Annotated in this window: 217 protein-coding genes, 1 tRNA gene, 1 other RNA gene and 4 pseudogenes (1 of these 223 cut by a window edge); 106 read left to right on the top strand and 117 right to left on the bottom strand. The window is 63.4% G+C overall.

The annotated features are described in order from the left end of the window. Positions 1-558 precede the first annotated feature (558 nt). A complete protein-coding gene (locus ACVISU_RS33070) occupies positions 559-768 on the bottom strand; it encodes a hypothetical protein (RefSeq protein WP_456709722.1) in 210 nt (69 codons plus the stop codon). Positions 769-1,044: 276 nt separating this feature from the next. Beyond that, complete coding sequence (locus tag ACVISU_RS33065) at positions 1,045-3,345, bottom strand: FdhF/YdeP family oxidoreductase (protein ID WP_456709721.1); 2,301 nt, start codon at positions 3,343-3,345, stop codon at positions 1,045-1,047. A gap of 192 nt (positions 3,346-3,537) precedes the next feature. Between ACVISU_RS33065 and ACVISU_RS33060 the strand changes: the two genes are divergently transcribed. Continuing rightward, positions 3,538-3,780: a hypothetical protein gene (locus ACVISU_RS33060; protein ID WP_456709720.1), complete on the top strand. Its 243-nt coding sequence runs from the start codon at positions 3,538-3,540 to the stop codon at positions 3,778-3,780. A gap of 153 nt (positions 3,781-3,933) precedes the next feature. Then, positions 3,934-4,824 carry an SDR family oxidoreductase gene (locus tag ACVISU_RS33055; RefSeq protein ID WP_456709719.1) on the top strand — a complete coding sequence of 297 codons (891 nt, stop codon included), beginning with the start codon at positions 3,934-3,936 and terminating at the stop codon, positions 4,822-4,824. A gap of 17 nt (positions 4,825-4,841) precedes the next feature. Here ACVISU_RS33055 and ACVISU_RS33050 read toward each other — a convergent pair whose 3' ends face one another. Continuing rightward, positions 4,842-5,915, bottom strand: a complete 1,074-nt coding sequence (locus tag ACVISU_RS33050) for a flavodoxin family protein (RefSeq protein WP_456709718.1) — start codon at positions 5,913-5,915, stop codon at positions 4,842-4,844. A 379-nt stretch (positions 5,916-6,294) separates the two neighbouring features. On the opposite strand from ACVISU_RS33050, the gene ACVISU_RS33045 reads away from it, so the two are divergent. Next, positions 6,295-6,573 carry a hypothetical protein gene (locus ACVISU_RS33045; protein WP_456709717.1) on the top strand — a complete coding sequence of 93 codons (279 nt, stop codon included), beginning with the start codon at positions 6,295-6,297 and terminating at the stop codon, positions 6,571-6,573. Between the two features lie 441 nt (positions 6,574-7,014). On the opposite strand, the gene ACVISU_RS33040 is transcribed toward ACVISU_RS33045, so the two are convergent. The 7 genes from ACVISU_RS33040 to ACVISU_RS33010 form a co-directional block, all read right to left on the bottom strand. Next, positions 7,015-8,139, bottom strand: coding sequence for an SMP-30/gluconolactonase/LRE family protein (locus ACVISU_RS33040; protein WP_456709716.1), 1,125 nt, complete (start codon positions 8,137-8,139; stop codon positions 7,015-7,017). A 124-nt stretch (positions 8,140-8,263) separates the two neighbouring features. Beyond that, entirely contained in the window at positions 8,264-9,610 is a 1,347-nt protein-coding gene (locus ACVISU_RS33035) for an MFS transporter (RefSeq protein ID WP_456709715.1), read from the bottom strand. Positions 9,611-9,846: 236 nt separating this feature from the next. After that, the gene (locus ACVISU_RS33030; protein WP_456709714.1) at positions 9,847-10,137 is read right to left on the bottom strand and encodes a DUF1330 domain-containing protein; all 291 of its coding nucleotides are present in this window, start codon (positions 10,135-10,137) and stop codon (positions 9,847-9,849) included. Between the two features lie 91 nt (positions 10,138-10,228). After that, positions 10,229-11,755, bottom strand: a complete 1,527-nt coding sequence (locus ACVISU_RS33025) for a UxaA family hydrolase (RefSeq protein WP_456709713.1) — start codon at positions 11,753-11,755, stop codon at positions 10,229-10,231. A gap of 33 nt (positions 11,756-11,788) precedes the next feature. Continuing rightward, positions 11,789-12,955 carry an epoxide hydrolase family protein gene (locus ACVISU_RS33020; RefSeq protein WP_456709712.1) on the bottom strand — a complete coding sequence of 389 codons (1,167 nt, stop codon included), beginning with the start codon at positions 12,953-12,955 and terminating at the stop codon, positions 11,789-11,791. 42 nt (positions 12,956-12,997) lie between these two features. Then, positions 12,998-14,392 carry a 2-oxoadipate dioxygenase/decarboxylase HglS gene (hglS, locus tag ACVISU_RS33015; RefSeq protein ID WP_456709711.1) on the bottom strand — a complete coding sequence of 465 codons (1,395 nt, stop codon included), beginning with the start codon at positions 14,390-14,392 and terminating at the stop codon, positions 12,998-13,000. 121 nt (positions 14,393-14,513) lie between these two features. Continuing rightward, the gene (locus ACVISU_RS33010) at positions 14,514-15,377 is read right to left on the bottom strand and encodes a fumarylacetoacetate hydrolase family protein (protein WP_456709710.1); all 864 of its coding nucleotides are present in this window, start codon (positions 15,375-15,377) and stop codon (positions 14,514-14,516) included. 87 nt (positions 15,378-15,464) lie between these two features. On the opposite strand from ACVISU_RS33010, the gene ACVISU_RS33005 reads away from it, so the two are divergent. Further along, positions 15,465-15,611: a hypothetical protein gene (locus ACVISU_RS33005; RefSeq protein ID WP_456709709.1), complete on the top strand. Its 147-nt coding sequence runs from the start codon at positions 15,465-15,467 to the stop codon at positions 15,609-15,611. 49 nt (positions 15,612-15,660) lie between these two features. After that, positions 15,661-17,199 (top strand): acetolactate synthase large subunit, encoded by a 1,539-nt coding sequence (locus ACVISU_RS33000; protein ID WP_456709708.1) that lies wholly within the window; start codon positions 15,661-15,663, stop codon positions 17,197-17,199. Positions 17,200-17,263: 64 nt separating this feature from the next. Here the strand turns inward: ACVISU_RS33000 and ACVISU_RS32995 are convergent, their stop codons facing one another. The 8 genes from ACVISU_RS32995 to ACVISU_RS32960 form a co-directional block, all read right to left on the bottom strand. Beyond that, on the bottom strand, positions 17,264-18,241 hold the full coding sequence (locus tag ACVISU_RS32995; RefSeq protein ID WP_456709707.1) for a quinone oxidoreductase family protein: 978 nt from the start codon (positions 18,239-18,241) through the stop codon (positions 17,264-17,266). Between the two features lie 56 nt (positions 18,242-18,297). Continuing rightward, complete coding sequence (locus ACVISU_RS32990; RefSeq protein WP_456709706.1) at positions 18,298-19,095, bottom strand: 2-keto-4-pentenoate hydratase; 798 nt, start codon at positions 19,093-19,095, stop codon at positions 18,298-18,300. 4 nt (positions 19,096-19,099) lie between these two features. Continuing rightward, positions 19,100-20,794 carry a dihydroxy-acid dehydratase gene (gene ilvD / locus ACVISU_RS32985; protein ID WP_456710957.1) on the bottom strand — a complete coding sequence of 565 codons (1,695 nt, stop codon included), beginning with the start codon at positions 20,792-20,794 and terminating at the stop codon, positions 19,100-19,102. A 59-nt stretch (positions 20,795-20,853) separates the two neighbouring features. Continuing rightward, positions 20,854-21,612, bottom strand: coding sequence for an SDR family NAD(P)-dependent oxidoreductase (locus tag ACVISU_RS32980; protein WP_456709705.1), 759 nt, complete (start codon positions 21,610-21,612; stop codon positions 20,854-20,856). 136 nt (positions 21,613-21,748) lie between these two features. Further along, on the bottom strand, positions 21,749-22,654 hold the full coding sequence (locus ACVISU_RS32975) for a carbohydrate ABC transporter permease (RefSeq protein WP_456710956.1): 906 nt from the start codon (positions 22,652-22,654) through the stop codon (positions 21,749-21,751). Between the two features lie 10 nt (positions 22,655-22,664). Further along, positions 22,665-23,567, bottom strand: coding sequence for a carbohydrate ABC transporter permease (locus ACVISU_RS32970; protein WP_456709704.1), 903 nt, complete (start codon positions 23,565-23,567; stop codon positions 22,665-22,667). An 87-nt stretch (positions 23,568-23,654) separates the two neighbouring features. Continuing rightward, complete coding sequence (locus ACVISU_RS32965; protein ID WP_456709703.1) at positions 23,655-24,962, bottom strand: ABC transporter substrate-binding protein; 1,308 nt, start codon at positions 24,960-24,962, stop codon at positions 23,655-23,657. A gap of 46 nt (positions 24,963-25,008) precedes the next feature. After that, positions 25,009-26,076 (bottom strand): ABC transporter ATP-binding protein, encoded by a 1,068-nt coding sequence (locus tag ACVISU_RS32960; protein WP_456710955.1) that lies wholly within the window; start codon positions 26,074-26,076, stop codon positions 25,009-25,011. On the opposite strand from ACVISU_RS32960, the gene ACVISU_RS32955 reads away from it, so the two are divergent. Further along, a complete protein-coding gene (locus ACVISU_RS32955) occupies positions 26,075-26,311 on the top strand; it encodes a hypothetical protein (RefSeq protein WP_456709702.1) in 237 nt (78 codons plus the stop codon). The two genes, ACVISU_RS32960 and ACVISU_RS32955, sit on opposite strands and share 2 nt — an antisense overlap. Positions 26,312-26,595: 284 nt before the next feature. On the opposite strand, the gene ACVISU_RS32950 is transcribed toward ACVISU_RS32955, so the two are convergent. After that, positions 26,596-27,468 carry a LysR family transcriptional regulator gene (locus ACVISU_RS32950; RefSeq protein WP_456709701.1) on the bottom strand — a complete coding sequence of 291 codons (873 nt, stop codon included), beginning with the start codon at positions 27,466-27,468 and terminating at the stop codon, positions 26,596-26,598. 611 nt (positions 27,469-28,079) lie between these two features. Continuing rightward, positions 28,080-28,514 carry an acyl-CoA dehydrogenase family protein gene (locus ACVISU_RS32945; RefSeq protein WP_456709700.1) on the bottom strand — a complete coding sequence of 145 codons (435 nt, stop codon included), beginning with the start codon at positions 28,512-28,514 and terminating at the stop codon, positions 28,080-28,082. A 342-nt stretch (positions 28,515-28,856) separates the two neighbouring features. Here ACVISU_RS32945 and ACVISU_RS32940 point away from each other — a divergent pair, with 342 nt between their 5' ends. The 3 genes from ACVISU_RS32940 (at position 28,857) to ACVISU_RS32930 (ending at position 29,965) form a co-directional block, all read left to right on the top strand. Further along, on the top strand, positions 28,857-29,144 hold the full coding sequence (locus tag ACVISU_RS32940) for a hypothetical protein (RefSeq protein ID WP_456709699.1): 288 nt from the start codon (positions 28,857-28,859) through the stop codon (positions 29,142-29,144). Continuing rightward, on the top strand, positions 29,111-29,614 hold the full coding sequence (locus ACVISU_RS32935; RefSeq protein ID WP_456709698.1) for a YciE/YciF ferroxidase family protein: 504 nt from the start codon (positions 29,111-29,113) through the stop codon (positions 29,612-29,614). Before ACVISU_RS32940 ends, ACVISU_RS32935 begins: the two co-directional genes overlap by 34 nt. A gap of 90 nt (positions 29,615-29,704) precedes the next feature. After that, on the top strand, positions 29,705-29,965 hold the full coding sequence (locus tag ACVISU_RS32930; RefSeq protein ID WP_456709697.1) for a SemiSWEET family sugar transporter: 261 nt from the start codon (positions 29,705-29,707) through the stop codon (positions 29,963-29,965). A 74-nt stretch (positions 29,966-30,039) separates the two neighbouring features. Here ACVISU_RS32930 and ACVISU_RS32925 read toward each other — a convergent pair whose 3' ends face one another. Both ACVISU_RS32925 and ACVISU_RS32920 read right to left on the bottom strand, forming a co-directional pair. Further along, on the bottom strand, positions 30,040-30,732 hold the full coding sequence (locus tag ACVISU_RS32925; RefSeq protein WP_456709696.1) for an HAD family hydrolase: 693 nt from the start codon (positions 30,730-30,732) through the stop codon (positions 30,040-30,042). Between the two features lie 127 nt (positions 30,733-30,859). Beyond that, positions 30,860-33,391 (bottom strand): excinuclease ABC subunit A, encoded by a 2,532-nt coding sequence (locus tag ACVISU_RS32920; RefSeq protein ID WP_456709695.1) that lies wholly within the window; start codon positions 33,389-33,391, stop codon positions 30,860-30,862. A gap of 395 nt (positions 33,392-33,786) precedes the next feature. On the opposite strand from ACVISU_RS32920, the gene ACVISU_RS32915 reads away from it, so the two are divergent. The 4 genes from ACVISU_RS32915 (at position 33,787) to ACVISU_RS32900 (ending at position 36,962) form a co-directional block, all read left to right on the top strand. Next, positions 33,787-34,629, top strand: a complete 843-nt coding sequence (locus tag ACVISU_RS32915) for an SDR family NAD(P)-dependent oxidoreductase (protein WP_456709694.1) — start codon at positions 33,787-33,789, stop codon at positions 34,627-34,629. A 14-nt stretch (positions 34,630-34,643) separates the two neighbouring features. Beyond that, positions 34,644-35,036 carry a hypothetical protein gene (locus ACVISU_RS32910; RefSeq protein ID WP_456709693.1) on the top strand — a complete coding sequence of 131 codons (393 nt, stop codon included), beginning with the start codon at positions 34,644-34,646 and terminating at the stop codon, positions 35,034-35,036. 198 nt (positions 35,037-35,234) lie between these two features. Beyond that, complete coding sequence (locus ACVISU_RS32905; protein WP_456709692.1) at positions 35,235-36,041, top strand: SDR family NAD(P)-dependent oxidoreductase; 807 nt, start codon at positions 35,235-35,237, stop codon at positions 36,039-36,041. A gap of 474 nt (positions 36,042-36,515) precedes the next feature. Beyond that, positions 36,516-36,962 carry a hypothetical protein gene (locus ACVISU_RS32900; RefSeq protein ID WP_456709691.1) on the top strand — a complete coding sequence of 149 codons (447 nt, stop codon included), beginning with the start codon at positions 36,516-36,518 and terminating at the stop codon, positions 36,960-36,962. A 431-nt stretch (positions 36,963-37,393) separates the two neighbouring features. Here ACVISU_RS32900 and ACVISU_RS32895 read toward each other — a convergent pair whose 3' ends face one another. From ACVISU_RS32895 to ACVISU_RS32875, 5 genes and pseudogenes are all read right to left on the bottom strand, one after another. Then, a complete protein-coding gene (locus ACVISU_RS32895; protein ID WP_456709690.1) occupies positions 37,394-37,972 on the bottom strand; it encodes a DUF1236 domain-containing protein in 579 nt (192 codons plus the stop codon). A 791-nt stretch (positions 37,973-38,763) separates the two neighbouring features. Beyond that, the gene (locus tag ACVISU_RS32890) at positions 38,764-39,792 is read right to left on the bottom strand and encodes a glycosyltransferase family 4 protein (protein ID WP_456709689.1); all 1,029 of its coding nucleotides are present in this window, start codon (positions 39,790-39,792) and stop codon (positions 38,764-38,766) included. Positions 39,793-39,926: 134 nt separating this feature from the next. Further along, positions 39,927-40,133, bottom strand: coding sequence for a hypothetical protein (locus ACVISU_RS32885; protein ID WP_456709688.1), 207 nt, complete (start codon positions 40,131-40,133; stop codon positions 39,927-39,929). Positions 40,134-40,178: 45 nt separating this feature from the next. Then, positions 40,179-40,626, bottom strand: a pseudogene (locus ACVISU_RS32880) (hypothetical protein). A 138-nt stretch (positions 40,627-40,764) separates the two neighbouring features. Further along, complete coding sequence (locus tag ACVISU_RS32875; RefSeq protein WP_456709687.1) at positions 40,765-40,923, bottom strand: hypothetical protein; 159 nt, start codon at positions 40,921-40,923, stop codon at positions 40,765-40,767. A gap of 15 nt (positions 40,924-40,938) precedes the next feature. On the opposite strand from ACVISU_RS32875, the gene ACVISU_RS32870 reads away from it, so the two are divergent. Beyond that, entirely contained in the window at positions 40,939-41,358 is a 420-nt protein-coding gene (locus tag ACVISU_RS32870; protein ID WP_456709686.1) for a hypothetical protein, read from the top strand. Between the two features lie 375 nt (positions 41,359-41,733). Here the strand turns inward: ACVISU_RS32870 and ACVISU_RS32865 are convergent, their stop codons facing one another. Continuing rightward, the gene (locus ACVISU_RS32865) at positions 41,734-42,078 is read right to left on the bottom strand and encodes a DUF1236 domain-containing protein (protein WP_050401567.1); all 345 of its coding nucleotides are present in this window, start codon (positions 42,076-42,078) and stop codon (positions 41,734-41,736) included. A gap of 152 nt (positions 42,079-42,230) precedes the next feature. Here ACVISU_RS32865 and ACVISU_RS32860 point away from each other — a divergent pair, with 152 nt between their 5' ends. Next, on the top strand, positions 42,231-43,634 hold the full coding sequence (locus tag ACVISU_RS32860; RefSeq protein ID WP_456709685.1) for a TAXI family TRAP transporter solute-binding subunit: 1,404 nt from the start codon (positions 42,231-42,233) through the stop codon (positions 43,632-43,634). A 919-nt stretch (positions 43,635-44,553) separates the two neighbouring features. Here the strand turns inward: ACVISU_RS32860 and ACVISU_RS32855 are convergent. From ACVISU_RS32855 to ACVISU_RS32845, 3 genes are all read right to left on the bottom strand, one after another. Next, the gene (locus tag ACVISU_RS32855; protein ID WP_456709684.1) at positions 44,554-45,123 is read right to left on the bottom strand and encodes a peptidase S14; all 570 of its coding nucleotides are present in this window, start codon (positions 45,121-45,123) and stop codon (positions 44,554-44,556) included. A gap of 151 nt (positions 45,124-45,274) precedes the next feature. Further along, positions 45,275-45,460, bottom strand: a complete 186-nt coding sequence (locus tag ACVISU_RS32850) for a hypothetical protein (RefSeq protein WP_456709683.1) — start codon at positions 45,458-45,460, stop codon at positions 45,275-45,277. Positions 45,461-46,198: 738 nt separating this feature from the next. Beyond that, a complete protein-coding gene (locus tag ACVISU_RS32845; RefSeq protein ID WP_456709682.1) occupies positions 46,199-46,423 on the bottom strand; it encodes a hypothetical protein in 225 nt (74 codons plus the stop codon). A 265-nt stretch (positions 46,424-46,688) separates the two neighbouring features. Here ACVISU_RS32845 and ACVISU_RS32840 point away from each other — a divergent pair, with 265 nt between their 5' ends. The 16 genes from ACVISU_RS32840 to ACVISU_RS32765 all read left to right on the top strand — a co-directional run bounded on the left by ACVISU_RS32840 (position 46,689) and on the right by ACVISU_RS32765 (position 60,072). After that, complete coding sequence (locus ACVISU_RS32840) at positions 46,689-46,835, top strand: ATP-dependent DNA ligase (protein WP_456709681.1); 147 nt, start codon at positions 46,689-46,691, stop codon at positions 46,833-46,835. Between the two features lie 86 nt (positions 46,836-46,921). Then, positions 46,922-47,266 (top strand): hypothetical protein, encoded by a 345-nt coding sequence (locus ACVISU_RS32835; RefSeq protein ID WP_456709680.1) that lies wholly within the window; start codon positions 46,922-46,924, stop codon positions 47,264-47,266. Between the two features lie 226 nt (positions 47,267-47,492). Next, positions 47,493-47,864: a hypothetical protein gene (locus tag ACVISU_RS32830; RefSeq protein ID WP_456709679.1), complete on the top strand. Its 372-nt coding sequence runs from the start codon at positions 47,493-47,495 to the stop codon at positions 47,862-47,864. 460 nt (positions 47,865-48,324) lie between these two features. Further along, the gene (locus ACVISU_RS32825) at positions 48,325-48,501 is read left to right on the top strand and encodes a hypothetical protein (protein WP_456709678.1); all 177 of its coding nucleotides are present in this window, start codon (positions 48,325-48,327) and stop codon (positions 48,499-48,501) included. A gap of 527 nt (positions 48,502-49,028) precedes the next feature. Further along, complete coding sequence (locus tag ACVISU_RS32820) at positions 49,029-49,775, top strand: Crp/Fnr family transcriptional regulator (protein ID WP_050400772.1); 747 nt, start codon at positions 49,029-49,031, stop codon at positions 49,773-49,775. Between the two features lie 283 nt (positions 49,776-50,058). Further along, entirely contained in the window at positions 50,059-50,349 is a 291-nt protein-coding gene (locus tag ACVISU_RS32815) for a hypothetical protein (RefSeq protein WP_456709677.1), read from the top strand. A 284-nt stretch (positions 50,350-50,633) separates the two neighbouring features. Beyond that, on the top strand, positions 50,634-51,644 hold the full coding sequence (gene coxB / locus ACVISU_RS32810; RefSeq protein WP_456709676.1) for a cytochrome c oxidase subunit II: 1,011 nt from the start codon (positions 50,634-50,636) through the stop codon (positions 51,642-51,644). Between the two features lie 2 nt (positions 51,645-51,646). After that, a complete protein-coding gene (ctaD, locus tag ACVISU_RS32805; protein ID WP_456710954.1) occupies positions 51,647-53,554 on the top strand; it encodes a cytochrome c oxidase subunit I in 1,908 nt (635 codons plus the stop codon). Next, positions 53,551-54,150, top strand: a complete 600-nt coding sequence (locus ACVISU_RS32800; protein ID WP_456709675.1) for a cytochrome c oxidase subunit 3 — start codon at positions 53,551-53,553, stop codon at positions 54,148-54,150. Before ctaD ends, ACVISU_RS32800 begins: the two co-directional genes overlap by 4 nt. Next, complete coding sequence (locus ACVISU_RS32795; RefSeq protein WP_456709674.1) at positions 54,147-54,500, top strand: hypothetical protein; 354 nt, start codon at positions 54,147-54,149, stop codon at positions 54,498-54,500. The genes ACVISU_RS32800 and ACVISU_RS32795 overlap by 4 nt, the downstream gene beginning before the upstream one ends. Beyond that, positions 54,488-55,420: a cytochrome c oxidase assembly protein gene (locus ACVISU_RS32790; RefSeq protein WP_456709673.1), complete on the top strand. Its 933-nt coding sequence runs from the start codon at positions 54,488-54,490 to the stop codon at positions 55,418-55,420. The genes ACVISU_RS32795 and ACVISU_RS32790 overlap by 13 nt, the downstream gene beginning before the upstream one ends. A 104-nt stretch (positions 55,421-55,524) precedes the next feature. Continuing rightward, positions 55,525-56,280, top strand: coding sequence for a heme-binding protein (locus ACVISU_RS32785; protein WP_050400773.1), 756 nt, complete (start codon positions 55,525-55,527; stop codon positions 56,278-56,280). Between the two features lie 144 nt (positions 56,281-56,424). After that, a complete protein-coding gene (locus ACVISU_RS32780) occupies positions 56,425-58,221 on the top strand; it encodes a PQQ-dependent dehydrogenase, methanol/ethanol family (RefSeq protein WP_456710953.1) in 1,797 nt (598 codons plus the stop codon). Continuing rightward, positions 58,205-59,035, top strand: coding sequence for a substrate-binding domain-containing protein (locus ACVISU_RS32775; protein ID WP_050400725.1), 831 nt, complete (start codon positions 58,205-58,207; stop codon positions 59,033-59,035). The genes ACVISU_RS32780 and ACVISU_RS32775 overlap by 17 nt, the downstream gene beginning before the upstream one ends. 3 nt (positions 59,036-59,038) lie before the next feature. After that, positions 59,039-59,662, top strand: coding sequence for a c-type cytochrome (locus ACVISU_RS32770; RefSeq protein WP_050400726.1), 624 nt, complete (start codon positions 59,039-59,041; stop codon positions 59,660-59,662). A 20-nt stretch (positions 59,663-59,682) separates the two neighbouring features. Further along, positions 59,683-60,072, top strand: a complete 390-nt coding sequence (locus ACVISU_RS32765) for a c-type cytochrome (protein ID WP_456709672.1) — start codon at positions 59,683-59,685, stop codon at positions 60,070-60,072. A gap of 123 nt (positions 60,073-60,195) precedes the next feature. On the opposite strand, the gene ACVISU_RS32760 is transcribed toward ACVISU_RS32765, so the two are convergent. Continuing rightward, the gene (locus tag ACVISU_RS32760; RefSeq protein ID WP_050400727.1) at positions 60,196-61,053 is read right to left on the bottom strand and encodes an SDR family oxidoreductase; all 858 of its coding nucleotides are present in this window, start codon (positions 61,051-61,053) and stop codon (positions 60,196-60,198) included. 141 nt (positions 61,054-61,194) lie between these two features. Between ACVISU_RS32760 and ACVISU_RS32755 the strand changes: the two genes are divergently transcribed. From ACVISU_RS32755 to ACVISU_RS32745, 3 genes are all read left to right on the top strand, one after another. After that, positions 61,195-61,515, top strand: a complete 321-nt coding sequence (locus ACVISU_RS32755; protein ID WP_050400728.1) for a low affinity iron permease family protein — start codon at positions 61,195-61,197, stop codon at positions 61,513-61,515. A gap of 175 nt (positions 61,516-61,690) precedes the next feature. Further along, on the top strand, positions 61,691-61,909 hold the full coding sequence (locus ACVISU_RS32750; protein WP_456709671.1) for a hypothetical protein: 219 nt from the start codon (positions 61,691-61,693) through the stop codon (positions 61,907-61,909). A 710-nt stretch (positions 61,910-62,619) separates the two neighbouring features. Beyond that, the gene (locus ACVISU_RS32745) at positions 62,620-63,348 is read left to right on the top strand and encodes a Crp/Fnr family transcriptional regulator (RefSeq protein WP_456709670.1); all 729 of its coding nucleotides are present in this window, start codon (positions 62,620-62,622) and stop codon (positions 63,346-63,348) included. On the opposite strand, the gene ACVISU_RS32740 is transcribed toward ACVISU_RS32745, so the two are convergent. Beyond that, entirely contained in the window at positions 63,345-63,578 is a 234-nt protein-coding gene (locus ACVISU_RS32740) for a DUF6894 family protein (protein ID WP_157113703.1), read from the bottom strand. The two genes, ACVISU_RS32745 and ACVISU_RS32740, sit on opposite strands and share 4 nt — an antisense overlap. A gap of 257 nt (positions 63,579-63,835) precedes the next feature. On the opposite strand from ACVISU_RS32740, the gene ACVISU_RS32735 reads away from it, so the two are divergent. Then, positions 63,836-64,045: a hypothetical protein gene (locus ACVISU_RS32735; protein WP_050400732.1), complete on the top strand. Its 210-nt coding sequence runs from the start codon at positions 63,836-63,838 to the stop codon at positions 64,043-64,045. Positions 64,046-64,081: 36 nt separating this feature from the next. Here ACVISU_RS32735 and ACVISU_RS32730 read toward each other — a convergent pair whose 3' ends face one another. Continuing rightward, positions 64,082-64,423, bottom strand: a complete 342-nt coding sequence (locus ACVISU_RS32730; RefSeq protein ID WP_063695667.1) for a hypothetical protein — start codon at positions 64,421-64,423, stop codon at positions 64,082-64,084. A gap of 160 nt (positions 64,424-64,583) precedes the next feature. Beyond that, the gene (locus tag ACVISU_RS32725; RefSeq protein ID WP_456709669.1) at positions 64,584-64,829 is read right to left on the bottom strand and encodes a DUF3551 domain-containing protein; all 246 of its coding nucleotides are present in this window, start codon (positions 64,827-64,829) and stop codon (positions 64,584-64,586) included. Positions 64,830-65,942: 1,113 nt separating this feature from the next. On the opposite strand from ACVISU_RS32725, the gene ACVISU_RS32720 reads away from it, so the two are divergent. Then, a complete protein-coding gene (locus ACVISU_RS32720; protein WP_456709668.1) occupies positions 65,943-67,214 on the top strand; it encodes an Nramp family divalent metal transporter in 1,272 nt (423 codons plus the stop codon). A 61-nt stretch (positions 67,215-67,275) separates the two neighbouring features. Here ACVISU_RS32720 and ACVISU_RS32715 read toward each other — a convergent pair whose 3' ends face one another. Continuing rightward, positions 67,276-68,061 carry an SDR family NAD(P)-dependent oxidoreductase gene (locus tag ACVISU_RS32715; protein ID WP_050400734.1) on the bottom strand — a complete coding sequence of 262 codons (786 nt, stop codon included), beginning with the start codon at positions 68,059-68,061 and terminating at the stop codon, positions 67,276-67,278. 156 nt (positions 68,062-68,217) lie between these two features. Here ACVISU_RS32715 and ACVISU_RS32710 point away from each other — a divergent pair, with 156 nt between their 5' ends. The 4 genes from ACVISU_RS32710 (at position 68,218) to ACVISU_RS32695 (ending at position 72,216) form a co-directional block, all read left to right on the top strand. Beyond that, complete coding sequence (locus ACVISU_RS32710) at positions 68,218-69,393, top strand: zinc-dependent alcohol dehydrogenase (protein ID WP_050400735.1); 1,176 nt, start codon at positions 68,218-68,220, stop codon at positions 69,391-69,393. 22 nt (positions 69,394-69,415) lie between these two features. Beyond that, on the top strand, positions 69,416-69,952 hold the full coding sequence (locus ACVISU_RS32705) for a hypothetical protein (RefSeq protein WP_456709667.1): 537 nt from the start codon (positions 69,416-69,418) through the stop codon (positions 69,950-69,952). Between the two features lie 37 nt (positions 69,953-69,989). Continuing rightward, positions 69,990-71,186 carry a DUF305 domain-containing protein gene (locus ACVISU_RS32700; RefSeq protein ID WP_456710952.1) on the top strand — a complete coding sequence of 399 codons (1,197 nt, stop codon included), beginning with the start codon at positions 69,990-69,992 and terminating at the stop codon, positions 71,184-71,186. A 232-nt stretch (positions 71,187-71,418) separates the two neighbouring features. Continuing rightward, positions 71,419-72,216, top strand: a complete 798-nt coding sequence (locus ACVISU_RS32695; protein ID WP_456709666.1) for a Crp/Fnr family transcriptional regulator — start codon at positions 71,419-71,421, stop codon at positions 72,214-72,216. Here the strand turns inward: ACVISU_RS32695 and ACVISU_RS32690 are convergent. After that, positions 72,120-73,151, bottom strand: coding sequence for a glycosyltransferase family protein (locus ACVISU_RS32690; protein WP_050400740.1), 1,032 nt, complete (start codon positions 73,149-73,151; stop codon positions 72,120-72,122). The two genes, ACVISU_RS32695 and ACVISU_RS32690, sit on opposite strands and share 97 nt — an antisense overlap. Beyond that, positions 73,148-73,456: a hypothetical protein gene (locus ACVISU_RS32685; RefSeq protein ID WP_050400741.1), complete on the bottom strand. Its 309-nt coding sequence runs from the start codon at positions 73,454-73,456 to the stop codon at positions 73,148-73,150. Before ACVISU_RS32685 ends, ACVISU_RS32690 begins: the two co-directional genes overlap by 4 nt. 330 nt (positions 73,457-73,786) lie before the next feature. Between ACVISU_RS32685 and ACVISU_RS32680 the strand changes: the two genes are divergently transcribed. From ACVISU_RS32680 to ACVISU_RS32605, 16 genes are all read left to right on the top strand, one after another. After that, a complete protein-coding gene (locus tag ACVISU_RS32680; RefSeq protein ID WP_456709665.1) occupies positions 73,787-74,884 on the top strand; it encodes an inositol-3-phosphate synthase in 1,098 nt (365 codons plus the stop codon). Further along, on the top strand, positions 74,884-75,480 hold the full coding sequence (locus ACVISU_RS32675) for a histidine phosphatase family protein (protein WP_050400743.1): 597 nt from the start codon (positions 74,884-74,886) through the stop codon (positions 75,478-75,480). The genes ACVISU_RS32680 and ACVISU_RS32675 overlap by 1 nt, the downstream gene beginning before the upstream one ends. Continuing rightward, on the top strand, positions 75,477-76,580 hold the full coding sequence (locus ACVISU_RS32670; RefSeq protein ID WP_456709664.1) for a CgeB family protein: 1,104 nt from the start codon (positions 75,477-75,479) through the stop codon (positions 76,578-76,580). The genes ACVISU_RS32675 and ACVISU_RS32670 overlap by 4 nt, the downstream gene beginning before the upstream one ends. A 1-nt stretch (position 76,581) precedes the next feature. Further along, a complete protein-coding gene (locus tag ACVISU_RS32665; RefSeq protein ID WP_050400745.1) occupies positions 76,582-77,343 on the top strand; it encodes a sugar phosphate nucleotidyltransferase in 762 nt (253 codons plus the stop codon). A 21-nt stretch (positions 77,344-77,364) separates the two neighbouring features. Next, positions 77,365-78,132, top strand: coding sequence for a TIGR04290 family methyltransferase (locus ACVISU_RS32660; protein WP_050400746.1), 768 nt, complete (start codon positions 77,365-77,367; stop codon positions 78,130-78,132). Then, the gene (locus ACVISU_RS32655) at positions 78,129-79,079 is read left to right on the top strand and encodes a glycoside hydrolase 5 family protein (RefSeq protein WP_050400747.1); all 951 of its coding nucleotides are present in this window, start codon (positions 78,129-78,131) and stop codon (positions 79,077-79,079) included. Before ACVISU_RS32660 ends, ACVISU_RS32655 begins: the two co-directional genes overlap by 4 nt. Further along, entirely contained in the window at positions 79,067-80,275 is a 1,209-nt protein-coding gene (locus tag ACVISU_RS32650; protein ID WP_456709663.1) for a phosphopentomutase, read from the top strand. The genes ACVISU_RS32655 and ACVISU_RS32650 overlap by 13 nt, the downstream gene beginning before the upstream one ends. Positions 80,276-80,485: 210 nt before the next feature. Then, positions 80,486-81,598 (top strand): NAD-dependent epimerase/dehydratase family protein, encoded by a 1,113-nt coding sequence (locus ACVISU_RS32645; RefSeq protein ID WP_456709662.1) that lies wholly within the window; start codon positions 80,486-80,488, stop codon positions 81,596-81,598. Continuing rightward, positions 81,595-82,662 (top strand): NAD-dependent epimerase/dehydratase family protein, encoded by a 1,068-nt coding sequence (locus ACVISU_RS32640; RefSeq protein ID WP_456709661.1) that lies wholly within the window; start codon positions 81,595-81,597, stop codon positions 82,660-82,662. The genes ACVISU_RS32645 and ACVISU_RS32640 overlap by 4 nt, the downstream gene beginning before the upstream one ends. Next, a complete protein-coding gene (locus tag ACVISU_RS32635; RefSeq protein ID WP_456709660.1) occupies positions 82,659-83,945 on the top strand; it encodes a TIGR04295 family B12-binding domain-containing radical SAM protein in 1,287 nt (428 codons plus the stop codon). Before ACVISU_RS32640 ends, ACVISU_RS32635 begins: the two co-directional genes overlap by 4 nt. After that, positions 83,942-85,054, top strand: a complete 1,113-nt coding sequence (locus ACVISU_RS32630; protein ID WP_456709659.1) for a glycosyltransferase family 4 protein — start codon at positions 83,942-83,944, stop codon at positions 85,052-85,054. Before ACVISU_RS32635 ends, ACVISU_RS32630 begins: the two co-directional genes overlap by 4 nt. Then, positions 85,051-86,181, top strand: coding sequence for a CgeB family protein (locus ACVISU_RS32625; protein ID WP_456709658.1), 1,131 nt, complete (start codon positions 85,051-85,053; stop codon positions 86,179-86,181). The genes ACVISU_RS32630 and ACVISU_RS32625 overlap by 4 nt, the downstream gene beginning before the upstream one ends. Next, the gene (locus ACVISU_RS32620; RefSeq protein WP_456709657.1) at positions 86,178-87,266 is read left to right on the top strand and encodes a CgeB family protein; all 1,089 of its coding nucleotides are present in this window, start codon (positions 86,178-86,180) and stop codon (positions 87,264-87,266) included. Before ACVISU_RS32625 ends, ACVISU_RS32620 begins: the two co-directional genes overlap by 4 nt. Next, positions 87,263-88,384, top strand: a complete 1,122-nt coding sequence (locus ACVISU_RS32615; protein ID WP_456709656.1) for a CgeB family protein — start codon at positions 87,263-87,265, stop codon at positions 88,382-88,384. Before ACVISU_RS32620 ends, ACVISU_RS32615 begins: the two co-directional genes overlap by 4 nt. 9 nt (positions 88,385-88,393) lie before the next feature. Next, positions 88,394-89,458 carry a UDP-glucuronic acid decarboxylase family protein gene (locus ACVISU_RS32610; protein WP_050400756.1) on the top strand — a complete coding sequence of 355 codons (1,065 nt, stop codon included), beginning with the start codon at positions 88,394-88,396 and terminating at the stop codon, positions 89,456-89,458. Further along, positions 89,455-90,081 carry an NUDIX domain-containing protein gene (locus tag ACVISU_RS32605; RefSeq protein WP_456709655.1) on the top strand — a complete coding sequence of 209 codons (627 nt, stop codon included), beginning with the start codon at positions 89,455-89,457 and terminating at the stop codon, positions 90,079-90,081. Before ACVISU_RS32610 ends, ACVISU_RS32605 begins: the two co-directional genes overlap by 4 nt. Before the next feature lie 231 nt (positions 90,082-90,312). Here ACVISU_RS32605 and ACVISU_RS32600 read toward each other — a convergent pair whose 3' ends face one another. The 4 genes and pseudogenes from ACVISU_RS32600 to ACVISU_RS32585 form a co-directional block, all read right to left on the bottom strand. After that, entirely contained in the window at positions 90,313-90,474 is a 162-nt protein-coding gene (locus ACVISU_RS32600; protein WP_083992367.1) for a DUF2934 domain-containing protein, read from the bottom strand. Then, positions 90,471-90,683, bottom strand: coding sequence for a hypothetical protein (locus ACVISU_RS32595; protein ID WP_456709654.1), 213 nt, complete (start codon positions 90,681-90,683; stop codon positions 90,471-90,473). Before ACVISU_RS32595 ends, ACVISU_RS32600 begins: the two co-directional genes overlap by 4 nt. Positions 90,684-90,783: 100 nt before the next feature. Further along, positions 90,784-90,984, bottom strand: coding sequence for a hypothetical protein (locus tag ACVISU_RS32590; RefSeq protein WP_456709653.1), 201 nt, complete (start codon positions 90,982-90,984; stop codon positions 90,784-90,786). A 365-nt stretch (positions 90,985-91,349) separates the two neighbouring features. Beyond that, positions 91,350-91,892, bottom strand: a pseudogene (locus tag ACVISU_RS32585) (ParB/RepB/Spo0J family partition protein); the annotation flags it as partial. Between the two features lie 1,099 nt (positions 91,893-92,991). Here ACVISU_RS32585 and ACVISU_RS32580 point away from each other — a divergent pair. After that, positions 92,992-93,735 (top strand): integrase, encoded by a 744-nt coding sequence (locus ACVISU_RS32580; protein WP_456709652.1) that lies wholly within the window; start codon positions 92,992-92,994, stop codon positions 93,733-93,735. 338 nt (positions 93,736-94,073) lie between these two features. On the opposite strand, the gene ACVISU_RS32575 is transcribed toward ACVISU_RS32580, so the two are convergent. The 6 genes from ACVISU_RS32575 to ACVISU_RS32550 form a co-directional block, all read right to left on the bottom strand. After that, positions 94,074-94,149, bottom strand: a tRNA-Lys gene (locus ACVISU_RS32575). Between the two features lie 165 nt (positions 94,150-94,314). Beyond that, positions 94,315-94,896: a Spy/CpxP family protein refolding chaperone gene (locus ACVISU_RS32570; protein ID WP_456709651.1), complete on the bottom strand. Its 582-nt coding sequence runs from the start codon at positions 94,894-94,896 to the stop codon at positions 94,315-94,317. Positions 94,897-95,055: 159 nt separating this feature from the next. Then, positions 95,056-96,339, bottom strand: coding sequence for a TRAP transporter large permease (locus ACVISU_RS32565; protein ID WP_456709650.1), 1,284 nt, complete (start codon positions 96,337-96,339; stop codon positions 95,056-95,058). Next, positions 96,339-96,911 (bottom strand): TRAP transporter small permease, encoded by a 573-nt coding sequence (locus tag ACVISU_RS32560; protein ID WP_050405137.1) that lies wholly within the window; start codon positions 96,909-96,911, stop codon positions 96,339-96,341. Before ACVISU_RS32560 ends, ACVISU_RS32565 begins: the two co-directional genes overlap by 1 nt. A 151-nt stretch (positions 96,912-97,062) precedes the next feature. Further along, entirely contained in the window at positions 97,063-98,067 is a 1,005-nt protein-coding gene (locus ACVISU_RS32555) for a TRAP transporter substrate-binding protein (RefSeq protein ID WP_050405136.1), read from the bottom strand. A 58-nt stretch (positions 98,068-98,125) separates the two neighbouring features. Next, on the bottom strand, positions 98,126-98,599 hold the full coding sequence (locus ACVISU_RS32550; protein ID WP_456709649.1) for a hypothetical protein: 474 nt from the start codon (positions 98,597-98,599) through the stop codon (positions 98,126-98,128). Between the two features lie 630 nt (positions 98,600-99,229). Between ACVISU_RS32550 and ACVISU_RS32545 the strand changes: the two genes are divergently transcribed. Then, positions 99,230-100,078, top strand: a complete 849-nt coding sequence (locus ACVISU_RS32545) for an SDR family NAD(P)-dependent oxidoreductase (RefSeq protein WP_456709648.1) — start codon at positions 99,230-99,232, stop codon at positions 100,076-100,078. An 895-nt stretch (positions 100,079-100,973) separates the two neighbouring features. Here ACVISU_RS32545 and ACVISU_RS32540 read toward each other — a convergent pair. Together ACVISU_RS32540 and ACVISU_RS32535 are read right to left on the bottom strand one after the other, a co-directional pair. Next, a complete protein-coding gene (locus tag ACVISU_RS32540; RefSeq protein WP_456709647.1) occupies positions 100,974-102,185 on the bottom strand; it encodes an ABC transporter substrate-binding protein in 1,212 nt (403 codons plus the stop codon). 78 nt (positions 102,186-102,263) lie between these two features. Beyond that, positions 102,264-102,851, bottom strand: a complete 588-nt coding sequence (locus tag ACVISU_RS32535; protein ID WP_050405130.1) for an exopolysaccharide biosynthesis protein — start codon at positions 102,849-102,851, stop codon at positions 102,264-102,266. Positions 102,852-102,939: 88 nt separating this feature from the next. On the opposite strand from ACVISU_RS32535, the gene ACVISU_RS32530 reads away from it, so the two are divergent. Then, entirely contained in the window at positions 102,940-103,476 is a 537-nt protein-coding gene (locus ACVISU_RS32530) for a hypothetical protein (RefSeq protein WP_050405129.1), read from the top strand. A 194-nt stretch (positions 103,477-103,670) separates the two neighbouring features. On the opposite strand, the gene ACVISU_RS32525 is transcribed toward ACVISU_RS32530, so the two are convergent. The 4 genes from ACVISU_RS32525 to ACVISU_RS32510 form a co-directional block, all read right to left on the bottom strand. Continuing rightward, complete coding sequence (locus ACVISU_RS32525) at positions 103,671-104,465, bottom strand: dienelactone hydrolase family protein (RefSeq protein ID WP_456709646.1); 795 nt, start codon at positions 104,463-104,465, stop codon at positions 103,671-103,673. A 53-nt stretch (positions 104,466-104,518) separates the two neighbouring features. Further along, positions 104,519-107,278: a formate dehydrogenase subunit alpha gene (gene fdhF, locus ACVISU_RS32520; protein WP_456710951.1), complete on the bottom strand. Its 2,760-nt coding sequence runs from the start codon at positions 107,276-107,278 to the stop codon at positions 104,519-104,521. 184 nt (positions 107,279-107,462) lie between these two features. Further along, positions 107,463-109,175 (bottom strand): NADH-ubiquinone oxidoreductase-F iron-sulfur binding region domain-containing protein, encoded by a 1,713-nt coding sequence (locus tag ACVISU_RS32515; protein WP_456709645.1) that lies wholly within the window; start codon positions 109,173-109,175, stop codon positions 107,463-107,465. A gap of 208 nt (positions 109,176-109,383) precedes the next feature. Next, on the bottom strand, positions 109,384-110,637 hold the full coding sequence (locus ACVISU_RS32510) for a molybdopterin molybdotransferase MoeA (protein ID WP_456709644.1): 1,254 nt from the start codon (positions 110,635-110,637) through the stop codon (positions 109,384-109,386). A gap of 182 nt (positions 110,638-110,819) precedes the next feature. On the opposite strand from ACVISU_RS32510, the gene ACVISU_RS32505 reads away from it, so the two are divergent. Both ACVISU_RS32505 and mobA read left to right on the top strand, forming a co-directional pair. Continuing rightward, positions 110,820-111,704, top strand: coding sequence for a formate dehydrogenase accessory sulfurtransferase FdhD (locus ACVISU_RS32505; RefSeq protein WP_456709643.1), 885 nt, complete (start codon positions 110,820-110,822; stop codon positions 111,702-111,704). Further along, positions 111,697-112,314: a molybdenum cofactor guanylyltransferase MobA gene (mobA, locus tag ACVISU_RS32500; RefSeq protein ID WP_456709642.1), complete on the top strand. Its 618-nt coding sequence runs from the start codon at positions 111,697-111,699 to the stop codon at positions 112,312-112,314. The genes ACVISU_RS32505 and mobA overlap by 8 nt, the downstream gene beginning before the upstream one ends. Positions 112,315-112,447: 133 nt before the next feature. Here mobA and ACVISU_RS32495 read toward each other — a convergent pair whose 3' ends face one another. Then, positions 112,448-114,010 carry a 2-isopropylmalate synthase gene (locus ACVISU_RS32495; protein ID WP_456709641.1) on the bottom strand — a complete coding sequence of 521 codons (1,563 nt, stop codon included), beginning with the start codon at positions 114,008-114,010 and terminating at the stop codon, positions 112,448-112,450. 713 nt (positions 114,011-114,723) lie between these two features. Here ACVISU_RS32495 and ACVISU_RS32490 point away from each other — a divergent pair. Further along, the gene (locus tag ACVISU_RS32490) at positions 114,724-116,931 is read left to right on the top strand and encodes a spermidine synthase (RefSeq protein WP_456709640.1); all 2,208 of its coding nucleotides are present in this window, start codon (positions 114,724-114,726) and stop codon (positions 116,929-116,931) included. 119 nt (positions 116,932-117,050) lie between these two features. On the opposite strand, the gene ACVISU_RS32485 is transcribed toward ACVISU_RS32490, so the two are convergent. From ACVISU_RS32485 to ACVISU_RS32460, 6 genes are all read right to left on the bottom strand, one after another. Continuing rightward, positions 117,051-117,992: a polyphosphate kinase 2 family protein gene (locus tag ACVISU_RS32485; RefSeq protein WP_456709639.1), complete on the bottom strand. Its 942-nt coding sequence runs from the start codon at positions 117,990-117,992 to the stop codon at positions 117,051-117,053. Continuing rightward, entirely contained in the window at positions 117,958-118,968 is a 1,011-nt protein-coding gene (locus tag ACVISU_RS32480; RefSeq protein ID WP_456709638.1) for a branched-chain amino acid ABC transporter permease, read from the bottom strand. The genes ACVISU_RS32485 and ACVISU_RS32480 overlap by 35 nt, the downstream gene beginning before the upstream one ends. Then, positions 118,965-119,846 (bottom strand): branched-chain amino acid ABC transporter permease, encoded by an 882-nt coding sequence (locus ACVISU_RS32475; RefSeq protein WP_456709637.1) that lies wholly within the window; start codon positions 119,844-119,846, stop codon positions 118,965-118,967. The genes ACVISU_RS32480 and ACVISU_RS32475 overlap by 4 nt, the downstream gene beginning before the upstream one ends. Before the next feature lie 185 nt (positions 119,847-120,031). Then, entirely contained in the window at positions 120,032-120,736 is a 705-nt protein-coding gene (locus tag ACVISU_RS32470; protein ID WP_456710950.1) for an ABC transporter ATP-binding protein, read from the bottom strand. 5 nt (positions 120,737-120,741) lie between these two features. Continuing rightward, a complete protein-coding gene (locus tag ACVISU_RS32465) occupies positions 120,742-121,515 on the bottom strand; it encodes an ABC transporter ATP-binding protein (protein ID WP_456709636.1) in 774 nt (257 codons plus the stop codon). 21 nt (positions 121,516-121,536) lie between these two features. Then, a complete protein-coding gene (locus ACVISU_RS32460; RefSeq protein WP_456709635.1) occupies positions 121,537-122,847 on the bottom strand; it encodes an ABC transporter substrate-binding protein in 1,311 nt (436 codons plus the stop codon). 366 nt (positions 122,848-123,213) lie between these two features. Here ACVISU_RS32460 and ACVISU_RS32455 point away from each other — a divergent pair, with 366 nt between their 5' ends. Next, positions 123,214-123,711 (top strand): RidA family protein, encoded by a 498-nt coding sequence (locus tag ACVISU_RS32455; RefSeq protein WP_456709634.1) that lies wholly within the window; start codon positions 123,214-123,216, stop codon positions 123,709-123,711. A gap of 74 nt (positions 123,712-123,785) precedes the next feature. Here ACVISU_RS32455 and ACVISU_RS32450 read toward each other — a convergent pair whose 3' ends face one another. After that, the gene (locus ACVISU_RS32450; protein WP_456709633.1) at positions 123,786-124,487 is read right to left on the bottom strand and encodes an NUDIX hydrolase; all 702 of its coding nucleotides are present in this window, start codon (positions 124,485-124,487) and stop codon (positions 123,786-123,788) included. A gap of 16 nt (positions 124,488-124,503) precedes the next feature. Beyond that, the gene (locus tag ACVISU_RS32445) at positions 124,504-125,529 is read right to left on the bottom strand and encodes an ABC transporter substrate-binding protein (RefSeq protein WP_456709632.1); all 1,026 of its coding nucleotides are present in this window, start codon (positions 125,527-125,529) and stop codon (positions 124,504-124,506) included. Between ACVISU_RS32445 and ACVISU_RS32440 the strand changes: the two genes are divergently transcribed. Both ACVISU_RS32440 and ACVISU_RS32435 read left to right on the top strand, forming a co-directional pair. Next, complete coding sequence (locus ACVISU_RS32440) at positions 125,528-125,701, top strand: hypothetical protein (protein ID WP_172803548.1); 174 nt, start codon at positions 125,528-125,530, stop codon at positions 125,699-125,701. The genes ACVISU_RS32445 and ACVISU_RS32440 overlap by 2 nt on opposite strands. Positions 125,702-125,933: 232 nt before the next feature. Beyond that, positions 125,934-127,259 (top strand): 4Fe-4S binding protein, encoded by a 1,326-nt coding sequence (locus ACVISU_RS32435; RefSeq protein WP_456709631.1) that lies wholly within the window; start codon positions 125,934-125,936, stop codon positions 127,257-127,259. Between the two features lie 65 nt (positions 127,260-127,324). Here ACVISU_RS32435 and ACVISU_RS32430 read toward each other — a convergent pair whose 3' ends face one another. Beyond that, a complete protein-coding gene (locus ACVISU_RS32430; protein ID WP_456709630.1) occupies positions 127,325-128,209 on the bottom strand; it encodes an SDR family oxidoreductase in 885 nt (294 codons plus the stop codon). Positions 128,210-128,302: 93 nt separating this feature from the next. On the opposite strand from ACVISU_RS32430, the gene ACVISU_RS32425 reads away from it, so the two are divergent. Together ACVISU_RS32425 and ACVISU_RS32420 are read left to right on the top strand one after the other, a co-directional pair. Then, positions 128,303-129,151: a helix-turn-helix transcriptional regulator gene (locus ACVISU_RS32425; protein ID WP_050401868.1), complete on the top strand. Its 849-nt coding sequence runs from the start codon at positions 128,303-128,305 to the stop codon at positions 129,149-129,151. A 214-nt stretch (positions 129,152-129,365) separates the two neighbouring features. Further along, positions 129,366-130,265, top strand: coding sequence for a phosphatase PAP2 family protein (locus ACVISU_RS32420; protein ID WP_063695373.1), 900 nt, complete (start codon positions 129,366-129,368; stop codon positions 130,263-130,265). A gap of 39 nt (positions 130,266-130,304) precedes the next feature. Here the strand turns inward: ACVISU_RS32420 and ACVISU_RS32415 are convergent, their stop codons facing one another. Then, positions 130,305-131,090, bottom strand: a complete 786-nt coding sequence (locus ACVISU_RS32415) for an ABC transporter permease (RefSeq protein WP_456709629.1) — start codon at positions 131,088-131,090, stop codon at positions 130,305-130,307. Further along, a complete protein-coding gene (locus ACVISU_RS32410; RefSeq protein ID WP_456710949.1) occupies positions 131,090-131,905 on the bottom strand; it encodes an ABC transporter ATP-binding protein in 816 nt (271 codons plus the stop codon). The genes ACVISU_RS32415 and ACVISU_RS32410 overlap by 1 nt, the downstream gene beginning before the upstream one ends. A gap of 172 nt (positions 131,906-132,077) precedes the next feature. Here ACVISU_RS32410 and ACVISU_RS32405 point away from each other — a divergent pair. Then, positions 132,078-132,146: pseudogene (locus ACVISU_RS32405) on the top strand (hypothetical protein); the annotation flags it as partial. Then, positions 132,139-133,002: a ketopantoate reductase family protein gene (locus ACVISU_RS32400; protein WP_456710948.1), complete on the top strand. Its 864-nt coding sequence runs from the start codon at positions 132,139-132,141 to the stop codon at positions 133,000-133,002. The pseudogene ACVISU_RS32405 and the gene ACVISU_RS32400, both read left to right, overlap by 8 nt. Positions 133,003-133,035: 33 nt before the next feature. Here ACVISU_RS32400 and ACVISU_RS32395 read toward each other — a convergent pair whose 3' ends face one another. From ACVISU_RS32395 to ACVISU_RS32375, 5 genes are all read right to left on the bottom strand, one after another. Beyond that, positions 133,036-136,809, bottom strand: coding sequence for a C2 family cysteine protease (locus ACVISU_RS32395; RefSeq protein WP_456709628.1), 3,774 nt, complete (start codon positions 136,807-136,809; stop codon positions 133,036-133,038). 290 nt (positions 136,810-137,099) lie between these two features. Further along, positions 137,100-137,369, bottom strand: coding sequence for a DUF3551 domain-containing protein (locus ACVISU_RS32390; protein ID WP_456709627.1), 270 nt, complete (start codon positions 137,367-137,369; stop codon positions 137,100-137,102). Between the two features lie 77 nt (positions 137,370-137,446). After that, positions 137,447-137,719 carry a DUF3551 domain-containing protein gene (locus ACVISU_RS32385; protein WP_456709626.1) on the bottom strand — a complete coding sequence of 91 codons (273 nt, stop codon included), beginning with the start codon at positions 137,717-137,719 and terminating at the stop codon, positions 137,447-137,449. A 41-nt stretch (positions 137,720-137,760) separates the two neighbouring features. Beyond that, the gene (locus ACVISU_RS32380) at positions 137,761-138,471 is read right to left on the bottom strand and encodes a hypothetical protein (protein ID WP_244521995.1); all 711 of its coding nucleotides are present in this window, start codon (positions 138,469-138,471) and stop codon (positions 137,761-137,763) included. Between the two features lie 125 nt (positions 138,472-138,596). After that, positions 138,597-139,433, bottom strand: coding sequence for a hypothetical protein (locus tag ACVISU_RS32375; RefSeq protein WP_050401875.1), 837 nt, complete (start codon positions 139,431-139,433; stop codon positions 138,597-138,599). A gap of 227 nt (positions 139,434-139,660) precedes the next feature. Here ACVISU_RS32375 and ACVISU_RS32370 point away from each other — a divergent pair, with 227 nt between their 5' ends. The 3 genes from ACVISU_RS32370 to ACVISU_RS32360 all read left to right on the top strand — a co-directional run bounded on the left by ACVISU_RS32370 (position 139,661) and on the right by ACVISU_RS32360 (position 142,371). Next, complete coding sequence (locus ACVISU_RS32370) at positions 139,661-139,876, top strand: hypothetical protein (protein ID WP_050401945.1); 216 nt, start codon at positions 139,661-139,663, stop codon at positions 139,874-139,876. 159 nt (positions 139,877-140,035) lie between these two features. Beyond that, positions 140,036-140,824, top strand: coding sequence for an ATP-binding cassette domain-containing protein (locus tag ACVISU_RS32365; protein WP_456709625.1), 789 nt, complete (start codon positions 140,036-140,038; stop codon positions 140,822-140,824). Beyond that, a complete protein-coding gene (locus ACVISU_RS32360; RefSeq protein ID WP_456709624.1) occupies positions 140,821-142,371 on the top strand; it encodes an ABC transporter permease/substrate-binding protein in 1,551 nt (516 codons plus the stop codon). Before ACVISU_RS32365 ends, ACVISU_RS32360 begins: the two co-directional genes overlap by 4 nt. 13 nt (positions 142,372-142,384) lie before the next feature. On the opposite strand, the gene ACVISU_RS32355 is transcribed toward ACVISU_RS32360, so the two are convergent. The 7 genes from ACVISU_RS32355 to ACVISU_RS32325 all read right to left on the bottom strand — a co-directional run bounded on the left by ACVISU_RS32355 (position 142,385) and on the right by ACVISU_RS32325 (position 148,921). Beyond that, complete coding sequence (locus ACVISU_RS32355) at positions 142,385-143,347, bottom strand: ABC transporter permease (RefSeq protein WP_456709623.1); 963 nt, start codon at positions 143,345-143,347, stop codon at positions 142,385-142,387. Next, positions 143,337-144,323, bottom strand: coding sequence for an ABC transporter ATP-binding protein (locus tag ACVISU_RS32350; RefSeq protein ID WP_456709622.1), 987 nt, complete (start codon positions 144,321-144,323; stop codon positions 143,337-143,339). Before ACVISU_RS32350 ends, ACVISU_RS32355 begins: the two co-directional genes overlap by 11 nt. Then, complete coding sequence (locus ACVISU_RS32345) at positions 144,320-145,498, bottom strand: COG1470 family protein (RefSeq protein WP_456709621.1); 1,179 nt, start codon at positions 145,496-145,498, stop codon at positions 144,320-144,322. The genes ACVISU_RS32350 and ACVISU_RS32345 overlap by 4 nt, the downstream gene beginning before the upstream one ends. A 176-nt stretch (positions 145,499-145,674) precedes the next feature. Then, on the bottom strand, positions 145,675-147,387 hold the full coding sequence (locus tag ACVISU_RS32340; RefSeq protein WP_456709620.1) for a sulfatase-like hydrolase/transferase: 1,713 nt from the start codon (positions 147,385-147,387) through the stop codon (positions 145,675-145,677). Positions 147,388-147,554: 167 nt separating this feature from the next. Continuing rightward, a complete protein-coding gene (locus tag ACVISU_RS32335; RefSeq protein WP_456709619.1) occupies positions 147,555-148,127 on the bottom strand; it encodes a TetR/AcrR family transcriptional regulator in 573 nt (190 codons plus the stop codon). A gap of 130 nt (positions 148,128-148,257) precedes the next feature. Continuing rightward, positions 148,258-148,491, bottom strand: a complete 234-nt coding sequence (locus ACVISU_RS32330; RefSeq protein WP_050401946.1) for a hypothetical protein — start codon at positions 148,489-148,491, stop codon at positions 148,258-148,260. A 28-nt stretch (positions 148,492-148,519) separates the two neighbouring features. Continuing rightward, positions 148,520-148,921 carry a lysozyme inhibitor LprI family protein gene (locus tag ACVISU_RS32325; RefSeq protein WP_244521994.1) on the bottom strand — a complete coding sequence of 134 codons (402 nt, stop codon included), beginning with the start codon at positions 148,919-148,921 and terminating at the stop codon, positions 148,520-148,522. Positions 148,922-149,061: 140 nt separating this feature from the next. On the opposite strand from ACVISU_RS32325, the gene ACVISU_RS32320 reads away from it, so the two are divergent. Then, complete coding sequence (locus tag ACVISU_RS32320) at positions 149,062-150,081, top strand: adenylate/guanylate cyclase domain-containing protein (RefSeq protein ID WP_456709618.1); 1,020 nt, start codon at positions 149,062-149,064, stop codon at positions 150,079-150,081. A 187-nt stretch (positions 150,082-150,268) separates the two neighbouring features. Next, positions 150,269-151,375, top strand: coding sequence for a DUF2336 domain-containing protein (locus ACVISU_RS32315; protein ID WP_456709617.1), 1,107 nt, complete (start codon positions 150,269-150,271; stop codon positions 151,373-151,375). A gap of 282 nt (positions 151,376-151,657) precedes the next feature. On the opposite strand, the gene ilvC is transcribed toward ACVISU_RS32315, so the two are convergent. The 8 genes from ilvC to miaA all read right to left on the bottom strand — a co-directional run bounded on the left by ilvC (position 151,658) and on the right by miaA (position 159,689). Continuing rightward, positions 151,658-152,677: a ketol-acid reductoisomerase gene (ilvC, locus tag ACVISU_RS32310; RefSeq protein WP_050401884.1), complete on the bottom strand. Its 1,020-nt coding sequence runs from the start codon at positions 152,675-152,677 to the stop codon at positions 151,658-151,660. 150 nt (positions 152,678-152,827) lie between these two features. Continuing rightward, positions 152,828-153,436: a LysE family translocator gene (locus ACVISU_RS32305; RefSeq protein WP_050401885.1), complete on the bottom strand. Its 609-nt coding sequence runs from the start codon at positions 153,434-153,436 to the stop codon at positions 152,828-152,830. Positions 153,437-153,443: 7 nt separating this feature from the next. After that, on the bottom strand, positions 153,444-154,322 hold the full coding sequence (locus ACVISU_RS32300) for an EamA family transporter (protein ID WP_050401886.1): 879 nt from the start codon (positions 154,320-154,322) through the stop codon (positions 153,444-153,446). Positions 154,323-154,365: 43 nt separating this feature from the next. Then, positions 154,366-155,061, bottom strand: coding sequence for a class I SAM-dependent methyltransferase (locus ACVISU_RS32295; protein ID WP_050401887.1), 696 nt, complete (start codon positions 155,059-155,061; stop codon positions 154,366-154,368). Between the two features lie 3 nt (positions 155,062-155,064). Then, a complete protein-coding gene (gene ilvN, locus ACVISU_RS32290; protein WP_016841057.1) occupies positions 155,065-155,607 on the bottom strand; it encodes an acetolactate synthase small subunit in 543 nt (180 codons plus the stop codon). A 22-nt stretch (positions 155,608-155,629) separates the two neighbouring features. Continuing rightward, positions 155,630-156,616, bottom strand: coding sequence for a threonine dehydratase (locus ACVISU_RS32285; protein WP_456709616.1), 987 nt, complete (start codon positions 156,614-156,616; stop codon positions 155,630-155,632). A gap of 14 nt (positions 156,617-156,630) precedes the next feature. After that, the gene (locus tag ACVISU_RS32280) at positions 156,631-158,406 is read right to left on the bottom strand and encodes an acetolactate synthase 3 large subunit (RefSeq protein ID WP_050401889.1); all 1,776 of its coding nucleotides are present in this window, start codon (positions 158,404-158,406) and stop codon (positions 156,631-156,633) included. Between the two features lie 353 nt (positions 158,407-158,759). Continuing rightward, positions 158,760-159,689, bottom strand: coding sequence for a tRNA (adenosine(37)-N6)-dimethylallyltransferase MiaA (gene miaA / locus ACVISU_RS32275; RefSeq protein WP_456709615.1), 930 nt, complete (start codon positions 159,687-159,689; stop codon positions 158,760-158,762). Here miaA and serB point away from each other — a divergent pair. Next, positions 159,688-160,590: a phosphoserine phosphatase SerB gene (gene serB / locus ACVISU_RS32270; RefSeq protein WP_456709614.1), complete on the top strand. Its 903-nt coding sequence runs from the start codon at positions 159,688-159,690 to the stop codon at positions 160,588-160,590. The two genes, miaA and serB, sit on opposite strands and share 2 nt — an antisense overlap. A 110-nt stretch (positions 160,591-160,700) precedes the next feature. Here the strand turns inward: serB and ACVISU_RS32265 are convergent, their stop codons facing one another. From ACVISU_RS32265 to ACVISU_RS32210, 12 genes are all read right to left on the bottom strand, one after another. Continuing rightward, the gene (locus ACVISU_RS32265) at positions 160,701-162,197 is read right to left on the bottom strand and encodes a Do family serine endopeptidase (RefSeq protein WP_456709613.1); all 1,497 of its coding nucleotides are present in this window, start codon (positions 162,195-162,197) and stop codon (positions 160,701-160,703) included. Positions 162,198-162,383: 186 nt separating this feature from the next. Beyond that, positions 162,384-162,584 (bottom strand): DUF2065 domain-containing protein, encoded by a 201-nt coding sequence (locus tag ACVISU_RS32260; protein ID WP_456709612.1) that lies wholly within the window; start codon positions 162,582-162,584, stop codon positions 162,384-162,386. A gap of 87 nt (positions 162,585-162,671) precedes the next feature. Further along, on the bottom strand, positions 162,672-163,571 hold the full coding sequence (hflC, locus tag ACVISU_RS32255; protein ID WP_456709611.1) for a protease modulator HflC: 900 nt from the start codon (positions 163,569-163,571) through the stop codon (positions 162,672-162,674). Continuing rightward, a complete protein-coding gene (hflK, locus tag ACVISU_RS32250; RefSeq protein WP_050401894.1) occupies positions 163,568-164,710 on the bottom strand; it encodes an FtsH protease activity modulator HflK in 1,143 nt (380 codons plus the stop codon). Before hflK ends, hflC begins: the two co-directional genes overlap by 4 nt. Positions 164,711-164,854: 144 nt before the next feature. Then, positions 164,855-165,367, bottom strand: coding sequence for a dihydrofolate reductase (locus tag ACVISU_RS32245; RefSeq protein WP_456709610.1), 513 nt, complete (start codon positions 165,365-165,367; stop codon positions 164,855-164,857). After that, entirely contained in the window at positions 165,367-165,852 is a 486-nt protein-coding gene (locus ACVISU_RS32240; protein ID WP_050401896.1) for a GNAT family N-acetyltransferase, read from the bottom strand. The genes ACVISU_RS32245 and ACVISU_RS32240 overlap by 1 nt, the downstream gene beginning before the upstream one ends. Then, positions 165,852-166,646, bottom strand: a complete 795-nt coding sequence (locus ACVISU_RS32235; RefSeq protein ID WP_050401897.1) for a thymidylate synthase — start codon at positions 166,644-166,646, stop codon at positions 165,852-165,854. Before ACVISU_RS32235 ends, ACVISU_RS32240 begins: the two co-directional genes overlap by 1 nt. A 175-nt stretch (positions 166,647-166,821) precedes the next feature. After that, positions 166,822-167,802, bottom strand: coding sequence for a tripartite tricarboxylate transporter substrate binding protein BugD (locus ACVISU_RS32230; protein WP_456709609.1), 981 nt, complete (start codon positions 167,800-167,802; stop codon positions 166,822-166,824). Positions 167,803-167,937: 135 nt separating this feature from the next. Then, complete coding sequence (locus ACVISU_RS32225; protein ID WP_063695371.1) at positions 167,938-169,452, bottom strand: tripartite tricarboxylate transporter permease; 1,515 nt, start codon at positions 169,450-169,452, stop codon at positions 167,938-167,940. A 7-nt stretch (positions 169,453-169,459) separates the two neighbouring features. After that, on the bottom strand, positions 169,460-169,960 hold the full coding sequence (locus ACVISU_RS32220; RefSeq protein WP_050401899.1) for a tripartite tricarboxylate transporter TctB family protein: 501 nt from the start codon (positions 169,958-169,960) through the stop codon (positions 169,460-169,462). Between the two features lie 93 nt (positions 169,961-170,053). Next, the gene (locus ACVISU_RS32215) at positions 170,054-170,587 is read right to left on the bottom strand and encodes a chromate transporter (protein WP_456709608.1); all 534 of its coding nucleotides are present in this window, start codon (positions 170,585-170,587) and stop codon (positions 170,054-170,056) included. Beyond that, positions 170,584-171,195 carry a chromate transporter gene (locus tag ACVISU_RS32210; RefSeq protein WP_050401901.1) on the bottom strand — a complete coding sequence of 204 codons (612 nt, stop codon included), beginning with the start codon at positions 171,193-171,195 and terminating at the stop codon, positions 170,584-170,586. Before ACVISU_RS32210 ends, ACVISU_RS32215 begins: the two co-directional genes overlap by 4 nt. A gap of 76 nt (positions 171,196-171,271) precedes the next feature. On the opposite strand from ACVISU_RS32210, the gene ssrA reads away from it, so the two are divergent. From ssrA to ACVISU_RS32180, 6 genes are all read left to right on the top strand, one after another. Then, positions 171,272-171,638, top strand: a transfer-messenger RNA (tmRNA) gene (ssrA, locus tag ACVISU_RS32205). Between the two features lie 145 nt (positions 171,639-171,783). Continuing rightward, a complete protein-coding gene (locus tag ACVISU_RS32200; RefSeq protein ID WP_050401902.1) occupies positions 171,784-172,305 on the top strand; it encodes an SspB family protein in 522 nt (173 codons plus the stop codon). A gap of 177 nt (positions 172,306-172,482) precedes the next feature. Then, positions 172,483-173,898: a class II fumarate hydratase gene (fumC, locus tag ACVISU_RS32195; RefSeq protein WP_050401903.1), complete on the top strand. Its 1,416-nt coding sequence runs from the start codon at positions 172,483-172,485 to the stop codon at positions 173,896-173,898. A gap of 276 nt (positions 173,899-174,174) precedes the next feature. Continuing rightward, a complete protein-coding gene (locus tag ACVISU_RS32190) occupies positions 174,175-174,378 on the top strand; it encodes a DUF4169 family protein (RefSeq protein WP_083992083.1) in 204 nt (67 codons plus the stop codon). Next, entirely contained in the window at positions 174,375-174,650 is a 276-nt protein-coding gene (locus ACVISU_RS32185) for a ribbon-helix-helix domain-containing protein (RefSeq protein ID WP_021077181.1), read from the top strand. Before ACVISU_RS32190 ends, ACVISU_RS32185 begins: the two co-directional genes overlap by 4 nt. Positions 174,651-174,705: 55 nt before the next feature. Beyond that, positions 174,706-175,059: a VOC family protein gene (locus ACVISU_RS32180; RefSeq protein ID WP_456709607.1), complete on the top strand. Its 354-nt coding sequence runs from the start codon at positions 174,706-174,708 to the stop codon at positions 175,057-175,059. 68 nt (positions 175,060-175,127) lie between these two features. Here the strand turns inward: ACVISU_RS32180 and ACVISU_RS32175 are convergent, their stop codons facing one another. Both ACVISU_RS32175 and ACVISU_RS32170 read right to left on the bottom strand, forming a co-directional pair. Beyond that, positions 175,128-178,850, bottom strand: a complete 3,723-nt coding sequence (locus tag ACVISU_RS32175) for an AsmA family protein (RefSeq protein ID WP_456709606.1) — start codon at positions 178,848-178,850, stop codon at positions 175,128-175,130. 209 nt (positions 178,851-179,059) lie between these two features. Further along, entirely contained in the window at positions 179,060-180,292 is a 1,233-nt protein-coding gene (locus ACVISU_RS32170; RefSeq protein WP_050401906.1) for a cytochrome P450, read from the bottom strand. A gap of 156 nt (positions 180,293-180,448) precedes the next feature. Here ACVISU_RS32170 and ACVISU_RS32165 point away from each other — a divergent pair, with 156 nt between their 5' ends. Next, positions 180,449-181,060: a TetR/AcrR family transcriptional regulator gene (locus ACVISU_RS32165; RefSeq protein ID WP_456709605.1), complete on the top strand. Its 612-nt coding sequence runs from the start codon at positions 180,449-180,451 to the stop codon at positions 181,058-181,060. Positions 181,061-181,064: 4 nt separating this feature from the next. On the opposite strand, the gene ACVISU_RS32160 is transcribed toward ACVISU_RS32165, so the two are convergent. Then, a complete protein-coding gene (locus ACVISU_RS32160; protein WP_157113408.1) occupies positions 181,065-182,357 on the bottom strand; it encodes an MFS transporter in 1,293 nt (430 codons plus the stop codon). A 387-nt stretch (positions 182,358-182,744) separates the two neighbouring features. On the opposite strand from ACVISU_RS32160, the gene ACVISU_RS32155 reads away from it, so the two are divergent. The 4 genes from ACVISU_RS32155 to ACVISU_RS32140 all read left to right on the top strand — a co-directional run bounded on the left by ACVISU_RS32155 (position 182,745) and on the right by ACVISU_RS32140 (position 186,736). Then, a complete protein-coding gene (locus tag ACVISU_RS32155) occupies positions 182,745-182,999 on the top strand; it encodes a hypothetical protein (protein WP_456709604.1) in 255 nt (84 codons plus the stop codon). Further along, positions 182,999-184,768: an adenylate/guanylate cyclase domain-containing protein gene (locus ACVISU_RS32150; RefSeq protein ID WP_456709603.1), complete on the top strand. Its 1,770-nt coding sequence runs from the start codon at positions 182,999-183,001 to the stop codon at positions 184,766-184,768. Before ACVISU_RS32155 ends, ACVISU_RS32150 begins: the two co-directional genes overlap by 1 nt. A gap of 43 nt (positions 184,769-184,811) precedes the next feature. Next, positions 184,812-185,702, top strand: a complete 891-nt coding sequence (locus ACVISU_RS32145) for a phosphatase PAP2 family protein (protein WP_456709602.1) — start codon at positions 184,812-184,814, stop codon at positions 185,700-185,702. Between the two features lie 101 nt (positions 185,703-185,803). After that, positions 185,804-186,736 (top strand): A4/G1 family peptidase, encoded by a 933-nt coding sequence (locus tag ACVISU_RS32140; protein WP_456709601.1) that lies wholly within the window; start codon positions 185,804-185,806, stop codon positions 186,734-186,736. Positions 186,737-186,794: 58 nt separating this feature from the next. Here the strand turns inward: ACVISU_RS32140 and ACVISU_RS32135 are convergent, their stop codons facing one another. The 5 genes and pseudogenes from ACVISU_RS32135 to ACVISU_RS32115 all read right to left on the bottom strand — a co-directional run. Further along, entirely contained in the window at positions 186,795-187,538 is a 744-nt protein-coding gene (locus tag ACVISU_RS32135) for an ABC transporter ATP-binding protein (protein ID WP_456709600.1), read from the bottom strand. Continuing rightward, entirely contained in the window at positions 187,519-189,321 is a 1,803-nt protein-coding gene (locus tag ACVISU_RS32130) for a branched-chain amino acid ABC transporter ATP-binding protein/permease (protein ID WP_456709599.1), read from the bottom strand. The genes ACVISU_RS32135 and ACVISU_RS32130 overlap by 20 nt, the downstream gene beginning before the upstream one ends. Further along, positions 189,321-190,190, bottom strand: a complete 870-nt coding sequence (locus tag ACVISU_RS32125; protein ID WP_050401914.1) for a branched-chain amino acid ABC transporter permease — start codon at positions 190,188-190,190, stop codon at positions 189,321-189,323. Before ACVISU_RS32125 ends, ACVISU_RS32130 begins: the two co-directional genes overlap by 1 nt. Positions 190,191-190,209: 19 nt before the next feature. After that, the gene (locus tag ACVISU_RS32120) at positions 190,210-191,406 is read right to left on the bottom strand and encodes an ABC transporter substrate-binding protein (RefSeq protein ID WP_244521993.1); all 1,197 of its coding nucleotides are present in this window, start codon (positions 191,404-191,406) and stop codon (positions 190,210-190,212) included. Between the two features lie 163 nt (positions 191,407-191,569). Further along, positions 191,570-191,743 (bottom strand): annotated as a pseudogene (locus tag ACVISU_RS32115) (hydroxyacid dehydrogenase); the annotation flags it as partial. A gap of 137 nt (positions 191,744-191,880) precedes the next feature. On the opposite strand from ACVISU_RS32115, the gene ACVISU_RS32110 reads away from it, so the two are divergent. The 3 genes from ACVISU_RS32110 (at position 191,881) to ACVISU_RS32100 (ending at position 194,838) form a co-directional block, all read left to right on the top strand. Further along, positions 191,881-192,612, top strand: a complete 732-nt coding sequence (locus ACVISU_RS32110) for a cytochrome c biogenesis CcdA family protein (protein WP_456709598.1) — start codon at positions 191,881-191,883, stop codon at positions 192,610-192,612. 112 nt (positions 192,613-192,724) lie between these two features. Beyond that, entirely contained in the window at positions 192,725-194,431 is a 1,707-nt protein-coding gene (locus ACVISU_RS32105) for a SulP family inorganic anion transporter (protein WP_456709597.1), read from the top strand. A gap of 71 nt (positions 194,432-194,502) precedes the next feature. Continuing rightward, positions 194,503-194,838 (top strand): hypothetical protein, encoded by a 336-nt coding sequence (locus ACVISU_RS32100; RefSeq protein ID WP_050401918.1) that lies wholly within the window; start codon positions 194,503-194,505, stop codon positions 194,836-194,838. 10 nt (positions 194,839-194,848) lie between these two features. Here ACVISU_RS32100 and ACVISU_RS32095 read toward each other — a convergent pair whose 3' ends face one another. Together ACVISU_RS32095 and ACVISU_RS32090 are read right to left on the bottom strand one after the other, a co-directional pair. Then, positions 194,849-195,274, bottom strand: a complete 426-nt coding sequence (locus tag ACVISU_RS32095) for a hypothetical protein (RefSeq protein ID WP_456709596.1) — start codon at positions 195,272-195,274, stop codon at positions 194,849-194,851. A gap of 227 nt (positions 195,275-195,501) precedes the next feature. Then, positions 195,502-196,926, bottom strand: coding sequence for an FAD-binding oxidoreductase (locus tag ACVISU_RS32090; protein ID WP_456709595.1), 1,425 nt, complete (start codon positions 196,924-196,926; stop codon positions 195,502-195,504). Positions 196,927-197,087: 161 nt separating this feature from the next. Between ACVISU_RS32090 and ACVISU_RS32085 the strand changes: the two genes are divergently transcribed. After that, on the top strand, positions 197,088-197,576 hold the full coding sequence (locus tag ACVISU_RS32085) for a thioesterase family protein (RefSeq protein WP_050401952.1): 489 nt from the start codon (positions 197,088-197,090) through the stop codon (positions 197,574-197,576). Positions 197,577-197,604: 28 nt separating this feature from the next. Here ACVISU_RS32085 and ACVISU_RS32080 read toward each other — a convergent pair whose 3' ends face one another. Continuing rightward, complete coding sequence (locus ACVISU_RS32080; RefSeq protein ID WP_021077209.1) at positions 197,605-197,778, bottom strand: DUF1328 domain-containing protein; 174 nt, start codon at positions 197,776-197,778, stop codon at positions 197,605-197,607. Positions 197,779-198,069: 291 nt separating this feature from the next. Here ACVISU_RS32080 and ACVISU_RS32075 point away from each other — a divergent pair, with 291 nt between their 5' ends. The 5 genes from ACVISU_RS32075 (at position 198,070) to ACVISU_RS32055 (ending at position 203,750) form a co-directional block, all read left to right on the top strand. Further along, positions 198,070-200,586 carry an ATP-dependent helicase gene (locus ACVISU_RS32075; protein ID WP_456709594.1) on the top strand — a complete coding sequence of 839 codons (2,517 nt, stop codon included), beginning with the start codon at positions 198,070-198,072 and terminating at the stop codon, positions 200,584-200,586. A 63-nt stretch (positions 200,587-200,649) separates the two neighbouring features. After that, on the top strand, positions 200,650-201,063 hold the full coding sequence (locus tag ACVISU_RS32070; RefSeq protein WP_050401921.1) for a hypothetical protein: 414 nt from the start codon (positions 200,650-200,652) through the stop codon (positions 201,061-201,063). Next, positions 201,060-201,752 (top strand): OmpA family protein, encoded by a 693-nt coding sequence (locus ACVISU_RS32065; protein WP_456709593.1) that lies wholly within the window; start codon positions 201,060-201,062, stop codon positions 201,750-201,752. The genes ACVISU_RS32070 and ACVISU_RS32065 overlap by 4 nt, the downstream gene beginning before the upstream one ends. A 316-nt stretch (positions 201,753-202,068) precedes the next feature. Then, the gene (locus ACVISU_RS32060) at positions 202,069-202,992 is read left to right on the top strand and encodes an ABC transporter ATP-binding protein (RefSeq protein ID WP_456709592.1); all 924 of its coding nucleotides are present in this window, start codon (positions 202,069-202,071) and stop codon (positions 202,990-202,992) included. Further along, positions 202,989-203,750, top strand: a complete 762-nt coding sequence (locus ACVISU_RS32055; RefSeq protein ID WP_050401924.1) for an ABC transporter permease — start codon at positions 202,989-202,991, stop codon at positions 203,748-203,750. The genes ACVISU_RS32060 and ACVISU_RS32055 overlap by 4 nt, the downstream gene beginning before the upstream one ends. Positions 203,751-203,872: 122 nt before the next feature. Here ACVISU_RS32055 and ACVISU_RS32050 read toward each other — a convergent pair whose 3' ends face one another. Beyond that, on the bottom strand, positions 203,873-204,202 hold the full coding sequence (locus ACVISU_RS32050) for a hypothetical protein (protein WP_050401925.1): 330 nt from the start codon (positions 204,200-204,202) through the stop codon (positions 203,873-203,875). Positions 204,203-204,490: 288 nt separating this feature from the next. On the opposite strand from ACVISU_RS32050, the gene ACVISU_RS32045 reads away from it, so the two are divergent. Continuing rightward, a complete protein-coding gene (locus tag ACVISU_RS32045) occupies positions 204,491-205,285 on the top strand; it encodes a L,D-transpeptidase (RefSeq protein WP_456709591.1) in 795 nt (264 codons plus the stop codon). A gap of 256 nt (positions 205,286-205,541) precedes the next feature. After that, positions 205,542-206,459, top strand: coding sequence for an alpha/beta fold hydrolase (locus tag ACVISU_RS32040; RefSeq protein ID WP_456709590.1), 918 nt, complete (start codon positions 205,542-205,544; stop codon positions 206,457-206,459). Here ACVISU_RS32040 and ACVISU_RS32035 read toward each other — a convergent pair. After that, positions 206,438-206,995 carry a DUF308 domain-containing protein gene (locus tag ACVISU_RS32035; RefSeq protein WP_456709589.1) on the bottom strand — a complete coding sequence of 186 codons (558 nt, stop codon included), beginning with the start codon at positions 206,993-206,995 and terminating at the stop codon, positions 206,438-206,440. The genes ACVISU_RS32040 and ACVISU_RS32035 overlap by 22 nt on opposite strands. A gap of 140 nt (positions 206,996-207,135) precedes the next feature. Between ACVISU_RS32035 and ACVISU_RS32030 the strand changes: the two genes are divergently transcribed. The 3 genes from ACVISU_RS32030 (at position 207,136) to ACVISU_RS32020 (ending at position 209,540) form a co-directional block, all read left to right on the top strand. Further along, a complete protein-coding gene (locus ACVISU_RS32030) occupies positions 207,136-207,723 on the top strand; it encodes a TetR/AcrR family transcriptional regulator (RefSeq protein WP_456709588.1) in 588 nt (195 codons plus the stop codon). Positions 207,724-207,951: 228 nt separating this feature from the next. Next, positions 207,952-209,109 (top strand): hypothetical protein, encoded by a 1,158-nt coding sequence (locus ACVISU_RS32025; protein WP_456709587.1) that lies wholly within the window; start codon positions 207,952-207,954, stop codon positions 209,107-209,109. Beyond that, positions 209,106-209,540, top strand: coding sequence for a M23 family metallopeptidase (locus ACVISU_RS32020; protein ID WP_456709586.1), 435 nt, complete (start codon positions 209,106-209,108; stop codon positions 209,538-209,540). The genes ACVISU_RS32025 and ACVISU_RS32020 overlap by 4 nt, the downstream gene beginning before the upstream one ends. Positions 209,541-210,007: 467 nt before the next feature. On the opposite strand, the gene ACVISU_RS32015 is transcribed toward ACVISU_RS32020, so the two are convergent. Continuing rightward, on the bottom strand, positions 210,008-212,272 hold the full coding sequence (locus ACVISU_RS32015; protein ID WP_050401931.1) for a spermidine synthase: 2,265 nt from the start codon (positions 212,270-212,272) through the stop codon (positions 210,008-210,010). 180 nt (positions 212,273-212,452) lie between these two features. Between ACVISU_RS32015 and ACVISU_RS32010 the strand changes: the two genes are divergently transcribed. The 3 genes from ACVISU_RS32010 to ACVISU_RS32000 all read left to right on the top strand — a co-directional run bounded on the left by ACVISU_RS32010 (position 212,453) and on the right by ACVISU_RS32000 (position 215,995). Continuing rightward, positions 212,453-214,054: a phytoene desaturase family protein gene (locus ACVISU_RS32010; protein ID WP_456709585.1), complete on the top strand. Its 1,602-nt coding sequence runs from the start codon at positions 212,453-212,455 to the stop codon at positions 214,052-214,054. 540 nt (positions 214,055-214,594) lie between these two features. Continuing rightward, complete coding sequence (locus tag ACVISU_RS32005) at positions 214,595-215,482, top strand: 50S ribosomal protein L11 methyltransferase (RefSeq protein WP_456709584.1); 888 nt, start codon at positions 214,595-214,597, stop codon at positions 215,480-215,482. A gap of 6 nt (positions 215,483-215,488) precedes the next feature. Continuing rightward, complete coding sequence (locus tag ACVISU_RS32000) at positions 215,489-215,995, top strand: hypothetical protein (RefSeq protein WP_456709583.1); 507 nt, start codon at positions 215,489-215,491, stop codon at positions 215,993-215,995. 18 nt (positions 215,996-216,013) lie between these two features. On the opposite strand, the gene ACVISU_RS31995 is transcribed toward ACVISU_RS32000, so the two are convergent. Beyond that, positions 216,014-216,199 carry a hypothetical protein gene (locus ACVISU_RS31995; RefSeq protein ID WP_050401935.1) on the bottom strand — a complete coding sequence of 62 codons (186 nt, stop codon included), beginning with the start codon at positions 216,197-216,199 and terminating at the stop codon, positions 216,014-216,016. Positions 216,200-216,387: 188 nt separating this feature from the next. Between ACVISU_RS31995 and ACVISU_RS31990 the strand changes: the two genes are divergently transcribed. Then, positions 216,388-218,217, top strand: a complete 1,830-nt coding sequence (locus ACVISU_RS31990; protein WP_456709582.1) for an aminopeptidase P family protein — start codon at positions 216,388-216,390, stop codon at positions 218,215-218,217. A 267-nt stretch (positions 218,218-218,484) separates the two neighbouring features. Beyond that, positions 218,485-219,762: a multidrug effflux MFS transporter gene (locus ACVISU_RS31985; protein WP_456709581.1), complete on the top strand. Its 1,278-nt coding sequence runs from the start codon at positions 218,485-218,487 to the stop codon at positions 219,760-219,762. Between the two features lie 164 nt (positions 219,763-219,926). Here the strand turns inward: ACVISU_RS31985 and ligA are convergent, their stop codons facing one another. Beyond that, on the bottom strand, positions 219,927-222,077 hold the full coding sequence (gene ligA, locus ACVISU_RS31980) for an NAD-dependent DNA ligase LigA (protein ID WP_456709580.1): 2,151 nt from the start codon (positions 222,075-222,077) through the stop codon (positions 219,927-219,929). 84 nt (positions 222,078-222,161) lie between these two features. On the opposite strand from ligA, the gene ACVISU_RS31975 reads away from it, so the two are divergent. Next, positions 222,162-222,449 carry a GIY-YIG nuclease family protein gene (locus tag ACVISU_RS31975; protein ID WP_050401954.1) on the top strand — a complete coding sequence of 96 codons (288 nt, stop codon included), beginning with the start codon at positions 222,162-222,164 and terminating at the stop codon, positions 222,447-222,449. A gap of 93 nt (positions 222,450-222,542) precedes the next feature. Here ACVISU_RS31975 and recN read toward each other — a convergent pair whose 3' ends face one another. From recN to lpxC, 3 genes are all read right to left on the bottom strand, one after another. Further along, positions 222,543-224,213 carry a DNA repair protein RecN gene (gene recN, locus ACVISU_RS31970; RefSeq protein WP_050401939.1) on the bottom strand — a complete coding sequence of 557 codons (1,671 nt, stop codon included), beginning with the start codon at positions 224,211-224,213 and terminating at the stop codon, positions 222,543-222,545. Between the two features lie 13 nt (positions 224,214-224,226). After that, the gene (locus tag ACVISU_RS31965) at positions 224,227-225,135 is read right to left on the bottom strand and encodes an outer membrane protein assembly factor BamD (protein WP_050401940.1); all 909 of its coding nucleotides are present in this window, start codon (positions 225,133-225,135) and stop codon (positions 224,227-224,229) included. 253 nt (positions 225,136-225,388) lie between these two features. Then, positions 225,389-225,594, bottom strand: the end of a protein-coding gene (gene lpxC, locus ACVISU_RS31960; protein ID WP_456709579.1) for a UDP-3-O-acyl-N-acetylglucosamine deacetylase. It continues 757 nt past the right edge of the window; the window shows 206 of its 963 coding nt (coding positions 758-963); its start codon lies off the right edge, out of view; it ends in the stop codon at positions 225,389-225,391.

Here is a 225,594-nt window from a genome sequence, read left to right as displayed (position 1 = left end):
CTGGGCAGGATTTTCATTAAGATATTTTTTCTAGCCTAGAGGGTCCGCCCGATTGTCGGCACTGGCGGGGCGCGACGACGGAATGAAGGACGGCCCCAGCTTGCCCCTCTCGCTGGGGCCGATCCATTTTTGACGCCGACGAATTAGGGCACCCGTGCTGACATGCATACTTAAATGCCCTCGGCAGGACCGAGGCGCAGACTGCCTAGATGTTCAGATTGGAAAAAATGGACGGCCTGGACCGCGGCTTCCTGAGCATCGCGGGATTATCGTTTCTCGCGCTCATCGTCGGCGTCAGCTGTCTTCTTATCGGTTAGGAACTGGCCACGCACGGCGCCAGTTGTCACAGGTTCGAGGGCTGGCCCTGCCGGTAGCTCTTGGACAGCACAGTGCAAGAGCGGCCTCAGCCTGTGCCCCCTCGCTGGGGCCGCTTCTTCCGGTCTTCGCCGTTCTCACTTGTTAGGTCATTGTGCAACGGGCCCGCGAACAGCAGCGAAACAGAGCGACGCCACGCCGCTAACATCGGCGAGGCCGAGGTGTCTACTCTCTGAAGCCGATTTACGACACGGACTCAAATTCGGCTGAGCCCGGACGTTGCGCCTCGCCGCAAGAAGTCTCTTTGCACCGTTGGCCGCCAAGGAACGTTCCGGGCTGGCACTCTCTGAGGATCTCCAGCGAGCGGGCGATGACGAGCCGGGCATGATCGACAATAGCCGCATCGCGCGCGGCCAAGTTACGGACGGCAGAAATCGGATTGGCTGGCGCCATGGCGCGCTCCCTCTGCTTTGCAGGCGGGAGCGCTCGTGGTCTCTCAGCCACCGACGCCTACGGACAGAGCCTCGGCCGGTGATGACGACATAGTAAACCTCATTGAGGAAAGCTCCTAATACAATTCCCGTGTTTGAACTTGGAGCCCGGCGTCTGGCGTTTCTCTGCGCCTTCTGCTCGAAAAGAGAGCAGAACGAGCACGGTCCCCCCTTCGCCGGGACGACGTCAAGATTGAGTGCAATCCAGATACGGCAAGCGCGCCCGTTATCAGGCAGGCTACGCCTCCGCCCTCACCCGCACCGGGATCGACTTGGCCGCTGGCGTCTTTGCCTTCTTCTCGTGGTGCCAGAGCGGCAGCAGCGGATTGCATTCGGGATAGTAGCCGGCAATACAGCCCTGAGGAATGTCATAGGCCACGATGCGAAGACCGCCGACCTCGCGCGTCACGCCGTCATTGGCCGCCGTGGCCAGCGTCACCACGGAGCCTTCCTTTAGCGCAAAGCGGGCGATGTCTCCCGGATGCATCAGCACCACATGGCGCGAGCCGTGGATGCCGCGGAGTCGGTCGTCGTAGCTGTAGATGGTCGTGTTGAACTGGCCGTTGCTGCGCAGCGTGATCAGTTGCACCACGTCGGGATCTTTCGTTTCCGTCTTGGGATCGCTGACAAGGGAGGTCGGCGCGATGAAATTGGCCTTTCCTGTCTTTGTCTTCCATTGCCGCTTACGCGCGGCGAGCGGCCGGTGGAAGCCACCGGGCTGCCAGAGCCGTGCGTTGAAGTCGTGGAAGATATCAGGATAGGTCGCCGCGATCGCATCGCGGATCCGGCTGTAGTCGGACACCCATTCGTCCCAGGGAACAGTCGAGCGTCCCGGGGCCGCAGCCTTGGCCAACTCGGCGATGATCCTCGGCTCGGACAGCAAATGCGGGCTGGCCGGCGTCACCTGGGCACGCGAGCCGTGCATGCAGCCCGTCGAATCCTCCATCGCCACCGCCTGCCGTCCGCTCGCCTGCTCGTCGAACTCAATGCGGCCGAGGCACGGCAGGATGAACGACACCTCACCATGGACCAGCGCAGAGCGGTTCAACTTGGTCAGGATGTTGACGGTCAGGCGAAGCTTGCGCCAGGCCGGTTCGACCAGCCGATGCTCCGGAACGGCGCGGACCAGATTGCCGCCGAGCAGCACCATCGCCCGCACCGATCCGTCGATCACCTTCGCGCAGGCCTCGACCGTCGTCAGGCCCTTGTTCTCCGGGACGTCGATGCTGAACTGCTGCTTGATCTTGTCGACCGGCACCATCCACGGCTTCTCGGTGATCCCGACGGTCCGCTGCCCCTGCACGTTGGAATGACCGCGCACCGGGCAAATGCCGGCGCCGGGCCTGCCTATATTGCCTCGCATCAGTGCCAGATTGATCAAGGTCTGCACCGTTTCGACGCCCTGCTCGTGCTGCGTGAGGCCCATGCCGTAAATGAACATCACGGCATTGGCCTGCGCGTAGACCGCGGCCGCGGCTTCGAGCGCATCGCGCTGCAGACCGGATCGTCTTTCGATTTCGGACCATTCACAGAGATTTACGGCTTCCGCGAATTCATCCCAGCCGTGGGTGTGCTCGTTGACGAAAGCCCAATCGATCATGGGGTTTGTCGCGTCGGCGCGATCCTCCCAAGCCAGCAACGCCTTCGCGATGCCCATGATGGCAGCGGTATCGCCGCCGCTCCGGACCTGATGATATTGTGAGCTGATACGCGTCGGCTTGTCGCTGATCATCTCGCCGGGCGCTTGCGGGTTGACGAACTCCTCCAGTCCGCGTTCGCGCAAAGGGTTGAAAGTGACGATCGGCACGCCGCGCCGGGCGGCGTCCTGAAGCTGATGCAGCATGCGCGGGCTGGACGTGCCGACGTTCTGGCCGAAGAAGAAGATGCAATCGGTTTTGTCGAAATCGTCGAGCGTGCAGGTGCCGACCGGCACCCCGATGCTTTCCGGCAGCGCAACCGAGCTCGTTTCGTGACACATGTTCGAGCTGTCGGGCAGATTGTTGGTGCCGTAGGCGCGCGCGAACAGGCCATACATGAAAGACGCTTCCAGCGATGCACGGCCGGACGTGTAGAACACAGCGCGGTCCGGGTGTAGCGCCCGCAGCTCACGCCCGATCTCGGCAAAAGCCGCCTCCCAGCTGATCGGCACGTATTTGTCGATGGCCGGGTCCCAGCGCATCGGGTGGGTCAACCGGCCGGCCGCCTCCAGATGGTGATCATCCCAGCTTTCGAGCTCGGTAACCGTCCTTGCTGCGAAGAACTCGGGCGTGACGCGCTTGTGCGTGATCTCCCATGTGGTCGCTTTGGCGCCGTTCTCGCAGAACTCGAACACGCGCGGATCGGCGGGCTTTGCCCAGGCGCAGCTGACGCACATGAAACCGCCGGTCTTGTTCTGATGGAGAAGGACACGGCTGCCCTTGATCGGAACATGCTCGCGGGTCAGGCTCGTCGCGAGTGATCGCACCGATCCCCAGCCGCCGGACGGTGCTTCATAGGATTCGACCTCGAGATCGTCACTCAATCGGCGCCTGTTGGCCATGATTGTCCTCCCGGCTTGGCACCGGCGACGGCGAGCGCATGTTGCAGCGGAAGGTCGCTGGGGCCGGTTTTCGCTGCTCCATCAAGGTATGCAGACGTCGATCGTTCCTACGCCAACGATCGCACCGGCAATCAACGCGACCGAAAACCTGTTGTTGCCGGACCGAGTTCCAGCGCGACATGTCATAAGTTAATGACACGATCGGTCCGTCGTCACTACGGTCCAACGCTGGGCAATAGCACCAGCCTGTCCGCGATTCACGCCAACCGCACTGCCCGGGTGCTCCGCCGCAGCAACCTGCTGCAATGGCATTCACGGACAATCACGATCACTGACTGGAATGGCCTGGTCCGGTTGGCCGGATTCAACCCGGCCTATCTGCGATTGCCCGAGCACATGACGATCGATCCCACCGAGACGATCATGGCGCACTGATCCGACGGCGCCGCCTTCAGCCCGCAGCCACATCGAGGCGGAACGGCAGCAACGAATCTCGTTGCAACATGTTGTCCGGCTGAACGGAGATCGGCGACGTCCAAGGATGGATGTCCAAGGATCGTCCCAACGAGCACGCAGGAAAGCGAACAGATGAAAGCCGAAAGCTTGACGGATCCCACCAACCTCCATCCGAAACCGCCGTTCAAGAAGCAGTCGCAACCATGGCCCGGCCTGGCGGGCCAAATGGAGCCGCGTCCCGACCACGGTGAAACGAGCTACAAGGGATCGGGCCGGCTGGCGGGCCGAAAGGCGCTGATCACAGGCGGCGATTCCGGCATGGGACGTGCGGCGGCAATCGCGTTTGCCCGCGAAGGCGCCGACGTTGCTATCAACTACTTCCCGACCGAAGAGCCGGACGCACAGGACGTGATTGCGCTGATCAAGGCGGCAGACCGTCGCGGACTTGCGATCCCCGGCGACCTCAGGAATGAAGTGTTCTGCCGGGAACTGGTTGCGCGCGCAGTGGAGGGCTTGGGCGGCCTCGACATTGTCGTCTGTAACGCGGCGCGGCAGCAGTCGCGGGACTCTATTCTCGACGTCTCAACGGACGATTTCGATGCGACGATGAAGACCAACGTCTATGCGCCGTTCTGGATCATCAAGGCCGCGCTGCCGCATCTCCAGCCCGGTGCATGCATCATTGGGACGACCTCAGAGCAGGCTTACGACCCCTCGCCCGAACTCTACGACTATGCCCAAACCAAGGCTGCGACCATGAACTACGTAAAGTCGCTGGCCAAGCAGCTCGGTCCGAAGGGTATCCGGGTCAACGGTGTCGCGCCCGGTCCGATCTGGACGCCGTTGCAAGTCTCCGGCGGTGCGTCGATGGAGAAGCTCGAGAAGTTCGGCGGCCACACGCCGCTTGGTCGGCCCGGCCAGCCCGCCGAGCTCGCATCGATCTACGTCCAACTCGCCGCGGGCGATGCCAGCTACGCGACGGGTCAAGTCTACGGATCCGCCGGCGGATCAGGGCAACCATAAATCGGCGGATTGTCTTTTCATTTCGGGTTGGGATCGTTGATCTCCGCCCCGGGATCCTCCAGCCTGCCCGCACGCGCGAGTTGCACAGCGTTTCCGAGCGCGTGCGCCGCATTTATGACTTCCTGCTGGAACGCCGTATCCTTGTCGAGCGCCTGGTGCGAGGTCGCGTATGGTTCCATATAGCCGAGATATCCGTCCGCCTCCCCGGCGCGTCCGCTCGAGACGAGCCACATGTCGGTCAACCAGTCCGACAGTGATCGCCGGAGAGTTTCGGCGCCGACGCTGTCGCCATGGACCACGATGCCGAAGTGACGTCCAGCGAGATGGCGCGGATACGACCAGCCCTTCAGCTCCAGCGCCTTGGCTTCGTCTGCCCGCTTGCCGTGCGTCGAGGATGGATCGGGATTTCCTCCGTCGGCGCAGACCAGCCGATCGATCATCGCCTTCAGTCCCGCCGGCGCATGGTACCAGTTCACCGGTGTGATGATGAGAATTCCGTGCGCGGCGACCCAAAGCGGGTAGATCTCGTTCATCCAGTCGTCGGTTTGTCCCAGCGAATAATTGGGGTAGCAGCTACACGGCCAATGGCAGAGCGGCATCGCGGTCGCAACGCACGACTTGCAGGGATGAATGTGCTTGCCGAATTCGGAGGTCAGTCTCGAGAGATCGAGTATGTCGACGACAAAGCCCATATGTCGAAACACTGGCTCGGCCAGCTCGACGAGCCGCCACGTCTTCGACATTTCGCCAGGACAGGTGTGCTCACTGCGGGACGACCCGTTGACAATGAGAATTCGCGCGGGCTCCTCTAGCGATTCATGTTGTTCTTGAGCCGCCACGATCGCTTGGCGCGCAGCCAGCCAGTCAGCGGCGATGTCGTAGGTTGGATCGGCGAATTTGGGCCCTGCCTTGCGTGTCCGAGGCGCCTTGCGCGAATGACTATAGGCGTCCCACGCCGCGGCGACGATCGCATTAATCTCCCGCTGCAAAGGCTCAAACGCAGAATCCTTGAACCGGCTGCGGTAACGCTGCTCGAATTCCTCGCGCGAAAGTTTGACGGAGGGCATGCCCTTCCGGACATCAGGTTGCATCACAAGGGACCAACATAATTTCTTGGCACCAATGCAAGGGAAACTCGGCGGTTCCTATGTTGCGTTGCGACCTCGACCGCGATCTTTGGACGAGGCTAGAAGGCCGCGCGACGGCCCAAGCGTCACGAGTAAACTTCTAGGTGGCCGCCATCTGCCTGGAAAGGAGGTCGAGAGCCTCTGCACAATCTCGTGGCTTGGTCACCACCGGAACACGCAAACTTCTCCGGCAGATTACTTGCGTCGTATCCGGTATACAGCGTGACAGGTATGCCCATCTCAAGCAGGGCGGGATCATGCGCACCGCAAGTCGCGTACTCCACTACCATGGATCACCGAGCGCAAGGATCTGCGGTACCTGCGCAGCGTCGTGAAGGACATCGTGGCCGCAGCCGGCATTCGACCCGAACTTTCATTCACCTCGTTCCGCCATGGCGGCTTCACCGACGGAGCCGACAGCGACCTCACCGACGCGGAGTTGCGAGCCGCCGGCCGCCACAGGTCGGCCCGGCAATTGCCGACCTATGCAAAACGCACGCGAAAGCAGCTGATCTCGGGCACCAGGAAACGCCGCGCGGAGCGAACAAAAGCAGCCGGTTTGTCGGAACAGACGCGGCCGTTTGTCGGAATGACGACTACGAGGGCTAACCTAAGCTATTGAAAAGCTTGGTGGGCGCACCAGGGCTCGAACCTGGGACCCGCTGATTAAGAGTCAGTTCGTTTACGAGTTACTACAAACACTTAGATGTAAAAACCGTTCTCGGCGGGGCCATATAGTTCAATAGGTTACAACCGAGTTGTAAATCTCAAGCCCGCGCATTGCCGCCCACAGCCCTTCGTCCCAAACGTAAGTAGCAAACGAAAAGATCAACAGAAACAAAGATGTTTGCTTTCAATTGACCACCCTTACCGCCGTTTGTTCACGGTGTTTCGGCGGTCAATCGGTGGTTGGCTCGGTAAGCAGATGCCCAACGAGGCGGCCTGCCGAAAAACTGCCGTTCGTACGAAATCCATGTGTCCCCAACGCGTCGGTTGGCGAGGTTTAGATGCCGACCGCGCCCAGCTCACCCGTGCTCGCCACACGACGATTGCCGGTGGCAAGTCAAGGCCTCTGCGCACCCACGTCATTGACATACAACGAATAGATCGAAGTACTTGCGGCGATGAAGAGCCTGTTCTTCTTTGGGCCTCCAAAGGTCAGGTTCGCGACCGTCTCTGGCAGGTGAATCTTGCCGATCAAGTCACCGTTCGACGCATAGCATCGGACACCATCCTCCTTGGGATCGCCCCATCCGTAGCTGCACCACACGTTGCCGTGAATGTCGGTCCGGATGCCGTCGGAGAATCCGGGATTCGTATCGGCAAACACTTTCCCGTTCGTGAGCTTTGCGTCGCCTGTCACGTCAAACACTCTGATATTGGATGGGCCGCCGTTGGTGATGCCGCTATCGATGATGTAGAGCTTCTTCTCGTCGGGAGAAAATGTCAGACCGTTGGGGCGGACAAAGTCGCTGGCGACGATGGCCGCCTTGCCGCTTCGGATATCCAGGCGGTACACATTAGTCGGCAACTCGAACGGACGCTGCGCGGACGATTCGTAGTTGCCTTGGATACCGTAGCCCGGATCCGTAAACCACACCGAGCCATCGGCCGCAACGACGACGTCGTTAGGCCCGTTGAGCGGCTTTCCCTGATAAGTGTCCATCAGTACCGAAACGGTGCCGTCATGCTCGGTTCTGACAACACGTCTGGTATCCTGTTCGCACGAAATCAGGCGCCCCTCGTTATCCCGTGTATTACCGTTCGTGTAGTTCGACGGCTGACGAAATACGCTGACCTCTTCGCTCTCCTCGTTCCACCTCATCATGCGATTGTTGGGGGCGTCGCTCCAGACCAAACAGCGCAAGTCGCGGAAGTAGACCGGCCCCTCGCACCACCGACATCCGGTCGCGACCCGCTCGATGCCACCGTTCCCGACGTTGAAAGTGAACCTCTTGTCGAGCGACTCGATGTCGGGATCCGGATAATGCGGCGGCCCCGCGCGCCAGTCTCTCGCGTTGGCGATCTGGTTGCCTGCCACGCCGAAAATCACGGCGCCCCCGGTTATAGCCTCGCGTCTCGTCAACATCCCCGTCTCTCCCATGATGCGCTGGTCCTGCTCGCCAAGCGCTTGCTTCGCGCACTCGGTCGCGTACATGCCACGGTAGCGCGTATCGAGCGCTATCATGTGCTGTGTCGTAAGCCGAATGATATTCTCGCACGCACTCCATCACGAACGATGATGAGCACGTTCGTTCGCTCCAAACCCGCGCGGCCGACGAGGATCGCAATGTTCTGCGCGAGCAGCATCGTCAAGTCGGCTCGCCTGTTTCCGTTGCAAGCTCGCGCGACTTCATCTTTCCGAGGACCAACGTCAAGACAGCCGCACAGGCCGGCATCATCGCCACGACGAGAAGACCGGTCGAGAACTCACCGGTCGCGTCCTTGATCCAACCCACGAGAAAGGGCCCGCCGAAGCCGGCGAGGTTGCCGACCGAGTTGATCAGGGCGATGCCACCGGCTGCGGCGGCTCCGGTCAGCATCGCGGCCGGCAGCGTCCAGAACAGCGCGAACGCGCAGTAGATCCCGATCGACGCGAGGATGAGCGCCACGGTGACGATCGCCGGATGAACGGCCAGCGCGGACGCGGCAAGCCCCAGGCCGGCGAGCAGCAATGGCAAGGCGACATGCCAAACGCGCTCGCCGCGACGATCCGAGCTCATCGCCCACACGACCATGCCCAGCGCGCCGAACAGGTAGGGGACTGCCACGACAAATCCGGTGGCTGAATTGGAAAGGCCGAACGCCTTGACGATCTGCGGTAGCCAGAAGCTCACCCCGTACAGCGCCGCGACTAGCCCGAAATAGATCAGGCTCAACCCCCAAAGGTCGATGTTGCGGACCTCCTGGCCGAAGGTCAGGTGACGAACGGCTTCTTTCGCGAGGCGCTCGGCACGCAGGCACGACGTCAACCAGGTTCTTTCCCGGTCATCGAGCCAACGTGCGGATTCGGGGCGATCGGTCAGGAAGGAGAAGGCGACGAAGCCGAGAAGGATGGAGGGAATCCCCTCGATCACAAACAGCCACTGCCAGCCGCGCAGGCCCCAAAGGCCGTCGAGCCCGAGCAGCAGCCCTGATATCGGCGAGCCGACGGTCGACGACAGCGGCACGGCGACGACGAAGCCTGCGACGATGCGAGCCCGGTAGTGCGCCGGAAACCAGAACGTCAGATAGAGCAGGATGCCGGGGAAAAACCCGGCCTCGGCAACGCCGAGCAGGAAGCGCATCGTGTAGAAACTGTAAGTACCGACGACCAGAGCCATCAGGACCGACACGACACCCCAACTGATCATGATCCGCGCAATCCAGCGGCTGGCGCCGAATCGTTCGAGCGCGATGTTGCTTGGGATTTCGAAGAGGAAATAGCCGATGAAGAAAATTCCGGCGCCAATGCTGAATACCGTCGAAGAGAAGCCGAGTTCGCTGTTCATGGTCAGTGCAGCGAAGCCGAGATTGACGCGATCGAGATAGGCGAAGAAATAGCAGATCACCAGGAATGGCAGCAGGCGCAGCGATATCTTCCGTATCGTGCGCTTCTCGAAAGCGGCTTCCTCTGCGTCGGCGCGCGAGTCCGTACCCAAAACTCCCGTTGCAGTCATCTCATCCTCCCATCCGGTTTATTTCCGCCGCGGCGGGTCCCGCAGGCACGTCGTGCGCCGTCGGCACCGTCCATCGGGGCACCTTCGCGCGACGGCGTCCGGTGCCCGGCTTCTGGCTATCGGACGGATCCGGCGTGGGGAATCGAGATTGTCGAATGATCACCATCAAGAACGATGATGACGTCGACCGAGTAGCGGGCTGCCGGCTGCGGCGGCAGGCGCGTAACGCCGGCAAATCACGGCACGCCTTCGACAATGACGATGTCGGCGGCGGAGCAAGGTCGTCGCAGGGCCGCCGATCCGGCATAATCCGCTGAGTGCCAGCACTCCAGCGCGGCCCGGTAGCTCGGAAATTCGATCACGACATTGCGTCCGCGCGCACTCCCCTCGACCGCCGTCTGTGCGCCACCTCTGACCAGGAAGCGCGCGCCGTATCTTGCGAACAGATCGACGTTGGCCGCCTTGTATCGCTCGAATTGCTCCGCGTCGTAGACGTCGACTCTTGTGATCCAGTATCCCTTGGCCATCTTCACTGTCCCCGCTGAGCACGACGCTGGATCGACCGCACGTCAACGCACCGACTGAACCGGCGAGTGTTCCGGCGAGCGCTACGGATCCTCAAATGGTGGCTCCCATCACCCAGGGCGCAAACTCCGGGCCTCCGAACCCGAAGGTTTCGCTCTTGGTCTTCTCCCCGGACGCGACGTTGAGGATCTTTTCGAAGATTCGCTCGCCGCACCGGGCAACCGTCTCGGAGCCGTCCAAGATGGTGCCGCAGTTCACATCCATGTCGTCCTTCATGCGCTCGAACATCGGCGTGTTGGTCGCAAGCTTGATGCTCGGCGCAGGCTTGCATCCGAACACGCTCCCCCGTCCGGTCGTGAAGCAAACCATGTTGGCGCCGCCAGCGACCTGGCCGGTCGCCGCGACGGGATCGTATCCAGGGGTGTCCATGAACACGAAGCCTTTGGCATCGACGGGCTCCGCATAGCCAAGCACATCGACGAGATTGCTCGTTCCCGCCTTCGCCATCGCCCCAAGTGACTTCTCGAGGATGGTCGTCAGGCCGCCTGCCTTATTGCCGGGCGTCGGATTCCCGTTCAGTTCCGCGCCTTCGCGCTGCGTATACTGCTCCCACCAGTCGATCAGCGCGACCATCTTCTCGCCGACCTCGCGACTGACCGCGCGGCGCGTCAGGAGATGCTCGGCGCCATAGGTCTCGGGGGTCTCCGACAGAATCACCGTTCCACCGTTACGAACGACCAGGTCGCTGGCGGCGCCGAGCGCCGGATTGGCCGAAATGCCCGAGTAGCCATCTGAGCCGCCGCACTGCAGCGCGATCTTCAGTTCGCTCGCAGGCACCGGCTCGCGCTGGATCCTGGATGCATCGCGCAGCGCTTCCTTCACGAAGGACACCGCGGCCTCCACAGTGTTCTTCGTACCGCCCATGGCCTGAATGTCCATGTTCCGCAGCCGGCCGGCGAGGCGCTGCTCCTCGATCAGGCCACCCATCTGATTGACCTCGCAGCCGAGACCGAGCGCAATCACATGACTGAAATTCGGATGCCGCGCATAGCCGGCCAAGGTGCGTCGCAGCAACCGCAGCGGATCGCCCGACATCATTCCGCAGCCTGTCGCATGCGTCAGCGCGACAACGCCATCGACGTTGGGGAAGTCCTCGAGCGGGTCGTCATCGCCGCGAAACACGTTCTTCCTGAACACATCGGCAACGAGCTGCGCGACATGCGCCGAGCAGTTGACCGTGGTGATGATGCCAACGTAGTTCCTGGTGGCTACCTTGCCGTCAGGTCGACGTATCCCGGCAAAATGCGCCGGCGCCTCAAACATTTCCGTCGGCACGCAATCCCGTGAGTAGGCATAGTCCTTGGCGTATTCCCCCATGCCGGCGTTGTGGACGTGGACGTGCTCGCCGGGCAGAATCCGCGCCGAAGCGAATCCGACGATCTGCCCATAGCGACGCACCGGATCACCGACCTCGTGGACGCGGACCGCGATCTTGTGGCCGGCGGGAATCCGCTGGGCAACCACGATTCCCTCGGCGATGATCGTACCTACCGCGATCGTCGATCTCGCGATCACGACGGTATCGGAGGGATTAAGGATAATGACAGCAGAGCTACTCATTTTCTCTCACGACAGGCGTAATGGTAACGACGATCACCGGACGGTTCGGAAAAACGCGCGGATCTCTTCCGCCAGCGCTTCGGGTTGCTCCAGCGCCGGGAAGTGCCCGCCGCGCTCCATGGGCGTCCAGCGCGTGATGTTGCCGTACATTCGTTCCGCCAATGACCTCGGCGGACGCAAGAACTCCTTCGGAAAGTCAGCGTAGCCGCATGGCACCTTGATGCGCTCCCCGGCAGGCACCATCCACGGACCGTGCAATCGCGCGTAGTACGGCCAGAAGCTCGACCCTATCGCTCCCGTCGCCCAGTAGAGCATGATGTTGGTCGCCAGCACGTCCCGGCCGAGCCAGGTGTCGGGATCGCCGTTGCAATCCGTCCAGGTCCGTAGCTTCTCCAGAATCCACGCGGCGAGACCGACCGGCGAATCGGAGAGCGCATAAGCCAGGGTCTGCGGCTTGGTCCCCATGATCTGGATATAGCCGGTCTCCTCCTTTAGCCAGTCGGCGAGCTGCGTGAAGAACGCCTCCTCCTCCGCCGTCGGCTGGTCGACCGCGGGCCGTTCGCGGGGGATCGTCAGCAGCGAAATCTGAATGCCGGCGACATTCTCCGGATACGCGTATCCGAGGCGGGAGCTCACGAATGCGCCCCAGTCGCCGCCCTGGGAGCCGAACCGCTGATAGCCGAGGACGTCGATCATCAGCTTTGCGAGAGTGTCGCTGATCTCGAGGATGCTGAAGCGCCGCTGGTTTGGCCGATACGAAAAGCCGTGTCCGGGCATCGACGGCGCGACGACCGTAAAGGCGTCTTTCGGATCGCCCCCGAAGCGCGCGGGATCCGTCAGCATCGGGATGATACGGCGGAAATCCGCAAACGAGCTCGGCCAGCCATGCGTCATCAACAAGGGCATCGGGTTCGGTCCCTTGCCTTCGACATGGATGTAGTGGACGTCGATCGAGTCGAGCTCGACGGTATATTGGTCGAGCTCGTTGAGCTCGGCCTCATGCTTGCGCCAGTCATACTCGTCGCGCCAATATTCGACGAACGAGCGAAGATAGCCAAGATCGGTGCCGTAATCCCATCCGGCGCCGATCTGGTCCGGCCACCGGACTTGCTGCAGCCGACGCTTCAGGTCGGCGAGCGCGTCGTCCGGGATCGCGATCTTGAATGGCTTCGGCCTGTGGCGATGCGTTTCCAGTAACATCTTCGTTTCTACTCCATGAAACGTGGGCAAGACACTGATCGTTCAGGCATCGGAGAAGCGACATCCCAATCCGGCCTCGCACCGCGCGAGGGACGCGGCCTGGATCTCCTCATAGAGCTCGAACTCATTGCGGACCCTTTCCCCGAGCGCGTATTCGAATTCGCTCTGATTGGCGCGCCCTCGCGTCGCAGCGGAAACATCGTCGCCGAGGTTGGACCGGAATATTCCCGCCGCGCTTACGGGCAGGAAATCCTCGTAGACGATCGGCTCGATGGAGATCGCACCGGCGCCGATGACCCGCGTCAGCCTCATCCGGTCCGCCGACGGGATCGAGTTCACCTTCGCTTCGTCCGCGACGCGGTAACGGAAATACGCCAGCTTCCTCGCGTGCAAGGCATGGTAGTCGTCGGGAAACGACCGGAACGCATCGAACAGCGCAGCGCCATACTCGGTCGGATCAGCTTCGTCCGGCCGCGCAGCCTCCCGTGCCATCTCCAGCAGATGGTCGTACAGCTCCCGCCCAGTAGGAGTGAGCGCCACACCGCGCTGCTCGATCTCTCCAAACCGCGCCGTATGCGAGCCGGCCACGTCCGCACCGCGTTTTCCGCGAAACTGAATCGTCTCCTCAAGCGCCTTGAAGCTCGTTTGGCGCAGCAAAATCGGACATTTCCGCCTCGGAGGCCCCTCGATGACGGCTTTGGCCGCGATTCCCCGTCGGGGCATTTCCTCCTGCACGACGTCAATATCTAGGGCCCTGGGCGTGAGATGATTGATATGCGGCCCGCGGAACGATACGACGTCGGCGACGAGGCGATGCGTGGAGATCAGCCTGCGATAGTCGCGCTCCGACACGGTCGCATCGCGGTGCCAACGAAAGGTCTCCAGAGCTTCCGCGACGAACTCGTCGGCATCTGCACGATCCAGGCGGCCTTCCTGTTCGTACTTTTCGATCAGTTGCAGAACGCGAGGCGTGAAGATCGTGCGCTGCTTCAAGGTCGCGGCCGCCAGATCACGCAACTCCCGGTCCTCGATGAGGTCCAGCCGTAGCAGCGACGTAAAGACACGAAACGGGCTCTTGTTAAGGGAGGCTTCGCCGATCGCACGGAACGCCGTCGAATGCACCGGCACGCCGGCCGGCGCAAGATCATAGTATCCGACCGCAGACATGCCCATGACCCGAAACAGCCTGCGCATGGTTGAGAGCTCATTCGCTGTCCCGAGCCGGATCGCTCCATGGCGCTCGGCCCCGAGGCGCTCGAGCTCGCCTGCGACCTCAAGCTCTCGCCGCAACGCCGGTTGTCGCTCGAGCACGTTCGCGTTGACCTGCGCCACGATGTTGAGCAAAGTACCGTATTGCGGCACCTCGCTTCGGTACATCGTCGACATGGCGTCGGAGAAGCGCGATCGGATATCGTCTTCAGTCACGTCGTCGGGCATTACGAATTGTCTTTTTGGGCGGCGCAACGAGTTGGTTGCCACGAGAAAGGTTTGATGCCTGATGCGGAAGCCGCGGGCGCGCCGATCGGGAGTCCCGTAACGGCGCCGAGGGGCGAACCGCTCAGACGGCCTTGCTGAACGGACTCGCTCTAACGTGCTGGGTTTGCACGCCAAGCTGCTCGATCCCGATCGTCAGCACCTGTCCGGGCTTTGCAAAGATCGGCTGCGGCTTCTTGCCGATGCCGACGCCCGGCGGCGTACCGGTCGCGATGATGTCTCCGGGATGCAGCGTGAATATCTCGCTGATGAAGCTCACGATGCGCGGCACCGAGAACACCATCGTCCGAGTGTTGCCCTGCTGCATGCGGACACCGTCCAGATCCACCCACATGTCCAGGACATGCGGATCGGGCAGCTCATCCTTGGTCACGAGCCAAGGACCGATCGGCCCAAACGTGTCGCAGCTCTTTCCCTTGGTCCACTGGCTGCCGCGCTCCAACTGGTACTCGCGTTCGCTGACGTCGTTGACGACGCAGTAGCCGGCGACCTTGTCCACCGCCTCGGCCTCCGAGACGTATCGCGCCGTTGAGCCGATCACCACGCCGAGCTCGACTTCCCAGTCCAGCTTGTGCATCCCGCGCGGGATCACCACATCGTCGTTCGGTCCCGAGTAGGCGCTCGGCGATTTCAGGAAGAAGATCGGCTCGGACGGAAGCGGCGACCCGGTTTCGGCGGCATGGTCCGCATAGTTGAGGCCGATGCAGACGAAGTTGATGGGACGCGAGACGCAAGCGCCGACGCGCTGGCCCTTGTCGACCCTGGGCAGCTTCGAGATGTCAATCGCGGCGAGCGCCGCCAGTCCGGCTGGCGATATCGTTTCCCCGCTCAGATCCTTGATGTAGGCCGAGAGGTCGCGGATCTCGCCTTGCTCGTCGATCATGGCCGGCACTTCCTTGCCGACGGGTCCTACGCGTAACAGCTTCATCATCTGCTCCAAGCGGCCAGGGCTGCAACGCCCGGCACCGTTGCCGATGTCGGCCACACCGCGACTTTTGTAAAATGATTTTCCAACATGTCGATCATCATGAAAGATGATGCGGCCCCTGATCGAGGTCGGCCTTGCGTCGCCGAGATGCGCGCTGCTGCGACGTTCATCACGACGACTGATGAGGCAATTCAGATTCCTGGTTTGTCGATGTCGATGCAACGAGGCTATTGATTTCGTTCCCACGACCAAACGATTCACGATCTGTATGTTGAGGTGAGCGATGAACGGCGCCGAGAGCCTGGTCTACACGCTGCTGCAAAGCGGCATCGATACATGCTTTGCAAACCCGGGCACCAGCGAGATGCACTTCGTTGCGGCGCTGGACCGGATTCCGGGCATGCGATGCGTGCTGGCGCTGGCTGAAGGTGTCGCGACGGGCGCCGCCGACGGCTACGGCCGAATGGCCGACAAGCCGGCCTCGACGCTGCTGCATTGCGGTCCCGGCCTTGCCAACGGGCTGTCCAATTTGCACAACGCAAGACGTGCGCAGAGCCCGATCGTGAACATCGTCGGAGATCAGGCGACCTATCATGCCCCGCTCGACGCTCCGCTCAGCTCCGACACGGAAGGCTGGGCACGACCGGTCTCGGCCTGGACCAGGACTGCCCGGCATGTGCGATCGGTCGGCGTCGACGCTGCGGCCGCGGTGCAGGCCGCTCGCTCTGCTCCGGGTCATATCGCAACGCTCGTGCTGCCTTCCGACGCAAGTTGGGACGAGGGCGGCAGCGTCGCGGCTCCGCTGCTCCCCCCGCCGCCCGCTCGCGTGCCGCAGGCTATTGTCGAAAGGATCGCTTCCGTCTTGCGCAGTGGCGAGCCTGCGCTGCTGTTCCTTGGCGGCCGCGCCTTGCGGTTACAACCGGCGGCAGACGCGTATCGGATCGTGCAGGCGAGCGGCTGTCGGGTTCTGGCCCAGCAGGCCAACGGCAGAATCGAACGCGGTCTTGGGCGTGCGCACATCGCCAAGCTCCCTTATGCCGTTTCCGCGGCTGTCGAGGCGCTGGCGGGCGTCAAGCATCTCGTGTTGGTTGGGGCGCCGGCGCCGGTCGGCTTCTTCGCCTATCCCGGAAAGCCAGGGCTGTTGGCGCCGCCGGAGGCGACGGTTCACGTCCTGGCGCGGCCCGACCAGGACGTTGCGCAGGCGCTCGCGGATCTCGCCGATGCACTCGATGCTCCGCGCCGGATCAAGCTCGACGAGCGCGCTCGTCCCGAGCCGGCGATGGCGAGCCTGTCATCGCAGGCGGTCGGACAGACTCTGGCAGCGCTGCTTCCCGAGCAGGCGATCCTGGTCGACGAGAGCGTCAGCTTTGGACGCTCGTTCTATGCAGCGACGGAAGATGCCGCTCCACATGACTGGCTGCAGATCACGGGCGGGGCGATCGGATGCGGCATTCCGCTGGCGACGGGAGCGGCCATCGCGGCACCGGGGCGCCGCGTGGTCTCGATGCAGGCAGATGGCGCCGCCATGTACTCGCTGCAAGGCCTCTGGACCCAGGCGCGCGAACGCCTCGATGTTACGACTGTGATTCTATCCAATCGCAAATACGCGATCCTTCTCGGAGAATACGCCAACGTCGGGGCGACGCCCGGCAAGACGGCCCACGACATGCTCAGTCTTACGAATCCGGACCTCGACTGGATCAAGCTCGCCGGGGGAATGGGCGTCGAAGGAGCACGCGCGACCAGCATCGAGGCTTTCGCCGACCTGTTCGTTGCGGCAAACCGGCGCAAGGGTCCGTTCCTGATCGAACTTCTTGTGTGAGGTATCGGCCGCCGGCGGCCGCCCGAGCGGTAGAATATTCCCGCGCCCGCCGGCGGCGTTCACGTCATGCGATCAGAACGCTCGGCCCGATCGTTCGACACGCCTCGATATCAGCATGCGCTGCAGCGATCTGATCGAAGGCGTATCTGTGGTTCACCTCAATCCGGATCTTCCCGCTCAGAATCAGATCGAACAGTGCCTTGGCAGAGGCTTCGAGATCACGCCGTTTCGCATTGTACACGGAGAGCGTCGGTCGCGTCATGTAGAGCGCCCCCTTGCTCGACAGTAGGTTCGGGCTGAACGGCGGAATGACGCCGGACGATTGCCCGAAGGTCACGAACATCCCGCACGGCGCAAGGCAGTCGAGCGATGCCTCGAAAGTGTTCTTGCCGACGCTGTCGAAGACCACCGGCACGCCCTCCCCGTCGGTGAGCTCCCGCACACGCGCCGCGATGTCCTCGCGATGATAGTCGATCACATGGTCGAAGCCATGGCTCGCGGCGATGGCGCACTTCTCCGGCCCGCCCGCGGTCCCGATCGGGACTGCGCCCAGCGACTTCAGCCACTGTCCCGCAATCAAGCCGACCCCGCCGGCGGCCGCGTGAAACAGGACAGTTTCGCCCGGCGCGACGGGATAGGTCCGTCGGACGAGATACTCGACGGTCATCCCCCGCGTCATGACTGCGGCGGCGACGACGTCTGAAATGCCGTCCGGCACGCGCACGAGAGTAGCTTCCGGGACGATACGTGCCTCGGCATAGGAGCCGGGAACGTTGCCCGAATACGCAACACGATCGCCCCTCCTGACCAGCGTCACCCGGTGCCCAACCGCCTCGACGACGCCCGCCGCCTCGACGCCGAGGCGCCCTGGATAGGCGATCGGATACACCCCCTTGCGGTGATAGATGTCGACGAAATTGATACCTATCGCAGTCTGCCGCACCAGCACGTCATGGTCGCCCAGAGCATCCAGTTGGGTATCCACGACCTGCAAGACGTCGGGACCCCCGGCCGCCGACGCAATCACGACTTTCGCTTTCATGTTTCAAATCCTCGAACCGCGACTGGCGCTGAAGAGCGCGGAATGATCGATAGCCGTCAATGCGCGACGAATTTCACGGCGACATGCCCATGATCTCCGAAATACGCGACGACGTTGCATCCCGTCGGCACCGCCGGCGCACCGAGAAAACTTCCGGAGCTGACAATATCCCCTGCGCTCAGGCCGAGACCCCGGCGGCTCAGCCAGTTTGCCAGCCATACACATGGCGCCAACGGATCCCCGAGGACGTTCGAGCCGGTGCCTCGGGCGACCTCGACGTCATCGACATAGAGCCGCGCCTCGAGATTGATGCGATCGAGCTTGCGCCAGACTTCGATCGGCGCCCCCAGCACGAGGCCCGAATGGGCACCGTTGTCCGCCACCACGCTGAACCTTCCTGCGGCGGGCGGATCGAGGAAACGCGAGCCGACGATCTCGATCGCCGGAAAGATGACGTCAATCGCATCCGCGAGTTCCTGCTCCGAATAGGGTTCGTTGCGCGGCGGCAGAGCGCGAGCCAGCCGGAACGCCAATTCTGCTTCGCATTTCAGGTTGGCCGGCCGCAACTCGCGAACGGTCGCCCCGCTGAAGACCATGGTCTCCGATGGCACGCGTCCCGTCATAGGCTCCGACACGCCGTTGGCGTCCTGCAGGCTGCGCGTGGTCCACCCAACCTTCCAGCCGGCCAGCGCGCGGGCGAGCGAGCTATGCACCCGTTCCTGGATCCGATACGCATCGTCGATGGTTGAAGGAGCGATACTCTCAGGCCATCCTGTCAGCGTCGTCCCGCTGCGGATCGCGCCGGACAGCGCGGCTGCGGCGAGGGAAAGCGCGTCAGAGGACATCTCGTTCATCAGGTCAGATCTCCGAATAGCGATGGCCCTCTGATTTCGCGCCGGGATGGACGACCGCTCCGTTGCGCGCGCCCCCCACCGTCTGGGCATAACGCCACAACGCCCCGGTCGTGTACTGCGTCGTCCGCGGCTTCCAGCGCGCCCTGCGGTCGTTCAACGCCTGCTCCGTCACGTCGAGCACGATCGAGCCTGCCTCCAGGTCAATGGAGACGACGTCTCCGTTCTCGACCAGTGCAATGGGCCCACCGACGAACGCCTCGGGACCGACATGCCCGACGCACATTCCGCGGGTGGACCCCGAGAATCGCGCATCGGTGATCAGGGCGACTTTCTCACCCATTCCCTGCCCGTAGATCGCCGACGTCGTCGCCAGCAACTCCGGCATTCCAGGCGACCCTTTCGGGCCCTCGTAGCGTATGATCAGCGCGTCGCCCGCTTGATATTCGCGCGCCAGGACGGCAGCGAGGCACGCCCGCTCGCTATCGAAGACCCGCGCGCGCCCCACGAACGTGGTCTGCTTCAGGCCGGCGGTCTTGCAGATCGCGCCCTCCGGCGCGAGGTTGCCGCTGAGCGTGACCAGCGTGCCGGTCGGCTTGATCGGGCGGGATGGCGCGAAGAGCAGCTCCTGATCCGGCTCGACGCTAACGTGAGCGTGGTTTTCCGCGAGCGTCCTTCCGGTCACCGTCAGACAATCGCCATGCAGAAGCCCGGCATCGAGCAGCAGCTTGATGATCGCCGACGCTCCGCCCGCGCGGAAGACGTCCTTTGCGATGTATTTCCCGCCAGGCCGGAGATTGGCGATATGCGGCGTCCGCTTGGCGATACGGCCGATATCATGAAGATCGAATTCGACGCCGGCCTCGTGCGCCATTGCCGGCAGATGCAGCGCCGAGTTGGTCGAACCTCCCGTTGCTGCGACATAGGTCGCCGCGTTCTCAAATGCCTTCAACGTCGCGATCTGCCGCGGCCTGATCCCATTGCGCAGGAGCCGCACGACGGCTTCGCCGCTGTGACGTGCGAGAACCGAACGCTCGTGCCAGATAGCGGGCATGAATGCAGTCCCGGGGAGCGCGAGCCCCATTACTTCGGAGACCGCAGCCATGGTACTGGCGGTCGATTGCCCCGAACATGCTCCCGCCGTGGGACAGGCCGCGTGCTCCATCTCGAACAGTTCCTCGCGCGAGATTTCACCTTTGGCGGCTTTACCGACCGCCTCGAACACATCCATCAAGATCATGTCCGCGCCGCGATGCGTCCCGGGCAAACGCGGGCCGCCGTAGAGGAACACGGCTGGCACATCCAGGCGCAGCATCGCCATCATCATGGCCGGCAGGTTCTTGTCGCACCCGGCGATTCCGACCAAGGCGTCGAGGCAGTGTCCTCGCATCGCCACCTCCACGGAATCGGCGATGACTTCGCGAGAGACCAGCGAGCTCTTCATGCCGGCGTTACCATTCGCGATCCCGTCGGTGACGCTGACCGTATTGAACTCGAACGCCACCGCGCCGCCGGCCGATACTCCCTTCTTCACGTGCTCCGCCTGAGCCCGTAGCGAGATGTTGCAGGGGGATACGTCGGTAAACGTATGGAAGACGCCCACAAGTGGCGCCTTGGCCAGGTCTTCGGCAACCCCCACGCCGTGCATCATCGATCTGTTCGGCGATTTCTCGTCGCCTATGGTCACGTGCCGGCTGGGCATTGCGCGCTTGTCGAACTCGGTCACCATCTACCTCGCGATCTCATCTATTGTTCAGGCGATCAGACGATCGTCGCGCCGCTGTCGACACTCAACACCTGACCGGTGGTGCGGGCCGACTCGTCGGAGGCGAGATACAGTGCCATGTAGGCCACGTGAGACGGCTCGACCCAGCCGAGCGGCTGTCCTTCGCGAACCAGCCGGTCGATGTGCTCGTTCTTCTGCGACAATGCAAAGATGCGGTCGGTCCGCGTCGAGGCTGGCGCCAGCGCGTTCGCCCTGATCCCCTGCACGGCGTATTCGGCGGCAATCGCCCGAGTGATCGAGACCACACCGCCCTTCGCCGCGGTGTAGCAATCCCGGCCGCGAAGTGCCATCAGTGCGGCATGCGAGGCTGTATTGATGATCGAACCGCCACCGGCGGCGGCGAGATGCGGAATGCCGTATTTGCAAGTCAGGAACGTACCGAACAAGTTCACACGAATGGTCCGCCAGAACTCTTCCTCGGGCGCGTCCGTCACGCGCGCGTCCGTCAGCCCAGAGCCGCCGGCATTGTTGTAGATCACGTGCAGCGATCCAAACCTGTCGATGGCGAACGCGATCGCGCCCCTGACGCTTTCGACCTCGCCGACATCCATCGTCACGTGATCCGCGATGCCGCCGGCTCCCTCTATCAGCTGCCGGGTTTCCCGCGCCGCCGCCTCGTTGAAGTCGGCGACGACCACGCGTCCCCCTTCCTTTGCGAACAATAGGGCAGCGGCTCGCCCGATACCTGCGCCTGCGCCCGTTATCAGAGCTATCTTGCCGTCAAGCCGCGCCATCGCCGATCCTCCACATAAGTCTGAGACATGTCTCTGGGCCGATCTGATCGCGGCCATCCCGACGAGAATTAATCGGACCACCGGCAATGAGAAGCCAATTGTGGTGATGAGATCATCGCAAGCCGTGATGGCCTCGCTATTCCTTCACGGCGCCCGTCATCGCGGACACGTAGTGCTCCACGAAGAAGCTGTAGAGCACGACCAGTGGAAGCGACCCGAGCAGAGCGCCCGCCATCAACGAGCCCCAGCGATAGACATCGCCGTCGACGAACTCGCTCACAACGGCCACCGGAACGGTCTTGTTTCCGGTCGAGGACAAGAACGTCAGCGCGTAGATGAACTCGTTCCAGCACAGTGTCAGCGAGAATATCGAGGCCGAAATCAGCCCTGGAACGGACAACGGCAGGACAACGCGGCAGAGGATCTGCCAGCGGCTCGCGCCGTCCATCAGTGCGCATTCCTCGAGCTCGAACGGAATCGTCTTGAAGTAGCCCATCAGCAGCCAGGTCGAGAACGGCACCAGGAACGTCGGGTAAACCAGGATCAAGGAGAGCGGGCTGTCGAATAACCCATAGGCCTGGATGATCGTCGCCAGCGGGATGAAAAGAATCGACGGCGGAACGAGATAGGCGAGGAAGATAACGCCGCCGACCAATTGCGCGCCGCGAAACCGTATCCGAACGATCGCGTAAGCTGCGAGCACGCTGGCAAACAGGGAAAGCACGGTCGCGGCGACCGACACGTACATCGTGTTCCAGAGCCAGATCGGATAGTTGCTTTCGAAAAGCAGCTTGTCGATGTGCTTGAGCGTGGGATTGACAACCCAGAACGGGTTGAAACGCTCCATGTCCACGAGCTGCTCGTCGGGCTTCACGGCCGTCAGCGCCATCCAATAGAACGGAAAGATTAGCACGACGAGGATGACCAGGAGCGGCAGGTAGACGGCCACGAGCTTGCGCGGGAACGTCTCGAGATAGTCCATCCCCGCGGACTCGTCGGGCGCGATGCCGGCCGATATCGTTTCGTCGCTGCGATCGAACATGCTAGCTGCGTCAGCCATTGCCACCACCGTGCTGCCATTTGCGGTTCTGCAAGCCGAACCAGGAGACCATGATTGCCGCGAGCAGGAACGGGATCATCGCGGTCGCTATTGCCGCTCCCTCACCGAGGTTGCCTGCGAGAATAGCGCGCTGATAGCTGAGCGTTGCCATGAGATGGGTTGCGTTGACCGGACCGCCCTTGGTCATGGCCCAGATAAGCTGGAAATCGGTGAACGTAAACAGGACGGAGAACGTCATGACCACTGCGATGATCGGCGACAGCAGCGGAAGCGTGATGTATCTGAAGCTCTGCCAGGCGCTCGCGCCATCCAGCGTGGCCGCCTCGTGCAGCGATGGCGAAACGGTCTGCAGGCCGGCCAGCAACGTGATCGCGACAAACGAAACGCCTCGCCAGATGTTCGCGATGATCACGGAGATACGCGCCAGATAGGGATCTCCGAGGAAGTTGATGTTGGCGTCGATCAGGTCGAGGTGCCGAAGGCTCCACGAAATGATCGAGAACTGACTGTCGTAGATCCACCAGAACGCGATGGCGGACAGCACCGTGGGGACCACGAAGGGGATCAATACGATCGAGCGGACGAGCGCCTTGAACGGAAGGTTCTTGTTGAGCAGTAGCGCCAGATACAGGCCGATCGCAAACTTCGCCGCCGATGCAAAGACGGTGTAGAGCAAAGTATTGACGACGGAGAGCCAGAACACCGCATCGTCCGACAGCCATTGATAGTTTTCCAGGCCGACGATACCGGCACCGTCGCGACCGAGGCGCGTATCGGTGAACGAAAGCCAGATGCCCTTCAGGAGAGGGTATCCAAGGAAAAGACCGAGGATGAGCGCCGTCGGCACCATGAACAGAGCTCCGACGGCGTGACGATTATCCCGAATCCGGGACATTCCGGCAGCTCTCGATCGGCTCTCGATCGGGGACTGAAACCGTGACATATTGTTTCCTTGCTCTTGCAGGCTTCCGGCAGATCTCGTTCAGCGGTAGAGCCGCCGCGCCTGCCGCTCGGCCAGGCGGATCGAGTTTTTCAGGTCTTCCTTGCCCGTGACGTAGTTCGCGATCATGTCGACCACGACGAAGTCTGCGATCGCTGCCGCGGCCTTCTCGCCGACCGAGCCGATCCCTCCGGCGGTCAGCGTCCTCTTCGCGCAGTCGCGGAACGGCGTCCGCTTCGGATTGCTGGTCCAGGCCGGACTGGCATCGAACTCGTTCAGGCAGTGGGTGACAAACCCCTGCGCGCCACCGAGCCAAGCGTTGAAGCGCTGCGACTCCAGGAAGAAAGCAATGAAGGCCTTGCAGGCGTTCGGATACTTCGTGAAGTTGAACGCCAGCATGGGGAAGCAGAGATGAAGCTCGGTCGGCTTTCCTACCCGCCCGATCGGAAAGTAGGCGTGGTCCATGTCGTCCGCCAATGGCTCGTTGCCGGCCTGCGCCGCGACGTAGATCGAGATGCCGTTGTTCGTGAGATGCAGGTCTCCGGCCAGGAACGCCTTATTGTTGGACCCGTCATTCCACGATGCCGTTCCTGGAATGAAGCACTCGTAGAGCTGCTTGGCATATTCCAGAGCCGCCATGGTTTCCGCGGAGTCGATGATCACCTTGTCATGCTCGTCCACCAGATAGGCGCCATGCGACCACAGCGCCCAGTGCGCCCAGTTGTTGGCATCGCCAGAGGCGTGCCCGAGCGCGAAACCCGCAGGAGTGCCGTTGCGTTTCAGACCGCGGCACAACTCCAGGAAGCTTGCATTGTCTTGCGGGAATTTCGAGAAGCCGGCTTTCTCGACCGATGACTTGCGGTAATTGATGATGGTGCCAGACATTCCGATCGGGATCGAAATCCAGCGCCCGCCGCTCTGGCCATAGGCGCGCGCGGCGGGTACCCAACCTCCATGTGCAGAGCCGAGATAGTCCGCCAGATCGGAGACGTCGAGGCACTTCTCCGGAAACAGGTGCGGAAGGAAGTGAAGGCCCCAGACGATATCGGGCCCCTGCTGCGTGTGTGCCGCAACTGATGCTTTCGGCTGCACGTCGTCATAGGACTCGGACAAGACCGTCACCTTGACTCCGGTCGCCGCCGTGAAGGCCCTTACCGTCTCCGCGAAAGCATCTTCCTCCGACTGCACGAAGCGCTTCCAGCGCAGAATGCTCAGCGTAGCGCCTGGCTCGCATGGCCATGCCGCCTGCCCTGCCCATAACTGCGCACTCCGACCGAGTCCGTCGCCTGCAGCGAAAATCGCCGCGAGCGAAGCCTGTTTCAGAAATGAGCGCCTTGAGTCCTCGTTCACCGCGTCTTCTCCCTACTGCGAGGTGTAGCCATGGCCGGGTCGGCGTTCAGTTCAGCCGCATGTTGGTCTCGGCGTCGAACACGTGAAGCGGAGCGTTTGCGAAGTCGAGCCGCACCTGTTGGCCCGGCGTCAGCCGGACCCGATCCCGGAACACGGCCGTAACCACCTCTTCGCGTGGCGTTCTGAACAGGACCTCGGTCTCCGAACCTGAAGGCTCGACAATTTTCACTTCGGCAGACATCCCGGTTGCGGCCAGGGAAACGTCGTGCGGCCGCACCCCCAACAGCACTCGTTGCCCGTCACGAAGGTTCGGCGCTTCCATCAGCGCGACGTCGGCGCCGCCATCGCCGATAAACCGCCACTCGCCGGTATTCGCGACACGTCCGCCAATGAAGTTCATGGCCGGCGATCCGATGAAGCCGGCCACGAAAGCGTTGCGCGGGCGGTCGTAAAGCTCGGTCGGTGCCCCGACCTGCTCGACCCTGCCATCACGCATCACGACGATCTTGTCCGCCATCGTCATCGCCTCGATCTGGTCGTGGGTGACGTAGACCGTGGTGGTACGCAACCGCTGATGGAGCTCCTTGATCTCGGCGCGCATTCTGACCCGCAGCTTCGCATCGAGATTCGACAGCGGCTCGTCGAACAGGAAAACCTTGGGGTTGCGCACGATTGCGCGCCCCATCGCGACGCGCTGGCGCTGGCCGCCTGAAAGCTGCCGCGGGTACCGGTCGAGCAACTGGCTGAGTCCGAGAATTCCGGCTGCTCGCTGTACGCGCTCGTCCATTTCCCGCTGCGGCGCCCGGCGCAGCGTCATGGAGAACTTCATGTTGTCGGCAACCGTCATATGCGGATAGAGCGCATAGCTCTGGAACACCATCGCGATGTCGCGATCTTTGGGCGGCATTTCGTTCACCACGCAGCCGTCGATCGAGATCGTGCCTGTTGTCACGCGCTCCAAGCCCGCCAGCATCCGGAGCAGCGTCGATTTTCCGCAACCGGACGGACCGACGAGCGTCACGAACTGACCATCTGCGATATCGATCGAGACGTTGTGCAACACACCGATCGTACCGAACGACTTCCCGACATTCTCAAAGGATACGTCACTCATGCTTGTCCAGATCCCCGAGCTGACCAAACACCGACGCGTCTTTCGGCGAGTCGCGCGAATGCTAGGCCATCGTTTGGCTGTGCTGATGATGCGCGAGGCGCGACCAGCAGGGTCATTTCCTCATTTGCCGCTCGCAGAACGAAGCGGCTTGTTCCTGTATGTTGGCATCGTCGATATGATCGGCGGGCACCGCCGGCAATGGCATTCTTTTTATGAAGGTCATGCCGACTTTTGATGAGGTCCGCTGGACGCTGCGCCGTGGCGCTACGTCGCCGCCGAGCGATGACCGCGACGCGTCACCCCGTTACGTCGCGATCCAGCCGCGCGAACATCGCGCTGAACCAATGCCGGCGACGGAGGCGGCCGGCTCGACGTCATCAAGGTTGCCGGAGAAGATACGAGATATATAGGCGGACGGCGTTCGTTCGCGGAATCGAAGCAGCCGCGCAACCCCGGCGGCCGCGCGGACGTCGACGTCGGTCCGCTACGCTAGCTGTACGGCAATTCCGATAACACAGCCTAGCTTGCGAGGCTGAGCACCGGCTGCTCCATCCCAAGCACAAGATGATCTGCAAGCAGAGAAGCGGGCCGCGAAATGTTCGGCGCGCGATGGAGACAGATGTCGGCCGCCGGCAGTCGCGGCATGCCGTCGCGCTCGGTCAGCGGGCGCAGCTTCTTGGGAAACGTGCTCGCCTTGAAGACGGTCACGGCCAATCCTTGCGCGGCAATCGACTCGACGGCGGCCATGCTGTGGCTGACAAATGCCAGGCGCCAGCGTCGGTTGTCTCTGTCGAGCGCTTCCGTCGCCCACTTCCGGAACAGGCAGCCGTGCGGATAGAGCGCAACCGGCAAGGGATCAACATGCTCGACGAGCTCGGCCGCGCTACTCGCCCACACCGCCTGTTCGCGGCGCAAGAACTCACCTCCGCCTTCGCCGACGGGATGCATGGCAATGACCAGATCGAAAGCTTCGCCCAATCGCTGCGGCATGTTCGCGGTCAGGCCGGTTTCCATTTCGACATGGATTCCAGGATAGTTGCTCGCGAAATTCGACAGCAGCGGCGGTAGCACCAGGCTTCCATAGTCGTCCATCACGCCAAGTCGCACCAAACCTTCGACCTTCTGTTCGCGCAGGCGGTCGACCGCTTCCTGGTTCAGCAGAAGAATGCGGCGAGCATAGCCGAGCAAAGCTTCACCGGAAGCGCTGAGATCCACCTGTGCTTTGGTTCGGATGAACAGCGCGACACCCAGCCGCTCCTCCAGGCGTTTTATCTGCATGCTCACTGCAGACTGCGTCCGGTGAAGCATCGTCGCCGCGCGCGTGAACGATCGGTAGTCGGCAACCGCCACAAAAGCTTTCAACAGATCGGGATCAAGATCCGGGATAGCCATAACAGAGTTTGATTCTAGGAAATCTAGGAATTTGATTTAGTGATGCACATTCCTAAGGTCCACGCAATCACCTTCTGCAGCATAGGAGGCTTCGAGGATTATCTCGCGAAGGAAATCGCCCAATTGCGGAGAGAGTGGGAGTCGAACCGACGAGCCAGCCCGTTCAACGATCGGGCTCGAAGGCTAGGCCAACGGCACCAGCTTCGTACTGGAAACGACCACTCCAAGAGCGATAAACGCGGCCATCACAAAAAATGCTGAAAAATGAACGGCCGCATCCCTTCTCCTGCCGCCCATAACGGTCTGGCTGCAGGTTCGAGTCCTGCCGGGCCCACCAATGAGATCAATGTCTTACTGGATCCTGGTTATTCGCGGCGCGACGACCGCACCAGAAACGTCCACTTTTCGTTCGTGGGCGGTTTGCACTTTGCCCGCAACCGCCGAACTGAGAGGGCACGAAGGAGGTAGACTATTGCTGATGGGAGCTCTGCGGTTCATCGCGGTGAAGAAACTCACCTCGGGGGGATTGCGGGCTTCCAGCACCGCGATGTTAACTTGCGGCAAGCGTGGGCGAACTGGGCAATTTCGGCACGCGGTCGGCCGAATCCCATCTAGGGTAGGCTTTTTGGACGCGGCCACAGTCCTCCTTCGGACCATGATTCAGATTCTTCTGGGGACATCGAATCGGCCCCGCCGCCGGTCCGTGCAGGATCGGAATTAAGCCAGCGATGCAACTCGAGCTTGCCTATCTGATTGCGGTGGACCTCGTCGGGGCCGTCGGCTAGTCGCAGCAAGCGTGTCGTCGCGAGCGCTGCCGCGAGGAAATGGTCGTTATTGGTTCCACCTCGGCCGAAAACCTGTATCGCCCAGTCAACGATATTCTGCGCCATGTTTGGCGCGACGATCCGCTCTTTGCATCCGAAAATCCGTCCCGATGTCGAGCCTCGCCGAATAATGACGAAAAAAGATCTACTGCGGCTGGGGCCGCCCGGGGACAACGCGATCCATGTCTGCGTCGATATGCAGCGAATGTTCGGCGAGGACACCGGGTAGAGGACGCCCTGGTTCGACGGGTGCCGCCCAACATTGTGACCGTCACGTCACGGCAACGGGACTTAAGCGGAGTGTTTTCACCCACTTCATTTCGGCCAGAGCAGCTGGTCGAGATGCGGGCATGTGGCGGCGGTACTACGAACGCTGGAGCTCGATGACGGTCAAGCGCCTTGCTCGGATATGGTGGATCTCGTTCCCGAGCGCGCGCGCTTCGTTCCACCTGCCCGGACCCACGACAAGCGCGTCTACTCGCCGTGGGCGGGTTCTGATCTCCGGCTACGGCTGCGGGAGTAATTAGTCGACACCTGCTCACGGGCGACGAAACGGAGGTCGGCGTGCTCGCCACCGCGCTTAGCGAGATCGACTGGGGTTTCCACGTCATTCTGGTGACGGATGCCTTATGCAGTTCCGCAGACGAGACCCATGACGCGACGATGGCTGTCCACCTGAACCGGTTCGGTGAGCAGGTCGAGTGCGTGAAGACGAAACGTTGCTGGCTGCGTAGCCCGCTTAGCCATCGCGAGCCAGTTAGGAACGCTTCCTATTTGTCGTCGTTTGCCGTGCGGCCTTTCAATAATGGGAGACGTCCATGGGTTTCTTCACCAAAGACATCAAGACGCTGAACGACCTCTTCGTGCACACCCTGCGGGACATCTATTACGCCGAACAGCAGATCGCGAAGAATCTGCCGGACATGGTCGAGAAGGCGAGCGACCAGTCCTTAAAGAGCGGATTCGAGACTCACCTCGCCGAGACTAAGAACCAGATTACTCGGCTCGAAAAGGTCTTCAAGATGCACGGCGCCGAGGCCAAGGGCGTGAACTGTCCCGCGATCGACGGCATTCTCGAGGAAGCCAGCGACGTGGCTGGCGACGTCGACGCCACGACGGTTCTAGACGCCGCCCTCATCGCGGCCGCGCAGGCCGTGGAGCACTATGAGATCACGCGCTATGGCTCGCTGATCGCGTGGGCGAAGAAGCTCGGGCGAGACGACTGCGCCGCCGTTCTCCAGGAAAACCTCGACGAGGAGAAGGCGACGGACAAGAAGCTCAGCGACATGGCCGTCAACAGCGTGAACCATCGCGCCGCATGATACTCGCCAATGCGAAGGCTGGCTGCCGACAGAGGCGGCCAGCTGCCTCAGGGATCCGGCGCCGAGGGGCCGGATCGCCTGTAGACCGTGATGGGTGAACTCGCATCTTTCGTAAGCGGCATCGCGGCCTTCCTAGCGTCGCTATCCTATATTCCGCAGGTGCGAAAGACCTGGCCGCGCGGATCGACCGGAGATCTCTCTCTGGGCATGCTCGCGGCGCTTACTCTCGGCCTGTCGCTATGGGTGGTCTACGGCCTGCTGTGCCATGACTGGGTCGTCGTCGGCGCGAATGCCATCGGAGCCGCTCTGGCCGCCGTCCTGCTGGGCTGCAAGGTCCGTGACCTAGCCTGAATGTCGACGGCATCCGCCCTCGAACCCTTTACTCAACCCCGTCGCCGCGGAGGCCGTTAGAGTCTCGGTACGTGCTATGCGCTGCGCAGCCAGTCCGACTGCTGCAATTCCGGGCCCTTCTCTCCGAAGAGCAGACTTTTGAGAAGCGCTTCCAGATCGCGCGCCACGGCGAAAGAGCCGGCCTGGCGTAGAACTTCTTCGGTGAAGCCGCCGGTCAGGACAGCGGCGACTTTCGTTCCGGCCTCGAGCCCTGCTTCGGCGTCGTAAGGCGTGTCGCCGACCATGACCGCCATCGGGCCCGAAAGGCCGAGCTTGCGCAAGGCCATCCCGACCAAGCGAGGGTCGGGCCTTCCGTGCTCCACGTCGTCGCCGCAAGCGGTCGCAGCGATGAAATCATCGGCCCGCAGAAGTGTCATGTAGCGCTTGAAAGCGAGCCCTTTGCAGTCGGTGGCAAGCGCGACGCGGCCGCCATGCTCGCCCAAGACTCTGAAGATGTCGCGGACACCGTCGAACGGCTTCACGCTCGGCAGATAGTCGCGTTCGAAGATCGCACCTCGTGCCTTTAAAATCGCACATCGCTCATCTTGGGACGCTTCGGGGACCACGAGTTGCAAAGTCTGGTCGCCGTCGAGCCCTGAATAGGCCTGGAGCACCTGAATGGGAACGCGATATCCCGACCTCTCAAGCGCATCCTGGAAGCTGCGAAGGTTCTGCGCAACGCTGTCGACGAGCGTTCCCTCCACATCAAATACGAATCCTTTGAACATCGAACGCCTCGTCATCGATTTTTTAAGCTAAGCGGAGACACGTCCTCAGGTTCCATCGCCCGGATGCGCGACCTCTTGCGCCGAAGAGTCTCGCCAGCATCTTCGAGGCCAATTAAGTTCATACCCGTCACCAATGGAGCTGGAGTTCCTTGGCCAAGTATGTCGCTGTCCGGCTTCCGAATGCGGCAACCTCCTTCGGCGGCCCTGATGCCACGATGCGGCCGCCTTCGTCTCCCGCGCCGGGACCGACATCGACGACCCAATCGCTATTCGCCGCGACCGACATGTCGTGTTCAACGAGGATGACGGTGTTGCCCGCATCGACGAGGCCATGAAGCTGATTGCTCAGCTTACGGACGTCGGACGGGTGCAGGCCGGTCGTCGGCTCATCGAGCACGTAGAGCGTCCCTCCGCGCTGCGCCCGCTGCAACTCGGTAGCAAGCTTGACGCGCTGCGCCTCCCCTCCGGAGAGTTCGGTCGCCGACTGCCCCAGCCTGATGTAGCCCAGCCCAACTTCGCGCAGCACGCCCAGCGACCGGGAAAGCATATCGTCATCTTCGAAGAAGTCGAAAGCCGCGTCGACCGTCATCGCCAGCACGTCCGCGATCGACTTATCGCGTATCTTGATTTCGAGCGTCTTCGCGTTGTAGCGAGCTCCCTTGCAGGTCGGACACGGCGTGTAGACGCTGGGAAGGAAGAGAAGCTCGACGCACACGTATCCTTCGCCCTCGCACGTCTCGCAGCGGCCCTTGGCCATGTTGAACGAGAATCGACCGGCGTCGTATCGCCTGGCGCGCGCCTGCTTCGTCGCGGAGAACAGCTTGCGTACGTGATCGAGCAGTCCGGTGTAGGTCGCCAGATTGGACCGCGGCGTTCGTCCGATCGGCTTCTGGTCGACGACGACGAGCCGCTTGACCAGATCGAGACCTTCGATGATCTCGCCGCCCAGCGTGAGTACCGCCTCCTTGAGTTCGCCTTCGTCTGGATCCGCTTCTCGACGATTACCCAATCGCTCGGCAACGGCCTCGACGAGAAACTGGCTGACCAAACTGGACTTGCCCGAGCCCGAGACGCCGGTCACGCAGGTGAGCACGCCGAGAGGAAGATCGGCATCCAAGTCGTCGAGGTTGTTGCGCGTGACTCCCTGTAGCTTCAGCCAGCCACGCGGCTGGCGAAGCTTCCGTGTCGGCTCGGCGGCTTCGTCGAAAATGAAGCGTCGCGTCTGGGATGCCTCCACTTCGGCCAGACCGGCGAGCCGACCGCTGTAGAGTATCTCGCCACCCTGCTCTCCTGCGGCGGGCCCGACATCGACGATCCAGTCTGCCTTGCGCACCACGTCGAGCTCGTGTTCGACGACGAAGAGCGAGTTGCCCGATGCCTTCAGACGGTCCAGCGCCCTCAGCAGCGCTTCCGTGTCCGCCGGATGCAAGCCGGCCGACGGCTCGTCCAGTACGTAGACGACGCCGAACAGGTTCGATCTGACCTGCGTCGCGAGCCGAAGCCGCTGTAGTTCGCCCGGAGACAAGGTCGGCGTGCTTCGCTCAAGCGTGAGATAGCTCAGGCCGAGATCCAACAGGACCTCCAGACGTCCGGCGAGATCTTCGACTATCCGTTGCACGACGATCGCCTTCTCAGGATGAGACGCGTCCTGATCGGCTCGATCGATGTACGGCTTGACGAGCGCGTCGAGCTTCTTCAGCGGCAGACGTGACATCTCGGCGATGTCCAGTCCGGCGAACTTGACGGAAAGCGCTCCCGGCTTGAGCCGTTTGCCCTTGCAGACCGGGCAGTCGTCGCTCGACAGGAACTGCGCCACTCGGCGCTTCATCATCGCGCTCTGTGTGGTGGCATACGTTTGGAGAACGTACTTGCGGGCTCCCGTGAAGGTGCCCATGTAGCTCGGCTCTTCCTTTTTCTTCAGAGCCCTGCGTGTTTCGGCGGGAGTGTATCCGGCGTAGACCGGGACGGTCGGCTGGTCGTCGGTGAAAAGGATCCAGTCGCGATCCTTCTTCGGCAGTTCGCGCCACGGCTTGTCGACGTCGTATCCGAGGGTAACAAGAATGTCCCTGAGGTTCTGGCCCTGCCAGGCCGTCGGCCAGGCCGCGACCGCCCGCTCCCGGATGGTCAACGCGTCGTCGGGCACCAGCGTCCTTTCATTGACCTGATGTACCCGCCCGATCCCATGACAGTTGGGACAGGCTCCTTCCGGCGTGTTGGGCGAGAAGGATTGCGCGTAAAGCAACGGCTGGCCGCGCGGGTAGATGCCGGCGCGCGAGTACAGCATCCGCAGCAGATTGGACAAAGTGGTGACGCTTCCCACCGAGGACCTGGTCGTCGGCGATCCGCGTTGTTGCTGCAGCGCTACGGCCGGCGGCAATCCTTCGACGACGTCAACGTCGGGAACCTGCATCTGGTGGAAGAGCCGGCGCGCGTATGGCGACACGGATTCCAAATACCGCCGCTGCGCTTCCGCGTACAGGGTACCGAACGCCAGCGAGGACTTGCCGGATCCGGAAACCCCGGTGAAGACTACGAGCTCATTGCGCGGAATGTCGAGCGAAACATCCTTGAGATTGTGCTCGCGTGCCCCTCTGACGCGAACGAAGCCGTCGCGCGCGGTGGGAGGCGGTTCTGACGGTGTTTTTGTTTTGGCATCCATCGGGGAAGAAGCTTTGCCGGGCCTCAACGGTTCCCTCCAGCGCTATCGCCCGATTGCCGGAACCTAGATTGCGGAAGGCGCCCAACGACGTCGCCCGAGATTTTAAGATGCGCTTCGACAAACCGCCGCGGAATCGAAAAGCCTTTCGTTGCTAGGGCGGTAGGAACAGTTCCAGCGGCGATCAGTTGCCGACCTAATCAAGGGAGCAAGGAATGACGAACCAGGTACGGCGCAGAGTGTTGAGGGGCGCGGCGGCGGCAGGCGCCTTCGCTGCCGTTGGATCGGCGCGAGCGCAGGTTCGTTCGGACAACGGTCCGAAGGAGCTCGACGGCAAGCCGGTCCCCGAGGCGCCGCCTGAGCGCACCGCCGGCTCGATTCGGCCTGGCCGGGGCTCGATGCTGCAGGACAAGGTCGTCGTCGTAACCGGCGCCGCGCGCGGCATAGGTCGCGCGATCGCCGTAGAGATGGCAGCTAACGGCGCCGATGTCGTCGCCGTCGACATCGGGGGCAAGGTTTCTCCGGCATCGAACGCCGTCCCGGCTACTCCGGAGGAACTCGACGAGACCGTGCGGCTGATCAAATCGTTTGGCCGAAAAGCCGAAGGCATTAAGGCCGACATCCGCGACATTGCAGCTCTGCGCCAGATTGCCGATCGTGTGGAAAGAGATTACGGCAAGATCGACGTCGTCGTCGCCAACGCGGCCATCCAGCGCTGGGGGACGCTGCTGGAGATGGAAGACACCGACTGGCACGACGTTATCGATAACAATCTCAACGGCACCGCCAATACGGTCCGCGCGTTCGCACCCAAGATGGTCGCCCGAAAGAAGGGTCGCTTTATCCTGCTGTCCTCGATGCAAGGCAAGCATGGCACCAAAGATGCATCGAGCTATTGCGCCTCGAAATGGGGCATCCTCGGCCTGATGAAGTCGGCTGCGATGGAGCTAGGCGAGCACAACATCACCGTGAACGCGCTCATTCCCGGGCTCGTCGACACCGCCCTCACCCGCTACGAGAAGCGTCTCAGCGAATCCATGAGCGAGCAAGGCCAGAAGGTCGAACATCCGACGCCCCAGCAGGCATGGGATAGCCGAGCCCCGACCGTGCCGCTGAAGGTCGGCTGGCTACAGCCCGACGACATTTCGCCTGCCGCGGTCTTCCTCGCGTCCGATGCAGCGAACATGGTGACAGGCGCTGATTACGAAGTCACCGGCGGCGATAGCGCCAAAGACATCTGACGGAGTGCAGCAAGATGAGCGTGAAGGAATCAGTGACCGGAACGGCCAAACGACTCATTGGCGAGATCGTCGGAGACGGTCGACTGGCGGACGAAGGAGCGCGCCAAGCAGCGGCCGGCATACCAGCTGTTGCGTATAGAGCGACTCCGCAGGTCCCAGAAGAGCCGACGACGCAGCGGAGGGACTACCGCAACGCGTCTGAACTCCGGCATGGCGACGAAGTCAGATTCGCCGCGGTGCTCGGTCGCGCCGCCTTGAAGGCGTGGGCCGACCTGCCCCGGGACGCGCAGGAGCGCCTGTTCGCCGCTGCTGTTGACAGCGGCGTTGTCGCGAACGAGTTAGCCGAGTTCCTGCACGACCGTCATCCCAAGACGGCTCACCCGCCCAGGCCGACAAGGCTCGCGTAGGTGCAATCGATCACAACGCGAAGGAGCCTGGATGTCTCAGAAACTAGGCAAGCCGAAGGTGCCACCGTCGAGGCCGCGGAAAGACGCGGAGTGCGAAGCGCGTGCTGCGGAGGTTGAAGATGCCGACAGGACCGAACGCAATTATCGCGATCTCGTTCATGGCGCGGCGGCACGCTCGGTCTCGATGACGGCGAAGACATGAACCATGACGACTTGGGGCGGTCGGGCGCGGAGATGCACATGACAGGCAGGTTCGAAGGCGAGGTTATCATCGTAACGGGCGCGGCATCCGGCATCGGCGCCGCAACGGCGCGTCGTTTCGCGGCTGAAGGTGCCAACGTCGTTCTGGTCGACCGCGACGAAATCCGCCTCGGGAGCGTAGCAAAGGAAATGCATGTCGACCGCGTTTTGGCTCATGTTGCTGATGTCTCCGACTCCAACGCCGTAGACGAAATAATATCGACGGCCGTCGAGCGATTCGGTCGCTTGGACGTCCTGGTGAACAATGCTGGTGTTCACGAGGGCGGCGAGCCGGAGGACATCACGAACGGGCAATGGCGCAAGGTCATGGCCACCGATCTCGACGGCGTGTTCTTCGGCTGCCGAGCGGCCCTTCCTCAGCTTGAGAAGGCGAAGGGATCGATCGTCAATACGGCGTCGGTTTCCGGAGTCGGCGGGGACTGGGCCATGAGCCCCTACAACGCCGCGAAGGGCGGTGTCGTCAACCTCACGCGCGCCCTCGCGATGGATCTCGGCAAGAGAGGCGTGCGCGTCAACGCCGTCTGTCCGTCACTCACGCGGACAGGAATGACCGAGGACATGATGGGCGACAAGGAACTGCTCGCAAAATTTTCTGAACGGATTCCGCTCGGTCGCGTGTGCGAGCCGGAAGAGATCGCCTCCGTCATCGCTTTTCTCGCGAGCGACGACGCCAGCTTCATGACCGGCGCTAACGTTGCGGTCGATGGCGGCGTTTCGGCGTCGAACGGTCAACCGCCGCAGTAGCGTCCTTCGATCTTCGACACGTCACATGCGTGGCGCCGAACGGAATGCCGGCGACAGAAGGTTCATTCTCACTATAATCCGACGCCTTGTGAAATCGCGAACAGGACAGCGCCGAGCAACGAAGCCAATGACCAGGAAACAGCACTCCCGGACCGCGTATTCCGACCCACTTCGTGCGCAAGCGTCCAGCGAGATAGCCCGCCAGATCATCGCCGTCACGATAAAGAAAAATCCCGAACCGATCTGCAAACGTCTTCGCTGAAACGCCTGCATTGCCCCACGGTGAGACGACGGCAAAACTCATGCCCACCGAAAGAAAGCATCACAAGCGTCAAAGCCAGGGACGCAATGGCGCAACGGCCGCCCATGCAACGCCAGGGACGCTCGGCTCCATGATCGCGGTTTCTCGAATTGTTCCGGCCATAACATCCTCTTGGTTCCGGATGGGAAACGCGGGCAGGACCAAAGGTTCCTATGGGAGCGGCAGGCTATCGAAGCTCCGCCCGAGCCCATTTGCTTGGTTCACGGAGCGCCAAGGCCGCGACCATCACCTGGTTTGGCATCGTTGATCGTCGGTTTCGTGCGCGTGCTCGCGATCTATCTCGTGCCTATGCGGAACTCGGCAAACCGGCGCAAGCTAAGGTCAACGCTCTGCGTGAACGGGCAAAGGACGTGCAATATTCCAGCCGGATTGCCAGCCACATCGCGTCAACCAGCAAGCGCATCGCCTGCGCCATGTCATCGATCAGCTTCACCGCACGTCTGCCGGGGGCCGAGGGCAACAACGCGGTGGTGCGCGAACTTACAAGCTGTGGCTGCCCAACGCGTATGCGAATCCTTGGCGCCAAGGAGCCTCAGATCGGTCTCGATCTCGGCGAGGAGCGCCTGGATTTTCGGAACGCTCGTTCTGACCCGGATTGAGGCCCGGGATCAGCTGCTCCTTTCGACTCAGGGGCTTCACGACAGCAGACAACTCTTCTCCGCCAAAGCAGCACAGAGTTGAAGAGGCCGCTCGAAGAGCGGCCCCTTCTTAAATTCACCAGCTTCGGGTGCCAAGCTGTACCGATGCTCGGGGACCACCGTAGTAGCCATGGCTGCGGTCGTAGCAGCCGGGGCTGCCATAGTGGTAACTTCGGCGAACCACATACTCGGGTCCCCGCCGTAGTGGTGGTGGACGTAGCGGAACCTCGGGTCGGGTAGCAACGGCCATATTCGTTACAGATGAGACGGATCTGCTTGACACGACCAACCCGGTCGTCGCGATGGGCGCGAGCGGGGCGGCACTCGCAGAGGCCGACCCGAGCGATCCTAGAGTAGAAGGACGGTCTTGATCATGTTCTCCTTAGCGCGAGTCAGTCGATCTCTTCGATGACGCGACGTTCGTGGGGTTCGACGATGTAGGTACGGCTGTCCCGGTTGATGTACCGGTACTCGCGAAGGCTCGGAGCATCCCGATAGACCTCTTCCGGGAAGGTATCGATCTCAACGTCCTCCGGCACGCGCTCGCCGGTCCGGATCTCGGTTCGGACGGTACTGCCGGTCGTGCGACTCTCGCGTTCGACCGGGCGCGCCTTGGCGTGCTTGCGGACGACCTCGCGATCGCGGTCGCTGAACGTCACCTTGCGTTGCTCGGTTCGTGCCGGCGCCGACGCGGTCGAGCGGCCGGAGTACGGCAGGACCGTCACGATCTTGTAGGTGGACGGCTCCACGATCACGATCTCGTCCTTCACCAGAACGAAGTCATAGCCCCGATACTGGGGCACGATCTCGACGACGTCGGCGGGCAGTGGCTGCAGGTGGACGTCCCGCGGCACGACGGTGCCCACCGACAGCGAGAAGTTCACGCTGGTGAGCGGCTGCACGTTTAGGTGCGAGATCGACGTGCTGATGCGCGTCCGCTGCTGGTCGTTGATGTTCGCCGCGGCATTCACGTTGGTGTTCGAGGAACGGTCAGCAGTGTTTTGCTGATTGTTTGGCTGCTGCGCGGCGTTTGTCGATCCGCTACCCGTCGGCGACTGCGCCTGGTTGGTGTTCGACGCGGGCGGATTGGCGCTCTGCGTCTGATTGTTCGTGCTTGATGGCGGATTGGTCTGCGCCTGGTTCGAGGGTGTTGTGCCCTGGTTGGAGGGATTGGTCTGAGCCTGGTTGGCCGAATTGTTCGAAGCAGGCGCTTGCGTCGTGTTCGTGCCGCTTCCGGGATTTGGACGACTGGCCCGCCGCGCTCTGACCGTTCGTCGACGGAACCTGCATCTGGCCGGAATTCGACGAAGGATTCGTCTGTGCGGATCCGGATGACGAGCCAGGTGACGTGGTCGATGTCGAGGGCGACGTGGTCGACGTATCCTGTTGACGCTGCGTCGTGGACGGACTGGAGCTTGACGTGTTTGGAGAAGACTGCGCAAACGCCGAAGTCGCGATCGCGACCGCAGCGGTCGTGGCCAAGAATAAACGCTTGTTCATCTGAACCTCCCTAATGTGGAAGCCGATCAACCCTCGGCGTGGCGTTCGGTTCCGAATCGTGAAATTTCGGCAATTGCATGAGATCGATGCTGAGGAATGGGACGAGGGTTCTGTTGGTTAATGCGCGGTCTTTGCCCGTTCAGCCCAGGCCAAGACTCCAAATGCGTTAGTAGGCGCTGGCCATTTCCTTTCTGCCACAGCGTCGGACTGACCGTCGGGGGCTCCAACGCGAGAGCATCAGCATCGAGTTCTTCGAGCGGCGTCATCTGCGAGCGACCAGCTCGCGATACCGGCTTTCGTATTCCCTTGCCATACGACTGGCGACGAAACGATCCTCGAAGCGGGCGCGAACCGTTCTTCTGTCTAGCCGCACGGCTTCCTTGATGGCTTCGATCGCCTGCTCCTCGCTGTCCACAATAAAGCCGGTGACTCCGTCCTCAACTACTTCCGGCACCGATCCAGAGCGATAGGCGATCACAGGCGTCCCACACGCCATTGCCTCGATCATGACCAAGCCGAATGGCTCGGGCCACTTGATTGGGAACAGCAAGGCGGCGGCACCCGCGAGGAACGGTTGCTTGCGGACTTCGTCTACCTCGCCGACCAGCATGATATTCTCGCCGTCGATCTCATGCTCGAGCTTCTTTTTGAAGTAGACCGTCTCCGCGCGGGGAATCTTGGCGGCAATCCGCAGCGGCATCTGGACGGCACGGGCAATGCGTATTGCATCCTCCGGGCCCTTCTCCGCAGTGAGTCGCCCGAGAAAAGCTAGGTACGAACCCGATCCGTAGGCGGGCCAAAACAGATCCTTGGGGAGTCCGTGCGGAATCGTCGCCACCCAGTTCGCCTCCGGGAGGGGCCGGCGCTGGTTGTCCGAAATCGACACGAATGGGGCCTGCGGAAACGCGCCGATCACGCCGGATAAGCCGGGTAGGTCAAGCCGGCCATGCATGGTCGTCAGAAACGGCACACCCGAGCGAGCTAGGACTGGCAGAGGCAACCAGTCGACATGCGAGTGGATCACATCGAATTCGCCTGCGCGCTCGGCGATGGCCTCAATCAGCAGAGCGCAGGCGGCATTTGGATCGACGCCCTTCCGCCCCAACCGCAACGCGCGCGGCCAGACAGTATGGAGCTTCCCCGTCGTCCTCGAATCTCCACTCGCGAACAGGGTGACGTCGTGCCCGAGTTCGACCAGCTGATCCACGAGCCAGGCGATCACCCGCTCCGTGCCACCATACAGCCTTGGAGGAACGCTCTCGGCCAAGGGAGCAAGCTGGGCGATCCGCATCGATCACTCACCAAAGATGACCCGCAAGCCGGTCACGACGACTGCGGAGATGAGAAAGGCGATCGCGAGCAGCGTCCAAAACGGCCTTGTGCTCCCCCGAGCTACGCATGTGACGAGCACTTTCATGCTCGTCTTCATTTGTCTCGGGGGAGACGCTGTAGGTAGGCAATCCCGAAGCCGGTGAGTTCTTCGGTATCGCTCTCTCGCTCTTCCCCTCTCCTTTGCAGGTAGTGTTCGAGAAGGCAGCGCCGGCTGTCCCGCGGGTCAACGTCAGGGTGGCGCGCCCGGTAAACTGTCCAGGCGGTCTCGGCGGCATTCTTTGAGATGACATCGTCGACCATCTTCAGGCTCCCGGCGACCAATCCAATCTCTCGAAACGCAAGACGTCAGGAAAGTTTCCTATTTTGCCGATCACCCCAATGATTCGGAGAATACGTATCCAACACGCTTTGGCACTGGCCCTCTCGCGCCGCACGGCAACGCTGCAGGCGCAGGCTTCGACCAGAGCGCTTGGCGGCAAGAAGCGGAGAGGTCGGGGCTAAAGCCGACGGCTCCGCTGCGGGCGCTCTCCGTCCGCATCTCGGCGGTCCCGCCTTTATGAATTCGAGCACGGCACGACCCTTCTCAGTGCCGTGCCATCCGCCTTTGAGACGCTCGACCATTCCTTGCGAGAGGATGTCGAGGTCGGGCACGCGAGCGGCGAGGCGCTTAGTCCGCTCGGCCCAGTCGCCCCCTCGTCGCCAGAATCGCCATATCGCGCTTGAGGTCGGCCATGACGGCGAACCCCCTCGGGATACTAACCAGGATCTCGAGCACAGTGACTTGGAAGTTCACCGCACCTCCCCTGCCTATCGCCTCCTGTCGGAACGCCGTTGAGGGCCTCGCGTCCCACCTGGTTCTTTTCGGGCGCCCGCAGAAGTCCGACTGTGTAAGACGATTCTCGCCGAACTCAACAAAGTTAACGCGGCCACGTCAGGCAATGGCCATGGAGCGCTTCCGCGGCGCAGCACTGAACGCAACGTTGAACTTCCTGTTGTGGCGGAAGCTCGATGTTCTTGAGTTAAGCTGCGTCGGCGCCGAGCGAAACCATTGCCGTTTTTTCCCGTTGTTGGCGGGGCGCTTGAGCAACATGAAAGGATATCCTTGATGAAGAAGCTTGCAATATCGGCATTGATGGTCGGCACCCTCGGTCTGGCCTCTGTAGCCACGACGGCTCCTGCCGAAGCTCACTGGCGAGGCGGATGGGGATCAGGGATCGCCGGTGGCCTGGTTGCCGGTGCCGTGATCGGCGGGCTCGCCTCTTCGGCTTACGGCTGGGGACCGGGTTACGGTTACTACAGCGGCCCCGGCTACTACGGCGCCGGCTATTATGGCGGCCCGTACGCCTACGACTACGGGTACGATGAGCCGTATCGCTGGGGCGGCGGCTACACCACGACCTACTACACGGCGCCCGCTTCCTACGGTTATCGCTATCGTCGCGTCGTCCGCCCGGCCTACGCCTATTACCGCGGCTCTTATCCGGTCATTCGGCACCACTGGCATGGGCATTACCGGCACTGGTGAGAGCTATCGATCCGTACGCAGCGAGGCCGCGCTATGGAAGGCGCGGCCTATCCTTTGCAGGATCACGGCCAGCATTCTGTCACCCCATCCACCAGCAAATGGCTCGGTCCGCTCGAAGGCGAGACGCCGATCGGAGGTGCCTTTCTGCAGCTTTGCCGAACGCTTCGGATGCGGGCGGGCCGCTCTGGAGCTTCAATCTCGACGCCCGATGCTGCAGGCATTGCGGCCATGGCTTAGCAGCATCCGCGGACGAAGATGAAATGATCGGCATGGACGGCCGCTCGCAGATAAGAAATCAGGTATCGGCGGAGGCTGGATTGGAGCGGCGGGCCGCTTCGTTCAGCGACCCGCCACTGGAGTGACTAGTCGGAGGGACTAGTCGATCTCCTGGACGACCTCTCGGGTCGACGGATCGACCAGCATCACGCGCTCGCCCGAGTAGACATAGCGGTACTTGGTGAGCGAGGGACCCCACTCGGCAGGGACCGCCTCGAGCTCGACTTCGCGCGGCACCGGCTGACCGACAACGATCTTCTCGCGGGTCTCCACGGGACGGACCTTGTGTTCGGTGACGTAAGACCGGATCTTCGTACGGTATTCCGGCTCGATCTGCACGGCGGCAGTATGTCCGGTGCCGGTGGTGGTGGTGACGGTGGACTGCGCCATCGCGCCCGTTGAAATCATCGCCACCATCGCAGCTGTCAGTAGAAGCTTGTTCATCTTTCTCTCTCCTCGCCGCCATATGCGGCAGGGTCGAGAACCCTCCAATGATGGCAAGGTTCCGGTTCGTCCGCATGCGTCTGACGGAACATTCGGGTTCGGCGACGGTTCGTCCCAGGTTCCCAGCAGGGACTTGCTTAGGGAGTCCGCTGATGCCACCGTCCGACGCAGTCAGGAGTGCCTCCGATCGACGGCAACGAAGGCTCCTGATCCTGCTGGCTTTGGGATTCATCATTTTTGGCGCCGCCGCGGCCGCCCTATTCTACGTCCTGCAGCCGGAGACCCTCCGGATCGCCGTCGGCCCCTCAGGGAGCGACGACCATCAGGTGGTCCAAGCGATGGCGGAGGCCTTCGAAGAGGAAAGCAGGACGGTTAGATTGTCCCCAATCACTACCGCCGGAGCGGCCGAATCCCTTACATTCCTGGGGGCCGGCAAAACCGACCTGGCAATCGGTCGCGGCGACCTCGCCATGCCGTCTGATGCGCAGACGGTGGCCGTCCTGCGTAAGAACTACATCGTCATATGGTCGCCGTCCGCACGCGCGGGCAAGAACTCCAAGAAGAAGGGCGCTGCAAAGATCGGTGAGATCGCCGATCTCGCGGGACACAAGGTCGGCATCATCGGACAGACCGGCGCCAACGTCGCGCTCCTGCGGACAATCCTGGAAGGTTCAGGCGTGCAGCCCGACAAGGTTGCCACGGCCCAATTCGGAACCGAAGAGATCGAAAAGCTTGCGCAGGACAACACTCTAGACGCGTATCTCGCCGTCGGGCCTCTCGATAGCAAGATCACGGCTGCGGCCATCGCCGCGACGTCCCGATCGCGCGGGGCGCCGAAGTTTCTTCCGATCCAAGCATCTGAGGCGATCGCCCTGCGGCATCCACGCTACGAGGCCGAGGAAATCCCCGGCAGCGCCTTCAACGGTAACCCGGCCTGGCCCGAGGACAAGATCGACACCATCAGCGTCAACCATCTCATCCTGGCCAGAAAAGAACTGTCGGAAGCCAAGGCAGCGACCTTCTATCGACAGCTTTTCGCGGTGCGCGATACGATCACGCAACGTGTGGCCGGCGCGGCGCACATCACGAAACCAGAGACGGATAAGGAGGCCGAGCCTTCCGTACACCGGGGCGCCGCAGCAGTCATCAACGGGACCGAGCGGACGTTTCTGGACAAGTACAGCGACTACTTCTGGTTCGCCCTACTTTTTCTCTCCGGGATCGGTTCAGCCGCCGCTTGGTTCCGGCGCTATCTGAACCGGGACGAACGGGTGGTTAACACCAGCCATCGCAGCCGCATTCTCGCCGCGGTATCGGAGGTTCGCAATGCTGGGTGTGAGCAGGATCTGCTGGCATCGCAACGGGAGGTCAACACGATTATCGGCGAAACCCTGAAGTGCTTCGACGACGGCACAATCGAACAAGAAGATATGGTCGCATTCGGCCTCGTCCTCGAGTTGTTCGATCATGCACTCGCCGAAAGACGCGCCGTTCTCGAGAGTGGCCCCACCGACCCCGCTAGGTCTTCGGGCCCTACTTTGGCATCGCGCCGGTAAGCGTTCTGCGGAACCGCTGTCAAAACGAAAGTGAACGTCTTCCCGGTCATCGTCGAGGATAGGCCATTGGATAGGAACGGTGCACAGCCGGGGAAATTAGGCAATCCGGTGAAGGCACACACGGTCCTGTCCCGAGCGCCCTCACCGTCAGTCCCAACGCTCTTTCCCCGAAGCGCTTATCCGGGAACAAAAAGGGGCTCGGGAACGAAGCCATATCATTTCGATTTAGCGAAATGCTGGAAGGAAAAGGTTCATGTTGCACTTATTGCTCGGTATCAGCTTGATTTTGGTTGTTTTGACTGCAGCAAAGGACGCCGATGCCTGCGGCGTCGGCTGTCATACGTCGGTCTTTGGCGCGTGCGTGCGTAACGGCTGGCAAGAAGCTCGACCAGTTCGGAATGAATGTCCTGCCACTTCCCGACCGACTCCCCCCTGCGGCCAGTACTATCGATGGGCGCGGCGCTCGGTTGCTTGCATTCAGCGCTAGATCGAGCCGACAACGGGCCTGCTGCTAAGCAACTGGAGTGCCTGAACCGAGCGCGCGCCCGCGAGCCTCACTTGCACCGCAGTCGCAAGAAAGAGCGTGGCGATCTTCTTTCCTCCACTTAGTTTCATCCATCTAGGCTGTAGCGCCTTGCATCTCCCGTGACTAAATCTCCTTCCAAGTCTGCCGGCGGAACGTAATCTTGGCATTGCCCTGCCGACGGCTGAACGTCATACGAGGGTGATCGCGATGTCGGGGGCATGACGTAGAGTGTCGCCAAGGCAAATAGCGTTGAACTAACGCATGTTGCTGCTCAGATAATGGAGCAGCACGCCCGGCGCCTCCAAGGCCTGACGCGCTTACGCCGCACCGGGATGCCTCCAAAGCCCCTACCCGGGGCCTCGCCGGTACCGCGTTGTGACGCCATTTCGGGCGTCACAGAACCGTCTCGATCAGACCCAACGTCTTCGCCTCCTGCGCCTCCAGATACCAGTTTGACGGCGCCTTCTGCATGACCTCCTCGATCGTCACGTTCGAGCCAAGAATTAGATTTTGAAAGCCCTCGTTCTGTATGGCGATCGAGCATTCGATTTCGTTGAGCGTCGCCCTAACAACCGCAATGCATGTCGTCAAAGGACCATCGATCACCAGGCTCTTCGAAAGCTTGCGTTCATGGATCATCAGTCGCGTGCCGCGCGCGAGGTATCTGTTCGGACGCGCAAAGAAGCTCATGAACGTAACGCCCGCCGAATAAATCACAGCCTTACCGAGGAAGACGAAACGACGTTGCGGCTCTGTCTCACTCGCGAACCGCACATCCTCCCCCATCATCCGGGCGACCTCGGGGTCGCCACCCAAGGTCGACAGTTCGATCACGACAAGGTCTTTATCGGCAGCGTTGTCGAACTGCGTTCGAAAGGCGGTATACATATTATAGTCGACAATGCCAGAGAGGCTAATGGCCGGCGACTTGAAGGCACTGGCCGGTAGCGTTGCGAGTTGCATCTAACAATCCTTTCGCGGCTTTGGTCTCTGACCACATGCAGATTCCGTACCCACAATTGTCACGCAGTCGCTCGGCCGTGCCGAGCATGTTGTTAGCGACCGGCTGACTATCAGAAAGTGGAGTGGGCGGGCTAGGAAATGAAGGGTTCAACTATTCGCGCCGATCATTCAGCTTCTCTTTCACGTTATGCGAAGCCGCGCGGGTTGCTTCGCTCGCAGCCAGGACGCGATAACTGTGCTCCATCCGCTCAAGAAAATGGCGAGTGAACGTGTCGTCGGCGGTCTCTTTGGCCCGCCGGTAGTGTTCTGCCCTCTCCAGATATTCGTCCGCGCTCATGACCGGAAAATTCGTCAGCGCCTGGACCGTTCCATAGCGCCAAAGGGGGCGCCGCACCTAGCGGTAGCTGCCAAGTCGGCGACGCCGTCGAGTGCTTGCCCAGGCCGCGCGCAAGCTAAATCGCAAGGCCAGGCCCCGCGGCCTAACGGCGCCTGCGAGCGCTCCCCTTCAATGTGCGAGCGCTCCCCTTCAATGCTCTTTTAGGAACGTCTCGGACCTCACCGGTTTGCCGGATGGGGCACATTCGGAGGACTCTCCATGAGAATTACGAAAGTGGTCTTGGCGACTGCATTTATCTTTGGATCGATTGCAGCCGCATCCGCTCAAGGTGGAGGCGGCGGTGGTGGAGGCAACTCGCCATCTCAGAAGAGCGGTCAGGGCGCCTCAAGCAGCCCGTCATCAGCAAATCCCGGCGCAACGGCCAATGACACTGCCGAAAAGGGGGGAATGAAGAGCGGAACTGGAATGAAGAGCAGTTCTCATCATCGCCATAAGCGTCATAAGAGGTCGATGTAGTGATACCCTGACCCGGAATTTGGTCCCGCCTCAAAAGAGCGTCGGGACCATTTATTCGGACGGGCGATACGTTCGCCCGCCGACCAGAACATGCGCATTGAGCCGCGACCTTTTGATTGTCCTGATCCCCGTGAATTGGTCAGCGATGCAGCTGCTGAGATCTTTGGGCTCCGAAACGTTATGAGCTTCCTGGCCACGGCGCGCGCAGGTTCGCGGTTTCTGTTAGCGCCGGTGCCCGATCCAGATCCCGATCAGGAAGGCGACGAAGACCGACTGCAGGGGCGCCTGAACGGCAACCGCGCGAAGCCGCTCGGCCCAGCGCAGCGCGACATCCTGCGAAGGCTGCTGGGACTGTGGACGGAGCGCCTCGAAGTTCCGACTGCTGCCGGCCTGCCCCTCAATTAGCCCCGAAGCTTTCGTCATGGCCGAGGCTTCTTTCATGTCCATACGCCTCTACTATTGCAGGGTCAGGCGGACATCCGCGTCGGCCTGGAGGTCAGCTTGTTCGCTGTGTTTGCCGTTCTGCCAAAACGCAAGGTAAGATCACGAGTTCCAAATGCTCGCTGGAACGTCGGCGACCACGTCCATTTGAATCAGCTCATCGTTTGTGGAGTTACGTCGTGGCGTTTCAGCGAAAGAGGCCAGCGCTATCGGGGCGAGGGCGTTCTTTCCCGGCTTTATCGCGCCGGCGCTGGCGTCGCCCAGCGGCAAGGTGCCGCGAGACGAACGCTGGATTTACGAGATCAAGTTCGACGGCTACCACGTCCAGGTCCACTTCTCGAACGAGGAGGTGCAGCTCTGCACCCGTCGCGGTCACGACTGGACCCGGCGGTTCAAGAAGGTCGCCGAGGACACCTGAAATGCTCAGAGAGCCAGCCGACCTAACTGGAACTCCTCAATCCGCCAAGCGTTTGCGGGCACGATCGATGTTGGGATCGCGAACAGATGAAGTGGATTCTAGTCGTATTGGTTGCTGGCGTAGCACCTGTTCAAACCGATCTTGTGTTCGAGAAGCTCTCGGATTGCCTGGCCGCTGAGCAGCAGTTGCAGCAGACCTATGCGAACGCCTACAGCGCCTTGAGTTTGCGCTCGATGATGGATGAAGACCCGTATGACAAGCGCCGTGGCCGCCACCATCGCCACGATCGAGAGGAAGCCGCCGGAAAACTTGCGAATGCCGGGACCTGCATCCCGCATAATGGCACGGATCAGCCAATCACCTCTCTGGATCAACCAGCGCCGGCGCCTCAGCCGCCCTCGCCCACACCTTCACTAAGCCCGAAGCCATAGAGCCAACTCTTAGCTGACTCACTGTCGCAACCGGCCGACCTTGGGCCACGCTCTCGCGCTGAAGCGGATCATCCATGCAGGACAAGCCGCCGCTAATCGAGAATTCCAACAACGATCATGGGGAGCAAGCAAGGAACGCGACTCTTCTCCCTGATTTGAGCGAACCTACTTTCAAGGTGTTCGGACGGTACCCACTATGGGCCTACTCTCGTTCGCCGCGTATCCGATGCTGGATAAGGCCGCGCAGTGGATCACCGGTAATGACCACGCAAGCGCGGCCCGCCGCGGTGCCTCTCGCGATCCCGTACCATCTTTACGTAGGGGTACGGGCAAGGAAAAACTCACCACCGTAGCGCGCGATACATTCACCCTGTCGCCAGCCCTGTCGACCGCCATGCAGCAGCTCTCGGGCCTCGATTGGCGCGGGAAACTAATCATCAAACCGGGCGACGTTGCCAAGGCCGCGCACGGCGACTGGCGTGGCGCAGCTCGAGCCGTTACGGAGGAGGCAGATTTCCTGGGGCGCGGCCGAGTCTCGCTCTACTCCACCTTGACCAACACCATCAACAAGAGCCAGAGCATCGCCGGCGGCCTGTAGGACCAGGCCTCGATATCAGAAACCCAAGCGCGGCTACGGTCCGCTACGAGGGACAACGGCCTGGGAGACTGCAAGGATCGGCGATCAGCCGGCAAAGACATCCTGGGGGACTTGCAGAACACTCAGCCCCTAAGAGATCGCTCGCAGCCGCGGGGGTCAGGGAGACAGCGTCGCGCTGTCACAGCTATTCTGTTGACGCTATTGGAGGAGCAGCGTTCAATAGACTGGAAACAGCCGTCACGAGCTGTGCTGGCGCAAATGGCTTTGTAAGCAGAATACTGTTTGGGACGCCCTGTGATGGCCACTGATCTGCGCCGTCGCCGGTCATGTAGACCACTGGCAATATCAAAGCTCAGTTCTCGAGCCCGCCTAGCAACGTCCCAGCCGGTAAGCTTGCCCTGCAAATGAATGTCATACGGCCGGCAAGGTCGTGCTGACTTGTGCCTAAATGGGGCAAGCGATGAATTTACCTGATCGACGCTCCGTGCTCGCCGCCGCCGCCGCGTTCGGTGCGACCGCGGCGGCCTCAGCCCAAAGCAGCGAGCCTATCATCGGCAACAAGGGCGCGACCATTATCGGTCCCCGCAACCCGCAGCATGAAGGCCAGAACCCCAACATCCTGACCGCCGTCCACTGACCATCGACGCCTGCGGACGAGCTTGGCCGGTGATAATCTATTAAACACCAAGGTGCGCGTTTGTTCGATGGTCGACTTGGCCCGGAGTTCCGCTGACCGACGGGGAGCAACGGAATTTGGTACTGGCCGAAACGGGCCACGCGCAGGAACAAAGCAGCTCTTAGCGATTAGGGAGCTGGTGAATGCTCCGATCCTGCCAAGTCTCGTTTCATTCACCGAGCCAAAGTCCCAGCGCGGCCCCACCGGCAGCGCTGGGACCTTTGTTTGGGGAGAGGCATTACTAGAATTATTCCTCATTCCGTCGACCTCAACTCCAGCGAAGCTGATCCAGGCGGATACCATGACGCTCGCCGATGCCCTGACCGGCGATAGCCGCTCGCTTGCCGGACCGGAACGCCTACATTAAAAAAGCCGGAGGAGCTGGAACTTAGCTGCATTGGGTTTGTTACCCGGCATCATCGGTGATGGCCTGTGGGCGCCGGTGGCTGAGAGACATCTCGTGCTCCCGCCTGCAAAGGGAGCATCTCATGCCGCACCGCAAGCTGATCGCGCGTTTGCTATCCGTTGTTGAGCTCTCGGAGCAGGATCAGGTCCGGCTCCGAGATATGCCTCATTTGATCAAGACATTCCGAGACGGCGACTTCGCTGCACGGCAAGGCGATTCTCCCGTGCATTGCGCAGTCGTGATGAGTGGCTTCCTGTCGCGTCAGAGGATCGTTTCCGATCGCAACCAAATTTCCGCCTTCTATATCCCCGGGGACGTGCCTGATCTCCACACTCTGCATCTGTCGGCAATGGATCATGATCTTTGCAGCGAGGGCGCCTCGACTGTGGCCTTCATACTCCATTCGCATCTCCGGCCAATACTAATGGCCTCTCCCGGGCTGACAAACGCGTTTTGGCGCGAAACCCTCATTCAAGGTGCGATCTACCGAGAATGGGTCGAAAATCTGGGCTCGAGGGCGGCGCTCCCGCGGGTCGCTCATCTGTTCTGCGAGCTCGCCACACGGCTTGAGATGGTAGGCTTGTTCCACAACGGCAGCTTCCATCTTCCTATCACACAACAAGACGTTGCAAACGCCTGCGGCCTCTCAACGGTCCATGTCAATCGCACAATTCAGGAGCTTCGAAAAATGGGCTTGCTCGAATGGCGCGAGCAGATCGTGTCCGTGCTCCGCCGCGACAAGCTCGAGAACGTGGCCGAATTCAGCGCCGAATATCTTCATGCGCTTGAGGCCCCGAAGCCGCACGAGACAATGAGGGCGGCCGAGTGAAGTCGAGCGGCTGGAGTCGTACGTTTTGACTGTTAAAGATGAGGCTGCGCCAGAGAGCCGGGGCTATTCGGCCAGCCGACCCGCTCGCCCCCGAACGACAAAGCCGTGTCCTCACAACCACGCCCTTTATTTGGAGTGATAACGGTTTCTGCTTTTGCAGCACTCCTTGACTCCAGGCTGCGATTTTCTAACTTTTCCCCGTCGGCCCCAGAGCGGGACGGCTACTGGGCGCCACAATCGGGCTCAGGCGAGACGGGCACCGTCGGATCCGGTGCCGCCGTTCATGTCGATCTTGCTATGTGAGGATTTGATCAACCTGCGGCATGAGTTGAGGATCTGCAAAGGGCCGGGCACAACCAATTGGCGAGGCGTGGACGCTGTGAAGACGCCGATACGTGCAAAAGACCTGGAGCTGATCGCGCTGCGCGAAATTCGCAGCTTCCCCGGCGGGGAGTACGTCTGCTATCTGGAGGTCGAACCGACGAACGCGGATTGGGGACTTCACGTCACAGTCCGCGACGCACCGATCTGGACCGTGTCCAATACGCGATCCGAGCCATCCCCAACAGGCTAAAGCATCGGTATGAACTCAGAACCGATTGGTAGTCGCCTTGATCGTGGCGCGGTCGACGTAGCCGGTTGAAAAGCCGATAACCATCAGCAGCAGCGTGGTCGCGCCCCGGCCGGCGGCGAGTCGCTCCGAGGATCAAGAGCTCCACAAGATCGATTGCGACGGCTACATCGCATGCAGGAACAAACGTTCGGCCCGGATGATCGCGAGCCGAGCGGCGTAGCCGACATAGGAACCTTTGTAGGAGCCGGCGGTTCGGCCCGAGCAACCAAGCTCAACGAGCACCCATGCCTGCCTGGGTCCGATCCGGCCTTCTCCTCTCCGTCGCGCTGCCGCTCGTTGCTTGCACCGGCTCGCAATCGGCGCTTGACCCGCAAGGTCTCCAATCCGAGCAGATCCGTCACACATTCATGATGTTTCTTGCGGTGTCCGGCATCGTCTGGGCCTGCGTTACCGTCGTTCTCGGCATTGGCCTGTTGCCGCGAAAGCGCATCTCAGACGAGCCGCTCGAACTTCGGCGGCCTTTCGAGACACGAGCCGGGCATATGATTCTCGGCCTTGGAGCAGCCACCGCGTTGATCGTGCTGGTCCTGTCGTTCGTGAGCTACGCTGGCCAGCGCACGCTGTTTGCCAAGGATCCGGACGCCCTGACGCTCAGGATCGTCGGCCATCAGTGGTGGTGGGAGGTTCATTACGCGGCCGACAGTCCACATAACAGCTTTGCCACGGCCAACGAAATCCGCATTCCCGTCGGCAAGCCGGTCAAGGTGGAGCTCGAATCTGCCGACGTCATCCACAGCTTCTGGGTTCCGAGCCTCACCGGCAAGATGGACCTGATCACCGGACAAACCAACGAGATCCAATTTACGGCGAAAAATCCCGGCATCTATCGCGGCCAATGCGCCGAGTTCTGCGGCTTGCAACACGCCCATATGGCATTCGCGGCAATCGCGCTGCGGCCCGAGGAGTTCGAGCGCTGGCGGGAGCACGAGAACCAGGGCGCAACCAGCCCGACCGACACTCTCGCCAAGCAGGGAGAGCAGCTGTTTCGCGGCCGCGGATGCGCACTGTGTCACACCATCCGTGGCACGCTGGCAGGCGGCCAGCTAGGCCCCGACCTCACCCATGTCGGAAGCCGAACGACGCTAGCGGCCGGAACACTGCCGCAAACGCCGGCAGCGCTGGGAGCCTGGATTGCCGATCCTCAGCACATCAAGCCCGGCAATCTGATGCCTCAAATGCCGCTGCAGTCGGGAGAGCTGATCGCAATCATTCGGTATCTGGAGCAGCTCGAGTGAGCATGGCCGCCGAGCAAAGAGAGATACGGGACGATGCCCTCGATGGGTCGCAACTTGCAGCGCGGTTGGAGAGCATCTGGCGGACGCCATCGGGACTGATCGGCACGCTGATGTCGGTCGATCACAAGATCATCGGCCGGCGCTACATCGTGACGGCATTCGCCTTCCTGTTTCTCGGCGGAATGCTCGCAATTCTGATGCGTATTCAGTTGGCCGGCGCCGAGCAGCGTCTGCTTTCGCCGGATCTCTATAATCAGGTCTTCACGATGCACGGCTCGACGATGATGTTCTTGTTTGCCGTGCCTGTCATGGAAGCCTTCGCGGTCTACCAAGTGCCGCTGATGGTCGGTACGCGCAACATTGCTTTCCCGCGCCTCAACGCCTTCAGCTACTGGATGTTCTTGTTCGGCGGCTGCTTTCTATGGATTTCCTTCGCGTTCAACGTAGGTCCTGACGTCGGTTGGTTCGCCTATACGCCCCTCTCCAGCTTGCAGTTCACACCATCCAAGCGCGCCGACGTCTGGGCCCAGATGATCACCTTTACGGAAGTCGCAGCGCTCGCGGTTGCCGTCGAGATCATCGTCACCGTCTTCAAGCAGCGCGCTCCCGGAATGACGCTTGACCGCATCCCGCTGTTTGTCTGGGCGATGTTGGTTACGGCTTTTCTGATCATGTTTGCGATGCCGTCGATCATGATCGCATCCACCTCGCTGATCCTTGATCGCCTGGTCAGCACCCGCTTCTACGACCCTTCGTCGGGAGGCAATGTGCTGCTGTGGCAGCATCTGTTCTGGTTCTTCGGACATCCGGAGGTCTACATCATCTTCATTCCTGCAACGGGCATGGCGTCAATGATTCTAGCCACCTTCGCACGCCGGCCAGTGATCGGTTATCCCGTGATCGTTCTCTCGCTGATCGCAACGGGATTTCTGTCGTTCGGACTTTGGGTTCACCACATGTTCGTGACGGGACTGCCCCAACTCGGGGCCGGTCTCTTCACGGCGTCAAGCATGTTGATCGCCGTACCGAGCGGCCTGCAGATATTCTGCTGGATCGCAACGCTATGGGACGGTCGCCCGGTATATCGGACGCCGCTGCTGTTCGTACTGGGATTCATCGTGATCTTCGTGATCGGCGGCCTGTCCGGCGTCATGGTGGCGTCGGTGCCGATCGACACCCAAGTCCATGACACCTATTTCGTCGTCGCTCACTTCCATTATGTTCTGATCGGCGGCGCCGTATTCCCGCTGATCGGAGCGGTCTACTACTGGTTTCCCAAGATCTGCGGCCGGATGTTGAGTGAGCGGCTCGGCCATTGGAACTTCTGGCTCGCCTTCTGCGGTTTCAACATTGCGTTTTTCCCAATGCACATCCTCGGCCTGATGGGGATGCCCCGTCGGGTCTACACTTACACGCCCGAGATGGGCTGGGATCGACTGAATCTGCTGTCCAGCGTCGGCGCCGCGATCTTCGCCCTCAGCTTCGCGGTTCTGCTCGCGAATGCGATCTACAGCCTCCGCAAGGGAACGCTGGCCCACGACAACCCATGGGGTGCGTCCACTCTGGAGTGGGCGACGGCATCTCCTCCGCCACCCCAGAATTTCGATCGTATTCCTGCCGTCACTCATCGCGATCCACTATGGGCGGACTCCAACACGTTGCCGGTCATTGCAGGCCTCAGTGCGGAGCGCCGCGAAGTGTTGCTAACTTCGCTGGCCGAGGCCGAGCCGCAGATCCGCGAAGCGTCGCCCGAACCCAGCATCTGGCCGTTGCTCACCGCCATCGCGACGACGATCTTCTTCATCGGTTCGATCTTCACGCCGTGGGCCGTGATGTGGGGAACGCCGCCGATGGCGATTACCCTGATCGGCTGGTTCTGGCCGACCGGCAGCAAAGAGGACGAGGAATGAAGCAGACCGTCGTGCGCAACGTCGGAGAGCTGCCGACCTTTGGCTTCGGCCCGCAAAGCGGACCCTGGTGGGGGGCGATGAGCTTCATGGCGCTGGAAGGCATGGGCTTCGCCATCGCGATCGGCGCCTATCTCTATCTCTATGCCGTCAACCCGACTTGGCCGATCGGGGCTTTGCCGCCTGATCTCTGGCCCGGAACGGCGGAGACCATCATCTTCCTGCTCAGCATCATCCCCAACCAGTATACCAATCGCGTCGCGCATCGGCAGGATCTTCACAAGGTGCGTGTCTGGCTCGTTGTCATGTCACTTATCGGCATCGTGCTGCTGATCTTGCGCGGCTTCGAGTTCGCCCACCTCAACACCCGCTGGGACAACTCTGCTTATGGTTCAGTTGTCTGGCTGATCCTTGGTCTCCACACCACGCATCTTGCGACCGATCTCGGCGACACGATCGTGCTTGCCGCCCTGATGTTCACAGCACATGCCAAGCCGCGCCGCTTCAGTGACGTGACCGACAACGTGTTCTACTGGAACTTTGTCGTGATCGCGTGGCTGCCGCTCTATGTGTTGCTCGATTGGGTGCCACGGCTATGACCATCAATGAAAGCAATGCCAGATTGACCTATTGGGCAGGCGTAGCGCTGGGACCCGCCGCCTGGGCCGCCAACCTACAGGGCGTCTACGCCATTACCCATCTGGCGTGCGAGAAGGCGAAGTGGGGCGGCATCGCCTTGAGCACCCTTCTGGTACTCGGTTCGCTGGCCGGCGCCGTGATTTCGGCGCGCGCGATTCGCCGCCGTGCCGGGATCGAATGGAACGACACCGCAGGCGGTGGTCCCAGAGCTTTCTTGGCCTGGCTCGGAGTGGGTACCGGCGTGCTGTTCGCGCTTGTGATCGCCGATCAACTCCTTGCCGCGCTCGTGATCAGCCCATGTTTGCGTTGAGTCTGCTGCTGCCGCTTCTCGCACTGCTGCCTGCGTCGGCTTCAGCGCATGGTCTGGCAAACGTGTCGGATCCGACTGCGCTGTGGAGCTACGATCCCTGGCTGCTGGTGCCGCTCTACCTGGCAGGTATTGCATTTTATGTCGGGACACAGCGGCTTTGGCGGAGCGCCGGCGGCGGACGCGGCGTCACATACCGGAAGGTGGCGGCATTCTGGTCAGGATGGCTGGTCATCGCGCTCGCCTTGACTTCTCCGCTTCATTGGCTCGGCGAGCGCCTGTTCACGGCGCACATGATCGAGCACGAACTTTTGATGCTGGTTGCCGCTCCGCTGATCGCCTACGCCCGGACCAACGGTCCGCTGCTGTGGAGCCTACCGTCATCTTTTCGGCCTGCCGTCCGTCTAATGACCACGGCGCCGCTGGCGACGTTATGGGCGTTTCTCAGTCATCCGGTGAGCGCGACCACCTTGCACGGGCTGGCTCTATGGATTTGGCACGCGCCGCCACTTTATGCGCTCGCGCTCGAGAATATTGCAATCCACCGCCTGCAGCACCTCAGCTTCTTTGCAACCGCCCTGCTGTTCTGGTGGGTGTTGCTCTACGGACGCGGGAGAGGACGCGGCGAACGAATGCGTGACGGCATCGGCATCGCCTGTCTCTTCATCACCGTTCTGCATTCCGGCGTGCTGGGTGCCCTCCTGACCCTGTCGACACATGTCTGGATACCGAGCCAGGGCGCACTCGCGGGCGACCTCGGTCTGTCGCCACTTGAGGATCAGCAACTCGCCGGAATTCTAATGTGGGTGCCGATGGGCATTCTCTATACCGGCGCAGCCTTGTTTTTCGCCTATCGCTGGCTGACCGAGTGCCAATCGGCCACCGGCGCCAGCATACTCCGCGATGTGCGCCCGGCCGGTTAGGAACCGCAGCTTTACTTCGAACGTTCGCGGTCGATAGTCCCCACAACGTCTTCTCTCGCGGAGGATACGTGAACAAGCTCTGGACAGGGGCATTGGCCCTATCGATCGCCGGTCTTCAGCTCTCGAGACCGTCCGCCGCCCAAGACCCCTCTCAAGGGTCCAGCGCATCCTGCCCTGTCGATCACGACCATCTGGCCGATATCCTGAAGAAAAGCGTCAAGCCTTCGGGCGGACCGAGCAATGGCGGGCTCGACAATCATGAATGGGCCGCGGTGGTCAACCGGCAGGGTGTCGTCTGCGCCGTCGCATTCAGCGGTACCAAGGCTGACGATCAATGGCCGGGCAGCCGCGCGATCGCTGCGGAGAAGGCCAACACCGCGAATGCATTCAGCCTGAAGAACAAGGCGATGGCGACCGCAAATCTCTACACCGGAGCACAACCCGGGGGCTTTCTGTTCGGCGCAGCGTCGAGTAACCCGCCGATTCCGGACACGATCTACGGGGGCCAAAGCCAGGATTTCGGGACGCAGCATGATCCGATGGTCGGCAAGCAGGTCGGCGGTGTCATCGTCTTCGGTGGCGGATTGGCGCTCTACGACGGCAATGGCATCGGCGGCGCGATTGGCGTCAGCGGCGACAGCTCGTGTGCGGACCATAATGTCGCCTGGCGCGTGCGCCACCTTCTCGGCCTCGATCACGTGCCAGCCGGCGTCAGTCCCAATATGAAGGACGCGATCATCTACGATATCGGACCGGACGGGAAGAGCCCCTCCGGTTTCGGTCACCCGAAGTGCGACGGCAAGGAAGACCAGATCGCAGTCGATCTCGGCGCGGGCGTGTCAGGCAGCGTCGTGCGCTAGCGGGCGGACAAGCCTTTTGGAACCAAGCCAAAGCGCAACGTTTGTACGTCGGTGACCGGCAACGCGACGCAGCACCGGCCGCCGTGGAGACTTTCACCTATGTTAAACCGGAACTACCGCCGCGCGTTGGTCGCAACGGCGAGCATGGCCTGTGCCGCCTGGACCTCCTTTGCCTTCGCGCAGAGTGACCTGCAGAGCCGGATGAAAGATCCCGGACAGTGGCCGATGGCGGCGCGCGACTACGCCAACACCCGCTTCAGCGATCTCGATCAGATCAACGCGAGCAACGCATCTCGCCTGCAGCTTGCCTGGACGTTCTCAGTCGGAGCTGATCGCGGCCAGGAGGCAGCTCCGCTTGTCATCGATAATACCATGTATGTGGTCGGTCCCTACGCGGGCCCCTATCCCAATCGCGTCTTCGCGTTGGATGCGACCACTGGAGAGCTGAAGTGGTCCTATGCACCGAAGCCTGAGCCGGCGGCGGCCGGTGTCGCCTGCTGCGACGTGGTCAACCGCGGCCTTGCCTACGACGATGGCAAGATTTTTCTCAACACGCTCGACAACCATACCGTCGCCATCGATGCCAAGACCGGCAAGGAGCTTTGGCATACGAAGCTCGGCGAAATCAACAAGGGCGAGACCATCACCATGGCGCCGATTGTCGCCAAGGGGAAGATTCTGGTCGGCAATAGCGGCGGCGAAATGGGCGTGCGTGGCTGGCTCACTGCGCTCGACGAGAGCACAGGCGCGATCTTCTGGCGCGCCTACTCCACCGGCCCGGACAAGGACGTGCTAATCGGCGACGACTTCAAACCGTTCTACGCCAATCTCAAGGACAAGGACCTCGGCGTGAAGAGCTGGCCGGCGGACCGCTGGCAGGTCGGCGGCGGCACGGTGTGGGGTTGGGTCTCCTACGACCCGGAACTCAACCTCGTCTACTATGGAACCGCGAACCCGAGCCCCTGGAACGCTAACCAGCGCAGCGGCGATAATCTCTGGAGCAGCACGATCTTCGCGCGCGATGCGGACACCGGTCACGCCAAATGGGCTTACCAACTCAATCCCCATGATCTGTTCGATCACGACGAGATCAACGAGAACGTCCTGGTTGACCTCGTCCTTGATGGGCAAGCGCGCAAGGGACTCATTCACCCCGGCCGCAATGGCTATATGTACGTTATCGACCGCCGCACGGGTGAGGTGATTTCCGCCGACGCCTATGAATTCATCAACGCCTACAAGGGCGTCGACCTCAAGTCGGGAAGGATCATACCGAACGAAGAGAAGACGCCGCTCCTCGGCAAAACCATTGAGGACATTTGCCCCGCCTCGCCCGGCGCCAAGGATTGGCAACCCACCGCTTGGTCGCCACGAACCAAGCTCCTCTACGTTCCGCATCAGCATCTCTGCATGAACTTCAAGGCGTCGCAGGTCGGTTATATCGCCGGGACTCCCTATGTCGGCGCCGACGTCGACATGTATGCCGGCCCCGGCGGATATCGCGGAGAGTTCATGGCGTGGGATCCTGTTGCGCGGAAGAAGGTCTGGGAGATTCATGAGCGCCTCCCGGTGTGGAGCGGCGCGCTCGTCACCGCTGGCGATGTCGCCTTCTACGGCACCATGGACCGGCTCTTCAAAGGAGTGGATGCGAAGGACGGCCATCTGCTCTGGCAGTTCCGCGCCGGCTCCGGCTTCATCGGTCAGCCGATCTCGTATCGCGGCGCCGACGGACAGCAATATATCGCAATCCTGTCCGGTGTCGGCGGCTGGCCCGGCGTCGTCGCGAATGCAGAAGTCGATCCGAGAGTCCGCAACAGCGCGTTGGGCTTCACGGGGGCGACGCAGGATTTGCCGTTCTACACCGCTGGCGGCAGCGAATTGCTCGTTTTCAAGCTTGGCGGCACAAGTGGTCAGGACAAAGATCATGCGCCGGCTCATTGAGTGTGCCGCCATTTTCCTCGCCATAACGCTCGGCACAGCCGCCGCGGCTTCGGAGCAGAGCGGCGAGCTTCGCGTGTGCGCCGATCCGAACAACATGCCATTCTCCAACCGGCCGGAACAGGGGTTCGAGAACAGCCTCGCCGCCATGATGGCCGAGCAATTCGGGATGCAGCTCTCCTACACCTGGTGGGCGCAGCGCCGCGGCTTTATCCGCAATACGCTCAACGCCGGAAAATGCGACGTCGTGATCGGCGTTCCAGACCAATTCGAAATGACGGAGACGACGAAGCCCTATTATCGCTCTACTTATATTTTCGTGACGCGGCAGGACCGCCATCTCGACTTCACGTCGCTGCTCGATCCGAAACTGCGCCAGTTGAGAATCGGGGTCCACCTGATCGGCGACGATGGAAGCAACGCGCCTCCAGCGGAGGCACTCGGCGAACAGGGCATCGTGGACAATGTGCGAGGCTACTCGATCTATGGCGACTATCGCCAAGCCAATCCGCCGGCGCGTCTGATCGAAGCAGTCGAAAGCGGCGAGATCGACGTCGCCGCGGTGTGGGGTCCGCTCGGCGGCTACTTCGCCAAGCGATCGCCGATCAAGCTCGTGGTCGCTCCGGTCCAGGACGGCGAACAATTTGCACCCCAGCGGTTCCAGTTTTCGATCTCGATGGGTGTACGCAAGGGCGATCATGCATTGCGCGATCGCCTCAATGACTTCATCGACGGGCATCGACCGGAAATCGCCTCGCTGCTGCGCAGCTACGGCATACCCTTGGTCGAAACGCCAACGTCCGCTGGAGGAGGTTAGCTCATGCGGACTATCCTCGCACTTGGTGCATTCCTGCTGCTCGCCGGTAGCCCGCCCGCAGTCGGCCAACAGAGCCTGCCGCAATCTCAGGAAGCGCAAACGCCCGTGGTGTCTCCGCGCCCGGATTTCGGACGAAGCGTCGGCAACGGCCGCCCTGGCGTGTTCATGCAGGTCCCCGTCAGCCATCTCTTTCCGGGCGCCCAGCCCAGCAACCCGGCGATCAAGAATCCCGTGCAGGGCGATCCGAAAGCGGAGCAGCGCGGCATGACGTATTTTGTCAGTTTCAATTGCGTCGGCTGCCATGCCGCGAATGGCGGCGGTGGCATGGGCCCGTCACTGAGCAACAACATCTTCATTTACGGCTCGCAGCCCGAGAACATCTATCTCTCCATTTACCAGGGGCGGCCGAACGGCATGCCGGCGTGGGGCGCTGTCTTGCCGGATGCGGTGATCTGGGACCTCGTGACCTATATCGGCAAGATCAGCAACGAACCGAACCGCCATTGGGGCCGCACATTCTCCGCCGAGCCGTTGTCACCTGATATCGAGCAGGTTCCGACTGAACAGGTCTCGACCAGCGATCCCTGGTCCAACACCAAGAAATTCGGTTCGGGTCAGAAGCCGTGAGCATGCGATCGCAGCGTCGGATGGGCGACAAGACGGCAATATTGATGCGCCGCTTGCTCGTTGTGCTTTGCCTTGGATCGGTCTTGACCGGGTACGACAACACTGCCGCGTCGGGTGCCCAGGATTTCGACGGCAATTCGCGGCGCGGTGCAGATTTGGTGAAGCAGTACGGATGCGGCGGCTGCCACGAAATTCCCGGTATTGCCAACGCCGACGGAAATGTCGGGCCTTCCTTGCGACGGATTGCTACTCGGACCTACATTGCCGGGTTCATCCAGAATACGCCGGATAATATGACGTTCTGGATCGAGGATCCGCAAAGGATGCTGCCGGGCAACGCCATGCCAAGCTCGGGTATTTCGCAGGATGATGCGCGCGACATCAGCGCATTCTTGTATACGTTGAAATAACTGGCCAGAGATGGTCGATCCAGGCGTCGCGGCGGGCAGATCAGTAGCTCATCGTCCATCGGGGCCGACTTTGTCCCGATGGAGCGTCAATACGTAACCGGGGCAAGGAAGTAGATCCGGGCCCTATATGAACGGCTTCCCGCCGGTGACGGCAACTGTCGTACCCGATGTGTAGCTCGACAAGGGGTCGGCGAGCATGACGTACGCCGTTGCGAGCTCGGCGGGCTGCCCTGGGCGCTTCATCGGCACTTGCTGCCCGAACGTCTTGACTGCCTCTTCCGGCATCGTGGACGGGATAAGCGGCGTCCAGATCGGACCGGGCGCGACCGCGTTGACCCGGATCCCCTTGGCCGCCAGCATTTGCGCAAGTCCGCCGGTGAAATTCTGAATGGCCCCCTTCGTGGTCGCATAAGCCAGAAGCATCGGGTTTGGCATATCGGAATTGACGGAAGCCGTATTGATGATCGCGGCTCCAGGCTTCATGTGGGGTACCGCGGCCTTGCTCAGGTAGAACATGGCGTGAATGTTGGTTTCGAACGTTCGTTGCCACTCCTCGTCGCTGATGTCGCCGATATCCTTGAATGTCGCCTGGTGCGCAGCATTGTTGACGAGAATGTCGATTCCGCCCAATTCGTCGACGGCGCGGCGGATGATGCCGCGGCAGTGCTCAGCGTTGCGAACATCGCCGGGAATCAGAACGGCCTTGCGTCCTTCTCTTTCGATCAAGCTCTTGACCTCGGCTGCGTCTTCATCTTCTTCCAGATAGGCCAGCACCAGGTCCGCTCCCTCGCGCGCATAGGCAATCGCGACCGCACGTCCAATCCCGCTATCGCTACCCGTGATGATCGCCTTCAGGCCGGCGAGCCGGCCGGATCCCCGGTAGCTCTCTTCCCCATGGTCGGGTCTTGGATCCATCTTGCGAGTCAGCCCCGGCATCGGCTGCTTCTGAGCGGGAAATGGCGGTTTGGGAAAATCGGTCATGGCAGGCTCCAACATAATCGTTGGCTAACCGCTGGCTTCCCTTGGTCGTTCCTACGCCGGGGGCGCCGGCGGAGCGGCGTCTGAGGCAAACCCGATCCACGCCGCATTGGAACGGCCTCGGAGGATCTACGTTGCCGCAGAATGTCTTTTGCATCGGCTAGAGGCTGGCTTACCACGCTGGGCACAGCGACGGCACGGCCCGCCGCGTTCGCGATCTTCCTTCTGTACGGGATCGCCTGGATTGTCTTTGGCAACGGGCTCGAATGGCATTCATTTGCGACGCTGGCGACATGGGGCATGACGCTGCTCATCCAACGAGCGGAGCATCGCGATACACAAGCCATTCACGCCAAGCTGGACGAACTATTGAAGGCGAGCGGACATCCACACTTGATGGAAGTCGACGACAAGGATGCGGAGGAAGTCGAACAGCAGCGCGAGTGCGTCCAGCGCGGACATTAAAGGTTCGAGCGACCATTCTTTCGAAGCCACGCGGAGCGTCAGCCTTTCGTTCGACTTCGCGGTGAACACAGAGCGGGACTCCGGCATTTCTGGGAGCCGTGAGGGGAGCCGTCTGTCCCGGAAGGCGCGTGTGAATCTCGGGAGAAACCAGTTACCCTGATCGTAATTATCCCAGATGCAACCCGCCCAGGAAATCCATCTGGTTCGTGTTACGACCGACGACGGTGTGGTGCAGATCTGGCTCGCGGCAAGCTCACCGGGGGAAGCGCTTGACGAGGTCCTCGATGTGATCCCTGAAGGATGGACGGTCCAACTCGTCCGACGGCTCGACGCCGATCAAGCCGCGGCATTGAACATGACGACCGGAGAAATCCGCCGATACCGGCCGCTCTGAACGCCGCTTGGTATCCTGACAGGGCAGCCGATCGATAATGCAAGAGGCCCCGAGCCTCCTCTACACCGACCCGGGGCCTGGCTCGCTCAGCGTCCCCTGCGCTCCTTCGTATCATTCATGGTTGCCCCGGGGTTTGCCGAGCGCGGGCTGCTCGAGGCGCCCTGACCAGTTGCTGCAGCCGGAGAGTCTCCGCCGCCTGCGCCGCTCCCGGCGCCTGCCGCACCAGCGCCTCCCGCTCCCGCCCCCCCTCCGGCACCTGCGCCAGCCCCACCTCCACCTCCACCTCCGCCCCCACCGCCGCCACCACCGCCACCACCACCTTGAGCGGTTGCTGCTGCAATTGACCCGAAGATGAATGCGGCTGCCAGAACGATCTTTACGACTTTCATTTGAACGCTTCCTCTGTGTTGGACCAGAGCGAGCAACATCGCTTGGCTACCGACGTTCCTAAGAGCGGCCACATTCAGGGCGACTCTGTGCACTAGCGGCGATGCGTCGCGGCAATCTCCCGCTAGCTCAGCGATGGTGATGCCGCGCGCGATCGACTTTGTTAAGCGAGGAACGCCTCGGCATACCAATTGTTTGGTTTACATCATCGGCAACGATCATTTTGATGCCGGTGTTGAGAGTGTCGCACTCCCGTCGACGCGGCCACCAGGGCGCATTTCACTGCAATTGTTCCGTTTCTCTCAAACGCGTGGAGAAAGCCGGTGGCTTCAAACCTCGCATCCGCCCTAATCACGAAATTGACCGCTTCCAACATTCTGGATGGCGCGGATGTTCAGGCTCTCCAGCAACTCCCCATCAAGCAGAGGCGGCTTGCGGCACAGCAAATCATTGTTGCCGACGGCAGCCAGCCACAGGAATGCTGCCTCCTCGAAGAGGGGTTCGCCTTCCGCGCCAAGATGACGCCCGACGGGCATCGCCAGGTGCTGTCGCTGCACATCCCAGGCGAGATACCCGATCTGCAGAGCCTGCACCTCAATGTCATGGACCATGACCTTCTCACGCTGACGCCCTGCTCGCTCGGCTTCATACCGCACGCAGCGTTGCGCAACCTGAACAGGCAGCGCCCGAAGGTTGCTGACGCCTTATGGCGCGAGACGCTGATCGACGCAGCGATGTTCAGAGAATGGATTGTCAATATCGGGCGCCGCTCTGCGACCGAGCGCATGGCTCATCTTTTTCTCGAGGTGCATAGCAGATTGCGAGCCATTGGACGCACCACCGACGGAGACTTTTCCTTTCCTATCACGCAGGGCGATCTCGCGGACTGCCTCGGCCTTTCGGTTGTGCACGTCAACCGCGTGTTACAAAGTTTCCGAAAGGAGGGACTCATCCGAGCCGGGCGGTCGGAATACCGGATTGTCGATCATAGCAAACTTCAGGAAGTCGCCGGATTCGATCCGACCTACCTTCACGCCCACCCGGGCGCCTAGCTCGGCTCGGATCCGAGACGCTTGGCACTCACGTCGATTCTGAAAATGGGGGTATCCTCCCGCGTCACCGAAACCGACCATTGGCTGGATTGGTCGAGATTCAGGTTTGATTCGATATCTCGAACCGTCATGACGGCAACCTCCCAGGCTGCTTCGTCGTTGGGCAGCTCCTCGCCTTCCGGATCGTCAAATGGGTGGCCGTTGGAGATGTGAAAGTAATACTTGCTCATCAGCATGAAACCGTGTGCGGATTGTCCGCTCCCGCCGTGAGCGACAAACTCACGCGTGACGCTGCTCGTCCCAAGTGGTACCGCTCCAACCTGAAGCCGAGGCGGCACGACACTGAGGCTTGCTGCGCTTCACATAGTATAAGGCGGGAACCGACTTCCGGTTGCTATAGTTGAGCAAGTGAACCGCGCAGGCGTCTCCCCTGGAAGCCGCATGGCTTTACCATCTAAGAGCCGGGGCGATCTTCAGGAATTCTGTATTGAGCCAGAAGGGCCCACTTGTCATCGTCAATGTCGTGAACCCTGACGCCTTTGCGGGGAAGGGCAGCATCATCGTGCTCGAATATGCCAGCGCTGACACAGCGATGAAGGTGGCAACGAAGATCGCGCAGGAGACCGGACGCCATGTCATCGTGCGCGATGACGAAATGAACGTGATCGGCAGAGTCTCGTCGCAGGCGGTCCATTGAAGCGCCGGCATCACTGACAGCGCGTCCCGCCCTCGCTCATCTCTTCCGGTTGGCCAATTTTGTTGATGGCCCGTCGGCTGGCTTTTGAGGAGAGTCGGCAGCCATCTCGGGAGGCTTCTCTTCTGAAAGCTCATGGCCCCGGAACGGATCCGCCGCTTCATCGTATCCGCTCCTGCTGCTGAAGAACATGAGTGCCATGAGCCCACAGCCAATAATGAGAGAGAAGAAGATGCCGAAGCCCATCGCCAGCCAACCGGCGCGGGTCATGTCGGCTGAGCCTGCAGAATTCCAGCCCGAAACCGCAAGTATGACGGCCATCACGAGCAACCCAAGCAGCACCGCCAGGATGGCGAACTGTCCTCGGCCAATGCGAGACAAGGCGACCTCCTTTACTGCGAGGTGAATTCGACTGTACCGCAGTTCATCGTTGCCGCGGCGCTTTCCCAACGCTCAGCGGCAGAGACTTCGAGCAGCGCATGATCGCCCTCGGAAGCCAGATCGAAGCCAAAGGCGAAGCCGAGCCACCGAGACCGGAACATCAATGCCGATTTCGATAGCGTGGACGCTGCTCACCGAACGCCGCACGCGGATTGACCCCGCATGTCACGTTCCTTCCGGACGCAGACGCAAGACATTGGCCGCGCGTCTGGTACATGCAGTCGCCGGGGTATCCGACTCCCCTTCCTTGCACGCACCATGGATAGTCACGCGCATCAGCGGCCGTGACGTTTGTGAGTCCCGCAATTGCAAGCGCCAAGACTGGGGTGAACAGATAGAGACGCATACTTGGCTCCTTCGAAGCGATGCACGACCAACGGAGCCCGAGGGTTCACGTTCCAGCGGTTCGGCGGCCGAACTCAGCGAACGACGGCTTGCAGCACTTAACATTGCGTCGCCGAATTCCTTTAGGACTAGGAAGAGAACGGCCCAAATCTCCACTGCGTGGGCGGCGGATATCCAGGCGTCGTGATCCAGTTGTCCACGCTTGCCGCAAGCTCTGCAGAACGAAGCTTTCTCGTCACTTCGTCACGCTGGTCGCCTTGCAGGCGAGATGCCTGACGGAGAACATCTTTCTTGAACGCAGAAATCCTATCTTGAAGGCTTGTCGTTTGCTTGACCCTTCGTCGAGTTTTCCTCATGACGCGCTCTTGTCTGAAGCGGGAGCGTCAGCGCTCGCCAGTCCGGCCATGGTATGCAGTCACGAAGACCGTCGCCACAACCTAGGTTACGCTCAGAACAAGCTTGGTGAGAATTGCATGGATGGCACCCAGCTGGCCGTGCCTGGTGAGAGGTGGCGGCGAGCCTGCCTCCGATCTCGGCGGTCGCTGCGGCTTTCCGCGCTTCGGACACCCCTTCGGAACCGACCAACGCCGCTTGCAACGCGTGGTGATCAGCAGGATGTAAAGCCCGTCCCTGCGACAACAAATAAAAAGTGCCGCGAACTGCTTATTGCCCATGCCGCCCCGAAGGCGAAGATATGGACGCCTGCTCAACGCCACTTGTGTGGAGCAGCGCGCAGAGCCGCATTGCCGGCGCTCCGGAGCTCGTCGAGAGACGACCTCCCATCGCGCACGGCTTGCAGCAACCCGGAAGCCACGCTGGTCCGCCGCGTCGTATCGGACCGCGGCACATCTCCGCAGACCTCGTCGAGCACTGCACGAAGCACCGCCGCCGTTTCACCATCGAGCATCGCCGCCTCCCTGCCCTCGAGCACCAAACTTTATCGTACCGCGATGAGGCCCGATACGTTTTCAAGTATGTTAAGATGCGGGCTGAATTCCAATCTTCGTAGCTGAGCGTTGATTTCGGTCAGCATCACAAGGAACTTCGAGGCACCGCATGCGCTGATCCTGATGAGCCTGCCGAAGGTGGGCGGTCGACATCCGGCTATTCCGATTTGACCGACAACAGCAACAAACCCCACCCAGGTTGGCACCGCACCCTGGGACTCGGCGTCGTGGCGGGCGCCGCCGACGACGATTGCTCTGCGATCGGCACCTATGCCAGTGCCGGCGCGCAATTCGGGCTCACGCTGCTCTGGATGGCGCCGGTCACGTTTCCGATGATGTTCTCGGTCGTCTATCTCTCCTCCAAACTAGGGCAGGTGACAGGCAAAGGGCTTTTTCAGGTCATCCGGGAACACTATCCGAAATGGCTGCTATGGCCGGTTCTGATCGGCGTGCTTGTCGGAAACACCATTGAGGCGGCCGCAGATATTGCTGGCATGGCGGCTTGCCTGAACATCTTCGTCCCGATTCCGCCGCTTCTGATCGCCATTGCCATCGCCGTCATCATCTTGCTGCTTCAGATGTTCGGCTCCTACAGCCTCATCCGCAACGTGTTCCGATGGTTGGCGCTCTCGCTGTTTGCTTATGTCGGATCAGCGGCCCTGACGAGGCCCGCCCCCGCCGAGATCCTGCGCGGTACCTTCCTGCCCCACATCGAGCTGACCAAAGATTATCTTTCGATCCTCGTCGCCATCATCGGCACGACGCTCTCGGCCTACCTCTATACCTGGCAGTCAAACGTCGAGGTCGAGGAGAAGATCGCCGCCGGCAAGACCAGCACGGCCGAGCGGCGGGGCGCGAGCGATGCCGATCTCGCACGCTCACAGCGCGATATCGTCGTCGGAATGGCATTCTCGAACATCATCATGTACTTCATCATTCTGTCGACGGGCGCCACACTGCATCAGGCCGGACACAACAACATCGAGAATGCAGCCCAGGCGGCGGAGGCCCTTCGTCCGCTAGCCGGCGGCGGCGCAGCAGTGCTGTTCGCCACCGGTGTGATTGCCGTCGGCTTCCTGGCCGTTCCCGTGATGACGACCGGGGCCGCCTACGATCTCACCCAAGCGATCGGCTGGAAGAGCAGCCTTCACGCCAAGCCACGCGAAGCCAAGGCATTCTATGGCCTAATCGCTGGCTTCACCGCGATTGCGACCGTGCTGAATGGTCTCGGCTTCAATCCGATGAAGGCGCTGGTCTATGCCGGCATCGTGCAGGGCTTTTCAACGCCACCGCTGCTCCTGCTCATCGTGCTGCTCACCAACGATCGAGACCTGATGGGAGACAAAACCAACGGTTTCTGGCTCAATCTCCTGAGCTGGGTCGCAGTGGCCGTCATCTTCGCGGCCAGTATCGGCCTTGTTGGATCCTGGTTGCTATAGAGGAACCGTATTACCGATAAAAAACAGACTGGCTGGTTCGCGCCGGGCTTCGATTGGAGGCTTACTTTTTGGCAGTGCCAGGCTCCGCCATCCTGCGATGCTGCCTGGCGAGAAGTGCGGCCGGCGTGACGTTGGCGACCGCCGACTGCAGCTTGTTCTTCAGGCCCGTGACGATGTCCCCCTCGCCTTTCATCATCGCATCGAACCCAGCTTTGGCGACATCAGCAGCAGCATCCTTCTTCGCGGTACCGATGCTGGTATCCATCATATCGGCACGGCGGAAAAACTCGGTCTCGGTGGCGCCGGGCATCAGGCAGGTCACGGTGACGCGGGTATCACGCAATTCCTCCCGGAGCGCAAAGGAGAATGAATCGAGAAATGCCTTGGAGCCGTTATAGACAGCCTGAAAGCTGCCGGGAGTGAAGCCGGCGATTGAGCCCGTGATCAGGATGCGGCCGGAATCCCGGCGGCGCATCTCGTTGCCGACGCAATGAAGAAGATAGACCGTTCCGGTGATATTGGTATCGATGACCCGCCGGATGCGGTTGAAATCCTGGTCGAGGAAAGCGCGGCCGAGACCGACGCCGGCGTTCGCCAGCAGAGCATCGACCGGACGACCCTGTGTCGCGGCGCAGAGGCGATCGACCCCTTCCGTCGTCGAGAGATCCGCCAACACCGCATGCACCTGTCCCCCGAGGCCCCGCAGTTCAGCAGCTTTCGCTTCGATCGCGTTCTCGTCGGCGGCGATCAGGAGATCGAAGCCTGCCTGCGCGCAGCATCTGGCAAGTTCCAGGCCGATACCGGTGGATGCGCCGGTGACGATGGCGAATTGACGTTGGGCTGACATGAGCAATCCTCGACCAATGAGTTGTTCGCTCAAATCGCCCGCCTGCCGGCTTGTTCCTATCCGCCCGTATGGCCGGCGTTGCAAAACTTCTCCCAGCGCTAGCAACCAACTTTGTCGGTTCGACTTGGAGTTCATTATTCGAAGCCGGAGGCAGAGATGAAGGCGCTGGTTTGGCACGGCAAGGAAGACATTCGCTGCGACGAAGTCACCGATCCGCAAATTGAGGATCCGCGCGACGCCATCATCAAGGTCACCAGCTGCGCCATCTGCGGCTCTGACCTGCACCTGTTCCATAACTTCATCCCCGGTATGCTGCCCGGCGACATCATGGGCCACGAGACGATGGGTGAAGTCGTGGAGACCGGTGACGGGATGGACGGCAAGCTGAAGAAGGGCGACCGCATCGTGGTGCCCTTCACCATCATCTGCGGCCAATGCGAACAGTGCAAACGGGGCAATTTCTCCGTATGCGAGACGACCAATCGCAAGCGTCATTTGGCAGAAAAGGTCTTCGGCCACACCACAGCGGGACTGTTCGGTTACACGCATCTGACCGGCGGCTATCCGGGCGGCCAGGCGGAATACCTCCGCGTTCCCTTCGCCGACACCACACATATCAAGATCCCGGAGGGGCTGTCCGACGAACAGGTACTGTTTCTCAGCGACATATTCCCGACCGGCTGGCAAGCCGCCGCGCAATGCGACATAGAGCCGACCGATACTGTTGCCATATGGGGCTGCGGTCCGGTTGGGCAGATGGCGATCCGGAGTGCGATCCTGCTTGGTGCCAACCAGGTGATCGCGATCGATTGCCTGCCCGAGCGGCTTAGCATGGCCGAGGCAGGCGGCGCGACCGTCATCGACTTCAAGACGGAAAGCGTGATGGATCGGTTGCAGGAGCTGACCGACGGGCGCGGCCCTGAAAAGTGCATCGATGCGACAGGCATGGAATCCCATGTGATGCCGTCGCAGCCGGACACGATACTCGATCGGGCCAAGCAGATGCTGATGCTGGAAAGTGATCGCCCGCATGTGTTGCGCGAGATGATCTATCTCTGCCGCCCGGGCGGCGTGATCTCAATACCCGGTGTGTACAGCGGCTTCTCGGACAAGATTCCGATGGGCGCACTGATGAACAAAGGGCTTACGGTTCGCACCGGCCAGACACATGTCAACCGCTGGACGGACGATCTGCTGCGCCGCATCGCGGACGGCGAAATCGACCCATCCTTCGTCATTACCCACACCGTCGACCTCGAGCACGGCCCCGAGATGTACAGACTGTTCCGCGATAAGCAGGACAGCTGCGTCAAGGTGGTGCTGAAGCCCTGAACCGAAAGTGAGAGCTGACACTATGTATTATGTTGCCAACATCATGCGCTCAAAAGGCGATCCGAAGATCGTGCGCAGTGGACCGCGCCATGTTCCTCCGGCGAACCGTCTGGCCCGCTCACTGGGCTGGTTCAGCATCGGGCTCGGCGCCCTCGAGCTGTTCGCCCCTCGCCGCATCACCCGGACGCTCGGCATGCAGGGAAATGAAACCTTGGTGCGTGCGTTCGGGCTACGGGAAATTTTCAGCGGGATCATGTCGCTGTCGGTTGACCGCAATGCCGGCCTGTGGGGCCGGGTCGCCGGAGATGGACTCGACGCCGCTGCATTGATGTCTGCGATGACACGACACAATCCGAAGAAACACAACGTCGCGCTCGCCTTGCTGATGATCGGCGGCATCGCGATGCTGGACTACCGCGGCGCACAGGAAACGGCACGGCGGCCGCAAAACGGGCGCCGTCGACTCTATCCGGACCGCAGCGGCTTTCCCAAGGGGCTGGCGGCGGCAAGGGACGCGGCCCGGAAGGTGCTGTCGCACACCAAGGCCTCAGTATCCTGAGAGCGTGGGCCGCAGACGCCAGAACCGAGCATACTCTATGGTCGCGCTAGCCGAGGCTGATCGCACCGCGGCGACCACGGACCACAAATCGCGCTGGCTCGCCGCCGCTGAGCTCGGCGCGATTAGCAGCAGCTTCTCCACCATCGTCAGCCAGCTGGCCGCCGCGCGGATCGGCCGCGATGCCGCTGTCGATTGGATGACGGTCGCCGCAATCCCGGCACGCGACTCGGTGCTCGGCTTGGAGCCGTCATGGAGCGCGGTTCTTGTCGGCGTTGCCTTCCACCAATGGGCCGACTTCTCCTGGGCGCTCGTATTCTTTGGCCTGTTCGGCCGTTGGACCGTGCATCTGACGCCGATGCAGATCCTGCTCGCCGCTCTGCCATGGGCGGTCCTGTCGTCCGCCATGGAATGGTTCTTTCTGGTTCCGCTATTCCCGTTCTTCCAGCCACTGTTCACGCTGCAACAGCCCTACTGGATCGGACTGCTTGTCCACGCCTCCTCGGCTGTGATGTACCCGCTGTTCGTCTGGCTACGCTGGCCCTCCGGACACGTGCCGGCTCGCGATGCGCGATTCGCCCGCAGCTGGGCCATAGCTGCCGTCATCGTCATCACTACACTTTCCGCCGCGGCGTTCGCCAGCGCAACCGGCCGCGAGTTTCCATGGGCCGGCGGCGATCTGGATACGGATCAGCTCTATATCCGCCACATGGCGACCCATCATGCCCAGGGGATCGAGCTCGCCCGGCTCGGTGCCGAACGCGCCCGCGATCCCCATCTTCGGGCCCTGGCTGGACTGATGGTCGCGAGCCAGGCCGGCGAGAACCGCATATTCGAACGCTGGTGGCAAAGCTGGTTCGAGACTTTGATGCCGGATTGCACGGACGACGAACGCAGCCGAATGCCGGGCTTTCTGACCATCCAACAGCTACAAGAGGTTCGCGACGCCTCATCCGAGGCATTCGACGGAGCGTTCGTGCGAACGATGACGCTGCATCACAAGGGAGCCGTCAAGATGGCCGACCAGGAATGGCGCAGCCGCGGCGACCTGCGGCTCCGCATCATGGCGCACGCCATCCGTCACGAGCAGCAAGGCGAAATCGCCATGATGCATGGCGTGAGCGGAGCCGCCGCTGTCGCTGCCGCCTATCGCCATATGTTTTCTGACAATGTCGACCAGGCTCCGCCCGGCAAGCGGCGTTCAGTCGGCAGCCAAGGGATACACAGCGCACCTTGATGGCGTATGCGTGGCATCGCAGCCGAACGATCAACTTTCCTTGAGAGACGCGCTCGTCTTTTGTCCAGCTTGCACGGTCCGCAATGTCCGCCGCCCTATGTCGGCAGCGTCAATCGGAGCGCGGCCGCTTCCTCGACATTCCCCAGCCTCGCTCTGTCCCACCACATGTCTTAAGTTAATGACGCGTCGGCTATGCTCGCTAATATGCGATTGTCGTTTTCCAGGCGCCCCCATGCAAGCAGGATTTCCGTTCTCAAGGTTTGCCGATCGCTTGGCGACACAGGGCGCCCTGTCATCCGATAGTCTCGATCTCTTGGCCAAGATGCCAAGCAGCATCAGCCACTACGGCTCTCGCCATCATCTTATGCAGCGAGGTGAGCTTCCAACGCATTGTCATTTGCTGCTGCAGGGATATCTGTGCTGGCAGGATCCCGATGGCCGCGATGGCCGGATCATCTCGATCCATGTACCGGGCGACGTTCCAGACCTCTATACGGTCCATGACCTTCAAGTTGATTATGATCTCGTAACGGTTGGTCCAGCGGTCGTCGCATCGATTCCTCACCGCTTCTTCCGAGAGTTGGCCGAGCTATCGCCTACGCTCTGGCGTTCGCTATTGCGGCTCATTCTGATCGACGCTGCGACCTCAAGAAACTGGATCCTGAACGTGAGCAGCCGCGACGCGCTCGAACGCGTCGCGCATCTCATATGCGAACTCGCAACACGGCTACGCGCCGTCGGTCTGGCGAGAGACCTCCGCGTTCCCTCCCCCTTCACGCAATCCGAGCTCGCGGCGGCCTGCAGCATATCGGCCGTCCACGCCAACCGGACCATCCAGGAGCTTCGTCGCAGCAGCCTGCTGCAGTGGCATTCAAAGACCATTACGATCACAAACTGGTATGGTTTGGTCCGTCTGGCCGGCTTCAATCCGGCCTATCTGCGGTTACCTGCAATCGACGAGGTTGAGGCAGCCGAGCCGCCGACGGCAAGATCAACCGAAGCAGCCGTTATCGCAGATTCGCTGCGATGACTGAGTGCATTTTCGACTTGTTCAATGACGGGGCTCCAATCGCCCGGCTTTCTCTGGCGAAATAGCCGGGCCGTCGGGTACCAAATAGAGCGTTCACCGGATGCGGGCCAACGCCAGTCGCAGTCAGCATGCAGAAGAATCCACACGTCGAGCCCCAGCGCGCCGGCAAGATGCGCGACCATCGTATCCACGCAGATGACGAGATCCAGTTGAGCCATTCGTTGGCCCAACAAGCAAATATCCACTGTGCTGATATCCCGCGCGCCGATCGTTGGCGCCATTGCGGCTCCCGGCCCACGCTGCAAGGAGTACAAGTCGATGTTGGCCCCGCCCAGACGTTGCAGCTCGGCAACCGGAATTTCTCTCCGCTTGTCCCAGGCACCCACCTCCCAAACCAGGCCTACTGCCGTTTGCCCGCCAATGCGCTCCCGAAATCGCACGGTGGTCGGCGACAGGCTGAGATACGGCCTCTGCAATGCAATATGGTCTCGATTCGCCCTGATGGCGTGCGGCACCTCCATGATCTCGATATCGACGTCGAATTCGACGTCAGGCACACCATTGTGAAGCGGGATAGCGCGATCGACACCGTCGGCTCGACTAATCAGGGCAAGCAACGGCGGCTGGCACCAGACGGTTACGCCACGCGCAATTGCCCGCAGTGCGGGCATGAAGCGGATGAACTGGATTGTATCGCCGAGGCCGTGGTAGCAACGAACCAGGACACTCCTGCCCCGCAACTCCTCGCCGCGCCAGATCCGCTGCAGATGACGAGGTCCAAGGTGTTTATCTCCCCCCGGTGCCCACAGTCGCGCCAGATCGCGGTCACTGATGGCCCATGCGCGGTCGAACTCGCCGGCGCGCATGGCATCAATCCAGTCCTGCCCAGCGCCGGCCGATCGATCAGTCGAGGCAGCAACGGCCGGTCCGATCATTTGGCACTGGATCGCCGAACGAACTTGTGGAAACGGCTGGTCTTTCCGTCCTTGGTGCGATCCTGGTAGAGAAACGCAAGGTCGGCCTCGTCGAACTTGCGGAAGAATTCGTCCCAACCGATGTGGTCAAGCCCCTCATCAGGGGGATCGAAGTCGATCCGCAGGATACCTGCATGACCATCTTCTTCGGTTGCTTCAACAGTTGCCGGACGACCGTGCCGGGACTCGGCCCAATGCCGGATTGAGTTGTGGTCGGTGGTGGTGTGGGCTTCGGTTTCATCCACCTTGCTGTGGCTTTGCGTCATCAACTTATCTCGCGCGCTATCGGGTTCTGATCTAGGTGAGCCAGTCTGGCTCTCCGGGCGAAACGCCGCTTGGCGCAAATAGTTCTTAGCGAGTTGTCGCGACGGTTGTCCCCGATCTGACCGGAGCATCATGTTCTTCATCTTCATCCAGGATGAAGGTCGTTCCGTAGAACTGCAGCCCGACACTATCCTGAGTTAAGAAATTTCGATTTTCGCGACATGAACCGTGATGCTGGCGTTTCCGACTGGCTCTACTCAGGAACGAACATACCCTGCGGTACGTTCGCCGCCGTACTTACATTCTGGCACAACTCCAGAGGACCACAGCAGATGCATTCACGCCTTCAGGACCGCCGGCGCGTACGCGTCGGCATCGTCGGAGTTGGCAATTGCGCGAGCTCACTCGTGCAGGGCCTCGCCTATTACAGGTGCGCCAAATCGAACGAGCCGGTGCCGGGCCTGATGAACGCGAATCTGGGTGGGTACCACATCAGCGACATCGAAATCAGCTCCGCCTTCGACGTCAATGTCAGCAAAGTCGGTCTCGACGTGGCCGATGCGATCGGGGCGACACCAAACAACACGCACCGGTTCTGTGATGTCAAACAGACTGGCGTGGCCGTACAGAAAGGGCCGGTGCTCGACGGAGTCGGCCGCTACCTCGAAGGCGATATCCCGGTTGACGATACGCCGCCCGTCGATGTCGCCGATGTCTTGATGAAATCCCGAACCGATGTGCTGGTGTCGTATCTGCCGGTCGGCTCGCAGCGTGCCGGTGAGTGGTACGCTGAACAGGCAATCGCAGCGGGCTGCGGATTCGTCAACTGCATTCCCGTGTTCATTGCGTCCAACCCGTCCTGGAGACGTCGCTTTGAGGAGGCCGGCCTTCCATTGATCGGCGATGACATCAAAAGTCAGGTCGGCGCCACCATCGTGCACCGTGTCCTTGCCAATCTGCTTCGTGAACGAGGCGTCCGGCTCGACCGGACGTACCAGCTGAATGTCGGCGGCAATGCCGATTTCAAGAATATGTTGGAGCGTGATCGTCTCGCATCCAAGAAAGTCTCGAAGACGCAGGCGATCACCAGTCAATTCGACGTACCGATGGATGCCGACAATGTTCATGTCGGTCCCAGCGATCACGTTCCGTGGCTGACTGACCGCAAGCTCGCCTTCATCCGCCTGGAAGGAACCACTTTTGGCGGAGTCCCGCTGTCGGCCGAAGTCAAGCTCGAGGTTTGGGATTCACCAAACTCTGCGGGAGTCGTGATCGATGCCGTCCGCTGCGCCAAGCTTGCAATCGATCGCGGGGTCGGCGGCGCCCTGACCGGCCCGTCTAGCTACTTCATGAAATCACCTCCACAGCAATTCACCGATGACGAAGCCCGTCGGCGCACGCGCGACTTCATCGACGACGGACGTGACTGATGGCCAAGGCCATTCACCTGATCCGGCATGGCCATCACCCGCTGCTCGGGCAATGTCTGAGCGGCAGGATGTCGGATGTATCGCTCGACACATTGGGACTGCAGCAGATGGCCCGTTGTGCCGGGCTGCTGCATCCGCGACCGCACATCATCCGGTCGAGCCCACAGCGTCGCACCCGGCAATCAGCCGATATTCTGGGAAATGCGCTTGGCCTGCCAGTGCAGATTGCCTCCGAGATCGACGAAATCGACTATGGCGAATGGACCGGCCGACGGCTTGCGGATCTGCAGGGCGATCCGATCTGGTCGCGATGGAATGCGCAACGTGGCATTAGCCGCCCGCCGGGTGGCGAGAGCATGAGCGCGCTGCAGGAGAGAGTGATCGCGTATCTTGAACGATTGCATCGCGATCCGACCACGATGGTCGTCGCCCTGATCAGTCACGCGGAGCCAATCCGGGCGGCGTTGCTCCACTACAAGGGCATGTCGCTGAACGATTTCCTTTCTATCGTGGTCGATCCGGCCAGCATTCACACATTGTGGTTCGACGAAGCCGGCGTTCAAGTCACATACGGAAACGACGAGGTGGCAACGTGAAGATCGTGATCTTCGGCCTGACGATCTCATCATCATGGGGCAATGGTCATGCCACCCTGTGGCGGGGTCTCTGCAAGTATCTCGCCCGTCTCGGTCATAGTGTCGTGTTCTATGAGCGCGACGTGTCCTACTACGCAGCAGCCAGGGACATGTTCGAGCTTCCCGGCGGCCGCCTGCAGCTATTCTCGTCCTGGTCTGAAATCGAGGATCGCGCGCGTGCTGATGTGGCGGATGCCGATGCCGCGGTCGTCACCTCCTATTGTCCGGACGCCATCGCGGCCACCGACCTGATTCTTCAATGCGGGCACGCGCTTCCAGTCTTTTATGATCTGGATACTCCGATCACCATGGCCAAGCTCAAGGCAGGCCAGCCAGTTCCCTACATCGGGGCGTCAGGCCTGCGGGATTTCAAGCTCGTGTTGAGCTTCACCGGCGGACCGCAGATAGCAGATGAATTTCGACAGAGATTGGGGGCTGAAAACGTTCGCCCGCTTTACGGCCACGTTGACGGCGACGCGCATTACCCAGCCGCTTCCCAGCCGCACTATCGCGCCGCTCTATCGTATCTCGGAACATATTCCGAAGATCGCCAACGCGCGCTGGAGGCTTTGTTCGTCGCTCCTGCCCACAAAAGACAGGATCTGCGTTTCCTGATCGGTGGCGCGCAATATCCCGATAGCTTCCCGTGGTCGCCGAATGTCTTCTTCGTTCGCCATCTTCCCCCCGCGGAGCATCCACCATTCTTCGCATCCTCGCGCCTCACGCTCAACGTCACGCGCCCAGCGATGTCGGAGATGGGCTGGTGTCCATCCGGGCGACTGTTTGAAGCTGCCGCCTGCGGCGTGCCCCTCATCAGCGACGCTTGGATGGGCATCGAGGAATTTCTGACGCCGGGCGACGAAATATTGTTGGGGCATGATGCGCAGGACGTGCTCGAAGCGCTCGACATGAGTGATTCCGAATTGCAGCAAATGGCGCGGCGCGCCCGGGAACGCATCCTGGTCGAACATTCCTCGGAGCGGCGTGCGCGCGAGCTGGACATTTTGCTGGAACAGGCGGCGCGACGCGACATTGATCAACCCCTGACAGCGGAGGCCTGACATGTGGGGCATCGTGCCGGCCGCTGGCCGCGGCAGCCGTATCCAGCCGCTGGCGTTTTCCAAGGAGTTGTTGCCGGTCGGGAGCCGGCGTGACAACGGAACGGATCGTCCCTGCGCAGTAGCGGAGTATCTCGTTGAACGGCTGATCATTGGCGGCGCCGACAAGATCTGCTTCGTCATTTCGCCTGGCAAGTCCGACATCCTCGAATATTTCGGTGACCACTATCGCACCGCGCAGCTGGCCTATGTCGTCCAGCCGGACGCATTGGGTCTGTGTGACGCTGTCTTCCGGGCAAGCGCCGTAGTCGGGGAACGCGACGACGTCGTGGTAGGCCTGCCCGACACGATCTGGTTTCCGAAGACCGCCCTGCGCGAGCTGCCCGAGGCCGATCTGTCGTTCCTCCTGTTTCCTGTCGAACATCCTGAGTTCTTCGATGCTGTGGTCCTCGCGGGCGAGCAAGTTCAGGAAATCCAGGTCAAGCGGCCTGACGCGACGACCGACTGGATCTGGGGCGCTTTCCGAATGTCGGCGACCGGCTTTCACGACCTGCGCCAATTGTGGCGACTGCGCAATCCTCGTGACGAATATTTCGGAACGTTGGTGAACGCCTATCTCGCGGCCGGCGGCCGCGGCGTCGGGGTGAAAGCTGGCGACACTTATGTCGACGTTGGGACCGTCAATGGCTACCGCACGGCGATGGCGCTGCTTTCCGACGAGGCTGTCGATGTCACGGACCATGGCCTGCCACCTCTCCACCTCTAGGACCAACAAACGAGGAAACGCATGACGGGTGCCACGCTCTCCACAGAAGAAATTCGACAGCGGATCGACGCACTTGGACCATGGTTCCATAACCTCGACCTCAACGGGATCAGCACCGCTCCATCGCATTTCCTTGGAGACTATCCGCGTGTGAAGTGGCGTCACTTCGCCGAAGTGGTCCCCGCCAACCTTGAGGGCAAGACCGTCCTCGACATAGGCTGCAATGCCGGCTTCTACGCGCTGGAAATGAAGCGCCGTGGCGCTGCGCGCGTGCTCGGCCTTGATACCGACGATGAATACCTGGCGCAGGCACGGTTTGCCGCTGATGTCACTGGCCTCGATATCGAATTCCGGAAGCTCTCGGCATATGATGTCGGACAGCTTCACGAACGATTCGATCTCGTGATCTTCATGGGAGTCTTGTATCATCTGAGGCACCCACTGCTCGCGCTCGACCTGATCCACGAGCACGTCGCAGCCGACCTGCTGTTGTTCCAGTCCATGCAACGTGGCGATAGCGGCGTCGACCACGTCGACAGCGACTACGACTTCTGGACGACCGACCAGTTCGACTCTCCCGGCTATCCCAGGCTGCACTTCATCGAGCACAAATACGCCGAAGATCCTACCAACTGGTGGGTGCCGAACCGCGCCTGTGTGGAGGCCATGCTGCGCAGCTCCGGCTTTTCGATCATCGCCCATCCCGAGGATGAGGTCTACCTCTGCAAGCGGCTGGCGCCGCGTGAGCCCGCGACATCTCTTCTCTCGGAAAAGGTAGCCGCTCGATGATCGAGGCAGCCAAGATTTGGAACGAACCGAACAACAAATCGCATTGGGACATATGGCTCGATCCGGATTGGACAAGATTTGCCGAGCTTGTGATCACCGCGGGCAAGGCCATTCGAAGCGCGCACCCCACGTTGCCGAGGGTCCTCGGCGGCATCTCGCCAATCGATCCCGGCTTCATGCGCACCATGCAGACGCGCGGCGCGCTGGATCACGTCGACGCGGTGGCAGTGCACGGCTTCCCGCTGGACTGGAATCTCTGGCAGATCGACCAATGGCCGAACAAGCTCTCCGAAATCCAGGCTGAAGTCGCGCTTCCCGTTTGGGTGACGGAAGTTGGCGTATCGTCGTTCGGCGCCGAGCAGGTTCAGGCATGGGGCCTCGAGCGCACCGCCGATCTGCTGATAGGACGTGCACCGCGCATTCATTGGTACAGCCTGTACGATCTGCCATCGAGCTGGGAAGCGACCACCCGCCACAGGGAAGCGGAAGGTTCGTCCTACTACAGGCACTTCCATATGGGCCTGCTGCGCGAAGACGGATCGCCCAAGCAGGCGCTCAAGCTCTATGAGCGATACGCGCCGTACATGGGCCTGTGTCAGTGGTTCCATTTCGAGGACCACCGTCTGTTGGACGCAGCAGGCTGGATGCGTCGGCTCGGCATGAGACATCTGCGAACCGGCCTATCATGGGCAGATAGTTTCCGCCCCAATGCGCTCGCCTGGTTCGACCGTCAGATGGACGCACTCGCCGAATTCGAGGTTACCCTGACATTCTGCTTCACGCCGCAACATCGCGGCATCGCACCGCACCACACCAGTCCACCATTGGATGCAAACGAGTTCGCCGATTTCTGCGCACAGATGGTCAAGCGCTACTGCGCGCGGACCGGCGCCGCGCCGTCGCTGCCGAGCACTGAACCGGAAAGTAAGCCTGTATGCGCGCTTTGATTCTCGTGATGGATTCGGTCGGCATCGGTGGAGGGCCCGATGCCGCGCTCTACGGTGATCACGGCGCCGACACCCTCGGTCACATCGCGGAAGCTTGCGCCCGTGGCGCGGCCGACAATGATATCCGCAACGGGCCGCTTGCGATACCGCACCTCGTCGCCTTGGGCCTCGGTCAGGCTTGCCGCCTCGCCACGGGCCGCACTCCACCGGCACTCGACGGGCCGGTCCATTCGTACGCCATGTTCGGCTGTGCCAGCGAGCGTTCGAAGGGAAAGGATACCCCCTCCGGGCATTGGGAGATCGCCGGCGTGCCGGTCCCGTTTGACTGGGGCTACTTTCCGAAGACCAGGCCATGCTTCCCGAAAGGCCTTGTCGAGCGGCTCTGCGATGATGCTGGCGTCCCCGGCATCATCGGGAACTGTCACGCCTCCGGCACTGAGATCATCCGCGAACTAGGCGAACGCCATATGCAAAGCGGAGAACTGATCTGCTACACCTCTGCCGATAGTGTATTCCAGATCGCAGCGCATGAAGGAACATTCGGGCTGGAGCGGCTCTACGCCATATGCGCACTCGCCCGTCGCCTGGTCGATCCACTCAACATCGGACGGGTCATTGCCAGGCCCTTCGTCGGTTCGGCAGCCGCAAACTTCAAGCGAACCGCACACCGTCGCGATTTTTCTGTCCCGCCTCCCGGCCAGACGATCCTCGATCGTGCCGCCGATGACGGCCGCGACATCGTTTCGATCGGCAAGATCGACGACATTTTCGCCCATCGCGGTACCGGCCGTAACAAGCGCGGCGACGGCAACGACACCCTGTTCGACTGTACTCTGGAGGCGATTGACGATCTGGCAGACGGCGGGCTGCTGTTTGCAAATTTCATCGACTTTGACACCCTCTACGGTCATCGGCGAGATATCGCCGGATACGCGGCCGCGCTCGAGCAGTTCGACCGCCGTCTCCCGGAATTGCTGTCGCGTCTGGAATCCGACGACCTGCTGATCTTGACGGCCGACCACGGCTGTGACCCGACTTGGGATGGAACGGACCATACCCGCGAACAGGTGCCGATCCTGGCGCGGACGAGCAATCGAACACGGGACATTGGCAAGCGGACGGGCTTTTCAGATATCGCAGCAACCGTCGCGCGCCATCTTGGTCTCCCTCCCGTCGCGCATGGCTCGGCGTTTTAGGTCGCATGCCATTGCGATTCACTCAGGTTATTGATCCAGATTAGCGAAATTATCGTTTGTACATTTCGCAGGAACGAACATTCCTCCGCACGCGTCTTTCTTTCAATGTGATTGGAGCGCGGTCGATCGACCAACTTCGTAGCGCGCTTCCACTCTCATCTCCCGGCCAGACACCGGTCTGGCCTCATCTCGGACAGGGAGCAGCGGCGAATGACTCGTGTTTTGATTACTGGCGGCGCCGGATTTATCGGCTCACATGCTGCCGACACGTTGCTTGCCGCAGGCTACGAGGTCCGATTGCTGGACAATCTGTCTTTGCAGGTCCATGGCCCGGACGGCAAGCGCCCGTCCTATTTGAACAAGGACGCAGACCTCATGGTCGGCGACATCACGGATGAGCTTGCCATTGAGCGCGCGCTGCGGGGCGTAGACAAAGTGCTGCATCTGGCCTCGTCGGTTGGCGTGGGTCAGAGCATGTACGACATCGCGTCCTATGTCAGGACCAACGAGCTTGGCACCGCGCAGCTGCTCCAGGCTCTGTCGCGGCACCCTGTCGAACGACTCGTTGTCGCATCCTCAATGAGCGTCTACGGCGAGGGATTGTATCGAGGCATCGATCATGTCGCGTACGCCGCCGGCGACCGTTCGATCGATCAGCTCCGCGACGGCGACTGGGAGTTGCACGACAGCGTCGGGCGAAACCTGGAGCCGGTGCCGACTCCCGAATCCAAGCTACCATGCCTCAGCTCAATCTATGCGCTGAACAAATATGCGCAGGAACGCATGTGCCTGATCACTGGAAGGGCTTACGGTATCCCGACCGTCGCACTCCGCTTTTTCAATGTGTTCGGTCCGCGCCAGGCGCTGTCAAATCCCTACACGGGCGTCTTGGCGATCTTCGCCGCGAGGCTGCTGAACAGCAGGTCGCCCCTGGTGTTCGAGGACGGTCTGCAGCGCCGCGACTTCGTCCACGTCAGCGATGTAGCGCGAGCCTGCCATCTAGCGCTGGAGTCGCGCCACGCTTCGGAGGTCTTCAACATCGGTTCAGGTCAGAGCCGGACGATCCTGTCCGTCGCACAGAGCCTCGCCGAGGTCATGGGCCGAACCGACATCGCGCCCGAGATTACCGGAAAGTACCGTGTCGGCGACATCCGCCATTGCTTCGCCGATATCAGCAAGGCATCTGCCGAGCTGGATTTTGCGCCGAATGTCGCCTTCGAGGATGGTCTTGACGAGCTGTCCGGTTACCTAGCCGATCAGATCGCCGATGACCATGTCGAGCGGGCTGCCGAGGAACTGTCACGCCGGGGACTGGTGGCATGATGGACGCAGGCCAGAACAGACCCGTGCTGGTGACCGGCGGCTGCGGCTTCATCGGCTGCAACCTCGCAGACCGGCTTGCGGCCCGCGGCGACTCAGTCGTGGTCTTCGATAGTCTCGCCCGCACCGGCGTTCGCGAAAATGCGCACTGGCTCAAGTCGAGACATGACGGACGGGTCGAGATCGTCGTCGCTGATATTCGCGATCCTATTCCCGTCATCGATGCCGTTAAGGACGCTCGCGCCGTGCTGCACCTCGCGGCCCAGGTAGCCGTTACCGACAGCCTGTCCGACCCCGCAGGCGATTTCGAGACCAACGCGCACGGGACTCTCAACGTGCTGGAGGCCGTCCGCCTGCACAATCCATCGGCGCCTGTCCTGTTTGCGTCCACGAACAAGGTCTATGGCCGGCTGGGTGACCAGACCGGCGTTACCCGCGTAGACCGGCGCTACGTACCGGTTGCCGACGGCGTTGCTCGAGGCGTCTCCGAGGACACGCCGCTCGATTTTTATAGCCCGTATGGCTGCTCCAAGGGCACGGCCGATCAGTATGTCCATGACTATGCCCGGGTGTTCGGGTTGCAAACTGTCGTGATGCGAATGAGCTGCATCTACGGGCCTCGGCAGTTCGGCACAGAAGATCAGGGCTGGATCGCACATTTCCTCAGGAGCGCGATCGAGAACCGAGCCCTGACAATCTACGGCGACGGATATCAGGTGCGCGATGCGCTGCATGTCAATGATGCCGCCGAGGTCTGGCTGTCGGCGCTCGACCAAATCGGACTCAGCCGTGGCCGCGTGTTCAACCTTGGTGGCGGCTCCTCCAATGCGGTGAGCCTGCTCGAGCTGATCGACGAGATCGCGCAGCTGACCGGCCGCGAGGTGCAATACGGGTTCGCCGACTGGCGGCCTGGCGACCAGCCCTGGTACGTCACGGACACCAGCGCGCTCACCAAATTGTTGGGTTGGACGCCGAAGGTCCCGCTGCGCGAGGGCTTGCAGTCGCTGCATGCCTGGCTCGACGGCCGGTTCGGGCCATCCGTCGTACACAAGGGAGCCTCGGCATGACCCGCGTTGCTCTGATCAATCCGAATTGGAATTTCGACGGCAGCATCTATTTCGGTTGTCGCCAACCACACTTGCCGATCGAGTTCGGCATCTCCGCGCATTATCTGCGTCAAGCCGGTCACCCGACGCTACTGCTCGATGCCCATATGTTCGACCTCTCGCATTGCGAAATCGAGGCCGAGCTCCGCGCCTTCAGGCCTGATCTGATCGCGGTCACCACTGCGCCGACCTATTTGTTCTGGCGCTGCGCACCGCCCGAGCTGCGTATCCCACAGGAACTGCTGCTCTCGCTGTTCGGTCTGGCACCAACCCTGGTCGCCGTCGGTCCGCACGGATCGACGACGCCGAGAACGGCGCTGCGCAAGCTCGGCGCAGATATCGTGGTGATGGGCGAGTGCGAGCGCGCGTTGGTGCGCCTTGCCAATGGCGATCGCGATTTCGCCGGACTCTGCTTCCTCGATGGCAGAACCGTTCGGGTCAACGGCGGACCGCAGGCCGTCGCCTTCAAGGACCAGCCCGCGCTGCAATGGCCGGCCGAGATGATCCGTAGTCATCATCACCATCATCACCGCTTCGAGGCGGAACCGACCGGCGCCGGCGCCGAGGTCGAAGCCTCGCGGGGGTGCCCCTATAACTGCACGTTCTGCGCCAAGGAGAATTTCCGCAACGCCTATCGCCGGCGTCCCGCAGCGGCGGTCCTCGACGAGATCGACGGCCTGCGGCGTCACGACACCGAGTACCTCTACTTCATCGACGAGATCTTCCTGCCGAATGCCGAACTTCTGCACGGACTGACCGCACGCGGCATCAAGTTCGGCATCCAGACCCGGATCGACCTCTGGAAGCCCGACATGCTGGCGCTGCTCGGCCGCGCCGGCTGTGTATCGATCGAGGCTGGCGTGGAAAGCCTGACGCCGGAGGGCCGCGTAGCGCTGGCCAAGAACTGCAAGATGACGACGGACCAGCTGGCGGACCGGCTGATCGAGGCCCGCCGGCACGTTCCCTTCGTCCAAGCCAACCTGATCGAGATGCCCGAAGACGACGATCCGGTCGTCCAGCGTTGGCGACGCCAGATGCAGGATGCCGGCGTCTGGGCCAACGATCCGGTCCCGATCTATCCGTATCCGGGCTCGCCGGACTATCGAAAGCTCTGGGGCGAGCCGGACGACTTCGCCTGGGAGCGAGCACACCAGCACTACCTCGCGATATTCGACCAGTTCAGCGATGTCCAGGAAGGACGTCCAGTCCCGCTCGCCGAACTCGAGCTGCAGGTTACGCCATGACTGCGACGTCACGCCTCACCGTGATGATGACAACCGATGCGATCGGCGGCGTCTGGAACTTCTCGTGCTTGCTCGCCACGGCGCTGGCCGGCATGGGCGCGGATGTTCATCTCGTCGTGATGGGGCCGGCTCCGAGTTCCGAGCAACGCGGCATGCTGCGTGATTTTCGCGTCCAACTGATCGAGACCAATCTCGCGCTGGAGTGGCAAGACCCGGACGGAGCCGATCTGCCCAACGCCAGACGTGTGCTTGCCGGCCTCGAATCGCGGATCCGTCCCGACGTCATCCATCTCAACAGCTACCGCGAGGCCTCATTCAATTGGATGGCCCCGACAATCGTCGTTGCGCACTCCTGCGTGAACTCCTGGGCGCGTGCTTGCAACGATACGGCATGGCTCGACCAGCCGGCGTGGCAACACTACACCAGCTCGGTCCGGGAAGGCCTCAATGCGGCGTATAACTGGGTCAGTCCCAGCCGGAAACTACAGCATGCTATTCACGAGATTTATTGCCCGAACACGCCCGGCACCGTGATCTGGAATGGCGCGCTGCCGGTTTCGCTGCCGACGCCCAAACGTGCCTTTCTGCTGGCGGCAGGCCGGCTTTGGGACCCCGCTAAGAACCTCTCTGCCACCGCCGAGCTTGCGCAAGGACTGGATTGGCCGGTGCTGATGGCCGGCCCGACATCGGGCCGTATCCCGGCCGGCCCCATCTGGCTCGGGTCGCTCGATCATGATTCGCTGCTAGCCCGCATGAAGCAGGCAGCGATCTTTGTCAGCCTAGCGCTCTATGAGCCGTTCGGCCTTGCTGTGCTCGAAGCTGCATCGGCCGGCTGCGCGCTGGTTCTCTCGGATATTCCGACGTTTCGCGAACTGTGGGACGACGCCGCCCTGTTCGTGGATCCTGCCAACAAGCGTGAGCTCAACCGCGCGGTGAACAGACTCTGCGCCGATTACGACTGGCGCGTACAGCTTCAGCACGCCGCCCAGGAGCGGTCGCGGCGCTACTCGTTGGCGCAAATGGCCGGCACGTATCATGATCTCTATGCCGCCCTGCCAGCGGCTCGTGCGACCCAATCGCCCGCACCCGCTTTGGAGATGACGGCATGAAATGCGTTCTGTTCTGTCATGCGTTCACCTCGTGCTGGAACAATGGCAATGCCCATTTTCTCCGCGGCGTCGCGCGCGAGCTCGATGCGCTCGGGCACGACGTCGGCATCTACGAACCAGCCGATGGCTGGAGCCGGCTCAACGCGCTTCGTGATGGCGGCGAACAGGCGCTGCGGGAAGCCGAAGCTCTGCTGCCCGGGATCGATATCAGGCAGTATCAGCCCGGCCTCAATCTCGAAGAGGTCCTGGACGACGCGGGCCTCGTGATCGTCCATGAGTGGAATCGTCCTGACCTGGTCAAGGCAATCGGTCGACATCGTATCTTGTCAGGTGACTACACGCTGCTGTTTCACGATACCCATCACCGCGCGGTGACTTCCCCCCAGGAACTGGCGCGCTTCGACCTATCCGGATTCGATGGCGTGCTCGCCTTCGGCGAGATCCTGCGGGAGATCTATCTCGGGCTCGGCTGGACCAATCGTGCTTACACCTGGCACGAAGCCGCGGACACCGGTCTTTATCACCCGATGCCGCACATTCCGCGACGGAACGACGTGGTCTGGATCGGAAATTGGGGCGATGGAGAGCGCGCAGCCGAACTCATCGAGTTCCTGATCTCCCCTGCGTCACAGCTGGGATTGCGCGGCGAAATTCACGGCGTGCGCTACTCGGAGGCCGCATTGCGTGTGATCGAGGCGGCGGGCATGGATTATTGCGGCTGGTTGCCGGCACATCGTGCGCCTGCGGCGTTCGCGGCCGCACGTGCAACGGTCCATGTGCCACGCGGCCCCTATGTGCAGGCGCTCCCTGGGATACCGACCATCCGGATGTTCGAGGCGCTTGCCTGCGGCATTCCGATCGTCTCCGCACCGTGGAGCGACGTCGAGCGCTTGTTTCCGGAAAACGCCTATCTGCGAGCCCGCAATGGCGATCAGATGCGGACGGCACTTAAGACGCTGCTGCACGATCCGCAGCTTGCATGCGCAACGGTGAAGTCGGGCCTTGACGCGATTGCGGAGCGACATACCTGTCGCCACCGCGTCATTCAGCTGCTCGACATTGTCGCGCAAATCCGAGGGCCCCGGCGGCAAACGGCACAATCTCGGCGGGAAGGAGCGCTCGCATGAAGATCTGCTTCTTCGGCTCCAGCCTCGTCTCCTCCTATTGGAACGGCGCCGCGACTTACTACCGCGGCATGCTCAAGGAGCTCGCAGCCCTTGGCCACGATATTAGCTTCTTCGAGCCCGACGCCTTCCAGCGCCAGCAGCATCGCGATATCGCAGATCCGCCCTGGGCCAAGGTTCTGGTCTATCCGGCGACAACTGAAGGATGGCAGAGTTCACTTGAGATTGCCGCCCGGTCCGCCGACCTCCTGATCAAGGCGAGCGGCGTCGGCGTTTTCGATCAGGAGCTTGAGAACGCAGTGGTCGAGATCCCCTCGCGCGCCGTCCGCATCTACTGGGATGTTGACGCGCCGGCGACGCTAGACGCGATGTCGCAGCACCCCCACCATCATCTGCGCAGGGCGATCCCGCGCTACGACCTGGTTTTGACCTATGGCGGCGGCGAGCCCGTTATAGCTGCCTACCGATCCGTCGGTGCGCCCGACTGCATTCCGATCTACAACGCGCTGGACACGTCGACGCATTTCCCTGCCCCGGCGAGCCCGAGGTTCGGCTGCGATCTCGGCCTGCTGGCGAACCGCTTGCCCGACCGAGAGCAACGGATCGACAATTTCTTCCTCGAGGTCGCCCGCACCTTGCCGTCAAGACAGTTCGTGCTGGGCGGCTCGGGCTGGGACAACAAGGACACGCCCGCCAATGTCCGCCGTGTTGGCCACGTCGGCACCGGCGATCATAACGCGTTCTTCTGCTCCGGCCTCGCCACGCTGAACGTCAATCGCGAGAGCATGGCGCGCTATGGATTTTCGCCGCCGACACGCGTTTTCGAGGCTGCCGGCGCCGGGGCATGCCTGATTACCGACGACTGGAAGGGCATCGACGCCTTCCTCGAGCCGGGGCGCGAGGTACTGGTCGCATCGAGCGGCGCCGCCGTCGCCGAGCATCTGGATTCGCTGACGCGAGAGATTGCGCGCGCGATCTCGTTGCGCGCAAGAGCGCGAATCCTCGCGCATCACACCTACCGGCAGCGCGCGCGGCAGTTCAACACGCTGTTCGCGGAACGAGCAGCGAGAATAGAGGCAGCGGAATGACCCTCAGCATTGTCGTCATTGGACTATCGGTTACCTCGTCTTGGGGGAACGGTCACGCGACCACCTATCGCGCCCTGATCGAGGCCCTGGCGCAGCGCGACCATCGCGTGACATTCCTGGAGCGGGACATGCCGTGGTATCGCGAACATCGCGACCTCGCCAAGCCATCAACCTGGTCGGTTGAACTCTATCAATCGCTCCCGGACCTTGCGTTTAGATTCGGCAAGACCATCAGCATCGCCGATGTCGTGATCGTCGGTTCATACGTTCCCGATGGCATCGCGGTTGCGGATTGGGTAACCACCAACGCGCGAGGCATAACGGCCTTCTACGATATTGATACGCCCGTCACGCTTGCCGGTCTCGATCGAGGTCTGCCATATCTTTCCGCGGCGCTGATCCCGCGATTTGATCTTTATTTGTCATTCACGGCAGGAGACGTGCCAAAGGTCGTCGAGACCGAATATGGCAGCCCGCTCGCACGCGTACTCCATTGCAGCGCCGATATTGACCTCTACCGGGGCCAGCAGAGCGAGCCGAAATGGCAGCTCGGTTATCTCGGAACCTACAGCCCTGACCGTCAAGACTCGGTCGAGCGGTTAATGGTCGCTCCAGCGCGTGCCGCGCCGGACCTGCAGTTTGTCGTCGCCGGCTCGCAGTATCCTGCCATAGAGTGGCCGGAGAATGTCGCGCGGATCGATCATCTCGCTCCGTCCCGGCACGCAGCTTTCTACTCAGAGCAACGTTTCACACTGAACATTACGCGTGCGGATATGCGCGCTCTCGGCTTTTCGCCCAGTGTGCGACTGTTCGAGGCAGCCGCATGCGGAACGCCTATCATTTCGGATCGCTGGCCGGGCATCGAGACGATCCTGGAGCCCGGGGCCGAGATACTGCTCGTTGACGATTCGGGCGATGTCGTCGAGATCCTGCGCGACATGCCGGACGAACGTCGGCAGTCGATCGGCGCAAGAGCCCGTCGGCGCATTCTGGCCGACCACACGCCAGCACATCGGGCACGTCAGCTGGAATTCTATCTACAGGAAGCGACCGCCCAGCGCCGATCGAAATCGGTTAACCGACCGAGCGTACGCAGCAAGCAAGCTGCAGAGATCTGAGGAGGGTCTATGACATATCAAGCGCGGATCACCGGCACTCGACCTGCACGCACCGTATTGATCACGGGCGGCGCTGGCTTTATCGGATCGCATCTTTGTGACGCATTGTTACGTCGGGGCGAACGCGTGATCTGTGTCGACAATCTCTTCACCGGCACGCTCGACAACATCAGGCCGCTTCTCAATCATCCGCGATTCGAATTCATCCAACACGACGTCCGCGACCCATTAAGCATCTCCGTGGAAGTCGACCAGATCTACAGCCTGGCCTGTCCGGCCTCGCCACGGCACTACCAGCGGGATCCGATCGGCACGATGAAGACGTGCGTCATCGGCACCATGAATGTACTTGAGTTGGCTCGACAGAAAGCCGCGCGCGTCCTGCAAGCCTCGACCAGCGAAGTCTATGGCGATCCCGAGGTTCATCCGCAGCCGGAGACCTATGTCGGTCATGTCAACATGATCGGGCCCCGCGCCTGTTACGACGAGGGCAAACGCGCGGCGGAGACTTTGATGTTCGACTACCAGCGGACGCATGGTGTGGAAGTGAAGGTCGCCCGCATCTTCAACACTTATGGGCCCCGCATGCTGGAGAATGACGGGCGTGTCGTCTCCAATTTCATTGTCCAGGCGCTGCGCGGCGAACCGATCACAATCTATGGTGAGGGTAGCCAGACGAGAAGCTTCTGCTTTATCGACGATCTCGTCAGGGGCCTCGAATTGCTGATGGAGAGTCCGTCGACGGTGACGGGGCCTTGCAACCTCGGCAATCCCCAGGAGATCACCATCGAGGCCATCGCGCGAACGGTTCTTGCATGTACGCGATCGGCGTCGCCGCTGCGGTTCGAGTCCCTCCCAGAGGATGATCCCAAACGCCGGAAGCCCGTCATTGAAACCGCGGAACGATTACTGGGCTGGCGTCCTCGGGTGGCGTTGCAGGACGGTCTACAGGCGACAATCGCCTACTTCTCGCTCCGCGTGGCAACTCCAGCTCCCGCTCTGGTCAGCGCGCGACCGTCGGCCTCATCGGCGCGACGCAGGCGGGCGCAGCTGACCCTGGCCGGCCAGCAATGACACTGCCAAACCTAGTCGGCGGCGATCGCGAACCGCGATCGATCACTGTGTCTCCTCCACAGCCGATCGGTCGCGGCTACCGCAATTATCATCGTTTCGCCGTGGCGGACCGGCAAGGGACCGAAGTCGGCGCGACCTATGAACGCGACGTGCTGCGCTCCGGGCGCGTCGTTGGCGTGCTGGCAATCGACCTCGAGCGCGATGAAGTCGTTCTGACCCGCCAATTCCGGATCGGCGGTCATCTCGCGACGGGACGCGGCGAGATGATCGAGATCGTGGCCGGCCGGGTCGATCCCGGCGAGACATCCGAAGCGGCGGCGCGACGCGAGTGCGTCGAAGAGATCGGGCTCATGCCGCTATCCATGAAGCGGCTGTTCGACTTCCTGCCGGCGCCAGCGCTCACTGACGAGATCATGACGCTTTTCTTGGCACGTGTCGATGCTGCTGCAGCGCCCGTGCGCGCGGGCGCGCCGAACGACGGCGAAGATATCGCGGTTATCCGCTACCGGATAGGACGCGCCATCGAGCTGGTAAATGGAAACGAGATCCAAAGCGCTCCGACAATTCTCGCCCTGCAATGGCTGCAACTCTCGTTCTCTTCAGTCGACAGCTCCATCGTATAGCCCGCGACCGACGACCCCCTTGGTCTCCTTGACGGACTCGTAGAGACGTTCGAGGTCATCCTGATTCGCGTGGTGGCTTCCAGCCAGGTTATTAATGGTCGTTCGCTCCGCCATCCGGATGCCAGCCGATAAGTTTAAGTCCAGAGGCACAACCAAATACCGACATTCCAGTCAGGTGGCGATCTGACCGCCACCCAGCCAGGCCGTGGCGGATCGGGCAATTTGAGTTGATCACAGCGTGTCCGGCGTCCGCAGCGGTGAGGACTTGTCCTCGTTGATCAGCTCCTGTTCGGCCAAGTGCCAGAACTCCGCATCGCGGCCTTCAGGCTTTCCGGCCTTTTCCCACAGCTCATAAGCCCGGGCTGCGACAGCCTCGTCAATCCGTCCGTTCATGCGGCCTTCTGTCTGTTCTTTCGGTAAGCTTCGATCGCGCGGTTGGCGAGCATGATTTTTCGCCGCTCCTCCGTCAGCGTCATCTTTCCGATTTCCTTCACGAGGAGCCGGCTGGTCTCATAGCCATCGACAATTTCGCCTGACGCTTCGAGGAAATCCCAGGCGATCTGGACAGCACTCTCGACAAGGAGGTGTACGCTCTCACTCATAAGCAGAAAATGTCCGGGGATGCAGGTAGGTTCCTAAGCGAAGGGCCCCCGCCGGATACGAGAGCCCTTCAAGAGCCTAGGGGAGGAGAACCCCAAGCCCCTATGTCGGGGATTGAAGGCCCGGTGAACTCATCCACTCATCGAGATGGGCGGCGGTCTCCGCCTGACGGGCTTTCTTGACAAGCTGTTCACGCTCGGCGCCCTCAGGCATTTGCTTGGCTTGTTCACGGCTCTGCGCCGCGAACCTCCTGAGCCTCTCCTGCAGGGTTTCTGCTTGTCTGAAACGACGCCGTTTCTTCATGGCGCAGCTCCCTATTTGGGTAAGGTGGGCGCGCTGCGTTGCGCGTTTCATCACCGGTCGCCGTTGGCCGCACAGTGATCTGGCCCATGTAAGTACGAATCCGGGCGCCGATCTACAACGTGTGTTACTTTCTGAAAATCCACCTGAACGAGCTCGCTCGCGGCAAGCCTTCGGACGTGATGTCGCGGTGTTCGATTTCAGCCAGCCGTAAAAGCCGGCACACCGTGCCTTGGGATTTTCTGAGTGGTTTACTCAATTTGCTCTTCCGACTAATGACGCTGTCCAGCGCCTCACGGATCTTGCTCGATGTGGCGCATTTCGAGCCGGTGTCGACCTTGCCCATACAGACGAGGTCTTTGCCTTCCCTGCTCAAGCGTCAGATCGCCGTCGCGATAGAGCTGCACCAATTTGGGCGAAACCGCGCCCAGTCGCAGGCGTTGCCGTACCACATGCGCGGTCACGCCGAAGCGAGCCGCGATCTCCTCCGCACCGAGCCCGCGCTCGTCCGCGAGCTTTCGGAACGCCTCGAACTGGTCGGCCGGATGCATGCTCTCCCGGGTGACGTTCTCGTCCAGGCTGATCTCGTGAGGATCGTTCGCGGTATCGACGATGCAGGCGGATCGGCTCGTTCTTCCTGATCTCCTTCCGCTTCACCCGCAGCAACTGGGCCAGCCCGCTGCCCTCGCCGATGGTCACGCAAAATAATCCCGGTGGCCGCTCCCTCGCCATCGACCTCCGGTTCAACGACCAGATTCTGCAGCATGCCCTTGGCCGCAATGCTCACCGCCAGGGCCTCAATCGCCGCATCGCTGTGCGTCGTCTTGCGGGCATTCTTAGGCGACTTCTAGCTTGCTGAGCGGAATGAGAACCTCTGTTCCGTTCAGTTGTTCGATTGACTTGGCCGACATGATCGATCTCCTCTTGGCTTCATGGGTGCAGGGCGCACTCCGCGCCTGCGCCCTGCCCGTCGGCGAGACCGGGGGTAGCAAGTGCCAGGGCGACCCGACCTGTGGGGTATCGCCCGCCCGAACGGGGCCGCTCGAAGAGCGGGTCTGCACAAGCGTGTCCCAATTCGTCCAAGGTCGGCAGGCTGAGCAAAGCGCGGAAGACCGGGGAGACCGCTCGGGGCGGCGCCGGCAACAGCCGGCGCTTTACCCTGGCGCGCGCGAGGGGCGGAGCCCCGTAGCTCTCGACGATGAGAACGGAATTGAGATCAAGCCAACGGTGACAAGATCAAGGGGGCAACCGCCGACAGGGCAGTGATAGCGACGCGGGCATGCAATGACCGCGGGCACCGAGGCGACTGCAGTCGCGAGACCGGTTAACAAGGCACCCGAACGCGGGACAGTGATAACGACGCCGGCATGCAATGACGGGGGGCCCGCGGGCGAGTGCCTCCGGCGAGCGACTCATTATTATCCTCCCTTTGCGCGAGGGATCGCAGCCGGCTGGCCGAGACGCCACGCGGCTCGGGTCACAAGAGCCCGGTGCGGGGATAGCCGCACGCGCGCCCAATCAGAAGCAAATTAGACGGTGGCAGGGAGAGTGAATTGGAGTGAAATCATCACCCCGGCCTTCGAACGATTTCGTCGCATCTCAAGACAATGTGAGCCGTCTGATCGGGCTTGATTGCAATTGCGCAATCGCATTTCCACAAGGCGACAGCTTGATCTCGATGCCGCTGCTTGCAGTTGCGCCAGCTGATGAAACTGCGAAGCTCGTTCTCTCCTTGGCATCAGTTGCACCGTTGGATCTGTTCGATGGAGTCCGATAGGAAGAATATTGGCCGGCGCCTTGTGTCACGCGAACAGGCCGCGTCCTATTGCAGCTTATCCGTCAGTGCTTTTTCCAGGTGGGTGAAGGTCGGGATACTGCCCCCTGCTCTTTCCGGCACATCACGGTGGGACTTGAAAGCAATCGACCACGCGCTAGACTCTCTGAGCAGGCTACCCGCATCCGAAACTTTCGACGTTGCGAGTTCTGCCCTGGACGAGTGGAGAGCGAAGCGTGCGCGTCAATCTGAAAGGCATACACAGAGTCACGCGACGGCTCGCGAATGGTGATGTGCGCGTCCACTACTACGCGTGGCGCGGTGGCCCGGCGATCGAGGCCAAGCCGAACACGCCCGAGTTCTTGCTCGCATATAATGAGGCGCACGCAAGTCTGCGGCAACCCCGTGCCGGCACCTTCATGACGATCATCGCCCAATATAAGGCTGCGCTGGAATTCACCGGCCTCGCCGCATCTAGCCGGCGCTCGTATCTGGCCTATCTCAAGCTCATCGAGAATGAGTTCGGTGACCTGCCCTTGGCAGCGCTCACCGATCGTCGGGTGCGCGGCGATTTCAAGAGTTGGCGCGATTCATTCGCCGAGACGCCTCGCAAGGCCGACTACGCCTGGACGACGCTGGCGCGGATCATGTCGTTCGCAAAGGACCGCGGCATCATCGCAACCAACCCATGCGAGCGCGGCGGTCGCCTCTATGCGGCTGATCGAAGGGACAATATCTGGGGCGAGCAACAGATGGCAGCCATCCTCCAGACCGCCAGCGCTGAGATCAAATTTGCCATCATGTTGGCTCTCTGGATCGGCCAGCGGCAAGGCGATCTCCTGCGGCTGCCGTGGTCGGCCTATGACGGGTCCCATATCAGGCTGCGCCAATCGAAGACTGGCCGCCGGATCGCGATGCCTGCGGGGGCTCCGCTCAAAGCCGTCCTGGACAGGCCGAGCGGCGAAGCCCCCTCATTCTGACCAACTCGTATAGTCGCCCCTGGACATCCGACGGCTTTCGGACGTCGTGGTCGAAGGCCTGCGACCGGGCCGAGATCGCTGACCTTACCTTCCACGACCTCAGGGGAACCGCGGTGGTCAGGTTGGCCGTCGCCGGCGCGACCGTCCGCAGATCGCGACCTTTACCGGCCACAGCCTGAAGGATGTGGAGGCGATTCTCGACGCACACTACCTCGGCCGCAATATTCAGCTGGTCGAAGCTGCCGTGCTGAAGCTCGAAGCGAGAACAAAACTATAAACGGTAGTGTAAACGGCGAGAGATCGCAAACTGATCAAGACAGCTAAGTCATTGAAAAGCTTGGTGGGCGCACCAGGGCTCGAACCTGGGACCCGCTGATTAAGAGTCAGCTGCTCTACCAACTGAGCTATGCGCCCGGAACTTGTTCCGGAATGACCCTCGCAAGAGAGGCCGTCGTTTAGCAAAGCGATTCCGCGATGTCCAGCAAGCCGGCGCAACTTTTCCCGACTTTCTGACAGCCGAGAGGCCGCCGAATTCCGGCGGCCTTTCATAGGCTTGGCAAGGCTGCCGGAGGCTGGCTCTCAGAGCCGGCCGGAGCGCTCCTGATCCGGACCGTTATCGCGGTCGAAATGATGGTCGCGGCCGTCATGCTCCCAGCGGTCCATGCCGCGCTCGAGACGATGGCGACGCCAGCCCTCGGCACCGAAACCGCGCCCTTCCATGTGGGTGAGCATGGTCAGCCGCCGCTTCTGGTTGTCGTCGAGCGTCTTGTAGAGCGGGTCGGCGGCATCGGCGATCTTCTTCAGCGACGTCGCGGTCGCGGCCATGTTGTCGGCGCGCTCGCGCAGCCGCGCGACCGGATCGTCCGGCTTCTGCGCCTGGTCCGCATCGGGCTTCTCCGCGGCCATCCGCGCATTGGCGCGATCGAGCCGCATCTTGGCGAAGTCGCGCACCGCGGCTTCGACCGGCGGCCACAGCTTCTCTTGATCGGCGGTCAGCTTCAGCCCGGCGTGCACCGCGGCAATGCGCGCGTCGAGGAAGGCGGCCCGATCCTCGGGGCTCATCCGCGTCTGGCCATGGAACCACGGGCGATGCTGGGCATAGACCGCGGTCGAGCCGGCAATCGTGAGCGCTGCGATACCGGCAAGCAGAACTTTCTTCATCCGAACCTCCTTTGAAGGTTGCCTGAGGATGCTGCCGCCGCCCCTCGCCTTCAACTTACGGATTGGACAGAGAAACCTCTCTTACCAAGATGTAATCCGCTTCATTGCCGGTCAGAAACATCCAAAGCGCGGAATCGCGCTTTGGTTTTCCGGTTATCGCTAAATCATTCCCAGCAGCCGCGGCAGCCACAGCGAGATCTCCGGCACGTAGGTGATCAGGCCGAGGAACAGCAGCATCGCGCACAGCCATGGCAGGACCGAAATCGTGATCTCGCTGATGCCCATCTTGGCGATACTGCTCGCGATGTAGAGGTTGAGCCCGACCGGCGGATGGCACAGCCCGACCTCGGTGTTGACGATCATCAGGATGCCGAGATGCACCGGATGCACGCCGAGCTTGGTCGCCAGCGGAAACAGGATCGGCGCCATGATCAGGAGGATCGACGACGGATCCATCACGTTGCCGGCGAGCAGCAGGATGACGTTGACGACCAGCAGGAACATCCAGACCGAGAAGTTCTTGTCGATGATCCAGGCCGCCATCTCCTGCGGGATCTGTTCGTGCGTCATCAGGAACGAGAACAGCACCGCGTTGGTGATGATGTAGAGCAGCATCGAGCTCATGCTCGCCGCCTGCAGCAGCACCTTCGGCACCTCGGAGAGCTTCAGCTCCTTGTAGACGAACACGGTGATGAAGAAGGCGTAGGTCGCCGCGACTGCGGCTGCTTCGGTCGGCGTGAAGATGCCGCCATAGATGCCGCCGAGCACGATCGCGATCAGCAACAGGCCCCAGATGCTTTCGCGGAACGCCTTGAACTGCTGGCCGATGGTCGCCCGCGGCATCTTCGGGTAGCCATTGCGCTGCGCGACGAAGAAGGTCACCGCGGCCAGCATCAGCGCGAGCAGCACGCCCGGCACGATCCCGGCCATGAACAGCGCGCCGATCGAGGTGTTGGTCGAGACGCCGTAGAGCACCAGGATGATCGAGGGCGGCACCAGGATGCCGAGCGCGCCCGAGGTCGAGATCACGCCGACGCCGAACCGCTTCGGATAGCCGTGATCGACCATCGCCGGCATCATGATCGAGCCGATCGCGACCACGGTGGCGACGCTCGAGCCCGAGATCGCCGCGAACATCGCGCAGGCTGCGACGCCGGCCAGCCCAAGGCCGCCGGGCAGATGCCCGACCAGCGAGGTGGTGAACGCGATCATGCGCCGCGCGACGCCGCCGCGGGTCAGGAAGGTACCGGCCAGGATGAAGAACGGGATCGCCATGATGCCGAAATTGTCGAGGCCCGAAAACAGCTTCAAGCCGACGCTCTCGATCGGCACCTTGGTCATGGTGAACAGGAAGGTGAGCACGGTCAGGCCGAGCGAGATCGAGATCGGCATGCCCGTCAGCATCAGGGCAAACAGCAGTCCGAAAATAAGTGCGGCGCTCATCACGCTTCTCCGAGCGCGACGGGCGCGGTCTTGCTGGTCTCGACGCCATCGACATGGGAGGCGTCATGGTGCGGGAGCTCGCCGGTCTTCCAATAGGTCCAGCACACCTGGAGGAAGCGGAAGCACATCAGATAGGAGCCGAGCGGAATGCAGGCGTAGACGATCCAGCTCGGGATCTCCATGTCCGGCGAGACCTGGTCGGTGTGCATCAGCTCGAACACGAACTTGGCGCCCATGGTGCCGACGATCGCGGTGAACAGCGCGCCGCCGAGCAGGCCGAAGGTAATGGTGCGCTTGCGCCAGAAATCATTGAGGCGGTTGATCAGCACGTCGACGCCGACATGGATGCCGGTGCGCACGCCATAGGCGGCGCCGAACTTCGCCATCCAGATGAACATGTAGATGCACAGTTCCTGCGACCATGCGAGGTTGATGCCGAACAGATACGGATAGAGCACCGGCACGTCGACCAGGAAGCGGTGCACCACCGTGATGAAGGTGAGAAGCGTCGCAGCGCCCATCAGGCTCGCGATGATGATTTCCTCGAGCCGGTCCAGAATTTTCAGCAGCATTGATCTCCCCTGTCATGGCCTGATGCGGCAACCGGCCACGGCACCCGGTCCGCGGCCTCATGCGGCCGCAGCATTCGTTGGATTTGCGGTTCAGATCCGCGATTTGTTGGGCATGATCGGCAAGCCGGTGTCCGCCTTTCCGGATCAGGCCTTAGTTCATCGGGCTGCGGCCCGTTTCCTTGAGGAATTCGTCGATCAGCGGCTGGCCGACGCGCGAGGCGACGTCCTTGTAGACCGGCATCATCGCCTTGCGCATCGCCTCGTCCTGCTCCGGCGTCAAGCTGACGATCTCGGTCTTGCCGGCCTTCTTGATCTCGGCGAGCGCGTCCTCGTTCTCCTTGGCCGACTGGTTGTTGCCGAACTCGGTGGCTTCCTTCATCGCCTTGTTGAGCTGGTCGCGGATGTCGGCCGGCAGGCCGTCCCAGAACTTCTTGTTCACGACCACGACGTAGCCGATGTAGCCATGATTGGTGACGGTCGCGTACTTCTGCACCTCATGCATTTTCTGGGTGTAGATGTTCGACCAGGTGTTCTCCTGCCCGTCGACCACGCCGGTCTGCAGCGCCTGGTAGACGTCGGAGAACGCCATCACCTGCGGAATCGCACCGAGCGCGCGGAACTGGGCCTCCAGCACCTTCGACGACTGGATGCGGAATTTCAGTCCCTTGTAGTCGGCGGGCGCGACCAGCTTCTTGTTCGCGCTCATCTGCTTGAAGCCGTTGTCCCAGTAGGCGAGACCGGTCATGCCCTTGGAATCCAGCTTCTTGAGCAGCTGGGCGCCGAGCGGACCGTCGGTGACCTTGCGGAGCGATTTCAGGTCGGGGAGGATGTAGGGCAGATCGAAGACTTCGAATTCCTTGATGCCGATCGGGCCGAACTTCGAGTTCGATGGCGCCAGCATCTGCACCGCGCCGAGCTGCAGCGCTTCGAGCTCTTCCTTATCCTTGTAGAGCGTCGAGTTCGGATAGACCTCGACCTTCACCTTGCCGGAGGTGTACTTCTCGGCGAGTTCCTTGAACTTGTCTGCCGCCTTGCCCTTCGGCGTATCCGAGGCCACCACGTGGCTGAACTTGATGACGATCGGCGACTGCGCCGAGGCCTGCCCGACAAAGGTCAAGGCCGCGATCGACGCCGCGGCCAAAATGAATTTACGCATGTTTCCTCCCGCGTATTGCGGAGCACGAATACCGGCTCCGAGACATCCGGTCGCACCATTACAGACAAGCAACGCCGATTGCCATTGCCCCTTTAGCAGGGGCTAATTGCGCCGTTGCTGCACTGCAAAATTCGATACGGCGGTATCCCCTTCGGCTCTCGCGGCCGTTCAATGACACCGCCCGCACGCTGTGCCCGGCCATGGCGGGCGCGGTCAATGCGAAGTTGGGCAATGGCGAGTTCGCCGGGCACGAAGGCTGGGACCCGACGGGCAGCGTGGCAAGGACGGCAATGACGATCACCGAGCACTCGGTGTCATCGCCCGCGGATGCGGGTGATCCAGCATTCCAGAGACGCCGGTGCTTGAGCAGAGAGGCCGCGGCGTACTGGATCGCCAGGTCGCGCCGGGCAATGAGAGGTGAGGATGAGGATGCAGATTCTCGTTCTCGCGACATGATTTGCCCGAGCTTTGCATTTCGTTTCGCCACTCTGAGCAGAGGGCGCAGGGAAAGCCGGGTGCCGATCGCACCCATGGGCCCCGAGCAAAAGGGTAGAAAGCTCGGGGGGTAGGACCACAGGTGTAACCGGAGACAACCCGGCTTTCCCTGCGCGATGGGTTACGGCTTACTTCGTGCTCTCCCCGGCGAGACTGGGCTTGCTTGTCACCGTCTTCGCAACGCGCGACCTGCGCAATCGGAAAAGACACCTGCCACCAGGGCGTCAGGACCACACGACTTCACCGTCCGCTTCGTGCGCACTCGTCAGTCGCGCAATCCGCGTCCACCGCATCTCGACCCGCGTTCGTGACGACCGCGAAGCGCCCCTCGTGTCGGGCGAGACGGGCGGACCATATACCGTGTCGCGCTTCTGATAAAGCGAAATATTTCTGCGCGTGCCGGTTGACAGGTTTTGCTGAGTTGCCCGTCGTGTCGAACGGGCAACACCGCGATGAACGCGACACTGAACGTTGCGCACGGGCACCGCATCAGGCGGCAGCCGCCGCGTACTCATTGCGTGATGGTCTTCGCAAGTTCTGCCAGCGGCCCCGGGCCCGACCCGGACATCCCGCACGCTTCCCAATCGCCTCCAAGTGCGGTCATATGGCGTTCGGTGACGATTAGCGCTTTGGCGCCAGGGTGTCCGCTTGCACGGGGAGAATGCGCATGAAGGAACTCGCTGGAAAGACCGCATTCGTGACCGGTGCAGCGTCAGGAATTGGATTGGGGATTGCGACCGCGTTCGCCCAGGCGGGGGCGAAAGTCATGCTTTGCGATATTGAGGAAGCGGCTCTGTCCGCGGCGCTTGAGCAACTGAGGCTCACCAATGTCGATGTTGACGGCGTGAAAGCAGACGTCTCACTCAAAGCCGAACTCGTGGCAGCGGCCGAAGCCACGACTGCCCGCTACGGCAAGGTGCATATCCTCGTCAACAACGCCGGCGTCGGCGGCGGTGGGCCCTACGGCACCTGGACCGATGCGTCGTGGAATTGGACCCTGGGCGTCAACCTGATGGCGACCATTTGGGGGATCGAGATTTTCGGGCCGTTGATCGAGCAGCATGGCGAGGGTGGACACATCGTCTCCACGGCCTCGCTCGCCGGGCTTATTTCGGGGGGAAGCACGGCATACAACGTTTCAAAGTATGGCGTTGTCGCGCTGTCCGAGGGACTGCGGCCAGAACTCGCGCCCCGCGGGATTGGCGTATCGGTGCTGTGTCCCGGGTTCATCCGCACGCAAATCATAAACTCAGGCCGCAACCTGCCCAAGCGCTTCGAGGGGGCGGTCCGTGCCATGCCGACGTCGGGCCCGCTTGCCGGGCGGATCAATCTGATCCGGGAACGCGTCGCTCAGGGCATCGATCCCTTCTATGTCGGTGAACTCGTCCGCGAAGGCGTCGAAAACGACTGGCCATATATCTTCACCGATCTCGAATTCGAGCCATTGGTCGACGCGCGCTTTGCCGCAATCAAGCAAGGCTTTGACCACATCCGCGGGCGCAACCCGAAACGTTGAGCACGCGTGCTCCGCACGCTCCCTGGCATCCCTGTCAAGGCGGTCAACGGCAGAAATTCTTTTGACCTTCGGTGGCCGAGTCCTGAAATTTCGGCTAGTTGAATCTGCGTGGCAATGCAATTTGGACGGCATGCCCGTCCTTGGAAGGAGATGGTCATGAGATCGTCGTCAAGGTTTGTCGCGCCTTCTGCCGTCGCTGTCCTGTCAACGCTCCTGCTGAGCGGCCCTGCCGCGTCGCAGACCGCAGCCGGCTCCGCCGCCCCGCTTCCCTCCATCACGGTCGACGCGCCGAAGCACGCGGCGAGGCCGATCAGGCCGAAGGAGGCAGAAGGCGGCAGAGTGGCCGGTCGCCGGACATCGTCGGCCGGTCACACGTCATCCTCGGCCGCGCGAGCGCCGTCGCCTGCGCCAGATTCAGTATTGGGGAGGATCGCCAAGCTGGAGAAGGTCGCCAGCAACTGCAACGGTGGTTGCGAGTCCAGCCTCCCACACGGCAAAGACCCCTGGGTTGGGTGTAGCGAATCGGCAGGCGGACAAACCCACGGACCCTTCTCGTCAACGTGCAGGGACAATCTCACCTACAAGTCCTACGTGGATTGTGTCGAGACCAAATGGTTCCTCGGCGAGTACCGAAATAGAGCCTACTGGCTTTGCAGCAGTCTGCAGGCGGCCGGGAAGTTTCAAGTGGCCGAACTCAAGCGATCAAGACGCCCGCACTAGAACGTTTTCGAGCCAAGCCGCTTAGCGCCGTTCCGATTCAATCGGAACGGAGCTTTAGGGTGTTTTCGAACCGGTGATCGCTTGGGCCAACGGCGAGATTGAAACGCTTCACGTGGACGCAGCACATCTGCTGCGTCCACGGATGCTCGTCAGTGCGGCCGCCGCTCACTCGTCTTCACCGCGACGCGGTGCTGATGTTCTCGCCAAAGAACTTCCAGGTCTTGCCGTCGAACTTCGCGAGCTTGAAGGTGTCGAAGGTGGAGTAGTCCGTCGGCGACACCGAGACGGTGATGCCCGGCAGCAGGAGCGGCAGCGAGACCTTGCTGAGGTTCGCGGCCTGCTTCAGCAGATTCTCGCGCGTCAGCACGTCGCCGCAATTCTTCAGGATGATGGCCGTGAACTGCGCCGACAGATAACCGATCTGGTTGCTGCCATCGATCGGATTGCCCTCCGGATACCACTGCTTCATGAAGGCGAGATAGTCCTGCACGCCCTTGTCGGTGTCCCATGCGGGGTCCCCGACCACCTTGGTCGCCAGCGCCGTCATGAGGCCGGTGGATGCTTCGAGGCCTGCGGGCTCGAGCACACCGCCGATCGAGCTGGCGACGGAGACGATGAAGTGCGTCGGCTTCCAGCCGAGATCGGCAACCTTGCGGATCGCCTGCGCGCCGAACTTCGGCGTCGTGATCGTCATCAGCACATCGGCGCCGCTGGCCTTCAGATTAACGATCTGGGAATCGATCGTCGGATCGGTCACCTCATAGCTGAGCTCCTTGACGATCAGGCCGGCCTTCTCGCCCAGCCCCTCCTTGAAGCCCTTCAGATAGTCCTTGCCGAAGTCGTCGTTCTGGTAGATCACGCCGATCTTCGCGTTGGGCAACTCCTTGGCGATGTACTTGGCGTAGATCTTCGCTTCCTGCGCATAGGGCGGATAGAACGGCGTGGTCCAGGGGAATTCCTTCGGATCGTTCCACTTCGAGGCCCCGGTGGAGATCAAGAGATGCGGGATCTTCTTGCCGTTCAGATATTTTTGGATCGACGAATTGGTCGGCGTGCCCAGTGAACCGATGTCGGCAAGGATCTCATCCTGCTCGACGAGTTTGCGCGTCTGCTCCACCGTCTTCGGCGGGCTATAGCCGTCGTCCATGCTCAGCAGCGTGATCTTGCGGCCGTTGATTCCGCCCTGGCTGTTGATCATCTTCCAGTATGCGGCCTCAGCCCTGCCCTGCGTGCCGTACGCCGAAGCCGGACCGCTGTAGGGCATGGTCTGCCCGATCTTGATTTCGGTATCGCTGGCGCCGGGATCGTATTTCTTGTCGGCAGCAAGAATCGCCGACGTGGAAACAAGGCTGAGCGCGGCGACGGCCGCGAGCGTGATGCAACGCATGTGTTCTCCCCATTCGCGTCGCTGTTTGCCGCGACGTCCGGCGGGATAATGATCATGCCTGCGCGGGATGTCGACCCCTTACAGCCCCATCCAGGCCGTGACGGCGGTGAACGATGCCCAGAGCGTCCATCCGAGCCCGGCCAGAGAAATCAGCGCCGCCGCCATCGCAATCGTCAGCAGCAGGCCGTCCTCCTGCAGGTAGGCGATCGCGATCAGGACGACCACCATTCCCGGAATGACGTTCACCAGTGGCAGCGGCCAGCCCGCCGAGAAGGCCAGCAAAAACACGACCAATCCGACCAGGCGGTCGATCACGTCGCGACGCGCGTCCCAGCGCGGCCGGCTGATGCGCTCGATCGCCTGCAGCATCGGACGGACCAGGACGGTGAACCGCTTGAAGCGCTTGAAGTCGAACTGCCGCTTCGACAGGAAATGCGGAAACGACGGCGCGCTGCGGCCACGCATCATCTCGACCGCCGGAAACAGCAGCGCCAGCGTCGCAACCGTCGCAACGCCGGGAATGATCACCAGCAGCCCCAGAAGCAGCAGGAGCAGGCCGAACGACCGCTTGTCCAGGTTGCTGAGGAGCCATTCGAGATCGACGGGGCCGTCCGGTGCTTGAGCGACGAGTTCCTCAAGAAGTTGGGACGTGTGCGTGGGCGCCAATGGGGCTCCGGACGAGGGGGTCATGCCGCCAAAGTGGCCAGACTCGGCATCGATTGCAACAGCTGCCGAAGCAGACTAGGAAGCATGGGTGACCCACGATTCCGATCAGGCATGGCAGCGCCATGCGCCGTCAAGCCCGATTCCCGCCGCTCGCCGCCGCTGGCCGTGGTTCCTGCTGGTCGTCGTCCTCGCCTGCGTGGGCGCCGGAGGCGTCTACGCCTGGCCCCAGATCGCGCCGCTGGTTCCCTCTCTCGGCAACGCTGCGCCTCGCGACGAAGTGGCAGGAGGCGACAAGGAGGCATTGCCGGATCTCCTCGCGACCCAGCAGAAGCTGCAGGATGATATCGGCGCACTCAGCAAGTCGGTGGCGGACCAGCAAGAGCAGATGAAGACGATCGCCGACCAGCTGGCGGCCCTGGCCTCGAAGGTCGATGCTCTGCAGCGGCCCGCTCCGGCTCCCGTACCACCGCAGGCCACGGCAACGGCCGACCAGCCGCATGCAGCACCGACCGCGCAGGCGGTGCCGAAGCCGAGACGGCCGCCGGTTCGGGCGCCAAAACCGGCGGGTCCGATTTCGACCGGGGGCGCGCCGCTCAACGTGGCACCGGGCGCCGGGGCGCGCTGACTCGGGCCGCCGTCAGCGCAAGTTCAACGCAACAGGTTGGCGACTTATCCGCGCGGCCGCTCCAAGCCCGCCCGCCCGATGGCCGTGCGCAAGATAGCGGTATCCGAGGAAAGAAATCGATCAGGCGCCTGGCTACGTCAGGCGCCCTGGAATCGCTGAGGACCGCAGCAACACCATGTCGGCGGCCCGTCGGCTCATTTCTGAAGGCTTGCGCCAAACAGCTTGGCGGCCTCGGCCTTCGATTCCTGATCGGCCTTGGCGTCGTATCGGAGCGGCAGGTTGAACTTCTTGCCGAGCTCGGTGGCCTCGGGGTTTGTGAACGCGTGCACGGCGCCGGGATACTCGATGATCCGGTAATCGGCCTTTGCTGCGTCAAAATCCTTCTTCAGCGCATCGTACTGCTCGCGCTTCACGAACGGATCGTCGGCGCCGTTCAGGATCAGGATCTTCGGCTTTACGGTGCCCGGCGCCGGTGCGGGCGTGTTGAGACCAAGCGAGGCGTGAAAGCCCGCAACGGCGGCGAGATCGGCGCCGGTGCGCGCCATGTTCAGCACCACCGCGCCGCCGAAGCAGTAGCCGACGGCGCCGATCCGCTGCGGATTGACCGAGGCCTGCTTGGCGAGTTGCTCGCGCGCGGCGTTGAAGCGCTGCTCCATCACCTTCGCATCCTTCATCACCGAACCCGCGAGCGCGCCGGCGTCCTTCGGGTTGTCGGCGGTCTTGGCGTCGCCGTACATGTCCGCAATGAAGGCGACGTAACCCTGCTCCGCGAACTTGCGCGCCTCGCTATGGATGTGCGGGGTGATGCCCCACCATTCGTGTACCATCACGATGCCCGGCCGCTTGGCCTGGCTCGCGTCGTCATACACGACAAAACCCTTCATCGTGGCCTCGCCGTCGGTGTAGGTGACCGGTTCTTCCTTGACCGCGGCTTGTGCGCTCGCGACCATTGCGATGGCGCAAAGTGCTCCGACGATGATGGTTCGCATGCTGATCTCCCTGCGGGCTTGCGTCGCCCTTTGCGTTTGTTTTGGCCGGACGGCTATTCCGCTGCGGTCCGGATATCGATCTTCTCGGCGCGGACCGCGCAGAACTTGAACTCCGGTATCTTACCGAACGGATCGAGCGCCGGGTTGGTCAGCAAGTTCGCCGCCGCCTCCGCGTAGCAGAACGGCATGAAGACCATGTTCTCGGGCACGTCGCGGTCGGCGCGCACCTTGACTTCGACCGCGCCGCGGCGCGTCTCGAGTCGGATGAAGTCACCCGGCGCGAGCCCCTTCTTGCGCATGTCCTTCGGCGTCATGAACGCGACCGCTTCAGGCTCGATCTGGTCGAGCACCTGCGCACGGCGCGTCATCGAGCCGGTGTGCCAGTGTTCGAGCACGCGCCCCGTCGACAGCACCATCGGGTACTCGTCGTCGGGCAGTTCGTCCGGCGGGATCACCTTGGCCGGCACGATCTTGCCGCGGCCGCTCGCGGTCGGGAAACCGGTGGTGAAGATGATCTCGTTGCCCGGCTTGTCCGGATCGTCGACCGGATAGGTCACCGCGCCCTCGCGGAGCAGCCGCTCCCAGGTGATGTTCTTCAGCGACGGCATCAGCTCGGCCATCTCGGTGAAGACCTCGCCCGGCCCCGCATAATTCCACGGCAGTCCCATCCGCTTGGCGATCTCCTGGATGATCCAGAGATCCTGCCGCGCATCGCCCGGCGGCTTGATCACCTCGCGCGCCAATTGCACGCGGCGGTCGGTGTTGGTGAAGGAGCCGGATTTTTCGGCGAACGCCGAGGCCGGCAGGATGACGTCGGCGTGGAACGCGGTCTCGGTGACAAACAGGTCCTGCACCACGAGATGATCGAGCTTGGCCAGCGCCTCGCGCGCGTGCTGCAGATCCGGATCGGACATCGCGGGATTCTCGCCCTCGACATACATGCCGTGGATCTCGCCGGCGTGGATCGCGTTCATGATCTCGACCACGGTCAGCCCGCGCACCGGATCGAGCTCCTGCCCCCACAATTTCTCGAACGCGCCGCGCATGTCGTCGCGGCCGACCGGCTGATAGTCCGGCAGGAACATCGGGATCAGACCGGCGTCGGAGGCGCCCTGCACGTTGTTCTGGCCGCGCAGCGGATGCAGCCCGGTGCCGGGGCGGCCGACCTGGCCGGTGATCAGCGCCAACGCAATCAGGCAGCGCGCATTGTCGGTGCCGTGGACATGCTGGCTGATGCCCATGCCCCAGAAGATGATCGACGATTTGGCGCGGGCATAGGCCCGCGCGACCTCGCGCAGCGTCTCGGCGGGGATGCCGCAGATCGGCGACATCCGCTCCGGCGTGAACTCCTGGATCTTGGTCTTCAGCTCGTCGTAGCCCTCGGTATAGCCGGCGATGTACTGCTCGTCGGTCAGGCCTTCGGTGATGATGGTGTGGATCATCGCGTTCAGCATCGCAACATCGCTGCCCGGCTTGAAGGCGAGATGCTGCGTGGCGTGGCGCGACAGCGTCTGCCGCCGCGGGTCCATCACGTATAGCTTTGCGCCGCGCTTGGCGGCGTTCTTGATGAAGGTCGCGGCGACCGGATGGTTCACGGTCGGGTTGGCGCCGATCACCCAGATCACCTCGGCATCGGCCGCCGCGGCGAACGGCGCCGACACCGCGCCGGAGCTCAGTCCCTCGAACAAGGCGGCCACCGACGAGGCGTGACACAGCCGCGTGCAGTGATCGACATTGTTGGAGCCGAAGCCGGTGCGGACCAGCTTCTGGAACAGATAGGCTTCCTCGTTCGAGCCCTTGGCCGAGCCGAACCCCGCAAGCGCCTTGGCGCCCTTCTCGTCGCGGATTTTTCGGAGGCCCGCCGCGGCAAGATCGAGCGCCTCCTCCCACGATGCCTCGCGGAAATGGGTGTAGGGATTGGCCGGATCGACCTGGTCGTTAGCATCCTTCTTCACGCCCGGCAGCCGCACCAGCGGCTTGGTCAGCCGGTTCGGGTGATGGATGTAGTCGAAGCCGAAGCGGCCCTTGACGCAGAGCCGGTTGTGATTGGCGGGACCATCGCGGCCTTCCGCGTAGATCACCTTCTCATCCTTGACCTCGTAGGTGACCTGGCAGCCGACGCCGCAATATGGGCACAGCGAGTCCACCTTGCGGTCGGGATAGACGACGCGCGTCTGCTTGTCGTCGAGCATGACCGCCGGCATGAGCGCGCCGGTCGGACACGCCTGGACGCATTCTCCGCAGGCGACGCAGGTCGATTCACCCATCGGATCGTCGAAGTCGAAAACGATCTTGGCGTCGTGGTTGCGGTAGGCCATGCCGATCACGTCGTTGACCTGCACCTCGCGGCACGCCCGCACGCACAGGCCGCACTGGATGCAGGCGTCGAGATTGACGCGCATCGCCGGGTGGCTGGTGTCGGCGTGCCATCGCTCGGACGCCGGGAAGCGGCTTTCGGTGACGCCGGTCTTCTCGGCCCAGTGCCAGAATTTGGAGTCCGGATCGTGCGAGGTCTCGCGCGCCGGCTGATCGGCGACGAGCAGCTCCATCACCATCTTCTGCGCCGCGACGGCGCGCTGGCTGGCGGACTTCACCTTCATGCCGACCGAAGGCGTCCGCTTGCAGGACGCCGCCAGCACGCGCTCGCCTTCGATCTCGACCATGCAGGCGCGGCAATTGCCGTCCGGCCGATAGTCCGGCGCGGGCGAATAGCACAGATGCGGGATCTCGGTGCCCTGGCGCTTGGCGACCTGCCAGATCGTCTCGCCGGCCCGCGCCTCGACCTGCTGGCCATCGAGCTCGAACTGGATCATCTGCGGACCGCCGCCGGTGCCGCCGATCTTGCCGATCGGCTCGCTATGCGTGACGGTGACACGGCCATCGGGAGCGTTGCTTCCTCCGGCGGCACCCTTGGCGTCGTGACCGTAACCCTGCGGCGGCGAGTTCTTGTCGTTGCTCATTTAGAATCCTCGTCGAAATTCGCCCTGCCCGGCCCGCTCATTCGGCGGCTTGCTGCGGACGAAACCCGTCCGGAAAATATTTGATCACTGACGTCAGCGGATTGGAGGCCGCCTGGCCGAGCCCGCAGATCGACGCATCGCGCATCGCCTGGCTCAATTGGTCGAGCAGTTCCTTGTCCCAGACCGGCTGCTGCATCAACAGCGCCGCCTTCTCGGTTCCGGCACGGCAGGGCGTGCATTGCCCGCAGCTCTCGTCCTCGAAGAACTTCATTAGGTTCAGCGCGGCATCCCTGACGTCATCGGCCTGCGAGAGCACGACGATGGCGGCCGAGCCGATGAAGCAGCCGTATTTTTCCAGCGTGCCGAAATCGAGCGGGATGTCGTCCATCGATGCCGGCAGGATGCCGCCGGACGCGCCGCCCGGCAGATAGGCCTGCAGGGTGTGGCCGTCGGCCATGCCGCCGCAGAACTCGTCGATCAATTCGCGCAACGTGATGCCGGCCGGCGCGAGCTTGACGCCGGGATCCTTGACGCGTCCCGACACCGAGAAGCTGCGCAGGCCGTGGCGCGCGTTGCGGCCGTGGCTCTTCCACCAGTCGGCGCCCTTCTCGACGATGTCGCGCACCCACCACAACGTCTCGATGTTGTTGATCAGCGTCGGCAGCCCGAACAGCCCGACCTGGAACGGATAAGGCGGCTTGTGGCGTGGCAGGCCGCGCTTGCCCTCGATCGATTCCAGCAGCGAGGATTCCTCGCCGCAGATATAGGCGCCGGCGCCGCGCCGCAGATGCAGCACAGGTCCGCCGGGCGGAAGCTTTGCGATCTCGCGCGCGAGGATCTCGCGGCAGGCCGGATACTCGTCCCGGATGTAGATGTAGACCTCGGGCGCCTCGACCACGTGCGCGCCGATCAGCATGCCCTCGAGGAAGCGATGCGGATCGGTCTCGAGATAGTAGCGATCCTTGAATGTGCCGGGCTCGCCTTCGTCGCCGTTGACAGCCATTAGCCGCGGACCGGGTTCGCCGAGCACGGCGCGCCACTTGCGCCCTGTCGGGAAACCGGCCCCACCGAGACCGCGCAGCGAGGCATCGTCGAGCGCCTTCAGCAGGTCCTCGCGCGGCAGCTCGCCCGAGCGCAGGCGCGTCAGCAGCTTATATCCGCCGTCGGCGACGTAGGCGTCGTAATCGACGTAAGGCGGCAGATGCACATGGGTGTCGCCGTTCTTCGCCGCAGCGAGCACGTTGCTGACGGTCGCATGATCGATCAAGTTGTGGCCGACCTCCGCCGCAGGTGCAGTGTCGCAGCGGCCGACGCATGGCGCCCGCACCACGCGGATGCCGGGCCCGGCGCGGCTCTGAAGATCCTTCAAGAGCTGCTCGCCGCCGAGCATCGCGCAAGTCAGCGAATCGCAGACCCGCACGGTGAGCGGCGCGATGCCGGGCTCGCCTTCCTTCACGATGTCGAAATGCGCATAGAAGGTCGCGGTCTCGAACACTTCGGCGAACGACAGCCGCATCTCATCGGCGAGCGCGGCAAGATGCGCGGCCGAAATCTGATGGTATTTGTCCTGGATCAGATGCAGGTACTCGATCAAGAGGTCGCGACGCCTCGGCCGGTCGGCGAGCAGCGCCTCGATCTCATGAGCGGCCGCAGGATCGACCTGGCGTCCCTTGGGCGTGGCTTTCGCCCGCTTCCTGCCGGCTCCGGGATGCTCGAACGCGCGGACCTTGTGAACGTCGTCTCCGCTCATGAAACCTCGCCTTGGAACCCGGCTTCGTGCAAATTGCGCCGGTTCAACTAACTCTATTCTCTGGCATGCCACAGGCAAGCAGATTTAGAACGCCTCTAGCAACGTCGGGTTGCCGCGCAGGTCGTTGTTAATGTTTGCCTATCGAGCGATTTGGATTCCAAATCACGCGAGCGTCCGGCAGAGGCGATCTCGACCGCATCCTGCGATCTCAGAGCAGGTCGGCGTAGCCGAGAAAGCCGACCACATCGCCCGGCTCGACCCGCACGATGGCCTCGCCGAGCTCGATCAGCCCATCCGTCTCGATCAGCGACGACAGCAGGCCAGCCCCTTCGCGGGGAAACTTGGTCGCCTCCAGCGCGCCGTCCGCCGCCCGCCGCAGCGAGGCGCGGACATATTCGCGGCGACCGCTCTTCTTCTTGTAGCTGAAGGCGGCCCGGACCGGCATCGGCAGCAACGTCGACGGCACGGCGCCCGACAGCGCCAGCACGGTTGGCCGCACCACGTGAACGAAGGTGACGAAACTCGCCACCGGATTGCCAGGCAGACCGATCAGCGGCGTGCCGTCGACCACGCCCATCGCCACCGGACGGCCCGGCTTGATCGCCATCCGCCACAGCACCAGCGAGCCCGCCTGCTCGATACCGGCCTTGACGTGGTCCTCTTCGCCGGTCGAGACGCCGCCGGTGGTCAGGATCAGGTCGTAGCGTTGCGCGACCTGCTTGAGCGCGGCAGCAAGTTCGGCCCGTTCGTCGCGCAGGATGCCGAGATCGCCGACCTCGCAGCCGAGTCGCCGCAGCATCGCGATCAGCATGAAGCGGTTGGAATCGAACAATTGCGCTTCGGCGCGAGCACTTCCCGGCGCGGCCAGCTCGTCGCCGGTGGAGAACACGCCGACGCGCAGGCGCCGCACCACATCGAGCGTGGTGAGCCCGAATGCCGCGGCAACCGCGATGTCCTGCGGGCGCAACCGCTGGCCCGACGTCAGCGCGATATGGCCGCGCGCAATGTCCTCGCCGGCCGGACGTACATTGGCGCCGACCTTCAGGCCGGACGGCAGGATCACGTTACCCGCAGCGTCGATCCGCACGTCTTCCTGCATGAACACGGTGTCGGTGCCATCAGGCATCGGCGCACCGGTGAAGATCCGCACCGCCTGGCCGGGCTGCGCGGCCGCTGCCGGTGCCCCCGCCTGCACGCGGCCGGCGACAGGAAACGCGCGCTCGCCGCTCGCCGGCAGGTCGGCGCCGGAGACCGCATAACCGTCGACGGCGGAATTCATGAAAGGCGGCAGCGGCAGCGGCGCCGCGACATCGTGGCTGAGGATGCGTCCGTCGGCGTCGACCAGGGCAACGGCTTCCGTCTCGCCGACCGGCTTGACGCGCGCGGCGATGATCGCGACGGCGTCGTCGACCGACATCATCGGTCCGCCGAAGGCGAAGCAGTCGTCGGAAAGCTGCGCCATGATGTCTCTCAGTTCTCGGTTATCGACAAGATTTGTTCGACCCGGATCGCGACCTGCGGCGTTATCTTTCGGCCGGACCGACCATGGGGTTCCAGCAAGACGGCGGAGAGTGGCCAGTCGGTCTCCGCCCGTGCTTATATCCCCAGCTGCGTTGCCATGTGAACCCATCCGGACGTCTAGCAGTGCCCGAGACAACCACCGCTCCCGTCATTGTTCCTGATCCGGACGATCCGCGCCTGACCGAGCGCGTCACTGGCGTCGATCAGACCGGCGCGCCGACCGAGATCAGGGTACCGGTCGAGCGGCCGCTGACGCTGTACCTCAACGCGCAGGAGATCGTCACGATGATGACGATCAACGACTATCCCGAATACCTCGCGCTCGGCTACCTCCTGAACCAGAACATGCTCAAATACGACGACGTCGTCACCGAAGTCGAATATGACGACGATCTTCAGGTGGTGGTGGTCCGCACCGCGCACCACACCAATTTCGAGGCAAAGCTGAAGAAGCGCACGCAGACCTCGGGCTGCGCCCAGGGAACGGCGTTCGGCGACCTGCTCGAAGCCGTCGAGAAGGTCGCGCTGCCGAAGGCCGAATTGCGGACCTCGTGGCTCTACCGGATGACGCACACCATCAACACCATGCCATCGCTCTATCTGGAGGCCGGTGCCATCCATGGCTGCGTGCTGTGCAAGGAGAGCGCGCCGGTCTGCTACACCGAGGATGTCGGCCGGCACAACGCCGTCGACAAGATCGCGGGCTGGATCTATCGCCACAATGTCGATCCGGCCGACAAGATCCTCTACACCACCGGACGACTCACGTCCGAGATGGTGATCAAGACGGTGCGGATGGGCATCCCGATCCTGGTCTCCCGCTCCGGATTCACCGCATGGGGCGTCGATCTGGCGCGGCAGGTCGGACTGACCTTGGTCGGGCGCGCGCGCGGCAAGCGCTTCATCGCGTTGTCGGGCCAGGAGCGGATCGTCTACGACCAGAACCTCGACTATGTCGAAGAGGAATCGATGCGGCACAGGCGCAAGGGCGAGACCGACCATGACTGACATCCCGGGCGTGCTGCTGGCCGGCGGGCTCGCGCGGCGGATGGGCGGCGGCGACAAGCCGATGCACATGATCGCCGGCCGCACTATCCTGCAGCGGGTGATCGACCGCCTCGCCCCGCAATGCAGCGGGCTGATCATCAACGCCAACGGCGACCCGGCGCGCTTTGCCGCCTTCGGCCTTCCCGTCGTCGCCGACGATGTCGCTGATTTTCCGGGTCCCCTCGCCGGCATCCTAGCCGCGCTCGACTGGACGGCGGCCAACCGGCCGGATGCGAAATGGGTGCTCAGCGCAGCGGGCGATTGTCCGTTTCTGCCGCGCGATCTTGTCGCACGCCTGGAGCAGGCGCGCGCGGCGGAGAATGCCGAACTCGCCGTCGCGTCATCGGGCGGCCAGGTGCATCCGGTCATCGGACTGTGGAGCGTGCGCCTGCGGGGCGAATTGCGCCACGCACTGGTCGAGGAAGACGTGCGCCGGATCGATCGCTGGACTGCGCGCTATCCGCTGGCCACAGTCGAGTGGCCGGCCGAGCCGCTCGATCCGTTCTTCAATGCCAACACCGTCGAAGACATCGCCGAAGCCGATCGCCTCGCCGCGCTCGACGGCGGATGAGGCGCCCGTCTGCAATTTTGTTTCCGGACAAACATCGCCGGCGCCGACGACCGCGAATTTAGATTTCCGCACCCCAAACGAAAAACGCGGCGCCGAGGCGCCGCGTTTCCGAATGCGTTGATCGGGCGAACGGTCAGCCCGCGACCTTGGTCGCCGGGACGTCGCGCTGGCGCTTCATCACGATCTTGTTCAGCGCGCCGAGATAGGCCTTTGCGGACGCCACCAGCGTGTCCGGATCGGCGGCGCGCGCGGTCATCGAGCGGCCTTCGTGCGCGAGACGCACCGACACCTCGGCCTGCGCGTCGGTGCCTTCGGTCACCGCGTGGACCTGGTAGAGCTCCAGCTTGGCCTCGTGCGGCACCAGGCGCTTGATGCAGTTGAACACGGCATCGACCGGACCGTTGCCCTCGGCCTCCTCGATCTTGATCTGGCCGTCGACGTCGAGCTTCATGGTCGCGCGCTGCGGGCCATGGGTGCCGGCGATCACGGTCAGCGAGGTCAGCTTGATGCGGTCGTGCGCGGCCGCCATCTCCTGGTCGACCAGCGCCTCGATGTCCTCGTCGTAGATGTCCTTCTTGCGGTCGGCCAGCGCCTTCATCCGCGTAAAGGCATCTTCCAGCTGGTTGGCGCCGAGCTTGTAGCCCAGCTCCTCCAGCTTGTGGATGAAGGCGTGGCGGCCGGAATGCTTGCCGAGCACCAGCGAGGACTGTTTCAGGCCGACCATCTCGGGCCGCATGATCTCGTAGGTCGAGGCGTCCTTCAGCACGCCGTCCTGATGGATGCCGCTCTCATGCGCGAACGCGTTACGGCCGACGATCGCCTTGTTGTACTGCACCGGGAACGAGGTCGCGGCCGACACCACCTTCGAGGCGCGGGTCAACTGCGTGGTGTCGATCTTGTTCCAGTACGGAAACTTGTCGTTCCGCACGTTGATCGCCATCACAATCTCTTCCAGCGCGGCATTGCCGGCGCGCTCGCCGATGCCGTTGACGGTGCACTCGACCTGCCGCGCGCCGCCGACGATGCCGGCCAGCGAATTCGCGACCGCCATGCCGAGGTCGTTGTGGCAGTGCACCGAGAAGATCGCCTTGTCGGAGTTCGGCACACGCTCGATCAGCGTGCGCATGAAATGTGTGTATTCCTCCGGCACGGTGTAGCCGACGGTGTCAGGAATGTTCACCGTGGTGGCGCCGGCCTTGATCACGGCTTCGACGATCCGGCACAGATAGTCCATCTCGCTGCGGGTGCCGTCCTCGGCCGACCATTCGACGTCGTCGATCTGGTTGCGGGCGCGGGCGACCATCGCAACCGAGGTCTCGATGACCTCCTCGGGGGTCTTGTTCAACTTCACCCGCATATGCAGCGGCGAGGTCGCGATCACGGTATGGACGCGGCCGCGGCGGGCGAACTTGACGGCTTCGGCACAGCGATCGATGTCGGCCGGATGGGCGCGGGACAGGCCCGCGATGACCGAGTTCTTGGAGCGGCGGGCGATCTCGCTGACCGCCTGGAAGTCGCCTTCCGAGGTGATCGGGAAGCCGGCCTCGATGACGTCAACACCCATATCGTCCAGCAACTCGGCGACCTCGAGCTTCTCCTCGAAAGTCATGGTGGCGCCGGGGCACTGCTCGCCGTCGCGCAGGGTGGTGTCGAAAATGATGACGCGGTCCTTCTCGGACTTGTTAGCGGTGGCCATGTCAGAAATTCCTTTAAACTTTGGCGCCCGTCATTGCTGCTTTGAGCGATTGGTTGGGCGATTATCAGGGTCCGGTGATCTGGTACAAACCCCTGAGTGCCCAGGCGCAAACGCCCAGCCGGCCCTCAGGGGCAGGTAAGAAGCAGGCCGCCAATAAGCAGGGTGGGCGTTCCGGCCGGGATCGTGGCGGTAGCCTGGGCCACCTCCCCCGAAATCCGATCGATTTGGCCGCGAATCAGCATTGCCAGACCCTGTTGAGCGCCGAAATCCTCGGGCAAAACCGTTGACGGTTGGTTGCCGGGAGCGCTTGGACGCCGTCGTTCTAGACGATTATGGCAAGCCGCCGCAATGGGTAAAGATGGTCAGCTGGGTTGACCTATCGTGGCGCATGAGGCCCGCCGGCTGGCAGGAACGCACCGGCGGAGGGGTTTCCCTCTCCGCAAGGGGGAGACAGCCAAACCAGTGTGCTCACCTCACGTCCACTCATCTCTCGATGAGCAACTCGCGCGGACGCGGACTCGGCGGCGCGAGCCGTCGCGACGATGAAGGCCGCGCTGAAAATAGCGAACGTTTACCTTGCGTGACGTCGATGGCAATCGCGGCGCGCACGCGGCCGGGTAAGTCAATCTTTGCTCAACTGGTTGCATCTAGTGTCCGGCGGCGACCGGGAGTTAAGGGCGCGTCCTTTGGTTGGTTAAGGAGTTATCAGGATCATGCCCGCGACGAACCTGGCCGAAGGGCCCAATCAGCGCCAAGCCGGCTTCAATCTCTTCCTGGTCGGATTCCTGATCCTGTTTCTCGAGCTGGCCTGCATCCGCTGGTTCTCGGCCAAGGTCGTGTTCCTGCAATTCTTCACCAACATCGTGCTGCTGGCAGCCTTCCTCGGCATGTCCTGCGGCTGCCTTGCCGCTCGGCGGAACACCAACTGGCTTGCGCTGTTCCCGGGGCTCGCCCTGGTGACCTTCGCTGCCGTGGTCACGATCATGATGCTGTATTCCAACTGGGGCCAGTTCGCGGTCGACGTCGGCCACCAGGCCTCGCCGCAGGAAGTGTTCTTCGGCACCGAGTATCGCAACCCCGATCTCGCCAAGTTCGTCGTGCCGATCGAGGCGATCGCCGGACTGTTCTTCGTGCTGATCGCGCTGATGTTCGTCGGCCTCGGCCAGACGCTCGGCCGCGCCTTCGACGCCTACGCCAACCGCGTCGCCGGCTATTCGCTGAATATCGGCGGCAGCCTCGCTGGCATCGTCGGGTTCTCGCTGCTGTCGTTCGCGCAGGCGCCGCCGGTGGTCTGGTTCGGCATCAGCTGCGCCGGCATCGTCTATTTGCTCTACCAGGACAAGGCGCTGTCACTGCTGCGCCTCGTGACGATCATCGTCGTGGTCGGATTCACCGCTTTCTACACCGATCGTTCCGGCAGCCACGACATCCGCTGGTCGCCCTATTACGCCGTCGACCTCAACAAATCGAACAGCGTGATCACCGTCAACAGCATCGGCCATCAGGAAATGATGCCGTTCAGCGAACGCGGCTCGTCCTATTCGCTGATCCACCTGCTGCAAAAGCACAGCGGCGGCGCGCCGTTCAAGGACGTCATGATCATCGGGGCCGGTTCCGGCAACGACCTCGCGCACGCCTTGCGCTTCGGCGTCGAGCGCATCGACGCGGTCGAGATCGATCCCGTGATCCAGGACATCGGCATCCACAACCATCCTGACAAGCCGTATCAGGACCCGCGGGTGGTGCCGCATCTCGACGACGGCCGGCATTTCCTGCGCACCACCGAACGCAAATACGATCTGGTGGTGTATGCGCTGGTCGACTCGCTGATCTTGCACAGCGGCTACGCCAACATCCGTCTCGAAAGCTATCTGTTCACCGAACAGGCGTTCCAGGACGTCCGCCGCGTGCTGAAGCAGGACGGCGTCTTCGTGATGTACAACTACTATCGCCAGGGCTGGATCGTGCAGCGCGTCGCCGAGATGGCGAAGCAGGTGTTCGGCTGCGATCCGCTGGTGTTGCCGCTGCCCTACAAGGAGACGCTGACCTCGTCCGAAGCGGTCGGCTTCACCACCATCATCGCGGGTTGCAATCCGCGCATCCCCACCGCGTTCCGCGACCGCGGCCAGTTCTGGCTGAACAGCCTTCCGCCGGAGAACCTGTCGGTCGACGGCTTCGACAAGCCGCAGGAAAAAGTGCAGGACAAGGCAGCCGCCCCGCACGGCGACTGGGTGCCGCTGGCGCCGGCCAGACTGGTGGTCGACAATGAAGGCGCGAGGCAATCGACCAGCGACGACTGGCCGTTCCTCTATGTCAGCGGCAGGCTGATCCCCGACCTGACGGTTCGCTCGATGATCCTGCTCGGCGTGCTCGGGCTCGGCCTCGTCTACCTGTTCAAGCCGAAGGGCGCCTGGCGGCCAAACAACCGGATGTTCTTCCTCGGCGCGGCCTTCATGCTGCTCGAGACCAAGGCCGTGGTGCAGATGGCGCTGCTGTTCGGCAGCACCTGGCTGGTCAACTCGGCGGTGTTCTTCACCGCGCTGCTGCTGATCCTCGCCGCCAATCTGTACGTGATCAAGGTGCCGTCGATCCGGCTGGCGCGGCACTATGCCGGGCTGCTGGCGCTGCTGGCGGTCTCGGTGCTGGTGCCGCTGGACACGTTTCTCAGCGGCGGCATCGTCTGGCGCTACGCGATCCCGTGCGCACTGGCGCTCGGCCCGATGTTCTTCGCCGGCGTGATCTTCGCCCGCTCGTTCCGCGACGAAGCCAATCCCGATCAGGCGTTCGGCTCCAACATCGCGGGATCCGTCATCGGCGGCCTCGCCGAGTCGTGCTCGACCCTGCTCGGCTTCCGCTATCTGCTGATCGTCGCGATCGGGTTCTATCTGCTGTCCGCGTGGATGCCGTCGCGGAAGGGCTAGCGAGGGCTGCTGCACTCAACGTCGCGCGCGAGTCAGGCACGCACAGGCGGCAGGGTTCCCCCGGCGGGGTTGCCCGCTGCCGCCGTTCGACATGGCAGCTTGACAGGTCGGCTCGGCCGTTACTTCTTGGCGGCCGCCTTGTTCTCCGCTGCGCCCTTGCCTTCCGCCTCCAGCGCCGCGCGGACGCGCTTGAATTCGCTTAAGTCGGCCTTGTCGACCTCGGGGAATTTCAGATCCAGCCTGTCGAGCGCATTGACGATGGTCGAGCCGATCACGACGCGAGCGAACCATTTGTGGTCGGCGGGCACGATGTGCCACGGTGCCTCCTTGGTTGCGGTGTGGTGGATCATGTCCTGATAGGCGGCCTGATACTTGGCCCATAGCGCGCGTTCGGACACGTCGGCCATCGAGAACTTCCAGTTCTTGGCCGGCTGCTCCAGTCGGTCGAGGAAGCGCCGGCGCTGCTCCTCCTTGGAGACATGCAGGAAGAACTTCAGGATCACCGTGCCGTTGCGCGACAGATAGCGCTCGATCGCCGAGATGTCCTCGAAGCGCCAGCGCCAGATGTTCTTGGTGACGAGACGTTTCGGGATCTTCTGCTTGGCCAGCACTTCGGCGTGCACGCGCACGACCAGGCACTCCTCGTAATAAGAGCGGTTGAAGATGCCGATGCGGCCGCGCTCCGGCAGCGCGATCATGGCGCGCCACATGTAATCGTGGTCGAGTTCCTTGGTCGAGGGCTGCTTGAACGAGGAGACCTCGCAGCCCTGCGGATTGACGCCCTCGAACACGCTCTTGATCGCGCTGTCCTTGCCGGCGGCGTCCATGCCCTGGAAGATCAAGAGCAGCGACCAGCGGTCCTGGGCGTAGAGCTTCTCCTGGAAGTCGTTGAGCCGCGTGCGGTTGGCCTCGATGATCTTGCCGCCGGCTTCCTTGTCGATGCCGCCCTTCTCGGCGGTCGGGTACGACTTGAGGTGAAATTCGCCCGAGCCGTCGAAGCGGAACGGCGCGATATAGGGTTTCAGTTCATCGGCGAGCGATGGGGACGGTTTGCTGCTCATGGCCTCTCGACGGCTTGCGTGGCGATTTGATCCGGTCGATCACGCTACCAAGAATGCCCTTGGGCAGGAAGATGATGAAGAGCACCAGCAGCACGCCATAGACCAGGTTGTCCCAGCCGACCGCCTTGGTGCCGAACGAGATGCGCAGCACCTCGGCCAGCACGATGGTGATGACGGCGCCGACCGTCGGTCCCAGCGCGACATAGACGCCGCCGACGATCGCCGCGAACACCATCTGCAGGGAGACCGCGATGCCGCTCACCGTGTCCGGCGAGATGAACATCTGGTACTGGCAATACAGCGCGCCCGCGAGCGCGGTCATCAGCGCGCTGATCAGGGTGATCTTCAGCTTCTCGGCAGTGACGTTGACGCCAGCCGCGGCTGCCGCATCCTCGTCCTCCGAGATCGCCTCCATGGCATGGCGGATCATGCTGCGGTCGATCGCGCGCCAGATCACGAGGCCGGCGACCCAGACCGCGAGCGCGATCAGATACCAGGTGATCTTGTCGTCGAATTGCAGCGCGAACAGCCCCTTGCCGCTCGGGGCGCGCTGCGGCGTGTAGCCGAGCGAGCCGCCGGTATAGTCGCGGGTCGCGGTGATGACCTGCAGCACGATGCCGGACAGTGCCAGGGTCACCAGCACGAAATAATGCCCGGTGATACGGAAGCGGAAGCAGGGATAGGCGACGACCAGCGCGAGCACACCGGCGGTCGCCATGCTCAGGGGAATCCCGATCCAGGGCGAGACGCCGAGCTGATTCCACAGCAGCGCGGTGACATAGGCGCCGATGCCCATGAAGCCGCCATGGCCGAGCGAGACCAGGCCGAAGCGGCCCATGATCGACCACGACGTATAGGCGAACGACCAGATCAGGATCAGCACCAGCACGTGCAGATGATAGGGATCGCGGTGCACGAAAGGCAGCGCGACGAGCGCAAGCAGCGCGATGATCCAGAAGGCGGCCTGCCTGTTCACGAGCGCCTCGCAAGCAGGCCCGCGGGCCGGATGAACATCATGACGATGAAGAAGGCGAACGCCAGCACGTAGCCCCATTCGAGATCGGAGAACAGGCCGCCGAGCGAGATGATCTCGGCGAACACGAAGGCCGCGATGAAACCGCCGATGAAATTGCCGAGGCCGCCGAGCACGCAGATCAGGAAGGTGATCGGCCCGAACGACAGCCCGACGAACGGGTGCACGTCATATTGCAGCACCAGGAGGCACGCCGCGAGGCCGGCGAGCCCGCCGCCGATCGCCGAGGTGACGAGATAGATGCGCTTGGGATCGACGCCCATCAGCGGCATGATCTGGCGGTCCTGCGCGATGGCCCGGATCGCGGTGCCGGTGAAGGTGCGGGTCAGGAACAGATAGACGCCGACCATGCCGACCAGCGCCGCGCCGAACGATAATAGTCGTGCGTAGCTGAAGTTCATCTCGCCGAACGCCAGCACCGGCAGGCGGATGCCGAGGTTGCGGAAGTCGATGCCAAAGGCGACGGTGGCAAAACTCTGCAGGATGAACAGCACCCCGCCGGTGGCGAGCAGCTGGTTGATCGGCGGCGCGGTCAACAGCGGCGCGATGACCAGGAAATGCAGCGCGGCCCCGAGCAGCGCGACCAGCAGGATGACCAGCGGCGCGGCGGCCCAGTACGGCAGATGAAACACCTGCACGAGATAGTACATGCCGTACATGCCGATCATCACGAGCTCCGCGTAGCAGATCCAGGTGACGTCGATGACGCCGAAGATCAGGTTGAGCCCGAGCGCCAGCAGCGCCAGCACGCCGCCGAGCAGGATGCCGTTGATCACGGCTTCCAGCAGGTAGATGTCGAAGATGTTGAGGAAGGATTGCATGGATGCTCTGCCCCCTAGACTGCGACGTCACGCGTTCCCGTTATCCTGAGGAGCCGCGAGGCGGCGTCTTGAAGGATGTACGGCCCGGCTGGTGGCCGTCGATCCTTCGAGACGCGGCTAACGCCGCTCCTCAGGATGACGGGAAACGGCGTGAACACGCCTGCCAGATGTGATCTCATCATCCCCTACACCCCGAGATACGCCTGCTTGATCGTATCGCTGGCGGCGAGCTCCGCCGCGGTGCCGGCGGCGCGGATGCTGCCGGCTTCCAGCAGGTAGGCGCGGTCGACCACGCGCAGCACCTGCTGCACGTTCTGCTCGACGATCAAGACCGTCAGCCCGCTCGAGCGGATGCGCCTGACCAGCTCGAACACCTGCTGCACCACGACCGGTGCGAGCCCGGCCGACGGCTCGTCGAGCAGCAGCAGTTTCGGGTTCGACATCAGCGCCCGGCCGATCGCGCACATCTGCTGCTCGCCACCCGACATCGTCCCGGCCATCTGGTGACGTCGCTCCTTCATGCGCGGGAACAGCTCGAACACGAACTCCAGCCGCTCGGCGTAGTGCGCGCGGGCGCCGGGCATGTAGGCGCCCATCTTTAGATTGTCGGCCACCGTGAGCCGCGGAAACAGCCGGCGGTTTTCCGGCACATGCGCGATCCCGAGGCTGACGATGCGATGCGCCGGCGTTTTGACGACGTCGGCGCCCTCCATCGATATCTTGCCGCTGCTCGGCCGGATCAGGCCCGAGATCACCCGCATCAAGGTGGTCTTGCCGGCGCCGTTCGGGCCGATCACGCCGACTGCCTCGCCCGCCTTCACATCGAGGCTGACGTCGAACAGCACCTGGAAGCTGCCATAGCCCGCGTCGATCGATCGGAGCTCCAGCATGCCGGTCACGCTCCGATCCGGCGGCGCGCCTGCTCGGCGACGGCGGCAGCCAGGCTCGCATCCGCATCGGTGCCGAGATAGACCTCGATCACGCGTGGATTGCCGGCGACTTCCGCGGGCAGGCCCTCGGCGATCTTCTCACCATGATCCAGCACCATCACGCGATCGACCACCCGCATCAAGACACCCATGATGTGCTCGACCCAGATGATGGTGATGCCGAGTTCGTCGCGGATCCGGCGCAGCATGTCGGCGGCCTGGTCCATCTCGGACTCGTCGAGGCCGCCGAGGCTCTCATCGGCGAGCAACAATTTCGGCCCGGTCGCGAGCGCTTTTGCCAGCTCGAGCTTCTTCAACCCCGCGGCGCCCAGACCCTCGACGCTGCTGTGGCGGTCGGTCGGCAGGCCGACCATCGCCAGCGCACGTTCGGCCGCCTCCTCGGCCTTGCTGCGGCTGTGGCGGCCCTGGCCGTAGAAGCCGGCGAGCGCGACGTTCTCGAACATGCTCAAGCGATGGAACGGCCGCGGGATCTGGAAGGTGCGGCCGATGCCGCCGACGATGATCCGGTGCGGGGAAAGACCTGCGATCTCGCGGCCGTCGAACAGGATCGAGCCCTCGGTCGGCGGCAGTGTGCCTGACAGCATGTTGAAGATCGTGCTCTTGCCCGAGCCGTTCGGGCCGATCAGGCCGAGGATCTCGCCCTGCTCGACGCGGAACGACACGTTGTTGACGGCGCGAAAACCGCCAAACCGCTTGACCAGGCCTTCGACGGCGAGCACGGCGTCCCCTTCGCAAGCGAGCTATTTGTAGCTGTAGGTGGTGCCGGCCGGCAGCGGCAGCACGGTCTCGCGCTGCATCTGGCTCTTCGGCCACACCACATACGATTTGTCGTCAATATATTGCAGCACCACCGGGAACGAGCGCGCGTTCTGCCCGGCGTACTGCTCGCCCTCGCCGTAGAACTTCACGCCGTAGCCGAGCATGGTGCCGCCCTCGGGAATGTCGGTGTCGAGCGCGGCCTTGCGCAACGCGTCCGGATCGACGCCGCCATATTTCTTGATCGCGCGCGGCAGCACGTCGTCGAGGAACACATAGGCATTGGCCGCGCCGATGCCGACATGGGCGGAGCGGATCGGCACGCCGGGCTTCAGCCGATCGAACTCCTCACCGACCATCTCGATGACCGGCGGCAGCTTGGCATCCATGTCCTTCTGGTTGGCGAGCCAGATCGAGATCGGGTCGGTGTTGAAGAGATAATTGGCGTCGGCGCCGAGGCCTTCCTTCAGCTTCTCGTAGACGCCATAGCCGGCGCCGTGGCCGACGATGGCGCCGAACTTCAGCCCCTGCTCGCGTGCCTGGCGAAACAACAGCGTAATGTCCGGATTGTAGCCGGTGTGGAAGATCACGTCGGGCTTGGCGCGCTTCAGCTTGGTGACCAGCGCCGACAGGTCCGGCGCGGTCGCCGAATAGCCCTCCTTGAGCACGACGTTGAAGCCGGCCTTCTTCGCGCCGGCCTCGTTGCCCTTGGCGACGTCGACGCCATAGGCGCCGTCCTCATGGATGATGGCAACGCGGAGGTCCTTCGGCTCCTTGCCGAACTTCGACATCGAGTATTGCGCGATGAAGTCGGTCGTCATCATGCCGTACTGGTTGCCGGCAGCCTGCGGCCGGAACACGTATTTGTAGTTCTTGCCGTCGAACACGCCCGATGAGATGCAGGTCGTGATCCACATGAATTTCTTCATCTGGTCGACCCTCGCTGCCACCGGCACGCATTGTGCCGAGGAGAAGAAGCCCATCACCATGTCGACCTTTTCCTGCTCGAGCAGGCGGACGGCTTCGTTGATGGCGATGTCGGGCTTGCTCTGCGCGTCGGCATAGACGGCTTCGACCTTGTACCCCTCGACGCCGGTCCGGGCGTAATGGTCGAGCATGATCTTGACGCCGGTATATTGCAGCTCGGAGCCGCCGCCGGCCAGCGGGCCGGTCAGATCGAAGATCACGCCGATCTTGATCTTCTTGTCCTGCGCCTGCGCGGCACCGGCCACGCCGAGCGCCGCAAGCGCGACAGACAGACCCGCGAGCCAGCGGGCGGTCTTCCTGACCGGCATGAATCCCTCCCCAGAGATTGTGCACTGCATTTTTTGTTTTCGTGCTGCCCTATCACAGGGGGAGCGGCCGATGATGTCAAGCGCGATAGCTGCGTCGCCGCGGCGCAGGCTTGCGCAAAGTTTCGGCGGAGTGGCGCGGCGCCAGGATGTGTACGCACAAAGCCGCATCCACTTTGCCCTCAACGAGGCGATACGAAATGCGGTCCGATCTCCTGCAGCCCGGAGAACTACGGAAAGAAGGAACGCCGTTTCTGCCTTATCCTGAGAGCCGCGAAGTAGCTGTCATTGGAGGCGACACATGACTCATATGCTTTGCAGAACGAGACTCATCTCGTGGTTCGGTGCATGCCTACTTGGATTGGGAGCATGGCTTGCCGCCTCGTCGGTGCCGTGGCACAGAATTCACCCTCCGCCGAGGCCAAACTGAAGGAGTTGAACATTACGCTGCCGCCGGTGCCTGTTCCGGTCGCCAATTACGTCGATGCAGTCCGGGTCGGCAATCTGCTCTTCCTTGCGGGAAACACGCCGGCTGCCGACTGGAAGTACAAGGGCAAGGTGGGCAAGGACCTCACCGTGCAGGAGGGCTACGACACGGCCCGTCAGGTTGGCCTGATCATGTTGGCGAAAGTGCGCGTCGCACTTGGAAGTCTCGATCGGGTGAAGCGCGTGGTCAAGGTCTTCGGGATGGTCAATTCGGCCGACGGCTTTGGTGACCAACCGAAAGTCGTAAACGGATTCTCCGACTTGATGGTGGAGGTATTTGGCGCCGCAGCCGGCAAGCACGCACGATCTGCCGTCGGGATGGCCGGACTTCCCTTCAACAATGCCGTGGAGGTCGAGATGATCGTTGAGGTGGCCGAATGATCAGCCGTTGCTCAGGGCCGGAATCCGCCAAAGACTGATGGTACTGGTCACAAACGTCCCCGAGTGAGTGCGCCCTACGCCGGCAGCTGCGTTTCGATGAACGCGGTGACGAAGCGCGGCATGGCAGCAGTGAGATCGGCGCGGCTGCGCACCAGATGGATGCCGGCAAGCTCGGGATTTTCCTGGCGTGCGACGTTGGCCTCGATGCGCGTACGCAGCGCGTCACCGGGCATGTCGACGCGCAGGATCTGCATCATCGCGAGCGCAGGCCCGGTGTAAATGCAGTGCCAATCGGCGTCGCCGCGGCAATCCGACGGCAACAACCCGGTCTCCTCCTCAAGCTCGCGCATCACGCTGCCGGCGATATCGACCGTCTCGCCTCTGATGTCGTCGAGATCGGGCGTGCCGGAGGGGAAATAGATGCGTCCGGCATTCGCGGTCCGCTCACCCATCACGCCGCACACGAAGGCGCCGTCGCTCGAGAGCAGTGCGCCCATGCCGAAGCCGTTGAAGACCTCCTTGTCGGGAAAGCCCCAATCGCGCCAGGCGAGGAAGCTTGCGAAATCGGTCTCGAAGTAGCTCGCGCTGAGCCGCCCGTCGGCAAACACCGGATCGCGCCCGAGCAGGACGCGGCCGTTCCACAGGCTCGGGTTCAATCGCTGCTGCTCGGCGAAATGCGCGTCGATCTCGGCGCGGCGCTGGTCCGCGAACGGCCAGGGCCGCCGTTCTAACGCCAGGTCGAGCGCGGTGACGCGACATATGAGCGGAGCTTGCATGTCGGGCACAGCGCGCCTACTTCGCGCTTCCGGTCGTCTTCTTGACCTGATCGATGAACTTGTTGGTGTAGGTCTTGGTGACGTCGATGCCGGCCTTTGCCACTTCGGGTGAACCCTCGCTGAACACGGCGAGCACCGCCTCCGCACCCTTGGGGTCCATCTTGCCGGTCTCGGAATACATTGGGATCGTATTCTTCAGCGCCGCGAGATACTGCGCCCGGTCCTTGCCGACGATCTCGTCCGGCATCTTGGCCATGATGTCTTCGGCGGTGTGCGAATGAATCCACACCAGCGTCGCCATGATGGCATTGGTCAGCGCCTGCACCTCCTTCTCGTGGCCGTTGACCCAGGCTGCGGTCGAATAGAGCGCCCCGCCGGGATATTCGCCGCCGAACACCGCCAGCGTGTCGTGCTGGGTGCGGGTGTCGCTCAGGATCTTGAGATCGGAATGGCTGCCCTGCAGCACGGTGATGGCAGGATCGAGCATCACCGCAGCGTCGATCTGGCCCTGCTCCATCGCGGCCACCGCGGTGGCGCCGAGGCCGACGCCGATCACGGCAGTGCCGGCCGGATCGAGGCCGTTCTTCTTCAGCATGTATTTCAGGAAGAAGTCGGTCGAGGAGCCCGGCGCGCTGACGCCGACCTTCTTGCCAGCCAGATCCTTGATCGAATTGATCTCGCCGGTGTGCTTGGGCGAGACCACCAGCACGAGGCCGGGATAGCGGTCATAGACCACGAAGGACTGCAGCTCCTGCTTCTTGGCGGCGAGATTGACGCAGTGATCGAAATAGCCGGAGACGACATCGGCGCTGCCGCCGAGCACCGCCTTGAGCGCATCCGAGCCGCCCTTGAGGTCGACCAGCTCGACCGCAAGCCCGGCCTTGTCGTATTCGCCAAGCTGCTTAGCCAGCACGGTGGGCAGATAGCACAGGCAGGCGCCGCCCCCGACCGCGATGGTGATCTTGCTTTGCGCCGCGGCAAGGCCTGTGGACAGGGTCAGCGCCAGCAGCGTTCCGGCAAGCTTGCCAAGCCATTTGTTCATGACGTCCTCCGTTCGATTGGCCGGCAAGATAGAGGAGCAGGCCCAGCTTGAGAAGGCGACTTTCCGGGTGCTGGTCAAGCCTGCGGCGGCGGCCTCGCATTGCGGATACAAGAGAAACGCCGAGAATCGTCTTGCAGCCGCGCTGTCGATCGGAGCGGCAGGCGCCGGATGACACCACGCTGCTGGATTGATAGCTACCTCCTCGGCGTCATTGCGAGCGGAGCGAAGCAATCCATCGCTCGGCATATGCGGACCGATGGATTGCGTCGTCGCTTCGCTCCTCGCAATGACGGGGGTTGCGGGTCGAGCGCCGGCTTCATTCATGATAGATGACATATAATTCACTTGCGTCGATCCTGCTCGCTCCTTAATATTATGAGCGTCATTTAAAAGGGATCAGCACGATGAGCCTGGACGATCACCCCACGGTCAGGGCCGTGCGCGCACGCAGCAGCCAACCGGTCCGCGATGTCCCGGTGTCATCGGAGCTCATCAAGGACATCGCGCGCGAGTGCGGCGCCGATGACGTCGGCATCATCGAGTTCGACCGTGCCGCCATCGCGCCGCAGCGCGACTTCATCCGCAAGGTTTATGGCCGGACGCGTTCCCTGCTCGCGATCGCCTGCCACATGAACCGCGAGCCGGTGCGCTCGCCGTCACGCTCGGTCGCCAACGAGGAATTCCACGGCACCTACGACCACGTCAACGAGACCGCACGCGCCATCGTCCGCGCGCTCGACGAGCACGGCATCCCGGCCTGCAATTCGGTCGCCGCCTTCCCGATGGAGATGGACCTGCCGCGGATCATGATGGTGCAGCACAAGCCGATCGCGGTCGAAGCCGGGCTCGGGCGGATGGGCATCCATCGCAGCATCATCCACCCGAAATTCGGCAGCTTCGTCCTGCTCGGCACCGTGCTGCTCGGATCCGAGGTGGACGCCTATGACCAGCCGATCGACTACAATCCGTGCCTCGAGTGCAAGCTGTGCGTCGCCGCCTGCCCGGTCGGCGCCATCAAGCCGGACGGCGGCTTCGATTTCCTGTCCTGCCACACCCACAATTATCACGACTTCCTCGGCAACTTCACGCAGTGGGTGGAGAAGGTCGCAGATTCGAAAGATGCAAAGGACTATCGGGCCCGCGTGCCGCGCACCGAGACGCTGAACATCTGGCAATCGCTGTCGTTCAAGCCGGGCTACAAGGCGGCCTATTGCATCTCGGCCTGCCCGGCCGGCGAAGACGTGATCGGCCCCTTCCTGCATGATCGCGAGGCGCATTTCGCCGAGGTGGTGCAGCCGCTGATCGACAAGGACGAGTTCGTCTATGTGATCCCGGATACCGACGCCGAGGACACGGTGACGCGGCGCTTTCCGCACAAGAAGGTCCAGCATGTCACCTCCGGTCGCCATACCGGCAGCATCCAGTCCTACATCTTCTCGCTGTCGCTGGGCTTTCAGCGCGGCAGGGCGCGCGGCCTCGATTTCACGACCCATCTGCGCTTCACCGGCGCGAGCGCGCTGGACATGACGGTCGTGATCAAGGGCAAGGATCTGCAGGTGGTGCCGGGACGTCATGTCGGCGACGCGGCCCTGACCATCACCGCCGACACCCAGGCATGGCTGCGCATCCAGAACCGCGACCTCGAACTGGCCGACGCGGTCGCCACGGAGCTCGTGAGCTACAGCGACGAGACTCTGTTCGCGGCCTATATGCGGTGCTTCCCGCTGTAAGCCGAATGCGCAGGGGCGGGGTCAGGCGAAGCCGTACCCCGCCCTCCCTTGCTCAGCGCCGCGTCCTACTGTGCGGATAAGACCAGCTGTTCGAGATCGGCAATCAACCCCGGCCCGGTCGGCTGCCATCCGAGCTTGCTGCGCGTCTGCTCGCTGGAGGCCGCCATGTCGTATCCTGCGAACGTGCCGAGCCAGCCAAAGAAGGCCTGCGCCTCCTGCGGGGCGATGGACTTGACCGGCAGCTTCAGGCGCCGACCGATCGTTTCGGCAATATCGCGCATCGGGACCCCTTCTTCCGCGACGGCGTGATACCTCGCGTTCGGCTCAGCCTTTTCGATGGCCAGCCGGTAGAGACGTGCCACGTCGAGAACATGCGCCGCCGGCCAGCGATTCTGTCCGTCGCCGAGATAGGCGCACGCGCCCTTCTCGCGGTACACCGCGATCAAGGGGGTGATGAGGCCCTGCCTGACGGGATCGTGGACCTGGGGAAGGCGCATCGCCGCCGCGCGGACGCCCTTCAGCGAGAGGGCCGTCTGTTCCGACACGCGGGGAAACGGGAAATCCGGCGATATCGTCTGGTCCTCAGTCGCGGTCTCGCCCGGCTTGGCCAATCCCGCCAGGCCGCCGGTTACGAGCAGTGGCCTGTCCGATCCGGCCAGACCATAACCCAGAGCTTCGATGGCGCGGCGGTCGATCTCGCAGCTCTTCGCGAAATTGGACCAGTCGTGAACGAAGCCGAGGTGAATGACGGCATCCGAAGCGGCCGCCGCCTTGCGCAAGCTATCGAGATCCTCGAGCGAGCCGCGAAGAACCTCCGAGCCAAGGGCAGAGATCGCGTTCGCCCCCTCGTCCGAACGGGCCATGCCGAGAACCTGATGTCCGGCGGCGATCAGATCCTTGACGACAGGCGTGCCGATAAATCCGGTGGCACCAGTGACAAACACACGCATTGAGGAAGTCTCCAGGTTTTGCTGGAGACAAGTCTGGCCCTGCGCGCTATCCTGTTAAAGTAGTGACCTTATCATGGTATAATTCCTAACAGCATGAGCGCGTCAGTCGAACAAGAGAACCTGCTCGGCGCCTACCTGAAGGACCGACGCAGCAAGCTCGATCCGGCCGTGTTCGGCTTTCCGCCGGAGCGGCGGCGCACGCCGGGCCTGCGCCGCGAGGAAGTGGCACAGCGCGCCAACATCTCGGCGACCTGGTACACCTGGCTCGAACAGGGCCGCGGCGGCGCACCATCTGCCGATGTGCTCGACCGCATCGCGCGTGCGCTGATGCTGACCGATGTCGAGCGCGAGCACCTGTTCCTGCTCGGCCTCGGCCGCACGCCTGAGGTGCGCTACAAGAAAAGCGAAGGCGTGACACCACGGTTGCAACGCGTGCTCGACGCGCTCGAGCCGCGCCCCGCCCTGATCCGCACCGCGACCTGGGATATCGTCGCCTGGAACCGGGCGGCGACCGTGATGCTGACCGACTACGGATCGCTGCCGCCGCGCGAGCGCAACGTGCTGCGGTTCATGTTCCTGGATCCGCGCGTCCGCGCCGCGCAGCACGACTGGGCGAGCGTGGCGCGCTTCGTCGTCGGCGCATTCCGGGTCGATGCCGCACGCGCCGGAGCTGCCGCCGAGGTGCAACCGTTCGTCGAGGAGCTCTGCCGGCTCAGCCCGGAATTTGCGGCGCTGTGGCGCGACAACGACGTGCGCACCCATGGCGAGGGCGTCAAGCAGCTCCATCACCCGAACCTCGGCCCGGTCAAGTTCGAATATTCGGCGTTCGCGGTCGACGGCCGGCCCGACCTCAGCATGATCGTCTACAATCCCGTTGATCCGGAGATGACGGAGAAGATCCGTAAGCTGATGGAGGCGGCGCCGGCCACCCATCGCAAATGATGACTGCCGTTTGCAATGAGCCGTTAACCATTGCTTGACGGCTCCTCGTCCGACCATCCCCGCGCGGAAAGCCCACCATGGCATCAGGGAACGCGCCGAGCGCGGCATTCGCTTCATTTTTAAGAATTGGAGGTATGCAACTTTAAGGCGCGGGTGCGATGCAGCTTTGCGAAACGAGGAACGAATGACCAGTCAAGTCATCGAGACACGAGCCTTGTGGCTCGTCATCGCCATCATCGCCGGGATCGATCTCGTATGGCTCCGCGCATCTGGAATGTCGATCGCCGTTGCCCCCGCCAAGCCGGTCATGTTCGCGATCGTTGCGTCGCTCGCACTGGTCTACGTCTGGTTCAGGCCTGATCGACGCATTGCCGAACTCGCCACCGCATGCGCACAACTCATCGCCTTCACGGCGGTCGCCGCGGTGTTGAGCTATCTGACGGTCACCTCGAATTTCCCGTTGGTCGATCGCCAGCTCGCCGCGATCGATGGCGCGTTGCATCTGGACTGGCTGGCCTATTTCGATTGGGTCGACGCACACCCCGAGATCAAGAGCATCCTCAATACCGCATACGATAGCTGCCTGGTGCAGACCGCGGTACTGCTGGTGTCGCTGAGCGCGTGCAGCCGGTTCGAACAGATGGGCGAGTTCGTCTGGCTCTTCATGATGGCGCTGCTGGTGGCCATTCCGATCTCGTGGATATTCCCCGCCGCCAGCGCCTGGGTTCAGTTTGACGTGATCGCCCGCGCCGACGCATATCACCTCGCCGATTTCGACGCGCTACGCGCCGGCCAGATGACGCACATCCCGCTGGCTGAGGTGAATGGTCTGATCACCTTTCCATCCTTCCATACGGCGCTGGCTGTCATACTGATCTACGCCAGCAGAGGCGTGAAGGTGCTGTTCCCTGCGTTCCTCGTCCTGAACCTGCTTGTGATCGCCTCGACGCCCACCATCGGCGGCCATTATTTCATCGACGTGATCGCGGGTGCGGTCCTTGTCCTGTGCCTGATCGGCGTGCGTCGGATTTCGTGGCGGACACTGTTCGCGCGCGGGACTGCCTCGCCATCATACCAGGTCGGATATGTCCGGGCTGATCAGCGCCGTCGCTGAAGCCTGATCCGGCGGCGCCAGTTTGCGTCCGGAAGTGTCCTAGTCCCGCGCCGCCGCCGCCGGCCGCCAGACCAAAAGTCGCTTCTCGACTACCGTCACGGCCATGTCGATCAGGATGACGAAGGCCGACAGCACGAACATGCCGGCGAACACGCCGGCGACGTCGAACACGCCCTCAGCCTGCTGGATCAGATAGCCGAGGCCGGCCGCCGAGCCGAGATACTCGCCGACCACCGCGCCGACCACGGCAAAGCCGACCGAAGTGTGCAGCGAGGAGAACATCCAGGACAGCGCCGAGGGCCAGTAGACATGGCGCATCAGCTGCCGCTCGTTCATGCCGAGCATGCGGCCATTGTCGAGCACGGTGGTCGGCACTTCCTTGACGCCCTGGTAGACGTTGAAGAACACGATGAAGAAAACCAGGGTCACGCCGAGCGCGACCTTGGACCAGACGCCGAGCCCGAACCACAGCGCGAAGATCGGCGCCAGCACCACGCGCGGCAGCGCATTGACCATCTTCACATAGGGATCGAACACCGCGGCGACGCGCGGCTGCCGCGCGAACCAGAAACCGACCAGGATGCCGCCGGCCGAACCGATCACGAAGGCGAGGATCGATTCCCACAAGGTGATCGCAAGATGCTTCCAGATCACTCCGCTCGAGAACCATTTTACGATTTGGCTGAAGACGTCGACCGGATTGGAGAAGAAGAACGGCGGCAGCAGCACCCTGCCGAACACGGGCACGGTGGAAAACAACTGCCAGAGCGCCAGCGTGACGACCGCGACCAGGATCTGCAGGGCCAGCAAAATGACGCGCGACATCAGGCGGCTCCCACCTGCGTCGATTGCACATAGCCCTTCATCACTTCGTCCTTCAGCATGCCCCAGATCTCGCGGTGCAAGGCATGAAAATCCTTCTCCATCCTGACTTCGGCGATATCGCGCGGCCGCGGCAGCGTGACGCGCCAGTCACCGATGATGCGTGCGGAAGGGCCCGCCGACATGATCACGACGCGGTCGGCCAGCGCGATCGCCTCCTCGAGATCGTGGGTGACGAACAGCACCGCCTTGCGGTCGGCGGTCCATAACTCCAGCAGCAGATTGCCCATGATCTGCCGTGTCTGGGCGTCGAGCGGGCCGAACGGCTCGTCCATCAAGAGGATCTTCGGATCGCGGATCAGGACTTGCGCGAGCGCGACGCGCTTGCGCTGGCCGCCCGACAGCATGTGCGGATAGCGGCCCGCGAAGGCGCCGAGCCCGACCGAGGTCAGCCATTGCTGCGCGCGCGCAAGCGCATCGCTGCGCGGCGTGCCCCGGATCTCGAGCCCGATCGCGACATTGTCGATCGCGGTCTTCCAGGGGAACAGCGCATCGGCCTGAAAGAGATAGCCGGCGTCGCGGTTGAGGCCGGCAAGCGGCTTGTCGAAAATCCGCGCCGATCCGGCCGCCGGTTTCAACAGCCCTGCGGTAACGTTGAGCAGCGTCGACTTTCCGCATCCGGTCGGGCCGACAATGGCGACGAACTCGCCTTGATCGACCGAAAAATTGGCCTGCTCGACCGCGGTATAGACCCGCCCATCCGCCAACCGAAACGCCACCGTCGCACCGTCAAGCGCGACCGCCGTCGGCCCCTTCATCGCCACGCATTCCTCCCGAACCTTCCGGGATGGCTTAGCGGTTCGGGCCGGCAAGTTCAACGCAGGAAGCCGGCGCAGGCTGCGGTCACGCAGTTTTCACGGTGCGACGGCTTGAGAATTGTTCCGACATCGCCGAGGCTGCGCCCGGAATGTCGGACAGGAGCGACGGGTCATGCGGATCGCAGTGGTGGGCGCCGGCGGCGTCGGGGGCGGTTTTGGTGCAGCGCTGGCGCATGCCGGCGCCGACGTCACCTTCATCGCGCGCGGTGCGCACCTCGCCGCCATGCGCAGCGAAAGGCCTGAAGGTACAGGGAGGCCGCGGCGAAACCCACCTGGTCCCGCCCCAGGCGACCGACGACCCCGCAAGCGTCGGCCCGGTCGATATCGTGCTGTTCTGCGTCAAGCTGTGGGACGTCGAGAGTGCCGGCGAGCACATCAAGCCGATGGTCGGTCCCGACACCGCCGTGATCCCGCTGCAGAACGGCATCGATGCGCCCGACCGACTGACCCCGATCCTGGGCCGCAACGCCGTGATGGGCGGCGTGGCGCAGATCTCCGCCTCGATCATCAAGCCCGGCGTGATCAACCAGGTCGGCACCTTCATGCGGATGATCTTCGGCGAGCTCGACGGCCGGATCACGCCGCGCGGCAAGGCGCTGCTCGAGCTCTGCCTGAAGGCCGGGTTCGATGCCACACTGAGCGAGCAGATCAACACCGAGCTCTGGATGAAATTCATCGGCCTCGCCACCAATGCCGGCATGACCGCGGTCACACGACAACCGATCGGCAGGCTGCGCGACGATCCCGATTTGCGCCCGTATTTCGTGTCAGCCTGCGAGGAGATCATCGCCATCGCGCACGCCAGCGGCATCCAGCTGCCGCCGGAGCCGCTGACGAAGGTGCTCGACTTCATCGGCCATGCGCCGCCGGCGATGAAGGCGTCGATGGCGCTCGATCTCGAGCGCGGCAACCGGCTCGAACTTCCGTGGTTGAGCGGCAAGGTGGTCGAGCTCGGCCGCAAGCTCGGCGTGCCGACCCCGACGCACGATTTCCTCTATGCGGTGCTGAAACCCTACGCGATGGGCGCGCCGTCGTAGGCAGACGGCCGCACGTTGGAGCGGTGGCGCCATTCACGCATGTTGCGGCGGGGCAAGCGTGGCGACCTGATCCGGATGCACCGTGATACTCGTGCCGCCATGTCCATCGCTCGCAGCGACGAAGGTGGATGCCATGTAGTTTCCGAGCAAGGCGATGCTGGCGGCATGGACACCGTCCGAGACGGTGATCGATCCGCCCGCGGTGTTGCCGGCAAAGCCCACGGTTTGCCCGGCTGCAAAACTGATATTGGCGAAATCGATCGCGTCGGCTCCGGTCATGCCGGCGACGGTGCCGGAGAAGCCGGCGGGGTCATCGAGCTTCAGTGTCCCGGAGCTCGACGCAAAGGAGATTTGCGCTGAGCTCGAAGACGCAAGCTCGAGGGTCTGTCCGGCTGGAATGATCGAGGGATCGCTGATCGTGAAGGCGCTGGACCAGGCGCCCCAGACGGTGCCGTCATTGGCCTTGATCCAGAGCGTATCCGTGCCCGATCCGACATGGTACGCAAGCTGCGAGAGCTGCGAGGCCGAGACGACGTTGTCCTGATTTGCTCCGAGCGCAACACCGTTCAGCGTGAAGTAGGCGTTGCCGCCTCCGCTATTCCAGACGTCATACGATGTCGCGGAACTGCCGAACGGATCCGAATAGGTGAACAGCGAGGACACCGAGAACGTCTGGCCTTGAACGGACAGCATGCTCGAATTAGTCGGGGTCACGACCGGACCGGCGTCCACCGGCGCAGTCACGGTGAAAGCACTTGACCATGATCCCCAGACGGTGCCGTCGTTCGCGCGGACCCACAGCCTGTCCGCGCCCGAGCCGGATTGATAGCTCAGCGACGCCAGCTGGGCTGCCGTGACGTAATTGTCCTGGTTGGGCGCAAGCGACACCCCGTTGAGAACGAAGTGGCCGCCACCGGTGCCAGTGTCGTAAACGTCATACTGGGTCGCAGCGCTGTTGAACGGATCCCTGTAGGTGAACAACGACGAGACCGCATAACTCTGGCCATGGGTCGCGACGATGCTCGAGACCGTCTCAACGGGTCCGCTATCAAGGGGAGCATTGACGGTGAAGGCGCTCGACCACGCTCCCCACAAGGTGCCGTCATTGGCGCGGATCCAAAGCTTGTCGATACCGGAGCCCGATTGATAGGTCAGCTGGGCCAGCTGGGCGGCCGTGATGTAATTGTCCTGATTGGCCGGCAGCGCCACGCCGTTCAGAACGAAGCTCCCGCCGACGGTACCGGTATCCCAGACATCGTACGCGGTCGCGGCGCTGTTGAACGGATCGCTGTAGGTGAACAATGACGAAGCCGCATAGCTCTGCCCGTGGGGCGCGACGATGTTCGACACCGTCTCGACGGGCCCGCTATCGAGGGGAGCATTGACGGTGAAGGCATTCGACCACGCGCCCCACACCGTGCCGTCATTGGCGCGGATCCAGAGCGTGTCGGTGCCGGAACCGGATTGATAGGTCAGCGACGCCAGCTGGGCGGCCGTGATGTAATTGTCCTGTTGGGCGGGCAGCGCCACGCCGTTCAGGAGGAAGCTCCCGCCAACGGTGCCGCTGTCCCAGACATCGTACGCGGTCGCGGCGCTGTTGAACGGATCGCTGTAGGTGAACAGCGACGAGGCCGCATAGCTCTGGCCGTGCGGCGCAACGATATTCGACACCGTCTCGACGGGTCCGCTGTCGAGGGGAGCATTGACGGTGAAGGGGCTCGACCACGCGCCCCACACCGTGCCGTCATTGGCGCGGATCCAGAGCGTGTCGCTGCCGGAGCCCGATTGATAGCTCAGCGAGGCCAGCTGGGCGGGCGTGATGTAATTGTCCTGGTTGGCGGGAAGCGCCACCCCGTTCAGAACGAAGTGTCCACCACCTGTTCCCTTGTCCCAGACGTCATACAGCGTTGCAGGACTGTTGAACGGATCGCTGTAGCTGAACAAGGACGAGGCTGCATAGCTCTGGCCATGAGCCGCGGCAATGTTCGACACCGCCGCGACGGGACCGCTGTCGACCGGCGCGGTGACGGTGAAAGCGCTCGACCACTGCCCCCACACAGTGCTGTCGTTGGCGCGGATCCAGAGCGTGTCGACACCGGAGCCGGATTGATAGCTCAATGACGATAGCTGCGCGGCCGTGATGTAGTTGTCCTGATTGGCGGCAAGCGCCACCCCGTTCAGAAGAAAGTGGCCGCCGCCGGTGCCGCTGTCCCAGACATCGTATTCGGTGGCTGCGAGGCCAAACGGGTCGTAGTAGGTGAACAGCGACGACGCCGCAAAACTCTGGCCGTGCGTTGCCGACACGCTTACGACGGTCATCACCGGCCCTTCCGGGATTGCCGTGAACTGGGTCCAGGCGCTCCAGAGTACGCCGTTGAACGCCTCCACCCACAGCTGGTCGCTCGCGGGACCGAACTGGTAGGCAATGCTGGACCACTGTGAGGCAGCGACGTCGATCTCGACCCCGTTCGCCTGCGCCACCCCACCCACGGTGAAGTGGCCGTTGCCCGTGGAGTTCCAAAGCGCATATGCGATGATGGGCAGCGTACCGCCCGTCGTATAGAACATGGACGACGCTGCAACCGAGGTCTGCACGCGACCGGTTACATTGGACGCGACCACCGTCGGCGCGACGTCGACGGCGCCGGAATTGTCGATGACGAAGTCGCCGCCTTCACTGGCGATCTGCGTCAGCGAAACTTCAAACTGCACATCCCAGTTTTGACCGGAATAGCTGTTTCCCCATGGATTGCGGACGATGAAATTGCCCGTCGCGCTGTCATAGCCGACGACGCCGAAAGCGTGATCCGGGACCAGCTGGATATTTCCGGCAGTGTCGTACGTGTACGGAGATGTTGAGGGAATCTCGAGGATGACATCGTCGTTGCTGGAGAGCGCTGCGATATAGACGGACTTGTTGCTGTACCAAGAGGACGAACTGCTCAGATAATAGTTGACGCTCGTCGCGTCGGTCAGATTCTCGAAGACGTCCGTCGGGGGATCCGCAGAGATGTTGTTGTAGCTGTTGACCGCCGGGTGCCCGATCTGCCCCGTTGCGCTGAGCTGCGCGTAGGCCTTTTCCACCAAGGCAACCCACATCGCAGTGGGCTGCTCATTATAGTTGTGGCCATAGTCAAGTTCGGTGCCACTGACGACTGGAAACTGGTCATTGACGGTTTCCCATGTCTCCTGACCATTGACATAGAAGCGCACGCCATAGGTGCCGTTTCCATTGTCCACGATCATGGAACTCATGACCTGAGGATGAAAGACGACGACGTCGATCAATCCCGACATCAGCTCGCAATCGCCGTCTGCTCCCTGACAGATGTCGTTGACGGTGGCCGCGCCCGCCGAAGAATACAACGGCCCGACAACCGCGCTGTAGCCCTGCAACGTCCAGCCGCTCCCGCCTGCATCGGGCGGCAAAGTCGGATCCGGAAAATCAGTCCCCTGAAACCACTTTCCGATCAGTTCAGACATCTGCGTCGACGTCGTGCCGACCTGCAGATTGCCGAGCGTGATGTGAGCAGTGCTGCCCCCTGTCCAGGTGGCGTTCGCCGGATTGCCATCGACGAGCTGGACGAAAAGATGGGAGACATAGTCCGATGTGGAGAGACCGCTGTTCAGATTGGCCGCAATCAGCTGCAGCGAGTTCAGCTCATTCGCGGTGACACTCCCGCGATTGGCGACATCCGCGAGCAACTGGATGGCTTCAGCGTCGGTGAAGACGCCGTCCGCGGCAAAGTTGAGCATGTCGGACTTGATGCCGCTGTCGACGAGGGAATTGACCCAGCTTGCCGTCATGGAATTCCTTCGCAAATCTTGACGCGATACGATTGCTGCCGGCCAGGCCCTGCCCTGGGGAGGTTGCGCGCGTCGGTCGCGACAAATCCAGCAATAGAATGCGTAACTGTCGCACTAGTTGTGACCGAATTCGAGACGCGTGTCGATCTTGCCGACAGTCAGGGAACCCGCATTATCGTGAAGAGTCGTTAATGTCTGCCTGATACGGCGCCTACCATCGGAGGTAGCGGTAGGGTCGGCTCCCCCCGGACCCGCCACGGCAGGCGTTCGAGCGGCCTGGTGCGCCCGCATCAGTGGGCGCGATGCCGTCCGCGGTGCGCCCGGTGCTTCGGCGGTGGCGGCGGCGCGAAGAACGGATTCTCCGAGCACATCGCACCGCGGCCTGACGCCGACGCCTGGCACTGCGGGATCGAGGTGAAGCTGCAATCGATATAACTTCCGCCGAACTTCCCCTGAAAGACGTGCATGCACACCGGATAGTTCGGATCATAGGCCTGCCCGGCGGCAGGCCCGGCCAGGGCGACCGTAAATGCGGCGCTCGCGAACAGTTTCAGGCGCATCGGTCTCTCCTTGTCGCTCGGAAGGTTTCCCCACAACCGACGGAGTTAATCAACTGTGCCAGCAACGCGACGGCGCGCTAGTTGGCGGGCCGACGCTGTCGTTGACCCCGCTCCCTGGTCGGCTTTTTGGGACCTTTGTAAAAAGGATTGACCGAGCATGTCGCCGATCGTCCGGACGCCGTTGCCTGGCATTGCGGAAGCGACGTGAAGCTGCAATCGATGTACTCGGGCGTCAGCCTGCCGCCATAGACTTCGAGGCATACCGGATAGTTCGGATCGTACATTTGCGCGGCGGCGGGCGCGGTGAGGCCGATGCCGATGGCGGCGATGATGGTGAGGTGCAAGCGCATCGAATTCTCCTCGAGCATGGTCCGCAACGCACGGCGCGCGGCTATCGCTGTTCGCCGGCCGTCTTGCCGTCGTCCTCACCGAGACAACGGATCATGAAGGCCGTGGTGTCCCGCGGCAGGACCTGCGCGGCCCGTGCCTTGAGGCGGCATTCGAGCTGCGCGATCTGGCGCGCCCGCTGCCGTTCCGACGGCAGCGTCGATTGCCGCAGCCGGCGCAAGGTCATCGGCGAGCCGTCCGACTCGAAGGCCAGCTCGTACCTCTTGCCGCTCTGGTCGGTGGCGGCGCAGGTGATGGAGGACACCTGCCGCGTGATGAAGCTTCCGACCTGACGGCACGAGCCTGTCGACATCTCGACCAGCGGCACCGGCAGGCCATCGACACGCGGACGGTCGCTCGACTTCAGCAACATGCGGTCGACCGAAAGCTCGAACAGATTGTCCTGGGTGCGTTCGGTGCTCTCGCCGGAGAACGAGACGATGTGGCTCTTGTCGGCGGGATCGTCGAGCACCACGGTGAACTCGGAACGGCCGCGCAAGGTGTGGAAATAGGCCACCGCCTTGCAGCTATAGCTGCGGCCGGCGACGCTGACATTGTGGCAGGTGCCCGACATCAGCGCATACAGATCGACGTCATAGACCGGGCCGGCGGCAATGGCGAGCGCAGGCCAGCACACGATCGCAATCGCAATCAATTGAGCGAAACGGGAGATCATGCTGAAACGGTCGAGAACACGGTCGATGAAGAGGTCCATGGGCGCAAGGTCGCCGATTTCCACGGACTGTGCAACGATGAAGCAGGCCGAAATGTGGACGCCTGGCAATCGACCGGGGAATGCAGACAAGCCGTGCCGAAAGCCCGCGCCGCTGGCGCCTTGCGTCAGATCTGCGGGCCGGACAGGGTGACCTCGCGCTCGGCGCGGAAGACGTTGCTGTAGAGGTTCGCGATCCACTGACGGCCGCTTGCCGTCATGTTCAGGCAGTTGATGGCGCCCTGGATGTGCGGCGCAACCATGTTCCAGTAGAATTGCGGATAGCGGTCGACGATATCGGCCGGCGATTCATAGCCGAGCTGGCGGTTGATGCCGACCTCTTCGAATTCGTGATAGAGCGCGTTGGCTTTCCTGATGTAGTTGGGATCGCCGAGCTGTCCGATGAAATCGGCGGCCCGAACGATCGCCGCCTCGTCGTCATATTGCTGGCCTTCGGGCGCCGGAAACCGCGTGCCCTCGATGTTGCGCGCGACGCGCTCGCGGTCCAGCGGAATGACGGCCTCGAGCCGATCGAGCACGTACAGTTTGGAGCGATCGACATGATACGGCATCAGGCCCGCATCCGACGAGCCGCGCGGCAGCACCACCTTGTTGCCGGAGGCATCGATGACGTAACCATCCGGTCCATCGCCCTGCAACAGCCCGCGCACATAGCCGATGTCGTGCGTCAGGCACGCGATGATCGTGTGGGTGTAATCCTCCGCGGTGACATGGGTGTGCAGCGCGCGACCGCGGATGATGTCATGCCCGGCCAGCGTGACCAGCATCGTATGCTCGACATTGTGGTAGAGCGCATCGCTGTTGCCAATGCATTCCAGCGCGATGCGCGCGGCAGCCGGGAGCAATTCGCCGAAGCGGGCCTGCGAGGCACCGAACGTGCGGCTGACCCACGTGGCAAGAAACTTCTCCAAAGCGCCTGCCGCCAACTCAGGTAACGTCATCATCGATGCAGCCCCGACCGCGCAACGTTCCTCGCTTGCCCCGATCTCACGTCGTAGTTGGAGAGCAACTATAGCGTATCTGCGCGCGTGCGGCTATGCGCCGGCGAGCGCGTGATTGGCTCCGCCGTACTTTCCCGGTCTTGCCGGCTGTGACACCAAAGCCGCTGATAATGGCATGAACCGTGCATGATTCGGTTCAGACCGGGTTAATCCTACGGACAAAGACCATCATGCTCGTTACGCTCGTCGCCATCCTTTGCAATGCTCAGCTCTGCATGGAAAAGGTCGTCACCAACAGCGACCAATCCGGCATCACCATGGGCGCCTGCGCCGTGAACGCCCAAATCGGCATCGCCGAGTGGCTCGCCAAGGGGCCGTATCACGATTGGCGCTTGCAGAGCTACAAGTGCATCATGGGCAAATACGTCCCCAAAAACGAAGTGTGATGTGTGCTCACAGCCCCGGAGGGGGCTGACCCGCTTCGTGCGCCCAACTGGAACAGCCTGCGAAGCGTGACGCGGGCGCGTGCACCTCAAGTCAAAGTCCATTTTATGGGCTATCACTGTCGTTCACGATGGTGAAAACAGCCCAGGAATGGCCAGAGAATGCCTGCAACGCCGCTGATTGCCTACGCGCATGTCGGCAAGAGCTTTGACAATGGTCGCGTGGTGGCGATCGAGGACGTCTCGCTTGACGTGGCCGAGGGTGAATTCCTTGCCGTTGTCGGCGGCTCGGGCTCCGGCAAGACGACGCTGCTGCGGCTCGCCAACCGCCTGATCGAGGCTGACCGCGGCCAGATCGCCGTCGACGGCGAAGACGTCAGCCGCATCGACCCGATCCTGCTGCGTCGCCGCATCGGTTATGTCTTCCAGAGTGGCGGGCTGTTTCCACATCTCACCGTCGCCGACAATATCGGCATCACGCCAAAGCTCCTCGGCTGGCCGCAGGCCGAGATCTCGGTGCGCGTCGACGAGCTGCTCGACCTCGTGCGGCTCGACCGTGCGGAGCATCGCGAGCGCCTGCCGCACGAACTCTCCGGCGGGCAGCGTCAACGCGTCGGCGTCGCGCGTGCGCTGGCTGCGAAGCCGCGCATCGTGCTGATGGACGAGCCGTTCGGCGCGCTCGATCCGCTGACCCGCGACGCGCTCAGCGACGATTATCGCACACTGCATCGCGAGCTCGGACTGACCACGGTCATGATCACCCACGACATGACCGAGGCACTGCTGCTGGCCGACCGCGTCGCGGTGATGCGCCGCGGCAAGCTGCTCGCTTTGGGCACGCCGGCGGAGCTTGCGGCCAATACCGATGCCTATGTTGGCGAACTCCTCCGTACGCCACGGCGACAGGCGGAAAGGCTGGGCGCATTGCTGCCGCGGGACGGCGCAGCATGAGCGATCCACGCTGGAGCGAGGCGCTGGCGCATCTGCCCGACTATCTCGGCAATCACGTCCGGGTCAGCGTCGCCGCGCTGGCGCTCGGACTTCTGATCAGCCTGCCGCTTGCGATCGTCGCGCGCAACCGGCCGGTGCTGCGCGGCACACTGCTCGGGCTCGCCAGCATCGTGCAGACAGTACCCGGTCTCGCGCTGCTCGCGCTGTTCTATCCGCTGCTGCTGGCGCTCACGGCGCTGACCGCGGCGTGGCTCGGCTTCAGCTTCTCCGCCTTCGGCTTCCTGCCGGCGGTGCTGGCGCTCGCGCTCTATTCGATGCTGCCGGTGCTGCGCAACACCATCACCGGCCTATCGGGCGTCGATCCGGCCGTGCTGGAGGCCGCCCAGGGCGTCGGCATGACGCCGCGGCAATCGCTCACCATGGTCGAGCTGCCGCTGGCGCTGCCGGTGATGATGGCGGGCATCCGCACCGCCGCGGTGTGGGTGATCGGCACCGCGACGCTGTCGACGCCGATCGGCCAGACCAGCCTCGGCAACTACATTTTCGCGGGGCTGCAGACCCAGAACTGGGTGTTCGTACTGTTCGGCTGTTTTGCCGCCGCCGTGCTCGCGCTTGTCGTCGACCAATTGCTGGCGCTGATCGAGAAAGGCCTGCGCAACCGCAGCCGCGGCCGGACCGCGCTCGGCGGGCTCGGCATTGCCGCCCTGATCGCCGCGACGCTGGTGCCCGCGATCGGGCGGCCGCAGGCGCGCTACGTCGTCGGCGCCAAGACCTTCACCGAGCAATACGTACTGTCGGCGCTGATGGCGCAGCGGCTGCAGGCGGCCGGGCTGCCGACCACGACCCGCGCCGGCCTCGGCTCCAACGTGATCTTCGATGCGCTCGCCGCTGGCGACATCGACGTCTATGTCGACTATTCCGGCACGCTATGGGCGAACCAGTTCCACCACACCGGCATCAGGCCCCGTGCCGAGCTGCTGAGCGAATTGACGACCACGCTGGCGAAGCAGGACATCACGCTGTTCGGCGAGCTCGGCTTCGAGAACGCCTATGCGCTGGTGATGCCGAAGAAGCGCGCCGATCAGCTCGGCATCCATTCGATCGCCGACCTCGCCTCGCGCGCCGCGACGATGTCGATCGCCGGCGACTATGAATTCTTCTCGCGGCCGGAATGGGCCGGCATCCAGAAGGCCTATGGGCTGACGTTCCGCACCCAACGGACGATGCAGCCGGATTTCATGTATGCGGCGGTCGCCTCCGGCGAGGTCGACGTCATCGCGGGCTACACCAGCGACGGACTGATCGCGAAATACGACCTGGTCACGCTCGCGGACGACAGGCACGCGATCCCGCCCTATGACGCGATCGTGCTGCTGTCGCCAAGGCGACGCGATGATGAGCCTCTCAAGGCGGCACTGCGGCCGCTGCTCGGCAAGATCGGCATCGCCGCGATGCGCGAGGCGAACCTGCGCGCGTCGGGCAACGACGCATCATCGTCGCCCGACGCCGTGGCGCGCTGGCTGTGGGAGATGGTCGGACCGCGCTGAGCGGTCCTCCGCCTCAGGCCCTCACCTCCTGGCGCTGGAACAGGACGTAGCCCGCGACGAACAGCACGATGGTGCAGGCGATGAGGCCGACCGTCTGCGGCCAGGCGATCATCACGCTTTGGCCGAACGGCAGCGGGGCGCCCATCACCGCGCCGCGGATCTGGTCGAGGAACACCGGGCCGAGCGTCCGCGTGGTCGGCGACAGCACCGCCAGCATCGCCTCCCCGAACAAATCGTTCGGCGAGAAGCGCTGCAGCAGCTGGGTCCAGATCGCGGTGCCCGGTGTATCGAGACCGAGCGCGGCAAAGCGCGGATCGGGTGGCACGATGGCTTGCGCGATTGCCGGCGCCAGCATCGGCCACAGCACGGTCAGGAACAGCCAGATGCCGAGCGCGACCAATGCCGCAGTCGCCGGCGAGCGAAACACGATCGAGAGCAGCATTGCGAGCGACAGCCAGACCCCGGCATAGAACACCGCGATCACCAGGAAGGCGAGCGAGCGGGCGATCTCCTCGCCGCCCGGCGACACGCCGAGGAAGATCAAGCCGAGCCCGATCACCAGCAGCCACAACGCGGTCAGGCTGATCGTGATCGTCGCGAGCCCCGCGAGATACTTGCCGAGCAGCAGAGCGTCGCGATAGATCGGCTGCGCCAGGATGCGCGACAATGTGCGCCGGTTGTGCTCGCTGTTGATCAGGTCGAAGCCGAGCCCGATCGCCATCAGCGGGATCAGGAAGCCGAGGATGGCGACAAAGGACGGCAGCGGCGCCTGGCTCACCGTGAACAGCCGCAACAGCAGGAAGGGATCCTCCGCCGTATTATGGCGCAGCGCCGTGATTGCCTCGTAGAGCGCCGCCATCGCCGTCAGCACGATCAGAAGCTCAAGCATCAGCATGCGGACGCTCGAGATGTTGTCCGACAGCTCCTTGACGAAGACCGCGCCGACGCCCTGGAATGCTGAACCTTCACGCCGCATCGCGTACGCCTCCTGGCGGGGTGGCCTGGAAATAATGAGCGTAGATCGCCTCGAGGCTCGGCTCGTCGACCGAGAGCCGCCGCAACGCCCCGTTGGCCGCGACCACCGCGCGCGCTGCATCGGCCCGCACATCACGGTCGGCGGTCATGCGGAAGCGATCTTCCGCCAGCGTCTCGACATTGCCGACGCCCGGGATCGCCGCCAGCCGCCGTGCAATCCCGGCGCCGTCGGCTTCGACCTCGACGACGAAGCCCGCGCCCAGCACCTTGACCGAGAGCTCGGCCACCGACCCCATGATCGCGATCTTCCCGGCGCGGAACAGCGCGACGCGGTCACAGACCCGCTGGACCTGGTCGAGCATATGCGACGACAGCAGCACGGTGACGCCCTCGGCCTTCAGTTCCCTGATCAGGTCGAGGAATTCAATCGTCGCCTGCGGGTCGAGGCCCGAGGTCGGCTCGTCGAGGATCGCGATCTCGGCACGCTTGACGATGATCTCGGCAAGCCCGAGCCGCTGCCGCATGCCGCGCGAGAAGGTCGCAACCCGCTTGTCGGCGACGTCGAGCAGGCGCACCCGGGTCAGCGCCGCCGCGATCCGCCGCGACCGCTCGGCCACCCCGAGCCCCATCAGCTTGGCGGCATAGGCGAGATTCTCCACCGCGGTCAGGTGATCGTAGAAGCCGACGGCATCCGGCAGATAGCCCAAGCGCCGCTTGACCTGTAGCGGCTGCCGCGCCGGATCGAAGCCGAGCACGCTGACCCGGCCGGCCGAGATCTCGGTGAGGCCGAGCAGCATCAGGATGGTCGTGGTCTTGCCGGCACCGTTCGGGCCGAGCAGCCCGAACACCTCGCCCTTGGCGATGTCGAAATTGATGGCGTCGACGACGCTGGTCCTGCCGTAGCGCTTGGTGAGATCGCGCGCTGCGATGACGGCATCTCGCCGTGTCGCAGCGCTGGTGTGCTGCAGCTCGCTCATCGCCGTCCGAACCTCGCAACGGCACCCAGCATCAGCAGCAACGCGACGCCGATCACGCCGGCTCCGGCCATGCCCCAGACGGTGGAGGTGCTCACAGTGACGCGGAACTGGCTCGATGCCGTCTCGCCGCGCGAGGTGGCGCGCATCGCGAGCTGATAGTCGCCGGCGAGCGACTTGTCGCTCGGCGTCACCAATGCCTGGACCTCGGTATCCTTGCCGGGCACCAGACGCTCGATCTTGGCAGGCTGGAACGTGACCTTCCAACCGCTCGGCGCCGTCGCCGCGAGTTCGATGTTGTCGGCCGGCGCGGTGCCGCTGTTGGTGACCACGACCGGGATCGCGCTCTGCTCGGCAGCGACCGCGCGCGTGCTCAGCAGCCCGTCACGGCCGGAGAGCTGAAGCTGCGGCTGGCCGGCGACGTCGAGCGCCACCTCGGTCTGCGCCGACGCATCCTCCGCATTGACGGTGACCTTGACCGGGAAATGCCCGGCGTCGATCGCGCTCGGCGGCCGCACCTTGAGCTTGATGTCCTTGGACTGCCCGGCATCGATCGGGATCGACGACAGTTCCTGTGTGCCGTAGGCCTCGGTGAACGAGGTCTCGAAATTTTGCGGTGCCGCCGCGGCGAAACTTGCGACCAGGCTGCGGCCGCTGTCGTTCTTGATGGTCAGCGTGTACTCGAAGTTCGATTTCGGGCTGCCGCGCAGTTCGGGGAGCTTCGAGGTTACCGTCAGCTTTGCCGGCAATTCCTTGGCGAGCGCGACCACGATCGGCAATGTTGCCTCGCTGCCCTGCCCTTCGGCCTTCACCGTCACGGTCTGCTCGGCGAGCGAAGCGTTCGCAGGCACGTCGAGCCGAAGCTGCAGCGGCACGCTGGAGTCAGGCGCCGGCATCGCCGCTGCGACCGGTTGGCCGCCGCCAAGCAGCGTCGCGGTCCAACCGCTCGGCACGCCCTCGACCGAAAGCTTGTAGCGCTGCGGACCGAGATCGTAGTTCTGCAAACGCAGCGAAATGTTGGAGGTGGTGCCGGGCCTGATGGTGACGGCCGGATAGTCCGTCATCAGGTAGAGCCCCTTGATGTCGCGAGGCGGCTCTGCGGCGTGGGCTGATGGAATGGCAAGGGGAACAGCAAGTCCGAAGGCGACGACAAGGCGCGCAACATCGAGCGCTCGCATGGGCAAACACTCCTGCAAGAAGGGCGGGATTGGCTGAATTGACGCTGCGCGCTGGTGAACACCGTGGCAGCGGCGCGACAGATCATCGCAACAATCGTGACGAAATCTCGGCGAGGTAATTACAAATAAGTAATGCACGCGGTTTCGCGCGACGACCTTCGTCTAACGACGTTAGTCTAAAGTCCCTTGATGATTCCCGCGTCGATCAACATGCGGTTGAAGCGGCGCGCTTCGGCGCCGTCCTTGCAGGAATAGAACGCGCCGCCGCAGCGAAGCATGATCGCCTTCTGCTCCTCGAACGACGGATCGAGCGGAATGCCGGCGGCTTCCTGGATCACCAGCGGCAGATAGGCGGCATCGATCGTGTCCATCACCGCCGGGCTCTTCACCGGATCGAAATTGATGGCGTCGATCGCGTAATATGTCGCGTAGTAGCGCGGATCGTAGTCCATCAGCTTCTTGCCGATGCCGGTCTCGTCGAGACCGGGATCGAGCAGCTGCGGCGAGAACTCCGGCTGATGATCGCCATAGCGTACGATCAGGAACGGCTGCGCCGGAAACTTCTTCTTCAGCGCCGCGACGAAGCCGGCATAGTCGCCCGCGCTCATCGTCTGCCGGCGCAGATATTCGTCGACCGACGGGGCGTTGCCCGGCCGCTTCCATGCCGGCAGCAGGTCGGGACGGAATTTCGTCTCCCACGGGAAATGGTTGGCGGCGAGATAGACGAAGGTGAACAGCGGCGTGCCTGATGTCTTCTGCTCGGCCATCAACCTCACGGCCTTGTCGTAGAAGAAGCTGTCGGGCTCGACGTCCTTCGCATGCAGGTCATGCGCGTCGTAGAACTGCTGGATGCCGGTCGTGGTCTGGAAGCTGCGCGCGCTCATGAAGGCGCCGAACGCCGGATAGAGCGAGAGCGTGTCGTAGCCGCAGCGGCGCAGCGCCAGCGGCAGGCCGCGTTCGACCCGGCCCGAGGCGATGCGGGTGACGAAATAGGAGAACCGGCCGAACGAGCGCGACGACAATCCGGCCAGCACGTTGTACTCGGTGAACCAGCTTGGCCCGCCATTGCTCTCGGCGAGGAATTTGCGCTCGACGCCGTCATAGGACTTGAACTGGCTGCCATAGCCGGGTGGGACCTTGACGCCGGGTGCGGTACGGATGTCGAAGCTCGATTCATCATGGATCATGATGATGTTCGGCCGCCGCCCGGCAGGATGGCAGGCATCGACCGGAGGTATCTTGAGCTGGTCGCTCGCAGAAGGATCAGACTCCATGAAGCCGTAGGCGGCGAAGTCGGACGCCGCGGTGACGGCGGAGCGCGCGAATTTCGACAGGTAGCCGTCGTCGTAATAGCCGCGCCAGGCCTCGTCCGGCCAGGCGAAGGCATAGCCCGACAGCGCCGCGGTGCAGGCAAGGCAGGCAGCCGCGGCCGGCAGGCGGCGGATGCGGAACGGATCGAGCCACCACAGCGCGTACATCAGAGGCAGCGTGACGAGGCCGGCGCCGATGATCGACCAGCGCAGGTTCGGAAAGATCGTGAGCAGGAACGCCGCGGTGTCGCGATCGATCACCATCAGGTCGACGAAGTTCGCGGTCATCTGCACCACGTCGTGCTTGAACCGCGACAGCAGCACCAGCACCACGACCAGCGTCAGCGACAGCGCGCCCGACAGTGCCGGCCGACGCAGCAATGCGATGAACAGGAAGTTCAGGATTCCCCAGCTGAGCAGGAAGCACAGCCGCGAGCCGAAATCGGTTTCGGTCCGCAGCATGAGGATCAGCGCGCCGAGATGCGGCGCGGCGACCGCCATCAACCGCCAGATGCCGATCGCGGCGAGACCGCCGGCCAGCGCGGCAACGGAAGAGTTCTGCTGAGGCGCGGGCGCCATGGGCGGGACGCAATACAACCCGGCGCAATGCCACGGCCTTGACTGGCAATGGCCAGGAGGCACACCGCACAGCCGGTGTCTGCGCCGTGTCATAAAATCGTAATTGAATCGTCATGAACGTGCAATGAATTTGCCCGCCCGGAACGCGCCCGCTGGCGCGGCGCGCCTCAGACCTTCGCCGCAGGCGGCCTTGCAATGCCGGCGATGAAGAGGTCGACGATGTCAGCGGCCATCTGCTCGGCCTCAGCCTCAATGACGCCCCAGCGCGGCAAATGGCCGTCGATATGCATCCGCGCAAAACCATAGACCAGGGCGAGGGCGGCGATCTGGACCTGCTTCAGGTCGTGCGCCGCGAGCTGGCCGGCTGAAAATGCCTCCGCCAGCGTGCGCTCGGTCAAGCCGATCAACTGCGCATTGTCGCTGGAGACCCCGGCCGAGCGGTCGTGGTCGAAGAAGCGGCGGCTGGAGATGATCTCGAAATGGGTCGGGTTCTTCATCGCCCAGCGCAGATAGGAGATCCCATGGCAGCGGAAGCGGCCCAGCGGATCGCCAGGCGGTGCATCGACCAGCGCCGCCTCGATCTCGGCCCGGAAGTGGCGTTGTGCCTCCTCGGCCACCGCATTCATCAGGGCATCCCGGCTCGGGAAATGCCGAAACGGCGCGCCCGGCGAGACCGCGGCGCGGCGGGCGGCCTCGCGGACGCGGACCGCCTCCGGCCCGCCCTCGCCGACCAGCTGCATGGCGGCCTCGATCTATGCCGCTCTACGCATTGTTCCTCGTACCGCTCGCTACGGTGTTCGCGCTCCGGATGATCAGCATGGCCGCGCGGCCTGCGCCACGTCAGGCCAGGCGAGCTGAGATCAGGCCGCCTCACACCAGATGAAACTTGCGGCCGAGCCGGCGATGCACCGACAGCACCGCGCGGTCGACGTCGCTGATCAGGCTGTCGCCGAGCACGACGTTCGGAATCTCCCAGTTGCGTCCGATCTGCGCGTCGGGCAGCGCGGCGACCGCCGGCACGCGCGCGGTCTCGCAGCCGGGCTGGGCGCGCAGCGCCTCCTCCGCAAGCTGGGTCAATTCGTCCTGGCTCTTTCCGTCAGTCATGATTTCGGTCATGACTCCGGAAGATGGCTCACTGATGGCCGAGGCTCTCCAGTTCCTTGGCGCGGACCTCCGTCATGCTGCGCATGCATTCGCCGGCATCGAGCCGGGCGATGGTGCCCTCGCCGAGGTCGTAATACAGGCAGTTCGCGTCACGGTACTGGATCCATAACCGCTGCGCGCTGCGCAGCTGTTCGCGCTGCTTGTCGCCCGAGGCATCCCTCAGTGCCTGCTGATAGGCGACGTTCATCCGCTTGTCCCATTGCGCGGTCTTGGCCTTGAGGCACTCGACCATCTGGTAGGTGCTGCCGTCGCAGGATTGCTCGGGATCGCCCTGGTCGCCGGCATGCGCAGCTGATGCGAGCGCGGTGACGAACACGGCCGTGATCAGAGGCCCTAGCCTGAACATGGTCACCGCGAGAGTCGTTTTCATGCGCTTTCCCTTCCGACCGATGCCTGCCGCCGAACCATACATGAGTGCCATCGCGGCGTATCCGGTTCACCCGCTGGTCGCGCCACGCTGCGGCTGGCCTTCCCGATCCGCGCAGGATATTTCATGGATGTGGAGTATCCATGCGGCGCGTCGTGACGCCTGTGATCGTTCTGACCGTGTTCGGCCTGCTCGTCGGCGGGCTGTTTCGCTATGCCTTCGATGAGGCCGACGAAGCCTCCGTCGCGAACTATCTGCGCAGCGCCTTCGAAGGTGCGGTCATCACCCTGATCGTCTGGGCCACGCATCTCTACCTCGCCGCCCGCGGCGGCTGGCTGCGGCGGCAGCCGCTGGCTGTCGAACTGGTGGTCCGCTCCGTGATCCTGGCCATCGTGGTTGCGGTCGCAGCGACCGTGCTCGAGATCTCGCTTTCCGCGCACGGGCTCGAGACCAAGTGGATTCGCAAGACCTTCCTGAAGATCATCGGCGTCGGCCTGGTGATGTCGATCCCGGTCACGACGATCTATGAGCTGGTCCGGATGATCGGCGGCCATACGCTGCTCAGCATCGTGCTTGGACGCTACCGCCAGCCGGTGCGCGAGGAGCGCGTGCTGCTGTTCCTCGACCTGGTCGGCTCGACGACCTTGGCGGAGGCGATGGGCGAGTTGCGTGTTCAGGAGCTCCTGACCCGCTTCTTCTCCGACATCGACGAGCCGATCGTGGCGCATGGCGGCGAGGTTCATGCCTATGTCGGCGATGAGGTGATCGTGACGTGGCTGGCCAACTCGGGCCAACCGTCGCGGCGCTACCTCGACTGCGTATTCGCGATCGAGGACCGCCTCGCCAAGCGGGCCGACCACTATCGCAAGGAGTTCGGCGTGGCGCCGGCATTCCGCGCCGGGATGCATGCGGGCCCGGTCGTCATCGGCGAATGCGGCGACTCGCGGCGGCAGATCGCCTATTTCGGTGACACCGTGAACGTCACGGCGCGGTTGCAGGCGCATTGCAAGGAGGCCGGACGGCCGCTGCTGATCTCGGGCGAGCTGCTCCGCCTGCTACCCCCGGACCACGATTTTGGAATTGCACCGCTCGGCTCGACGCAGTTGCGCGGGCGCGCGGCTGCGATCGACATCTTCGCCGTCACGCGGCGCGCATCGTCGTAAACAATTCCTTAAGGCACGCCGGGCTTGGCGGCCGCATCGAATGCGCGAATTGAATCGTATCTGGTCGGGGCCCGTTAAGGATGGCGATGGACCCGTATTTGCACCGGGTTCCACCTTAACGCAGGTGTAAGACCGCTATCGATATCCTGCAGACTGTCGTTATCAAAGAAAACAAGGTTGCCCGTCGATGGCGCAACAGGCGTCACAATCTATTATTGCCGAACTCGAGGATGCGGTCCGGGACGGGACATCAGCCAAGCGCGTGCAGACGCTGCGGCAGGTCACTGATCTGTTCCTGAACGACGGCGACCGCCTCAACGAAGAACAGGTCAAGGTGTTCGACGACGTGCTCTGCCTCTTGGTCGCGCGCGTCGAGACGCGGGCGCGGGCCGAGCTCAGCAAGCGGCTCGCGCCGCTCGACTATGCGCCGTTTGAGGTGATTCAGCACCTCGCCTGGGACGATGACATCGGCGTCGCCGGCGACGTGTTGACCCACTCCAGCCGCCTCTCAAGCGACGCACTGCGCGAGATCGCCGCCAGCAAGGGCCAGGAGCATCTGTTCGCGATCTCGGCGCGAGAGAACCTGCCGGCTTCCGTCACCGACGTGATCATCGATCGCGGCGAGGACAAGGTGATCCGGCGTCTTGCCAAGAACGCCGGCGCGCAGTTCTCCGACAACGGCTATTCCTCGATCGTCGCCCGCGCCGAACGCGACGACGAGTTGGTCGAGATCCTCGGGCTGCGCATCGACATTCCGGCCAAGCTGCTGCGCGACCTGCTGCAGCGCGCCAAGGAAACCGTACGCGCCCGCCTGCTCGCGCTCGCATCGCCCAGGGCACGCGAGGAGATCAGCCAGGTGCTGAACGACATCGCGCAGGAAGAGGCCGCTGCCCCGCGCCGCAACTACGGCATCGCCGAGGAGCTGGTGAAGCTGATGAAGCAGCTCAACGAGCTCGACGATGTGGCGGTCTACAAATTCGCCGAGCAAGGCAAGTTCGACGAGGTCACGGTCGCGCTCGCCGTGCTCAACGACATGCCGATCGCGATGATCGAGCGCCTGATGCTTGGCCTCCGCTCCGACCTGCTGCTGATCCCGTGCCGTTCGGCGAAGCTGAACTGGCCGACGGTCGAAACCATCTTGCGCAAGCGGCCGCTGCCGCATCCGATCGACCACGCGACGCTCGAGGTCGCGCACCGCGATTACCGGCGGCTGTCGCTGGAGACCGCACAGCGCACGGTGCGATTCTGGCAGTTGCACAACAGGATCGAGAAGCAGCCGATGACGGCCGGTTAGCTGCCGCCATCGCATGGTGAGATCAGGTTGAATTGGAGTGGCGTCGAAGGTCCACCTCTCCCTTGGGAGAGGTCGGCGCGCAGCGCCGGGTGAGGGATTACGGTCCCTCGTTGGAGCTGCGGCCCCTCACCCGATTTGCTGCGCAAATCGACCTCTCCCCGCTGGGGAGAGGTGAACCGAATCCGAGGCCGTTAGCGAAGCCCAACCCATCGCGACTCCGCGAAGCGAATTGGCGGGTTACGCCCTCAGCTAACACACCCTACAGACCCTACTCTTCCGAGCTTAGTTCTTGCTCTTGTCGACCAGCGCGCCCTTCTTGATCCAGGGCATCATGTCGCGCAGCTTGGCGCCGACTTCCTCGATCGGATGCGCGGCGAGCTTGGCGCGGGTCGCCTTGAACGAGGTCTGGTTGACCTTGTTCTCCAGCATCCAGTCGCGGGCGAACTTGCCGCCCTGGATGTCGGCCAGCACGCGCTTCATCTCCGCCTTGGTCTCGGCCGTGACGATACGCGGACCGGTGACATACTCGCCGTATTCGGCGGTGTTGGAGATCGAGTAGTTCATGTTGGCGATGCCGCCTTCATAGATCAGGTCGACGATCAGCTTCACTTCGTGCAGGCACTCGAAATAGGCCATCTCCGGCGCGTAGCCGGCCTCGACCAGCGTCTCGTAGCCGCCCTTGATCAGCTCGACCAGGCCGCCGCAGAGCACCACCTGCTCGCCGAACAGGTCGGTCTCGCACTCTTCCTTGAAGGTGGTCTCGATGATGCCGGCGCGGCCGCCGCCGATCGCCGAGGCGTAGGACAGGCCGAGGTCATGGGCATTGCCCGACGAATCCTTGGCGATCGCGATCAGGCAGGGCACGCCGCCGCCGCGCTGATATTCCGAACGCACGGTGTGGCCGGGCCCCTTCGGCGCGATCATCAGCACGTCGAGGTCGGCGCGCGGATCGAGCAGGTTGAAGTGCACGTTGAGGCCGTGGGCGAAGACCAGCGCCGCACCCTTCTTCATGTTGTCGTGCAGGTGCTCGCGATAGATGTCGCCCTGCAGCTCGTCCGGGGTCAGCATCATGACGAGGTCGGCCCACTTGGCGGCTTCGGCGACTTCCATCACCTTGAAGCCGGCGTTCTCGGCCTTCTTGGCCGAGGCCGAACCCTTGCGCAGCGCGATCGCCACGTCCTTGACGCCGGAATCCTTCAGGTTCAGCGCGTGAGCGTGGCCCTGGCTGCCGTAGCCGACGATGGCGACCTTTTTGCCCTTGATCAGGTTCAGGTCGGCATCGCGATCGTAGTAAACTCGCATCGTGTTTTCCTCGTTTGAAGGGGGCCAAAATCGGCCGATGAATCAGGCTGTCGGAAGGTCAGAACCGCCGGGCGCCCGCGAATTTCCGGCGTTGTCTAGAGCATTTTTCCCCTCAGGGGAAACCCCCATCTCGCATGACGCGGTGCGGCATCATGCGTCCATGAAGACCGGGTAGAGCGAGGCCAGCAGCAGGATGGCCATGACTACGTTGAAGGCACGGATCGCCCGGGGCGAGGTCAGGACCGGCCGCAAGGCCGTGCCGAACAGCGCCCAGACGATGCAGGACACCGTCCCCAGGAGCAGGCTCAGGCCGACCTGGATCGCGATATTCCAGGGGAAGGCGGCAATCGCCGCGTAGGCCGTGATGGTGCCGATCACCATCACCCAGCCCTTGGCATTGATCCACTGGAACATGGCCGCGCCCCAGAAGGTCATCGGGCCGCGGCCGGGCCTGTCGTCCTTGTCCGCCGAGGGCGGCTCGGCCATGGCGATGACCGCGGCGAGATAGACCAAGTAGGCGACGCCGCCATATTTCAGGATGGTCTGCAGCACCGGATAGGCGATGAAGACGGCCCCGAGCCCGACGCCGACCGCGCCGACCATGAAGGCGAAGCCGACCGTGATGCCGGCGATATGAGGCACGGTGCGGCGGAAGCCGTAGGTCAGCCCCGACGACAGCAGCATGATGTTGTTGGGGCCCGGCGTGAAGAACATCACGACGGCAAACACGACAAAGGCGAATAGCAGCGAATGCGACATGGTGCCCTCACGCGACTTTCGGCAGAGCCTTCGGCCGTTTCGACAGCAGCATCACGGCGATGCCGGCGATCACCGTGAGCATGCCGGCGAGCCGCAGCGGCCCAAACCGCTCGCCGAACACGATGCTGGAGGCGGCGGAGCCGACGAACGGCACCAGCAGCGCGAACGGCACCACCTGGGCCGCCGGATAATCCCTGAGCAGCCGGCCCCACAGCCAATAGGCGATGCTGGTGGAAACGGTGCCGACAAACAGCATCGAGACAATGCCGGCCCGCGACAGATGCGACAGCGCCAGCCACATCGGCTGCGTGCCCACGGTCAACAGCGACAGGCCGAACAACGGGATCGCCGCACACAGGCACAGCCATGCGAACAGGTCGAACATGCGCGCGCCCTGCGCCGGCCGCAGCAGCAGGTTTCCGATTGCGAACGAGATCGGCGAGATCATCAGGACGGCAAAGGCGTTGACGCTGAAATCGTATCCGACGGTGCCGCAGATCATCAGCAGGCCGATCGCGGCGATGCCGATGCCGACGGTCTGCAACCGCGACGGCAATTCGGCGAACAGCACTGCGGCAAAGCCGATAGTGAACAGCGCCTGGCTCTGCACGATCACGCTGGTGAGCCCGACCGGCATGCCATGGGCGATGGCGATGGACTGCGCCAGGAACTGGCCGAGAAACAAGGTCAGGCTGATTGCGATCAAGAGCGGCCACGACACCTGACGCGGCTTGCGCAGGAACAGGCACGGCACCGCCGCGATGCCGAAGCGCAGCGCCGTCATCAATTCGGGCGGCAACTCATTGAGCGCGAATCGGGTTGCGACAAACGCGAGCCCCCAGATCACCGCGACCATGACGGCGATGCCAACATCGGCCGGCTTCATTGTTCTTCTTCTTTGGTTCGGTTCAGCTCTGTCGATGCAAGCTCTAGATCTGTTCGTCCGGCTTCGGCTTGCGCAGCAGATAGGTGCCGTGCAGCGGCGCGTGATAGTCGGCGGCGACCAGGGTGAAACCGGTCTCGGTCAGCATGCGCTCCATCACCCAGCCGAAGGTCGAGTACTCGTCGCGCATATGGGTCATCACGCTCTCGCGCTCGAAACCGTGGTTCTTGATCGAGAAATCGGCCCAGCCCTCGACATCGCGATCGACGCCATCGGGCATGCTGACGAACACCATGTCGCGCAGATAGAAATTCGCGCCGGGCTTGAGCGCGTTGAAGATCCGCGACAACGCCACCGCCTTCCAGAAGTCGGGCAGATGATGCAGCGTGAACTCGCTGACGATGAGGTCGTAGGAGTTCGGCTGATAGGCAAAGGACAGCAGCCCGGCCGGCTGGGTCCGGATCTTCGCCTTGCGGTCGCGCGCATAGATTTCGGCAAGCCCGATCATTGCCGGCGAGATGTCGATGGCGTCGACCTCGGCACCCATCAAGGCCGCCTCGGTCGCCAGCACGCCGTTGCCGCAGCCGATATCGGCGATCCGCCAGCCCGGCTTGACGCCGAGCATGGTCAGCGCCTGGCGGGCACGGACATCGCTGTCCTCGCTAACGTCATAGATCGAGGCAACCGCGGTATCGAGACCGACCTGCCGCCGTTGCGTGTAGTACCAGTCGCGCGCCAACATGATTCACATCCCTTCCGGCCCACGCGTGATCGCGGCCACCCCGGTTCGTGACACCTCGACCAGGCCCAGCGGGCGCATCAGGTCGATGAACTGACTGATCTTGGACGAGTTGCCCGTGATCTCGAACACGAAGCTCTCGGTCGTGGCGTCGATCACCCGGGCGCGGAACGCGTCCGCCAGCCGCAGCGCCTCGACGCGGTGATCGCCACCGCCCCGCACCTTGACCATCGCAAGCTCGCGCTCGATCGAGCTGCCGGTCAGCGTCATGTCGACGACGCGGTAGACCGGGATCATGCGGTCGAGCTGATGCTTGATCTGCTGGATCACCATCGGCGTGCCCGTGGTGACGATGGTGATCCGTGAGAGATGTTTCTGGCTCTCGGTTTCCGAAACCGTGAGACTCTCGATGTTGTAGCCGCGGCCGGAGAACAGCCCGATCACGCGCGCGAGCACGCCGGGCTCGTTCTGCACGAGAACGGACAGCGTGTGCGTCTCGTTCGGATCGTGACGCTCTTCGAGGAAGTAGGCGGATGCGGGCTGGTTCATTGGTCGTCCCCTTGCATTCTTTTCACGCCACCGCCCGCTGGGCGGCCGGCGCAGCATCTGTGCCGATCCAGGTCCGGAACAGATCGAAATCGATATTGCCGCCGCTCAGGATCAGGCCGACCCGCTTGCCGGCGAGCTTGCTCTTTTCCTGCAGCGCGGCTGCGAGCGCCGCAGCGCCTGCGCCCTCGGCGAGATTGTGGGTGTCGGTCCAGTAGGCACGGATCGCCTGCCCGACCTCGTCGTCGGTGACCTGCACGATGCGCGAGGCGCCCTTGCGGATCAAAGCGAATGCATCCGCATCCGGAATCCGCGTCGCCATGCCGTCGGCAAGCGTGTTGCTGGTCTCTGTGGTCACGATCTTGCCGGCTGCGAACGACAGCGCATAGGACGGCGCCTCGGTCGACTGCACGCCGACGATTTCGGTCTTCAGCCCGAGCAGGTCGCGCGCCATGATGCAGCCGGAGATGCCGGAGCCCTGCCCGATCGGCACATAGAGAATGTCGAGGTCGGGCGCAGATCGAAACAGTTCGAGCGCGTAGGTCGCAACGCCGAGCACGAGGTCCGGGTGGAACGACGGCACCATGTGCAGGCCGTCGAACTGCGCACGGCGCTCGGCCTCTTCCCGCGCGGCCTGAAAGTCCTCGCCGTGCTCGACGAGCTCGGCACCGAATGCGTGCATGGCGCGGTTCTTCTCGACCGAGTTGCCGCGCGGCACGTAGATTGTCGCCGGCACGCCGTGGCGGCTCGCGGCAAACGCCAGGCTCTGGCCGTGATTGCCGCGCGTTGCGGAGATGATGCCCAGCACGTCGGGCCGCTCGCGCTTCAGCCGCTCGAGATAGACCAGGCCGCCGCGCACCTTGAAAGCGCCGATCGGCGTGTGATTCTCATGCTTGACCACGACCTCGGTGCCGAGCCGCTCGGCCAGCAGCGGCCAGGAATAGGCCGGCGTCGCCGGCACCGCGGTGCCGACGATCCTGTGCGCGCGCTCGAGTTCGCTGAGATCAAACACGATCCACCCTCACATCACACCAGCGCCTTGCCGCCGGAGAAGGCCTTCGCGGTGGCTTCATCGTTCGCTTCTTCCGGCAGCAGCATCTCGTTGTGCGCCTTGCCCGACGGGATCATCGGGAAGCAGTTCTCGAGCGCCGCGACGCGGCAGTCGAACAGCACCGGGCGCTTGATCGAGATCATCTCCTTGATCGCGCCGTCGAGATCGGACGGTTTGGTCGCCTGCAGGCCGACGCAGCCATAGGCGTCGGCGAGCTTGACGAAGTCCGGCAGCGCTTCGGAGTACGAATGCGACAGCCGGTTGCCGTGCAGCAGTTGCTGCCACTGCCGCACCATGCCCATGTACTGGTTGTTCAGGATGAAGATCTTGATCGGCAGCTCGAACTGAACCGCGGTCGACATCTCCTGGATCGTCATCTGCACCGAGGCGTCGCCGGCGATGTCGATCACCAGGCTGTCCGGATGCGCAACCTGCACGCCGACCGCGGCCGGCAGGCCGTAGCCCATGGTGCCGAGACCGCCCGAGGTCATCCAGCGGTGCGGCTCCTCGAAGCCGAAGAACTGCGCGGCCCACATCTGGTGCTGACCGACTTCGGTCGTGATGTAGGTGTCCTTGCCGCGGGTCAGCTCGAACAGGCGCTGGATCGCGTATTGCGGCAGGATGATATCGTTGTTCTTGCGGTAGGACAGCGAGTTGCGCGCGCGCCATTGCGCGATCTGCTGCCACCACGCCTTGATGTCCGGCTTCCTGGCTTCGGCCTTGAACACCTGCAGCAGGTCGCCGAGCACGTTGCCGGCATCGCCGATGATCGGCACGTCGACGCGGATGTTCTTGTTGATCGAGGACGGGTCGATGTCGATGTGGATCTTCTTCGAGCCCGGCGAGAACGCATCGACGCGGCCGGTGATGCGGTCGTCGAAGCGCGCGCCCACGCACAGCATGACGTCGCAATCATGCATCGTCATGTTGGCCTCGTAGGTGCCGTGCATGCCCAGCATGCCGAGCCAGTTCGGACCCGACGCCGGATAGGCGCCCAGCCCCATCAGGGTCGAGGTGATCGGGAAGCCGGTCGCCTCCACCAGCTGACGCAGCAGCTTCGAGGCCTCGGGACCCGAATTGATCACGCCGCCCCCGGAATAGATCACGGGACGTTTGGCGTTGGCGAGCATCGCCACCGCCTTGCGGATCTGGGTCGCATCGCCCTTCACGCGCGGCGTGTAGGAGACGTGCACGTCAGACTTGCGCGGCGGATGATAGGTGCCGGTCGCGAACTGCACGTCCTTCGGCACGTCGACCAGCACCGGACCGGGCCGGCCGGTGGTGGCGACATAGAACGCCTCATGCAGCACCCTGGCGAGGTCGTTGACGTCGCGCACCAGCCAGTTGTGCTTGGTGGCGGGCCGCGTGATGCCGACCGTGTCGCATTCCTGAAAGGCGTCGTTGCCGATCAGGTGGGTCGGCACCTGGCCGGTGATGCAGACCAGCGGGATCGAATCCATCAGCGCGTCGGTCAGCGGCGTCACCATGTTGGTCGCACCGGGCCCCGACGTCACCAGCACCACGCCGGGCTTGCCGGTCGAGCGGGCATAGCCTTCGGCGGCATGGCCGGCGCCCTGCTCATGGCGGACCAGGATGTGCTCGACTTCGCTCTGCTGGAAAATCTCGTCGTAGATCGGAAGCACCGCACCGCCGGGATAGCCGAAGACATGCTGCACGCCGTGATCGATGAGCGCGCGCACGATCATCGCGGCGCCGGTCATCTGATTGGGATCGTGGCTCTTGTCGGTCATGGTTCGCTCCGGATGCGCTTGTTTTTGCGCGGCTTTTGTCAGTTCTGTCAGGTCTGCTTCGGACAATAAAAAGGGGCCCCAGAGGCCCCATGCACACCGCCCGAATTTGGATGGCAGCTAGCCATCCCCGGCGGTGTGCCTGGGTACGACGGCGATAAGCAGTTTGGTAATAATGTTGCGCACGAGACGACCCAGTCTTCCCAAAGGTTGCGCGAACATAGCGGCCAAAGCCCGAATGTCAAGGCAAGGCCCGCAGTTTCGCGATTTTTGAAGTGTAACGGGGTTCCGACCGTTCGGCGAGTGTTTTTGCGCGGAGCAACGCGCATGGCAGCCGGGCGCGCGGCGGCGCCGGGCTATGGGATGAGGCTCTCCAGCCGCTCCCTCGCCGCCTCTGGCGCGACCCACTCGAATTCCGGGAGCTTATGGCGAAACCAGGTGAACTGGCGCTTGGCGTAGTGGCGAGTGTCGGCGCGACCGATCTCGGCGGCCTGGTCCCGGCTGATCTCGCCCTTGAGGTGACGGATCAGCGCCGGGACGCCATGGGCCTTCATGGCCGGCAACAGCGGATCAAGCCCGCGCGCGGCCAGCGCCGCGACCTCGTCGAGCGCACCGGTGTCGAGCATCGCACCGAACCGGGCGTCGATCCGCGCATAGAGCCACTCGCGCTCGGGCGCCAGAAACAGCGCGTGGAATTGGCCCGGCGGCAGCAGTGGCGGCAGGCCGTCGCGATGCCAATCCGGCAGCGGCCGGCCGGTGGCCTCCACGACCTCGAGCGCCCGTGCGATGCGGGTGCGGTCGCGCGGCTTCAGCCGTTCGGCCGACACCGGATCGCGCGCCGCAAGCTCGGCATGCAGCGCCTCGACGCCATGCTGTTCCAGCCTTGCGCGCACCCCGTCGCGCACATCGGCCGGGATCGGTGGCACCGCCGACAGGCCACGCGTCAGTGCGCTGAAATAGAGGCCTGAGCCGCCGATGAAGATCGGCAGCCGTCCCTGCTCACGCGCCTCGCCCAGCACTTTTGCCGCGTCAGTCACCCAGGCCCCCGCGGAGAAATTCACGCCGGCGTCGACATGGCCATAGAGCCGGTGCGGAACCTGCGCCTCCTCATTGGCGGTCGGCCGCGCCGTGATGACCTTGAGGTCGCGATACACCTGCATGGAGTCGGTGTTGATCACGACGCCGCCGGTCCGCTGCGCAAGCTTGAGCGCCAGGGCCGACTTGCCGCTGGCGGTCGGCCCTGCGATAAGCACTGCCCTGTCCAACAATCCTGAATGCGCCTGCATGTCCCTCGTTGCCACGCTGATCTGCAATCCTGCAAGCCCTGCGCTCGATTCCACCATCGTCGACGGTGCGCGGGCCGTGCTGCCTGCACCGGGCCCGGCGCAGTGGCTGTTCGACGAGGTCGCCGTCGACATTCCCTTCGAGAGCCCGGACATCGGCAGGGATAGCATCAAGGCCATCGAACTAGGCCTGCGCCAGGCCCGCGGCGACCTGCCGATCGACGTTGTGGTGCAGCCTCGGATTGGTCGGCGCAAGAAGCTTTTTCTGGCCGACATGGATTCGACCATGATCGGCCAGGAGTGCATCGACGAACTCGCCGATTTCGCCGGGCTGAAGGCCCATGTCGCCGCGATCACCGAGCGCGCGATGCGCGGCGAGATCGAGTTTGAATCGGCACTGCGCGAGCGCGTTGCGCTGCTCAAGGGCCTGCCGGTCGGCGTGGTCGACGAGGTGCTGGACAAGCGCATCACGCTGACGCCGGGCGGCCGCGAGCTGGTCATGACGATGCGCGCGCACGGCGCCTATACCTGCCTGATCTCCGGCGGCTTCACCCTGTTCACCAAGGTGGTCGCGGAGAAGATCGGCTTCCAGGAAAACCGCGCCAACCAGCTGCAAGTCGCTGACGGGAAGCTGACCGGCGCGGTCGTCGAGCCGATCCTCGGCCGAGCCACCAAGCTCGCCACCCTGGTCGAGCTCACCGAATCCTTCGACCTCGACGACATCGACACGCTGGTGGTCGGCGACGGCGCCAACGATCTCGGCATGATCCAGGCCGCAGGCCTCGGCGTCGCCTATCACGCCAAGCCGGCGGTCGCGGCCGCAGCCGTGGTGCGGATCGACCATGGCGACCTCACCGCACTGCTGTATGTGCAGGGCTATCGGCGGGACGAGTTCGCGGCGTGACGCCACGCACTTCGCCGTCATGCCCGGGCTTGACCCGGGCATCCATCTTCCTTTGCAAGAACTTCGTTGGATGATGGATTGCCGGATCAAGCCCGGCAACGACCACAGTCCTACTGCACGCCGAGCGCGACGAAGCGCAGTTCGCCATCGCCATTGGAGACCAGTAGCAGCACGGACTTCTTGCCGTCCTTCTTCAGCTGGTCGACGCGCTTCTTGATGTCGGCGGCGCTCGACACCGCCTCCTGCGCCACCTCGACGATGACGTCGCCGGCCGACAGCCGCTTCTCGGCGGCGTCGGAGGCGCTATCGACGCCGGTGACGACGACGCCCTTCACGCTGTCCTTGATCTTGTACTTGGTGCGCAGGTCCTTGCTCAGCGCTGCGAGGTCGAGCCCCAGCGCCTTCTGGGTCACCGGCTTCTCGGCGGTGTCGTCCTTCGGCTTGGCGTTGGCCTGCTGAACCTTGTCGTTGTCCTCGAGCCGGCCGAGCGTGACCTTGCGGGTCTCCTCATTGCCCTTGCGGATGATGATGACGTCGACTTCCTTGCCGACCGCGGTGTCGGCGACGATGCGTGACAGATCCTTGGGGTCCTTGACGTCCTTGCCGTCGAACTTGACGACGACGTCGCCCGGCTCGATGCCGGCCGGCTTGGCCGGGCCCTTGTCGTCGACGCCGGCAACCAGCGCGCCGCGCGCCGGCTTGATGTTGAGGCTGTCGGCGATCTCGTCGGTGACCTGCTGGATGCGAACGCCGAGCCAGCCGCGGCGCAGTTCGCCGAACTTCTGCAGCTGGTCGACGACGCCCGCCACCGTCTTCGACGGCACGGCGAAACCGAGGCCGATCGAGCCGCCGGTCGGGGAGATGATCAGGGTGTTGACCCCGATCACCTCGCCATCGAGGTTGAACAGCGGACCGCCGGAATTGCCGCGGTTGATCGCGGCGTCGGTCTGGATGTAGCTGTCATACGGGCCCTGGCTGATGTCGCGGTTCTTGGCCGAGACGATGCCCGCGGTCACCGTGCCGCCGAGGCTGAATGGGTTGCCGATCGCGACCACCCAGTCGCCGAGACGGATCTTGTCGCTGTCGCCGAACTTGACCGCGGTGAGCGGCTTCGGCGGCTTGAACTTCAGCACCGCGAGGTCGGTCTTCTTGTCGACGCCGACCAGCTCGGCCTTGATCTTGGTGCCGTCGTTGAGGATGACGTTGATCTCGTCGGCATCGGCGATCACGTGGTTGTTGGTGACGACGATGCCCGCGGTATCCACGATGAAGCCCGAGCCGAGCGAGTTGGTCTTGCGCGGCTGGAACTCGCCGCTCTTGTCGCCGCCCTTGCCGGGCGGGCCGCGGCGGTTCTTGAAGAAGTCGTCGAAGAATTCCTCGAACGGCGAGCCCGGCGGCAGCTGCGGCATCGTCCGGTCCTTGGCCTCGATCGTCTGCGACGTCGAGATGTTGACGACGGCGTCGATCACCTTCTCGGCGATGTCGGCGATGCCATCGGGGCCGCGTGCGAACGCCGGCACGGAGCTCAGCATGCTCGCAGCACCGATCGAGATCGCAGCTCCCATCATGCGGAGGCGGCGGCTCAGGGCTGGTCTGGCAGCGATCATGTCGGAGTTTCTCCAGGCAAACGGGTTCAAATGAGCTGGTCGCAGTATGCGCCCGTGGTTACAGAGTGCGCCCGAACGGGCATATGGCGCAAGCATCTCAGCCGGGCATTTCGGCGAAAAACCGGCCGCGCGAGGCTCACGATTATGTTCATTCCGGCGCGATCAGCGCGGTGGAACAGGCAATGCTCAGCGCCGTACCGCCCAGATCAGAACAAGTCCCGCGACCGCCGAACCGATGCCGACGACGCGCAGGATGTTGTCGGGCGTGGCCAGCGCGCTCTTCATCGCCCGGCGCATCCAGGCGGGGCTTGCCGCAAACAGGATGCCTTCGAGCACGAACAGGATTCCCAACCCGATGAGGAAGTCGCCGAACGCTATGGACTTCATCGGATCGCAGCCTCCCAATTGATGCTTGTTGTTCTATTGAACGCGGCGACGCGTCGTTCGCGTCGCCGCCGTATCGTGATCGTGACGTTACTGTTTCGGCGCCGCGGCCGCCTCGGACGGCCTACCGCTGGCACTGCCGAAGTATCTGAAGAATTCCGAGTCCGGCCGCAACAGGAAACGCGTGTCGTTCGGCTTGAGGCCGTTCTCATACGCCGTCATCGAGCGATAGAACGCGAAGAAGTCCTTGTCCTTGCCGTAGGCTTCGGCGAACAGGCGGTTGCGCTCGGCATCGCCCGCACCGCGGGTCTGATCCGCGGCCGAGTTCGCCTCGGCGACGATCACGGTCGCTTCGCGATCGGCCTTCGAGCGGATTTCCTGCGCCTTCTGGTCGCCCTGGGCACGGAACTCGGCGGCTTCGCGCTCGCGCTCGGTCTTCATCCGGTTGTAGACCGCCTGGCTGTTCTGCTCCGGCAGGTCGGCGCGGCGAATCCTGACGTCGACGACCTCGATGCCGTAGCCGTCAGCCTCCTTGTCGAGCTGTTCGCGGATGCGCTGCATCAGCTTCTCACGATCGTCGCGCACCACCGTGATGAAGGTGACCTCACCGAGCACGCGGCGCAGCGCTGCGTTGAGCAGCGTGGTCAGCTGCAGATTGGCGGCCTGGATCGAACCGACGCTGGTGTAGTAGCGCAGCGCATTCTTGATGCGATAGCGCGCGAAGGCATCGACCACGAGCCGCTTCTGGTCCGAGGCGATCACTTCCTGCGACGGGTTCTCCAGATCGAGGATGCGCTTGTCGACGTTGATCACCGAATTCCACGGCGCCTTGAAGTGCAGGCCGGGCTCGGTGACGACATCGACCGGCTCGCCGAACCGCAGGACGATGGTCTGCTCGGTCTGCTGCACGGTGAACACCGAGCTGTAGCCGACGGCGAGCACGATGAAGAGAACGATCAGGGACACGATGCCGGTGACGGGGGACCTCATCGGGTGGCTCCCTGCTGCTGGCCGGTCGTGGCCGGCGCCGCCGGCGGACGCCGCGTGGTCAGTTCGCCGAGCGGAAGATAGGGCACGATGTTCTGGCCCTGGCCGCCGTCGTAAACCAGCTTCTCGGAGCTGCCGAGCACTTTTTCCATGGTCTCCAGATAGATGCGCTCGCGCGTCACGTCGGGTGCCTTCTTGTACTCTTCATAGACTTTCAGGAAGCGCGCGCTCTGGCCCTTGGCCTCGGCGACCGCCTGCTCCTTGTAGCCCTCGGCGGCCTGCTGGATCTGCGCCGCACGGCCGCGTGCTCCCGGCACAATGCTGTTGGCGTAGGTCTGTGCCTCGTTCTGCTTGCGCTCGAGGTCGGCGCGAGCAGCCTGGACGTCGCGGAATGCGTCGATCACCTGCGCCGGCGGATCGACCTTCTGCATCTGCACCTGCGTGATCTGGATGCCGGCGTTGTAGCTGTCGAGCGTCTTCTGCATCAGCTCCTGCACGCTCTGCTCGGTGACATTGCGCGCCCCGGTCAGGATCGGCTGGATCTGCGAGCGGCCGATCACCTCGCGCATCGCGCTCTCGGCAACCGCCTTCACGGTGCCTTCCGGATTCTGGATGTTGAACAGATAGGCGCCTGCTCCGCCCGGCTTGATGCGCCACAGCACGGTGAAGTCGACGTCGACGATGTTTTCGTCGCCGGTCAGCATCAGGCTCTCTTCCGGCACGTCGCGCATGCTGCGGCCGCGGCGGGCGGGATCGTCGATCAGGGTCATGCCGATCGAGATCGTGTTGACGCGCAGCGCCTTCGGCAGCAACACCGTCTCGATCGGATACGGCAGGTGATAGCGCAGGCCCGGCTGCGCATCGCGGACGTACTTGCCGAACCGCAGCACGACGCCGAGCTCCTCGGACTGGACGCGGAAGATGCCGGTCGCGAACCAGATCGCCAGCGCGGCGACCAGCACCAGCGCGATACCCATGCCGCTGAGATGACCGCCGGGCAGCCACTGCTGCAGCCGGTCCTGGCCGCGCCGCAGCAGATCCTCAAGATCCGGCGGCCTCGGCCCGGCTGACTGCGGACCCGTGCCCCACGGCCCTTTCGGACCCGAGCCCCACGGCCCTCCGCCCTGATTTTTCCACGGCATCAAACATCTCCTCGGCAAGTCCGGGCGGGACGCCCGGGCTCGAATGTCCGGCCCGGTTATAGGGGACCGTCAGGGCCCTTACAACGCAAGCTTCCTGGCCCGACGAGCTATGCGCCGGGGCATAATTGTCAATGCAAACATTGGTTAACCCCGGCCGCGCCGACGATATGTCACATAGGAGAAGTCGACGCTGTCATCCGGACCTGCCGGATTTCGCACACGCGCGACCTCTTCCCACGCCTTGGTATCGATTTTGTCGAACCGTGTATCGCCGTCCGGGCTGGCGTGAACCTCGGTGATCTCAAGCCGGTCGGCGATGCCCATCCACTGCGCATAGATTTCAGCGCCGCCGATGATTGCAATTTCAGTGGCGAAACGCCGCAGCGCGTCACCAAGCGCAATTGCGTGGGCGTTCTCGAACGAATTGGTGACGACGGCGCCGCGCGCACGGTAGTTCGCATCGCGCGTCACCACGATGTTGGTGCGTCCCGGCAGCGGCCTGGGCAGGGATTCGAAGGTCTTGCGTCCCATCACGACAGGCTTGTTCAGCGTGATCGCCTTGAGGCGTCGCAGATCCGATTTGAGCCGCCACGGAATGGCGTTGTCCTTCCCGATCACGCCGTTTTCGGCGACCGCGACGACGAGCACGATCTCCATCAGCGCGCTCCTTCCGCGAGCGCCGACAGCGCAGGACCGGAGACGCGGCAGATCGTCCATTCGTCCATCAGCTCGGCGCCGAGCGACTTGTAGAACGCGATCGACGGCGCATTCCAGTCGAGCACCGCCCATTGCAGGCGCGACCAGCCATTGGCGAGGCATTGCTTCGCCAGATGCACCAGCAGCGCCTTGCCGATGCCCTTGCCGCGCAGCGCCGGGCGCACGAACAGGTCTTCGAGATAGATGCCGTGGCGGCCGGCGAAGGTCGAGAAGTTGACGAACCAGACCGCGAAGCCGGCCGGCTCGCCGTTCCATTCCGCGATGTCGCAAGTGAGCCGCGGGCTCGCGCCGAACAGCGCCTCGGCGATATCGGCCTCGCTGGCGTGGACCTCGTGCAGCAGCTTTTCGTAGTCGGCGAGTTCGCGGACCAGCGAGAACACCAGTCCGGCCTCATCGGGCCGCGCGCGGCGGATGGTGAGCGACATCAGACCGCGACTTCGGCCTTGATGTGCGGATGCGGGTCGTAGCCCTCGAGTTTGAAGTCCTCGTAGCGGAACGCGAAGATATCCTTCACATCGGGGTTGATCGCCATCGTCGGCAGCGGCCGCGTCGGCCGCGTGAGTTGCAGCCGCGCCTGCTCGAGATGGTTCGAGTAGAGATGCGCGTCGCCGAGCGAATGCACGAAATCGCCGGGCTTGAGACCTGTCACCTGCGCGACCATCATGGTCAGCAGCGCATAGGAGGCGATGTTGAAGGGCACGCCGAGGAAGACGTCGCCGGAACGCTGATAGAGCTGGCAGGACAATTTGCCGTTCGCGACATAGAACTGGAACAGGCAATGGCACGGCGGCAGCGCCATCTTGTCGACCTCGGCCGGATTCCAGGCGCTGACGATCAGCCGCCGCGAGTCCGGATTGCGCTTGATCATCTCGATCACGTTCGTGATCTGGTCGATGCTGCGGCCATCAGGCGCGGGCCACGAGCGCCATTGCGAGCCGTAGACCGGGCCGAGATCGCCGTTGGCGTCGGCCCATTCGTCCCAGATCGTGACGCCGTTGTCGTTGAGATATTTGATGTTGGTGTCGCCGGCGAGGAACCAGAGCAGCTCGTGCACGATCGCCTTCAGCGGCAACCGCTTGGTGGTCAGCATCGGGAACCCGGCCGACAGGTTGAAGCGCATCTGGTGGCCGAAGATCGATAGCGTGCCGGTGCCGGTGCGGTCGTGCTTCTCCGCGCCATCGGCGAGGATGCGTTCGAGCAGGTCGTGATACTGGTTCATGGCGTCTGTTTCAGGCCTTCGAGAGAGCGGCGAATTTAGCGGCGGAGGCGGCCGGCCGACACGCTGATTCGGCTGGATACAGCGATTATACCCCGAAAAATGAACACTCCTGCGTCAAACGACAAGGGGCGGAACTCGCGTTCCGCCCCTGCGCTATCCGCCTGATCACGTTGAGTTAAGTCGCCGGCTTCAGCACCGGGGTCCACTTCGCGATCTCGTTCTTGACGAGGGTGGCCAGCGCCTCCGGCGTTCGGTTGGCGGGCGCCGGAATCACGCTGCCGAGCTCGAGCAGGCGCTTGCGCACATTGTCGTCGTCGAGCGCCTTGATCGCCGCGGCATTCAGCGTGGCGATGATGGCGGGCGAAGTTCCCTTCGGCGCGAAGATCGCGTTCCAGGCCTGGGCCTGGAAGGCCGGCAGGCCGGCCTCTGCCGTGGTCGGGACGTTGGGCAGCGACGGATTGCGCTCCGGAGTGGCGACCGCATAGGCCTTGATGGTGCCGGCGTTGATCTGCGGCACCGCGTTGACGATCTGATCGCACATGTAATCGACCTGGCCGGCGACCAGCGCATTCATGGCGGGGCCGGTGCCGTTGAACGGCACGCCGACCGGCTTGACGTCGAGGATCGAATTCAACAGCTCGCAGGAGGCATGCGAGACCGAGCCGATGCCGGCATGCGCGGCGTTGACCTTCTCGGCATTGGTCTTCACGTAGGCGACGAATTCCTTCAGATCCTTCGGCGGGAAATCCTTGCGCGCAAGGATCAGGATCGGCGTGCCCGCGAGCAGCGCGACCGGCTCGAAATCCTTTTCCGGGTGATAGGCGAGCTTCGGATAGAGCGGCACGGATGCAGCGTGCGTGCCCATATGTCCGGTGACGAGTGTGTAGCCGTCGTTGGCGGCGCGAGCGGCACGTGTCGTCGCCGTGGTGCCGCCGGCGCCGACCACGTTCTCGATGACGATGCTTTGTCCGAGTGTCTGCGCCATGTGCGCGGTGACGATGCGCGAGATGACGTCGGTCGGACCGCCGGCTGCGAACGGCACGATCATGGTGATGGTGCGCGTCGGATAGTTCTGCGCGGACGCCGGCACGGCGAATGCGCTCAGCGCGGCAAATGCCGATAGGCATGCGCCCGCAAGCGAGCGAATGGACATCATCTCAATTCCTCCCGGGAACATTTGACCAATAAAAATGCCGGCCAAATCGGCCGGCATTTTCATTTCATGAGACGACATCGAGTGTCGATTCGACTTCCGCCTGCGGCGCGCCGACGCAGGCGCGCAGCAATGATCTTATCCCTCGGACTCCACAAACACTTCGTCGCGCTTCGCACGCAAGGTCGGCAGCACGGCGAGCACCAGCAGGCCCGCAGCGATCGCCAGCAGCACCGCCGACAGCGGCCGCGACAGGAACACGCTCCAGTCGCCGCGCGAGATCAGGAGTGCGCGACGAAGGTTCTCCTCCATCAGCGGGCCCAGCACCATGCCGAGCAGCAGCGGCGCCGGCTCGAAATCGTGCTTGATCAGCCAGTAGCCGACCAGACCGAATGCGCCCGCCAGGACGACGTCGACCGGCGCGTTGTTCACCGAGTAGATGCCGATCGCGCAGAACACCACGATCGAAGGGAACATCAGCCGGTACGGCACGCGCAGCAGACGGACCCAGATGCCGACCAGCGGCAGGTTGATGATGATCAGCATCAGGTTGCCGATCCACATCGAGGCGATCATGCCCCAGACCAAATCGGGCTGCTTCTGCATCACCTGCGGGCCCGGCACGATGCCATGAATGGTCATCGCGCCGACCATCAGCGCCATCACCGCATTCGGCGGAATGCCGAGCGTGAGCAGCGGAATGAACGAGGTCTGCGCCGCGGCGTTGTTGGCGCTTTCCGGCGCCGCCACGCCCTCGATCGCGCCGCGGCCGAACCGCGACGGATTCCTCGCCAGCTTCTTCTCCAGCGTATAGGCCGCGAACGAGGCGATCACGGCGCCGCCGCCCGGCAGGATGCCGAGGATCGAGCCGAGCACCGTGCCGCGCAGAATCGCGGGCGTGGAATCCGCCAGATCCTTTTTGGTCGGCATCAGGCCGGTGATCTTCTGCTGCACTAGGTTGCGGTCCATTTCCGCACCATGGTCGAGATTGCGGATGATCTCGGCGAAGCCGAACACGCCCATCGCCACCGTGGCAAAGCCGAGGCCGTCGGCGAGCTCGGGGATGTTGAAGGCCATGCGCGAGGCGCCGGTCTCGATGTCGGAGCCGACCATCGACAGCAGCAGGCCGAACACGATCATCGCGATCGCCTTCAGCACCGAGCCCTTGGCGAGCACCACCGCGAAGATCAGGCCGAGCACCATCAGCGAGAAATACTCGGCCGGGCCGAACGCCAGCGCGAGCTTGGTCAGCGGCGCGCCGAGCACGGCGATCAGCACGGTTGCGACGCAGCCGGCGAAGAACGAGCCGATCGCGGCGATCGCCAGCGCCGGACCGGCGCGGCCCTGCTTGGCCATCTGGTGACCGTCGAGCGCGGTGACCACGGAGGTGGCCTCACCCGGAATATTGACCAGGATCGAGGTGGTCGAGCCACCATATTGCGCACCGTAGTAGATGCCGGCGAGCATGATCAGCGCGCCCACCGGCGGCAAGCCGAAGGTGATCGGCAGCAGCATCGCGACGGTGGCGATGGTGCCGATGCCCGGCAGCACGCCGACCAGCGTGCCGACCAGCGCACCGATCAGGCACATCAGAAGGTTGATCGGCGAGAACGCGACCGCGAAACCGTGGGCGAGATTGGCAAACAGTTCCATCACGCCCTCACTGGATCAGGAAACGCGGGAACATCGGCATCGGAAGTCCCAGCACATAAGGAAACAGAAGCGCGCAGCCGAGCGTCAGGCAGGCGCCGACAATGATGGCCTCGAGCCATCGTGTCTCATGCGAGCCGAGCGCTGCGATCAGGAAGGCGGCAAAGGCGGAGACGACGAGCCCGAGCGGACGGATCGCGACCGCGAAGAACACGATCGCGGCCGATACGAACAGCGGGCCGCGCCAGGAATAGGCCGCGATGTGCGGGCCGTCCTTCAGAATTCCCATCAGCGCGACGGCGCCGCCGAGCAACAGCAGCAGCACGGCGAACATGCGCGGCGCCGTTCCCGCGCCGAACGAAAATCCGTGCATGCCCTGCAGATCGCTCGAAGCCCACAAGGCAAACAGCGCAACCGCCATCATGGCGAGCCCGCCGACGAAGTCCTGCGGACCGCGCACCCATTCCGGCAAGATCGATTTGACCGGCGCCTCGCTTGGCGTATCGCTCATGACTTCGCTTCCCCCGTCAGGGCTGTCCCGCCCGTTGTGATTGAATGGCTTGGCTTGTGGTGCGTTGACCGAAAGCCTTGCTAGCGATTTTCGTCAGACAACGCCAGCAAAACCCAAGAGACCTCCGGCAAGCAACATCCATAAGGGATTGATCCGTGTCGCAAAAGCAAGCGCAGCTGCGACAATGGTGATCAGGACGGCGATCCAACTTTGGTCTGACGTCTGCGCCACGATCAGGCCGGAAGCGGCCATCAGGCCGATCGAAAGCGGAACCAATGCAGCCTGAATGATTGCCGGCCAGCGCGCGTCGCGCGAGCGATCAAGGAAACGGCTCACATAATAGGCAAGCAGCGCGGTCGGTCCGCACATCGCGACCGTCGCGGCCAATGCCCCGGCGACGCCTGCGACAGAATAGCCTATCAGCGTCACGATCAGCACGTTCGGTCCCGGCGAGAGCTGCGAGATCGCGAACATGTCGGCGAATTGCTTCTCAGTCAGCCAGCGATGCACCTCGACGGCGGCGCGGTGCATTTCGGGGATCGCCGAATTGGCCCCGCCGACCGCAAACAGCGACATCAGACCGAAGGTCCAGACCAGCGCGGCGATCGGATTGGACTCCGAGCTCATGCCTTCACCATGCGTCGCGCCAAAACTGTCGTCGCAATGCTGAGCGGGACCGCGACCAGCAGCACGATCTGGAGCGGCCACCGGATCAGACCGATCGCGACGAAAACCGCGGACAAAATAACCAGCCCTGTGACATCGCGTCGCTTCAGCAGCGGCATCATCATCTTGAGGACGACCGCGAACAGCAGCCCGACCGCGGCACAGGCGACGCCGGCGAGCGTCCGGCGCAACACGTCGATATCGCCGTAGCGGGCATAGAGTGCGGCAAGGATTGTCGCGATCACCATCGGCGGCCCGACCAGCCCGGCGAAGGCCGCAAGCCCGCCGGCGATGCCGCGAAAGCGCGAGCCGAATACAACCGACAGGTTGACGATGTTCGGGCCTGGCAGGAAATGGCACAGCGCGAAGGTCTCGTTGAACTCCTCCGCGGTCATCCAGCCGTGCTGCTCGACGATCGACCGCCGTGCCCAGACCAGGACCCCGCCAAAACCGGCCAGCGACATCCTGGCAAAGGCCAGGAACAGCTCGAGCAGGCCAGGCTGATGGGCCGGGGATGGTGCGGAGGCATCCGGCGCCGGGGCGGCAGCCGGCGGGGATTCCGGGGGCATGGCCAAATCTAGAACGGCGTCAGGACGCCGGCCAAACCAAATCGGCGTGTTTTCACACCTGAACAAGCCTGAATCGGCTCTGTTTTTCTCCGTTCGGGCCGCCTATATTGGGGGTGCCGGTTCGCCGGCTATGGAAATAAATGACCGTCGCAATAAACCATTCGGACCCGGGGGCGGTACCCGGCGCCTCCACCAAAACCCATCCCGAGCGCCTTGCTCTGGTGGCTTTCGGCGGGGGCGAAATAGGATCGACGAGGGCGTAAAGGGCGTGTTTTTTCTCGGTATGGTTCCGCCGTTATCGGGCTAATGCAATAGTTGCCAACGACAACTTTGCTCCGGTTGCTCAGGCTGCGTAACGCAGTTTGAAAGACCAACTTAAAGTCCTAACGGGTTAAGCTCCGTTAGGCGGGGTTCGGAGGCACCTGGCAACAGAAGCCTCCACTTTATTTCCGATCGGGCGTCCGCCCGCATTATGAGGTGCCGGCCCTGCTGATTTCCGGCTCCCGGCGGGGTAACATCTGGCCAAAAGGGCGAGTCGGGAGGGTCCGGCGGCGCCTCACCGGCCATTTTCGAAGCGACAGGATCACCATGGCGACCGATCACATCCGATATGACGTGCTGGCGCGCGACGCGCTGCGCGGGGTGCTGCGCCGGGTCTTGTCGGACGCGGCTGAACATGGCCTGCCGGGTGAGCACCATTTCTACATCACCTTCCTCTCGCACGGCGATGGCGTGAAGCTGTCACCGCGGCTGCTCGCGCAGTATCCGGAGGAGATGACCATCATCCTGCAGCACCAGTTCTGGGATCTGGTGGTGACCGAGGACCGGTTCGAGGTCGGGCTGTCGTTCGGCGGGATTCCCGAGCGGCTCAGCGTGCCGTTCGCCGCGGTGACCCGCTTCCTCGATCCGTCCGCACCGTTCGATCTGCGGTTCGACGTCTCGGATGCGTTGTCCGAGGAGGCCCCTCCCGCCACGGCGCCTGCCGCTCCCCTTCCCGCACCGGCCGCCCGGGCGGCAGCCGAGACCGAGACGGCCGAGACCGAGCCGGAGCCCACAAAGCCCGGCGAAGGCGCCGAGGTCGTACGGCTGGACCGCTTCCGCAAGAAATAATCTAAACGCTGGTCGATCCTCGACCTTGTAGGATGCTCTCGACGGCCGGGATGACAGATCGTCATCCCGGACTATCTTCTGCTTGAACGTGCTTCCGCGCGGACGCCTTTCGCATTGTCGCGGCGGAAAGCCGGCGTACCGCCGGACCACGTTCCGATGACGCAACGGAGAGCATGCATGGCTCAATCGACGACACCATCCAACGCCGCCACCCGCAGCGAGACCGACAGCTTCGGTCCGATCGACGTCGCCGCCGATCGCTACTGGGGCGCGCAGACCGAGCGCTCGCGCCAGAACTTCAAGATCGGCCACGACCGGATGCCGATCGCGATCATTCATGCACTCGCCATCGTCAAGCTCGCCGCAGCCGAGACCAATCGCGAACTCGGCCAGCTCGATGCACGCCGCGCCGACGCCATCATCGGCGCCGCCAGGGAAGTGATCGAGGGCAGGCTCGACGATCATTTTCCGCTGGTGGTCTGGCAGACCGGCTCGGGCACGCAAACCAACATGAACGTGAACGAGGTGATCGCCAACCGCGCCAACCAGATGCTCGGCGGCGAGCTCGGCGCCAAGCAGCCGATCCATCCGAACGATCACGTCAACATGAGCCAATCGTCGAACGACTCGTTTCCGACCGCGATGCATATCGCAGCCGCCGAGCGCATCATCGCCGACCTGATCCCTGCCCTCACCGAGCTGCATCAGGCGTTGCACCAGAAACAGGAAGCGTTTGCCAGGATCGTGAAGATCGGCCGCACGCATACCCAGGACGCAACGCCGCTGACGCTCGGCCAGGAATTCTCCGGCTACGCCGCGCAGGTCGAGAGCGGCATCGCGCGGCTGCATACCGCGGTGAAGGAGCTGTTTCCGCTCGCGCAGGGCGGTACCGCCGTCGGCACCGGGCTCAACTCGAAGCCGGAATTCGCCAACGCCTTCGCCAGGCATGTCGCCGAGATCACCAAGCTGCCGTTCACCAGCGCGGCGAACAAGTTCGAGGCGCTGGCCTCCAACGACGCCTATGTGCTGGTGCATGGCGCGATCAATTCGGTGGCGACCGGCCTGTTCAAGATCGCCAACGACATCCGCTTCCTCGGCTCGGGCCCGCGCTCGGGCCTCGGCGAATTGATCCTACCGGAGAACGAGCCGGGCTCGTCGATCATGCCGGGCAAGGTCAATCCGACCCAGTGCGAAGCCATGACCATGGTCTGCTGCCAGGTGTTCGGCAATCAGACAACGATCACCGTCGCTGGCAGCCAGGGCCATTTCGAGCTCAACGTGTACAAGCCCGTATTGGCATATTGTATGATAAATTCCATTCAGTTGCTGTCCGACGTTGTCCGCTCATTTACTGAGCATTGCGTTGTCGGCATACGCGCCGACGAAAAGCGCATCAACGAATTGATGCAGCGCTCGCTGATGCTGGTGACCGCCCTCGCGCCAAAGATCGGTTACGACAACGCAGCCAAGGTCGCCAAGTCGGCGCACGCAAACGGAACGACGTTGAAGGAAGAGGCTTTGCGCCTTGGATTCGTGTCAGCCGACGAATTTGATCGCCTCGTGCAGCCGGACAAAATGACACACCCCGGCTGAGCGAACGACGCGCAATGTCCGGATAATTACGGTCACTGCGCGTGATATAATTATGGACCATAACTCCTAAAGACTAAGGCGAGTTACCTATCAGCTCTGCGTTGGCGCATGGTACAGACGTCTAGTTTTCGCAGAGCGAAACGGATTCTTTGATGCTATCACGAGCATCAGATGGGGATTCGGGATGGATATCGAGCCGGGCGCCTAGCGCGATCGCTCTTGCTTTCGTCACGATGCATCACCAATTCCGCTCTGGGGACGATAAGGACGACGAGCATGGGCGACGTGGTCAACTTGAAACGATTCAAGAAGCGCGGTGAGCGCGAACAAGCAGCAAAGCAGGCCGAAGCCAATCGTGCGCTATTCGGTCGCACCAAATCCGAACGAGCGCGTGACGAATTTCTCGGCGAGCGCAGTGAGCGTGTGCTCGATCAGCACCTCCTAAACCAGCAGCGTATCGAAAGTGGAGACGCATCATGAAGTCTCCCGTCGTCAAGCGTTCGATCGTCGTCGCCGGTCACAAGACCAGCGTCAGCCTCGAAGAGGCCTTCTGGAACGGCATGAAGGAGATTTCCGGACTGCGGAACATGACGCTGTCGGAATTGGTCGGCGAGATCGACAGCAATCGCCAGCAGGGCAATCTATCCTCGGCGATCCGGCTTTTCGTGCTGGACTACTTCCGCTCGCGCGCCACCCCGGCGGTGCCGACGGATGTCAGGCCGCAACAGGTCGACACGCGCCAGCAAGCCTGATTGCCTTGCCGACCGCCGCTTCGGCAGACTGTCGTTTCGCCGCGCGGACTTCAGCATGAAGGTCAATCGCATCGTCGCGAACGTTGCCGCATCGGATGTCGCGGCAGCGAAGTCCTTCTATCGCGACATCCTCGGCCTCGAGCCGCTGATGGATTTCGGTTGGGTTGCGACCTACGGCTCATCCGAAACGATGCAGGTTCAAATCAGCTTCGCTTCCGAAGGCGGTTCCGGCACGCCGGTGCCCGATCTCTCGATCGAGGTCGACGACCTCGACGAAGCACTGCACCGGATGAAGGGCGCAGGCATTGCGATCGAATACGGACCGGCGGACGAGCCATGGGGCGTGCGGCGCTTCTTCGTCCGCGATCCCTTCGGCCGGCTGATCAATATTCTCCAGCACCGATCGTAAGCGCTGGATTGCTGTTCCGACGCGTTTTCATCTCGCGAACCGGCACCCACTTCACTTGAAGATGCATTCTAGTTCTGCATCGCCGGCCGCGGTGGCGGATTGGCGACCTGCGGCGTCAGCGAGAGCGGCGGCCGCAGCGGCCTCGACCTTGCCGCGCCGGGCACCGGCTTGACCTCGATCGGCGGCGGCAGCGGCGCCAGCTGCGGCGGGCTCGCGACCGGCCCAGGCACCGCAACGGCGGGCGCGGTGGCGACCGGCGGGACAGTCGGCGGGCGTGGCGCAACGATCTTCGGCTTCGCCGGCACGCGCCGCGGATCCGGGCCGGGCACCGGCAAGTTGGCAGAAGGCACTGCCGCCGAACTTGCACCGGGCGCATCGGGCACTGCAGCGGCCGGCGGCGGAAGGGCTGCCGGGATCGGGGGCGGTGCCGGTTCACCGCGCTCGATCGCGTCAAGCCGCTTGGTCTCCCGGTCGATTGCGCGCACCGCCAGCCACGACGACAACGCCGCAATGTCGACGCTGCGTGACAATCCGTCGGGTGTACCCACCGCGAGCAGCTGGATTTCCGGGCGGCTGCTCACGGTGCCGAACTGCGTCGATGCCAGTGCGGCGCGGATGTCGGCCTGGTCGGCCGGAATGTCGTAGCCGCCGGACACCATGACGTTGGCACCGCTCGCCGCGAGCGTGGTGGTGCCGAACCGGACGCGGCCGTCACGGATGTTGAACGGGATTTGCGCCGAACCGACCGAAAGCCCGCCGGCGGCGAGCGCCGGTTCGACGATCTGCCTCAGCCGTGCGTCGTCGGTCGCCTGCCCGGAATCGCTGGCGCGGATCGCAACGTCGAACGCGCGCGGATCGAGCCCTGGGAGGTTCAGCCCCTCCAGCGTCACGGCGCCGCTGCCGGACAGCGCACCGATCAGCGCCGAGGCGCTGCGGCCCTGCGTCAACAACGTCATCTGCATCGAAGTGCGTGCCTTGGGCATCGCGAGGCTGCGATAGCGCAAGGCCGATCCGTCGACGCCCGACAGCTGCACATTTGCATTCAACGCGAGGCCGTTGACGCCCTGCCGCGCATCGATCGATGCAGTCGCCTCGCCGCCGCCGATCTTGCCCTTGATGCCGTCGAAGGTGAGCGACTGCCCGTCCGACCTGATGGTGCCGCTGACCGGCTGCAGCTCGGCCCCGCCCGGCAGCAGGCCGTGCAGCGCTTCGAACGTAACCTTGCCGCGCCAGGCGCTCGTCAGCCCCTGGCCGAGCGGCTCGGTCCCATCGTGACCGGCCGCTCCGATCGCCGCCGCGAAAATCGGCGCCAGCGTGATCTGATCGAGGCCGACTTCGCCGTCGATGCTCTTCTGATCGGCGAGCGCCAGCGCCAGCCGGCCGCGCAGCCGCGAACCGGCGACGATGCTGTCGAGATCGTCGAAGGTCAGCCTGTCACCCGCAAGCGTGACCCGCGACGACAGACGGATGTTTGCCGCCGGATCGGATGATTTCAGATTGAGCAGCGGACTGATGTCGGCGCTGCGGACACGGAGGCTGACGCTCGATTTGCTCTCGCCTGCCCCGTTCTTAGGCCATGGCTCCGCGGTCCCTTCCGCATCCGCGTCGAGCCCGGCGCCCCAGAGCCTCGCCTTCAGCCGCAACGGCGCGTGCCACGCGCCGCTCGCGGTCCCCTCGAACTGCGTCGTGCCCGCACCGGCTGCGACCGCGCGGTCAAGCCCGAGCAGCGCCAGCAGCGGACTGCCCTCGCTCGCAGAGAATTTCGCCTCGGCGGTCACCTCGCTGTTGCGAAGTGTGTCGACATCGAGCGCATGGATCGCAGCCACCGGCGGCGTCGCCGAGATCACCGTATTGCCCTTGAGCTGCGGGGTATCGAGATCGACCGTCGCGCGCGCGGTGACGCGGTCGGCGGCGTTGCCCTTGCCGAGGTCGAGCGCAAACTTGGCACGAACCGGACCGGCATCCGCGCGCAGCACGCCGAGCCGCGCGGCAAGCGCCGGCGCGAACGGCTGAACCACGGCCGTCAGCCGGCCAAGCGACGCGGCGGTCGCATCGACTGCGAGCTTGCCGGTCGAATTGGCGCGATCGAAATTGCCGCTGCCGTCGAGCGTGACATTGTCGGGCTGACCGATCTTGACGCGCTCGAGCACGATGTTCTTCGGGCTGTAGGCGATCTTCGCGAGCAGCGGCCGCAATTCCTGTCCCGAAGAAATCGCGCGACCGACGTCGAGCGACAGTTGCGCCTCGTCCGGCCATTCCGCTTGCGGACCGGCCAGCGAGCGGATGAAGGCCGCGGTCGCATCGAGATCGAGCCGCTCCGCCTTCAACTGCGCCTCGACCTTGGAGTCGCTCGTCGCCTCGCGATGTGCGACCGCGACGCGGCCCTCGACAACGCCGCCCTCGGTTTCCGCCTTCAACGCGTCGATCGAAAAGCCTGATGGCGACACCGTGACGTCGCCGCGCAACCGCAGCGGCTTCTGGCTGCGATAGGCGATGTCGCCCCGCCCCTGCAACCAGCTCATCAGCGTGTCGGGATCGGACGATTCGATGTTGAGCGCGGTCTTGAAGCTGTTCGGGGCTCCTTCTTGCGCGCTGGCGCCGCTCATCGAGACCCGCGTGGATCCGGGTGCGCGAAACTCCAGCCGGCGCACAGTCCACGATTTCGCATCCGATTGCAGCTCTGCGGAGACGTCCTGCAACGGGCGGCCGCCGAGCATGATCTGCTCGGATGTCAGCTCGACCTGTGCCGGTATCGGGCTTTGCGGAAGGCCCGACAACACCGCGCGCATCGCCGGCAGCACCCGCACCGGCTCGACATTGCCGCTATTGCCGTCCTTGACGCTATCTTTGGCGGCGAACTTGTCGCCATCGAGCTGTCGTGCGGCAAGCGAGGCGCGCAGCAGCGGCGACGCGCCGAACTTCAGATCGCCGTTTCCGGCGAGCTTCAGCGCGCGGTCCTCGCCGCCATAGCTCACCTCGACCTGGTCGAGACGTGCCGCCGAATAATCCGATTTGACCCTGGCCGCGATCCGCCAGGCCGGCATGTCGCTGCCGCCGCGCTGGCCAGGCGCGCCCGCCAGCGTCACGCTGCCCTCGAATCGCGGCGCGCGGGCCTCGAAGGTCAGGATGCCGTCGAGATCGGCCGACACCGGCCGCTGCCCGGGATCGATGTTGAAGTGCAGGCGGGTGCCACTGCCGTCGGCGCTTTGCCCCGAGGAGATCCGAAACGGGTAGCGGTTGCCGTCGAACATGAAATTGCCGTCGCCGCGGACCGCGCCGGCAAGCGAGCGGACATCGCCGCTGAAGGCAATGTCGTTCAGCTCGAGCGTGCTGCGGCTCCCGGCATCGTGCAGTGCGATGCGGCCAGTCAGATTGAGACGGTCGATCGCCAGCGAAGCCAGGTTGAAGCTCCCGCTCGACGGCGACCAGTCGATCCGCCCTTTCGGATCGAGCCCGAGATCCAGCGACAGGCCATTGACGGTGAGTTCGTTCGCGCGCCACTCGCCGCGCATCAGCGAGCTCAGGCTGAACTCGACGTCGAGATCGGCGGCGCGGACCTTGCCGAGGTCGTTGGCTCCGCCGATGGTGACGGTTTTCAACCGCAGCGAGGGCGCCGGCAGCAGGCGCGCGTCGAGATTGCCGGCGACACGAACCGGCGCGCCGATGATCTTGGACGCCTCCGCCTCGAACTGCGGCCTGAACTGGTTCCAGTCAACGAAATACGGACCGACCAGCGCAGCGACCAGTGCAAGAATGAAGGCGATTGCCAGGCCGAGCAGCGTCGTCTGCACGGTGTCTCCCTTTGAGCCGGCTCCGCGGTGCTGAACCCTCGGCCGGAGCAACCCAAATATAGGGACAAGTATGGCGAAGTCACAGCGGCTTTACCGCTGCGACGTCAGTCGGATGTGGGTTTTCCGCTCAAGCATGCGCGCACACGCTGGCAGCCCGGCAGGGTTGCCGCCCTGCCGCACATCCCGGATGTGTGACCACGTCCCGGATGTCACCAGCTCGCAGGGAGCCGCTTCAACCCGCGCAGCACGAAGGTCGGCCGCCACTCCGGGTTTTCCGCGTCATCGAGCCGCAGGTCGGGGATCCGGCGCAGCAGCGTCGAGATCGCGATCTCGGCCTCGATCCGCGCCAGCTGGGCGCCGAGGCAGAAATGGATGCCGCCGCCGAACGACAGCGGCTTCACGTTCGGCCGCTGGATGTCGAGCTTCTCGGGATGGTCGGGATAGACCGCCTCGTCGTGGTTGGCCGAGCCGAGCAGGCACAGCACGCTCTCGCCCTTCGGGATGCGCTTGCCGCCGAGATCCTCGATGTCTTCCAGCGCGACGCGGCCGGTCAGCTGCACCGAGGAATCGTAGCGCAGGAACTCCTCGATCGCATTGGTGATCAGGCCGGGATTGGCCTTCAGCAGCGCGAGCTGGTCCGGGTTGCGGAACAGCGCCAGCAGGCCGTTGCCGATCAGGTTCACGGTGGTCTCGTGGCCGGCGCCGAACAGCAGGATGATGTTGGCGGTCAGTTCCTCGTTGGTCAGCTTCTGGCCGTTCTCCTCGGCCTGCACCAGTTGCGTGGTCAGGTCGTCGCCGGGCTGCTTGCGGCGCAGCTCGAACAGCTGGTGGAAATACATCGCAGCCATCGCGTTGCCGGCGTTGCCCTGCTTGATCTCCTCTGCCGATAGCGGCACCGGCTCGAGCAGGCGGCCGCCGTCGCGCGAGCCGTTGTAGAAGGCATCGCGATGCTCCTCGGGGATACCGAGCATGTCGCAGATGATCGTTACCGGCAGGCGGAACGCGAAATCCTCGATCAGGTCCATCTTGCCTTGCGGAATGATGCGGTCGAGCGTTTCGTCGACGACGTGCTGGATTCGCGGCCGCATGTCCTCGACCCGGCGCGCGGTGAACGCCTTGACCACGAGGCCGCGCAAACGGGTGTGGTCGGGCGGGTCCTGCTGCAGCATCCAGTGGCTCATGCTGCGGATGACCGGCTCGTCCATGATCTTCGGGCCGTAGCGGCGAATGCTGCGCTCGACATAGTCCTTGCCGAACCGCTTGTCGCGCAGCACGAGGCTCGCCTCGGCGTGCCGGCTGGCGACGAAGGCGCCGTGCGCGTTGACATGCATCGGATCGAGGCGGCGCAGCCGCTCATAGTACGGATAGGGATTGCGAATGAATTCGGGCGCCAGTGGATTGAAAAGCGGCTCGCCGCTGGCCGGCTGAACTTGCTCGTTCATGGTGACCTCGTTCGTGCGCTACGCCGGTGCCTGCACTCTGGCGCGCCTTGGTGTCATCCTCAAGACCGCACCATCGCGGGGGCGGCCGTTCTGTGTCTGTCGAATGCAACTCGATACACTCTTGTATCGAGTTGCATTGTGCCCTAAACTGCGCCGATGTCAAGGGTTCGAACCAGGCCGACAAGGGACGACACCTGCGAGAAGCTGTTCGAGGCGGCGGCGCGGGTATTCGAGGAACAGGGCATCGGCGGCGCCAGCATCGAAGCGATCGCGGCTGCGGCGGGCTTCACCCGCGGCGCGTTCTATTCGAACTTCAAGAGCAAGGACGAGCTGATCTTCGCGATGCTCGAGGATCACGTCGAGCAATCGATCCGGCGCAATCTCGATTTGCTCGCCAGGCACAGTGACCTCGCGGACTTCCTGGAGGCATTGCGCACCGTGGACCGCAGCCGGCAGGATCCGCTCGGCCGCTCGCCTCTCCTGCATATGGAGATGATCCTGTTCGTGGCACGCGCTGAGAAGCGCCGGCCCGAACTCGCCAAACGCCTGCGTGCACGACGCAAACTGATTGCCGACATCGTCGAGACTGCACAGAAGAACAGCGGCAGGAACGCCAGGCTCAATCCGGACTGGACCGGCGCGATCGTGCTGGCGCTGGAAGACGGCTTCCGTCTGCACCGCCTGATCGATCCGGAGACCACGCCAGCCGACAGTTGCCTGCGCGCGATCACCGACCTGCAGCGGGCGATCGGCGTTTCATCCGCCTGATGCGTCAGGCGGCGCTGGCGGCCTTGTGCATTTGTCCGGCGACGGCACGGACCTTGCGCGGCGAGGCCTGCCAGATCGCGAATGCCGACAGCAGGCTGACGGCGATCCCGAGCAGGAACGCGCTGGTATAGCTGCCCGAGAGATCATAGAGCTGGCCGGTGATCCAGGGGCCGGCGGCTCCGCCGGCGAGCGCGGCCAGCATCACGGTGCCGAAGATGCTCCCGTAGTGCCTGCCCTGGAATATCTCCAGCACCACCGGTCCCATCACGGATGTCAATCCATAGCCGAGCGCACCTTGCGTGAACACCATGAGATAGATCAGCGCCATGCTCGGCCAGTATTTCAAGGCGGCGAGCGCGGCAAAGCAGATCACGAAGCCGAAGCAGGAGATGGCCCACACCCATTCGCGGCCGATGCGATCGGAGAGATGCCCGAGCCAGATCTGGCCGGGAATGCCGAGCAGGCTGACGACGCCGAGCGCCCAGACGCCGACATTGGAGCTGAAGCCGATGTCGAGCAAGAATTTGGTCTGGTGCACCTGCACCGCATACCAGATGTACAGGCCGCAGAAATAACCGATCGCGATCCACCAGAATCGCGCGGTGCGCAGCGCGCGCGGCAGCGTCCAATCGGTGCCGGCCCACACCGGATCGACGATGTTCGATGCCGGTCTGGCCGACGTCGCCGTCGGCGCGGCATCGCCGTCCGGCTGCAGGCCGATGTCCTCCGGCTTCTTGTGCAGCAACAGGTTGATCGGCGCCAGCGCGACCAGCACCAGGATCCCCATCGCGGTGCAGGCGGTGCGCCAGCCGGTCTGCTCGATCATGTGCTGTACCCATGGCAGCAATGTCACCGAGCCGATGCCGACGCCGGCAAATGCGAGCCCGATCGCCAGCCCGCGGCGGCGGATGAACCAGTTCGGCACGAACAGCGATTGCCCGGAATAGCCGAGGCACACGCTGCCGGAACCAACCAGCACGCCGATGGTGAGATAGAGATGCCAGGGCTGCGTGGTGAGCGGCGCCAGCAGCAGGCCGGAGCCCATCAAGAGGACACCAAGCTCCATCACGGCGCGCGGACCGCTGCGGTCCATCAGCCGCCCGATCAGCGGGCTCGCGATCGCGGAAGCGACGAAGCCGAACGAGAATGCGCCTGCGGTAACGCCGCGCTCCCAGCCGAATTCGGAGATGATCGGCGGATAGAACAGCGAGAACGCCGTTCGCGCATTGACGCCGATCGCCATGGTGACGAACGTCACCGCGACGATGATCCAGCCGTAAAAGAAGGGAAGTCGCATGGAGATCTTCATTGCCAGGGTCAGGGGACGACTACCTGTTTCAGCCTACGCCCGCTGACGGTCAAGTCCCATGGACAAGGTTGGCTTCACGGGCCGGTATTCCACCAGCCCGCGTCGATTCGCTCGATCAACAGCCCGAATTGTGTGAAGCAATTCATAGACAGATAGGCTCGGCACGGCAAACTCGCGCGCGATGTCGAAGCCCTCGGCCATGCCAGCTGACCTTCCGTTGCCTGCGGAAATTGCGAGCACGCTCGATCGGACGGCGGGCCGCACCGGATGCATTGATGACGATCGCCCATGGTAACGCCGCGCTCCCGGCCGAACTCGCTCACGATCGGCGGCCAGAACGGACAATTCCATTTCCTGCATTGACGCAGATCAATGGTGACGCATTTCGTCGCAACGATGACCCAGCCATGCAGTCAAGGGGCGCAGTTGCGTTGCGTGGGCAAAGCACGAACGCCTCCTCAAAGGTTGCAAACAATATACTGTATCAGCGCACCCGGCTGGCCCACCCTGCCGGATGAAGCCTTCCTTTATGATCTTGATGAAGATATTCTTTTTCGCGTTGATGTCGCGTTCGTCGTGCCAGATTTCAGTCGCGTATCAGTAAATTTTGCAGAAGTATCAATAATATGATGACCCCATCGGTCCCGGAAGTTCGGCGACGCCTTGCGGCAATTCTTGCGGCAGACGTGGTCGGGTATACGCGCTTGATGGAGGCGCACGAGGAAAACACCCACACCTGCCTGATGCGACTGCGCTCGGAAATCCTCGACCCGGGCGTCACGGCGCAGAACGGAAGGATCGTCAAGAATACCGGCGATGGCTTCCTTGCGACATTCGATACCGCGCGCGACGCAACGCGGTGCGCGCTTTCGCTGCAGGAAGCTCTGGCCGTCAATACGGCCGCGATGCCGGCTGACGAGCGCATCAGCTTTCGCATCGGGCTGAATGCCGCCGACATCATCGTTGAAGAAGATGACGTCTATGGCGAGGGCGTGAACATCGCGGCGCGGCTTCAGAGCTATGCGCAGGCGGGCGGCGTCGTGGTCTCGGGGGCCGTTGCGGAGCAGATCGGGCAGGACCTGGACGTGAGCGTGATTGATCTTGGCGATCTGCATCTGCGCAATATGGGCCGGCCTGTCCGCGTGTATGCGCTCCACCGCTCCATGCAGCCCGCGAAGCTGGTTGGCGAAGCACCGGTGGGCTCGGAACCTCGTCCCTCGATTGCCGTACTGCCGTTTCGGATGAACCTCGCGACTCCGGAAGAGGGGTATTTCGCCGACGGTGTCGTTGACGACATCATTCGCGGCCTTGCCGGATTAAAGGAGCTTTTTGTCGTATCGCGCGGCTCCAGCCTCGGCTTCAGCGGCCGCAACGTCGATGTGCGCGAGATCGGGCGTCGGCTCGGGGTTCGCTATGTCCTCTATGGCGGCATTCAGCGGACGATGACCTCGGTCCGCATCGTGACAGAGCTCAGCGACGCCGAGTCCGGCGAGGTCATTCGTTCGGATTTGCACGAAGGCGACCTTCGCGAACTGTTTGCGCTCCAGGACCGGATTGCCGTCAATGTCGTAAGACAAATCGCCCCGCAGGTTCGCGAGCGTGAGCTGATGCGATCGATGCGGAAACACCCGCAGAACCTGACCGCCTACGACCTCGTGTTGCAGGCGCTCGATCTGTTGTACCGGATGGATTACGATTCCTTTTCCAAGGCGCGTGGCCTGCTCGAGCAAGCCATTTCATACGATCCAAATTTTTCGTTGGCCTATTCCTACGTCGCGCTGTGGTACGTGTTCCGGATCGGGGAAATCGGATCGCCGGATCCCGAAGGTGATATCATCGCCGGCGCCAGATACGCCAAGGAGGCGATCGATCGAGGCGGCGACGATGCATTCGCGCTGGCGGTGTATGGTCACGTCCAGTCATTCCTGCTGCATGACTTTCAAAGCGCAAGGATAGCCCTCGACCGCGCTATCGCCGCCGGCCCGAATTCAGCCATGGCCTGGACGATGGCGAGCGCAACGTCCGGCTTTCTTGGCGATGGCCCTGCCGCCGTGCACCAGGGTGAGCAGGGCGTCCGGCTCTCGCCGCTCGACGCGCGCTCGTTCTGGCACGAGGGATTGTTCGGCCAGGCTCACTACGTCAATGGCGATTATGAGCAGGCATTGGAGTGGGTGCGTGGCGCACTGAACCGCAACGGGCTCATTCGCTTCAATCATCGCCTGCTCATCGTCACGCTCGGTGCCTTGGGCCGTCGTGAAGAGGCAGCGGAGGCGGCACGCCGCTACCTGGAAATCCAACCCGGATTCCGCATTTCGTCCTACGCGCCACGCTGCCCGTTTCGGGGCGATGCATTGGAAACCTGGCTCGGCCACCTCAGATCGGCGGGGCTTCCTGATTGACCGGTATTGCTGACGACAACTGCCGAGAGAGGGAGAGACGTCAATGACAGGCAACACAGGTAACACGGGCAATACCGGAAACACCGGCAATACCGGAAATACAGGAAATACCGGCAACCTCGGAGGGGGCGGCTGGCTGATTTCAGACCGGGTTGATTTGCCGTTCGTCACGAGGCTCGACCCTGCGGGGACGGACGAGCTTGGCACCCTGCGGCGGACGCCGCCGGCGCATTTCGGCAGCCGGCAATGGTCGGCAAACTGGTATGCGTGGCGTGTCCTGCATCAGTTCATCGCCAATGTCCCCGGCTGGGCAGCGACCGTCGACGCCGACGCCACCTTCACGCAGATCCGGACCGACCTGGTTGCCAACTATTCCGCCCAGATCGACAACCTCGTGCTCGCCGCGCGGGACGAACGGCCCGATGCCATGGGCCTGATCCTCTCGCAGGACGTCGAATTTTTCACGGATTTTCTGGCTGTGCTGACCGCGAGGCCCAGCTCGCATACGCAGACCTGGCGCCTGCTGAATATCGCGAGTTTGATTGGGTCCTTTGCGGCATTGTATTTCAAGGACAAGTACGATTTGCCCCGGCCGTCGCAGATTTGTCCCGCATTGCTGCCGCCGATCCAGGTCCCCGGCCACTCATCCTGGCCGAGCGGGCATTCCACCCAGGCACATTTCATGAAAAACTGCATGCTGCGGGTGTTCGCCGCGACGCCGATGTCCGCGGCTGACCAGGCCGTCTGGAAGTCCGACCTGTCGATCCTGGCGGATTCGATCGCGCGAAACCGCGAGATCGCCGGCGTGCATTATCCGAAGGATTCGGAAGGCGGCGCCAGGATCGCCGATCTGCTGGATACCGCCATTCTGACAGCAAACGTCGTGCCGATGTTCGACGCCGCAATCGCGGCTGCCGCAGGCGAATGGCAATGAGCACCCGAAACGGGCGGAGCCCCACATACGACACCGAAGCCCTGAAGAAGGTCGTCAGGGATTCGACGACCAGCGCGCTTCCTCCCACCGGATTTCGCACGATGGTCGCCTCGCAGGACGAGCTGAAGGCGCTCGGCTTTCCGAGACGGCCGGACCCGGTGCTGCAGCCGGCCGAGTATGCATTCTGGCAGAAAATGTTTGGTCCGACGGTGGCGTTCGAGGCCTTCGATATCGCACTGCTTCCCCCCGTCACGGCGGGCCTGCGCCGATCCTTCGACCAATCGCCGCGGCGCGAGAGCAGCCTCAACTGGTCCGGCGCCTACATCACGCCGAGGGACGGCACCATATTCTCGTCGGTTTGGGGGAAGTTTCAGGTGCCGACGCCGACCCAGCCGGCGAGCGGCCGGGCCAGCGAGATCTATCACAGCTCGACATGGATCGGCTTTGATGGACAACGCCGGTACTACAGATCGACGCTGCCGCAGATCGGCACCGCGCAGAACATCGACCCTGCCGTCGGCGCGGGCAGCCCGACGACCTCGTTCTTCGCATGGTGGCAATGGTGGGTCAGGGGCGACCCGGCCCAGGCGCATCCCATCACGCTCGTGTCGCCGAAGATTCATGCCGGCGATCTGATCATGTGCCTCATGCAGGTGGCACCGGATCGCACCGGCGTGTCGTTCGTGATCACGAACCTCACGACCAGTCGCTCCGTGCAGTTCTTTCAAACCGCACCCCTGACCCAGCTGGGGCAACCCTTCAAGATTCCCGGCGCAACGGCGGAATGGGTGATGGAGCGGTCGGCCCTCCCTGGAAATCCAGCCCCGCTGCAGCTCCCGGACTACGGCACCGTGGTCTTCCACGACTGCGGCGCGTCCGCAATCAACATGAATACCGGAGCGACGGTGGAGCGCAATCTCTCCGGCGCGAAGCTCATCGACATGTACGTCGTGAAAGAGGGCCCGGAAAGGACCGAGAAGCCCTCCATTGCGAAATCGATCGATTCGACGGAATTCCTCACCCACTTCCGCTAGCGCGCATTCGACAGCGCTCCGCGGCGAGACTCGGCACCGACGAGGTTGGAACGGCACCCTACGCCAGGGCGTGGCTTTCATGGCCGAAATAGGCGCGCTCGAGCCGATGCACGAGGTCGCTCTCGCCGGTCACAGCCTCCAACGCAATCGTCCCCTGCACCAGCGCGTAGACCCGATCGGCGCACGCCAGCGCCTTCTCCAGCAGTTGCTCGACCAGCAGCACGGAGGTGCCCTGCCCGCGCAGCCGGCCGATGACGTTAAGGACGCGATCGACCAGCACCGGCGACAGTCCGGCGGAGGGCTCGTCAAGCATCAACAGTCGCGGCCGACGGACCAGGCCCTGCGCCACCGTCAGCATCTGCTGCTGCCCGCCAGAAAGCGCGCCGCCGCGCTCATGCCGCTTCTCGGCGATCTCGGGAAAGAATGACAGCGCCTCCTCGATGCGCACGGCGCGTTCCGCGCGCGGCAGGTCGTAGCCGGCAAGCAGCAGATTGTCGGTGACGGAGATCTGAGTGAACACGCGATGGCCCTCGATCACATGCACGAGCCCGGCCCGCGCCGCATCGCGCGGCGTGGCGTTGGTCATGTCGCGTCCGCCGAACCGGACCTGCCCGGCATTGACCGGCAACAGACCGGACATCGCGCACAGCAGCGTGGTCTTGCCGGCGCCGTTCGGACCGAGCAATGCGACGACCTCGCCGGCGGCGATGCTCATGTCGATGCCGTGCAGCACGCGGATCTTGCCGTAGCCGGACTCCAGCGCGCGCACGGCAAGCAGAGGTTCAGCCTCCGAGGTAAGCACTGACGACCTCCTTGTGGACGCGAATCTCCGCCGGCGTTCCAGCCGCCAGCGTGCGGCCGAGATTGAGCACGGTGACCTCGTGACAGATGTCGAAGATCAGGTCGGCATGATGCTCGACCAGCAGTACGCCGGCGCCGCGGGCGCAGACTGCCTTGATCAGGCTGGCGAGCCGTTCGATCTCGTCATTGGAGAGGCCCGCCGCGGGTTCGTCGAGCAGCAAAAAGTCGGGATCGAGCATCAGCGCGCGTGCGATCTCGATGAAGCGCAGCTCGCTGTGCTGCAGGCGATCGGCGCGCACGTCGGCGAGTGCCTCGAGGCCAACGACGCCCAGCAGCGCACGCGCCTTCTCGGCGAGCATGCGTTCGTCCGCGCCGTTGCGCGGCAGTGCCAGCATCGCCTCGACGAAGTTGGCCCGGCCTTCGATCGAGCCGCCGATCATGACGTTCTCCAGCACCGAGGCTTCACCGATCACGCGCGGGGTCTGAAAGGTGCGCGCGATGCCGCTGGCTGCGCGCTTGACCGGCTGGCCCGCCGGCAACGACGCGTCGCCGAGCGTCATGGTGCCGGCCTTCGCGGCGTAGTAGCCCGAGATCACGTTCAGCGTGGTGGTCTTGCCGCTGCCGTTCGGCCCGATCAGGCCATGAATCTGGCCGGGTGAGACATCGAGGTCGAGCCCGTCGATCGCCTTCACATTGCCGAAGCTGAGCGCGATGCCGCGCAGCCGCAGCGGCTTGCTGCTATCGCGCCGGCGCACGATGTCGGCGAACGCAGCCGGGCGCGGCACGATGGCGCGGTTGCTGGCGAGCGGACGGCGGTTGCGGAAATCGAGCAGCGCCGCGATGCCGCCGGGCATGACCAGCACGATCAAGAGCAGCAGCACCGAGTAGAGGAAGGTCGACCACGCCGCCAGCGGCGCCGCGATCTCCGGCAGGATGGTCAGGATGACGGTGCCGAGCATCGGCCCGAGGATCGAGCCGCGGCCGCCGATCAGGATCGCGATGAAGAACAGCACCGAGAGGTCGAAGGTGAATGCGTCGGGCGTGATGTAGGTCTGCAAGGTCGCGAACAACCCGCCGGCGATCGCCGCCAGCGCGCCGGCGAACAGGAAGATGGCGATCAGCATCTTCGGCTTCGAGATGCCGCTGGCCTCGGCGGCAACCTCGGCGTCGCGCACCGCGATCAACGCACGGCCAAACCGGCTGCGCGCGACGTTGGCGCTCATCCACGTTGTGAATGCGGCGAACCCGACGCAGAGGCCGTAGAAGCCCCATGGCGTGTTGAACGGCGCCGGGAATTCGGGACCAGCGATGCCGATGCCGCCGCCGGTCACGCTCTGCCAGGCCAGCGCGATTTGCGTCACGATGGTCGCAAAGCCCAAGGTCGACATCGCGAAGTAAAAGGTGCGCAGCCGCAAGGCCGGCAGGCCGACGATGACGCCGAAGATCGCGCCGACGAGGCCCGCGATCGGCAAGGCGGCGAAGACCGGAATGGCCGGCAGCACATTGCCGGCGACCAGTACGCTGGTCGTGTAGGCGCCGAGCGTCAGCAGCGCGACATAGCCGATCGCAAGGTGACCGGCGAAGCCGACCACGAGGTTGAGACCCGACACCAGCACCCAGTAGATCGCGGCGCGCGTGCCGATCAGCACCCAGTAATCATTGCCGACGAAGGGCAGCAGCACCGCCGCCGCCAGGATGCCGAGGAACGGCAGGATGTGCGGCAGCGCGGCGCGCCAGGCGGCGGCGGCGTCGGTCCGGGACGGAGCGGCGGCGACCGAGGTCATCACACCCTCCGCGCGGTCGAGGCGCCGAACAGCCCTTGCGGCGCTGCGAGCAGCACCACGATGAACAGCGTGAACACCGCGACCGAGGAGAAGATGCCGCCGACCAGGAAGTTCGCCGCCTGCTGGAACAGGCCGAGCGCCAGCCCGCCGATGATCGCACCTCGGTTATTGCCGAGCCCGCCCAGCGCCACCGGCACGAAGCCGTAGAAATTGAGCAGCGCGCCATTGGCGAAGAAGGCGAGCAGCAACTGTCCGCCGGAGAATCCGGCGATCCCGCCGACCACGCCGGCCAGCGCGTAGCTCGCGACGCGAAGATTGCGCTCCGGCAGGCCAAGCGCCCGCGCCGCGAAATTGTCTTCCGCGATGGCCAGGAACGCGCGGCCGACCAAGGTGCGGCGGTAGAGATATTCGAGGCCGATGATGGTGATCGCGCAGGCTGCGATCGGCAGCCAGAACTTTTCGTCCAGCACGCCCTCACCTATTCCCACTATGCGCGGGAATGGCTGCGGCTCGGTGCCCCATTTGATCGCGGTGACCTGCTGGATCATCAGCGCGACCGCCAGGGTCGACAGCACGTAGAGATGCTGGTCGAGGCTCTTGAGCACCGGGCGCACCGCGACGAATTCGGTGATGATCCCGATCACCGCGCAGCACAACAGCGTCAGCACGAAGCCGGCCGCGATCGGCAGGCCGAGCTTCAGCGTGAACATCGAGCCGAACACGCCGCCGAGCATCGCAAGCTGGCCGGCTGTGAAGCTCATCACCCGCGAGGTCGAGAACATCGTGTTGTAGGTGACGCCGACCAGCGCGTAGATCGCGCCCGCCGCGAGACCGGATGCAAGGATCGAGGTGAGCATCGAAGCCAGCATTGGCTGCGCCCTCGCCCGCTTACGTGTATCCCGGCGCCAGCGCGAAGGTGCCGTTCCTGGCGGTCGAGGATTCCGACATCACGATCTCTTCGGTCAAATAGCCGTTATGCTCGGTCGGCGAGAAGCGGTAATTGCCGAAATAGCCGGGATAGGTCGACAGCGAATTCCAGTACTTGATGATCCCGGCACTGTCGGTCGAGCCGCTTTCCGCAACCGCCTTGGCGATCAGCTCGATGCAATCGATGCCGCCCGCGACCCACCACAGCAGCGTATCGTTCAGCGCGATGTTGGCCTTGGTCAGGCGCGCGACCAGATCCTCGCTCTTCGGCGGCAGCTTGCCGGCGCTGTCATAGCTGCAGCTCTTGTAACCGATCGCATAGACCTTCTTCCAGTTCTCCGGCTTCGCAACGAGGCTCGCGAGCTCACCCGACGCCATCGAGGGGTGGCCGACGAAAGGAACGTCCCAGTTCATCGCCGCGCGGGTGTTGAACATCCGCGCCTCCATGCCGGTGGAAACGCTCCACACCACGATCGCCTCGGCGCCGGCGTTCTTGGCGCGCAGCATGTCCGGCGTCATGTCGGGCTGCGTGGCGTCGATATTGGCCTGATAGACCACCTCGGCGCCGTCCTTCTTGAACGCCGCAACGGAGGCGCCGACCGCGGTGACGCCATAACCGGTGGTGTCGCCGATCACCGCGACCTTCTTCACCTTGAGGATCTTCAGGCAATAATTGCGCACGGCATCGTCCCATTGACTGTTCGAGGGTGCGATGCGGAATGCGTTGGGGAACTTGACCGGGTCGATCAGGGTCTCGACCACGCAAGGATGCAGATCGGGCATCTTGGCGCGCGCCATGATCGGCGTCGTCGCCAGCGCCTCGCCTGAGTTCAGCGGCCCCCAGATTGCGTGAACCTTGGCCTGGCTGATCAGCTCCTGCGTGGCGTTGACAGCCTTGGTCGGGTCACCCTGGGTGTCGCGCATCACGAGCTCGATCTTGCGCCCCTTGACGCCGCCTGCGCCGTTGATGGCATCGACTGCGAAATTGACGCCGCGGTTGAAGCCGACGGTCGGCGCCGAGCTCGGCCCGGTGATCGCCGCGAGACAACCGATCTTGATCGGTTCCGATTGTGCGATCGCTGGCGCCGGGAAGGAGAATGATGCGGCACCCAGTGCGCCGGCGCTGCCCAACAAAACGTCACGGCGTGAAACGGCCATGTGATGCACTCCCTGCTTCCCTCTCGGCGCCCGTCGTTTGTTGCGGGACGTCCGTCGATTGATTGTCCGCGCGCTCTGGGGCCGCGGTTTGACAGGCTCAAGTTTGGGCTGGATGCGAAGCTCTTGTCCAGCCCCTCGGCCGACATTGGGATCAGCCGAACTTTCATGGCCGCGGGCGCCGCATCCAGTGCTCGGCATTGACCGCGCCGACCGGGATTTCTCCGGCAACGATCTTCGCGACCTGGCGCACCGTCTCCGATGACTGGTGCTCGATGGCTTGCGGCGTCAGGCCACCACCGACATGCGGGGTTGCAATGACATTGTGCAGCTTCGCAAGCCCCAGCGTCAGCCCGGGACACTGCGCAGCCTCCGGACACGGGCCTGTGACCATAGTTGAATGCATCTGCGACGAAACTTCTGGATTGTTGCCCGCGTACACGCCAAGACAGGACAGCTAGTTTCGAAGGTTCCTTGATGCACGACGTCACGATCCCGGCCGCCCTGATCGCCGGTCTAGTCAGCTTCCTGTCGCCCTGCGTGCTACCGCTGGTGCCGCCCTATCTGATCTATTTGACCGGCGCGACCATCGAGCAGGTCAATCAGGACGGCGACACCGCCGCCTCCAAGCGCGCGGTGATGACGGCGGCGCTGATGTTCGTGCTCGGCTTCTCCACCGTGTTCGTCGCGCTCGGCGCCAGCGCCTCGATCATCGGCGGCCTGGTGCGCGCCTGGTCGGCCGAGCTCTCGATCCTGGCCGGCATCGTCATCATCATCATGGGCCTGCATTTCCTCGGCGTGACCCGGATCGGCCTGCTGATGCGCGAGGGACGGCTGACCGCACCCAAGCCGGTCGGGCTTTGGGGCGCCTATGTCATGGGCCTCGCATTCGCCTTCGGCTGGACCCCCTGCATCGGTCCGATCCTCGCGGCAATCCTGTCGATCGCAGCCTCACAAGCCACCGTAACCAAGGGCGCCGGCCTGCTCGCGGTGTATTCCGCCGGCCTCGGCATCCCCTTCCTTCTCGCCGCCTTCCTGGTCGAGCAGTTCTCCTCGCTGTTCGCGCGGATGAAGCGCCATCTCGACACCGTCGAGCGCGTGATGGGCGTGCTGATGGTGGTCACCGGCATCGGCTTCCTGACCGGCGCGGTCTCCAGTGTCAGCGTCTGGCTGCTGGAAACCTTCCCGGCACTGCAAAACATCGGCTAGAGCGTTCCGCGCAGCCTGAAGCTCTTCGCGCCTGCACGCGCGCGTCCGCTGGCTTTTGGCGCCGCGATGGCGGACTATTCCGTCCCTTCGCCGCCAGATGAGTCGGAGACCGATGGCCCAAACCCCCGCGACACGCGCCCGCTGGCCGATCTTCCGCTCGTTGGCCGACTTTCAGCCGAGCGACTTGCCGGGCGACCTGATCGCCGGGCTGACGCTCGCCGCAATCGCGATCCCCGAGCAGATGGCGACCGCCCGACTCGGCGGCTTCTCGCCGCAGATCGGCTTCTTCGCCTTCATGGCCGGCTCGCTCGGCTTTGCTATGCTCGGCGCCAACCGCTTCCTGTCCTGCGGCGCCGATTCCACGATCACGCCGATCTTCGCGGCCGGCCTTGCACTGATGGCGACCGCCGGCACACCCGACTATCAGTCGTTGGCGATGGCACTGGCGCTGATGGTCGGCGCGATCATGGTCGCCGGCGGCCTGTTCAGGCTCGGCTGGATCGCCAATTTGCTGTCGACGCCGGTGACGGTCGGCTTCCTCGCCGGCATTTCCGTCCACATCCTGGTCTCGCAGCTGCCCGGCGTGCTCGGCGTAACTACGCCGGACGGCGCGACGCTCTACAAGCTCGGGATTCTCATCGAAAAGATCGGCCAGACCAATACCTACACGCTGGCGATCGGCCTCGGCGTGCTGGCTCTGGTTGCCGGATCGGAGAAGATCAGCGCGCGGATTCCGGGCGCGCTGATCGGGCTTGTGGTGGCGACCATCGCCGTGATCGCGGGCCATCTCGAAAGCAAGGGCGTCAAGGTGGTCGGCACCGTGCCCGCGTCGCTGCCAACGCCGTCGCTTCCGGACATCGCGCCGGAGCGATGGATCAAATTGTTGTCGCTGGCGATCCTGATCGCGATCGTGGTGATGGTGCAAACCGCAGCGACGACGCGCTCGTTTCTCTCAGATCCGGACAAGCCGGCCGACGTCGATCGCGACTTCCTCGGCGCCGGTGCCGGCAGTCTGCTCGCCGGCCTGTTCGGCGCCTTCCCCGTCAACGCAAGCCCGCCGCGCACCGGCATCGTGTCGGAGACCGGCGGCCGCACGCAGCTCGCCGGGCTGTTCGCCGCGGCCATCGTGCTCGCCCTGCTGGCATTCGGTGCGACGCTGCTGCAGCACGTGCCCGATGCGGCGCTCGGCGGCGTCCTGCTGTTCGTGGCGCTGCGCATCATCCGCCTCAAGCAGATCGTCACGATCTACCGCCAGTCGTTCTACGAATTCCTGCTGGTGGCGGCGACAGCCGCCGCGATCATCGTGCTGCCGATCGAGCAAGGCGTCGCGGTCGGCATCGCGCTGTCGCTGCTGCACGGCATCTGGACCACGACACAGGGCCGGCTGGTGGAATTCCTCCATGTGCCCGGCACCACGATCTGGTGGCCAACGGGACCGCACGTCACCGGCGAACGCAAGCCCGGCATCGCGGTGGTCGGCCTGCAGGCCCCGTTGTCGTTCCTCAACGCGGAAAGCTTCAGCAGCGGCGTGCTCAAGGCCATCGGCGGCGCGACGTCGAAGCCGAGGCTGCTGGTGATCGAGGCCAGCGGCATGGTCGAGATCGATTTCACGGCGGCGCAGGCGCTGCGCGACCTGTTTCGCGAATGCCGGGATGACGGTGTGACGGTGGCGGTGGCGCGGCTCGAATCCACCCGCGCGCAGGAGGCGTTCGAGCGATTCAATCTCTACGACGTGCTGCAGCGGGACCACGTCTTCCACAGCGTCGACGAGGCGGTGCGGGCGCTGGACGGAGAGAACCACCGCCTCGGGAACACTTGATACAGGTCAACAACCGTCGACGTCCCTGCTTGTAATCCTGTTGCGAGCGGCAACGACACGATGCTGGTGCGATGACGAGACCTGTGCCCGATCGAGCGGAAATTGCGCTTGAATATCCTGACAAGTTCTTTGTCGGGACCTTCGAGCGCTCGTCGCGATTTGAGGCGCACCTCGATCCGAATGGCTTCACCTTGATCCTCGAGCGCCCGGGTGACGAGGCCACGCGCAAATCGGTTCACATGCATATCAACTTTGGTCTGTTCGCCAGCATTCTGAGCGACCTGGCGGCGTCGGTGAGCCGTGTTCCGAACGATGATATTCTGCATCGTGATCAGCTCGCACGAGCGGTTGCCGAATTGCACCGGGCGCTGGCCAAGGAGGAGGTACGTGGCGACGGTGCCTCGTGATGGCAGCAGGTCAGGCCTGGCGCGCTGAACCTGCAGGATCAGCGCAAGCCCCCTCTTCCTCCAGCATCGGATGCTCCCTCACCACCTCCGCCTTGATCGAGCCCGCGTGGATGGCGCGGAACAGCGCCCGCCCGGTCTTGATGTTGTTGGCTTTCAAGCAGAGACCGACGATCTCGCGCACCGCAGAATCGCGCACCAGCGCGTCGGAGATCTTCATCGCGGTCTCCATCGCCGCCTTGGCGGCACGCTCGTAGCGATCGCGCTCGATCTGCTGCTGCTTCGGCGAGCGCTTGCCGGGCGAGCCGATCGCCTCGGCACAGCCGGCCGCATCACGGCAGATCGCACGGATTCTGTGTGCAGCCTCGATGTCGCCGAGCGGCTGCGCGACCGGATCGTCCCAGATGTCCTTGAGCTTGGCCTTGTTGAACAACCACATCGCCGCACCTCGAAGCGCGGCAAACATAGCTGTCCCCGGTGCAACCTGTGAATGGCAGAGTCTGCGCGACGCCGAGCAAGCGGCGAACTATGGCACCGGGGCCACACCAACCAGGTGCTTCGCGCGATGCGCGCCTGGAGCTGGAGGCCGTGATCACAGCCGGTCACACACGGTGGGCAAGAAAGTGCCCGCGGACGCAGATGAATCCTCCGCTGTGTGACGACGCCTCAGATGGCGGGAACGATCTTGCCGGGATTGAAAATATTCTGCGGATCGAGCGCCTGCTTCAGCGCCCGCATCGCGTCGAGCGCCTCCACCCCGAGCTCGGCCTTCAGATATTTCTGCTTGCCCTGGCCGATGCCGTGCTCGCCGGTGCAGGTGCCGCCCATCGCCTGCGCCCGTTCGACCAGCCGATGCATGAACTCCTCGCCGCGCGCCATCTCGTCCTTGTCGTTGACGTCGCAGACCAGCGAACAGTGGAAATTGCCGTCGCCGACATGGCCGACGATCGGCGACAGCAAATTGAGCCGCTTCAGATCGTCCTCGGTCTCGGTGACGCAGTCGGCAAGCCGCGAGATCGGCACACAGACGTCGGTCGCGACCACGCCGATGCTGTCGCCGGGACGGATCGCCTTCACCGACCAGTAGGCATCATGCCGAGCCTGCCACAGCTTGGTACGGTCCTCCGGCTTGGTGGTCCAGGTGAACTCGCCGCCGCCGCACTCGGCGGCGATGTCGCGGAAATTCTTCGACTGCTCGGCGACCTCGACCTCGCTGCCGTGGAATTCCAGCAGCAGCAGCGGCGTCTCCGGCAGCGACAGCTTCGAATAATTGTTGCAGGCCTTGACCTGCGCGGCATTGAGCAGCTCGATCCGGGCGACCGGGATGCCGGTCTGGATCGCGAGGATGGTGGCCTGGCAGGCGCCGCGCACGGTGTCGAACGAACAGGCGGCAGCCGCGATGGTGTCGGGAATGCCGCGCAGGCGGATGGTCAGCTCGGAGATGATGCCGAGCGTGCCTTCAGCGCCGACGAACAGATGCGTCAGGTCGTAGCCGGCCGACGACTTCTTGGCGCGCGTGCCGGTCGTGATGATCTCGCCGTCGCCGCGCACCACCTTCAGCGCCAGCACGTTCTCGCGCATGGTGCCGTAGCGCACGGCATTGGTGCCGGAGGCGCGGGTCGAGGTCATGCCGCCGAGCGAGGCATCGGCGCCGGGATCGATCGGGAAGAACAGGCCCTGGTCGCGCAGATGCTCGTTCAGTGCCTTGCGCGTCACGCCGGGCTGAATCACGCAGTCGAGGTCCTCGGCATGCACCGCGAGCACCTTGTTCATATCGCGCAGATCGATACAGACGCCGCCCGCGGGCGCGTTGACCTGGCCCTCGAGCGAGGTTCCGGTGCCGAACGCGATGACGGGCACGCGGTTTGCGGCGCAGATCCGCACCACGTCCTGGATGTCGGCGGTCTCCTGGGCCATCACCACGGCATCCGGCGGCTGGTTCGGCAGCCAGGTGGTGGTATGGGCGTGCTGTTCGCGCACCGCCTGCGACGTCACGAGCCGGTTGCCGAACCGCGCCGCCAGCGCGTCGATCACGCGCTTCAGGGCCTCCGGCTCAGGTCGCGTCAGATTGCTCGAAATCGTTGTCGCCACGTCGAATTTCCTCCCGGATTTAGCCGACCGTGGCAAAGCTTGTATAAGGGGTCAAGAGAGCCTGACTTGAAAAAGTGGACGCCGGAGCCACAGAAAAGTTCATGCTCGAACGCCAACGAACCGAGATGGGAGAGATCACCCCAGTGACTGTCACCAGCGAGATGCCGCTGCCGCCGGCCCCGTTCAAATCTTCCGTGATGCAGATCGAGCCGCAATGGATCGACTATAACGGCCATCTCAACATGGCCTACTACAATGTGATGTTCGACCGCGCCATCGACGAGATGTGGCTGCAACTGGGCATCGGGCCGGCCTACATGAAGCAACGGCACTGCTCGACCTTCACCGCCGAGTGTCACGTCCGGTACTTGCGGGAAATCCATCTCGGCGATCCCGTGCAGGTCTCGGTCTTCCTGCTCGGCGCCGACGAAAAGCGGCTGCACACATTCGAGGAGCTGCGCCACGCCACCGAGGGTTGGCTTTCCGCGACCTCGGAGAACCTCACGCTCCACATCGACATGGAAGCGCGCAAGGTGGCGCCGTTTCCACCGGACATCCGCGCCCGCACTCAGAAGATCCTGGATAGCTATGCAGACGTGTCGCGACCTGAGGGCATCGGCCGCAACGTGGCGATGCCCTCGAAGAAATAGCCAGCCCTTCGCTGGACCCAGCCTTTCGCTAGACTCTGGTGCGGCCGCGCGCCAATCCGACCACCGCCGACACCAGGAACAGGATGATGGCGATGAAGAAGATCGCCTTGGCGATTTCGATCGAGGCACCGGCGATGCCGCCGAAGCCCAGAATGCCTGCGATCAGGGCGATGACCAGGAATGTGACGACCCAGCTCAACATGATCAAACCTCCGCTCGTATCCTTGTGCGTTTCCTGGCGCAGGCATCGGCCCGGCGCCGCAGCTGTCGAAACAATTCGGCGAGAAAACGCTGGTTCCTGAGTGCGAAACCGCGAAATTTTCGCCGATTTCTGGAACCAGGCCGATTGTGCGCTGCTGCCAAAACCGTTCCAGGCGCCGGCGATAAAACCTGTCGAAACGGCCGATCAGGCCCTATATGCCCCTCAATCCCTGTTAAGAAGGCTCCCCTTCACCGTCCCGCGGTGCCATCGTGGGGCCGAGACGATTCGCCAATGACCGAGCCGAGCAAACTGCCCCATCACGGCGTTCCCGAGCACCAGCCGGTGGCTGGCGGCATCGCCGCGCGTGCGCGGGCGGCGGCGGGCGTTCCGCAATATCTGAGCGGCCTCAATCCGGAGCAGCGTGAGGCGGTCGAAACGCTCGACGGGCCCGTGCTGGTGCTGGCCGGTGCCGGCACCGGCAAGACGCGCGTCCTGACCACGCGCATCGCACATATCCTGAGCCAGGGCCGCGCGCGCCCGCAAGAGATCCTGTCGGTGACCTTCACCAACAAGGCGGCGCGCGAGATGAAGCTGCGGCTCGGCCAGATGCTCGGCCAGGCGGTCGAAGGCATGCCGTGGCTCGGCACCTTCCACTCGATCGGCGGCCGCATCCTGCGCATCCATGCCGAGCTGGTGCAGCTCAAATCCAACTTCACGGTGCTCGACGTCGACGATCAGGTGCGGCTCTTGAAGCAATTGCTGCAGGCCGAGAACATCGATGACAAACGCTGGCCGGCGCGGATGCTGGCCGGCCTGATCGACAGCTGGAAGAACCGCGGGCTGTCGCCGTCGCAGGTGCCGGCGGGCGAAGCCGCCTCGTTCGGCAACGGCAAGGGCGGCAAGATCTACGCGACCTATCAGGAGCGGCTGAAGATCCTCAACGCCGCCGATTTCGGGGACCTTCTGCTCGAGAACATCAGGCTGTTCCGCGAGAACCCCGACGTGCTGCGGCAGTACCAGAACCGCTTCAAGTTCATCCTGGTCGACGAATATCAAGACACCAACGTCGCACAATATCTGTGGCTGCGGCTGCTGTCGCAGGCGCCGGCGCGGCCGGGTCTTCCCATCTCGGCGATCATTCCCGGCGCGACCGACGCTGAACCGGCGAAGGAAGACGCCGCCGCGCAACCGGTGCTGGCTCCGCCGTCCGCGCCGCCGCGAAACATCTGCTGCGTCGGCGACGATGACCAGTCGATCTATGGCTGGCGCGGCGCCGAGGTCGACAACATCCTGCGCTTCGAGCACGATTTTCCCGGCGCCAAGGTGATCCGCCTCGAGCGCAACTACCGCTCGACCGGCCACATCCTCGCCGCCGCCTCGCATCTGATCGCGCACAACGAAGGCCGGCTCGGCAAGACGCTGCGCACCGAGGATGTCGATGGCGAGAAGGTCACCGTCACCGGCTCCTGGGATTCGGAGGAGGAAGCGCGCGCAATCGGCGAGGAGCTCGAGGAGCTGCAGCGCGCGGGCGAAAACCTCAACGACGTCGCCATCCTGGTCCGCGCCTCGTTCCAGATGCGCGAGTTCGAGGACCGCTTCGTCACGCTCGGCCTGCCCTATCGCGTGATCGGCGGCCCCAGATTCTACGAGCGCGCCGAAATCCGCGATGCGCTCGCCTATCTGCGCACCATCAATTCGCCGGCCGACGATTTCGCTTTCGAGCGCATCGTCAACGTGCCGAAACGCGGGCTCGGCGATGCCACCGTGCAGCTGCTGCACGACCATGCCCGCAAGCGCCGCATTCCGCTGTTCGAGGCGGCGCGGGCCGTGGTCGAGACCGACGAGCTGAAGCCGAAGGCACGCGGCTCCTTACGGGATCTCGTGATGCAGTTCGACCGCTGGCGCGCCCAACGCGAGGTCACCTCGCATACGGAGCTCGCCGAGATCGTGCTCGACGAGAGCGGCTATACCGAGATGTGGCAGAAGGACCGCTCGGCGGATGCCGCGGGCCGGCTTGACAACCTTAAGGAGCTGGTGCGGTCGATGGAGGAATTTGAGAACCTGCAAGGGTTTCTCGAACATATCTCGCTGGTGATGGACCGCGACGGCGAGGCCGGCGACGAAGCCGTGTCGCTGATGACGCTGCATTCGGCCAAGGGCCTCGAATTCGACAACGTGTTCCTGCCGGGCTGGGAGGAAGGCCTGTTCCCGAGCCAGCGCACGCTGGACGAACAGGGCCGCGCCGGGCTCGAAGAGGAGCGCCGCCTCGCCCATGTCGGGCTGACCCGCGCCCGCCGCCGCGCAAAGATCTATTTCGCGACCAACCGCCGCATCCATGGCACCTGGTCGACCACGATCCCCTCGCGCTTCCTCGACGAGCTGCCGGCGCACAATGTCGAGATCACCGAATCCAAGGGCGGATCGGGCTGGGGCGGCAGCGGCGGCTACGGCGCCTCGCGCTTCGACAACCTCGAATCATTCGGCTCGAGCTATTCGACGCCGGGCTGGCAGCGCGCCCAGGCCAACCGCAATCGCGGCGGCGGGGGACGCAGCGGCGGCTTCGAGGAGCGGCAGTCCTCCTTTTCATCCGATAGCTTCAGCCGCAGCAAGCGCGGCCCGATGGTCATCGAGGGCGAGCTGGTGGCGAAATCCACCGGCACGACATCGGAATTTTCGCTGGACGACCGGGTGTTTCACGAGAAATTCGGCTACGGCCATGTCGTGAAGATCGACGGCAACAAGCTGACCATCGCCTTCGAAAAGGCCGGCGAGAAGAAGGTGGTCGACAGCTTTGTGGAACGGGCGTGACAGAACCACCTTCCCTGTTCGTAGCCCTTGACCATCGCTGATTTCACGGGTTGAGATGGACCCATGGTCCGGGGTGGGTTTTTCCTTTTTGTCATCGCGCTCACTGCGCCGTCGCTGGCGGTCGCGGAGACGATCAGCTTTGGCGATTCCGCAGCGCAACTCGCCAAGGCTTGCGGCGCAGACATCACTGCCAATTGCCGCGGCGTCAATCTCGACTCCAACCGCCTCAAGGAGTGCCTGTCGCGCAACCGCGACGTGATCTCGTCGCAGTGCAAGGAGAGCTACTTCTCCACCCTCGATGCGATCCAGAAGCGGATCGCGGCGCGCGTGACCGTTGCCAACGCGTGCACCCGCGAGATCGTCAAGGTCTGCGGCGGCTCGACCAAGGAGACCAGCAAATCGGTGCCCTGCCTCGTCGGCGCCAAGGGCCTCAGCCGCAATTGCGCCCAGGCGATCAACGACGCGGGGTATCAATGATGCGCCTGACGACGCGAGGCTTGCGCGATCCTGATCTCTTGGGCGTGCTCGGCATGCTGGTCTTGCTGGCGATGCCGCTCGGCCCGACGCATGCGCAGACCGCCGTCACGCGCGACGACGTCATCGCCAAGCTGGATCATTTCGAGACCGACGCCGAGATCGATGTGCCGGCGCTGCGCCAGCAGGCGCTCGAACGATCGCGGTCGCGATCGAGGAACGAGCCGCCGCCCTCGAACCGGCCGCCGATCGCCCCCGACCTGACCAAGCTGCCGACGTTCAACGCCGATATCCGGTTCGACGTCGATACGCCGATCGTGCTGCCGGACTCCTACGTAACCGTCGGACGCATCGCCGACGCGCTGACGCATTCCACCCTGCTGCCCTACACCTTCCTGATCGTCGGTCATATCGAATCGGGCGGGCGCCGCGACAACAACGTGCTGCTGAGCCAGCGGCGCGCCGACGCGATCCGCGACATCCTGGTCAACACCTTCAAGGTCGCGCCGAAGCGCCTGCAGTCGGTCGGGCTAGGCGAAGAGCAATTGCTCGACCCGGCCAAACCCAACGCGCCGGTCAACAACCAGGTGCAGATCATGCTGGTCGGCAAGCTCGCCGACGCCGCGCCGGCCGCGCACCCGGCCCCGGCGGCGGCCGCCAAGAAGCCGGCGAAACCGGCGAAGCGGCACTGATTGGCAAGAGGCACTAATTGGATTGAATAGCGGGGAGTCGGAACTGCGTCCCCTCCCGCCCATACGCGACGTACTCGGGACGAGGGGCAACTCCCGACTGGTCAAGCTGCAATGTCCGCCGCCAGCCGCCGGCTCCTTTGCATGGGGTTGTTTTCGATATTTTGTCCGTGCGCCCCTGAGGCGCGCTGCGGAATAAATTTCTGCCCCGACGGGTGATTGCAGAACGGAATATGCGTTCTTATCTGGGCTGAACCCGCATCACGCCCCGCCCGGGCCCCAATCCGCGCGCGCCCTTCCCTCACGCTGCCGATCCTCCATGTCGCCGATCATTTCCGTATCCAATCTTTCGAAAACCTATGGCTCCGGCTTCAAGGCGCTGAAGGGCGTCAATCTCGATATCGTCAAGGGCGAGATCTTCGCGCTGCTCGGACCGAACGGCGCCGGCAAGACCACGCTGATCAGCATCATCTGCGGCATCGCCAATCCGAGCGAAGGCCGCATTTCGATCGGCGGACACGACATCATCAGGGACTATCGCGCGGCGCGATCGATGATCGGGCTGGTTCCGCAGGAACTGCACACCGACGCCTTCGAGTCGGTCTGGGCAACGGTCAGCTTCAGCCGCGGCCTGTTCGGCAAGCCTAAGAACCCCGACCATATCGAGAAGGTGCTGCGCGACCTGTCGCTGTGGGACAAGAAGGACAGCAAGATCATCACGCTGTCCGGCGGCATGAAGCGCCGCGTGATGATCGCGAAAGCGCTGTCGCACGAGCCGCAAATCCTGTTCCTCGACGAGCCCACCGCCGGCGTCGACGTCGAATTGCGCAAGGGGATGTGGGAAGTGGTGCGCAAACTGCAGGCGTCCGGCGTCACCATCATCCTGACCACGCATTATATCGAGGAAGCCGAGGAGATGGCCGACCGCATCGGCGTCATCAACAAGGGCGAGATCATCCTGATCGAGGACAAGGCGACCCTGATGCAGAAGCTCGGCAAGAAGGAGCTGACGCTGCAATTGCAGAACAAGCTCGATGCCATTCCGGCTGCGCTCGCCGCCTACAATCTCGAACTCTCCGAGGACGGTCACGCGGTGACCTACGACTACGACACCAAGGGCGATCGCACCGGCATCACCAGCCTGCTCAACGATCTGCGCAATGCCGGCGTCCGGATATCCGATCTCGATACCAGGCAGTCCTCGCTTGAAGACATCTTCGTCAGCCTCGTGAGGGCGCCATGAACTACCGCGCAATCCGGGCGATCTATCTGTTCGAAATGGCGCGCACCTGGCGCACGCTGCTGCAGAGCATCGTCTCGCCCGTGGTCTCGACCTCGCTGTATTTCGTGGTGTTCGGCGCTGCGATCGGCTCGCGCATCACCGAGGTCGAGGGCGTCAGCTACGGCACTTTCATCGTGCCGGGGCTGGTGATGCTGTCGGTGCTGACCCAGAGCATCTCGAACGCCTCGTTCGGAATCTACTTCCCGAAATTCGCCGGCACGATCTACGAGATCCTGTCGGCGCCGATCTCCTATTTCGAGATCGTCATCGGTTACGTCGGCGCGGCCGCCACCAAGTCGATCATTCTCGGCCTGATCATCCTGGCCACCGCCGGACTTTTCGTACCTCTGCATATCCAGCATCCGGTGTGGATGCTGACCTTCCTGGTGCTGACGGCGGTCACCTTCAGCCTGTTCGGCTTCATCATCGGCATCTGGGCCGACGGCTTCGAGAAGCTGCAGATGATCCCGATGCTGGTGGTGACGCCGCTCACCTTCCTCGGCGGCAGCTTCTATTCGGTGAACATGCTGCCGTCGGGCTGGCGCACCCTCACGCTGTTCAATCCGGTGGTCTATCTGATCTCCGGCTTCCGCTGGAGCTTCTATGAGATCGCCGATGTCAGCGTCGGGCTCAGCCTCGGCATGACCGCGGGCTTCCTGATGGCCTGCATGGTGATCGTGGCATGGATATTCCGGACCGGCTACCGGCTGAAGAACTGACCAAGCTTCAGAAGGTCTCGTAGCCCGGATGAAGCGCAGCGTAATCCGGGACAGCCGCGCAATCTGGCGAGACCGGCCCCCGGAATTCGCTGCGCTCCATCCGGGCTACGGTTCTTCCCCAATCAATAGCAATGGAAATGGCCGTGGCGGTAATAGCCGCGGCAGCGGTGGCCACGGCGGTAGCCGCGATCCGGGATCCCGAACACGCCCTTGACCGCGCCCATGGCGCCGCCGACGCCGGCACCGACGGCTCCGCCAACCACACCGCCCACTGGACCTGCGACCCTGTTGCCCTCATAGGCGCCTTCATGCGCCCCGCGGACGATGCCCTGTGCATGGCCGGCATGGGGGACAGTCACCAGCGCCAAAGCGAGGGCTGCGGCCGCAAGCGGGAGCCGCGCGGAGAGGCCGGCTGGGACGACGGCCGCGGTCTTGACCTTGGTGTTGTTCATCTTGGTTCCTTGATGCGCGGCGCGAATGCGCCGCCGGGGCGGGATTGTGAAACGCGCATGCGGCCAAATGGTTGCGTCTCGGTGACCGACCAGGGCAGTAGTCGCGGCGTGCTCGCGAAAATGTCAGTCCGCCGTGACAGGAGGGCCCGGCTTCGGCCTTGTTTGCGCCGCGGGCGGAATTAACGATGCGCGAGGTTCGCCACTGGAACCAAGTTCGGATTCCGGGCATATTGGTTGCCGGGGACGGAGAGCCACGGCTTTGCAGGCCTGGAGGCCAAGGGTAATAGAATGCGTTCGTTCCTCATTGCGTTCACGTCCGTGATCCTTTTTACCGCCAGCGCCGCGCAGGCCAAGGTCGACATCACCATCGACAAGGACAACCAGCAGATGACGGTCGCGGTCGACGGCGTCGCGCGCTATCACTGGCCGGTCTCAACCGGCATCCCCTCCCGCGAAACCCCGAACGGCAGCTTCCGCGCGTTCCGCATGGAGGAGGATCACTATTCAAAGGAATTCGACGACGCGCCGATGCCGCACTCGATCTTCTTCACCAAGATAGGACACGCGATCCACGGCACCGACTCGGTCGGCCGCCTCGGCACACCGGCCTCGCATGGCTGTGTGCGGCTGTCGCGCGACAACGCATCGACGCTCTACGCCCTGGTCCAGAAGGAAGGCGTGCTCAACACCACGGTGACGCTCACCGGCTCGGCGCAAGTCGCGCTGGCACGCAATCCGCGCGGGCGCAACGGCACCGCCGTCGCCCGCCGCGCGCCGCAGCAAGACGAGCAGTACGGCACCGCCGCCGCCGGCGACCCTGTCGTCCTGACACCGCAGCCGCGCGAATATCCGGCGCAGGCCCGCGCCGATGACGGCTATATCTATCCGGCGGACGGAAGCTCGACTGCGCAGCGCTACCCGGCGCCGCCGTCAAGCCGCCGCGGCTACGACGCGCAGGCCTATGGCCAGCAGCAATACTACGCCAACCCGGGCTACGCGGCGGCGCCGCAAGGCTACTATCAGCCGCGGTCCTACTACCAGCAGCAGCAGCGCGGCTTCTACGGCAACAACTATCAGGACTGAGCAGCTCTCCTGATCCGCTGACGGCGCCGCAGGGAGCGCGCCGTCAGTTCGCGCTCCCCTCACCCGCTTGTGACCGTCGCAAAGGGCCGGCGTCGTCGTGCGCCGTAGCCGGTCGCCGCACTGTCATCCGATTGTAAAATTAGCCCGATATTCGGCGGCAAGAGCGCCCGCCTGGCCCCTGGAGGCCGATTCACGCGGAATGCCCATGAAGCCAGGGCGAGAAGCGCGGGTCGCGTAGGCAATATCAGAGGTCGACATGAAACGGGGCATCATTGTCCTTTGCCTGTGCATCGTGGCGATGGCCGGCTATTTCACGACGGACAGATGGGCCATCCGTCACACGACGCTGACGTTCCACGACGTTCTGCGCGACGATCGCAACGTCACGGTCGAGGTCGCGGTCCGGCGCGACCGGGAAATGCAGGCGATGGCCGAGATGATCGAGTTGCCGGTCGCGATCCTGAGCCATGGCAACACCGTCAGGAACACCGAGTACTCGTTCCTCACCAATGTGTTCGCATCACGCGGCTATCTCGTGGTCAGCGTCCAGCATGATCTCGACAGCGATGCGCCGATGGTGACCAAGGTCGGCGAGGAATATGTCGGCCGCCGCATGCAATATAATCGCGGCGTCTTCAACATCATGTATGCGATCGACGAGCTGAAGAAGCGCTATCCGAACGCAAACTATCGCCAGCTGACGCTGATCGGTCACTCCAACGGCGGCGACATCTCGATGTTCTTCGCCAAGCAACATCCTGACCTCGTCAAGAAGGTCGTGACGCTGGACAATCTGCGCGTCCCCTTCATCACCGACAGCAAGATCAAGATCCTGTCGTTCCGCTCCCGGGACCCGGTGTTCAAGGCCGATCCCGGCGTCGTGCCCGACGACGAGACCTGCGCGAGACTCGGCATCAAGGTGGTCAGGACCGAATTCCACCACAACGACCTCAGCGACCGCGGCCCCGACAGGGCGAAATCGTCGATCCAGGCCGGCGTCGAGCAATTCCTCGACGAGGACGCCGGTGAGACCTCGCCGACGATGCCGCTGCTCGCCGCTTCACACCCGCCTCCGCGACGACAGCGCCGCCGGAGAAGAAATAGCTGGCGCGTTGACGCCGAACTGGCGCTGCCCGACGCGCCAGGGAGCGTTCACGCACGTACGCTGCGATAGCCTTTGGCGACGAGCCAGATTGCAGAGAGCAGGAAATAGAACGCGCCGAATCCCGCATAGGGCGCGACGTCCAGAATTGTCGGCGCCACGGTGCCGATCGACCGGCTGATCATGTAGCCGCCGGCCAAGGCCGACTGCGCTCCGCTCAGGATCATCGCCCATTGCGCGCCAACATGACGCCAGCGCCTGACGCCGGTGGACAATTGCAGCACACCCGCGAGTATCGCCCAAACCCCGAACACTGCCAGAACGGCATAGCTGCTGTGGCTGAGCGCCACGATCACGGCGATCGCCGTAATTGTGCTGACCACCACATTCAATGCTTGTGACGGATTGGCTATCAGCCCGCCATTGACCCGGGCGTCAGCCAGATTGGCGGTAGCGTCCCAGGCAGGGTAGATCACGAGCAGGAACGCGGTGGGGCCCGCTTGCCCGCTGAAAAGAACGGCAGCGGCAACCCAGGCGATCGAGAAGATCGCGCGCCCGAAATAGTAGGATTGCAGCCAGCTGGATGGGGCTTGAAGTCGGCTTGGCATTGATTGACTCCTGTATGTTATAACTACCTTCTAGTAGGTAGACAGACAGTTCGGGTCAACCTGGCGGCGAGACACCTTCTTGTGTCGAGCGGGAGCACCGCCCGGCCTTACAACTTACCTATCGGAAGGTAGGCGCCGCCATGAGCTCAATGATCTCGACTTCAGACCGAATTCTCGATGTCGCGCAGTCTCGCGTCGTCACGGGAGGCTATAACGGGTTCAGCTACGCCGACATTTCGGATGCGGTCGGCATCAGGAAGGCGAGCATCCACCATCACTTCCCGACCAAGGCCGAGCTGGTTTCGGCGCTGGTCGACCGCTACCGGCAGCAGACAGAGCTTGGCCTGAACTCCCTGCAAGAGCAGTTCTCGAGCCCGGTCGAACAACTCCAGGCCTACCTGAACTTCTGGCAGGCCTGCATTCGGGATGCGTCGCTGCCCTTCTGTCTCTGCGCGATGCTTGCCGGCGAGATGCCGATGCTGCCGGACGAGGTCGCCTCGCGCGTCCGCGGCTACTTTCAAGGTCTCGCGCGATGGCTTGCGACGGTGCTGCAGGCCGGAGCGGAGCAACATCTGTTTCGCCTGGACAAGCGGCCGGACGAGGAAGCGCAGATGCTGATGGCCTCGGTTCACGGCGCGATGCTCTCGGCCCGGGCGTTCGGCGATCCCGAGTTGTTCGCCACCATCGTCGACGCCCAGATCGGCCGACTGCTGACGGCGGACCGCTAGCAAAGTGCCGGCCCGCTGCTGATCACGCAGGCGGCGATACATCGCTCGACTGTAGTGAAGCGCTCGGAATCCGGCCGCTCTCGCCGACACAGCTTGATCATCGCAAGTCCGGAGTCCGCGCGGGACATGCGCCTCGTTTTCTCACGGCGCGTGAGCGTCACGGCGCAAACGAAGGCAAGCCGAACATGCGTTGCGCTCAGAGCGCGCGTACAATCTCCCGGCGAGCACTTGACAATGTTCTCTATTTGTTCTAACGTTATCTCCTTTTCGTTGGTGCTGCTGTCAATGCTCGGTTCGTTTCCTCAAGCGCTGCGCGCTGTGTATCTCTTCGTTTGCGCAATATTGTTTGTGCCGCCGGCTTCAGCCGGTCCTGCGATTGCCCAAGAGAGCGGTCAGTCGCCGCGCCCCACACCCGTTCCTACATTTGAATCGCTGCCTCACACCGCATTGCCGACGGCGCGTTTCTATGGCTGGTGCGGCCAGCATGACCGATACCTTCTCGACGAAAACGGAGCGGTGAATGCCTATGAGGCCGGCAACAAGATCGCGGCAGTAGCGATTTCGCCCGGTAATCCATACCAATGTAGCAGCGACGGCCGGCAGTTGATCAACATCCATGGACAGCATGTGTTCATGGTTGATATTGCAAGCGGCGGCAGTCAATGGATTGCGTCGTATGATCGCGCGATAGCGTTCTCGCCGGATTTTAAGAGCGTCGCGAGCTCCGGTCCGCTCGAACTAAAGCCGCAGGCACCCGAGCTGAGGGTTGTTCAAGTCAAGGACAAGCGGACGGTAGGCCAGACGCAGCGGCCTGAGTGGATCAAATGGAGCGCGAATGGCTCGAGGATCGTCGTCGTCTATCCGACGTCCGTCGACATTCTGGACCGCAATGGCGTGAGTATCGCCTCGATGACGAAATCACCCGCAGGATGGGTCAAGGACGGTTGGTTCGAAGACGATCAACGAGTGGTGACACTCTTCATGGAAACAGAGCAACCTCCAGGATCCATTCTCAAGTGTAGCGTCGCTGAAAAAAAGTGTCTCGCCAGGCCGCGAATTGAGTCCATCTCGATCGGTGGGCGAGGAATTGTGGGCACGATCATCCCACTGGGAAAGCCGCCGGTGCGGGTCGACGACTCGATCCTCCTCTCGAAGGAATACGCCGCCGAGATCAGAAACGCCAATTCCAGACTTCTCGTGCGCCAGGTGTTTCCGATCAAGACCGGCCGCTGGTCGTTTCGAATTGCGGTGTCCCCTTCCGAAAGGCAGTCGATCCTGACGTGGAACGACGATAATCAACCGGGATGCGTATACGGAGAGGGCAGCGCCGGCGTTTACAAATGCAGGCAGGGCATGCTCGTTGATTTGACCAAGGTGATTAAATGACTGATCGATATCGTCCCTACGTTCCTCCAAGGCCGCCGCGACCGTTCAAGCGGAACTCCGATTATGCGCCGCGGATGCACCCCGTATTGCACGTGGAGAAATTCCACGCTGGCGTCGATTACGCTGCGCCCCATGGAACCCCAATTCCGGCTCAAACCCCCGGCGAGGTCGTTTATTCGGGCTTCAACGAGGGTTGCGGAAACACGGTCATCGTGAAGACGACGAACGGCTACGGACTCTATGCACATATGGATGAGCCCCCTCAGGTACGCATGGGCGATCGCGTCTGGCCCGGTGACATTGTCGGTCGCGTCGGCGGCACTGGCAAGTTCTCGAAAGGGAACCATTTGCACTATTCTGTCATTAAGCCGCTCGAGAAGCCGGACAGGCTGAACGCCAAGGGCACCGGGAGCATCGGGGTTCAATGTTGACGAACCGCATACGGACAATCCGGACACGTTCGACACGGCCATCCATTACCCAAACGAGACGCTGGCGGCGGGCCGCGCCATGGTCGGACCAAACGATACGAACGACGCGCTGGCGTTCGGAAGCCGCCGCGGTCCGCTGATCTCAGCCTCTCCGCTTCATCAGTTCGGATTGTCTCAACCGGATCGCGGGACGTCGTTCGCCGAACGCTTCGGCGACTGGCGACCGGCATCGTCCGATGGTCAGGTGAGCGCGCCCCGTGGATTGGCCGGCATGCTCGAGGAATACTTGCAGCAGCAAGGCGTGCGAGGACCCGGTTTGCCCCAAAGCGCGACGCCCGGTACACCGCCCGCCTCCTATGTACCCGATGACGAGGCCGGCTCGTTCGCCGATCGCTTCGGCGACAGGCCAGCGATTCGGCGATTGTCGTCCCGGTGGGACTAGAAGTTCGTCGGGCGACTGCTCGCGTCTATTGCTCCCCATCGCGCAGGCGGCGGTAGACCGCGCCCAGCACGTTCGAATAGTCGTCGGTCCAGACCCGCTGCTTCTCGTCGGCGTCGGTCTCGGTCCAGACGTCTGACGATGCGAGCTTGCCGACGTCGGCCTCCTCGCGCGCTGAGACCACGACCGAGGTCGAGAAGATGTACTCGTTGTCGCGGCCGGAATCCTCGCTGTAGACCCAGCTCTTCATGTCGTTGGCGTCGGCAATGCCGACCACGACGCTGGCGAGTTCGAGATGCCGGTTGGAGACGTGCATCACGACCGCGCCCTGCGGCGCCAGCTTCTCCTTGTAGATCGCCATCGCCTCCTCGGTTGCGAGGTGGATCGGGATCGCATCCGACGAATAGGCGTCGACGATGATGAGATCGTAGACGCCGTTCGGCTCCTTGGCGAAGGTCAGCCGCGCATCACCGATGACGGGCTTGAGGTCCGGCTCGCAGTTCTGGATGTAGGTGAAGTATTTCGGGTCGCGCGCGGTATCGACCATCGACTGGTCGATCTCGAAGAAGCGCCAGTCCTCGCCGGGGGCCGATGCACAAGTCAGCGTCCCCGAGCCAAGACCGATGACAGCCACTTTCAGCGGCGCGCCCTTGCGCTCGCGGATCGCTGATATCGCCCGGCCGATGCCGCCATCCTTGTGATAATAGCTGATCGGCTCCGGCCTTCCGCTGACCGGCGTGCCGTCATCGTTCTTGAACTTTTCGGCGCCATGGATCGTGGTGCCGTGCATCAGCACGTGGTACTGCCCGTTCGGCGTCACCACGATCTTGTGCACGCCGAAGAAGCTGCGCACGGTCTCGACGCGGCCGTCGTCGGATGGATAGGCGCGCAGCACCACCAGCGCGACGACCACGGTGGCGAAGATCTTCCAGCGATTGGCGTTCAGTGCGAGCGCGAGCAGCGCCGAGAGCACGCCGACTGCGCCTATCACCCACACCCGGTGGTCGTCGAGCCAGTTGAAGATGTCGCCAGCCGAATAGCTCGGCGCGATCAGCGCCACCGCGAGCACCGCGAGGAACGGCCAGTACCAGGCGCTCCAGCGCGGCAGCCGCTCCGCGCCGCCGGGCGGACGGCACAACGCCGCGAGCGCCAGCAGGATCGGATATTCGGCGATCCATGAGAAGGTGAACGGTGCGATCAGCCCTGCGAACAGGCCGCCGACCATGCCGCCGAACGACAGCGCGACATAGAAGCCGGTGAGATATTTCGCCGCAGGGCGGGTACGCGCGAGCTCGCCATGGCAGGCCATCGCAATGATGAAGAAGCAGAGCTGATGACCACCGAGCGTGAGCAGCAGGTTCTGCTCGCCGCCGACCGCGAGCAGGATCACGACGCCGGCGATCGCCAGCGGCTGCGCCAGCAGCATCCATTTGTGCGGCAGCAGCGGCCGCGACTGGAACACCAGTACCCAGGTCAACAGATACAGCGACAGCGGCAGCACCCAGAGCAAGGGCGCGGCCGCGACGTCGGTCGAGATGTGCGCCGTCACCGCGATCAGGAGGCCCGACGGCACGGCAGCCAGGAAGATCCAGCGCGCCCGTCGCGGCCAGGACGGCGCCGGCGCATCGACATCATCGACCTGCATATTGAGCGCGGCGGCATAGGCCGGCGAGCGCAACAGCAGCACGCCGCACCCTGCGATCAGAACGATCAGCAGCCCATAGCCGCCGGTCCAGATGAGATTCTGGGTGCGCAATGTGAACATCGGCTCGAGCAGCACCGGATAGGACAATAGCGCCAGGAAGCTGCCGATGTTCGAGGACGCATAGAGAAAATACGGGTCGGGGCCGTTGGGGTGTCCGGTGCGCACGAACCAGGCCTGCAGCAGCGGATTGTTGGCGGCGAGCGCGAAGAACGGCAGGCCGATCGAGACCGCGAACAGGCCGAGCAGCCAGACCGCGTAGCCCGAGGTCGGCGGCTCGCCCCAGCCGCTTTTGATCGACAGCGGCAATGTCAGCAGCGCGACGACGAGCAGCACCAGATGCACCACGACCGGCACCACACGGCCGTTCAGCTTCATCAGGAGATGCGCATAAGCGTAGCCGGCGAGCAGCAGCGACTGAAAGAACACCATCGCCACCGACCACACTGCCGGCGAGCCGCCGAGCCGCGGCAGCACCATCTTGGTAAACAGCGGCTGCACCGAGAACAGCAACAACGCGCTGACGAAGATCGCCGCGGTGTAGACAACCAGCACCAGCCGGTTTCGCGAGGCGGACGGCTCAGATGTCATGAAAGCTCCGGCATGGTCCCGGCGGGCGCCGGAGGCGGACGGTCCGGCGGCACCGCACCGGAGGATTTGAATTTGATCATACGGCAGTATCGCGGACAAGAAACCGCGGTCACGCGGACTTGACGACGCGGCGCTGCGGCGCCACAGCACATGCTCTAATCACTGCTTCTTGAAGCGGACATGAACGAAACAGACGTCGTCATCATCGGTGCGGGGCACAACGGCCTCACCTGCGCGGCCTATCTCGCGATGGCCGGGCTCAAGGTCAGGGTCGTGGAACGCCGCAAGGTGGTCGGCGGCGCCGCCGTCACCGAAGAGTTTTGTCCGGGCTTCCGCAATTCGGTCGCCGCCTACACGGTGAGCCTGCTCAACCCGCAGATCATCTCCGACCTGAAGCTTGCCGATCACGGCCTCAGGATCGTCGAGCGTCGCGCGCAGAACTTCCTCCCCGCACCCGACGGCAGTTATCTGCTGACCGGCGAAGGCCGCACCCGGCGGTCGGTGGCGAAACTCAGCCAGCGGGATGCAAACACAATCGGCGTGTTCTCGGGCGAACTCGAAGCCATCGCCGATGTGCTACGCCAATTCGTGCTGCGCGCGCCGCCGAACCTGGTCGAGGGTTTTGGCCTCGGCGCGATGAGTGAAGCCTTCAACGCGCTCGGCACCGCCAACATTCTGCGGCGGCTGTCGCTCGAGCAGCAGCGCAATCTGCTCGACCTGTTCACACGCTCGGCGGGCGAGATGCTCGACGAGCGCTTCGAGAACGACCTCGTCAAGGCGCTGTTCGGCTTCGACGCCATCGTCGGCAATTACGCCAGCCCCTACGCGGCCGGCTCGGCCTATGTGATGCTGCACCATGCGTTCGGCGAGGTGAACGGCAAGAAGGGTGTCTGGGGCCACGCGATCGGGGGCATGGGCGCGATCACCCTGGCGATGGCGCACGCCGCGCGCAGCCATGGCGTCGAGATCGAAACCGATGCCGGTGTCCGCGAGGTGATCGTCGAGAAGGATCGCGCCACCGGCGTCATCCTCGACAATGGCGAGACGGTACGCGCCAAATATGTCGTCTCCAACGTCAACCCGAAGCTGCTCTACACGCGCCTGGTGCCGGCGGGCGCACTGGCGAGCGAATTCCGCACGCGCATCGCGCGATGGCAGAACGGCTCCGGCACGTTCAGGATGAATGTGGCACTTGATTCCCTGCCCTCGTTCACGGCGCTGCCCGGCCCGGGCGATCACCTCACCGCCGGCATCATCATCGCGCCCGGTCTCGGCTACATGGATCGCGCCTGGCGCGATGCGCGCGAGCTCGGCTGGAGCCGCGCGCCCGTCGTCGAGGTGCTGATCCCCTCGACGCTCGACGACGGTTTGAGCCCGCCGGGCCAGCACGTCGCGAGCCTGTTCTGCCAGCACGTCGCGCCGCAATTGCCCGATGGCAAATCATGGGACGACCATCGCGAAGAGGTCGCTGACCTCATGATCGCGACCGTCGATCGCTACGCCCCCGGCTTCGCAGGCAGTGTGGTCGGCCGCCAGATCCTGTCGCCGCTCGACCTTGAGCGGCAGTTCGGCCTGCTCGGCGGCGACATCTTTCACGGCGCGCTGACGCTGAACCAGCTGTTCTCGGCGCGTCCGATGCTCGGCCACGCCGACTACCGCGGACCGCTCCGCGGTCTCTACCATTGCGGTTCCGGCGCCCATCCCGGCGGCGGGGTCACCGGCGCCCCCGGCCACAACGCCGCGCGGGCCGTGCTCACCGACCATCGCGCGCTGTTCGCATAGAACGGACGGCGCATCGGGCGCGCCGATGACGTGGCAAGCTGTGGACAGATCTGTTGAGAAGCTGTGGTCGACTGGAGGCAGACCTGGTGTCCCTTGGCGGGGACAATCAGTGAATCTCGCGGTGGACTACCTGTGGAACGGAGGCCGACAACCCCGGGACGACGCGCTGGATGTCTTGTGGACAGGCTACGTGAGGCGCTGTGGACAATCTGTCAAAAAGAAAACACCGGGCCTCATTGCCCGGTGCTTGCTCGAGAACGCCGTCTGCGAAATTACTTGAGCGAGCTGGCGACCGTGTTGAACGTCCCGCTCAGGTTCGAGCCGACACCGTTCACCGCAGCGATGATCGCGATGGCGATACCGGTCGCAATGGCTGCCCTGCCCTTGGTTGTGATCTCTTGGAACAGGGAGTTCCCGGTTCCGGAACCGGTACTACTATGGTGAAATCTAAAGTTGCTTGAACCGGGAACCTATCAATTCTCGCGATATTCGACTGAATGCGGCTTGAAATTTTAACAAAAACCGCGCTACCGGCCTCCAATGACCCCGTCCACACACCGCGCCAGCATCACCCTTCCGGACGAATCGACCGCAAAGCGCGTGGTCGACGCGCTTTCCGAGCTGTATTTCGAGGATCAGGCGGCTTTTGCGGCCTTCGAGCGGCCAGACGGCCGCTGGGACGTCACCGTCCACTTTGCCGAGGCGCCGGACCAGGCCTCGCTGCGCGAGCTCATTGGTCAGGTGGTGTCGCGGCAGGACGTCGCATCGACTTTGGTATTTGATACGGTCGAGGCAAAGGACTGGGTCAAGGCCAGCCTGGAGGATCTGGTCCCGGTCGCGGCCGGCCGGTTCATCGTCCACGGCCAGCATGACCGGTACAGGATACCGCCAAACAAGCTAGGGATCGAGATCGAGGCGGCGCTCGCCTTCGGGACCGGCCATCACGGCACCACGCGCGGCTGCCTGCTGCTGCTCGACCATGTGCTGAAAGCCTATCAGCCACGCCGGGTGCTCGATCTCGGCACCGGGACCGGCGTGCTGGGGATTGCCGCCGCCAAGGCGCAGCATCGCAAGGTGCTGGCGAGCGATATCGACCCGCCGTCGGTCAAGGTCGCCGAGGAGAACGCCCGGCTGAACGGGGCAGGACATCTGGTGGATGTGATCCGTGCCACCGGCTTTGCGTCGCCGCGGTTTGCCGAGGACGGGCCGTTCGATCTGGTGCTCGCCAACATCCTCGCCAATCCGCTGCGTCAGCTGGCGGGACCGATGGCGCTGCACCTCGCTCCGTCCGCGCAGGTCATCCTCTCGGGCTTGCTGACCCATCAGGCGCCGGCGGTCATTGCCGCCTATCGCGCCCGAGGGCTGGTGCCGCTGCGGCATCTGAAGATCGAGGGCTGGAGCAGCCTGCTGCTGCACTCGGTAAGGTGAGATGAAATGACCGCGACCGGCAGACAGTGCGGCGACTGCACGCTCTGCTGCAAGGTGATGGCGATCGAGGAGCTGGCGAAGCCCGCCGACAAATGGTGCCCGCATTGCAGGCCCGGACGCGGCTGCCAGATCTATCCAGGCCGGCCGGCGGAATGCCGCTCGTTCAGCTGCGTCTGGCTGGTCAACGAACTCTTGGAGGAGCACTGGAAGCCCTCCCGATCGAAGCTCGTCCTGACCACGTCGGACGACGGCCTCGAGGTCAGATGCGATCCGGGCTTCCCCGATGCCTGGCGCAGGCAACCGTTTCGCAACGACCTCAGGGAATGGGCAAAATCCGGCGAGACACTCGACATGACCGTCGTCGTCATCGCCGGCCAGCGCATGACGCTGCTGACGGTGGAGCGCGAATTCGATCTGGGCATTGTCGGCCCTGACGAGCGGATCGTGCGCGAGCTCGAAGGCACCAAAGTCGTCAACGTGACCGTGGCGAAGGCATCGGACCTCGCGCGGTAAGCGGAATCTGCGGGTTGGCTATTTCGGCGCGAGGGAATCGCGGCCGGGCGTCTCGACCTTGTCCTGACCGGCTGCACGCCTGGCCCGTGCCTCGACCAAACGGTCGAGCATCTGCACGATGACGCCACGTTGCTTCTGCTCGATCGGAGGGATCGGGCCGCGGGGGACCGGCGGCGAGATCTTCTCAAACGTGAATGCAGGCATCGTGCTTCTCCTCACCGTTGAGTTGAGACACTCCTGGACACTCCGCGTACGCTTGACCAACGACGGTGGACATCGTCAGGTCATTTCTACTATGCCATGTTTCAAGCACAAGTAATGCCAAAAATGTGGTCATGCCTTGCGTGCGTTGGCAACAAGCTCATGCTGCATCCGAAGAGAGTGCGACGGCGATGTTCGAAGCCCATTTCCAAACGTTCGAAGAGCCCGAAGGCGGCGTGGCGCTGACCGCACGCTTGAGCGCGCTGCGCGAGGAACTGGCGCGGCGCAAGCTGACCGGGTTTGTGGTTCCGCGTGCCGATCAGCAGCAGAATGAGTATGTTGCGGCGTCCGAGGAGCGGCTCGCCTGGCTGACCGGCTTCACCGGATCGGCCGGGCTCGCGGTCGTGCTGAGCAAGGAAGCCGCCCTGTTCGTCGACGGGCGCTACACGCTGCAGGCCGGCAAGCAGGTCGATCGCAAGGCCTGGCAGGTCGAGCCGCTGGTCGAGCCGCCACCGGAGCACTGGCTGACCCGGCACCTGGCGGCCGGCGACCGCCTAGGATTTGACCCCTGGCTGCACACTTCTGCGGCAGCCGAACGGCTGGCCGCGGCCTGCGCCAAGGCCGGCGCCGAGCTGATCGCCGTCGACGGCAACCCGATCGATACGGTCTGGCACGAACGGCCGGCCCCGCCGCTCGGCCCGGTTGCGATCCACGGCACGCAGTTTTCCGGTGAGATCGAGGCCGAGAAGCTGAAGCGCATCCGGCTCGAGATCAGCAAGCTCGGAGTCGATGCGCTGGTGCTCTCCGACAGCCACGCGGTGGCCTGGACCTTCAACATCCGCGGCGCCGACGTCTCGCACACGCCGCTGCCGCTGTCCTACGCGCTGGTGCCGAAGGAAGGCCGGCCGCTGGTGTTCATCGATCACCGCAAGCTGTCCAATGCGACCCGCGACCATCTCGAACAGTCCGCCGATGTCGAGGAGCCGGCCGCGCTGACGCCAAAACTGACCGAGCTCGCCAAACGCGGCGCCTCGATCGCACTCGACAGCGCGACCGCGGCCGACGCGTTGAGCCGCCTGATCTCCGGCGCTGGCGGCAAGCCGGTGCGCGGCAACGATCCGGTCAGCCTGCTGAAGGCGGTCAAGAACCTCACCGAGATCGACGGCACGCGGACGGCGCATCGGCGCGACGCGGTGGCGCTGACGCGCTTCCTCGCCTGGATCGACCGCGAGGCGCCCTCCGGCCACCTCACCGAGATCGACACCGTCGAGGCTTTGGAGACCTTCCGCCGCCAGACCGGCGCGCTGAAGGACGTCTCATTCCCGACCATCGCCGGCACCGGGCCCAACGGCGCCATCGTGCATTATCGCGTGACGCGCAAGAGCAACCGCCGCATCGCGCCCGGCGACCTCCTGCTGATCGATTCCGGCGCGCAATATGAGGACGGCACCACCGACGTCACCCGCACCATCGCGATCGGCAAGCCGACCGACGAGATGCGCGACCGCTTCACCCGCGTGCTGCGCGGCCATATCGCGATCGCCCGCGCGATCTTCCCCGACGGCACCACCGGCGCGCAGCTCGACAGCTTCGCGCGGCAATATCTCTGGCAGGCCGGGATCGATTTCGAACACGGCACCGGCCACGGCGTCGGCAGCTATCTCAGCGTCCATGAGGGCCCGGCGCGGATTTCCAAGCTCGGCACCACGCCGCTGAAGCGCGGCATGATCCTGTCCAACGAGCCGGGCTACTACAAGACCGACGCCTACGGCATAAGGATCGAGAACCTCGAGCTCGTGATCGGCACCGACATTGCCGGCGCCGAGAAGCCGGTCAACGCATTCGAGACCCTGACCCTGGCGCCGATCGACCGCCGCCTGATCGAGGTCGGCCTGCTGAGCGACGGCGAATTGAGCTGGCTCAACGACTACCACGCCCGCGTCGCGCGCGTGGTGCGCCCGCATCTCGACGACAACGCCACCAAGCTGTGGCTCGACGAGGCGACGGCGACGCTGACGTAGCGCCGCGCAAGCATCCGCACAATCGGGGTCACCGCCGCACTCGGTGTCATCCTCCGCGAAAGCGGGGGATCCAGTACGCCGGCGCCCATCGGTTCAAACACGTCTGTCTCTGGAATACTGGGTCCCCCGCTTTCGCGGAGGAGGACAGCGGTGATTGTTGTTGCGTGAGGCGAAACGTCGCCCGAATGCATGGGCGTATGCCGAAACACGCGTATTCCGCGCGAACGGGCACGCTACAGTCATTGCACAATGCTGGATCAGACCTGAATGCACGGCGTGATGGGCAAGCCGCCAGGCGCGGCTACAAATAACATCGCGACATCGAAGGTCATGCTGCTGATGCTCGTCGTGATGACGGGCGTCGCGCCGATCTCGCTCTACATGCTGGTCCCGGCGCTGCCGGTGCTGGCGACCACGTTCGGCCGCGACATTTCCATCGCGCAGATGACCGTGTCGCTCTACATGGTCGGCATCGCGCTGTCGCAGCTGATCATGGGGCCGCTGTCCGACAAATTCGGCCGCCGCCCGGTGCTGCTGTCGGGCCTCGGCCTGATGGTGGTGGCCGGCATCGGCTCCGTGTTCGCCGAGACCCTGCCGCAGCTGATCGCCGCGCGCTTCTTCCAGGCGCTTGGCGGCGCCAGCGGCATGGTGATTAGCCGCGCCATCATCCGCGATCTCTACCCGCGCGAGCGGGTCGGCGCCATGATCAGCCTCGTCGTCGCCGCGCTGATGATCGCGCAAATGGTGAGCCCGCTCACCGGCGGCCTTTTGGAGACCACATTCGGCTGGCGCGCGATCCTCTATTTCATCACCGCGGCGTCGCTGGCCGTGACGATCTTCATCGCGCTGGCGCTACCCGAAACCCGCCGCGACCGCGCCGACAGCTCCAGCTTCCGCGGCGACCTCGGCAAGCTGATGCGCAGCCGCGCCTTCGTCGGCTACCTGCTGTGCCAGGTGCTGGCGTCGCAGATCATCTTCGCCTTCGCCGGCGGCGGTCCCTATATCGTCGTCACCCAGATGGGTCGCAGCAGCGCCGAATACGGCGCGTGGTTCGCGATGACCGGGTTCGGCTACTTCGTCGGCAATCTGTTGTGCGTGCGGTTCGCGCCGCGGCACTCGCTGGAGAAACTGATCTGGTTCGGCCTCGCGCTGCAGGTCGGCGGCAGTCTCTTGAACCTGATCTGGAGTTTCACTGGAGCAAACCAGGCGCCGCTCTGGCTGTTCGGAACCCAGATGATCGTGATGGTCGCCAATGCCTTCGTGATGGCCAACTCCGCCGCAGGTGCCATCAGCATCCGCCCCGAGGCCGCCGGCACCGCGTCCGGCGCCATGGGCTTCCTGCAGCAGGGCATCGGCGCGCTGATCTCGCAATTCGGTGCCTATCTCGGCGGCCACTCGACCACGACGCTGCCGCTGACATCGGCTCTCTTCGCGATCTCGATCGCCTGCGCCTGCACCATGATCTTCGTGGTGCCGCGGCGGAACTTGGTGGTGAGCGAAGAGCTGATCGCGCAGGCCGAAGAGGATGAACAAGGGATGATGTGAGGCGTATGGCGTGAGGAGCGCTGCGCTCCACTCTCCTGTCGTCATCCCCCGCGCATGCGGGGGATCCAGTACGCCGCGACCTATCGGCTCAACAATAACTGCCTCTGGAATCCTGGTCCCCGCTTTCGCGGAGGACGACAGTGGAGAATGCGGCACGGCCGCGCCTACTCCCCGATCAGCTTCAGCCACTCGTCCTCGGTCAGCACCTGCACGCCGTGCTTCTGCGCCTCAGCGAGCTTCGAGCCGGCGCCCGGCCCGGCGACGACATAGTCGGTCTTCTTCGACACCGAGCCCGCAGCCTTGGCCCCTAACCGCTCGGCGGTTGCCTTGGCCTCGTCGCGGGTCATCTTTTCGAGCGAGCCGGTGAACACCACGGTCTTGCCGGCCACCACCGAATTGCTCTTCGGCTTCTCGGCGTCGACGATCTCGTCGAGCTCCCCGGTCAGCCGCTCGACGATGCCACGGTTGTGGCTCTCGCCGAAATAGTCAGCGATGCTCTTGATCACGGTGTCGCCGATCTGGTCGAGCGCATCCATCTCCGCGATCGCCTCCTCGTCGCCCTTGGCGACCCTGAGGCAGGCGTCGTGGAACGCGTTCCATGAGCCGTAGCCGCGCGCCAGCGCCAGCGCGGTGGTCTCGCCGACATGGCGCATGCCGAGCGCGTAGATGAAGCGCTCCAGCCCGATCTTGCGGCGGCTGTCGATCGCGGCGAACAGGTTGCGCACCGATGTCTCGCCATAGCCTTCGATCTCCTCGAGCTTCAGCTTGGCGTTGCGCTTCGGCAGCGTGAAGATGTCGGCGGGCTCCCTGACCCAACCCTGGTCGAAGAAATATTGCAGCTGCTTGACGCCGAGGCCGTCGATGTCGAAGGCACGGCGCGACACGAACAGAATCAGGTGCTCGACCTTCTGGAACGGACAGGCGAACTCGCCGCTGCAGCGCAGCCGCGAGCCCTCCTCGCCGGTCGCGGTCTCCTCGCGCACCACGTCGGTGTGCAGCGGGCACGGGCACTTCTTCGGGAAGTGGAATTCCTTCGCGCTCTTCGGCCGCTTGTCGATCACGACGTCGACGACCTGCGGGATCACGTCGCCGGCGCGCTGGATCACAACGGTGTCGCCGATCCTGATGTCGCGCCCCTCGCGCAGCACCTCGCCTTTGTTGCCGATGCCCTTGATGTAGTCCTCATTGTGCAGCGTGACGTTCTGCACGATCACGCCGCCGACGCCGACCGGCTCGAGCTTGCCAACCGGCGTGAACGAGCCGGTGCGTCCGACCTGGATCTCGATGTCGCGCAACACGGTCATGGCGCGCTCGGCCGGGAATTTGTGCGCGATCGCCCAGCGCGGCGTGCGCGACACGAAGCCGAGCCGCTCCTGCCAGTCGATGCGATCGACCTTGTAGACGACGCCGTCGATGTCGTAGTCGAGCTCGGCGCGCTGCTCCTCGATCTTGCGGTGGAACGCGATCAATTCCTCGACCGAGTGGCACAGCTTGGTCAGCGGATTGGTCTTGAAGCCGCAGCGCTCGAACCAGCGGATCATGCCGGTCTGCGTATCCTCCGGCATCGCGCTCATCTCGCCCCAGGCGTAGGCAAAGAAGCCGAGCGGCCGCGAGGCGGTGATGCCGGGATCCTTCTGCCGCAGCGAGCCGGCCGCCGAATTGCGCGGATTGGCGAAGATGGTGTCCCCGGCGGCTTTCTGCCGCTCGTTCAGCGCGAGGAAGGCTTTCTTGGTCATGTAGACCTCGCCGCGCACCTCACAAATCTCGGGCACGTTGCGGCCCTTGAGCTTCTGCGGCACATCCTCCAGCGTGCGGATGTTCGCGGTGACGTCCTCGCCTTCGGCGCCGTCGCCGCGCGTCGCTGCGGTAACGAGTTCGCCGCCCTCGTAGCGCAGCGACATCGAGAGGCCATCGATCTTCGGCTCGGCCGAGAAATCGATCCTGTCATCCGGCAGCTTGAGAAAGCGCGTGATGCGTCCGACGAAGTCGACTACGTCGGCTTCCGCAAATGCATTGTCGAGCGACAGCATCGGGACGGAATGGCGGACCTTCTTGAAGCGCCCTGACGGCGCGGCGCCGACCTTCTGCGACGGCGATTCCGCGGTGACGAATTCGGGGAAGCGCTTCTCGATCGTGTTGTAGCGCTGCCGCAGCGCATCGTATTCGGCATCGGTGACGCTGGGTGCGTCGTCCTGGTAGTAGCGCTTGTCGTGGCCTTCGAGCTCGAGCGCAAGGCGCATCAACTCGACCTTGGCCTGGGCCTTGGTGAGCTTGTCGACGTCGGGGGGTGTTTTCTTTATTGCTGCTTTGGCCATGCGACGGGGGCGCTATAGTTTTCCGTCATTCCAGGGCGGTCCGTCAGGGCCGAACCCGGAATGACAGTGTGGGAAATGAGGCTCATGTCGTACTATGTGTACATTCTAGCAAGTCGACGAGACGGGGCAATCTATGTTGGGATCACCAACGATCTCGTGCGGCGGATCTACGAACATCGAGTGAAGGCCGTCCCAAGCTTCACATCCAAATGCAACATCACGCAGCTCGTATGGTTCGAAATCTACGATGATCCGATCTCAGCCATAACGCGTGAGAAAGAGCTGAAGAAGTGGAAGCGGGCCTGGAAAATCGAGCTGATCGAAGCGACCAACCCGCAGTGGAATGACTTGTACGAGTCGATCTGTATCTGAGGTCATCATTCCGGGGCATCGCGCAGCGATGAACCCGGAATCTCGAGATTCCGGGTTCGATGCTTCGCATCGCCCCGGAATGACAGTGAACAACTAACTCGCCGCCCTGAGCAGCCGTTCCGCCGCAGCCCTCGCCTCCGCGGTGATCTCGGCGCCGGCCAGCATGCGCGCGATCTCCTCGCGGCGGTGGTCGGCGGCGAGCGCGTTGACGCGGGTGGCGACCCGCTTGCCCTTGTCGAGCGCATCCTTGGAGATCAAAAGATGCTGGCTGGCCCGGGCTGCGACCTGCGGCGCATGCGTCACCGCCATCACCTGGACCTTGCCGGCGAGACGCGCCAGCCGCGAGCCGATCGCGTCCGCCACGGCGCCGCCGACGCCAGTGTCGATTTCGTCGAACACCAAGGTGGGCGCCGAGCCGCGATCGGCCAGCACCACCTTCAGCGCCAGGAGGAAGCGCGACAACTCGCCGCCGGAGGCGACCTTCATCATCGGCCCCGGCTTGGTGCCCGGATTGGTCTGGACCCAAAACTCGACGCGGTCGATGCCCTGCGGTCCCGGCGCGGCGGCATTGGGCTCGACCTGGGTCATGAATTTCGCACGCTCGAGCTTGAGCGGCGCGAGTTCGGCATTGACGGCCTTGTTGAGCTTCTCGGCCGCCTTGGTGCGCGCTGCCGACAGCTTTGCCGCCGCGGCAGCATAGCGCTTGTCGGCCTCAGCGGCGGCCGCTTCCAGCTTCTTCAGCTGATCGGCGCCGGCATCGATCAGCGCGACGTCACCGGCATATTGCGCCGCCAGCGCCGCCAGCAGATCGACCGGCGTCGAATATTTGCGCGAGGCGGCGCGCAGCGCGAACAGCCGCTCCTCGATTCGCTCGAGCTCGGCCGGATCGAAATCGGTCGCCGCCAGCGCCGCGTGGAGATGCTGGTCTGCCTCTTCCAGCGCGTTGATCGCGACATCGATCGCCTTCACGGCCGGCTCGATCAGGCTGGGTGCATTGGCGGCGCGCCGCTCCAGCCGCCGTACCGCAGCCGACAGGGCCGACACCGGCGAATGCGAGCCGCCGATCGCCTCCTGCGCCTCGCGCAGATCGGTCGCGACCTTCTCGCCCTGCATCATGGTGGTGCGGCGGTTGGCGAGCTCGGTCTCCTCGCCCTCCTTCGGCGCCAGCGTCTTCAGCTCCTGCGAGGCATGGCGCAGATAGTCGGCCTCGCGCGCGGCGCGCTCCATGCCTGCGCGATGTTCTTCGAGCGCGGTGCTCGCGGTCCGCCTGATCTCCCACAGCGCCTCCAGCGCCGCGACGTCCTTCTCGTGTCCGGCGAAGGCGTCGAGCAGCTGGCGATGGGTGGAGGCGTCGACCAGAGCACGCTCATCGTGCTGGCCGTGGATCTCGACCAGGACCGCGCCGACCGCCTTCAGGGTCTGCACGCTGATCGCCTGGTCGTTAATGAAGGCGCGGGTGCGGCCGTCGGCGAGTTGCACGCGGCGCAGGATCATCTCACCGGTGTCGTCGAGGCCGTTTTCGGCGAGGATTTTTGCGGCCGGGTGCCCCTTGGGGACATCGAACGTGGCGGTGACCTGGCCCTGCTCGGCGCCATGGCGCACCAGTCCGGCATCGCCGCGGCCGCCGAGCGCCAGCGCAAAGGCATCGAGCAGGATGGATTTGCCGGCACCGGTTTCGCCGGTCAGCACCGCCAGACCACGGGAAAATTCGATATCGAGCCGTTCGATCAGGACGATGTCACGGATCGACAGACGGGCCAGCATGCGAGGACAATTCCTAGCCGAGACCTATCTTCTTGAAGGTCCTGCTGATCCAGGATCCCTGATTCTCGCTCGGCTCGAGACCGCCGGACTTTACTAGATTATACGCGTCCTTGTACCAGCGGCTGTCCGGAAAATTGTGGCCAAGCACCGCGGCGGCGGTCTGCGCCTCGCCGGCGATGCCGATCGCCATATAGGCCTCGGTGAGCCGGTAGAGCGCCTCTTCGACGTGGCGGGTGGTCTGGTACTGCGTGACCACGGTCTTGAAGCGGTTGATCGCGGCGGTGAAGTCGCGCTTCTCGATGTAATAGCGCCCGACCGCCATTTCCTTGCCGGCGAGCTGGTCGCGCGCAGCCTGAATCTTGACCTTGGCCTGGGTGGCGTATTCCGAGGTCGGATATTTGCGCACCACCTCTTCGAGCGCTGCGATCGCCTTCTCGGTGCGGCTCTGGTCGCGCGAGATGTCCGGGATCTGGTCGAAATGCGATGCCGCGATCAGGTATTGGGCGTAAGCGGCGTCCGGGCTGCCGGGATGCAGCGTGACGTAGCGGGTGGCCGACCCGATGCAACTATCGTAGTCGCCCGCCTGGTAATACGAATAGGCCGACATCAGGAGCGACTTGCGCGCCCAGTCCGAATAGGGATGCTGACGGTCGACTTCCTCGAACTTCTTCGAAGCGGCCTTCAGATCCTTCTTCTCGTTCATCATGTACAAGCCCTCATTGTAGAGCTTGTCCGCGGGCTCATCGACGAAGGTATCGTCCTTGGCCATGAACTTGTCCCACAGCGCGCCGGTGCCGCAGCCCGAGAGCGGCAATGCCAGCACGATCAGGCCCGCGGCGAAACGCAGCGTGCGCACGGCCTTGGTCAGGCCGGAGACGTCAGAAGAATTGCGTTGTTCGAGCGCCATACGCATTGCCGACATGGATTGTAAAACCTGACGCCTTTGATGCGGTTAACGGCGACCCCACTCCACCCATGAACCGCAATCATGGATGCAATATCTCTCGATCTCTCGCGCCGTTGGCGCCCGTACCAAGGCAGCCGCGGGCCTCTTTAACCGAAAAATGACCGTCGACCAACCGAATAGGGAGCCAATCCGCCGGGAATAAGGCGACCCAGGGAAGCTTACAGCCTGCTGTGGCTATTACGGAAATCGGGCTGACCGCCTGCGGCGATCAGGACACGTCCGGACCGTAGGCCGGGGCGACGAGGCCCCCCACCGCGCTGGCACCGGCTTCGACATGGCCGCGGACCGGGCGCCGGGCGGTCTCCGATTCGACCACGCGCCAGGCGCCGCGGTCGGCGAGCAGCGCCTTCAGCACTGCGTTGTTGAGCTTGTGGCCGCCACGGACCGAACGGTAGCTGCCGAGCAGCGGCAGGC

The sequence above is a fragment of the Bradyrhizobium sp. USDA 4452 genome (genome assembly GCF_054063575.1).
This window is presented reverse-complemented; position numbering and strand designations above follow the sequence as displayed.

Coding starts and splice junctions, on each gene's coding strand:
- ACVISU_RS32040 (WP_456709590.1), top strand. CDS start 205,542: ATGAAACGGGGCATCATTGTCCTTTGCCTGTGCATCGTGGCGATGGCC.
- ACVISU_RS33030 (WP_456709714.1), bottom strand. CDS start 10,137: ATGGCCAAGGGATACTGGATCACAAGAGTCGACGTCTACGACGCGGAG.
- miaA (WP_456709615.1), bottom strand. CDS start 159,689: ATGCAGGCGCATTCAGGATTGTTGGACAGGGCAGTGCTTATCGCAGGG.
- ACVISU_RS32020 (WP_456709586.1), top strand. CDS start 209,106: ATGACTGATCGATATCGTCCCTACGTTCCTCCAAGGCCGCCGCGACCG.
- ACVISU_RS32315 (WP_456709617.1), top strand. CDS start 150,269: ATGGCGCAACAGGCGTCACAATCTATTATTGCCGAACTCGAGGATGCG.
- ACVISU_RS32660 (WP_050400746.1), top strand. CDS start 77,365: ATGACGGGTGCCACGCTCTCCACAGAAGAAATTCGACAGCGGATCGAC.
- ilvD (WP_456710957.1), bottom strand. CDS start 20,794: ATGCCCAGCCGGCACGTGACCATAGGCGACGAGAAATCGCCGAACAGA.
- ACVISU_RS32280 (WP_050401889.1), bottom strand. CDS start 158,406: ATGACCGACAAGAGCCACGATCCCAATCAGATGACCGGCGCCGCGATG.
- ACVISU_RS32995 (WP_456709707.1), bottom strand. CDS start 18,241: ATGAAAGCGAAAGTCGTGATTGCGTCGGCGGCCGGGGGTCCCGACGTC.
- ACVISU_RS32030 (WP_456709588.1), top strand. CDS start 207,136: ATGAGCTCAATGATCTCGACTTCAGACCGAATTCTCGATGTCGCGCAG.
- ACVISU_RS32510 (WP_456709644.1), bottom strand. CDS start 110,637: ATGGCGCAGCTTTCCGACGACTGCTTCGCCTTCGGCGGACCGATGATG.
- ACVISU_RS33000 (WP_456709708.1), top strand. CDS start 15,661: ATGAACGGCGCCGAGAGCCTGGTCTACACGCTGCTGCAAAGCGGCATC.
- ACVISU_RS32495 (WP_456709641.1), bottom strand. CDS start 114,010: ATGGCCACCGCTAACAAGTCCGAGAAGGACCGCGTCATCATTTTCGAC.
- ACVISU_RS32855 (WP_456709684.1), bottom strand. CDS start 45,123: ATGCAACTCGCAACGCTACCGGCCAGTGCCTTCAAGTCGCCGGCCATT.
- ACVISU_RS32680 (WP_456709665.1), top strand. CDS start 73,787: ATGCATTCACGCCTTCAGGACCGCCGGCGCGTACGCGTCGGCATCGTC.
- ACVISU_RS32150 (WP_456709603.1), top strand. CDS start 182,999: ATGACCCCATCGGTCCCGGAAGTTCGGCGACGCCTTGCGGCAATTCTT.
- ACVISU_RS32325 (WP_244521994.1), bottom strand. CDS start 148,921: ATGAAAACGACTCTCGCGGTGACCATGTTCAGGCTAGGGCCTCTGATC.
- ACVISU_RS32930 (WP_456709697.1), top strand. CDS start 29,705: ATGGGTGAACTCGCATCTTTCGTAAGCGGCATCGCGGCCTTCCTAGCG.
- ACVISU_RS32595 (WP_456709654.1), bottom strand. CDS start 90,683: ATGAGTGAGAGCGTACACCTCCTTGTCGAGAGTGCTGTCCAGATCGCC.
- ACVISU_RS32210 (WP_050401901.1), bottom strand. CDS start 171,195: ATGCCCCCGGAATCCCCGCCGGCTGCCGCCCCGGCGCCGGATGCCTCC.
- ACVISU_RS32755 (WP_050400728.1), top strand. CDS start 61,195: ATGTCTTTTGCATCGGCTAGAGGCTGGCTTACCACGCTGGGCACAGCG.
- ACVISU_RS32910 (WP_456709693.1), top strand. CDS start 34,644: ATGAGCGTGAAGGAATCAGTGACCGGAACGGCCAAACGACTCATTGGC.
- ACVISU_RS32375 (WP_050401875.1), bottom strand. CDS start 139,433: ATGATGACGTTACCTGAGTTGGCGGCAGGCGCTTTGGAGAAGTTTCTT.
- ilvC (WP_050401884.1), bottom strand. CDS start 152,677: ATGCGAGTTTACTACGATCGCGATGCCGACCTGAACCTGATCAAGGGC.
- ACVISU_RS32890 (WP_456709689.1), bottom strand. CDS start 39,792: ATGCGGATCGCCCAGCTTGCTCCCTTGGCCGAGAGCGTTCCTCCAAGG.
- ACVISU_RS33065 (WP_456709721.1), bottom strand. CDS start 3,345: ATGGCCAACAGGCGCCGATTGAGTGACGATCTCGAGGTCGAATCCTAT.
- ACVISU_RS32145 (WP_456709602.1), top strand. CDS start 184,812: ATGACAGGCAACACAGGTAACACGGGCAATACCGGAAACACCGGCAAT.
- ACVISU_RS32340 (WP_456709620.1), bottom strand. CDS start 147,387: ATGGCGCCCGCGCCTCAGCAGAACTCTTCCGTTGCCGCGCTGGCCGGC.
- ACVISU_RS32925 (WP_456709696.1), bottom strand. CDS start 30,732: ATGTTCAAAGGATTCGTATTTGATGTGGAGGGAACGCTCGTCGACAGC.
- ACVISU_RS32830 (WP_456709679.1), top strand. CDS start 47,493: ATGCTGGATAAGGCCGCGCAGTGGATCACCGGTAATGACCACGCAAGC.
- ACVISU_RS32440 (WP_172803548.1), top strand. CDS start 125,528: ATGACGTCCTCCGTTCGATTGGCCGGCAAGATAGAGGAGCAGGCCCAG.
- ACVISU_RS32685 (WP_050400741.1), bottom strand. CDS start 73,456: ATGACGCAAAGCCACAGCAAGGTGGATGAAACCGAAGCCCACACCACC.
- fumC (WP_050401903.1), top strand. CDS start 172,483: ATGGCTCAATCGACGACACCATCCAACGCCGCCACCCGCAGCGAGACC.
- ACVISU_RS32410 (WP_456710949.1), bottom strand. CDS start 131,905: ATGAAGGGGCCGACGGCGGTCGCGCTTGACGGTGCGACGGTGGCGTTT.
- ACVISU_RS31975 (WP_050401954.1), top strand. CDS start 222,162: ATGTCGTACTATGTGTACATTCTAGCAAGTCGACGAGACGGGGCAATC.
- ACVISU_RS32975 (WP_456710956.1), bottom strand. CDS start 22,654: ATGTTCGATCGCAGCGACGAAACGATATCGGCCGGCATCGCGCCCGAC.
- ACVISU_RS32160 (WP_157113408.1), bottom strand. CDS start 182,357: ATGCGACTTCCCTTCTTTTACGGCTGGATCATCGTCGCGGTGACGTTC.
- ACVISU_RS32815 (WP_456709677.1), top strand. CDS start 50,059: ATGTCGATCTTGCTATGTGAGGATTTGATCAACCTGCGGCATGAGTTG.
- ACVISU_RS32625 (WP_456709658.1), top strand. CDS start 85,051: ATGAAATGCGTTCTGTTCTGTCATGCGTTCACCTCGTGCTGGAACAAT.
- ACVISU_RS32000 (WP_456709583.1), top strand. CDS start 215,489: ATGACCGCGACCGGCAGACAGTGCGGCGACTGCACGCTCTGCTGCAAG.
- ACVISU_RS32415 (WP_456709629.1), bottom strand. CDS start 131,090: ATGTCGCGCGTCATTTTGCTGGCCCTGCAGATCCTGGTCGCGGTCGTC.
- ACVISU_RS32655 (WP_050400747.1), top strand. CDS start 78,129: ATGATCGAGGCAGCCAAGATTTGGAACGAACCGAACAACAAATCGCAT.
- ACVISU_RS32395 (WP_456709628.1), bottom strand. CDS start 136,809: ATGACGGCAAGCTGGGTCAATTCCCTCGTCGACAGCGGCATCAAGTCC.
- ACVISU_RS32565 (WP_456709650.1), bottom strand. CDS start 96,339: ATGAGCGCCGCACTTATTTTCGGACTGCTGTTTGCCCTGATGCTGACG.
- ACVISU_RS31995 (WP_050401935.1), bottom strand. CDS start 216,199: ATGCCTGCATTCACGTTTGAGAAGATCTCGCCGCCGGTCCCCCGCGGC.
- ACVISU_RS32605 (WP_456709655.1), top strand. CDS start 89,455: ATGACACTGCCAAACCTAGTCGGCGGCGATCGCGAACCGCGATCGATC.
- ACVISU_RS32980 (WP_456709705.1), bottom strand. CDS start 21,612: ATGGCGCGGCTTGACGGCAAGATAGCTCTGATAACGGGCGCAGGCGCA.
- ACVISU_RS32220 (WP_050401899.1), bottom strand. CDS start 169,960: ATGAGCGATACGCCAAGCGAGGCGCCGGTCAAATCGATCTTGCCGGAA.
- ACVISU_RS32615 (WP_456709656.1), top strand. CDS start 87,263: ATGACCCTCAGCATTGTCGTCATTGGACTATCGGTTACCTCGTCTTGG.
- ACVISU_RS32105 (WP_456709597.1), top strand. CDS start 192,725: ATGGCCCAAACCCCCGCGACACGCGCCCGCTGGCCGATCTTCCGCTCG.
- ACVISU_RS32570 (WP_456709651.1), bottom strand. CDS start 94,896: ATGAAGAAAGTTCTGCTTGCCGGTATCGCAGCGCTCACGATTGCCGGC.
- ACVISU_RS32050 (WP_050401925.1), bottom strand. CDS start 204,202: ATGAACAACACCAAGGTCAAGACCGCGGCCGTCGTCCCAGCCGGCCTC.
- ACVISU_RS32070 (WP_050401921.1), top strand. CDS start 200,650: ATGGTCCGGGGTGGGTTTTTCCTTTTTGTCATCGCGCTCACTGCGCCG.
- ACVISU_RS32330 (WP_050401946.1), bottom strand. CDS start 148,491: ATGACTGACGGAAAGAGCCAGGACGAATTGACCCAGCTTGCGGAGGAG.
- ACVISU_RS32345 (WP_456709621.1), bottom strand. CDS start 145,498: ATGCGAGCGCTCGATGTTGCGCGCCTTGTCGTCGCCTTCGGACTTGCT.
- ACVISU_RS32425 (WP_050401868.1), top strand. CDS start 128,303: ATGAGCGCGTCAGTCGAACAAGAGAACCTGCTCGGCGCCTACCTGAAG.
- fdhF (WP_456710951.1), bottom strand. CDS start 107,278: ATGATCCAGTTCGAGCTCGATGGCCAGCAGGTCGAGGCGCGGGCCGGC.
- ACVISU_RS32915 (WP_456709694.1), top strand. CDS start 33,787: ATGCTGCAGGACAAGGTCGTCGTCGTAACCGGCGCCGCGCGCGGCATA.
- ACVISU_RS32390 (WP_456709627.1), bottom strand. CDS start 137,369: ATGCGCCTGAAACTGTTCGCGAGCGCCGCATTTACGGTCGCCCTGGCC.
- ACVISU_RS32470 (WP_456710950.1), bottom strand. CDS start 120,736: ATGCTGGAGCTCCGATCGATCGACGCGGGCTATGGCAGCTTCCAGGTG.
- ACVISU_RS32380 (WP_244521995.1), bottom strand. CDS start 138,471: ATGGACCTCTTCATCGACCGTGTTCTCGACCGTTTCAGCATGATCTCC.
- ACVISU_RS32795 (WP_456709674.1), top strand. CDS start 54,147: ATGACCATCAATGAAAGCAATGCCAGATTGACCTATTGGGCAGGCGTA.
- ACVISU_RS32110 (WP_456709598.1), top strand. CDS start 191,881: ATGCACGACGTCACGATCCCGGCCGCCCTGATCGCCGGTCTAGTCAGC.
- ACVISU_RS32045 (WP_456709591.1), top strand. CDS start 204,491: ATGCGTTCGTTCCTCATTGCGTTCACGTCCGTGATCCTTTTTACCGCC.
- ACVISU_RS32260 (WP_456709612.1), bottom strand. CDS start 162,584: ATGAAGTCCATAGCGTTCGGCGACTTCCTCATCGGGTTGGGAATCCTG.
- hflC (WP_456709611.1), bottom strand. CDS start 163,571: ATGAGGTCCCCCGTCACCGGCATCGTGTCCCTGATCGTTCTCTTCATC.
- ACVISU_RS32370 (WP_050401945.1), top strand. CDS start 139,661: ATGCTCGTTACGCTCGTCGCCATCCTTTGCAATGCTCAGCTCTGCATG.
- ACVISU_RS32100 (WP_050401918.1), top strand. CDS start 194,503: ATGACGAGACCTGTGCCCGATCGAGCGGAAATTGCGCTTGAATATCCT.
- ACVISU_RS31985 (WP_456709581.1), top strand. CDS start 218,485: ATGCACGGCGTGATGGGCAAGCCGCCAGGCGCGGCTACAAATAACATC.
- ACVISU_RS32600 (WP_083992367.1), bottom strand. CDS start 90,474: ATGAACGGACGGATTGACGAGGCTGTCGCAGCCCGGGCTTATGAGCTG.
- ACVISU_RS33020 (WP_456709712.1), bottom strand. CDS start 12,955: ATGTTACTGGAAACGCATCGCCACAGGCCGAAGCCATTCAAGATCGCG.
- ACVISU_RS32265 (WP_456709613.1), bottom strand. CDS start 162,197: ATGATCGCTGCCAGACCAGCCCTGAGCCGCCGCCTCCGCATGATGGGA.
- ACVISU_RS33050 (WP_456709718.1), bottom strand. CDS start 5,915: ATGCAACCTGATGTCCGGAAGGGCATGCCCTCCGTCAAACTTTCGCGC.
- ACVISU_RS32080 (WP_021077209.1), bottom strand. CDS start 197,778: ATGTTGAGCTGGGTCGTCACATTCCTGGTCATCGCCCTGATCGCAGGC.
- ACVISU_RS32800 (WP_456709675.1), top strand. CDS start 53,551: ATGAAGCAGACCGTCGTGCGCAACGTCGGAGAGCTGCCGACCTTTGGC.
- ACVISU_RS32300 (WP_050401886.1), bottom strand. CDS start 154,322: ATGAAGCCGGCCGATGTTGGCATCGCCGTCATGGTCGCGGTGATCTGG.
- ACVISU_RS32485 (WP_456709639.1), bottom strand. CDS start 117,992: ATGAGCAGCAAACCGTCCCCATCGCTCGCCGATGAACTGAAACCCTAT.
- ACVISU_RS32455 (WP_456709634.1), top strand. CDS start 123,214: ATGGCTTGCCGCCTCGTCGGTGCCGTGGCACAGAATTCACCCTCCGCC.
- ACVISU_RS33025 (WP_456709713.1), bottom strand. CDS start 11,755: ATGAGTAGCTCTGCTGTCATTATCCTTAATCCCTCCGATACCGTCGTG.
- ACVISU_RS33035 (WP_456709715.1), bottom strand. CDS start 9,610: ATGACTGCAACGGGAGTTTTGGGTACGGACTCGCGCGCCGACGCAGAG.
- ACVISU_RS32190 (WP_083992083.1), top strand. CDS start 174,175: ATGGGCGACGTGGTCAACTTGAAACGATTCAAGAAGCGCGGTGAGCGC.
- ACVISU_RS32835 (WP_456709680.1), top strand. CDS start 46,922: ATGAAGTGGATTCTAGTCGTATTGGTTGCTGGCGTAGCACCTGTTCAA.
- ACVISU_RS32790 (WP_456709673.1), top strand. CDS start 54,488: ATGTTTGCGTTGAGTCTGCTGCTGCCGCTTCTCGCACTGCTGCCTGCG.
- ACVISU_RS32560 (WP_050405137.1), bottom strand. CDS start 96,911: ATGCTGCTGAAAATTCTGGACCGGCTCGAGGAAATCATCATCGCGAGC.
- ACVISU_RS32095 (WP_456709596.1), bottom strand. CDS start 195,274: ATGTGGTTGTTCAACAAGGCCAAGCTCAAGGACATCTGGGACGATCCG.
- ACVISU_RS32650 (WP_456709663.1), top strand. CDS start 79,067: ATGCGCGCTTTGATTCTCGTGATGGATTCGGTCGGCATCGGTGGAGGG.
- ACVISU_RS32225 (WP_063695371.1), bottom strand. CDS start 169,452: ATGGAACTGTTTGCCAATCTCGCCCACGGTTTCGCGGTCGCGTTCTCG.
- ACVISU_RS32700 (WP_456710952.1), top strand. CDS start 69,990: ATGGTCGCGCTAGCCGAGGCTGATCGCACCGCGGCGACCACGGACCAC.
- ACVISU_RS32695 (WP_456709666.1), top strand. CDS start 71,419: ATGCAAGCAGGATTTCCGTTCTCAAGGTTTGCCGATCGCTTGGCGACA.
- ACVISU_RS32725 (WP_456709669.1), bottom strand. CDS start 64,829: ATGCGTCTCTATCTGTTCACCCCAGTCTTGGCGCTTGCAATTGCGGGA.
- ACVISU_RS32775 (WP_050400725.1), top strand. CDS start 58,205: ATGCGCCGGCTCATTGAGTGTGCCGCCATTTTCCTCGCCATAACGCTC.
- ACVISU_RS31990 (WP_456709582.1), top strand. CDS start 216,388: ATGTTCGAAGCCCATTTCCAAACGTTCGAAGAGCCCGAAGGCGGCGTG.
- ACVISU_RS32715 (WP_050400734.1), bottom strand. CDS start 68,061: ATGTCAGCCCAACGTCAATTCGCCATCGTCACCGGCGCATCCACCGGT.
- ACVISU_RS32515 (WP_456709645.1), bottom strand. CDS start 109,175: ATGAGCGGAGACGACGTTCACAAGGTCCGCGCGTTCGAGCATCCCGGA.
- ACVISU_RS32935 (WP_456709698.1), top strand. CDS start 29,111: ATGGGTTTCTTCACCAAAGACATCAAGACGCTGAACGACCTCTTCGTG.
- ACVISU_RS32545 (WP_456709648.1), top strand. CDS start 99,230: ATGAAGGAACTCGCTGGAAAGACCGCATTCGTGACCGGTGCAGCGTCA.
- ACVISU_RS32610 (WP_050400756.1), top strand. CDS start 88,394: ATGACATATCAAGCGCGGATCACCGGCACTCGACCTGCACGCACCGTA.
- ACVISU_RS31965 (WP_050401940.1), bottom strand. CDS start 225,135: ATGTCGGCAATGCGTATGGCGCTCGAACAACGCAATTCTTCTGACGTC.
- ACVISU_RS32845 (WP_456709682.1), bottom strand. CDS start 46,423: ATGGACATGAAAGAAGCCTCGGCCATGACGAAAGCTTCGGGGCTAATT.
- ACVISU_RS33010 (WP_456709710.1), bottom strand. CDS start 15,377: ATGAAGCTGTTACGCGTAGGACCCGTCGGCAAGGAAGTGCCGGCCATG.
- ACVISU_RS32550 (WP_456709649.1), bottom strand. CDS start 98,599: ATGGGTGCGATCGGCACCCGGCTTTCCCTGCGCCCTCTGCTCAGAGTG.
- ACVISU_RS32920 (WP_456709695.1), bottom strand. CDS start 33,391: ATGGATGCCAAAACAAAAACACCGTCAGAACCGCCTCCCACCGCGCGC.
- ACVISU_RS32640 (WP_456709661.1), top strand. CDS start 81,595: ATGATGGACGCAGGCCAGAACAGACCCGTGCTGGTGACCGGCGGCTGC.
- ACVISU_RS32435 (WP_456709631.1), top strand. CDS start 125,934: ATGAGCCTGGACGATCACCCCACGGTCAGGGCCGTGCGCGCACGCAGC.
- ACVISU_RS33070 (WP_456709722.1), bottom strand. CDS start 768: ATGGCGCCAGCCAATCCGATTTCTGCCGTCCGTAACTTGGCCGCGCGC.
- ACVISU_RS32185 (WP_021077181.1), top strand. CDS start 174,375: ATGAAGTCTCCCGTCGTCAAGCGTTCGATCGTCGTCGCCGGTCACAAG.
- ACVISU_RS32365 (WP_456709625.1), top strand. CDS start 140,036: ATGCCTGCAACGCCGCTGATTGCCTACGCGCATGTCGGCAAGAGCTTT.
- ACVISU_RS32015 (WP_050401931.1), bottom strand. CDS start 212,272: ATGACATCTGAGCCGTCCGCCTCGCGAAACCGGCTGGTGCTGGTTGTC.
- ACVISU_RS32490 (WP_456709640.1), top strand. CDS start 114,724: ATGCCCGCGACGAACCTGGCCGAAGGGCCCAATCAGCGCCAAGCCGGC.
- ACVISU_RS32130 (WP_456709599.1), bottom strand. CDS start 189,321: ATGACCTCGGTCGCCGCCGCTCCGTCCCGGACCGACGCCGCCGCCGCC.
- ACVISU_RS32010 (WP_456709585.1), top strand. CDS start 212,453: ATGAACGAAACAGACGTCGTCATCATCGGTGCGGGGCACAACGGCCTC.
- hflK (WP_050401894.1), bottom strand. CDS start 164,710: ATGCCGTGGAAAAATCAGGGCGGAGGGCCGTGGGGCTCGGGTCCGAAA.
- ACVISU_RS32850 (WP_456709683.1), bottom strand. CDS start 45,460: ATGAGCGCGGACGAATATCTGGAGAGGGCAGAACACTACCGGCGGGCC.
- serB (WP_456709614.1), top strand. CDS start 159,688: ATGTCCCTCGTTGCCACGCTGATCTGCAATCCTGCAAGCCCTGCGCTC.
- ACVISU_RS32400 (WP_456710948.1), top strand. CDS start 132,139: ATGCCGGCGCCGACGTCACCTTCATCGCGCGCGGTGCGCACCTCGCCG.
- ACVISU_RS32230 (WP_456709609.1), bottom strand. CDS start 167,802: ATGATGTCCATTCGCTCGCTTGCGGGCGCATGCCTATCGGCATTTGCC.
- ACVISU_RS32825 (WP_456709678.1), top strand. CDS start 48,325: ATGAATTTACCTGATCGACGCTCCGTGCTCGCCGCCGCCGCCGCGTTC.
- ACVISU_RS32970 (WP_456709704.1), bottom strand. CDS start 23,567: ATGTCCCGGATTCGGGATAATCGTCACGCCGTCGGAGCTCTGTTCATG.
- ACVISU_RS33055 (WP_456709719.1), top strand. CDS start 3,934: ATGAAAGCCGAAAGCTTGACGGATCCCACCAACCTCCATCCGAAACCG.
- ACVISU_RS32125 (WP_050401914.1), bottom strand. CDS start 190,190: ATGCTGGCTTCGATGCTCACCTCGATCCTTGCATCCGGTCTCGCGGCG.
- ACVISU_RS32215 (WP_456709608.1), bottom strand. CDS start 170,587: ATGAGCTCGGAGTCCAATCCGATCGCCGCGCTGGTCTGGACCTTCGGT.
- ACVISU_RS32665 (WP_050400745.1), top strand. CDS start 76,582: ATGTGGGGCATCGTGCCGGCCGCTGGCCGCGGCAGCCGTATCCAGCCG.
- ACVISU_RS32200 (WP_050401902.1), top strand. CDS start 171,784: ATGGCGACCGATCACATCCGATATGACGTGCTGGCGCGCGACGCGCTG.
- ACVISU_RS32180 (WP_456709607.1), top strand. CDS start 174,706: ATGAAGGTCAATCGCATCGTCGCGAACGTTGCCGCATCGGATGTCGCG.
- ACVISU_RS32885 (WP_456709688.1), bottom strand. CDS start 40,133: ATGGTCGACGATGTCATCTCAAAGAATGCCGCCGAGACCGCCTGGACA.
- ACVISU_RS32635 (WP_456709660.1), top strand. CDS start 82,659: ATGACCCGCGTTGCTCTGATCAATCCGAATTGGAATTTCGACGGCAGC.
- ACVISU_RS32350 (WP_456709622.1), bottom strand. CDS start 144,323: ATGAGCGAGCTGCAGCACACCAGCGCTGCGACACGGCGAGATGCCGTC.
- ACVISU_RS32950 (WP_456709701.1), bottom strand. CDS start 27,468: ATGGCTATCCCGGATCTTGATCCCGATCTGTTGAAAGCTTTTGTGGCG.
- ACVISU_RS32770 (WP_050400726.1), top strand. CDS start 59,039: ATGCGGACTATCCTCGCACTTGGTGCATTCCTGCTGCTCGCCGGTAGC.
- ACVISU_RS32620 (WP_456709657.1), top strand. CDS start 86,178: ATGAAGATCTGCTTCTTCGGCTCCAGCCTCGTCTCCTCCTATTGGAAC.
- ACVISU_RS33040 (WP_456709716.1), bottom strand. CDS start 8,139: ATGATAGCGCTCGATACGCGCTACCGTGGCATGTACGCGACCGAGTGC.
- hglS (WP_456709711.1), bottom strand. CDS start 14,392: ATGCCCGACGACGTGACTGAAGACGATATCCGATCGCGCTTCTCCGAC.
- ctaD (WP_456710954.1), top strand. CDS start 51,647: ATGGCCGCCGAGCAAAGAGAGATACGGGACGATGCCCTCGATGGGTCG.
- ACVISU_RS32525 (WP_456709646.1), bottom strand. CDS start 104,465: ATGCGAACCATCATCGTCGGAGCACTTTGCGCCATCGCAATGGTCGCG.
- ACVISU_RS32765 (WP_456709672.1), top strand. CDS start 59,683: ATGGGCGACAAGACGGCAATATTGATGCGCCGCTTGCTCGTTGTGCTT.
- ACVISU_RS32245 (WP_456709610.1), bottom strand. CDS start 165,367: ATGGAGATCGTGCTCGTCGTCGCGGTCGCCGAAAACGGCGTGATCGGG.
- ACVISU_RS32240 (WP_050401896.1), bottom strand. CDS start 165,852: ATGTCGCTCACCATCCGCCGCGCGCGGCCCGATGAGGCCGGACTGGTG.
- ACVISU_RS32870 (WP_456709686.1), top strand. CDS start 40,939: ATGAAGAAGCTTGCAATATCGGCATTGATGGTCGGCACCCTCGGTCTG.
- ACVISU_RS32705 (WP_456709667.1), top strand. CDS start 69,416: ATGTATTATGTTGCCAACATCATGCGCTCAAAAGGCGATCCGAAGATC.
- ACVISU_RS32630 (WP_456709659.1), top strand. CDS start 83,942: ATGACTGCGACGTCACGCCTCACCGTGATGATGACAACCGATGCGATC.
- ACVISU_RS32165 (WP_456709605.1), top strand. CDS start 180,449: ATGTCAAGGGTTCGAACCAGGCCGACAAGGGACGACACCTGCGAGAAG.
- ACVISU_RS32360 (WP_456709624.1), top strand. CDS start 140,821: ATGAGCGATCCACGCTGGAGCGAGGCGCTGGCGCATCTGCCCGACTAT.
- ACVISU_RS32005 (WP_456709584.1), top strand. CDS start 214,595: ATGACCCCGTCCACACACCGCGCCAGCATCACCCTTCCGGACGAATCG.
- ACVISU_RS32645 (WP_456709662.1), top strand. CDS start 80,486: ATGACTCGTGTTTTGATTACTGGCGGCGCCGGATTTATCGGCTCACAT.
- ACVISU_RS32900 (WP_456709691.1), top strand. CDS start 36,516: ATGGGAGCGGCAGGCTATCGAAGCTCCGCCCGAGCCCATTTGCTTGGT.
- ACVISU_RS32860 (WP_456709685.1), top strand. CDS start 42,231: ATGCCACCGTCCGACGCAGTCAGGAGTGCCTCCGATCGACGGCAACGA.
- ACVISU_RS32295 (WP_050401887.1), bottom strand. CDS start 155,061: ATGTTGGCGCGCGACTGGTACTACACGCAACGGCGGCAGGTCGGTCTC.
- ACVISU_RS32780 (WP_456710953.1), top strand. CDS start 56,425: ATGGCCTGTGCCGCCTGGACCTCCTTTGCCTTCGCGCAGAGTGACCTG.
- ACVISU_RS32955 (WP_456709702.1), top strand. CDS start 26,075: ATGCTTGTCCAGATCCCCGAGCTGACCAAACACCGACGCGTCTTTCGG.
- recN (WP_050401939.1), bottom strand. CDS start 224,213: ATGCTGGCCCGTCTGTCGATCCGTGACATCGTCCTGATCGAACGGCTC.
- ACVISU_RS32750 (WP_456709671.1), top strand. CDS start 61,691: ATGCAACCCGCCCAGGAAATCCATCTGGTTCGTGTTACGACCGACGAC.
- ACVISU_RS32445 (WP_456709632.1), bottom strand. CDS start 125,529: ATGAACAAATGGCTTGGCAAGCTTGCCGGAACGCTGCTGGCGCTGACC.
- ACVISU_RS32355 (WP_456709623.1), bottom strand. CDS start 143,347: ATGCGGCGTGAAGGTTCAGCATTCCAGGGCGTCGGCGCGGTCTTCGTC.
- ACVISU_RS32710 (WP_050400735.1), top strand. CDS start 68,218: ATGAAGGCGCTGGTTTGGCACGGCAAGGAAGACATTCGCTGCGACGAA.
- ACVISU_RS32075 (WP_456709594.1), top strand. CDS start 198,070: ATGACCGAGCCGAGCAAACTGCCCCATCACGGCGTTCCCGAGCACCAG.
- ACVISU_RS32320 (WP_456709618.1), top strand. CDS start 149,062: ATGCGGCGCGTCGTGACGCCTGTGATCGTTCTGACCGTGTTCGGCCTG.
- ACVISU_RS32540 (WP_456709647.1), bottom strand. CDS start 102,185: ATGCGTTGCATCACGCTCGCGGCCGTCGCCGCGCTCAGCCTTGTTTCC.
- ACVISU_RS32065 (WP_456709593.1), top strand. CDS start 201,060: ATGATGCGCCTGACGACGCGAGGCTTGCGCGATCCTGATCTCTTGGGC.
- ACVISU_RS32820 (WP_050400772.1), top strand. CDS start 49,029: ATGCCGCACCGCAAGCTGATCGCGCGTTTGCTATCCGTTGTTGAGCTC.
- ACVISU_RS33060 (WP_456709720.1), top strand. CDS start 3,538: ATGACACGATCGGTCCGTCGTCACTACGGTCCAACGCTGGGCAATAGC.
- ACVISU_RS32460 (WP_456709635.1), bottom strand. CDS start 122,847: ATGCCGGTCAGGAAGACCGCCCGCTGGCTCGCGGGTCTGTCTGTCGCG.
- ACVISU_RS32430 (WP_456709630.1), bottom strand. CDS start 128,209: ATGCGTGTGTTTGTCACTGGTGCCACCGGATTTATCGGCACGCCTGTC.
- ACVISU_RS32305 (WP_050401885.1), bottom strand. CDS start 153,436: ATGTCGCATTCGCTGCTATTCGCCTTTGTCGTGTTTGCCGTCGTGATG.
- ACVISU_RS32385 (WP_456709626.1), bottom strand. CDS start 137,719: ATGCGCTTGCACCTCACCATCATCGCCGCCATCGGCATCGGCCTCACC.
- ACVISU_RS32865 (WP_050401567.1), bottom strand. CDS start 42,078: ATGAACAAGCTTCTACTGACAGCTGCGATGGTGGCGATGATTTCAACG.
- ACVISU_RS32760 (WP_050400727.1), bottom strand. CDS start 61,053: ATGACCGATTTTCCCAAACCGCCATTTCCCGCTCAGAAGCAGCCGATG.
- ACVISU_RS32170 (WP_050401906.1), bottom strand. CDS start 180,292: ATGAACGAGCAAGTTCAGCCGGCCAGCGGCGAGCCGCTTTTCAATCCA.
- ACVISU_RS32960 (WP_456710955.1), bottom strand. CDS start 26,076: ATGAGTGACGTATCCTTTGAGAATGTCGGGAAGTCGTTCGGTACGATC.
- ACVISU_RS32140 (WP_456709601.1), top strand. CDS start 185,804: ATGGTCGCCTCGCAGGACGAGCTGAAGGCGCTCGGCTTTCCGAGACGG.
- ACVISU_RS32055 (WP_050401924.1), top strand. CDS start 202,989: ATGAACTACCGCGCAATCCGGGCGATCTATCTGTTCGAAATGGCGCGC.
- ACVISU_RS32335 (WP_456709619.1), bottom strand. CDS start 148,127: ATGCAGCTGGTCGGCGAGGGCGGGCCGGAGGCGGTCCGCGTCCGCGAG.
- ACVISU_RS32990 (WP_456709706.1), bottom strand. CDS start 19,095: ATGAACGAGATGTCCTCTGACGCGCTTTCCCTCGCCGCAGCCGCGCTG.
- ilvN (WP_016841057.1), bottom strand. CDS start 155,607: ATGAACCAGCCCGCATCCGCCTACTTCCTCGAAGAGCGTCACGATCCG.
- ACVISU_RS32475 (WP_456709637.1), bottom strand. CDS start 119,846: ATGCAATCCTTCCTCAACATCTTCGACATCTACCTGCTGGAAGCCGTG.
- ACVISU_RS32905 (WP_456709692.1), top strand. CDS start 35,235: ATGAACCATGACGACTTGGGGCGGTCGGGCGCGGAGATGCACATGACA.
- ACVISU_RS32035 (WP_456709589.1), bottom strand. CDS start 206,995: ATGCCAAGCCGACTTCAAGCCCCATCCAGCTGGCTGCAATCCTACTAT.
- ACVISU_RS32590 (WP_456709653.1), bottom strand. CDS start 90,984: ATGAAGAAACGGCGTCGTTTCAGACAAGCAGAAACCCTGCAGGAGAGG.
- ACVISU_RS32060 (WP_456709592.1), top strand. CDS start 202,069: ATGTCGCCGATCATTTCCGTATCCAATCTTTCGAAAACCTATGGCTCC.
- ACVISU_RS33005 (WP_456709709.1), top strand. CDS start 15,465: ATGTCGATCATCATGAAAGATGATGCGGCCCCTGATCGAGGTCGGCCT.
- ACVISU_RS32085 (WP_050401952.1), top strand. CDS start 197,088: ATGCCGCTGCCGCCGGCCCCGTTCAAATCTTCCGTGATGCAGATCGAG.
- ACVISU_RS32690 (WP_050400740.1), bottom strand. CDS start 73,151: ATGATCGGACCGGCCGTTGCTGCCTCGACTGATCGATCGGCCGGCGCT.
- ACVISU_RS32120 (WP_244521993.1), bottom strand. CDS start 191,406: ATGGCCGTTTCACGCCGTGACGTTTTGTTGGGCAGCGCCGGCGCACTG.
- coxB (WP_456709676.1), top strand. CDS start 50,634: ATGCCTGCCTGGGTCCGATCCGGCCTTCTCCTCTCCGTCGCGCTGCCG.
- ACVISU_RS32875 (WP_456709687.1), bottom strand. CDS start 40,923: ATGTTGCTCAAGCGCCCCGCCAACAACGGGAAAAAACGGCAATGGTTT.
- ACVISU_RS32675 (WP_050400743.1), top strand. CDS start 74,884: ATGGCCAAGGCCATTCACCTGATCCGGCATGGCCATCACCCGCTGCTC.
- mobA (WP_456709642.1), top strand. CDS start 111,697: ATGACTGACATCCCGGGCGTGCTGCTGGCCGGCGGGCTCGCGCGGCGG.
- ACVISU_RS32450 (WP_456709633.1), bottom strand. CDS start 124,487: ATGCAAGCTCCGCTCATATGTCGCGTCACCGCGCTCGACCTGGCGTTA.
- ACVISU_RS32555 (WP_050405136.1), bottom strand. CDS start 98,067: ATGCGTAAATTCATTTTGGCCGCGGCGTCGATCGCGGCCTTGACCTTT.
- ACVISU_RS32740 (WP_157113703.1), bottom strand. CDS start 63,578: ATGAGCAAGTATTACTTTCACATCTCCAACGGCCACCCATTTGACGAT.
- ACVISU_RS32235 (WP_050401897.1), bottom strand. CDS start 166,646: ATGAACCAGTATCACGACCTGCTCGAACGCATCCTCGCCGATGGCGCG.
- ligA (WP_456709580.1), bottom strand. CDS start 222,077: ATGGCCAAAGCAGCAATAAAGAAAACACCCCCCGACGTCGACAAGCTC.